Genomic DNA, 230,686 nt, shown 5'->3' with positions numbered 1-230,686 from the left:
TCAGCTTCGTGATTTTCGCTTGTTAATCCCGCTGGGAATAGTACACGAAGTCTGTGATCTTTCATTTGATTATCAATGCTTGTTTCAAAATCAACTTTTTTTGAATTTTTACGTACAGTGATTTTGCTTGTTACCTCTAAAGGTAAAAGTTTATCAGAACGACCAGCATTACGATAACGGAATTCCAAAACCTTTTTTTGTTCCTCATCCAATAATTCGTCAGCAGATTCAGGAATCATCAGCACTTGTTTAAGCTGAACTTCGGCAATTTCTGCTCTGTCAGTAATAATTGAAAACTCAACAGGACTGTCAGTAGAAAGAATTGGTTTGGTATTTTTAGGTTGGAAATAGATATATTCATTTCCAATATCACCAGTGTCTTCAAAGACAAGCAAGTCTTTAAAAACTTTATTGAGCGACTTATCAAAAATACTCAATGTTCCATTATGATTAACTGTCAGTTTCAAACTTTCATTTTCAATAGTTTGACCAGAAATCATACTTTCATTATTACTGACAGAACTATTATCAAAGCTGTCAGCATCGTCAGTAAGTACCAAATCAAAACTTTCCCAAGAAAAAGCACTCATTTCATTTAAAAATAATTTCACTTTCACAAATCGTTTCATGTAAGGAACTCGGAAACGATCTTTCGGTAAATCATAATCAAATAAGACTTCTTCTTCACTGATTTCAGCTGGGACTTCTTGACCTTCACGATTGATTACTTTATAAGTTGACTTAGGCTGTGTCTTAAGTTCATCATAAAGTTTTTCAGGAATTCCTTCTTTAAATAATTTACGCTCAAGAACTACTTCAACTTCAGCCTCACCTGTTTTAGAATGTCCAGCTGTATTAAAAACTACAAAAGGATGTTGGCCTTCAAAGTCAATCACTTTAGCGAGTTCAAACAATGCATCATCAGCAAGATATTTTCCTACTTCATTCGCTTTTTCAAAACGTGTCATCATTTCACGATGAACTTCGTCAACAGAGCAACCACAGATACTATCATGTGGATGATTTTGCATCAAAGTTTTCCAAGCATAAGTCAATTTGTCGTGCGGATACTCTCCTGTCACCCGATAAGCTAAACTGGCGAGAGGTTCTGTAACATTTTCTAACTGACGCTCAACTTTTGTATTCCATTGTTTGAGATAAACTCGACTCGAAGCCGTATTTGCTAAAGTGTACCAGCCATCAGTTTCCTGTGAGGTTAGTTCCCCTGTTACCGTAGATAAGTTTTCAGGCAAATCTGACCTTACAGCTTCTAAATAAGTTGGCCAATTAGAATGAACAAACTCATAATCTGGGAAAAGTTCATTTGCCAAGCGAATCGCTTTGCTCAAATCTTTCTGAACTGGTTGATGATCCACGCCATTCATCATTAAGAGATGTGATGTCGAAGCAAATTTTTCAACATCTGCTAATTTTTGATTCCAAAAGTCAAGTGCTGCTGTTTTTTCAGCAGGAATTTCATTTCCATTTGAATACCAATTGGCAAATAGAATTCCAAGAATTTTTGTCCCATCAGGACCTTCCCACCACATTTCTGAAAATTGTGAACTATAGGCTTCCTCTGATTGTTCCAAAACTTGATTATCAAACCCGATTGGCTTCACTCCTCGACCAAAAGCTGCAGCGATAAGTCCTGCCGCTTTCATTATTTGTGGCGTTTGGCCCATATTCCCAAAAGTATCAGGGAAATACCCCAACTCAACTGGAGCCCCCCAACGCTCCGATTCTTTACGCCCAACAAGCATATTACGAACGTTTGATTCAGAACTAATGAGGAAATCATCTTGTAAGATATAAAATGGACCAATTTTCAATTTTCCAGCTGAAATTGCTGCTTGTACTTCCTCACGACGCTCGGGACGTACTTGCAAATAGTCATCTAAAATAATCGTTTGTCCATCCAAATGAAAGCTATCAAACTCAGGATCTTCCTTGAATAAATCAAGTAAATCATCCACTAAATTGACTAAACGCATATGATGTTCTTCATAAGCCATATACCATTCTCGATCCCAATGACTGTGAGAGATGATATGTACCGTTTTCTTTTTCATAAAGCTCTATCTTTCTAAAACTAATCTCATTAACTTATTTTTCAATTCGGATATCAAAATAATCCATGACTAACTCACAAAACATCATATTAGCCCAGCTAAACCATTCTCTAGTGTAATTTTGTGGATTATTGACATCAAATCCTTCATGCATCAAATGTGTTCCAGCGTCTGTTTCGACCAAATGATTTAAGATTCGTTCTTTTTCGCTCTTATCATTTGTAGTCATTCCTTCCATTGCTAAAGCAATTGGCCAGACATAATTTTCTGGTGTATGACTAGAACCAATTCCTCGTGCATATTTTCCTTCATAGTAATAAGGATTTTCTTTACTCAATAAAGTTTGTCGTGTTTTCAAATAAACTTCATCTTCAGCCTGACAAAATCCCAAATATGGAGCTGCAATCAGATTGGGAACATTGCTATCATCCATTAAAGTTTTGTTCCCAAGTCCATCAACATCATAAGCCCAAACTTCTTCGCCTTGTTGATTTTTAGTTTTGGCAAATTTCTCAAGTCCCTCTTGAATTTCATCTCTAAGAATCTTTGCTTCATTTGCAATTTCTTCATTAGATAGAAGCTCAGTAAAAATTTCCTTGATATAATCCAAAATAACAACAGCAAACATATTTGACGGAACCAAATAACCATACTCACAAGCATCATCACTTGGTCTAAATCCTGACCAAGTCATCCCAGTGTAGGCTGTCTTGGCTCCTTTTCCATCTCTTATTAAAGTATCTTCATGTCGCTCAGTATCTCGAACAAAATGGTAGGGAGAATCCTCATGATTTTGTTCTGTTTTAAAAACATTCAAGGTGTTTTTGACTGCTTTGATAAATTCTTCATCAAAATGTTTGGTATAACCTGTGTTTTTATAGACTAAGTAAGCGAGTTGAATAGGATAACAAAGGGAGTCAATCTCATACTTCCTTTCCCAAATCCAGCCTTTGTGTTCATTAAAGTTGGTATGGTCTGTCTGATGCCCAGCAAAGTTTTCACTTTCGTTGAAAGCATTAGCATAAGGATCTAGATTAATATATATCATTTGTTTTTTTACTAAACCAACAATCAAATCACGAATTTCTTCATCTTCACGTGCAAGTACCAAATAAGGTCTCATTTGAGCTGTCGAATCTCGTAACCACATTGCTGGAATATCACCTGTTAAAAGAAAGGTAGTCCTGTCATCATGCACTCTTAAAGTAGTTTCAAGTGTGTTTGAGAAAGAATGATTAAAGTTTACAGCCCACTCTTTATGTTCTTCTCCACAAAGAATTGTTATGTCATTCATAAACTTTTTAACAGATTTTGGAATATTTGCTTTCACTGCATCTCCTTTTAAAATTTATTTGATATATCATTTAAGGTTATTTTAATATAAATTTTTATATTTTGCAAGCGCTTTTTTATTAAAATAAGATTAATTGTGTTATCTATTTTTATTTTTTCTGAATTTTATAGAGGTAAAAAGCCTATTTTTATCATTTTCACTTGTAAAAGACTTGTTTTTTTATAAAAAAAGAGTAAAATATGATATATCAAATAAAATACAAAGGGATACTTCTATGAGCTTACCACTCTACCAGCAGATTTCCGATGATTTAAAGCAAAAAATTGTCACTAAAACATTTAAATCAGGAGACCAGCTTCCCACTGAAAAAGAACTCTCAGAGACTTATTCAGTTAGCCGCATTACTGCAAAAAGAGCTCTTACTGAATTAGAACAGCTTGGTCTTGTCAGTAGAACACGAGGAAAAGGAACTTTTGTCCAAGAATTAAATAAAAACCATACCAAACTATTAAAAAGAGTGCTCTTTATTATTCCTTTTGAAGGAATGTCATTTGGAGATTTCACACAAGGTTTGGTTCCTGCTTTAAAAGTTGAAAACACAACCGTATTTATCACTTACGCAAGTTACCTTAAAGAAAATACAGCGGATGATATTAAAGAAAATTTTGATGGATTAATTTACTATCCAATGTATACAGAAGATTATCTAGATATCTTATTAGAACTTTCACTACAAAACTTTCCTGTCGTTCTTTTAGATAAACAAATTTACGACCTCGGATTTCCTTGCGTTTCCTCAGATAACTTTAATGGTGGTGAGCAAGCCGCTCAAGCGCTCTTAAATTTAGGGCATAAACGAATTGCTTTTGTGGCTAGTAATGATACCCACCATCCCCAAACAACAAGAAATCGATACTTAGGATATGTCAAAGTTCTAAAAGAACAAGGAATCAAGTTTCACACTACTCTTGATGACTCACTTTATACCGAAAGTTCTGTTTTGGAACTTATTCATAATGAAAAAGTCACAGGACTTATCTGTGAAAATGACTTAGTCGCTCTTCAAACTATGAAGACTTTGCAAGATAGCCATTTTTCTGTTCCAAATGATATATCAATTATTGGTTTTGATGATATTCAAGCAGCAAGCTTATCAAATCCGCCATTAACAACCATTGCTCAAGATTTCATTGGTATGGGAAGAATCGCTGGCGAACTGCTTTTAGACTGGATTAAAAGCGGGCAAACCCCCAAAGATGTCAAAGTTCCAATCAATTTAATTAAAAGAAAAACAACTGAGGAGTTGAAATGAAGATAAACAAAATTGATACCCGTCATGGTACTGCTAATCAATCCACTTTTTCACATGGGAATTGCCTTCCTTACACTGGTTTTCCTTGGGGAATGAATTATTTTTCCCCTTCAACCGGTGCTGCTCGTGGAGCTTGGTGGTTTCATCCAGAAGACCGTACCTTTGAAGGCTACCGAATCACTCACCAACCCAGTCCTTGGATGGGAGATTTCTCACATTTGACAATGACGCCTGTTGCAGGTCCTTTGCCTGAAACTTCCTTGTGGCACACAGTGAGTTCATACCGTCCAGAAGAATCAACTTTTAATCCAACGCAACTCAAAATTACTCAATTACGTTATCAGATTACATCTCAGTTAATTCCATCAATGTATGGTGGAATTCTATCAATGAATTATCAAAATTTAAGCCTTAAAGATAATGGCTTGATGCTTCATCTCCCCGGTTCTTATGAACTTCAACAACTTGACGATTACAGCTTAGAGCTTTCAATTATTAATTTTGCGGGTTGTGAAGATGAAAATTTTACTTTCTATCTCAAATTTACTGCTGACCAACCTTTTGTTTTAAGTGGAAATTTATCTGATGAAGATTCTTCTGTTCGCTTAGATTTCAAAGCAGCCAAGCAGGTTCAAATACATTTTGCTACCTCTTTTATTTCCAAGGAACAAGCCGCTCTTAATCTGGAGCGTGAACAAGATAATTCAGCAGAAACATATTTGGAAAATGCTGAATCAGCTTGGAATAACCTTTTTTCACGTATCGAAATTGAGCATCATAATCAACAAGAAGTTTCCACTTTCTATCACAATCTTTATCGCTCATTTCTCTTTCCACAAACTTTTTATGAATTTGACCAAGAGCATCAAAAAATCCATTACGATACAAGCTCTAAAACTGTCAAGAAAGGCCCGCTCTATACAAACAATGGCTTCTGGGATACTTTCCGAACAGTCTATCCGCTTTATAGTCTAATAGCCGTTGACGAGTACGGTGATATGCTCGAAGGTTTCCTAAATTCTTATCGTGCGACTGGTTTTCTTCCAAAATGGCTTTCTCCTGATGAACGTGGTCTAATGCCCGGTACCTTGATAGACGCTGTCATTGCTGATGCTGCAAGCAAAAACATTCGTCCTGATTTGATGCCCGAGTTTTTGGAAGCAATGAAAAAAGGAGCCACAAGTCAATCTGAAAACTCTAATTACGGCCGTCGTGGCACAAAAGATTATCTAAAACTTGGTTATGTTCCGCTCACTCACCATGAATCAGTTAATCACACTTTAGATTACGCATTTTCTGATTATTGTATTTCTCAAGTGGCGAAACAAACCGGTGACAAAGAAATTTCAGACTTCTATGCCCATCAAGCAAAAGACTATCAAAATATTTTTGATTCTGAAACTGGTTTTATGCGAGCAAAAGATGCTGACGGAAATTTCAGAGCTGACTTTTTAGATATTCGTTGGGGTCGTGATTATGCAGAAGGTTCTGCTTGGCAGACTTCTTGGTCAGTTCTTCATGATTTTGCTGGATTGATTAAACTACATGGCTCAAGAGAAAATTTTGAAAACAAACTCATCGAGCTTTGCAACCAACGACCAAATTTCAATGTTGAAGGATATGGTTTTGAAATTCACGAAATGAGTGAAATGGCTGCTATCGAATTTGGACAAGTGGCTATCTCAAATCAACCAAGTTTCCATTACCCATACCTTTTTAGCTACATTGGTAAACCTTGGATGGCTACGCCTTTAATCAAAAATTTACTGACAGAAACATTTAATGATAGTCCGAAGGGCTATCCTGGTGACGAAGATAATGGAACAATGGCAGCTTGGTATATTTTTTCAAGTTTAGGATTCTATCCAGTCACAGCTGCTTCTAATCAATATGTATTAGGAATTCCACTCTGGGACAAAGCTAGAATCAACCTTTCCTCTGGTCAGCAACTTACTATTCTTGCAGAACCAAATGCTCCGCAACAAGTTTTCGTCAACCAAATCACATTTACTGACAAAAAAGTCAATGATACTTTTATCAAGCACGAAGAATTGATAAAAGGCGGAACCCTAAAATTTGATTTAGGAATCGTACCAAATCCACTTAAATATACGAACGAACAACTTCCTTATTCACTGACAGAAAATTAATTACTGACAGACCAGATATAATCATTCTGTCAGTAAAAAAACACGCTTGATTGATTAAAATCAGCGTGTTTTTTTATTTTATAAATTTAAGCCTATTTCTTTAAATCCGACCAAACCCATTCAGTAAAATCAGGAATATCAACTCCTTCATTTCTTGTCACTTCAAAGTGTTTAACTAGTGTCCGTTTCATTCGGTCAATGAAAGCTTTCGCTAGACCTTGATTAACTTTTCGGTTGACATATAGAACTTGCATGGCATCAATCGCTTGGTGGAAACGGTCAAGCTCAGAGTAAACCCGCATATCATAAGTCGTCGTGATGTCACCATCTTCACGGTAACCATGAACAATCAAACCATCATGTCCTCTTTGATAGAAAATGGATTCGATTAAATCTTCATATCCATGGAATCCAAAAATTACTGGAGTGCCTGAAGGGCCAAAGTATTTTTCAAATTCTTCATCTGAGAGTTCACGTTCTTGATTGAGTGCTCCCTTTTTCTTTTGCAACCGACCCAATTCAACCACGTTCACATAACGGAATTTTGCCTGTGGGAAAACTTCGTTTACAAGATGTAAAGCTGCCAGTGTTTCAATTGTAGGCTCAGCTCCTGCTGAGGCAAAAACTAAATCTACTGCTTCTCCATCTTTAGCCGTTGAAGCCCAATCAATTGTTGCAATTCCGTCAGTCGCCAATTTTTCAGCTTCTTCTTTAGTAAACCATTGTTGACGAGGTTGTTTAGAGGCTACAATATGATTAATTTTACTTCTATCTTGAAAAGCACGGTCAAATACGGCAAGCAAAGTATTCCCATCAGCCGGCAAGTATTGTCTGATAAAATCAGATTTCTTTTCAGCCAAATGAGTCAACATTCCAGGATCTTGGTGAGTATAACCATTATGGTCTTGTTGGAAAACGGTTGAGGTCGAAATAACATTAAGCGAAGGATAATCATGGCGCCATTTTTGGTCTGCAGCTTGACGAATCCATTTGAAATGTTGAGTTAACATTGAATCTACGACTCGCAAGAATGATTCATAACTTGCAAATACTCCTGTGCGTCCGGTTAAAGTATAACCTTCAAGCCAACCTTCTGCTTGGTGTTCTGATAATTGAGAATCAATAATGCGACCCTCAGGTGAGATAAATTCATCATTTGGATTTTTTATGACTTGCATCCACTGACGATTCGTCACCTTAAACATTTCCCAAAAACGATTAGACATGGTTTCATCAGGACCAAACAAACGGAAACGCGTAGGATTAAGTTTGACTATTTCAGCAAAATATTTTGACAAAACATTCATATCCATATTGTCATTTGTATCAGGGAGTAATTTCCCTCGATTATTTTCAGAAATTGGATTTGCAAATTCTTGCCAATCTGGTAAAACCAAATTAGAAGAATCAACTCCCCCATTTGTTACAGGGTTTGAAGCCATTCGCATCTCACCTTTTGGTGCAAAATCACGCAACTCTTCTTTCAAACTTCCATCAGCATTAAATAAAGTTTCTGGTTGGTAAGAAGTCATCCATTTTACAAATTCTGGTAAAGTTCCCATATTTTTAGAAGATAACGGAAGTGGAACTTGATGCGCACGGAAACTATGTTCAATTGGCATTCCCTTACCGTCAAATTTAGGACCTGACCAATCATTATAACGTGGACCACCCCAACCTTTTGGTAAACGTGCGATAACAATTGGCCAAGCTGGAATCTCTCCATTTTGATAACGATTATCTTCACGCGCATCTTTCTGAATTTGATGAATGTCTTCAATCGCTTTATCAAAAACTTCAGCTGCTAATTTATGATAAGCCATGTAATCATGAATATCATCATTTTCAATATAACGAGGTGAGTAACCCAGTCCTTCAAAGAATTTACGAATATCAACATCTGAAGTTCGAGCGAACAAAGTAGGATTTGAAATTTTAAAACCATTTAAATCAAGAATTGGTAAAATCGCCCCATCATTCTTAGGATTAATGAATTTAATAGAGTGCCAACTTGTCATCAACGGTCCAGTTTCAGCTTCTCCATCCCCAACAACAGCAAAAGCAATCTGTTCAGGTTGATCAAGAATAGCCCCTGTTGCATGTGATAGCACATAACCCAACTCACCTCCTTCATGAAGTGAACCAGGGGTTTGTGCTGTCATATGCGACCCTATTCCTCCAGGAAATGAGAAACGTTTAAACAAACGTGACATTCCTTCCAAATCTTGGGTAATCTCTGGATAAGCTTCTGTATATGAGCCATCAAGATAAGAAGGAACAACCATAGCTTGTCCACCATGTCCGGGGCCACCCATGTAAAACATCTTTTGATCATATTTATTGATTAGACGATTAGCATGAGCATAGAGGAAAGTTTGTCCTGAAACCGTCCCCCAGTGCCCAATAGGATTGGCTTTAAGGTTTTCCGCTTTAATTGGAGTACCTGTCACAGAGAACAATGGATTTTCTTTCAAGAAGATCATTCCTGCTCCAAGATAAGTTGCTGCTCGCCACCATTTATCAAGCTTTTTCAAATAAGCTTCTGAATTATATTCTGTCATTTTTTCCTCCTGATTTTCTTTCATTATAGGTCAATTATGCTTGATATTCTAATAATTTGTTCATATATCCACTAGGAAACATTGCTACTCTTCTTCTAAATGATGCACACGATGCAGTAATTCTGCTTCGATTTGTTCGAGTGTTTTGCCTCTTGTTTCAATAACTTTTTTTACTAGTAAACCAAATTGAGAGGAAACAACAAGCCGCATAAATCAGGAAAATTTTACCTGTTCCAAAAAATGATAATAATGGTAAGAATGTTAATGACACCACCCAGTTAGCAGCCCAGTTGACAGCAGCACCAAATGAATTTCCTAAGCCACGGATTTTAAGTGGGAAAGATTCACCAATCATCACCCACATTACTGGTCCCCATGTTGCTGAGAAGAAGGCAATATATACCGTTAAAGCGATAACTGCTAAATATTTACCAAAGCCAATATGAGCATTTTCTGCTAAAATCATCCCTACTGACATCAATACAAGAGAAATTCCCATTCCCCAAGCACCAAAATTGAGCATCCACCGACGATTAACTTTATCCATTACTCTCATTGCAATATAAGTTACAATAACATTGAAAATACCAATCCCAATATGAGCAAGTAAAGCTGCGCTTGCCCCAAATCCTACCGCAACAAAAATTGATGGTGCAAAGTATAATACTGTATTACAGCCCATAACCTGTTGAAAAATTGCCAGACCAATTGCCATAATCAAAACTGGACGTGACATTTGACCAAATAATTCTTGTAAGCCACCTTGTTTTTCTTCCTTAGCCATCAATTGAATATCAGAAATTTCTGCTTCAATCGAGTTTGGATCGTCATTTATCATCCCTAATATTTCACGGGCACCTGCTTCATTATCATGACGAACAAGAAATCTTGGAGATTCTGGCAAAAAGAGTCCACCGATGAAAAGAAGGGCTGCTGGAACAGTGGCCAAACCAAGCATCCAATGCCAATTTCCTGAAACTCCTTTTAAAGCATAGTTTGAGATATAGGCTAATAAAATCCCAGTCATAATCATCAATTGAAACATAGTTGAAACTCCACCACGAATTTTAGCGGGTGAAAGTTCCGATAAATAAGTCGGCACCAAAGCTGAAGCTGACCCAACAGCCATCCCGAGAATAACCCGAGAGATGATTAGTAACTCAGCACTATTTGAAAGTCCTGAACCTAAAGCTCCAACAAAAAAGATGACCGCTGACAAAAGTAACAGACGTTTCCGACCAAAACGGTCACTCATTGGTCCAATTACGACCGCGCCAATTACAGCTCCCATTAAAACTGCCGCTGTAATCCATCCTTCCATCCAAGCCCAAGAACTCACCTGCCAGCTCTCTTTTTCAATAAAAAGTAGCGCTCCCGATATGACGCCTGTGTCATATCCAAATAATAAGCCACCTAAAGCACCAAAAAAATAGATGAAAGTGGGAGAAAGTTTTCTCATAATAGTAACTCCTTAATTTTTATTTGCAAGTCTTCTTGCCTTTTTTACTACCCACAAATGATACCGCTTTCCACACTTACTTTCTTGTAATCCTTGATATTTTAAAATGGAAATGTTGCTCATAATAAAGCTAAAAACTACTCTTATGTAAGAGCAGTTTTAATTAGTTTATTCATTTTTTATTAAGCGTGCCGGATTTCCAGCAATTATGCAGTGGCTAGGAAATGATTTTGTCACCACAGAGCCAGCACCAACGACAACATCATCTCCTAAAGAAACTCCAGGCAAAAGAATCACTGAACCGCCAAGCCAACAATCATTACCAATTACTATTGGCCCATCATATTGCCAGCCTTCACGTCTTAAAAACACATCCCTGGCATGATGATTAGGTGTAAATAATTGACAATTTGGTCCAATAAAACAGTTTTTCCCAATCTTAACCTTACCCGCACTAATAATCTGAAGTCCACTATTAATAAAAGTATTTTCTCCGACTTTAAAACGATTGGGATATTCCAAAGCAATTATTGGAAAATATATTTCTGAACTTTGAGGTAAATTTGGAAGAAAATCCTCCAAGAGTTTTCTTGCTTCATCAATATTTTCTTTTGCCTTATCATTAATTTCAGAAATTTTTTGACTAGAATTTTTGACTATTTTTTGTAGTTCTACTTCTTTGCTATATTGGTACCAATCACCTTTATTTATTTTATCAAAAATAGATAGCTTTGCTAAACGTAATTTTTCTGCTTCATCTAACGTTCTCATCGACTTTTTCCTTTACTAAAAATCCCTTACTACAAATATGTAGTAAGGGATTATAGACTAATCAAATCTTGATTCACTTGCTTTCCAAGTATAAGAACCGTCTGGTAAGACCTTGTCTCCTAATTCTTTATAGTCAAAGTTATAAAATTCTGCAACTCTATCATATCCAGAATAATCAACGGCAGCAAGCCCGACAAATGCTCCAGTGAAGAATCCGCCATAAGTTTGTAAAACATAATCATCTGAAAGGACAGCCGCATCTAAGACTACAGGAATTTCTATGAATTTTTTGCCGTCAAAACTATATTCATAAGAATATGATTCTTTACGGACTTTAGTGCGGAACCAAACATATTCAGTTCCGTCAGGAATTTTAATGGCATTATCTTTTAAATAAGAAGTATAGTTTCCTCTGTTATTTTCAGCCACTTCAATAACAGCTCCATTGACTTCATTCCATGTGATAAAGACGAAAGACCAATGGCGGTCATTGTAATAGTTGGTTAATCCAGCCATTTGTTGGTAAGAAAATGGGTCAAATTTTACTTTGACTTCTGCGTCAAAATAGAAAGCTTGCCAACGTCTAGCAATCAAAGATAAATCAAAATTATTTGCCAAAGAGCCCTGACCAATTAATGTCAACTTGCCATTCCCAACTGAACCCATTTTCTCAGTAAATGGGACACGCAATGTATTCCAGTTAATATCCAAAGTAGAACTTGCAAAATCGTCTTTTTGACTGTGGTCAGCAGGTGCATTAGTTTGAATTGCATCTTTTGGTCCTTCAACAAAAGTTGTCCCACCATGACCACCAACAATACGTGGCCAACCTTCTTCGTCCCATTCCACTTTTTGGATAGAAGTTTCACGACCTAAAGAGCTCCAACCACGAGGGTCTTTGCTTGATTCATTTTTATGATTCCATGGTCGAGCGCATAAGGAAGCATAATACCACTCACCTTTGGGTGTAGATACAAGACCTCCGTGTCCTTGTTTTTGAATATAATTATCAGGAGTATCGAAGTTTGTAATAAATGGATCGCCGGGTTCAGTTTCAAAAGATAAAGTATCCAATGTTTTAGAGCGGGCCACGACTTCTTGGTGCGTAAAGACTGTTCCACCTTGAGCCGCAAAAAGATAATAATAATCATTAATTTGGTAGAGATGTGGGCCTTCAACTAATTTGACATTTGTACCATTGTAAATCGTTTTAGCTTTTTTAGGTTGTAACTTCATTGTTGTCATATCAAACTCAGTCAATGTGATTCCATCAAATGGATGCTTGTATTCACGATGATCCCATGTTTGTTGAACTAAGTATTTCCGTCCGTCTTTATCATGGAAAAGTGAAGCGTCAAAGCCAAGACCATTGAGCTTGATTGGGTCTGTCCATGGTCCTTTGATATCTGTGGCTGTTGTTAAATAATTGGTCATATCTTTGAAAGCACCATTGGCAACCTTAACATCTGTATAAACAAGCCAAAATTTACCATCCGCATAAGATAAGTCAGGAGCCCAGATTCCACCTGAAGCTGAGTTTCCTCTCATATCCAACAAAGTGGTTGTCGACAATGGACTTGGAAGTAGGCTCCAATGTTCTAAATCTTTTGATTCATGTAAACGAACACCGGGGAACCATTCAAAAGTGGAGTTCGCGATGTAATAAGTATCTTCTACACGAATAATGCTTGGGTCTGCATTAAACCCGGGAAGAATTGGGTTTTGAATAAGTGACATGATTTTGTCTCCTTTTAATATAAATTATTCCGCTTCCTTAAGTTGAGCACGTTTTTCATCAAGCTGTTGATTAATCTCTGCTACATCTTTATCAGAAATTGGATAGAGTTGCATAATAATCATTGATACAAGAGCAAGAACGGCTGGAATCCAAATTGCTGTGAGATTTATACCGGCTAGGGCGTTAGCATGTTGATGTGCTGCTGTCTCATTGAAACCATAAGCTGCTAAGAACCAAAGTGGAATTGCTCCACCTAATGTAAAACCAATTTTGAAGAAAAGTCCCATGATTGCGTTAATAATCGCAGCATTTCTTTTACCCGATTTGAGTTCTCCATAAGCGACAACTTCAGGAACTAATGCCCACATGAACCCTGTTGCTGAAGTTAAGCCCCATTGTTTAATAAAGGTTGCAACATAAGCTAACCAGAGGGCATCATGCATTCCATTAAGGGACCAAATATATGTCAAAATTTCTCCAACAATGAACATTCCGATAAAAAGATGAAAGAAACCTTTTTTACCGAAAATTTTCTTTAAACGAGGCCAAAAGATTGGGAAAACAATTCCTGGAATTGAAGCAATGAGGCCAATGGCTCCCATCCATTCTGAATGTCCAACAACAAATTGATTAAAGAAACCATTTACAGTATTCATAAAAAACATGAAAGTAAAAGCTAACATGAAGAAAATCCCTAGAATCACAAGTGGACGATTGTTCTTTAATTCAAGGAAGAGGTCAGTTGTTTTAACTTCTGCCGATTGTTCTGCTGTTGCAACCACACGTTCTTTGGTCAATTTATAACATAGGAATAAAGCTATTGCACCAATAATCATATAAACTGAGTAAACTCCAAACCAAGCATGTCCCGCTGAAGGGTCAGTATAATTCCCCATATGAAGTTTAAGGCCAAATAATCCAGTATCTTTAAGACTTCTTCCTTTCGGTGCTGCCATTTGGACAAACATTGGAAAGAGGGTATAGACTAGGAGATTGGCTCCATTTGCCAACATCATCCGTGTACTTGTCAGCTTATCAACGGATTCCGGATTACGAGTTAATGATGCATTAAGTGAACCATAAGGAATATTAACAACTGAATATACTAAGTCTAAGGCAAAATAAACGATAAAAGCAAAGGGAACAGACCCTTTAACACCTGGTAGAGGTGCAAAAAGTAAGGCGGCTAAAATTACCAGAGGTATACCTGCTCTTAAAAGCCAAGGACGATATTTTCCTGCTTTTGATGTTCTTTTATCAACAAAAGTCCCAACCATTGGGTCCCAAAATACATTAATAATTCGGACGAACAGAAAAATAAAACCGGCTGTTGCAGTTCCAATCGCATTGACTGTTGTCATATAAAGTGCTAAAAAGCCACCAACAGTCCCAAAGACAAGGTTTTGTGCAAAATCCCCCATTCCATAACCAATACGTTCTCCAAGCGTTAATTCATGATATTCATCATGTTGAACTTGTTTGATTTCATTACTCATTTTTGAGTACATCCCTCCTATTATTTTATTAAAATTATTTTTACTGATGAGTCTGTCAGTAAATTTTAATTCGTTGTAAATAGATATTCTGTTATAAAAGTCTTTTTTTGACCTGCTTTAAGCTCAATCGTTCCCCATTCAGGATGATGAACAAGGTCAGGTATTTCTTGAAATTCAATAGCAATTCCGCGATTTTTGGACATTGGTCTGCCATTAATCATTGACTCTATTTCTGGATTTGTGGCTGTGTAAATCACGACCGCTTGTCTATCAGTTTGAGCTACTAGTTTCCGACCAGATAAAGGGTCATAAAGCATTAAACTTTTATCTCCTTTGGGATTAAAAACAAAGCAATCATCTAGTCCTTCGGGATTATCTTTTAAAAGCTTTTTGATTGAAACGCTTTCTTTAATTGAATAAGAACTGTCGTCAACAGTTAGAAGACGACCAGTTGGTATATTCTCTTGATTGGTTTCAACTAGAAAGTCAACATTTGCTTGAATGAAATGCTCATGAGTCGTTGATAATTCTGCTGACAGATTAAAATAAGGATGCCAAGCCGGATTAAAGACTGTGTCAGTTACTGACAGACCTGATATTGTCACTTCTAACTTATTGTCAGTTAATTTATAAGTGACTTCTGCTTGGATTTGACCTGGAAAACCGGACTCCTCATCTCTTAAACTTAGTTTAATGCCAAGAGATGATGCTGTTTCAAAAGTTTCATAAGACCAAAATTGTCTTTCCCAGCCATGGCTTCCTGAATGTAAATTATTTTTTCCTTCATTTGCCTCTAAACTGACAGAATCATAAGTAGCACCTGAAATACGCCCGGCAACTGGACCGCAAATTACACCATAATATCCTCCATCATTTGCATAGGTTTCGGAATCGTTTTTGGATAAAAGAATATTTTCAAATGTTCCATTTTTGTCAGGAGTGAGGAGTTGATGGGCTCTTGCTCCATAATCATGGACAACGATGGTGAGTCGTTCATTTGATAATGTAATCTGACTAATTGATTTGTCAGCTCTAAAAGGCAAAGATTCTTTGGAAATGGTAAATGTCATAATTAACCTTCGTCATTGAATTCTACTAATTGATGAGAAATTTCAGAGGTATTTTTATAAACTTGTTTCCAAATTTGATAAATTTGCTCATAACGTGCTACATTTTTTGGATTTGGTATGAAACTGGCTTCCTTGTAATGAACAAAAGCTTTAGTGACCGCTTCTAAGCTATCAAAAAGTCCGCAACCAAAAGCAGCAATCATACAAGCACCAAGTCCCGGTCCCTGCTCAACCGTTAAGCGAATCATTTCAGAATTAAAAATATCTGCTTGCATTTGCATAATGTCGGGATTTTGCGCACCCCCACCTACGGAAATCAAACGTTTAAACTTCTTGTTTTTCGTTTTTTCCATGATATCTTTAGAATCACGCAATGAAAAGGTAATTCCTTCAAGCACTGCTCTTGAAAAATGTTTTTGTTCATGATGAGCAGAAATTCCTATAAAACTTCCGCGAATTTTTGAATCAAAATGTGGTGTTCTTTCACCTACAATATATGGCGTAAAGAGCAATCCTTCTGAACCAGGAGAAACTGTGTAAACTTCTGACAAAAGTTCATTGAAACTCAAGCCTTTTCCAAAAGTTTCCTTATACCAGTTTAAAGAATTTCCGGCAGCCAAGGTTACTCCCATTGAGTAACAAGCACCCGGAACCGTGTGATTAAAGAAATGAAGTTTTCCTTTATAATCTGCAATTTTAGGTTCATAAGCGGAAACGACTCCGGAGGTTCCCATTGAAATCAAGCCCACTTCTTCATTGATTAAACCAACACCCAGAGCGGCGGCAGCATTATCGGCTCCACCAGCAAATACTTTTACTTCATTTGTCAGTTTATAGCGTTCAGCTATTTCTGCTTTGACAAATCCTGTTCGGTCAGTGGATTCAATCAATTCAGGTAGAATTCTCCTATCAATATTGAATGCGTCAGTAATTTCCTCTGACCATTGTTTTTTCTCAATATCTAAAAGTAAAGTTCCTGCTGCGTCAGAAAATTCGGTATAAATATTTCCTGTCAGCCAAAGGCTCAAGTAATCTTTTGGCAACATTATTTTTTTAACTCTTGACCAAACCTCTGGTTCATTTTCTTGGAGCCAAAGAATTTTTGGTAAGGTAAATCCTTCAAGAGCAATATTTTTTGTAATCTCTAAAAGTCGCTGACCAAGTCTGTCAGTAATTTCTTGACATTGTTTGCTTGTTCTCACATCATTCCAAAGAATTGCTGGATAAACTGGTTTATTATTGTCATCTAAAACGACTAATGAATGCATTTGCCCCGAAAAACTAATGCCTGCAAGTTGCTGACCAAAATCTGAAATTTCTACTGACAAACCGGTCAGTACTGATTCAAGTGCCACAATCCAATATTCTGGACGTTGTTCAGAATAGCCTTGTTTGGGCGTATCAATTTGGTATTCAGCAGATTTTGTTGTAATTAAATTACCAACTTCATCCATCAAAATTCCTTTAAGACTTGATGTTCCTAAGTCAATTCCTAACACGTAAGTCATTATTATTCCTCGTAATAAAAGAGAAGGACGAGGAGGAATTCCTCGCCCTCTTTTAAGTTCTAAATTTTAAACAAGATAGTCATTCAATACTGATTTGATGTATTCCAAGTGATTAGAATCAAGTTCAATATCGTCACCATGTTCAAGTGCAAATGCGGCAAGACTTTCAAAAGTTGCTGTTCCATTTTCAATGGATTGACCAACTTCTGTATTTTTGTATGAAGTATAACGTTCGTCAACAATATCAGACAAGAATTTATCTTCAATGATTGCTGCTGCACCTTTCAAAGCACGCGCATAAGTATCCATCCCTGCAATATGAGCAAGAATTAAATCTTCTGCTTTGAAACTTGTACGACGTACTTTCGCATCAAAGTTAATTCCACCTTTGCCAAGTCCACCGTTCAAAAGAATTTGGTGCATCGCAAGTGTGATATCAATAACAAGTGTTGGGAATTCATCTGTATCCCAACCAAGCAAGTAATTTCCTTGATTGGCATCAATAGAACCCAAAGCATTGAAAGTACGTGCAGTATTTAATTCGTGTTCAAAAGTGTGACCAACCAGCCAAGCATGATTTGTTTCAAGATTGAGTTTGAAATATTTGTCCAAATCATATTTTTGCAAGAAAGCAAGAGCTGTTGCTGCGTCAAAATCATATTGGTGAGTCATTGGTTCTTTTGGTTTTGGTTCAATCAAGAAAATAGGCAAGTGGTTGATTGATTTTGCATAATAAATTGCCAAATGGAAGAATTTTGCCATGTGGTCCATTTCAAGACCCCTATCTGTGTTCAAAAGTGATTCATAACCTTCACGACCACCCCAGAAGACATAATTTTCGCCACCGAGTTTTTTAGAAAGTTCAAGACCTTTTTTAACTTGTGCAGCACCATAAGCAAAGACTTCAGCACGGTTAGAAGTTGAAACACCATTCATATAGCGGGGATTTGAAAACATGTTTGCTGTATTCCAAAGTAATTTAATCCCTGTTGCTTTTTGTTTTTCAAGAAGGTGGTCAGTAATTTCGTCCAAATTAGCATAAAATTCTTTCAAAGAATTTCCAGTAGGTGCAATATCAATATCATGGAAACAATAATATTTAACACCTAATTTTTCAGCAATTTCAAAGAAAGCATCTACTCGACGGTGAGCACGGTCAAGTTCAGAACCACCTTCCAAATCCCAAGGACGTTCCATTGTTGCTCCCCCAAAGGGGTCTGACCCATCCATTGTAATTGTATGCCAAAATGCAAGGGCAAAATGAAGTTGTTCTTCCATTGTTTTACCAGCAACTACTTCTTCTGGATTATAATGGCGAAAGGCAAACATATTTTTAGTTTTTGTACCTTCGTATTTGATAGGTGCGATGTCGTTAAAGTAAGCCATTTTTATAGCTCCTCCTCTTTATGATATTAATATTATTTTCAAACTCGTAATTACTACTATACATTTCTTGTAATATATGTCATAATAATAGTGATTAGGAGAGAATGAACATGAAAAACGAATTAGAGAATATTTATCACTCAAAAATAAATAATCTTAATTTTCTACTTGTCGATATTACTTACAGAAAACCTCACCTTCATTTTGACATTGAATTAGCTTTTGTCTTAGAAGGGGCTGGTCAGGTAATAACACAAGAGCAATGCTTTGAAATCAAAGCTGGACAGGCAATTATCTTTAATAGTTGCCAAGTTCACGAACTATCTTCAAGCGACTCTATGAAACTTTTGATTCTACAGTTTTCATCAGAAATTTTTAAAATTATCTTCCCTCAGCTTGATAAAATTTATTTTGAAAGTCATCCTTTCAATCTAAAAAATCAACCTGAAACTTTAAAATTACTCTTACAAGCGGCTTTAAGTTATTTTGCTGATGATAAGAATAATTCCTTGCGTACTCACGGATACACTTCCCTTTTATTAGATCGCTTATTAAGTATTTCTGAATACAGTATTTTAAGCAGTTCTGAACAAAATAAATTAATGGATCTCCAAGAGCGAATGGAAAGAATTTCTTCTTACATTCATGAAAACTATGACCATAAAATTTCTTTAGAAATGATTGCTTCGCATGAAGGACTTTCCAGAACATATTTTTCCCATTTCTTTAAAAGTAATTTTGGGATTAATTTCAACGAGTATTTAAATAAGATTCGTTCTGAAAAAGCAAGAACATTACTTTCTTCTTCTAAAGATAATTTATTAAATATTGCTTACATGTGTGGTTTCTCAGATATCAGAACGCTCAACACTGCTTTTCTTAAATCTTATGGTGTTCTACCGAAGGAATTTAGAAAAAATAGTGTACTCTTCCCAAATCTCAACTACATGACTTTCAATCAAGATAAAATTGATAATCAAGTTTTTTATTCTGATAGAGGCTCTTTTGATATTTTGCAATATTATTTAGAAAAAAACTTTGAAAAAAACAAGTAGTCATTTTTAGACTCTTTATTTTTAACAAGTTAATGATATCGCTTTCTAAGAATCTTATCTTACTGTTTTGTTCTATTTTTCAGGGGAAATGTTGTCATTTTATCATGCCTAAATCAAATAAAAAAAATACTTGGCTTTTACCAAGTATTTTTATTAATCCCAAATTTTAGTTGCTTTAATTTCATTAATCGTTTGGTCAAAATCATTTGTTAAGATCGTAACATGTCCCATTTTTCGGTTATGTTTAGCATCTGCTTTTCCATAATCATGTTGATGCCAATCGGCATGCTCATGATTAAGTTTCTTAACTGCCTCAACGTGTTGCCCTAAAACGTTCAGCATAATGGCAGGTTTCAAAAGTTTAGGTTCTGGTAGGTCTTCTCCTAAAATTCCTTTAATATGCAAATCAAATTGGTTGAAATCACAAGCTTCAATGGTAAAGTGGCCACTATTATGTGGTCTTGGTGCTAGTTCATTGACATAGATTTGACCATCTGCTGTTAAGAACATTTCCACACAAAGCACGCCAGATAGCTCTAATTTTTCCGCAATTGAGGTCGCAATTTTATAAGCATTCTCTGTAATTTCAGCAGATATACGAGCCGGAGAAATCGTTTGATGTAAGATGTTTTCTCTATGTTCGTTTTCAGCTAGAGGAAAAACCACATATTCGTGACCATTTCCACTAATAATAACAGAAATTTCACGTTCAAAAGAAATAAAATCTTCTAAAACACATTCTGAAAGTTCTGTCAGTGATTTTGCAGCTGACAATTTTTCATCAGTATTTAAAACCACTTGTCCATGACCGTCATAGCCTCCAGTTGTTGTTTTTAAAACTTGTTTTCTAGTTACTGTTTCTGGGAGTTTTTCCGCTGAATCTACGAGTTGCCAAGGTGCAACATTAACTTTAGCTTCGTTGGTCAAAAATTCTTTTTCAAAGCGACGGTTTTGCGTAATCTCTAACAGACGTATTCCTTGAGGAATCCTTACACAGCCTTCAATTTCGTGCAAAGCTTTTGCTGATACATTTTCAAACTCATAAGTAATGACGTCACAAGCATAGGCCAGTCTTAATAAATTTTCAACGTCATCATAAGGTGCAACAATCAGTTCATCAGATACTTTTGCCGCAGAACAGTTTGGATTTGGGTCAAGTGTAATGACTTTATGTCCCATGTATTGAGCAGCAATTGCCATCATCTGTCCAAGCTGACCTCCACCAATAATACCAATTGTTTGCTTTGTATTCTTTATCACAAGTCTTCCTACCCTTCATTATTTGAAATCCGACAACTTTTGAACTCTTTTTAAAGTAATGCTTTGTTTGATTCCTCAACCATTTCTTGCGCAGCAGCCCGATAGACCAACAATTTTTGGTATAAATTCTCGTTTGTATTCGCCAAAAGTTGCAAAGCAAATAAAGCAGCATTTTTTGCTCCAGCCTCTCCAATTGCCATTGTCGCTACAGGAACCCCTGCCGGCATTTGAACAATTGAATAAAGTGAATCCAGACCAGATAAAGCGCGTGATTTTATTGGAACGCCAATGACTGGAACGAGAGTCTGAGCAGATACCATTCCTGGCAAATGAGCGGCTCCACCAGCACCTGCGATGATAACTTTATAACCTGCCTCACGGGCTTGGCTCGAAAATTCAGCCATCAAAGCTGGTGTTCGGTGTGCTGATACGACCTTTTTTTCATAAGCTAAACCAAAGTCATCTAAAATTTTTGCTGTTTCTTTCATTGTCGCCCAATCTGAGCTCGAACCCATGATAATTGCTACTTCTGCCATTTTTCCTCTTCTTTTTTTCTTAACCAAAATTTTTATATTGCTCGTGAACCAATATCATGACGATAAAAGAAACCATCATTTTCCAATTTATCAAGTTTTTCATAAAGCAATTTTTGTGTACTTTTTACATCTTCTCCCGTTTCAGAAACAAGATAAACTCGGCCTCCACTAGAGATTAATTGATTATTTTCATTTTTGGAAACTCCTGCATAATAAACATTTAAACCTTCAGGAATTTCTGGAAGAATAAGTCCTAGTTTTGCTTGACTAGGATAGCCTTCTGCAGCAACAACCACACCCAAAGTCACACCAGACTCAAGCCATTCTAATGTTGGCTCATTTCCAGCTAAAATATCAATAATTGCTTGAGCTAAGTCACTTTTTAAACGGGGGAGAACAACTTGGGTTTCAGGATCCCCAAAGCGTGCATTAAATTCAATTGTTTTGACTCCGTCTTCTGTCAAAATTAAACCTGCATAAAGAACGCCTGTAAATGACTTGCCTTCTTCTATCATTCCAGCTACTGTTGGTTTAACAACTTTTTCCAGAGCCTCATTTACAACCTCCTTAGAAATATGTAGGACCGGTGAGTAAGCCCCCATTCCCCCTGTGTTAGGGCCTTTATCTCCATCAAAAGCTCGTTTGTGGTCTTGAGCAATCGGCATCGGATATATTTTCCCGTCATGGATAAAACTAAATAAAGAAAATTCTTCACCATCAAGAAATTCCTCAATCACAACTTTTCCTTGACTACCAGAAAAAATATCGGCCAGAGCTGACTTAGCGGTCTCAATATCAAAGGCAACCGTCACACCCTTTCCAGCAGCGAGCCCATCAGCTTTAATCACAAGAGGAACTCCTTTTTCATCTAGATATGCAAGAGCAGGCTCTAAGCTATCAAAAGTAGCATAATCAGCCGTCGGAACCCCATATTTTTTCATAATTGATTTTGCAAAATCTTTAGAACCTTCTAGCTCTGCGGCCATTTTATTTGGCCCAAAAATTGGTAATTCTGCTTTTATAAAAGCATCGACGACGCCATTCATCAAAGCTGTTTCTGGCCCAACAAATGTTAGTCCAATGTTTTGATTTTGAGCAAATTTAACTAATTTATCATTAGATAGTTCGGAAATATCAACTATTTGAATTCCATCTTTTTCCATTCCTGAATTGCCTGGAGCTACAAAGACTTCTTCAACTTGAGGACTTTCCATAAATTTTTTTGCTAAGGCATGTTCGCGGCCGCCAGAACCAATTACCAAAATTTTCATCATTTCTCCGATATTCCCAAACGCTTTTTATATACACAGACTTGTGTATTCAGCTATTTTATTTATTATTCAACAAATCTTGAACGAATAATAAAAGTCAAAGTGACGATAGCTCATCTATCTTTTCTTGCTTTATAAATCTTATAATTCTATCTTAAAAGATTTGTGATAAAAGAAAAAGCCTGAACAAAAGTTTCAAGAAATAAGAAGAGAGATTGTTCGGTATTTACTCAATTATAGCTAGAGTTTTCCCCTTACAATATTTAAATGACAAATTTGTTTATCAGCTTTTCTATCGCAATTTTCATTAAAAACATGTAAAATAAATCTAAGTAGAAAAAGAAAGCGAAAACTTATGGCGACTCAACCAACCAAAGATAAAATTATTAGTAGCAGCTGGGAACTTTTAGAAGAACTTACTCTCACAGAATTTTCAATGCGTAAGTTAGCTAGTCGGCTAGGAATGACAGTGTCTTCTCTTTACTACCATTTTTCAAGTAAAGAAGCACTTTTTGCAGAACTTATTGATAAAGCAAGCCTTGAAATTATTTTTCCAGCAAATGAGAAAACGTGGCAAGACCGCCTTTTCGTCTATGGTAAAAATATTTATACTGTTTTAGAATCTTATCCAAACCTCGCACAATTGATGATGGATTATCCACCAGAATCTGAGAACTATCTTCGGCTCTTTGATAAACTTTTAATGATTGTAGATGATCTCAAGCTTTCTGATGATCATAAATTTTACACCATTAACCTTTTTCTAAATTTTATTTACACCAGTAAAATAGATAGTGATCGTTTAGTAGAGCAACACGAAAAACCTCTTTCTACTGTCAAAATTCCTCTGGTACAACTGGCTCCTTTTCTCGATAAATATTGGCGAACTGAAAGCCTCACCAGTCTTGGCTCTTCTGAAAGTTTTGAGTTTGGTTTACAGCTTATTATTTCAGGAATTGAAAAAATGCTTAAAATTAATTAATTTATAAAAAACTTCCTGAGGAAGTTTTTTTCTTGACTTTATTTCAGAACAATGGTATTATTTTTAACGAACAGTGTTCTAAAAATATAAAAGAAGATTCTTTATGAATAATACTAATGATTTTAATTTAAAAAAAGTCTTACCTGCGGTTCTAACAATTGCAATTGGAATGCTTTTAGTAATGATGGATACAACCATTATGAATGTCAGTCTTCCGCATATCCAGTCTGCTTTCCATCAAAATCTCTCAAATAGTCAGTGGGTCATTACTGCTTATACTTTAGCTATGGCCACAGTTATTCCATTTGCTGGATTTTTGGGAGACCGCTTTTCAGATAAAAAAGTTTTTGCTTTAGCAATCATTTTTTTCACTATCGCTTCATTTCTTGCAGCTAACGCTCACTCACTGCAAAGTCTTATTATTTGGCGAATTGCTCAAGGCTTAACTGGTGGCGTTGTTGCTCCAATCGGAATTGGGATGTCTTTTAAAATTATCCCAATGGAAAAACGAGGTTCAATGATGGGCCTTCTAGGGTTACCAATGTTGCTCGCTCCAACAATAGGACCTGCACTTTCGGGTTTCTTAGTTAAACACTTCAATTGGTCAACTGTCTTTTTGATTAATCTTCCGGTTGGAGTTCTAGCTCTAATCTTTGTTCTCCTCTTTCTCCCCAATTTTCCTGCAAATAAAGCAAGTAAAATTGACTTAAAAGGGACTCTTCTTTCTCCATTTGCCTTTCCAATTTTAATTTATGGTGTACACGTTGGGACAGATAAAGGCTGGTCAAATCCTACTGCCCTCTCTTTTGTAGGCCTTGGTATAATCATGTTGCTTTTATTCATTATTGTTGAACTACGTGTTGAAAATCCTCTTTTACACCTTCGAGCTTTTGCAATTCCTGAATTTACAAAAGGAATTTCGCTCATGTGGCTCAATCAAATCGTTGTTTTCGGGGCCATGCTTCTTGTCCCACTTTACTTACAAAATGTCGTTGGACTTTCTTCTGAAAATACAGGGCTAATCATGGTTCCGCAGGCAATTGCTAGTTTTTTAGGAATGACAATCGGTGGACGTATTTTTGATAAATTTGGGACGAAAGCCGCAGTTCTGCCGGGCTTTATTCTGGGAGCTCTAAGTCTTAGTCTTTTTAGTCAAATTAAACCTAGTTCTTCTTTGGCTTTCACACTTTGTGCTATTGTTTTACTTGGTTTAAGTCAAGGTTTAGTCAATATGCAAGTTAATAATCACGCCCTTCAATCTGTTCCAATGAAAAATATCAGTCGAGTTACTCCACTAACAAATGAAATGATGCAAGTAGTCAACTCATTTGCCATTGCCTTTTTGACAGCATTTTTAAGTGGTCAAATCAAAAAACAGACTGGACTTTCTCCTTTACAAGCGAATCTAACTGCCTTCCATCATACTTTCTACTTACTTCTTATTTTTGTAAGCTTCGGTTTCATTTTAAGTCTATTTTTGAGAAAAAAGTGAAGGCATAATAAAAAAACACTGTTAAAATAAACAGTGTTTTTTATTACCAATTTTTAACCAAAGCTGGAATTTCTAATAGGTCTTGGATTTGCACATCTGGTTGTGCTTCTCCACTAACTTCCAATTGTTTTGGATTATACCAAATTGTCTTTATTCCAGCTCTATTCCCTCCTAAAATATCAGTTGCTAGGGAGTCGCCAACGATTGTAAATTCCTTTTGATTGGCCGCTTCAATGTGGTCAAAGACATAATCGAAGAAAGCAAGTGAAGGCTTATGATGACCCACTTCTTCACTAATAAAGATTTCTCTAAAGTGATCAGAAATTCCAGACTCAAATATTCGTGGACGAGAAACACGTGAAGTTCCATTACTAACCACATACATTTCTGCCTCTTTTTCTGACAGCTCTGTCAGTAATTCTTTGGCATGATTAATCAACTCATGCCCTTGTGATAAGTAAAGTTGATATTCATCATCAACAGCAACTGGATTATAATTTACTGACACATTTAAAGCTCTAAAAGCATGGTCAAATCGAGTAGATAGAAGTTCTTCACGTGAAAGTTTTTCTGATTCGTGTAAACGCCAAAGCGCTTTGTTTTCACGAGAGTAAGTCGCACGATTTTCCTGATTATCTTCAATTTGATAGTGGGTAAAAATTTTTCCCAAAGCATCATATTCTGCTTTATCAAAATCAAGTAAGGTGTTATCAATATCAAAAAGTAGTACAGTCATTTCTTTTCCTTTGCTAAATGTATTCTTTGCATTCCCTACATTATATCAGAAAAGGAGATAAAGATGAATGTTCTGAAACTTGAAAATTTTTTCAATGACAATAGACAGATGATTTTACAATAGAAATTTTAATATTAAATTAGAGAAAAAAATCTACCCTAAAGGTAGACTTTTTATTAATGTCTAAAATGACGAAGTCCTGTGAAGACCATCGCAATTCCATATTTATCACAGGCATCAATCACTTCTTGGTCTCGTACAGAGCCACCTGGTTGAACAATTGCTTTAATTCCTGCCTTAGCAATTTCATCGATATTGTCAGCAAATGGGAAAAAGGCATCCGAACCAAGAACCGCATTTTCTTGAAGTTCTACTGATTTATCTGCGGTTGCCTCTAAGGCAATTTTTACTGAGCCCACACGGTTAGTTTGGCCAGGACCAACACCAAGCGTCTGGTGGTCATTGGTCACAATAATCCCATTTGATTTGACAAACTTAACTGCTTTCCAAGCAAACTTCATGGCCTCCATTTGTCTATCAGTTGGTTGAACTTTAGTCGCCACTGTCCATTCTTTTGGATTTTCAACAATGACATCTTGATTTTGAACAAGTAGTCCTCCAAGAACCCCTGTTACAAGCGCTTCTTTTTCTGAGGCTTCTTTTTTAGAAAAATCAACGGTTAAAAGTCGAATATTTTTCTTTTTACTTAAAACTTCCAAGGCTTCTTTGCTATAAGAGGTTGCGATAATAATTTCAAGGAAAATCTTACTCATTTTTTGCGCAGTTGCCAAAGTTACTTCTCGATTTAAAACGATAATTCCACCGAAAATTGAAACTGGGTCTGCTTCATAGGCATAATCCCAAGCTTTTTCGATATCCGTTGCTGTTCCAATCCCACATGGATTCATATGTTTGAGGGCTACAACTGTTGGTTCTTCAAAATCTCTTGCAATCTGTAAAGCAGCATCTGCATCACGAACGTTGTTATAGCTTAGTTCTTTACCATGAATTTGCTTACTTTGGGCAATTGAATAAGTCGTAGGTATTCCTGACTCATAAAAATCTGCATTTTGTTGCGGATTTTCACCATAACGCATTCCTTGTTTAAGGTCGTAAGTCAAGGTTAATTTTTCTGGTTTTACATTTTCTACCGGAAATTCTTCTGTCAAATATTGTGCAATTAAAGCATCATAACTTGCAGTGTGGCGAAATACTTTTGCTGCAAGTTGCTGACGAAAACTTAAACTTGTTTCGCCTTTTACTGACAGCTCTGTCAGTACTTTTTCATAATCATTTGGGTCACAAACGACTGTGACTGACGCATGGTTTTTAGCTGCTGAACGCAACATTGAAGGACCACCAATATCAATCTTCTCAATCATTTCTGCTTGACTGCCCCCAGCAAGCAAAGTTTCTTTGAAAGGATATAAGTTTACAACAACCAAATCAATTGGAGAAATATGATGTTCTGTCATTGATTTCATGTGACTTTCCAAGTCTCTACGTCCAAGAAGGGCTCCATGAATTAGTGGATGCAATGTTTTAAGGCGCCCATCCATCATTTCTGGAAATCCTGTTACTTCATCAATTGCAATATTCGGAATTTCTTCTTGGTCCAGAACGGCTTTCGTTCCACCCGTTGAGATAATTTCCCAACCTAATTCTCGAATTTCCTTAGCAAATTCTACAATACCTTCTTTGTCTGAAACACTGATAAGTGCACGTTTTGACATGATACCCTCCAAGTTTTCTGCTGACAATTCTGTCAGTAATATTTTTCTTATAAAAGAACTGACAGAACTGTCAGTAAATATTTATCATGTCTTTATTTTACATTTATCGTTTGGAAATAAAAAGCACCAGTTTTAAAACTGGGCTTTTTTTATTATAATTGTTCGGAAATTACTTTTAGTCTTTAATTAAAAACTCTTCATTGAAAATTCCAATATATGGCAACTGACGGTAACGTTCGGCATAATCAATTCCATAGCCCACAATAAAGGCATCCGGTACTTCAAAGCCAACATAATCAGCGTCAATATCAACTTTACGACCACTTGGTTTATCTAATAAAGAGATAATTTTTACTGAATGTGCTTGACGTCCTGTCAGCAATTTTTTAAGATAGAGCAGAGTATTCCCAGTGTCAATGATATCTTCAACAATCAAAATATCACGTCCATGAGCCACGGTTGATAAATCTTTCAAAATTCTAACTTCTCCAGAAGATGAAATCCCATAACCATAACTGGTAACATCCATAAAATCAACTTCAGCATCAATTGATAATTCTTTAAGCAGATCAACCGTAAACATGATTGACCCTTTTAATATTCCAACAACAAGTGGATTTTTTCCTTCATAATCGCGTGAAACAACTTCCGCAAGCTCTTTGACACGTTCGGCAATTTGTTCTCTGGTAAATAAAACTTCTTTTAAATGTGGATGCATTTTTCTCTCCAATTTTTTTCACAATATGTTTCTATTTTAGACTTTTTTAGAGAGAAGAAAAAGACCAGAAGTCTGACTTTGGTCTTTTTTAGCTTACAACGTTCGGAAATAGAAAATTTTCAAAACTATAATTTTCTTAATCAACTTTAATAACTCCCAAATCCAACATCGTTTGTGCCGTTTGAATAATCGCTGCTTCACCTGAACGTGGTTTCCAGCCTAAAAGTTTAACTGATTTTTCATTTGAACAAGCTGTGTTTTGCCCCAAAAATGTAGCTGGCATCGCCAAACTTTTATCAAATCGAGCTAAAATTTTAACTAAAAAGTCGGGAATTACCTGAGTAGATACTTTTTTAGCTTTTGTACCAAATTCCTTTTTCAAAAACTCAGCTTGCTTTTTGTAAGTAATATTTTGGCCTGAAGTTGCAATGAAACGCTGACCAATCGCTTCTTTTTTCTCAAGAGCTAGCAAATGTAAATCAGCAACATCACGAACGTCAACATAATCAAATGCTAAATTTAAAAGTCTGGGCATTTTACCTTCAAACATATTTTTTATAGCCGCACTAGAATGTGAAAAATCATTTCCAAGAATTGGACCCATAACAGCTGTAGGTAAAACCGATGCTCCTTCAATACCATAAGCTTCTGCAAGTTTCCAAAACTCCATTTCCGCCATCGTTTTAGAACGTTGATATGCATTAATTGGAGCATCAAGGTTTGTCCAATCTCTCTCTGTGAAGATTTCTGGATGATCCTTATGCCCCGCTAAAACTGCTCCCGATGCTGAGGTCAAAACCACTCGTTCAACTCCTGCTTCCTTGGCCGCTTTCATCACAAACTTCACTCCATCTACAGCCATTTTCACCATTAAATCATCAGCGTCAGGACGTTGCAAAGGTGTTGGTGAAGCCACATGAATCACAGAATCAACACCAGTCATGGCTTGACTCCATCCTTCTTCTTTTGTCAAATCAGTTTGTACAAAATCAAAATCTGTAAAATCTGAAATTCCGCCTTGTGCCATCATTTTTTTCACTTCTTCTTGTCGAGACATCGTCCGCAATGTCGCCCGTACTCGATAGCCTTTTTTCAATAAAGCAATCATGATAAACACAGCAATATATCCAGAACCACCTGTTACAAGAATTGTTTTTTTATTTGTATTTGTCATTTAATTTTTTCCTCTATTTTTCTTAATTCACATCTGTTACACTTGAAACTTATGTAAAATTATTGTACGATAGAAGTGTAAAAAATACAAGCCTTTGAAAAGCTTGTGTGACACAATCAGGAGAAGTGTAATGGCAGCGACAAACTATTCCCAAACTATCAAAAACGATACAAAAGATTTTATTACTACAGCAATTTTGCAACTATTAGGAATTCAAAAAACATTTGAAAAACCGAAAAATCTTGCTCAACTCACGGTTTCAAACGTTTGTAAGAGGGCCGGAGTTAGCAGAATGGCTTTTTATCGTAACTTTGAGTCCATTGACCAGGTCATTTATCAATACTATCAGCCTCAAATTTCTCAAAGTTTTGAAATCATTCGTCAGAATGTTTCTGCCAGTTCAAAAATTGAAAACCAATTAAAATTCTTTGAAGAATTTAAAGATGACCTCTTCCTTTCTGAAAGTCAAGGTTACGAACCAATTATTCGTCAGATTTATATTGAAGAAATTGAGAAATTTTATGAAAAGACAAATGACGAATATTTCATTACTTTTGTCGCAAATGGAGTTTATGCTCTTTGGCGTAAATGGTTAATGAACGGTCAAGATAAGTCAATTGAAGAAATACATGAACTCATTAGAAAAATTGTTACAATTTAAGTAAAAATAAAAAGACACTTGCACGTGTCTTTTTAATATAAATTTATTTTTTAAGCAATTTCCTGTCCTAAATGAATCACCTCATCCAAATAACTTTGAGTTTCATCATATAGATGGTGTGTAATCATAATCACCGTCAAATCAGGATTTTCTAAAATATTTTTTTCTACAGCTAGAGCTGTTTTTTTGTCAACACTCGCCGTACTTTCATCCATCACTAAAATTGGCTTACTGCCCATTAATTCTCTAGCAACAGATAATCTTTCTTACTGACCTCCTGATAAATTTTTATCATAAACCGTATCAAGTTTATTAAATACAAAGTCATCAGCACAAGCAATTCTAATCGACTTATCAAAGATATCTGGCGAAATTTTACGCCCTAAAGTCAAATTTTCTTCTACTGTTTCCTTAAAAAGATAGGGAAATTGCATAATCACACTCATAAAATGAGGCAAAGATTTTCGATTAATTCCTTTATAATCTTTCCCGTCTAATAAAATTTCTCCTTCATAGTCTTGCTTATTCCCAACCAACAAATTAATCAAGGTTGATTTTCCACTTCCACTATCGCCAATAATCGCGTATTTTTTTCCTTTTTCAATGACAATTTCTGGATACTCAATTTTTTGCCCATCAGGAAATGCAACTGCCAGATTTTTTAATTCTAATTTACTTTCAAAAGCTGTCACTTCTTCTCCGTCAGTAACTTTTGATTCGTCAGTAATTTTTCCATATTTCTCTAGCAGCTTTCCAGTTGCATTGAGCAATATTAAACTATTTGCTACACTTTTTGAGTAATTAGTTACTGTTCCTGACAAATTTCCGACACTCATGACAACACCAATGCCAATTTGCCCATTCATGATAAGAAAACCAGCAACAGCTAAAATCAAAAACTGCCCTAACATACTTGTCCCTAATAAAGAATACTGCATCCAAGCACGAGTAAAAATTAATTTCACATTCGCCGTAGCTAATTGATTAAATTTCCCCATGGTTCGCTCTTGCATAAGACCCAATTGTTTATTATGATAAAGCACTTCATAACCACGCAAGTAATCCGTAGATGTCGCTAAGGCATCATTTGCAAGCTCCGACACTTGTTCCGTATCTCGTTCCACTGATTGTTTAAACATTTTTGGAAAATAGAACAAAAGTGCTCCAACCAAAAGGGTTGTCAAAAGCAATACCCAGTGGAAAAAGATAATAGCAATTCCTGAGAATAGCATCGCAACAATTCCCGTATAAACAAAATAAATCTGGTGGAAACCATTATCATAAAGTAGTTTTGTATCATTATTTAACCACGAATTATAATCTTCCTTACTATTTTTTTCAAAATCAGAATAAGAAATTTCCGTCAGAGGCTCAATGATATCCCGGCGTACAGCATTAAGCTGTTTTTGTATGGCAATTTCTTTCCAAACATCACGCGCTCCTTGAACAAAACTATCGACCATCCAAAGGATAATATCAATAGCTAACCATAAGAAAAATTGATTCATCTCTTTTGCAATCAAAGAATTGAGCACATTTGCTAAAAAGACCGAACTCAAGACCGCAAGAGCAATATCAATCGTGATAAGTAAGAAAACCATAAAATTTTCAAATTTGAATTCTTTAAGATACTTTACCATTTTTCCTTCTCATATTTTACTTAAGATTATGTTACCACTACATTTTAGCATTTAAATTTCAAAAGTAAATAGCGCTTATAAAAGTATTTTAGATGTTTTATTTTCTTAAAAGAACTGAAAATTTTCTCTTATTTTTATTAAGCTAAAACGTAAGAAAAAAACTTCATCATTGCTGATGAAGTATAATTTGGCGAACGACTTCTGGATAGAGCTTGTGCTCTGCTTCATGAACAGAACGCTCATAGACTTCTAAATCTTCGTGATAAGCGAGCGAGATTTGAGCAATCAATTCCCCAGTATCAACCCCCTCATCAACATAATGAATACTGATTCCCAACCCCTTTTTTGCCTCATGTGATTCTTCAATCGCATGAGGTGAACCGGCAAAATCCGGAAGATAAGAAGGGTGAACATTGATTATCTTTCCTTTATATTTTGATAACACCGTCGCACCAATAATTTTCATGTAGCCCGCCAAGAGAATTAAATCAATTTCTTGATCTTTTAAAATTTCCACCAAGGCCTTTTCATAATCCACTTTTGAAGAAAATTCTTTTAACTCCAAACTTGCCTTTGCCACCCCTAATCGCTCAGCACGTTCAAGTACATAAGCATCATGATGGTCTGAAAAAACAAATTTCACTTGGTCTGGAAATTGTTCAGCTAGTGTTTGAAAGTTTGAGCCATTTCCTGATGCAAATACTGCAAATTTCATGCTATCCCCTATTCTCAATGAAAAAATTTATTTTTTAATCACTACTGCTGAATCTTGTCTTTTGACCATTTTACCAATTTCAAATGCATTCAAGACTTTTTTGAGAGCTTCAGCATTTTCAGGAGCAACAGCAATTACCATTCCAATTCCCATATTGAAAATTTCATACATTTCTTCATGTTTGATATCCCCATATTTTTCAAGAGCTTTGAAAATTGGTAAAATATTCCAAGAACCTTCGACAATTTCAGCTGACAAGCTATTTCCGAACATTCTTGGTAAATTCTCATGGAATCCTCCGCCTGTAATATGAGCAATCCCTTTTATTTTATTTTGTTTAATCAAGGGTAAAAGCTCTTTGACATAGATTTTTGTCGGAGTTAAAAGAGTATCAATCAAAGATTGGTCAAGTTCAGGCAACGATTCATTCAAATCAAAGTCAGAAAAAACTTTCCGAACCAAAGAGTATCCGTTAGAATGAATCCCAGATGAGGCAAGACCAAGCAAAACATCGCCCGCTTCCACATCTTTTTCGCCATCAATTAATTGTGATTTTTCAGCCACACCCACAGCAAAACCAGCTAAATCGTAATCATCTTCATCATACATTCCGGGCATTTCAGCTGTTTCTCCACCAATCAGCGCTGCTCCTGCTTGCAAGCAACCTTCGGCCACTCCAGCCACAACTTGCTCCAATTTTTCAGGAATATTTTTCCCTGTGGCAATATAATCCAAAAAATACAGTGGTTCAGCCCCAGCAGCAATAATATCATTGACGCACATGGCTACGCAATCAATCCCAATCGTGTCATGTTTGTCTGCTTGAATGGCTAACATCAATTTAGTTCCCACACCATCTGTCCCCGAAATCAATACAGGCTCTTTCACATCAAGCACAGATAAATCAAAACTTCCACCAAAACCACCCAGTGCCCCAAGCACACCCAAACGTTCGGTTTTAGCTACATGCTTCTTAATACGAGAAACCACCTCATATCCTGCTTCTACATCTACCCCAGATTTTGCATACGCATTCTCAGACACTGTCATTCTCCATTTTCTGATTTATTTTATTCTACTTCCATGTTAAATGATTTTCAAACATAAAAAAAGTTCCAGCGGGTAGTACTGAAACTTTTCGATTGAATCGTTCGGAAATAACAAATCATTTCAACTGTAATTGTCTATCAAATATAAAAAACCGCCAGCATCAGCTAACGGTTTTTTTCTATTTATTCAGCAATCGTTTGAATATCAAAGTCAATCTTGTTTTCTACAAGCGTTACAATAACTTTTGATTTTGGTGGAATTTTTCCTCCGATAATCAGCTTAGCTAATGGATTTTCGATGACTTTTGTCAAATAACGTTTGAGTGGACGTGCACCATAAGCTGGTTCATAAGCATTTTCGGCAATCCAAACTTTTACTTCTTCACTCAACTCAAGTTGAACATCCATTTCTTCAAGACGATGTGAAAGTTGGCTAGTCATTTTAACGATAATATTCTTAATATCCTCAAGTGCCAATGGTTTGAAAAGAATGGTATCATCAATTCGATTTAGAAATTCTGGTTTGAAATGTGCCCGAAGTTGAGACATCACGTTTTCAGTTGTTTCTTCCGAAATTTCACCATTTTCTCCAACATTATCAAGCAAATATTGAGAACCGACATTTGAAGTCATAATCAACACTGTGTTCTTAAAGTCAACGAGAACACCTTTAGAGTCAGTCAAACGGCCGTCATCCAAAACTTGCAACAAGATATTGAAGACATCTGGATGTGCTTTTTCGATTTCATCAAGCAAGATGATTGTATAAGGATTACGACGAACAGCTTCAGTCAATTGGCCTCCTTCATCGTAACCGACATATCCTGGAGGTGCTCCGACTAACCGAGAAACTGAGTGTTTTTCCATATATTCACTCATGTCAATCCGAACCATATGTTCTTCTGAATCAAAGAGATTTTCAGCCAAAGCTTTCGCGAGTTCGGTCTTACCTACCCCAGTTGGACCGAGGAAGAGGAATGAGCCAAGTGGACGATTAGGGTCTTGAATTCCTGCACGCGCACGAATAATGGCATCAGATACGGCTTCAACAGCTTCATCTTGTCCAACGACCCTTTGATGCAGTGTTTCTGGCAAGTGAAGTAATTTTTCACGTTCACCTTCAACCAATTTGGTAATTGGAATACCTGTCATGCGTCCAACAACTTCAGTGATTTGTTCTTCAGTGACTGATTCTTGAACTAAGGATAAATCATCTGATTTTGCTTTTTCTTCAATAGCTTTGAGTTCTTTTTCAATTTCAGGAATTTTACCATAACGAAGGGCTGCTGCTTTTTCTAAGTTTCCTTCATTTTGAGCTTCTTCCAATTCGTGGCGAGCATGTTCTAATTCATTTCGTTTTTCAGAAATATTGCCCACTTCTTTTTTCTCAGCTTCCCATTGAGCTTTGAGTTGATTATTTTCTTCTCGAAGTTCAGCAATTTCACCACGTATAATTTCAAGACGTTTCTTAGAAGCATCATCTCGTTCTTTTTTGAGGGCCGCTTCTTCAATTTCTAATTGCATCAAGCGACGATTAGCTTGGTCAAGTTCAGTTGGGAGTGAATTCATTTCTACACGAATTGTTGCACTGGCTTCATCAACCAAGTCAATGGCTTTATCTGGTAAAAATCGGTCAGTAATATAACGATTTGAAAGGGTTGCTGCTGCGACTAAAGCATTATCATGAATGGTCACTCCATGGTGAATTTCAAAACGTTCTTTTAGACCACGCAAGATTGAAATTGTATCTTCAACAGTAGGTTCAGTAACCAATACCTTTTGGAAACGACGTTCAAGTGCTTTATCTGTTTCCATGTATTTACGATATTCATCCAAGGTAGTTGCCCCAATCAAATGGAGTTCACCACGTGCAAGCATTGGTTTTAAAAGGTTCCCAGCGTCCATTGAACCTTCTGTTTTACCTGCACCAACAATCGTATGAAGTTCATCAATAAAGAGGATAATTTGTCCATCTGATTTTTTCACTTCATTAAGGACTGCTTTCAAACGTTCTTCAAATTCACCACGATATTTCGCTCCTGCAATCAGGGCACCCATATCAAGTGAAAAGATTGTTTTATCTTTCAGATTTTCAGGAACGTCTTTTCTGACAATCCTTTGTGCCAATCCTTCAACAATGGCTGTTTTACCAACCCCAGGTTCACCAATAAGAACGGGGTTATTTTTTGTTTTACGAGAAAGCACTCGAATGACATCACGAATTTCTTCATCACGTCCAATGACAGGATCTTGTTTACCTGATTTAACTTGAGCAACGAGATCTACCCCATATTTTTCAAGTGCTTTGTATGTTTCTTCTGCATTTTGACTGGTCACTTTATCACCTCCGCGTAATTTTTCAATTGCAGCTTGCGCTTTTGCTTTTGTTAGTCCATGGCTAACCAAATAACTGGTCAATGGATTTTGTTTTAATTCAAAGAGGGCAAGGAGAATAATCTCAGTTGATAAGTATTCATCGCCCATTTTTTGCGCAATTTTGTCTGCTTCAGTAAATATTTGGAACAAATCTGGACTTAGGTTTTGACCATAAGTAATATTTGAACCTTCTACTGAATTAATTTTGTCAATTTCTTTTTCAATTAAATTTGTATAGTCATCTAGGTCAATCCCTAAATCTTTATAAAAGTTCGCCCCAAAACTATTAGGTTGAACAAAAATTCGCCATAAATGTGGAACTTCAATCACTTGGTGATGACGAACTTGCGCAATTTGTTGCGCTGAACCAAGTGCTTCTTGCATCGTTGTTGTCATTTTTTCGATGTCCATAAAAACACCTCATTTCGATTTCATAGTTAGTAGTGATTATTATCTTTTTCTCACTACATTCTAATTATAATACTTTGGTCAGTAATAGTCAAACTTTTTGATTCGTTATTTATAAAAAATTATTTACTCTTTTTAAATGAATTATTTATGTACTAATCATAGTGAAGCTGTCTTTTTAATACACTTTGCCTTATAATGGATTTAGATGTCAAAATAGAAAAGATAGGAGAAAAATGACTCAACAACTAAATTCTTTGGGAAAGTCTGCCCTCTTAATATTAAGTAATACAATTATTGTCCTTCCATTCATGATTTTTATTCAAATTGCAAAAGGAACCTCGCTTCTTGCCCTCCTTCCTTTTTTGCTCTTTTATACTTTCAGAATGACTGGCGTATTCTTTATAAGGGGAATAAAAACAAGAATTAACAGCTATAGTCTTTTAAAAATTTCATTGTATGCCGGTTTACTTGGTTGCTTGTTAGGATTTATGGGTTCTTTCTACTTTCCTTTCTATACTTTATCCGGTATCCTTTTAGGAGTCAGTGCAGCTTGGTTGCCGATGTCAAACACTTCGGTAAATTATTATCTAAAAAATACTAACCAGCTTATCAAAGGAAAAACCTTAGTTAGCTTACTTTTGTTTTTAGCCCTTGGCTTTTCTTTTGTCTTGTCCCCTTCTCTAAAATATCCCTTGTTCTTTGTATTCTATGGAATAGTTTATCTTCTCTCCTTCCAATTAGTTGGAAATTTGGATAATTACAAAGTTGATCCAAATGATTTAGAAAAAGCTTCATATAAATATCTTATTTTATTTGCTTTATTTTTTGTTTGCCTCTTTCTATTACGTTCAAGTCGATTACTTGCCAATAGTTTAGAATTTGATTATTTCATTTTCGGATTTTTCTTTTTGGTCACTCTCTATATTGTCGCTACGAATTTTTTCAAAAATAAAATTCAAAGAAATATCCCTCGTAAATTATCATATTTGACAGCTATTAATGGGGCAGTGGGAAATTATTTATTTCTTTTTTGTTCTTTATATGTCGCTGGTTTTTATGGTCATCAGCATTTATTTTTACAGTTTTATCTTCCTTATGTTTTAGGAATTGTCTTTGCCTCTAAGATCAAAAATTTACTTGGAAATAATGTCAAAACCTACTCTTTAATCGGCATTTTTCTAGGTTTACTTTTGATTGTTTTTAGTCCTCTATTTGCTCTAGGTTTATTCCTTACTAGCTTATTCAAAGGAAGTTTAAATTCAAGCTTAACTCAAGACTATGAAAGTACTATTAATATCGTTGAAGATAAACGGATCTGGGTAAAATATACCATTCAAAATATCGGAAGTATTCTTCACCAATTTTTGTTGATGCTTTTAGGTTCACTCATCATCATGAAAAACGGCTTATCTATCAAGACCCTGTTCGTTATTACTTCAACCCCTATTCCTACAGCTCGAAGTATTGAACTAATGAAATCATGGAATCTTATTGCTACGTCATTGATTATCTTAATTATCATCGCCTATCTTATTTATCCAAAAATAGTTCCACTTCTTAAAAAATCAAAGTAAATTAGAAAAACTCATGTCTAAACATGAGTTTTTTATTTAATACGAGAGGTCAGTGAACTTTCTTTTCCTTCGATAATTTTATGAATCTCTTTAGCAAATTGACTTCGTTTAATTGGACGATAACTTTTTAAGAAAGAAAAAATTGGAATTTTTATGAGTGGTTCCAATAGGCGTGCTGGAAAATAACTGCTTTTTCGTGAAGCATCATAGACAATTCCTGGAAAAACAGAAACAAATCTTGATTTCAAACGTTTTTGACCATAAGCCTCCACTTCTTTTTTAGCTCTCATATAGTCATTCATAAAAAAAGGACCATCATTTGCCGAAATAAAAAGACATTGATTTTCTGAGTTAACTATTGTATCAATAATTATTTTTGCTGGTTGAATACTATTTTTTTCATAAGTTGTTCCCTTTGATTTACTTGGAAATAGAATTCCTACCGCATCAATCACCCAATCTGATTTTTGTAAAAGTTCTTGCCAATCACCGGTTTCATTTAGATTAGCGGAATGATAGAGGACTGGCTCAACTAGATTATCTTTAGATTTACCATTTCTTGATAAACTGTGTAATTCATAATCCACAACTTGAGCAAGCTCTTTGAAAATACCTTGGCCAACTAGTCCTGTTCCTCCAACTATTGTAATAATCATTTGCTCACCTCACTTGCTTTTATTTCTTATCCTAACATATTAAAAGGAGTAATCTAAAATAATCGCTTTAGAATTTAGCTAAAAAAACTAGAGTGAGCACTCTAGTTTTTCATTTCACGCTATTTTTCGCTAACGATTCCAAATAGTCAGCTTCATAATCATAAAGCGGCGTTGGATATTCGCCATCAAAATATGACAAGCAAAGTTTATCATGACCAATCGCCTCGACAAGTCCTGTCTGGCTGAGATAGGTCAGACTATCTGCTCCGATAGCTTCTCTGATTTCATCAGTCGTGTGTGTAGCTGCGATGAGTTCGTCACGATCTTGAATATCAATGCCATAAAAGCAAGGATATTTGAGAGCGGGACTGGCGATTGCCACATGAACTTCAGCGGCGCCTGCGTCTTTGAGGAGTTTGACAATGCGACGGCTGGTTGTCCCACGCACAATACTATCATCCACCATAATGACACGTTTGCCTTCTACAACACCTCGAACAGCACTCAATTTCATGCGAACGCCTTGTTCACGAAGTTCTTGAGTCGGTTGAATGAAGGTTCTTGCCACATACTGATTTTTAATCAGGCCCATTTCGTAAGGCAAGCCAGATTCTTCAGCGTAGCCTGAAGCGGCACTGAGTGATGAATTAGGCACACCGATGACAATATCAGCATCAATTTGGGCTTCTTGGGCTAAAATTTTTCCTGAACGTTTTCTGGCAGTATGAACATTAACTCCAGCAATATTACTGTCAGGACGGGCAAAATAGATGTATTCCATTGAACAAATGGTCATGTTGGTGCTGTCAGTAAATTGGTCCACATGAATGCCGTCGTCATTAATTTCAATGATTTCACCGGGTTGAACATCTTGAATCCAAGTGGCACCAACGACATCAAAAGCACAGGTTTCTGAGGCCACAACGAGCGCACCATTGCTCATTTTTCCGATTGAGAGTGGTCGAAATCCATTAGGATCAAGGGCTGCGACAATTGAGTTTTCAGTCATAATGAGATAGGCAAAGCCACCTTTGACCGTATTGAGCGCTTCTTTGACTCTGCCCATAAATTCTGGATGATGACTACGGCGAATCAAGTGCATGAGAATTTCCGTGTCTGAATTACTAGAAAAGATTGCCCCAGATTTTTCAAGTTCACAGCGCAATGATTGGGCGTTGGTTAAATTTCCATTGTGGGCAAGTCCAAGTGCTCCGTCATGAAATTCAAACTGGAAAGGCTGAATATTATTGATATTTGCTGAACCAGCCGTGGCATAACGGACGTGTCCAATGGCTGACGAGCCTGTCAGCTCTTCCAAATCTTTTTCGTCACGGAAAACTTCTGTGACCAGACCCAGACCACGATGACGATTGAGTTTGCCATTATTATTGACCAAAATCCCTGCGCCTTCTTGCCCGCGATGTTGGAGAGCATGAAGTCCAAAATAGGTCAGGCGAGCAGCATCAGGATGTCCCCAAACACCGAAAAGTCCACATTCTTCATTTAAATGAGATCGTTCGTCATCTGGATGTTGTTGCCACCAACTATTTTCATTGGACGAATTCTTCCCCCGCACTCTTAAATCAAGCGTCTGTTCTTTGCCAAACATAATTTTTTCCCTCTATCGATTCTTTTATTATATTTTAATTCTATCTATATTGTTTGGAAATAAAAGGTCCTAATAGGACTTTTTTAATTTTTTCAAGTTAATTGTTCGGAAAAATCATTTCCAATAATCTTCTTCTCCAAAATCAAGATGCTTGGCATCTTCTTTATATTTTTCAAATTCGGCAAGAGCTTCTTCAAAAACTTGTTTAGAAAGTTGGTAAGCATCTTTGCCCATAAGATAGTGCATTGGTGGATTTTCAAGTTTGGAAACTTTGATAAATGCTTTGGCTGCCGATGCTGGATTCCCTACCTGAGTGCCAGAATATGAATTTAGATGTTCAAGCAGTTTATGCGCCTTTTCATAATCTGAAAACTTATCTGGCGCACTCTCTTTGGAACGCCCTGCCCAATCTGTCCGAAAAGAACCAGGTTCAATATTTGTCACAAAAATCCCTAAAGGTTCAACTTCTTTTCGGAGCGTTTGAAAAAGTCCCTCCATAGCAAATTTTGTAGCATGATAATAAGAAAGGTTTTCGGTTGTTGTCAGTCCACCACGGGATACCGTATTTAGAATATGCCCCGATTTTTGTTTACGCATATATGGTAGAACCGCTAAGGTCATATATTCGCTCCCCAGAAGTTTGTGTCCATGATCTTACGCACTGCTGATTGATCAGATTCTTCCATGACACCAAAATAGCCAAATCCTGCATTGTTAACCAGAACATCGATTCGTCCAAACTTAGCGATTGTTTCAGCAACAGCTTTTTGAATAGAATCTCCTTTCGTCACATCAAGACTTATTTTTAAAATATTTTCTTTGTCAGGAAGCTCTGACAAAGTTGATAATTGCCGAGCAGTAGCAACTACTTTATAGTCTTGAGCAATTAATTCTTCAACCAAAGCTCTACCAAAACCCGTTGAACTTCCAGTAACAAGCCATACTTCATCTTTTTTCATTTTGAAACCCTCTTTCGATTAAATATAACGAAATTATACTTCTTTGTTTCTTTAGTGTAAAGTAAATGATTTTTATTAATTTTAAGTAAAAAAAGACATCTATATCAACTTTTATTTCATCAGAGCTGGCAACGCTCCTTCATAAATGCTGACAGCTTCGTCAGTAGAAATAGAAAGTTCATTCATTTCCAAAATTCCGCTGTCAGTAACTTTTCCGATTACTTCGCCACTGACCGAACTTTCTGTCAGTAATTTTTCAAAAGTAGCTTGATTTTCTGGTGAAATTGAGAGTATAAAGCGACCTTGCGTTTCTGAGAATAATTGGGCATTGGTTATATCAACTTTCACATCAACGCCTAAGCCATTTGCAAAAGCAGATTCAGCTAGAGCAATCGCCAATCCTCCTTCTGCCAAGTCATGTGCTGAGCTGACCAATCCGTCAGTAATTGCTTTTAAAACAAAATCTTGATTGATTTTTTCAGTTTCTAAATCAAAATCAATTCTTCCAGAAATTTCGCCTATCAGCATTTTTTGAAGTTCAGAACCTGAAAAATCATCAAAGGTTTGACCGACTAGCACAATCAAATCACCTGCTTTTTTAAATTCTTGAGTCGTAATATTTTTTACATTCTCAATCAAACCAACCATTCCAATCATCGGCGTAGGTAAAATAGCTGAACCGTTTGTTTCATTGTAAAGACTAACATTTCCTGAAATAACCGGTGTATCAAGAGCCAAACAAGAACGTGAAATTCCGTCAGCCGCCGTTGTTAATTCCCAAAATTGTTCTGGTTTTTCCGGATTTCCAAAGTTCAAACAGTCAGTAATCGCAAGCGGTTTTCCACCAGAGGCCACGATATTACGAGCCGCTTCAGCAACTGCGATTGCTCCTCCTTTTTCTGGATCAAGATAGAGGTAGCGAGCGTTACAGTCCGTTGTCATCGCAAGTGCTTTGTTAGTTCCACGCACTCGTAAAACTGCGCTATCTGAGCCTGGTGCAACAACAGTGTTGGTCATCACGCGCGAATCATAAGTTTCATAAATTGATTTCTTGCTAGCAATTGTCGGTTGAGCCAAAAGTTTTTTGAAAATTTCACTGACCGCGCTGTCTGTAATTTCTGGAAGATATTTTTCGCTGTCAGTAAATTTTTGAATTCGCTCAGGAACTTTTGCCTCACGGTAATAAGTTGGAGCATCTTCCGCCAATGAATCAACTGGAACATGAGCCACCATTTCCCCTTTATGATAAAGCGTATAAAAGCCATCATCAGTCACTTGCCCAATATTCACAGCATCAAGGTCGTATTTTTTAAATAAATCAATAATTTCTTGTTCATGTCCTTTTTTGACACAAAGCACCATACGTTCTTGTGACTCAGACAACATCATTTCATAAGGAATCATTTCTGTTTCACGCTGAGGCACATTATCCAAGTTAAGACGCAGACCTGACCCAGCTTTTGAAGCCATTTCTGATGTAGATGAAACCAATCCAGCTGCTCCCATATCTTGAATTCCGACTAAAATATCGCCATGATTTTGAATGACTTCAATACAAGCTTCAAGCAATAATTTTTCCATAAATGGATCACCGACTTGAACCGCTGAACGTTGTGTTTCTGAACCAGAACCAAATTCTTTAGAAGCAAAAGACGCCCCATGAATGCCGTCACGTCCTGTTTTCGCTCCGACATAAAAAATAGAATTTCCCACACCTTTAGCTTGTCCTTTTTGTATGTGTTTATGTTCAATCAAACCCACACACATGACATTCACCAAAGGGTTTCCAGCGTAAGATTCATCAAAGGCTACTTCGCCACCAACCGTCGGAATTCCAATACAGTTTCCATATCCCGCAATCCCGGCTGTCACTTGGTCCACAATATGACGTGTTTTACCATTGTCAATTGGCCCAAAACGTAAACTATCCAAAATTGCAATTGGACGAGCTCCCATTGAAAAAATATCACGAATAATACCACCAGAACCAGTTGCTGCACCTTCATAAGGTTCAACGTAAGATGGATGATTATGAGATTCAGCTTTGAAAACAACCGCTAAATCATCACCAATATCCACAACCCCAGCTCCTTCACCAGGCCCCATCAAGACTTGTGGCCCAGTCGTCGGAAATTTTTTTAAGACAGGTTTTGAATTTTTGTAGCAGCAATGTTCTGACCACATCACGGCATACATCCCAGTTTCCGTAAAGTTTGGCAAACGGCCATCAAGAATCTCATCCTTGATTTTCAAATATTCTTCATCCGTCAGTCCCCACTCACGGTATATTTTGCTTTCTTGAATCTGTTCTGGTGACATCTCCAAAGTCATGTTATTCTCCTATAAGATATGAGAAACGCTTGCTTAAAAACGTAGAAAACTACAGCCCAATTTACTGCATTAGTAGTCTAAAGAATATACGTTCCAACAGAAATGCAACTTGTATATTCTCTACTTTAAAAGCTTTCAGCGCTCTGAATTCAATTATTTCAAATTACAAATTTACTGACAGATTCGTTTTTTAAAATCTAAATTCTGTCAGTAATTTTTTTATTTTCCAACAAAGTTTTTCAAGACAGAAGCAAACAAATCTACTCCATCAGCGCCACCAAGCAGTTCTTCCATGGCCCGCTCAGGGTGAGGCATCATCCCAAGCACATTTCCTTCTTTATTGACAATTCCAGCAATATTTTCAACTGACCCATTAGGATTTTCGTCAGCATAAGTGAAAATAATTTGCCCATTTGCTTTAAGTTCAGCAAGCTGAGCTTCGTCAGCAACATATTGACCCTCACCGTGAGCAATTGGTAAATTAATCAAAGCGTCCTTGGCATATTCAGTCGTAAAATTACTTTGATTATTTTCAACTTTAAGAGCTTGCCATTTGGAAACAAATTTCAAACCCTCATTGCGAATCAATACACCCGGTAAAAGCCCAGATTCAACCAAAATTTGAAATCCATTGCAAGTGCCAAAAACCGGTTTCCCTTCTTTAGCCAAACGTTTGATTTCCGGCATAATATTGGCAAATGACGCAATCGCACCACAGCGTAAATAATCACCATAAGAAAATCCCCCTGGAATCAACACTCCGTCAAAACCTGCAAGCGACTTCTCATCATGCCAGACAAATTCTGCCTCAGCTCCCATAACATCACGAATTGCCCAAAGTAAATCAAAATCACAATTTGACCCTGGAAATTGAATGACTGCAAATTTCATTAATTAGCTCCTTCGCTTTGTTCATTCAAAATTTCAACTTTATAAGTTTCCATATTTGGATTTGCCAACAATTCATTGGCAATTTCAATTGCTTTTGCGCGAGCAATCTCAGCTTCTGCATCAAATTCAAAATCGAAAAATTTTCCAACATTTAATTCTGTAACTTCTTGATAACCCATTTTATGAGTTGCCGCTTTAATCGCTTGGGCTTGAGGGTCAAGAATTGAGGCTTTGTAAGCCACGTAAACACGTACTTTAGTCATTTTAAAATTCTTTCTATATAAGATGTGAGGAACTGTCCTAAAAACTAGAACTCATTTATTTCGCATTTTCTAACAAATTCAAAACTTCAGTATAAGTTTCAACTAAATCACCAATATTACGCCTGAAAACATCTTTATCCATATGCTGACCATTCGCATCCCAGAGACGTGAAGTATCAGGTGAAATTTCATCAGCAAGAATAATTCTTCCGTCAGCAAGGCGGCCAAATTCAAGTTTGAAATCAACCAAAGTTAAGCCGATCTCAGCCCATATTTTTTTAAGAATCTCGTTGATTTTACGCGTTTCACTCTTTAAAAATTCAATCTCTGAATAAGTTGCAATGTTCAGGAATCTAACATGTTCATCATTAATAAATGGGTCATCTAAAGCATCATCCTTATAGTAAAACTCAACAATTGGTTCTTGTAAAACAATTCCTTCTTCAAGACCAAATCGTTTGGCAAAAGAACCAGCAACAACATTTCTTAAAACAACTTCTAAAGGAATTATTGAAACTTTTCTATTCAATTGTTCGGTTTTTGATAACTTTTCTATGAAATGCGTTTCTAAACCTTCAGCATTTAATTTTTCAAAAATTAATGACGTAATTTGATTATTTAGAGCACCTTTTCCCGTAATTTGTTCTTTACGAGCACCATTTAATGCAGTCGCTTGGTCACAATATTCCACCCAGAGCACCTCTGAATCATCAGTAAAATACAGTTTCTTAGCTTTTCCTTCATAGAGCAACTTTTCTTTTTCCACAATATCCTCCATCCATTTAAGGGATTCTTTATGCTTCTTATTCTATTCTAATGAGCCAAATAAAAAAAGCTCTAGCGGATAAAACTAGAACTTTTTCAATTTATTGTTCGGTTTTGCTGAATGTTCGGAAATACTCTTTTATTTTATAAGTTTTCATATTGTTCATCAGAAACTTCTTCTAACCAAACTGCTTCTCCTGCGGTAATGGCCACATGACTGAACCAGCTATCTTTTGTCGCTCCATGCCAATGTTTAACTCCTGCATGAGTAACAATTGTATCGCCCGCATGTAAAAGTTGGGCCTCCTTACCCTCTTCTTGATACCATCCCTCACCGGCTGTAACCAATAAAACTTGATAACCATCTTTATGAATATGCCAATGATTACGACAGCCCGGCTCAAAAGTCACATTTCCCACACCAAAGGGCAAGTCCTTATCCGCAATCATTCCTTCTAAATAAGATTGGCCAGTAAAATAAGCGCCATAAGGATTTTTTTCACCTTGAGGAAAAATAAGTGCATTCTCTAATTCTTTTTTATTCATTTCGTTCTCTCTTTTCTAATCAATCTGTTGATAACGCGTTACCTTTAGGCGCAGTTGATATTTTTCTCTCAATTCAGCAATTTTTGTCATCATCGGACTTTTATGATGAATGTCAATTGCTTCTTGGTTTTCCCATTCATCAATCAATAGAATTGCTTGTTGATTATCCAAAGGAACAAAATATTCATAACGTAAATTTCCACTTTGTTGACGTATTTTATAGACAAGACCAGAACTGACCATTTCGTCAGCAAAGAGATGGGCCTTCTCCCCCTCACCTTGGTACAAAATGTTGACCGTAATTGTCATAGCTTTCCCCTCTTATTCTCAAATTTTTTTTGCAATATTAAAAGCCGACCAAGCCTTTGGCCACCCCACATAAAAACTCAGATGAGTAATTATTTCTGAAATTTCTTCCTGACTTATTCCGTTTTCTTTTCCTTTTGCCATATGAAAATTTAATTGTTCAAAATTTCCACCAGCAATCAAAGCAGTAATCGTAATGACACTACGTTCATGTGCTGAAAGTTCTTTTTCACGACTCCAGACTTCTCCAAAAAGAATATCATCATTTAATTCAGCAAATTTTGGGGCAAATTCTCCAAGTTGTTCATGTCCTGCGGTTTGTTTTTCCATTTTAACCTCCAATTTTCTTCAATTCTCAAGGTGTTTTATCTTATGCTTTTTCCAAGTTCCTTCAAAAATTTTAGGCGCATCACTGTCGGTCTAAAATTTTTCTCCCAAGCAGGGTCCCAGCTATAACCTGAACGTTGTCGATAAGAATCAATAAATTTATCAATATTTTCTTTATCTGTCACAGGTTCAAATTCCACTTGATAGACTTTCCCGTCAATGTGAATTTGACCCTTACGTGAAATCATTGCCGAATTCCACCAACTTGATGCCCTTCCGCGACCTGCTGCTACCGCTAAATCATCATCAATATAAGCAAACCAAATCCAAGCAGGACGATGTTCTTGCGGGTCTGGGCTAATATAAATATCTTGTATCTTAGAAAACTTTTTGACATCAATTTTCATTTTTTCTCCTTTTCTTACCAAGGTTGTGTTGTAGGTCCAACAGTAAACTCGCTGACGTTAACGTCTTCAGGTTGTTCAAGAGCAAAAGCAACAATGCGAGCAATTGCCTCTGGACTAATCCCATATTGTTCATACAGAGCTGTCATTCCTTCTGCTGCATCTTTGTCAGTGATTGTATTCAGTAACTCAGTATTTATAGCAGCCGGATAAATAGTAGCTGTCCGAATATGAGTTCCTTCTTGAGCAGATTCCATTCGGAGTACCTCCATTAATTCACGAACCGCCCATTTTGTTGCCCCATAAACACCACCATTGGGATATGCTTTTAGGCCAGCAACTGAACTCGTTGTGATAACATGTCCTGATTTTTGAGCTGTAAATTCAGGCAGTACAGCAGCGAGCCCATTAAGTACACCTTTTAAATTAATATCAACCATATTTTCCCATTCTTCAACATGAAGAGCTGATAAAGGGGAACTTGGCATGATTCCTGCATTCAAGAAAATAGCATCAATTTTGCCAAAATTTTCTTTCGCATATTGTACCAACTTTTTACTTTCTTCTGGATTAGTTACATCTGTCACTTGATAGATTGCTTGTCCACCAGCCTTTTTAATTTTATCAGCCAGCTCCTGCAAACGATTTTCACGCCTTGCTGCTAGTACAATTTTGGCTCCTTTTTTAGCAAGTAATTCGGCAGTTGCTTGGCCAATACCGCTTGAGGCTCCTGTGATTAAGACGACTTTGTTTTCAATATTGTTTGACATTTTTTCTCCATTCATTTTTAACTTCTGTTTTCATTATATTCCTTGAAGTTCACTTCAAGTCAACTCAAAAGCTTCACATTGCTTTATCTTTTCGATGATTTTATTATAAAATATTTTTTACCTGCCGTGAAATGCTTTTTATATCAATAATTATGCTTTTTAAGCATACTATATTAAATTATAAAAAAAGCTTCGTATCATTACGAAACTTTTTTAATCAGATTTATTTTATCTTCTTGTTCAAAATCAAAGTATAGAAGACAAAATTAAGCAAAGCAAGACAAAGGAAAAACATAAATACATGTTGAGTTCCTGTTGTTAAATTACTTGATTTTGTTGCAATAAGACTAGCTGTAGCTGTTCCTGCTGACGCTGCAAATTGAGAAGTTGTAGTAAACCAAGCATTACCAGAGGCAGCTTTATCATGAGGAAGTTGAGCTAAACTATTGGTCATGGTTGTTGCAAAACTTGAAGAACGACCGATTGTGAATACAACATAAAGTCCCATCACACCCAGTAAAGTCAGATTCTTAGTAAAAATCGTTAATAAAACAAGAGCGATAAAGAATACAGTATTTCCACTATATAAAATCCCCTTGGCCCCTTTGCGGTCATAGAGCGCACCAATTGGACCTTGTGCTGCTGAACCAATTAATGAACCAGGCAATAAAGCAAAACCTGCTAATGTACTTGTAGTTCCTAACGAAACTTGTAAGAAATTAGGAATGATAAAGTTAATTCCCAAATTGACAAATTGTAAAATACAATAAACTAGGACAGACAAAGTAAAAGTTGGGCTCTTAAAAACATTGATATCAATAAAATTCAATGTACTTGTTTTTGAACGCCAAATAAAAGCAATCAACCCCAAGATAAAGACCACTAACCAGATCCATGAAAAATGAGCACTTGAAAGTGAATCTAAAGCTAAAAGAGCGCTGGTCATTGCTAATGACAAAAATATAAAAGCAATAAAATCAAATTTGCCTGGACGTTTTTTTTCACTTTTCTCAATAGCCCAAGCTCCTAAAGGAAAGAGACAGATTGGGATAATCAAAATAATTGCAAAAATCATTCGCCAACCTAAAGTCCCTGTTAAAAGTCCACCATAAGTTGGTCCAAGTGCTGGGGCAATACTCAAAATCATCCCAGCAAATCCCATCCAAAGTCCTACTCTCTCACGCGGAATTTTAGTTAAGACAAGATTAAACATTAATGGAATGGCAATACCAGTCCCAATTCCTTGAATTAAGCGTCCCGCCATTAAAATAGTAAAATTCGGAGAAATTAAACTCAGTAAATCTCCAAGGGTAAAAAAGATTAGTCCTGAAAAAAATAAAGTCCTATTTTGAAAGCGTTGACTAATATATGAACTCGTTGGCATAACAATCGCAACAACTAATAAATAAGCGGTCGTTACCCACTGAACCGTACTCAGTGGAAGTCCGAAGGTCTTTTCAAGCGTTGGAAACGTGACATTCAAACTTGTTTCTGCTAATATCCCCATAAAAGCCACAAGGGCCACGGCGACAATTGAAAAGCGCGTTTTCGCGCTAATTTTATGATTGGCTGTATTTGTTTCTAATTCTGTGTTCATTCTTTTCCTTTCTGCATGCTAAAATTATTAAGAAATTTTTCAACTGCAGCAATCTCCTCTGCTGACAAACCCGCCAAAGCTTTTTGATTATGACCTTGGATATATGTTCTAATTTCAGGTAGATATTGTTTGCCTTCTTCAGTTAATTCAACTGATTTTTGACGAGCATCTGTTGGGCTCGCTTTTCTCTTAATCAACTGCCGTTTTTCCATACGTTGCAAAATTTCCGTTGTTGTAGAACGTCGGATATTAAATTCTAATTCAATCATCGTCTGACTGATTTCTTTTCCTGAGTCTTCTTCACTCTGATTTCCAAGAAAATCTAATATTGACATTTGCTGACCCGTCAAATCAAGCTGAGCTGCAAAATTATCAAACTCTCGTGACATTTGATTGCTGGCAACTTTTAAAAGTCGTCCAATTGCTTCTTTTTTAGTTCGCATACGAATTATTATAACACAATCTTTTTTGTTCGTCAACGAACAATATTTAAATTTTTATCAATAAAAAAGTTACTGACAGAGTTCTGTCAGTAACTTTTTGGTTAATCTAAATTGCCAAATCAAATTTTAATTGAGGTTTTACCGGTTCATAGTCCACAAGCTCAAAATCTTCTGGTTTAATATCGAAAAAGTTTGTTCCGTCAGGAACATTAAGCACCAAACGGGGCTCCTTGTCAGAAGCTGTTCGCTTAACTAACTCATTTGCCTGTTCAAACTGATTATCATAAATATGCAAATTATTTACGAAATAGAAAAATTTTCCAACTTTCCAAGAAAAATGTTTTGCAATCATCATTTGTAAAGCAACATATTGCATGGCATTGATATGATGCGCAACAAGCATATCATTTGAACGTTGAATAAGAGTCGCATCCAAGTAAATCTGACCATCTTGTTCACGGCGAACATCAAACATTGTTTGGAAAGCACAAGGCAAAAGTCCTTCAGTTTCCTCAAAATCTTCATATTGCCAAAGATTAATGATATTACGGCGATTCCAAGGATTTTTTGCTAAACCATCCAATAATTTTCCAATAATATTATATTTTTTGACTGTTGCCCCATAGCGTTGTCCAATCGTACCGTCGCCAATTCCCCATTCGCCCCAGTATTTGACTCCATATTTTTCTTCAAGAATAGCAAGTTCACTTGTTTGATCTTGATAAATCCACATCAATTCTTTAATTGCCGATTTAATTGGAATTGGACGCAAAGTGGTAATTGGAAACTCACCTTTTTGCAAATCATAAGTAACGAAAGAGCCTGTTACATACTTACTATTTGCGGTTTGACCATCCTTATACTTGGGACGTGCATTTTCTGAAAAAACACCGTTATCAAGGATATTTTGGATATTTTGTTTAAAAATCTTGTCTGCGTAAGTCATGAATCTTCCTATCTTTTTATTCCTTTCATTATAACACAGTCTGCTATTTTGATTCAATAGCATTTATCAAATATTTACTTGTAAAAAATAAGATACTAATTTGTATTCTTTCTTCTATTATCAAGAATATCAGGATAGAGTTTTCGCAATTTTCTCGCTGACAATAGTGCAAAAATAGCAGCTGAAACTTGTAAGATAAGCGTCACCAATCCCAATAAGACCCCTACCGCTAACTCCAAAAGATTATGCGCCTGATTTGCTAAAATAATCAAAACAACACCAATAACACTCAAGATATTAAGACCATATACTAAAATCGAAGCAATACTTTTTATTTTTAATTTATGATTTTGGGTATGAAGAGCAATCGCATAAATTAAAATAATTAAACCAAAACCTAAAGTTAAATATTGGTCTGTAATAATTTTTGTTATTTGTAGCAAAAAAATGATGAATACAGCGATAATCCAGATTCCAAGAAAGATATTATATTTATATGCTTTTTGAATCACTTCTTTTTCTTTATTTTCGTCAATCTCTTCTTTCATTTTTCAATCTCCTTTCTCTTTTCTAATTCTTTAATTGCTAGACTTCTAAATTTTCTTGCTCTACTGATATAAAACCAATAAATATAGACAAGCATATTGACAAGAATTAAATCACTAATATAGATTAACCAAAGTTCCATATCCCCTGACTCAGTATAAGCCCCACTTAAAGTTACTCCTATTCCTCCAAAAATCAGAACACAGATTATAAGAATATTCCCAGATACCCTGTCCTTGATTTTATAAAGTTTTTCTAGTCTTTTTATATCTTCTACTTTTTCAAACTTTCGATAATTAGAAAAATTTTCTGAAATATATAAGCTCAACCATGCTATAACAAAAGATAAAATTAAGAAAATAATCGTCGTCAAAATTACCCATTTTACAGGAGAAATCTTGGGAGAATGGCTTTCTACAAAATTTACCGTAAAAGACTGAAAAACTGATGATAAGATTGCAAAAAGTTACTATGCCCATGCCTGTTATTTTTTTATTACTCTTTATAAATAGTTCTTTATTTTTATAATTATAGCCATATCGCTCATCCGAATTTCCACCAATATCAACAATAATTTTATTTCTATGTTCTTCTTTCATTTTTATTTCTCCATAGATATCAATGTCCAGAGTCAAAAGATTCCTTCTTTTTTCATCTTCCTAAGTAGTTTGTAACGCTTAGGAATTGTTATGATGAATGTTGTTGAAATTGAACTTAAAATCATCATTACGACAAGGGCAACTAAAAACATGACATTAGTATAATCAATAAAATAAATTGACATAACTACCATTACCAGAGGCGCAATCCAAGCAACTACGTAAAATATTGATGCCCTATAAATCCTATTGAACAGATAAGCATCATATGATTTATCAATCTTTTTGACAATTAGTCTACCACTAGAGATTATCCTTTTGTTTCTTTTAATTTGATAAATTGGCAGAAAAATGGAGGAAATAATGATGATAAGCCACATTAATAGTACAACTATAAATTTATTTTCAGGGTTAATCATAAGAATATTTCCTTTAAAAATTATTCCCAAAACAGTGGCTATCGCCCCAGATACACCCACCAACTGAGGAACATTAATTGTTTTTTGTTCTGAATCGGTAAATAATCGGTAGGTTTCAGTATCAATAAAATAATCAACACCCTCATTTGTCAGTAGAAATATTTTTTCTGAATTTTCCATTACCATTTTCTCCGTTTAAACCAATATCAACCATATTTTTATTTCTGTATTCCTCTTTCATTTTTTTCCATAGACATCATGTTCAGAGTTAAAAGATTCCTTCTTTCTTCATTTTTCTAAGAAGTTTGTAGCTTTGTGGAATATTCAGAGCAAAAGGAACCGCCAATGAGCCGAGCATTGTTGCGAGTATCATACAGACGAAGAACAACATATTACCATTTCCTACAAAATAGAAAGAACCCATAATCATTCCTATAGGGGCAAGAAAAGTGATCGATAATAGATAGCTCGCCTTATAACTTCTGTCCAATAGCCCCTTATCCTCTTTATTTCTCTTTTTTAAAATTAACTTTTCGCCCATTTTTATCTTTTTCTTCTCTCTTATCACTAAAATTGATAATAATATGGCCGAGGGTATTGCAATTCCCCACATAATGGCGAGAATTATTAGATTGTTTCTTGGATTTTCAAAAATATTATTTCCCTTGGATACAATCCCCAAAATTGTCGCAATACTTCCAGAGAATGAAACAAGTTGTACCCCAGCGGCTGATTTGCTATTAGGCGAAGAACGGGTATATAACTGATAATTTTCTACATTGATATAGTAATTAACCATATTTTCAGTACGAAGATATATTATTTTAGTTTTTTCCATTACCATTTTCTCTTGTTTTTTTCTCCCATTTATCAACAATCCTTTCTTTTTTAATTGCCAAAATTAAATATGGAAAGAGTAAAGTGAACAGAAAAAATACAATACCATATAGAATAAACAGTCTAGGTTCTGAAGTTGTAACATATAGTCCTCCAAATATTGGAGTTAAGATTAAGAAAAACAAACAGATTAATATAACTATCCTAATATGCTTTTTCACTTCTCTAAGTATCCTCAACTTTTTTTCGGGCACCAACACAATAGCTTTGTATTTCCAAGCTTTTAATCCTCTATCCAAGTCTTTAAATCTTGGATAATCAAACATTCTCTCAACAAAATATAAAAGAGAAGTGATAAGAACTGTTAAAATAACCATTCCTAAAACTAAAGATATTTTTACCAGATAAGTTGGTGAAGAAATAATCGATTGTGCTAACACTCCAAGAACAGTTGCTAGAATCCCTGAAAATTGAGCAAAATTTTTCCTCTGATTTGAAGAAGAATTATTAATCTCAGTTTTTATATAAAAAAGCTGAAAGGTCTGTGTATCAATGTAATATCTCTTCCCAACTTCTTCATATAAAAATTGTTTATGAGAATCAAAGATAGAACTTTTCTTTTCTATATTTACCATTATCTACCTCCTTCTTTTTTTAATTTTATCGTAAATAAAATCAAAACCAACACCAAGAGCCGCACCTATTCCAATTCCAATAATTGTACCAACCCCAGGAGCAAGAGCAGTCCCAAGCATTCCTCCAATTTCTTCTGCAACATATTCACCTGCTACATCTCCCACCGCACTCAGTCCAGCATGAACAGCCGTTTTATTTAGAGCATCATTTGCATCCTCTCCCGATACAATCTGTGTCCCATAGTCCACAAAACTACTTATTTGCCAAGGAGCAAATCGTGTCACATTTTTTAGGCTTTCTCCCAAACTAGAAGACCATACACTTTCTCCAAAATTCAAAAGTGAGTTATCTTCTTTATCCGTGGAATAATTTACTTTAGATGAATTATTCCCACCTTCTTCTGCTACAAGTTGAGCTTCTTTAGAATAATAAGCAGATTGTGGGACATAATTTGGATAGTAAGCTCCGCTAGAACTACTATATCCACCTGATGAATAAGCATAACCTCCAGAGTAAGAGTAGCCTCCACCATAGCCATAACTATCATAAGTTGGCACATAATAAACAACTGGCGGAATATAATTCGGCACATACTCGTAACCATTGGCATAATAAGTCGTCGCATAAGGATTGCTCGTGTTGTAATAAATAATCGGTGGAACATATTTGTAGTAAACGTTTAGCGTTTCATCATGTTTCGGATAAAGTCCAGACCGCGTCGTGCTTCCTTCGATATAGTAATTGCCAAAATTATAAGGCACATTGACCGAATAAGAATGTCCATAAAGCCCCGTGGTGGATTCTTGACCGAGATAAACCCCGTCCATACCATAGTAATCATAAGTGACGGTACTTTGGATATGATAATAATCACTAACATTTATCGTGTTTCCTTTGGTCGTTTGGTTTTGCCAACCGTATTGATAATGCGGAAAATTACTTACTGGAACATTCCAAGAAACATTTGGAAACCAGATAAATTGGTGCTGTGGCACAATCAATTGATTGTTTTCATCGGCGTCGTAATAGTTAAGATAAACGATATCTCTGACTTGGGTGGTTAGGTGTGCTTGAAGTGCTGAGCCAAAGAGGTCATAGCGAACCCCTTGTGAATATTGATAAGAATCTCCACTACGAGCGGGTGCTGGACTATAAAAATCATAGTCAAAGTTTGACAGAAAACCGACACCCAGATAACCACCATAAGGTAGACTAGCTTGACCGTTCAAGTCGGTATCAGGAATTGTTGTATCATAAATAATACTAGAACTATCTGTCGCAAGGTTAGTGGTCTTTGGAATGACCGTTAAAAGGTTGGCAAGATTGGTTTTGACTCCTTGGGCCATATCAATATCCGTTGTGATAAAAGAGGCGAGAACAGGGATTTGAAAATTCGTATTATGTACGACGATTTGATAATTGAGATTGACATTATTTGCCCCGTAGTAGAGGGCGACAATCGAGTTTCCGTCAGAGTTGGCAATATTTTGTTCGCCTGTAAAAGCGAGGCCAATCGGACAATCGGACGTACTTTCTTTGGGGGCTTGCCAGCTTGATTCATCTGTTGAGATGACTTTATAGATCAAATCTAGATTGGTTCCGGCTAGGGTCCTTCCAACATTAGTAATTCGTCCAGAATCTCCTGCGTTCATAGTATAGCTCGTTGCCAGCGTCGTTGGACCGTCAGTTAAACCAAAGTTTTCGGAGCTTATTTGACCCGTTGCTTGACCTTTGACTGGAATAACCTGCGTATTGTCCGACCAATGGAGTCCGTCTGGGGTCAGAAAATTATTGGGAACAAGATTGTTAGCCTTGATTGTAATATTGATACCATCTAGCGTGGCTGGTCCTGTAATGTCATTGGCGACTGAACCGGTCGCTTCAATAGTGCTGATTACAGGGTCTTGACCATTGGCTTGGCTGGCAATTGAACCATTTGTGAGAGCAGGATTTATGATTGTTCCGCTCGCCGATAGGCTTGAAGCAATTGTGACATTTGCTTTTGATGAATCAAGAGGAACACTTGGGGCTTTTGAAGTTGAGGCCTTTGAACTCAATGAAGCTGAAACCTCTGAAGAATTAGAGCTTGCTTCTACACTTGAAGTCTGAGCCGAACTGGTTGAAGATGATGAAACTGAACTGGCGCTTAGGGTTGTGCTTGCCTGCGAAGTTAGTGAGTTTGCCTCTTTAGTTCGCGTTTCTGCCTGTGAACTTCCTGTATTTCCTTCGGTTGTCGAATCAGACGCGGCAAGAGAAGAATTTACAGTTGGATTGGTGACAGCTTCTGTTTGGTTTGGTGGGGTAACAGCCGAATTTTCATCAGCCTTTACTGCTAAAGGCAGACTAGTCACTAACAAACTTAAAAGAATTCCAGTGCTAAGTAACCAAAATTTACTTGATGACTTCATCTGAAAGTGCTTTTTCTGATTTTCCAATGCAAAACCTCCTTTTAGTGAATATTTTTTGTTTTCTGATTATTTAATATTATACGCTTAATTAGAAACTTTGGTAAAAATAAAGTAACCGTTTTAACTTAATTTAAAAACAAGACTTTTAGAATACAAAAAAGCCCACCAACTTTGGTAGACTTTTGATTTATTTACTATTTTCTTATTTATACCTCTGAAATTCTCAATAGAGATTTAATTGCTGTACGTTGATCCATTGCTTCATATGCTTTTTGAATTTCATCTAAGCTAAATTCTGCTGTAAAGACACGGCCTGGATTAATCTCCCCACTTAAAACTGCTTCAAGTAAGATTTCCTTATCCCAGCGTGCGACAGAGGCTACTCCCCCTCCAAGTTGAATATTTTTCCAAAAAAGAGAATCAATCCATTCATTGTAATCAACATCATGAGGAACTCCCACACGACCTACTCGCCCTCCTGCTCTTACCGCTTGAAAAGCAGATTCAATTGCTTGTTTTGTTCCGACACATTCTAAGGCAGCATCTGCACCATAACCATTGGTTAAGGACATAATTTTTTGAATCGCTTCTTCACCACGTTCAGCAATAATATCTGTTGCACCAAAGTCACGCGCAAGTGCTGCACGGTCTTCATGGCGACTCATGGCAATAATCCGTTTTGCTCCTAAAAGTTTAGCTGAAATCACTGCACAAAGTCCAACCGCTCCATCACCAAAGACAACCACTGTATCACCTTCATGGACATCTGCTGCTTTAGCTGCATGAAAACCTGTAGGCATGACATCAGCTAAAGCCGTCAATGAAGCCAACTGGTCATCAGAATAATCACTTGGTTGGCCCGGGATTTTGACAAGTGCACCATCAGTATTAATCGCCCGATAGAATTCTCCTTGATAGCCGCCATTCACACCATCTTTTGCATTTGGACAATTGGCTTCAAAGCCAGCCAAACAAATTGGACAGTGTCCACAACCGTGCGTAAAGGGAACAATGACAAAATCTCCTACTTTAAAGTTTTTAACTCCGGTGCCTACTTCTTCAATCAGACCAATAGCTTCATGCCCTACCGGTCCAGGTTGACGTTCAGAAATCCCACGGAACCACCATAAATCGGAACCACATACGCAGGCACGAACAATTTTTATGATAGCATCTGTTTCTTTTACAAGTTGCGCTTTGGGAAATTCTCTAACTTGCATTTTATTTTTTTCGACAAAATAAACTGATTTCATTTTTTTACTTCCTTTTCTTTTATTGAATTTATTATAAAATGAATTTTACTTTTTTTAAAATACTTTTTTAAAAACTCCTTATGCTTTTAAAGCATAAGGAGAACTAAGGGCTTATATAATGCCACCAACTCCTCGACCAAAGAGTTTGCTGTTGGAAATTTTTTGATAAAATTCAGCGACCTTTGGTGTAAGATTATAGCGTAATGCCAGTGGTCTTAAGGTCACTTCTAATTTTGCTAACTCATCTGCAAGTTGACCTTGATTTTCTAATTGAACTTTCGTATGAAGTAAACACTGGCGTTCCCAGTCACGAATATTTCGGTCTAATATAAGATTATAGAGTTCATTTAAAATTTCTTCTTTTTCAAATGTTTTATTCATGACCTCATTATGCCACGAATTTATTTCTAAGGCTACTAAAAACGCTTACGATTTTTAAATTATCGTTTTTTGGTCAAATTCATATTTGGATAGTTTTTGAGAATTCTGCGCAAATTATAATGTTTTAATTTTAGAGGTTTATTTTTAAGTAATTCTAATACTTTTATCCGATTTGCTGCTGTTTCATGGTTTGCAAAGAGATGTTTAAGACAAAATTCTTTGATTGCTGCATTTTCTTTGTCAGAATCATCAATCATAGCCAAGACTTCTTTTTTGGTTGAAATCGTAAAAATAAATGTTGAAACAAGGTCAGCCAGAAAGATAATTAATATCAAAATCACACCCCAACTGTGGGTTAATTCATTAAAATCATGAATCCAATTTTGAACAGGTGGATTAACTAATTTAATTAAGATAATACAACCTACACCCCAAAATAATGAAACGGGAACAGCTACTCTTCCTTCAATATTGAAAGGGAGGGTTGAGTAGTCCCATAACTTCATATTAAAGAATTTCTCTAAAATCCAACTTCCAATGAATTCAACGACTGTCACAATCACAATCGTATTAAGATAAAGGCTGAATAAATTTCCGGTATCTGGAACTAAAAGTAAGACGGCAGAGACGCCAAAACCATAAACAGGGCAATAAGGGCCTAATAAAAAACCTCTAAAAACAAAATGCCGGTCTTTAAATGAGCAATAAAAGGTCTCCCATATCCAACCAATAAAAGAATAAACGATAAAAGTCATAAAAATTTCCATATATTTCTCCTTGTTTGTTTAATCTTTTACATTATAACATCTCTTTTAGTAATTTTTAAATTTCATTTATAAGATAAGAAAGAAGCTGTTTAAATTCAGCTTTTTATGATAATTTTTTATAATGATTTTAATTTTCCATGGAAATCAGCAATTGATTGATAACCTTTTTTATCCATAATTTCTTCTAATTCTTTAATGATTCTATCAAAGATTGCAGGGCCTTCTTTGTGTAAAGCCGTTCCAATTTGAAGCATTGTAGCTCCACATAAGAGGTGTTCAAAGGCATCTTGTCCTGTTTCAATACCACCTGTTCCAATGATTTTAATTTCAGGTTTGAGTCGAGTATAGAAAGCACGAACATTTGCAAGCGCTGTTGGTTTGATGTATGCTCCACCAATTCCACCAAAACCGTCTTTTGGCTTAATAACTACGCTTTCTGCTTCTGAATCAATAAAAAGTCCATTCCCAATACTATTGACTGAGTTAACATAAGTCAACGGAAATTGATTGAGGATTTCTGCCATGATATCAAAATGAACGAGGTCAAAATAAGGAGGAAGTTTTACACCTAAAGGCTTTGTGAAGAAGGTAAAAACTTCTTTTAGGAGTTTTTCAGTGGCTTCAAAATCATAAGCAAGCTGTGGTTTCCCAGGGACATTTGGACAAGAAAGGTTCAATTCTGTAATTCCTGAAAAATTACTTTCTTGAATTTTCTTAAGCATAGCGATATTTTCGGCTGCGCTCATACCAGCAATGGAAAAGAAGATTGGCGCTTCTTGAGCCTTTTCTTTTTGATTTTTTAAAACATAATCTAAGTAGTAATCAAACCCTAGGTTTGGTAAGCCCATAGAATTAATTGAGCCTAATTCTAAGTCAACATAACGTGGGAGTGGATTACCTTCTCTTTTTTCTAATGTGGAACTTTTGGTGATATAGGCCCCTGCTTGAGAGGCTTTTAATTCTTCTAAATCCTCAGTTGTCATACAATGGACTCCTGAAGCGTTCATGAATGGATTAGCGAATTCCGCATTTGCAAAAGTTGTTTTTAGCATTAAAAAATCGTTCCCCTTTTCTATTTTTAACTATTCTATCACAAAAAAGACAAATTCAAAATTTTTAAAGTTCGAGTCAAATGATGAGGTGGCATTTTTTTCACATGATATAATTAAATTAGAGCAAATGGAGGTATAAAATGAGTACAGAACGAGCTATTTTTGCTGGTGGTTGTTTTTGGTGTATGGTTGAACCTTTTGAAGAACGTCCAGGTATTTTGGCTGTAACTAGTGGTTATACTGGTGGACATATCGAATACCCTACTTATGACCAAGTCCTCTCAAAAGCTTCTGGCCATACGGAAGCAGTTGAAATTTTATTTGATAATGAATTGATTTCTTATGATGAACTATTAGATATTTATTGGTCATTGATTGACCCCACTGATGCTGACGGACAAATTTATGACCGAGGTGCAAATTATCGTCCAGTAATTTTTGTTGAAAGTGAAGAACAAAGAATTGCTGCTCAAAAAAGTAAAATTGCCTTAGAGAAATCTGGAATTTGGGATAAACCAATTGTTGTTCCGATTGAAGAGGCAAAAACTTTTTGGCCAGCTGAAGAATATCATCAACAATACTATAAAAAAGATCCTAAACGTTACCAAGCGATGCACAAAGCACGTGAACGTTATTTAGCCTTACAACGTTTTAAAGGGAAATTTAAATTTTTAAGAAAAAACACTAGATAACTAGTGTTTTTATTTTATATTTGGCCACTCTTTACCAAACCATTCTTGGTATAGGTCTTCCACAATTTTGACTGTCGTCATTGTCATTTCTGGGGAAAGTTTTTCACTTTTTTTCTTGCCCTTATTGATTAGTTCAGCAATTTCATCAATCTCATAGCTGAATTCACTTGGCATTGGATGAGAAAATTCTTCAACCGTTCCATCATTTTTAATAAGACTGGCTTGGTTTGATTTCCAATAATTTGGAACTGAAATTTCTCCTTTTTCACCGTAAATGATAAATGTATTTGGTTTATCTAAGCGCGTGCTAAGTGAAATATTAATCATAATTTCTGCTTTTTTTAAGAGAATTTCGTAATCTAAATCTGCTTTATTTTCTTCAGAAGACCAATAAATTCCTTTTGCTGCATCAAAACCTGTTCCAAATAAGAATTGTAAGACAGAGAGTGGATAGCTGGCATGCATGATAAAAGCGCCACCGCCTTCTTTTATGTCTAAGGCCCAGCTCTCCCGGTTGGTATGGGGTCTGAAATCATTTATTGCAAGACGAGATATTTTACCAATTTCATTGGCATCAAGCCATTTTTTGATTTGGGCCATCACAGGTAGGAAAACAGATTTTTGAGCTTCCATCAAAAAAAGATTTTTTTCATTTGCTATCTTGAATAATTCCTGACTTTCTTCAAGAGTCAAGGTAAATGGTTTTTCTAGAAGTACATTTTTACCTGCTTCTAAAGCCATTTTTGCTTGAGGATAATGTTGTTTATTGATGAGTGGAATATAGATTAAATCAATTTCTGCTGCATTTACTAAGCTTGCATAATCATCATAAACTTGTGGAATTTCTAATTCCAAAGCGGCTTTTTGTGCTTTTTCCTTATTTCTGGCGGCAATCCCAGTAACTTCAGCTTGACCACTCTCTTTTACACCTGCTACAAATCTTGGAACAATTTTAGCGGCACCCATAATTCCGATTTTTAACATTTGACTTCCTCTTTCGTCTCTGGGTTTAAATACCAATAATCACGGTATCTACGGTTTCAACTCCTACAGTGGTAACACGGACTCTGGCCAAATTTTCTACTGTATTAACATCAAAAAATCGGTCACCACTGATATCGTTTTGAATGATTTTTACAGTTGCTTCTGCCGGAAATTTTTGTAAGGTTTCAATAAGTTCTTGCGTTGTCATAATGTTTTAGTCAGCCCTTTCTGATAGATATTCCCAACGTTCATATTTTTCTTCAAGTTCTTTTGTTTTGTTGTCTAGTTCTTTTTGTAAATCCAGTAGGAGTTCTGTATTTGAACCATTTTCATTCATTTCTGTGTCAATCTGAGAAATTCGCTCTTCAATTTCAGCAATTTGACTTTCAATGGTTTCCCATTCTTTCTTTTCCATATAGGTCAGTTTCGTTTTGTCAGTATTTTCAGTTTTGTCAGTACTTATTGGACTTTCAATTTTACTGACAGCTTTGTCAGCAGATTTTTCTTCCGTTTTGACAGCTAAATAGTCACTGTAAGCCCCAAAATAATGATTAATTTGCCCATCTTCAAATGCAAGTAATTCGTTGCTCACTTTATCTTGGAAATAGCGGTCATGAGAAACTGTCAAAACAGCACCCGGAAAAGAGCCTAGGAAATTTTCAAGTACAGTTAAGGTTGCAATATCCAAGTCATTGGTTGGTTCGTCAAGCAAAAGCACATTGGGTTGTAATAATAAAATTTTAAGTAAATAGAGTCGTTTTTTCTCACCACCTGAAAGTTTAGAAATCAGTGTTCCATGACTACTTCTTGGGAAGAGAAACTGCTCTAATAAATTAACAATTGAAATATTTTCACCGCTGCTGTTATGCGCAGCAGATGCAACTTCTTCAAGAAAGTTAATCATGCGTTTATTTTCATCAAGTCCACGAATTTCTTGACTGAAATAACCAATTTTTACCGTTTCACCAATTTCCAAAATCCCGTCAGTTAATGCTAGCTCACCATCAATGATATTGAGTAAGGTCGATTTTCCGACGCCATTATCACCAACAATCCCCAAGCGCGAATGCCCTTGAACGATTAATTCAAAATCATTAAAAATTGGTCGGTCAGGATAAGAAAAAGCGGCATTTTTAAAATTAATTACTTTTTTCCCTAAGCGACTGCTCGCAATGTTGAGTTCTAAATCTCCTAGATTTTTACTAGTTTTCATAGAATCTTTAAGGTCTTCAAAGCGGTCAATCCGTGCTTGTTGTTTTGTAGCACGCGCTTGAGGTGATTTACGAATCCAAGTTAATTCAGATTGATAAAGTTGTTTTGCCTTGTGACTTGCTGCGGCTTCTCTTTCTTCATCTTCAGCTTTTTTTGCAAGATAATCTTGATAATTTCCTTGGTATTCTTTAAGACCCGCATCTTCAAGTTCAAAAATTCGTGTTGCAACATTATCTAAGAAATAGCGGTCGTGCGTGACAAAAAGAACGGTTCTTCGAGAATTTTTTAGATAATTTTGCAACCAAGCGATGGTTTCAACATCGAGGTGGTTGGTTGGTTCATCAAGTAATAATAAATCGGAATCATTGACTAAAGCTTGAGCCAATTGAACCCGTCTTTTTTGTCCACCTGAAAGGCTTTCGATTAGAGTGGCAGAGTCAGGAAGTTGAAGTTTAGTCAAAATTGTTTTGACATCTGCTTCTACTTGCCAAGCATTCAGAGCATCCATTCCTGATTGGGCACGTTCTAACTTAGCTAAATTTTCATAATCTAAAAGGGCTGCTTCGTAATTTTTAATTGCTCGCATTTGCGGAAGCGAATCATCTAAGACGGTGTCTAAAATTGTAGCTTTTGGATTAAAATCAGGTTCCTGAGTAAGGTATGTAATTTTATAATTTTGTGGATGATCAAAGGGCGTGCGGTCTCCATCAAATCCTGAAAGTCCTGAAATAACATTTAGGAGCGTTGTTTTACCCGTACCATTAACTCCCAAAAGACCAATTCGGTCAAAATCATGAATGATAAAATTGATTTTGTTGAAAACCATTTTTTCTCCAACTGATTTACTTAAATTTTGTGCGATGAAGTCTGCCATTTTTCGTCCTAATTTCTCTTATATTACCTTTGATTATACCACAAAAAAGCCTGTCAGTAATGACGGCTTTAATTTTTTACTGATAAAAAAGCTGGATAGTAAACTACTTATTTCTGTCAGTATTTTTTTACTGACAGATTTCATTTGATGAGCTGTCAGTATTTTTTTTACCTTCACGAACATCAAAAGGATGTACAATTTTTTCCAGTTCTTTTAAATAAAGTTCAGCCTGATTGGTCAATTGAAGTTCACTTAGTGAGATCCAACCAATCTCAATATTATCTTCCACTGCTAAGGGAATGGCTACAATATTGTCACCATTCAAGTCTTGACTGACAATTCCAGTTGAAATTGTATATCCATTTAATCCAATCATCAAATTGAAAATGGTGGCTCGGTCTCCTACTTTAATGTCTTTTTTAGCATAAACCGTAGATAAAATTTCTTCTGAAAAATAGAAAGAATTGTGTTCTCCTTGTTCATAGGAGAGGCGGGGAAATTCTTCTAAATCTTCTAATGTTACAAATTTTTTATGAGCTAAAGGATTTGTTGAACTGACAAAGATATGCGGCTCCGCAAGAAAAGTGGATGAAAAGTTAATCGATTTTCTTTTAAAATCTTATCCATAACATTTGCATTGTATGAATTTTTATAAAGAATTCCTAACTCACTGCGCAGTGACTTTACATCTTCAATAATTTCATAAGTTCTAGCTTCTCGCAGAGTATATTCGTATTCTCCAATCCCCTGACTTTCTGTTTTTTTGACCATATTGACAAAGGCATTCACCGCAAAAGCATAATGCTGGGTCGAAATCGCACAAAGTTTTCGAGAGGGCTTTCGGTCCAACCACCGTGTTTCCAATAAATCAGATTGTTCTACAACTTGTCGTGCATATCCCAAAAACTCTGCACCATCTGCTGTCAGCGAAATTCCTTTACTTGACCGTTGAAAAAGCGACAAATCAACTTCCGCTTCAATATCTTTAATCGCCTTCGACAATGAAGGTTGTGTAATAAAAAGAATTTCAGCAGCTTGATTAATTGAACCCACTCTGGCTACTTCAATAAAATATTTGAGTTGTTGTAAACTTATCGTCATTCCTTTTTCCTTATTTCATTTTTGACCTTGAAACTTTGATTCTATTTTTCAAAATTTCTGTCAGTAACTTTTAGATTCAATGATAGAATGTCAAACCTTATTTTTTGCTGACAAGAGCTTCTAAGGCTTTGATGGCACTTATGATTTTTTCGTCAGTAACTTTTGAATCAATCAAACGATAAGATTCTACAGGACTGGCTGCAAATTTTGCTACTGCTTGCAATTTTTCTAAATCAAATGGCAAATTAATTTCTGCTAGAGAAGCAGGTAAATGATTTTCCTTATAAAATGGCAAAAGTTTTTCAATTTCTGAAGTATCTCCCGTATAAGCCAATTGTACCAAGACTCCGTAAGCGACTTTTGAGCCATGTAAAATAGGATGTGTCTCTGAGCAAAGTGATAGACCATTATGAAGCGCATGAGCTCCTGACATCCGTCCATAAGTCCCAGCAAAACCTCCAACTGTTCCTGAAAGTTCAATGATTGTATCAACAATTCGCCCAAAAGCTGGCGTCACTTTCTGTTCAGCCAAATCATTAAGTGCTGCTTTAGAATCAGCAAATAATATTTTAAAAATTTCCTTTGCACTCGCAAATCCCAAACGAACTGAGGCTGAAAGTTCTTCCTGTGAAACCTGACGAACGATTCCTTCCATTTCATACCATTTGGCGAGTGTATCCCCGATTCCAGCAACAAAATAATCATGAGGTGTTGCCAATAAAAAATCATAATCAACTAAAGTTAAATAGCTCACTTTATTTAAATAACCCACTTTATCAAAAGTATGGTCAGGGTGATAAAGAGCTGCAACCGGTGTGTAAGGAGCACAATTAGAAACCAAGGTCGGAATAATAATTAACTCACAGTTTAGCTCCTGGGCTACAACTTTACAAGTATCAATCAAACGCCCTCCGCCAATTGCAAGAAGGCCATCGGATTGACCAATTTCTTTGGCCAGTTTTTTCCCATTTTCGATAGAGGCCGAGCCATCATAATGAAAAACAGGATAACTTAAGTCTTTAGGATAAAAATCTTGAAAAACCTGAAAAGATTTTTCCCCAGTAATTATCGCAAGTTTATTAAAAGACGCAAGATAGCTTTCTAAATCTTGCAAAATTCCTTGACCACTCACATATCTATTGGCTCCGGGACGTACTTCTTCTGAGATATTCATAATTTTCCTCCTAATTAAGTAATTATTAGAATATTCTATCACTTAAGATTCAAAAAAACAACATTTAACTGAATAAATGTTGTTTTTTTGTAAAATCCAATTTTAAGCACTATAATTCAACGTTTTGATGACATTCCCCTTATCATCAGTCAAATCAACTTGCAATTTAGGTTGAGCAACCCCAGCTTTTTTCATTGAATCTAACACCTTATCCGCTACTTCTTCAACTTGGTCACCACTTGCTAATAAAAGGGCGCCAACGGTTGCTTTATTGAGTTTAGAGGATTCCAAGGTGTAAGTCACTTTAGAGCTAGTGCTCGTTGCTTTTGCTGAACTTATCATTCCTTGCGATTGACTCTTAATTACATCTGCATTTTCATTTAATTTTGTGGCAATAGCTGATGGTGTTGCCGATCCCATTTGACTCACTGCATCAGTCACACTAGCTGAGCCTTCTGAGCTTCCTGAACTTCCTGAGCTTGGTAAAAATTTAGCAGCAATATTATCCGTTTGACTTGAAATGACTTGCCGACCAATCATGACTACTCCAAAAATAATTAAAGCAAAAAATATAACAATGGATAATAAAATCGCAAAAATTTTACCTCCTCGGCCTTTTCTCACTTTTTTACTTTTTCTAGAATTCATTTCTTTCCCTTTTCTATTTTTGAGACTTATTTAGTATTATACCATTTTGTACTTTAAAGAAAACTAAAAAAAGTAGCTTTTCAACTACTTTTTTACAATTTTTTTTAAAATAAATTAGTCATTAAAATCAAAACGCAATTTCATATTAGCTGAACCAAGAACGACCATACGTCCCAAAAGTTCCGTTTGTGCTTTAAACGCCGCCTCTGCTAATTTTTCATTTGCTTGAGTCAAATAAGCAATTTTATCTTCAGCTGTTTCAAAATTCTTATCTGTCTCATTTTGAATTTCATGGAATTTTGCCATGGTATTTAATTCAAAAGTATTTCGTAAATCAACAAATAAATCATAATTAGAATCACCAAGAACAGCTGTTGTTGCGCTCAACCAGTACATATTTGTTGGATCATATTCTCCCTTAGCATCACGATAAGAAGCTGGCGTATCATTAATTGCAGTGTAGAATGGTACAACATGATTGAAAGTGTTTGCTCCAAAAGCAAGCCATTGAACTCCTGCTAATTCATCAGGAACATTATTTCTAACTTGCAAAATATGAACACTATGATTACGATTTATTCCAATTGGACGGAAAAGTTTTCTTTCTTCTGGACTATTTGTGCTGCCGTAAGGATCATATTTTGTATTTTCAAAATGACTTGATAAAACAAATTTAACATCTTCAACAGTAATTTTTCGACTAGCTTCACAAATGAATGGAAGTTCTTGATTTTGTGGATCTTCAGATGGATTCCCCAAGAAGTTTTGACCATACCAAGTTCGTGGATTATTATAAACAGAATCTTTGATTGAAGATGAACCAAAGATATGACGCAAATTATAATGACTTTCATAACCTTCAAAATCAGGATTTAAATGATTTGCGTCAATTAATTGTTTCAAATCACTTGAACACATATAATCATCATTATCAAATTTGAATTCATCAATATTCATTCGATTTGGCGCTACAACATAAGAATCATCAGGAATACGAACTGCTGCCCAATGATGACCACCGATTGTTTCTAACCACCAAACTTCTTCTTTGTCAGCAAAAGCAATCCCGTTTGGCTCATAAGTTCCATAAGTCTTAAGTAATTGTCCCAAACGCTCAACCCCCTCGCGAGCACTTTTAATGTATGGCAAAACAAGTGTTACAAGGTCTTCTTCACCCATCCCATTTTCCACATAAGGGTCAAGACCCAAGATTCTTGGATTAGTAGTAATTGTTTCTGTTGCAGACATCGCAACATTAGCACTATTAATCCCAGCCGCTGGCCAAATCCCTTCTTTTAAAACTGCATTTGGCGTTGAAGTATAACGTAATGGATTTTCAGGTAAATCTAATTCTAAATCAGATAAAACAGCTTTATAATGACGAGGTTGTTCTTCAGGTTGAATCACAATAAAGCGTTGTGGATCCAAAGCTTCGTGTCCATCATCATTACGAGCAATCATGGTTGAACCATCAATTGATGCTTTTCTTCCCACAAGAACTGTTGTACATGAGCCTTTACGGCGATTTTCAATTTTCATTTATTTCTCCTTTATAATCTATAAAATACATTACTTAGAAACCAAGAAATTGTATTTATTATAAATACTAAATTTCAATTGGTTATTTGCCAAAATTTCTGTCAGTAAAATTTAATCAGAGCATTTTTTTAACTTCTGCAAAAATAGCAGCCTGCTCATTTTTCAATTCATTTTTGACAATTTTTTCTTCAATAATTTTTAAAATTTTACCAAGTTCTGGACCAGGTTCAAGCGAAAATTCCTCCATTAAATCTTTTCCAGCAATGACAATCTCTGATTTATCATGAATTTGAAGTTGGTTATTAATAGTGACAGCTTGTTCTCTATTAATCTTCAAACCATAAGCTACTTTCAATTCATCAACCAAAAGCACTTTTTCTAAACCAAAATGATAAAGACTCATCAAATCCCAAGAGTCAAGTTCATAAGCTGATACAAGGTCTGCTACAAATTTTGCAAATTCATTGGACACTTTCCATTTTCGCAAAAATGTTTTCACATCAACATTGGAAAATCTGGTCAGTAAAGCTGCCCATGCTTGCTCAGAATTCTGAAAATGGAAATCTACTGACAAGTCTGTCAGTACTTTTTTCAAGGCCGAATCTTGCAAATCTGGTAAATATTTATAAGCCCCTGATTTAAGCAGTAAGGTCAAACCATTTCGCCAATCCTGACCTAACAACAGCTTATCAAATTCAATAAAAATTCGTTCAACTGAGATTTTTTCCAGTAAGTGAGCCGACTCACACATGGCTAAGAAAGTTTTATTTTCAATTTGAAAGTCTAAAGTTGCTGCGAATCGCATGGCCCGCATAATCCGTAAAGCATCTTCATTAAAACGTTCCAAAGCGCTACCAACCGCTGTTAGCCTGCGTTCCTTCAAATCCGTCAGTCCATCAAACAAATCAATAATTTGCCCATTAACATCACAAGCAAAGGCATTGATCGTGAAGTCACGACGTTTTAAATCCTCTCGTAAATCTCTGACGAAATCCACATGATCTGGCCGTCTGTAATCTGTATATTTTGATTCTGTCCGAAAAGTAGTAATTTCATAATGCTCAGCTTCTGATTTTCCAGCTAAAACAAGTACTGTTCCATGTTCGATTCCCACATCAATGGTATAAGGAAAAATATCTTTAATTTCCTCTGGATATGCACTTGTTGCAATATCCACATCGTGAATCTCTCGCCCAAGCAATATATCACGTACAGAACCTCCCACAAAATAAGCTTCAAACCCATGCTCGATTATTTTTTCTAAAACCGGCTTGGCCTGTACAAACTCCTCGGGTAATTTTTCTAATTTCATATCTATTATTTTATCATTTTTTAAACAAAAACGGGGCATAGCCCCATTGTACACCTTAAAATTTTACTGACAGAAAGTTTATACAGACCTGTCAGCACTTTTAGCTCTCATCAATTTCTGCCATAAGCTTGTTCTTAAGCTTTACCCTGTATCATTCACCTGTGAATTCGTCTCGACGCTCTGCCAGATTAACCCGAGCAATCCATCAGTAATTTTATCCTATTGTTCTTCTAAATTAATCCAGTAACGACAAATTTCATCACCATCAATATCTACAATATTTTCCAAAATACCCGCATTTGCTTCAATACTTTTACGACTTGCCAAATTTTCTTTGTCAGCAGAAATCATGACCTGAGAAATCTTATGTTTCCGATATTTAGGAAGAACAAATCTAACCATTTCTTCAGCAAAATGATGTCCTCTAAAATCAGGAGCCACACCATAACCAATATGACCACCCCATTCTAACAAAATTCCTTTTTCGATTTGCCAACGACAAGAAATTTCACCAACGATTTGCCCATTAATAAAAGCAAAATATTTAGTTGCTGTTGACCAATCGGGATTTTCAGCAAAAGTTTCTTCTCTATGAGTTTTTTCCACATAGTCCGAAAATTTTTCCAAAGAAAGCTCCGCATAAGCTTTAACAGCATCGATTTTAAAAGGACTTGTATCTGTTGCCCAATTGGCAATATAAACCATAAAAGCTTCTGCATCACTTAATTCTAATCTACGAATCTCTAATTCACTCATAAAATCCCTCACTAATCATTCGGTCACAATCTATTTCGTCAGTAAATATTATAAATCCAAAAAATGTTCCAAACCATATTTTAACTCAGACACCGTCATTACCTTACGAATTCCCAAAGCAATACCGGTCATGAAACTTGAACGATCATAAGAATCATGACGTAAAGTCAGCCCTTCACCTTTTGAACCAAAAATAACCTCTTGATGAGCCACCAAACCAGGTAAACGAACCGAATGGATTCTCATTCCTTCAAGATCGGCACCACGAGCACCAGCTAAAGCTTCCTTTTCATCCACTGCCCCTTGATGATGAGCCAAACGTTCCTCAGACATCAATTCTGCTGTCTTCACAGCAGTTCCAGAAGGAGCATCTTTTTTCCCGTCATGGTGCAATTCAATAATTTCCACATCTGGGAAATATTTAACAGCCTGCTTAGAAAATTGCATCAATAAAACCGCACCCAAGGCAAAATTTGGTGCAATAAGACCACCCAATTCTTTTTCTCTAGAAAATTTAATTAAATCTGCCACTTCATCATCGGTAAACCCAGTCGTTCCAACCACTGGTCTAAAGCCATTTTCTAAAGCAAAACGAGTGTTCTTATAAGCCGCTTCAGGAGCCGTTAAATCTAGCCAAATGTCAGCATCAAATCCAATCAAATCCTCTTTTCGACTAAAAACAGGAACTCCAAACGCTTCTGAGACTTCTTCTTTCTTTCCTAATAAAGCCACAAGTTCAAAATTTTGAGCATTCAGAATCATTTGTACCGCAGTAGCTCCCATTTTTCCACGAAATCCAGCAACAATCACTTTAATTTTATTCAATTTCATCCCCCATTCATTTATAAAGAAATTAGTATTTTATAGAAGTAGCTATTATTTTTATTATTCAGAATATTTGTTTTTAGATAAAAACACGTAAAAACGTGCTTTATTTTTTTGGTGAAATACCGTAAGCCACTGTATTCAGGCCCAAATGAGTTGCGATAACAGGCCCAAAAGTGACGATTTCCACATCATCAAAACCTTGAGATAAAGCATAATCATATAACTCTTGTGCCCGATCTTCAGCTCTAGTATGAATAACATAAACTTTGTAGGCCAAAGGATCTTTGGCATCTTTTAACAAAAGTTCCTTCATCCGGCTCATCGTTTTTTTCACAGTCCGAACTTTTTCAAAAACTTCAACCTTACCTTCAGTACTAAAAGTTAGCACAGGCTTAATATTTAATAAAGTCCCAAGCACAGCTGCACCATTAGACAAACGCCCACCTTTTGCTAACCAATGTAAATCATCGACAAGCATATAAGCACGGTCACCGTCTCTTTGTTCTTCAAACTTTGCGATAATTTCTTCAAATTCGACACCAGCTTCTGCCAAATCCAATACTGTTTCCACCATATAGCCCAACGGACTTGAGGTAATAAAAGTTTCAGGAAATACTACTTTCATTTGCTCATATTCACTTTGTAAGTAAAAAATATTTTGGTAAAATCCAGAAATTGCTGCTGGCAAAAACAGACCTAAAACATGAGTATACCCTTGTTTTTCTAAGTCTTTTAAAAGTCTATCAAGTTCAGCAACTCTAGGTTGCGAAGTTTTAGGTACTTCTTGGGCCTCCGCCATAAGATCGTACCATTCTTCATGAGAAATTTTTTGCAAATCATAATCCACTCCATCAATGGAAATTGGAATATCTAAGACAAAAAGATTTTCGTAAGTTTTATATTTTTCAGCAAAATCTGCCGAAGAGTCAGTAATAACAGCTAATTTCATAAATTCTATTCTATTAATTAAAATCCCAAGTTTATTCCAGGCTGGTCTAAGGCAACCTCTGTTGTTTCATAGACCAAGCGTTTAAGAAGTTCAAACAAAGGCGCCGCAAGTTGGGCTAATTCCTCTTGTTCAAGTTCTTCTTGTTCCTTAATAATTTGTCCACGTACATAGTTCAATTGACTCACAAAACCAGAAAGTACAATATTATCTAGTACAATCAAGTAAGTCAAAACAGCGTGAATACCAGTGTCACCTTCACCAAGTTTTTCAAGTTGTTCTTTGGGAACAAGTTGAAATTGAACATTTAGATTAGTCTCAGGTGTTCCATTTTCTTTTTCCCATTCATAATTACGAGCATCATAATGAAATTGGTTAACAAATTCTTGTTCTCGTTCGATCGTTAAAGCCATTTTAAAATCCCCTATTTTTTTATTATAAATTTAGTTATATCCAGATATGAACAATAAGAACAAAGATTTCATCATCCAAATTCAGAGGATATTCCCCAATATTCAACTAAAATCTTAACACTACTTCATTCTACCACATCTTGAACATTTTCACGCAATAATTGTAGCATTTTTAACTCTTCTTCATTAGGCTCATATTTATCCAATAAATCTGGACGGCGTTCTAAGGTTTTTCTCAAAGATTCTTTTAACCGCCATTTACGAATATTTTCATGATGACCACTCATTAATACCTCAGGAACCTTCATCCCTCTAAAATCTTCTGGGCGAGTATATTGCGGATATTCTAAAAGTCCACTAGAAAAAGAATCATCTTCATGGCTAGCCACTTTTCCTAAAACACCTGGAATTAAACGCACAACCGCATCAACCATCACCGTTGCTGCAACTTCTCCACCAGTTAAAACAAAATCTCCCAATGAAATTTCATCCGTCACCAATGTTTTAATGCGTTCATCGTAGCCTTCATAATGTCCGCAAATAAAAATTAATTGCTCTTCTTGAGATAATTCTTCGGCCATTTTTTGGTCAAATTTTTTCCCAGCTGGGTCTAAAAGAATAACACGCGCAGGTTTTTCAGGCTTCTGAGGTATTTTATCCATTGTGTCAAAGATTGGCTGTGGCATTAATAACATCCCTTGACCACCACCATAAGGCATATCATCAACATGACGTTGTTTATTCGTTGCATTTTCTCGAAAATCATGTGTATGTAGCTCCAAAATACCTTTATCTTGAGCTTTACCTACGATTGACTGATTAAGTGGGCCAAACATTTCCGGAAAGATACTTAAAATATCAATTCTCATATTTCTAGTCATCCAATCCTTCCATAATAGATACGTCCACTCGGTGTTGATTCACATCTACGTTTAAAATAACTGGCGGAATATAAGGCAATAATAAATCACGTTTTCCTTTACGTTTAACAACCCAAACATCATTAGCCCCTGGTTGAAGTATTTCAGAAATTTGACCAATTAGGATATCATTTTCATAAACATCACTGCCAATGATTTCATGATAGTAAAATTCTCCATCATCTAAATCCTCTTGGTTTTCTTCTGCAATTTTGACAATATATCCCTTATACTTTTCAACATCATTAATATGATAAAATCCTTCAAATTTAACGACATAAAAATTCTTTTGTGGGCGACCAGATTTCACCTTTAAATCTTGAATATAATTATCCTTATCATCGAAAAGTGCCAAAACTGAACCTTTTGAGAAGCGTTCTTGAGCAAAATCTGTCGATGGCATCACGCGAACCTCTCCTTGAAGTCCTTGTGTATTAACAATTGTTCCTACCTTGTAAAATTTTTCCATTCTACAATTATACCATACCTAATAAGTCCTGATTTAAATAAAACTATTTTTTAAGTCTATTATTCAAGAAAAGCTATCTTTTCCTTGAATGAAAAAAATTTCCTTAGTTTAATTAATAAAAGAGCCATTCAAATTGAATGACTCTTTTTTTTATATTTACTTTGATACTAATTAAAAATTTTCTTTTAGAAAAAAATCTTTAGTTCTTTCAATAAAATTCTCTGCCTCTGTATCTAAATGGAGAGCATGGTAACCATCTGCAATCTCTATTAATTCTAAGTTTTCCCCAGCATTGTTTGCAAATGAACGAATGGCTACGGGCGAACAAATCTGATCTGATTCACCACAGAATAATAAAGTTGGTATTTTCAAATTTCCAGCCTGACTTTGTGCAAAACGCCCCGCTTCCATAATCTGTGAAAAGAGCCGCAAAGAAAGAAGTTCGTGATATATTCCATCTTTGGTTACTAAATCTACTAAATCATTTCGGTGAGAAATTGCTTCAACTTTTAAGCCTGTTCGAACTCGAATTTTTGGACTTATTTTTCCTAAAAAACCTGCCAGTCTTTGAAGCGGGACGGCTGGTGGGTTTGTCAGCGCCAGCCAAGGAGATTCAATTACTGCTTTTTGGTAAAGTTTTTGATTTTCAATATTTCTTAGAAGAACATTGAGTGAAATATTTCCCCCCATACTATGTCCAAACAGATAAACCGGTAGTTTTGGATACTTTTTACCAATTATCTTCCTCACTTCTAAGACATCGCTAATTAGGCTCTCGTAAGCTCTAGCTCGTCCTTGAAGTTTTGGATTAGCAGCTGCCAAAACACCATGTCCTCTCTGATCGTGCATTAGGCAAACAAAACCAGCATTGACTAATTCATTAATTAAATAGAGATAATGACCTGTGTATTCACCAAATCCATGAACTAATTGTACTACCGCTTTTGCTTTTTGGTCTGGCTCAAAAATTCCAAGGCGAATTCGGTAATGGTCTTTCATTGAAATAATTTAATACTGTTTTTTCATTGGATTTCCTTACTATTTTTAGCATATTATGAACCATTATAACAAATCCTATTTCTCTTTAGTAATGTTATAAAATTTAAAGGCCAAAACTAATAAAATAATGATTTTATTTCTCAGAGTCTATTTTGGTCAACTACTTCACTTAATACTCTAGTAAAGTCTAAAGAGTCATTAAAAGGATGAACAAAATCAAATGTTTCTCCGCCATTTTCAACAAATACTTCTTTATTTTCAATTTCTAATTCAAATAAAGTTTCTAAACAATCTGCAACGAATGCTGGTGAACAGATCAATACTTTTTTAGCATTTTCTTTGGGAAGTTCAGCAACTCTATCAATAGTCGCAGGTTCTAACCATTTTTCAGGACCAAATTTTGATTGATAAGTATGCTCGTATTCTTCTTCCCTCAAACCAAGTTTACTTACTACCAAACGTGTTGTTTCTTTACATTGCTCTTCATAAGCATCTTTTTTCTTGGTCACGTAGGACAAGGGAATTCCATGATAGCTAAGGACCAATTTATCATAGTCATTTGCTTGCCACTTTTCTCTAATAGACTCTGCAAGTAAATCGCTATAAGATTCTACTTTGTGGAAATCTCTAATTACTTTTATCTTATCATCAATTTTTTTAACTTGTTGAATTACAGGTTCAACTGTTGTTAAAGAATATTGAGGGTAAAGTGGAAGAACAGTAATTTCTTCAACACCAGATTCTTTCATCTCAGCGATTACTTTATCAATGCGTGGCTCTCCGTAAGTCATGGCAAAACGAACATCAAAATCTTCGCGCATATCCTGTAGTTGCTTTGCTTGTGCTACTGTGTAAATCATCAAAGGGGAACCTTCATCTGTCCAGATTTTTTTATACATCTCTGCTGATTTTTGCGGTCTAACTTTTAAAATAATTCCATTTAAAATCGGCAACCAAAGCCATCTTGGTTTTTGTATAACAAGAGGGTCACCCAAAAATTCTTTTAAATAATCCCTCACATCATCTGCTTCACATGAGCGCGGAGTTCCCAAAGCTACTAATAAGATTCCTTTTTTCTTATCCATTATTCCACCTATATAAAAAATCAGTTTATTTATATTTATAACCGATTGTATCTACAATTGTTAATCAATATTTTTCATTCTAGCATAATTTTTCATACAATTAAAGTGAATCTTAAAGAAGTCTTTGATTATTATTAGGAATATTCGTCTAATCTAAAAAACCTCACTCTTCCAACTCTTTTAATATTTAATTTACTTTAAAATAAGTAAAATCCGAATCAGTAGCAAAAATAAAAGACCCACTAAGTGAGCCTTTAATTCTTATTGATCAACAAGAAGTCGAACTTTTTTTCCTTCTACAGGAACAAAGTAAACCACTGTGCGAATTGCTTGAATAATCCGACCTTGACGTCCGATAATTCGACCGATATCACCCTCCGCAACTTTAAGGTGATATTCCATAAATTCCTCACCCTCAATGAGTTCCAAAGAGACTTCATCTGGTTGAGTAACCAATGGTTTAACAATTGTTAGAACTAATTCTTTCACATCTTTTTGCATTTCTTACCTCTACTCTAACTTGAAAAATCTTCAAGTTCAATATATGTGATTTCTTTATTCACGAAAAGCTGCTAAAAAGCAGCTTATCTCAAAAATTATTTAGAAAGTTTTGATTCGTGGAATTTTTTCATAACACCAGCTTTTGAAAGAAGGTTACGAACTGTATCTGAAGGTTGTGCTCCTTTGCTCAACCATTCCAATACGCGTTCTTCTTTAAGAGTTACTTGTTCTTCAGTTACAAGTGGGTTATAAGTCCCAACTGTTTCGATGAATTTACCATCACGTGGAGCACGTGAATCAGCAACATTGATACGGTAGAAAGGTTTTTTCTTAGAACCCATACGAGTCAAACGAATTTTTACAGACATTCTATATTTCCTATTTCTATTTTTATTATATTTAATATTATAGCAGACTAATTTCGGCCTGTCAAGAAAAAATCTTGACAGTTCTTTTTTAGTTTCTGAGACTATTTAATAAACGGCGAGCTACTTCTTGATTCATCACTTTTTCCTGCCGAAGTTGCTGACTTATGACTGCTATCTCATCTGCTTTTGCACCCACGGATAATGCCAAAGAGCGAGCCTGTAAGCTCATATGTCCTTGTTGAATTCCTTCTGAAACAAGTGCGCGCAAAGCTGCTAAATTTTGTGCTAAACCAACTGCGGCGATAACTTTGGCCAGTTCTCTAGCATCTGTGATTCCTAAAATTTCCATTGCCGCTTGTGCTTTAGGTAAGACTTTCACCCCACCACCAACGGTCGCCACAGGTAAAGGAATTTCTAACTCTCCAAATAACTTTTCGGCATGAACTTCCCATTTAGCCAAACCTTGATATGTTCCTTCTTTTGCTGCATAAGCATGAATTGCTGCTGAAATAGCTCGCGTATCATTTCCTGTTGCAAGAATTACAGCATTAATCCCATTCATAATCCCTTTATTGTGTGTGCTAGCACGGTAAGGATCAATTTTTGAGTATTGTGAAGCAACTGCAATTTTTTGAGCAATTTCTAAACCATTTGTTTTTTTTGAAAGAGCATCAACTGAAATTTCACAGCTCACTTTTACTAAAGATTCAGTTGCATAGTTTGAAAGGATGCTAAACAGAATTTTTTCCTCAGAAAACCAGCCACGAAAAAGTTCTGCTACACCTTCTAATATAGAATTAATAATATTGGCACCCATTGCATCTTTGACATCCACTTTGAAATCAACTGAAATAAATTTCTCACTTGAAAAAAGTCTGCTCGAAATTTCTCTCAAACCGCCCCCACGCTTAATAATTGAAGGATACGAAAGCTTAGCTTGTTCAAATATTTCATTTTTGCATTCAGATATTTTCTTAATAATTTCTTCTGGTTTCTTTACGTCATAAAATACAATTTGCCCACGCATTAACCGTTCATCTATTTTAGCCGTAAAACTTTCCGCTATTTTTGCTCCATTACTCGCAGCAGCTATAACTGATGGTTCTTCTGTAACCATCGGAACGATGTATTCTTTTCCATTAATGACAAAATTTTGAGCAAGTCCCATTGGCAATTCAAATTCGGAAATTTGATTTTCAATTAGATTGTTTAAAATATTTGTATCTAAAGCCATTTCACTCAAAACTTCCTGAGTATCTTCTGACAGATTCAATGAATCTAATCGCTCTTTGGGCGACATTTGATAAAATTTTTTTCTCATATTTTCCAAAAATGCCCAGATAAGCTGGGCAATTCCTCCATTAATTTCTTAAAAATTACTTGTTTAAACCACAATAATTTTTAAAGGTTAGGATTTTTTAAAAGAACAGCCAAACCTAGGCCTCCACCGATACAAAGACTAGCAATTCCATAGCGTTTTTGCTCACGTTTTAAGGCATAAGACAAAGTCGTGAGAATTTTAGAACCACTTGAACCGATAGCATGACCTAATGCAATTGCACCACCATAAATGTTAACTTGTGATTCATTTAAACCAAGTTCACGATTGACAGCAAGACTTGATGCTGCAAATGCTTCATTAATTTCAAACAGGTCAATATCTGAAAGTTCAAGCTCTGAACGATTAATTAATTTTTTGATAGCTTCAATTGGTGAAACTCCCATAATAGCAGGGTCAATTCCAACTTCTGTACTATCAACTAGTTCTGCTAGGTACGGAATCCCATGTTTTTCAGCATAGTCTTTCGTTGCAAGAATGACAGCTGAAGCTCCATCATTAACAGGAGAAGAATTACCTGCTGTCACAGTTCCATTTTCTTTGAAAGCTGTCCTTAAAGTGGCTAATTTTTCTAAACTAGAAGAAGGACGTGGTGTTTCGTCGACTCCGACTTCTCCAATCGCAACAATCTCTTCTTTAAAAATTCCGGCTTGACTTGCAGCGACCGCTTTTTCTTGAGAGTTTTGCGCAAAAGCGTCTTGGTCTGCTCGACTTATATCAAATTGTTCAGCAATAGTTTCACCAATAATCCCCATAGAAATTCCTGAGAAGGCATCAACTAAGCCATCATTTAACATACTTAATGTTTCTTCTTGAGTTTTTCGATTCTTTATAATTGGGGCATTAGACATAGATTCTGTCCCACCAGCGATTACAACTTCTGCTTCACCAAGCTGTAAAAGTTGTTTAGCTAAAATCACTGCTTTCATTCCTGAACCACAAACTTCGTTGATTGTTGAAGCGGGCACTGTATTAGATAGACCACTATGAATCGCAATTTGACGTGCTATATTTTGACCATTACCAGCTTGAAGAACATTCCCAAAAATAACTTGTTCAACATCTGATTTTATATTTTCATGTTTTGACAATAAGTTTGAAACAACATGTGTCCCAAGTTCTGCTGCTGAATATTCAGCAAGAGCACCGTCGTATCTTCCAACTGGTGTTCTTAAGGCGTCAATGATTACAATTTCTTTCACGAATGAACCTCCGAAAGCCATTATAGCATATTTTAAACTACTTTTGTCAAAGTCTCTTTACATTAAATTAATAAACAATATCTAATCAATGACTCTATTCAAGCATTTTTTGTACCATTTAAAATACAAACCAATTTACTTAATTCCAATTTTTATTAATTAAACAAAAAATTAATTGTGTGTATTTTATAGAAAGAAAATATCTTAGCAAAGAATTTAACGTATTTTTATGATAAAATTAAAGCATTCCAAAGACATTGAAAGGAGTTCCTTTCTTTTATAATAATAAGTGAGGAAATTTTTAAAATATGAAAGTCGGTATAGATAAACTTGGATTTTTTGTCCCAAATACTTTTGTTGATATGAGGGATTTAGCAAATGCTCGTAATGTTGACCCTGCAAAATTCCAAATTGGTATTGGTCAAGATGAAATGGCAGTCAATCCTGCTACTCAAGATATTATTACTTTTGCTGCTAACGCGGCAGCAAGTATTTTGACTGAGGAAGATAAAAAAGCCATTGACATGATCATCGTTGGTACTGAATCAAGTCTTGATGAATCAAAGGCCTCAGCCGTTGTTGTTCACGATTTGCTTGGTATTCAACCTTTTGCTCGAAGCATTGAAATGAAAGAGGCTTGTTATGCAACTACTGCTGGCCTTGCTCTTGCTCGTGACCACGTTCTTTTGAATCCTGATACTAAAGTTTTAGTTATTGCTTCTGATATTGCCAAATATGGGCTAAATACTGGTGGAGAACCTACTCAGGGCGCTGGAAGTGTTGCAATGCTTATTACGGCCGATCCTAAAATTTTGGCCTTAAATAATGATAACGTTGCTTTAACTCAAGACATCTATGATTTTTGGCGTCCTTTTGGTCAGGCTTATCCTTCTGTTGATGGTAAGTTTTCAAACGAAACATATATCGATGCTTTTGCTAAAATCTGGAAAGAGTATAGCCATAGAACAAATTTAAAGTTTGAAGACTTTGCAGCTATCGCCTTTCATACCCCTTATACTAAAATGGGTAAAAAAGCTTTATTGCCAATGCTTGAATCTGAAAAACCAGCCAATGCTGAAGAATTAATGGAACAATTTGAACGTGGTATCGTTTATAATCGTCGTGTGGGTAATCTGTATACCGGTTCTCTCTATTTGAGTTTGATTTCACTTTTGGAAAACTCTGATAAATTGAGTGCTGGTCAGCGTATTGGACTTTTTAGTTATGGTTCTGGTACTGTTGCTGAGTTTTTCTCTGGTGAGCTTGTTGAAGGTTATGAAAATCATTTACTTAAAATTGAACATCAATCAATGTTGGATGCAAGAACCCGTCTATCAATTCCTGAATACGAAAACATGTTTAATCAATATTTAGATTTGAATCATAATATTTCTTTCAATGATGAGACAGATTACTCCGTTTCAGAAGTTGTTGATAATCACCGTAAGTATAAAAAAAGATAAAAAAATACTGACAGAATTTCTGTCAGTAAATAAAAAGTCCTGTCAGGACTTTTTTTTATTTTATTTGCTCAACAATGATACAGCTGCTTCATCAGCGATAACAGTAACATTAGCGTGGTTTTGAAGAATTGATGCTGGAAGCTCTGTTGTCACTTCTCCTTCAACCATTCCTTTGATTGCTTCAGCTTTTTCTTTACCATAAGCCATCAAAACAATATTTTTTGATTTCATAATTGAAGCAAGTCCCATTGAAATTGCTTTACGTGGTACATCTGCTTCTGATTCAAAGAAACGTGCGTTGGCTTTGATTGTGCTTTCTTGAAGGTCAACAACATGAGTTGTAATTTCAGCAGGTGTTCCTGGTTCATTAAAACCAATGTGTCCATTTTGACCAATTCCAAGAATTTGCCAGTCAATTGGATTTTCTTCAATAATTTGGTCATAATGTTTTGCTTCAGCTTCAAGATCAGCTGCTTTACCATTTGGTAAGAAGTTTTCTTTAAATGGTTTTTCTCCAAACAAATGTTTAGTCATAAAATAGCGGTAAGATTGATCATTTGAACCGTCAAGTCCAACATATTCATCCAAGTTTACTGAAACCATGTCTGTAAAATCAAGGTCTGAGTTAACAATTTGGTTGTAAAATTCTACTGGTGTTGAGCCTGTTGCAAGTCCCAATGTTTTAGCACCATTAGCCATTGATTTTTTAAGAAGGTCAAGTCCGATTTTTCCACCTTCGAGTTGATTTTTTACTACGATAACTTTCATTTTATATGCTCCATTTCTAAATTGGTATATATCAATTTTTCTACACTTTCATTATATCATAAATTATCTCCATGTCAACTAAAAATTGTCTTCAAAAAATACATTAGCAAAAATAAAAAGTCCTTTTAAAAAAGGACTTTTTTGTAATCAATTAAGACATATATTTTCCAACAAAATCCCAAACATGGCTCCAATATAAGTCTGGATTAACTTTTTCTGATTCTCCATGACCCGCTCCATGAACAATCAGCTTTTCTTTCTCAACTTTTGCTGCATCATAGAGAGGGTTTAACATCTTAAATGGAACGAAAGTATCTTTATCACCATGAATGAACAAAATTGGTGTTTTGCTTTTGGCGACTTGTTTAATTGCTGAAGATTTAAAGATATCATAGCCAGCTCTCATTTTGACAACGGTATTTGCCGCATAAAGAACTGGAAATTTTGGTAATCCATATAATTGTTTTAATTGATAGGCAAAAACATCAACTGTTGATGTGAATCCACAATCTTCCACAATTGCTTTGACATTAGAGGGAAGCTTTTCGCCTGAAGTGTTCATCACCGTTGCTCCTCCCATAGAAACGCCTAATAGGACAATTTCTGCCTGTGGACCTTTTTGAATAATTTTGGCAATCCAAAGCAACATATCTTTACGGTCATCCCAGCCCATACCGATATAATCACCCTGACTTTTACCATGTCCTCTTAAATCTGGCGTAACAACATTATAACCCTTATTGTAAAAATGACGTGTCCAACTTGCCATATCGATCGATTGTCCACCATACCCATGAACAACAATAGCCCATTTATTTGTTTTAGTTGGTTGCTTATAATCCGCAGCATAGAGTTTCAACTTCAACTTATCAGAGGAGGTAACATACCAAGCGTCGGATTTTACATCCGCTAAAAATGCTTTATTTTCCTTTTTTCTTTCTTCTTCTTTTTTAGAAAGAGGTTTCTGCTTGCTCCCGGCAGTTAGAAAAGATTTATTGGTATGCGCGTTAACAGCTAAGTCATAAAAATAGTTTCCTATTGCAAAATAGCCACCGACCAAAACAACGGATAAAACTACTAAAATCCAAGCAATCATTTTTTTTCTTTTTTTCATAAAATTTCTTTTAATTTTTATTTTACCATTGTAATATTAAAATTTCTTTTTTTGTAACTTCTTATATTATTTAGTAATAATCTTACAAAAACGGTGTTTTTGTCATACAATAATTCTCGTTCTTCCAAAAGCTAGTCTATCCAAAAAATGATATAATAAAATAATATGCATTGCTTTTTTATCAACCAATTGATTTAGTGATTTGAGAGAAAAATTACCTTTAAATCAACTAAACTAATTTGAAATAAATGTATTTTAGAATCCTTTTACGGAATGGAGTAAAATAAAAACAACTTATGAATATAAATGATTTTGATTTTGATTTGCCAGAAGAATTGATTGCCCAAACGCCTTTGGAAAAACGTTCTGAATCACGTTTGTTGATTCTTGATCCTAAAACTGAAGAGCTTGAAGATAGACATTTCTATAATATTATTGATGAACTTGAAGCTGGCGATGCTCTTGTCCTAAATAACACAAGGGTACTCCCAGCCCGTCTCCACGGTGAACGCGCTGAAACAGGTGGACATATTGAACTCCTCTTGCTTAAAGATATGGGGCAAAATCGTTGGGAAACATTGGCAAAACCAGCTCGAAAAATGAAAGTTGGTGAAGAAGTCGTTTTCGGTGATGGTCGTTTGAAAGCTGTCGTTGTAGAAGTTCTTGATCATGGTGGACGAATTGTTGAATTCAAATATGATGGAATTTTCCTTGAAATCTTGGAAAGCTTAGGCGAAATGCCACTTCCTCCTTATATCCACGAACAACTCCAAGATCAAGAACGTTATCAAACAGTTTTTGCAAAAGAGAATGGTTCTGCTGCTGCTCCAACTGCTGGCCTACATTATACACCTGAATTGTTAGAAAAAATTGCTGACAAAGGAGTCAAAATTGTTGAATTAACACTTCATGTTGGTTTGGGAACATTTCGTCCTGTTAGTGTGGACAATGTTGATGAGCATCAAATGCACAGCGAATTTTATCGTCTAACTGAAGAGGCGGCTGCTCAATTGAGAGCTGTTAAGGCTAGTGGACACAAAATTGTTGCTTCTGGAACAACATCAATCCGTACTTTGGAAACCATCGGTAGTAAATTTGATGGGGATATCCAAGCCGATTCTGGCTGGACTGACATTTTCATTAAACCTGGCTATGAATGGAAAGTTGTTGATGCTTTTAACACCAATTTCCATTTACCAAAATCAACTTTGGTCATGTTAGTCGCTGCTTTTGCTGGCCGTGATTTTGTTCTTGACGCTTACCAACATGCGATTGATGAAAAATATCGTTTCTTCAGTTTTGGGGATGCAATGTTCGTTCGTCCCAAAAAATAATTAAATTCTAATTAATTTTTATAAATAAAAAAGCCTTATAAGGCTTTTTTTATTTATAGTTTATACTCTCTTTACTCTATTTTGAAGACAACAACCATTCTTGACAAATAATGCATAAATCTTTTTTCTGATAATCATTAAGACTTTCAAAAATAATTCTGGTTCCATTATTTTTGGGGTCATTGTTTATTCCTAGCAAATACTCAGGTGTTACTCCGAAATAATGTGCCAATTCAATCAATCGAATTCCCGAAGGTTCCACACCGTTTTTATAATTATGAAGCGCATTTCTAGGATATCCTAGATCTCTTTCAACTTGATTAAAAGATTTTTTTGATATTCTTATTAATTCTTCTAACCGTGGATAGAATAGCTGATTCTCGGCCATAAAAAACCTCCTGCAATTTGTTTTACTTTTACTTAACTTTAATAAATGTAAATAATCATGATTCAAAAATCTAAGTAGAACCTAAACGTCTGTCTCATCAGAATTATCTTCTTTACTTATTTGCTCTCTCATTTCTTCAAGTTGAGCTTTTAATTTTTCTTTTTCTAAATCTTGCTCCTCTTCTTCTTTTTTACGTCTCTTCCATAAAATAAAGAACAAGAAAAAAAGAGCTAAAAGAATTAATAATAAACCTAACCAGATAAGCCAATTTTCATACCACGGAGTCTTTTTAACAGTTACATCTTTTGAATTTAATTTACTTGCTGTTTTACCTAATATTGTAAAGTCTTTTGTAAATTTCCATTGATAATCAAATTTTTGTTCTTTTCCTTTTGAATCAACATAAGTGAACTTTCCGTCATTATTTTTTTGCCCATATACTGTCATCGATAGACGACACTTACCCGCTTCAAGCTTATTTCCATCACCAATAGAAACAGGATAATCAAAATTACTATTTGGTGCCATTTGCAGCATCTCTTTGTTTGCCTTATAAGATAATTTAGAATTACTTAAACCTTTGACCTCTGCTTGAACATACATTTGATTTAGATATCCAGCCATTGGATTTTGTAAATTGGCATTAATTACATTTCTATAATTAACCTGACTAGGCTCTACACTATTTAATTTCAAGTCAGGCGCAACAGTATTTTTATTTTGTTGCATCAGTAAAGCAACAACGTAAGCATATTTATTTTGAATACTTAATCCCTTAGAATTAGAATTTGTTTTCTCTGAGTCCTTCTCTTTAAAAGTAATTCCACCAGCAATTACACCATTAAAATTTTCCTTTGGCATAGTAACACTCACTTTTACTTACTGTGAAGAGTTTGGTTGTAGTGATACTTCTTTTGGAATTGAGGCATAGTCTACTAGATTATACTTTAGTGTTGAATCTGCTTTAATTTTATTTGGTGAGTATTCAACCACACCGTTAATATTTGTTGTCGCACTAGCTATTTCTTCTTCAACCACTACTGTTTTGTCAGTAGTATTTTTTAGAGTAATCGTCAAAGTTTGCGATTGCCCTGGACTCATTTGTAAATTAAAGTATCCGCTCTCGCCAATTTGGTTTTCTGGAAGAACCGGGTTCACAGAAAAATTAAATTCATTTGCATGAACTTCTTTACTGACAGTCCCTAAAGTAAAGATAGTGGCAATGAACAGTAAAACTTTTTGATAAATTTTCATTATGTTCTCTTTCTAGAACTACATCTCTGTAGTATTTTGATTAAAATCTTATAATAAAATTAAAATAAGTCCGTTATACAAAGTAGGACTAATCCCACTTTGTATAAAATTGCTATACGCAACTAATTAGAAGGTACATTATTTAAAGACCAAGTTAATTCTCCCTCATAGGTTCCCTTCTCTTGATGATCAACCGGAATATTCAATTGGATTCCTTCACCAGAGGTTGAATTCCAGTTTTGATTTAACTTAAAAGTACCAGTAGTTGGTGAAGTATTGGCATAAATCTGTAAGGCATCACTTGTAATTACTTTACTTCCTGTACTATCTTTGAAGAAAAGATATGAAGCCAAATTATTATTATTTGTCAAACCTTTTAAATCTTGAGTTTGTGCGACACTCACATACCATGGCTTCAAGGCAGAACCTGTCCGTGTGTCCGTAACAACCACATCACTGGCAGGACTTGTAGCCCATGAAATTAATGGTTTAGGACTTACGTCTAATGTACCAAAGTCGTAAGAATTTGGTGTAGAAAGACTTATAGAGCCAAAAGTTAAATTAAGTGTAATATCTTTTGATAATCCATTATAAGTATAAGTAACAGGACGAATATTACCATCTCCATCAATGATTGGATTATTGGCTTGTATAGTTTGCAAGGTTGTAACCAAATTTGACGGACTGCTAATCACTGGTTCTTCTATCGTTCCATCCGCTTTAAAAGCTAAAGCATAGGTCCAATTACCATCCAGATCTTTTTGATCTTTTAAATCGTGTGCATCATCACTTGTCATACTTGCATCATAAACATTAAGAGCTGTCTGACTATCTGATGAAATAACTGCTGCCTGTGGTACAACAACAATGTTACTATTAGTAGAACTTTTTCCCAAAGTCCAGCTCACAGGTATTTCTGCATATGATTTATCTTTTACATTAGTATCACTAGTAGTAGGATCTTGAATCGTATTACCTGCATTATTTATTGAACTTAATGGATCACCACTCATCGTAATATCTGTCATTACACCCACTCCTTTTAAGCCAACAATTTTTTGGAGTTGTGCTTGAGTCAATGATGATGCATTTATTGCCGAACCTTTATTCGGTAGGATATAGTTTCCAGCACTTAGACTAGTGGTGTTATCAGTAGCCACATTTTGTACAATATAACTTCCATATATTGCTTGATCGTTTGTGCCATCTTGTTGATTTCCTACAAAATAGTCTCTCGTACTAAAGTTACGTGTAGCACCAGTAGTTCCAGCATTGACATCAAAATTAGGATTAGTTGATGGATAATTATTTAAAACCTTTCCATCAAATGCCGTGGCTGTTCTAGATTTTATGTAATATGGTGCTTTAGCGGTGAAGCTAAAGGGAGCTGTTGTGCTATCACTATATCCCATCACATACATTACTTTGATCGAACTTGCATCAGTATCAGATGCTACCGAGGCCCATGCTTGCATCGTTTGACCAGCAACGGGATTCCCTGTTGTAACATTAGATTTTAAATGATGTTGCCAATTTCCTGAATCTGCATCACCAGTTGTATTATATACACGTACCTGCCCTGGAACAACATAACCAATCCAAGTTGGATTACTTGGGGTGGAGAGGGAAGACATTGTATAATCCCCTAAAAATGCATAATTTTTGGCTGAATCTACACCAGAAAAATTATTAGGACTAATATTTACTGCACCAGATTTTGTAGAAGTATCTCCACCATTAAACGTCAAAATTGGGAATGCCGCTTGTGTTCCCCAATAGGCTCCATTATAGGTATTACTAATACTTGTTGGTGGATTACCGATCGGCTTCCAAAATAGATTACCCTTATTGGTTGAAAGATCTAAATCGGATAAATTAATCAATCCAGATGTTTGGACATAGGGTGTAGAAAGTGTTGCATTTGGATAGGCAACTAACTGGCTTGCTGATACAACGGATGATGTTGAAGTAATTCCAAGAGTAGAATCAATATCCATTTGAATCGAACCATGTTTGGAGTAAGTTGCAGCGTGGTTTGCTGCTGTAGCTCCACCTCCATTTTTAAAAGAACCTGCTACATTCACTACTGCTTTTTCAGTAATTTCTGCACTGTTAAAATTGATAAGTGAACCATTGATGGTAATTGGGTTATGTGAAGTACTATTTCCTAATGTAGTAGCCGATTTATTGTTATTAGCTGCGGCAATCGCATCAGTTAGATTATCACTACTTCCTCCGGATGTTATCGTACCAGAAATGGTAGTACCATCCCCAATTTTTATATTCGTATTGTATCTTTGACCTGAAGCTGGCATGGCTACATAATTAGTTGCATAAACCGAACCTACAGTGTTGCCATCTGCGTTAATGGTCATGTTGATTGTACCAACATTTGTATATGTACTATTTGAACCAGTTGACTGCCCGTCGCCGTAAATAACAGCACCATTTAAGACATTTCCGGATGCAGCATTTGCTGATATATTGACACTAATACTGTTATTTACTCCAGAACCAACGTGAGTCACAGTATTGTTATAACCTGCTCCTCCTGATAAATATGTACCAGAAGGAAGTTGGAAGCTTGAGCCAGTTGAACCTGTCAAATCAACATTTAAAGCTGTATTTCCTAAAATCGAGGATGCCCCATTAAAGAACGGACCTCCGCAAAGTTGTTTTGTTCCTGTTCTTGGCGAACCTGAGAAATCACCTCCATAAACATTGACTGTAGAATCACCAGCAATTGTCTCTACTCCAGCTTGGCCATAGTTTCCACCGGTAATAGCGTTGATATATCCGTTGTAAACATTTACTGTTGCACTTCCAGTATTATACAAATCTCCCCAAGAACCGCCTGACAAGAACCAATTAACTTGACCTTGATTGACTTGTGCTGTAGTATTTCCCCACTTTGTAGTTGCGGTATAACCACCACCTTCAAGAGTATCAACAATAGCCCCATTCAAAATATTGTATGAATTTCCGACCTGACTACCATTAGATTGACCTCCATAGGTCCAACGGGCAATATCATTATTGTGAATAAGATAGGAATTACCATTTTGTAAAAAGGCTTGACGATAGGTCCATACCGTTCCTCCGCCTCCCCATAAATCCCAGCCGGAATTAATGGCAGAACTTGTATCAGTTTTACCATAAGCAACTGTTCCTTGGGCTGCAAGAGTTGTTTCTGCAGTACCTCCCATGGCACTACAATATACTACTCCAGCACCTCCAACAGAATTATCAGCATTTGCCGTTCCAGCTTCTAAAACTGATTGTCCTTGAAGATACCCATTTGAACTTGCACCATATGAATAACCTGTCCAATCGTTTGCTCCACCACCCGATGTTGTTGACATAACACCTGATTGTAACCAAGTATAAACATCGCCATAAATTGCATTACTAGTAATTTTTTAGGCATTTGAAACTACAGTAGTAGATGGAATCTGTCCATAAGCTTTAGCATCTGTTACACCAACTGCACTATCAAGACCAGTCTGACTTCCAAGTCCCCATTGTGATGGAGAAATTTTTAGAGAATCATGACCATTACCACCAACTATTCCATAAACTGCCCCAGCTGTTCCAGTTGTAAAAGCAGATTTAATATAGTTAGTAATATTAGCATATAATATCCCTTGAGCCGCGGTAGTGGAGTTGGTTGCCTGAGCATATGAAGCGCCTGTTCCAGCATTACCACCTGTAAATAAAGCTTGACCCGTTGTGAAGGATGATGTATTGTAACTATTTGAGATAACATTTCCGGCACCAGATGTCCCTATATTCCCTTGGAATGAACCTCCGTTAAAAGTTGATGCTGGACCACCAGCACCATTTATATTACTAGTTGCGCCAGTCCATCCTCCTGCCCCACTTAAAGTATTATAGATTGAACCACTTATATTTCCATAAACTGTTCCACCTTGATAAAGTTGGTATCTTGCACCTCCATTTGTTGAGTTAACATAAGTTGTAACATTCCCATTCACATTAACAGGAGAATTAGAAGTACCAATTCCAGCACCGTAGATATTTGTTATCTGAGAAGCAATAGCTCCACTTATATCAAGGTTTGTATTTCCTGAAATTGTTGTTCCTGATGCACTTCCACCAGTTACACTATTTATAGTAGATGATGACTGGGCAATCGTAACATGAGTATTACCAGATATTGTTGCAGCCGATGCATTACCACCATAGATATTCCAGCCCGCAATACTTCCTGTTGCTCCAATATATAGGTTTGTATTTCCAGATATATCACTATTGTCCGTTCCACCATAAATGTTAGGAGCACCAGTTATCCATGAGCCATTTGTCGTTGCAAATGCGTTCCCTTGGGCATAAATATTATCCCCACTTGCAGCCACGGTTACATTGCGAAAAATAGTTGGAACTCCAAAATAGACATTTGAGGGTAAGGTTACAGTATAATTTGTTCCTGAGGGCTGAGAACTATTTGAGCTCGTAAGTAGATCGGCTGGATTTGAAATCCAGGTTAAACTTTTAGCATGCCCTTTTAGTGTGCTAAATGTCATATTAGTCGCACTTGGATTAGAAACTACTGCTTTTAGGAGTGAATTACTCAGTGTTGTATTAGCTCCATAGTATAAGACAAAATCCGAAGTGCTAGCATTAGTTGCACTATACATTGCATAAAGCGCTTGTTGAACACCAGCATCTGTAGTTGGATAACTTCCTATAATTGTTCCATTTTGTACAGCAGTAACTTGATTGGTTGGTAACGTTAGATTAGCGATAGTTTGTTGCCATCCAAAGCTATTAGGCATTATCGCATCTTCAACTGAATTTTGTGGAAGTGGAGTACGATTTGGTTGTGAAACTGAATTTCCATTGAAAGTAGTGCCACTGGGACTCACGCTTTGACTATTTATAAGTGTCTGAGTTGCTGCTGACACCCCTTGAGAAGAAAGCATCTTTTCAAGATAATTTATCTTAATATTTTCTTTTTTACTTTCTGAAGAAAATCCATTAAAATTTATAGTCGGTAACAGTGATAGCAACATTATAAAAGTCACAAGTTTAAATTTATATTTTCTTTGCATGAAATCTCCCTTGCTTGTTTCTCACCACTAAAAATATTAATTAGATGGTGTATCGTCAAGTGTCCAGGTTAAATCTGCTGTATACTTGGCTGCACCTGCCACACCTGCTGGAACAGAAAGTTTGATGGCTGTGTCTTTTGTAGCTCCATCTTTCCCCCCAAAGTCAAGCAAACTATTACCAGAGCCGTGACCAGCCGTCGCTCCCAATATTGTTGCTGATTGTACTCCAGGTGTCAAAACTGTAGTAGCTGAAGAAATATCTGCTGGGTTTGCTGTACCAGCTCCTTGAATCTCAGCATCACCTAGAGTCACTGTTGCTCCTGTTAATGTACCATGACCATTCGCTACTAAATTACTATCAGCTGTTGTGAAGTCGGTCATTTGAACTTTTAAATTCCAACCTGAGAAAGTCCCACGATTATCTGCAACTTGAACATAGTTGGTACGTGTCGTATTATCATCTAATTTTTGTGCAGCAGCATTGTAGACTTCTGCTTTATTGCTTACAGGATGACTTCCAAAATCAAAACTTGAGGCATAGACGATAGTTAAACCACTATCAGGCATTGTCGGTCCTACTGGATTAACGCCATCTGGTTCCGTTGGTTTTACTGGAACAGTTGGGTCTTGCGGGTCAACTGGACCTGTGGTATCTGTTCCGGCGGTAAAAGTCACCTCTCCTTGCGTGCCATATGATTGTGTTGTAGCTGCACTAGCAAGTTGTGGAGTTACTGATACTGCTAATAGCCCTAAAGTTGCTAGAGAGAGATATTTTGTTACTGATTTAGACATATAATGTCCTCTTTTCTATAATAATGTGTGTTACAAATTAATTTGGCACGTTTGTCGGTAAACCAGACAATATCCAATTTAAAGTTGTAGTGTAAGCAGTTGCATCCTTGGGGGTATCTCCAGGAACAAATAATGAAACTGCTGTTGTTAAGCCATCTTCAGTGACCATTGAATCGTTTCCCCAGCGAATTACCCAAGTTCCAGCTCCTTCGCCAGTTGAGGCAAGAGCTACTTGAGTTTCAACACCGGGAATAAGTCCCGAAATTGTTTGTGTTTTGGGAGATTTTTCATTAGTAAAAGAAGCTGTTTCTGAACTTTTTAAATTAATCGTTGCTCCTTTAAGTACTTTGTACTTCTGAGGGCCTGAGTCAATTTGAGTAACTTGTGTCTTTTCGACTACTTTTAAGTTCCAACCGGCAAATGTTCCTCGACGATCGGTTACTTGAACATAATTCGGTGTTAAAACTTCAGAATCAAAATACTTTTGGGCTTTAGCTAAATATGTTTGATCTTTATTAGAAATTTTATGATTCCCAAAGTCAAAACTTGAAGCAAAATCAATTGTCAGTGAGCCATTTCCCCCTGGATTAGGCTTTGAACCATCTGGATTTTGTGGAAATACAGGTAAAGTTGGATCAGGTTTGTTAGGATTAACAGGGGGTTGAACTCCGCTACCTGGACCAAAACCAACTATTCCTTGCGAATTATAGCTTTGGACTTCTGCTGCATTAACTCGAAATTCCAATCCTAATGTCATTAAGATGAGAGGTATACTTAACCATCTTATTTTTTTCACAGTACCCTCCTTTTCATAGTTTAGAAATTATAAACATTTAATTTCCTGGGGTATTCGTTAAGGACCAAATTAATTGTGTCGTATATGACGTCGCTTTATTTGTACCAGCAATAACTTTAAGAGTGATTGGTGATGCTGTAGAAACTGCTTCATTACCCAGATGCGCTCCACCATTTTCTTGGTAATCTGCATTAGCTCCTAGACCATATACCCAAGTTCCCATCCCTTGATTTGGACCTGCTCCTAAAATTTTGCTAGCAGCTGTACTAACAACAAAATTAGTGTTATTGATATAACCGGGTTTTGCAGCAGTGGTTCCATCGGTATAACCTTTACTAAAAGATAGTTCTGCTCCGGTTAGCTTTTCTCCTGAAGTATTTTGAAATTGATCGGATTCTGCAACAGTCAAGGTCCATCCATCCCAGGTTCCGCGTGTATCAGTAACTTGAACATAATTAGGACGTGTCATATCAACTGCACTTCCATCTTTATCTTTGCTAATCCATTGTGCATGAGCAAAGTATGTGGCATCCTTTGAAGAAATTTTTTGTGTTCCAAAACTTAGACTTGAAGCAAAATCGATTGAAAGTGCTCCTCCTGTTCCGGGTGTTGGGTCGGTACCATCAGGATTTGTTGGTCCTACAGGGACAGAGGGGTCTAAAGGGTCAACGGGGTTAATTCCAGTATTGTCCCCTTCAGCAAAGTTAACATAACCATTTGATGTATAATCTCCACCGGTGCTTGCGGCATCAGCTTCACTGGCAATTATTGGTCCCACGATTAATGCAGTAGTTAGTAGTACCGTTGATTTTAATAAAATTTTATTCATTTATTCTCTCCTTTTATCAAAATCAGACTTATGGTGCTGGTGTAACCGCAGATGTATTTCCATCCCAATCATTTCCTGGAACGGCTTGTAAGCTCCAATACAAATCTGTAGTATATGGTGCCGCTTTCTCAATCAAACCTGCAGGAACAGCCAAACTAATTGCTGATTTTGTTGCCACTTTAGTATGATCTGTGGTATTGGCTGTATCAACTGAACTTGCATCATAGGCATCTACATCACCAAAATTATATAACCAAGTTCCTGCTCCTTCATTTTTTGCAGCTGAAACTAGTTTTGTTGCTACTCCTGGTGTGAGCGTTCCTGAAGCGACAACATCACTTGGCTTCCCAGCGGTAATACCATTTCCTCCAAGGAGAGTGCCTCCGGTAAAGCTAATTTGTGCACCACTAAGTGCATATCCAGGATCTGTTGATGTTCCAGTAGTCATATGAAGATCTGAAGCTTGTGTTAAACTTAATGTCCAACCTGATAGCTCACCTGATTGGTCTGTTACTTGAGCATAGTTAGGCACTACTTTTACAGCGTTAGATTGATCTTTTACCATATCAGGATGTGCATAATAAGTTTTAGATTGAGTGGAAATTGATTGGGTTCCGAAGTAAAGGGTTGAACCATAATCGACAGTAAGATTTCCAGAAGCACCTGGAGTACCTGGGTCTACTGGTGTTACAGGATTAGTTGGGTCTGTTGGATCAAGAGGGTCGACTGGACCAGTTCCTGCTTGTAAAGTCAAATTTGCACTTGAAGTGTAATCCCCACCTGTAGTCGCCGCACTAGCGGTTGTGATTATCATAGGGGCAGAAATCAATATGCCGGCAAGAAGTGTTGTTGATTTTAAAATTAGTTTATCCATTAAGTTTCTCCATTTGTTTTATCCTTAAAAAAGGTGCAGTAATCGACTATTATTTATTTTCTATAAAGTTAACCTCCCTCTTTCTTTTTTATAAACTATTATGCTTGCCAAAATTAATAAGCCAACATAACTAGTTACCATTGATGAGAATTCCATATCTCCTGTTTTTGGGAGTATGGTCTGAGTAATTGGAGGGTCTTTTTTAGGATTTTCTTTACTACTTGAACTCGATTCTGGTCCTACCAATTTCCCGTAAATCCAACTTGACCTTTTGTATCATAACTTGTTGTATCTGCTGAACCCATGGTCGTCAATAAATTTGACGATGAGAATAGCAATAAAATAATTAATACTAATTTTTTCAATATTCTTTCCTTTCTTAATCTTTACATTTACAAATTTTTATCTTTGTAATCAATAAAAGACCTCTCTTTCTCTATAAATTCTAATGTAATTTTCAGAAAAACTTCAATTTTTCGGAAATTTTTTCATTGTATTGCAATGTTTTTGCTTAATTTTAGGTCTTGATTTGTTTAGGTAATTGAGTAATGTGTAATTTTACAGATATATTTTTTAATAATCGTGTAGTTAATCTTATACAAAATAATTAATTATTATATAATATAGTTGTATGTATCTAATTTTTTTAGTTACAAAGTAATTCTAGAGTGAAAATTTGATAAGTTAACTAGTATTCTTTCCGAAAAATTGAAGTTTTTCGTAAAGAAAACCAATAATTAGAGTTTTTTTCTGCTATTTTTTCTAATTCATCTTTATATTTACTAAAAAAAAAATTTATTACTTCATAAATTGTTTTTTAGTATCATTTAATTGTTTTTTAATATGAAAAAAAATAGTATAAAATTTCCCAAAAGTGATACAATGATAAGAAACATTTGAAAATCAACCACTTCTTCTGTCAGTAAAATTTACTAGATACTTTGCTGACAGAAATTTTTAAGGATTTTATACCATGAGTTTTATAAATATTGTTATGTTGCCTGATTTCATCAGTGTTATTTCAGATGGACAAATTACAACCAACGAAGTTCTTACCCAAAGTCATTTTAAAAAATTTGAAAGTAATCCAAATGGGTTCGTTGTTGGAATTACCGGATTTGAATTGATTACCAATAATATTCGCAAGAAATTTTATTATCAACCTAATTTAAATTTTGAGGAAGCTGAACTTTTGCTTAGGGTTGAACTTGAAAAATATAAAAGTAAGCAAGTTAATTTTGGTCAACATATTTCTTTTAATGCTGTCATTGCTGGTTTTCCTATTGAGAACCCCAAAGTCCCTAAAGCTTTAAGTTTTCATGTTGCAAATCAAAACATTTCTGAACACTACTATGAAAAATCGGCAATTCTTTCTTTGATTCCCGATGATATTTCTTTTAACCCCAATCAAATTATTACTGATAATCTGAATAAATCTTTGAATATCACTCCCACTTTTCAAGTTCAAACCCTTCAACGTAATGCACTCTATAAAGTTGCTGACCAATCCAAAACGGTCAATAAGGTTATTTTTCAAGAAATAATTGAACCTAAAATTACTGACAGAAGTCACTATTCTAGCTGTCAGTAAAAAAAAGACTGAATTAATCAGTCTTTTTTTCATCGTTTTTCTTTTGATTAGCCTTTGATAAAGCCAATTTACCATGAGGATTGTATTTCTTTAACAAGTCATCAATCCGTTCATCGGTCCAATAATCGGCTGAGGCAATAAAATTTCCGTCTTTGTCACGGTCACCAATAATTTTAAATCCCATTTTTAATCTCCGAAAATATTGAAATTTTTAATCTACAAATTCAAATTCAAATTTTTGAATTCTAACGTAATCGCCATCCTTGGCTCCCATTGAACGAAGTGTTTCGTCAACACCCATCGCGCGCATTTGGCGAGCAAATTTCATAACTGATTCATCATGATCAAAATTAGTCATGATAAAGAGTCTTTCAATCTTATCCCCAGATAAGCGCCATCCACCATCATCATCACGAGAAACTTTAAATGGTTTTTCTTCTTCTTCAAAGCCGTAATAAGCTGTTTCATCCGCTAATTCATCTTCATCGTAAAGTAAGAATTCTGGTGTTTGTGCAAGTAATTCACTTGTGCGTGCAAGCAAACCTTGAAGTCCTGTTTTAGTCAGGCCAGAAACTTCAAAAATTTCAGGCATTTCTTTATCAGGACCTAAATCAGCAGCTAATTTTTCTTTAAATTCAGCTAAACGTTCGGCAGCTTCTGGCATATCCATTTTGTTGGCAACAATAATTTGTGGACGTTCCATCAAACGTAAATTGTAAGATTCTAATTCATCATTGATTGTTTTGTAATCTTCGTATGGATCTCGTCCTTCAAGTTCTGACATATCAAGAACATGAAGAAGGACACGTGTACGTTCAATATGACGCAAGAATTGAATTCCCAGTCCTGCACCAGAGTGCGCTCCTTCAATCAATCCTGGCATATCTGCCATAACAAAACTATCTCCATAACCTACTTGAACCATTCCAATATTAGGAGTGATTGTTGTGAAATGGTAAGCGCCAATTTTAGGACGCGCATTTGAAACAACTGACAATAATGTTGATTTACCAACAGATGGAAAACCAACTAAACCAACATCTGCTAAAACACGAAGTTCCAAAAGTAGAATTTTATCTTCTCCTGGTTCTCCATTTTCTGCTACCTCAGGTGCTGGGTTACGTGGTGTGGCAAAGCGAATATTTCCACGACCGCCGCGACCGCCTTTAGCAACCGCAAATTCTTGGTCTTTTTCGATTAAGTCAACTAAAACATCACCAGTTTCGTTATCTTTAACAGTTGTTCCTTGAGGAACATGAACAATCAAATCTTCGGCTCCACGACCGTGCATTCCTTTGTTCATCCCTTTTTCACCTGGTTTACCACGGAAAATACGGTTATAACGGAAATCCATCAAAGTTGACATTCCTTCATCAACTTTAAAGATTACAGAACCGCCTTTTCCCCCGTCACCACCGGCAGGACCACCATCTGGAACATATTTTTCACGGCGAAAAGCAACTGCACCATCGCCACCTTTACCAGCTTTTACTTCAATTCGTGCTGTATCTAAAAACAAAGACATACAGTTTCTCCTCTAAATTTTCTTTATATAGTTTATTTATTATTTTTCCACAAAAATGCGTGCTATCTATTATAGCATTTTATCAGCTTTTTTTATAGCTTGCTCTGTGCTAAAAAAGTGACAATCCTAAATTATCACTTTTTTTATTTTTAATTTGAACTTGTTGTTGTGCTTTGAGCTGTATTTTCACTACTTGCATCAGTCTTTTTCGCATTTTGAGCAGAAATAGATGCTGATTTTGAGGTAGATAATTGTGAAAGATAAGCATCATAAGCAGCTTTTGGCTTCGTATAAATACCAGCTTCCATATCTACAACTTGTGGTGCTTGAACTTGTTTAGCAACACTTGGATAATATGGCAGGCGGTCAGCTAATTGACTCAATGAAACTCGAACCTGATTTCCGTCACTCATATCAATGGCAATGAAATCTTTTGTCGCATCTGTAGGAGTTTTAGTAACATTAGTCATCAGTGATTTTATTGCTGGTTTAAGCGTTTCATAAGCATTTACAAAAGTTTTAACTTCTTCGTCATTAAAATTTTGTAAAACTGGCAATTTCTCAAGCTTAGTTGCATCAACTGGTGTTGTAATCACGTAACCGTTATTTAAGACAAGGTAAGTTTGATCATTACGTTTGACATAGACACTGTTTGTATGTTCTTTTACAATGGCCTCAAAGCGATTAGGAAAATGGTAATTGATTGTAACGGCAGAAATTCTAGGGAATTTTTGTTCGATTGTCGCTTCAATTTTTTCCTTATTATTTAGGATATTAAAAATACTATCGCTTGTTTGAATTCCTGAAGCTAATGCAACTTGTTCGCTACTTTCATTCGCATTTCCAGAAACACTAAAAGTTGATATTTTGCTGAGAGGTGAAATCAAATAAAGAGAGCCGACGAATACCAGAACAACAATTGCTAAGGCTGGCCACATTTTCTTTAAAAGTGGAGCTGAACCTTTAAATAAAGAAAAAAATCTTGAAGGTCTTTTGATTTGCTCTTCTTCATACTCATATTCATTCTCTTGAGAAAGTTGTTCTAACTGAGCAATAATTTTTTCATTTTCAATCGGAGCTTCGCTTGATTGAGTTTCTTCGTTATTAGTATCAAAGCCTTCTTCTAACAACTCAGCTGACTCAGCTTCGTCTCTAGTGTCATCAAAGTTTTTTTCAGTTTTTGGGAGACTTTTAAGAAAAGGTGAAGAAAAATGAACCTTTTTAGGTTGATTTGCTTTCTTTTCTTTTTTGGCTTCTTCTGCTTTTCTTTTCTGATATTCAAGATGTTTTTGCTGCCAAGGGGTTAAGTTATTATCTTTTTCACTCATTTATTTACTAATTTCTTTCACTAGATTGTAAAGGCGTTGGCTAGCATCTGGAACGCCCGCTTTTAGACTAGCTGCTTGCATTTCTTGATACTTCTCATTATTTTCGAGTATATTTGAAATAGCTTCAACCAATGTTTGACCCGTTAGGTCTTCGTCTTTGATGATAATAGCTGCACCTTGGTCAACGTATTCTTGAGCATTTTTAGTTTGTTGGTCAGCTGTCACATTTGGACTTGGGACATAAACGGCTGGTAAGCCTAAAGCGGTCACTTCAGCAATAGTTGTTGAACCAGACCGTCCTAAAAAGAGCTGACTTTTTGCTAAAAGTTCTGTCATATTATTAATATAAGGACGAATATCTAAATTAGAATTTTCTTTATATTGATTAAAAGTTTCCTTGTAATCATCATAATAAATCTCTCCTGAAGCATAAACGGTTTTAAATGAACGTTGTGCTAATTCAGGAAGGGCTTCAATAAAAGCATTGTTAAGTTTTAAAGCGCCACGTGAGCCACCAAAAATAACAACCGTTGGTTCTTCAAATTTTTCTACTTGAGCCGCTGCATCTGCAACTTCTTGTGCCCTTGGATTTCCAGTAAAAGTCGTTTTGCTCGCTGGAAAATATTGTTCTGCTGCGTGAAAACCTACTGCAATTCGGTCAACTTTTTTAGCAAGAAAACGATTAGTTATTCCTGGGAAAGAATTTCCTTCATGTATAATTGTTGGAATTTTTAATTGCGCAGCAGCATAAACAACTGGCCCTGCCACATATCCACCAGTTCCCAAAACAACATCCGGTTTAAATTCTTTCATAATTTTTTTAGCATCTGAGACAGATTTAAAAAACTTATAAGCTGTTTTTAAATTTTGCGGACTTAGTGAACGACGTAATCCTTGGATATCAACTGTTTTTAATTTAATTCCTGCTTGAGGGACAATTTTTGCCTCCAAGCCTTTTTTCGTTCCAATATAAAGCACTTCTGTATCTGGTTCTACTTTTTCCAAATACTTAAGGAAAGCTAGCGCTGGATAAATATGACCGCCTGTGCCGCCACCTGTAATGATAATTCGCATGTTTGTTTTTCTCCAATAGTTTGGGGATTCTCTGACAAATATTTTTGTACCCAACTTTCATTAAATCCTGTTCTCTAATAAACAAGAAAATAACGATAGAAATAAAGTACAAATTAAATCTGATAGCTGTCAGCAAGATGAATCGTAATTATTCTTTCTGTCAGTAAAATTAATTTTAACATAAATTAATTCAATAGTTGTCAGTACTTTTATTTTTTCAAATTTTCAAAGGCTTGAATGAATAAATCACCGCGTTCTTCAAAAGTTTTATATTGGTCCCAACTTGCACAAGCTGGACTAAGTAAAATTGTATCTCCTGCTTGCGTTTGAGGTAGAATTTCTTCGAGGGCTTTTGCAACATTTTCACTATCAAAAACGGGAATATTCAATTTTTCTGCAGTCAAACGTAATTTATTTGCTGTTTGCCCAAAAACAACCATTCCTTTCAAATCTTGCAAATCTTTTTCTAACTCTTCAAAACCATTTCCACGATCAAGTCCGCCAGCTAAAAGCCAAAGTTTACTATTATCAAAACCAGAAAGTGCTTTTTGAGTAGCCAAAATATTGGTTGCCTTGCTGTCGTTATAGACTTTACGACCATCAATTTCGCCAAGATATTGCAGACGATGTTTTACACCAGCAAAACTTGTCAGTACTTCTACAATCGCTTCATTTTTTGTTCCTTGTAATTTTGAAGCTACAATGGCTGCTAAAGCATTTTCTAGATTATGCTCACCAGGAAGTGAAAGTTCAGAAACTTCCATGATATATTCATCATTAAAATAAATTTTTCCATCTTTAGAATAAGCACCATTAACTTTTTCTTTTGTTGAAAAAGCAAGAACAGTCGCTTTCGTTTTGTCAGCCAAATTACGACATTTTTCTTGATTAAAATTGAGAATCAAGAAATCATCTGAGGTCATATTTTCTTGAATTCGCCATTTTGCAGCTTCATAGGCTTTTTGCGAACCATGATAGTCTAAATGAGCTGAAAATAAATTTGTAATTAAGGCAATTTTAGGGCGGAAGCTATCAATGCCCATCAATTGAAAACTTGAAAGTTCCATCACTAATGTATCAGAAGCACTCGCTTTTTCGGCTACTTCTGACGCTGGAAAACCAATATTCCCTGACAATTTTGCTGACTGACCATCGGCATTTAAAATATCAGCAATCAATGTTGTCGTCGTTGTTTTCCCATTGGTTCCGGTAATTCCAATGATTGGAGCTTCACTGATGAGATAAGCAAGTTCAACCTCAGTAATTACAGGAATATTCAATGCTTCAGCTCGTTCAACCATTGGGTTATCATAACGAATTCCTGGATTTTTAACCATTAGTGCAAAATCTTCATCCAATAAATCAATAGGATGACTCCCTGTGATGACTTTAATTCCTTCTTCTAAAAGTAATTGCGCTTCTTTATTTTCTTCAAAAGGTTTGCCATCATTGACCGTAACAATCGCACCCAACTCATTGAGCACAAGGGCAGCAGCCATTCCAGAACGGGCAAGTCCAAGAACTAAGATTTTTTGATCTTTAAATTTCGTTATTTTTTTCATTTTCTATTCCTTTTTAAGTTGTCAGTAAAATATTTCACTGACGACTTTATCTAATCTATTTTACCCCTAATCGGGCTTTTTTTCAACAGTCTTATTTACTGACAAGTCTGTCAGTAATTTTTTCAAAAAAATATAAAAAGCTGACCTATTTGTCAGCTTACTTTTTAATAAGATAGAACTCAGCAAGAAGAATCATTTCTAACCTAGAAAAGTCGTTGTTAGCTTTGCTGACTTACAAATATACTAGTTGTTACACCGAGAGTCAGCAGAAGTGAATCTGGAATGATAGTCTCCAAGCATCTACACTTTATCCTGTTATAAAGTATGAGACTTAGAGCGTAATAAGTAACACAAAATAACGATTTGTTTTGCTTGATTCTTACCGTATTATGACCGAACTCAGTGGAAACAATAATTTTCCGATGAGTGAGTAATAAGGTATCTAGTAAGAGCACCCATTCACGCTTCAGAGTGTTATAAGCAGTGATACTTAGAGCGCTTGAGCATCTTCTTCTGAGGTTCTAATTCGAATTACACGCTCAACAGGTTGAATGAAGATTTTACCATCTCCCACTTCGCCCGTTTGAACTGCTTTAATAATCACATTAACAATATCATCAACTTTTTCATCGATTGATACAATTTCTATCTTTAACTTTGAAAGTAAAGTAGTTTCAATTCGTTGACCACGAACATATTCTGTAAATCCTTTTTGTTCACCATAACCCAAAACTTGAGAAACTGTCATCCCATGCACCAAGCCATTATCTGATAGGGCTGCTTTCAAATCTTCTAATTTATCTGTCCGAATAATCGCTTCAATTTTTTTCATATTTTTTCTCTCTTTGTATCTTACATTTTTACTGACAGACTTGTCAGTATACTTCAAAGACATCATTCAAAATTGATTTTACTGACAAACTCACAATTTTATATAAAAAATATCTGTCAGTAAAATTAAACTTAAGAATCCAAACCTAAGAAGGTTGGATAAGCAGTTTCTTCGTGCTCACTGTCGTCAAGTCCAATAGCTTCAGCACGGTCAGATACACGAATTGGCATAAACAAGGCAATTACTTTAATAATGATCCAACTCACAAGAGCAGTGAAAATAACTGTGAAGACAACCGCAGACACATTAGCCAAAAGTAATTTCCCAGAGCCATAGATTAAACCAGCGTAGCCTTTTTCTGGTGCCAAAGCCGGCGTTGCAAAAATTCCTGTCATAATTCCGCCAAACATCCCGCCAATACCGTGACAACCAAAAGCATCTAAAGCATCATCATATCCCAATTTCTTTTTTACTACAGAAATCATAAAGTATGACAAAGGACTGACCAAAAGACCAATAATCAATGACGACCATAAAGAAACAAAACCAGCGCCTGGAGTGATGGCCACCAAACCAACTACCGCACCAGAACAAGCACCAACAATTGAAGGTTTACCAATCAATATTTTTTCAACAATCATCCATGAAAACATTGCTGCTGCTGCCGCTGTATTAGTCGTCATAAAAGCGTTAATTGCCACACCATTGGCAGCAAGCGCTGACCCAGCATTAAAGCCGAACCAACCAAACCATAGGAGACCAGCGCCCAAAACAACAAAAGGAATATTATGTGGACGATAATCTAAACGTTCGTAATCTCGACGTTTTCCAAGTACTAACGCAAGTACAAGTCCTGTCACCCCACTTGAAATATGAACAACATCTCCACCCGCAAAGTCAATCGCATGAATTTGAGCCAAAAATCCACCGCCCCAAACCATATGAGCCAAAGGATAATAAACTAAAATTAACCAAGCAGTCATAAAAATCAAAATTGGTGTAAATCTCATTCTTCCAACAACAGATCCCGTAATTAGAGCTACTGTGATAATCGAGAACATCATTTGAAAACCAGAAAAAAGGCCATCTGGAATATGATTAGCAGGGAAAAGTGAATTTTTAGCCATATCCACACCATTCATAAACAAATGGTGGAAATCACCAATCCAACTATTGCTTCCTGAAAATGAAAATGAGAAGCCAATAATTATCCATAAAATAGAAGCCAGAGCCATTGGTGCGAGAGACATCATCATTGTGTTTAACACATTTTTTCGGCGTCCAAGCCCTCCATAAAAAAATGCTAGTGCAGGCGTCATCAAAAAAACCAATGCCGCACAAATTAAAATAAATGCAATTGAGCCTGTGTCCATAAAATTTCTCCTTTAAAAGTTCGAGATTAAAACAGATTATTTATCAATATTTTCTGACAATTTAATCATGTAATAAAATATAACACAACTTTCTAAACAAGTCAATTTTTTTTGCATTTGATGTCACAAAACATAACATACGTCGCAAAAAAAGAACTGCCCTTTAGCAATTCTCTTATTCTTTATTTTATTTTCGGGAATTTTAGTGTAAAAGTTGAACCAAGACCCAGTTCTGAATTTACCTCAATTTCCCCTTGATAATTTTCTGCCAATCGAGCTAAAATTGATAAACCTAAACCAGTTCCACCAATTTCTCGATTGCGAGCCTTGTCCGCTCTAAAGAAACGCTCAAAAAGATGATTAATATCTTCTTCTGAAATTCCAATTCCTTTGTCAGATACACTCGTAATCACAAACTGTTCATCCTCAGAAACAGTAATCACGATTTCTTTACGATCATCAGGAGAGTATTTAGCAGCATTATCTAACAGAATTCGTAACCCTTGTTCAAAATGATTTTCTGAAATTCGCGCATGAGTGGGATAAATAAGCCGGTTATCAAGCACTATTTCAAAATCATCATGCAAAAGCTGAAAATTCTTAAGGGCCCGATTACAAACTTTTCCAACATCACAATCCAGTTCTTCACTTGATAAGTCAACATTTTCAAGGCGAGCAAGAGCCAACATCTCCTCAAGCATTTTCTTCATTCGATCAACTTCATCTAAACTTGCCTGCAAAGATTCATCTAATACTTCTGGATCATTTTTCCCCCATCGATTCAACAAGTTAATATGTCCATCCAAGACAGCTAAAGGTGTTCTTAATTCATGAGAAACATCAGAAACAAAGCGATTTTGCTGTTCAAGATATGCCTTCATCTTCAACATCATATCATTGTAAACATGAGCCAACTCTTCGATTTCATCTCCACTTTGAATTTCAATCGGTTCAAAATCATTTGTTGGATCATTTGCCATTTCTTGCATGCCCTGATAAAGTTTTTCCAATGGTTTCATAAAGTAATTAGCCATGAAATAACCAATCAACTGAGCGACAATCAAGGCAACAATTTCTAAAATTAACAAGACAATCAAAAGAAGATTAGAAATTCGATGATAAGTCGTCGTATCATAAAAAGCCTGTAAGTATCCCACAACTTGTCCTGTTGACTTAGAAATAATTTTTCTCTGAACTAAATAACCTGGATTTTCTCCCCGAATCTCTTTCATTTCATTATTAGCCTGATTCTGAAAACCAAAAGTATGTCGATTCGTTGAATACAATAATTTATGATTTAAGTCATAAATATAAAATGCTTTCCGTGTCCCAATGATACTACCCAAACTCATTCCTTCAGACTCACCATTTTGAATCTTTGATGTCGCTTCAATATATGTGTTCAAATTCGATGAATTCAAAGGAGCATCTGCTTTTTCTAAGACTTCCTCAACACTATCCATAGAGCGAGTTAATAATTGTTGTTCTTCTTTAATAAAAGAACTGATTGTCAATTGATAAGTCAAAGTAGCAAACAAAGTAAAAGTAATAAAACAAAAAACGGTGTTAGCAAAAGCCCACCTAAGCATGATAGACCGCTTAGCCGAACTTTCCTCTACCGTCTCTTTTTTCTTATTGAAAGTAAATAGTTTTTTCATCTTATTTTTATTTGCGTTCACGCATTACATAACCTAAGCCACGAACAGTTTGAATATAGCTATCTTGACCTTCAACATCAATTTTATTTCTAAGATAACGAATATAAACATCCACAACATTTGTTTCTGTTCCTTCTTCATATCCCCAAACTTGTGAAACTAAATGTTCACGAGTCACAACATCGCCAACATTTTGCATCAATGTCAAAAGGAGGTCATACTCACGACGTGTTAAATCAATTACTTTTTTACCACGATGAACTGTGCGATTCGTTTTGTCAATCACAAGATCACGGAAAGAAGTATTTTCAGCACGTTCAACGGCATGACCATGCTCTTCACGACGGAAGAAAGCACGAACACGCGCCAAAAGTTCCTCAATCGCAAAAGGTTTAGTGATATAATCATCAGCCCCAATATCAAGACCAGCAACACGGTCCATCGTTGAATCACGTGCCGTCATCATAATGATTGGTGTATCTTTTTCTTTTCGTAAACGACGGGCTACCTCAAAACCGTCAAGTTCAGGAAGCATCAAATCAAGCAAGATTAAATCATAATCTTTTGAAGTTGCTTCTTCAAGACCAGAACGACCATTATCTTTAATCTCAGTCGCATAGCCTTCATGTTCTAATTCTAATGAGACGAATCGCGCTAAATTCTTTTCATCCTCAATAATCAAAATTTTCTTTGAAGTCATATCATTCTCCTTTGTTAAAAAAACTGTATAATTCGATTTCTTATAATACTATTATAAGATAAATTTAATTTATGTACAAACTATTTGACGCTTTTTTTAAATTGTTTTCGCTTTCTTATGCTTTAAGGCTGAAATCCTTTGAAAATGAGAGCTGTCTAATCAAATAATCCATTCAACGCATCAAAAGGAGATTTCTTTTCTTCCAATTTTTCTTCTTGTTGTTTGGCATAATCTTCTTCACTCAAAACAGACCAGAATTTACCAGCCGGCAACTCTTCTGCCTCTTCATCTTCAGCAAAAATTTGCAAAGGAATTTCCAATAAAAGATTATCAGTGATTGATTCATCTAAACTGATTAAATCTTTATCCAAAATAATAATCAAATCATTGTCTAATAATTCTTGATTCCCTCTCAAACTCTCTTCAGTCGCAAAAATTTCATTGACAAGAAGATCAATTGGATACTCGACTGGTTTTAAACTTCTTGACGAAGGTAATGTCAATACTGTTTTAATTTGATAATCTAAATAGAATAAATCATCATCATAAGCAATTTCACCTTTAACCTCAATTGGTTGACAATCCAAAATTTCTTGTGAACGTTTGAGCAAATCATCACGTAGATTTAATTTTTCATTGAAACTAATTTGTTTTTTTTTCGTTAATTCATTTAAAGACCATTTCATCTTTTAATATTCTCCCACAATTTAATTATTTTTCTTTATTTTATCTTATTTCTATATTTTTTCATAATAAAAAGCTGTCAAATGACAACTTTTACAGGTAAAAATAAAAATGGTCGAAGGACCATTTCTATTATTGTTTGCCGTATTTCTTTTCGAAACGAGCGATACGTCCGTCCGCTGCTTGGAATTTTTGACGACCTGTATAGAATGGATGTGAATCTGAAGAGATTTCAACACGGATCAATGGATAAGTGTTTCCGTCTTCCCATTCAACAGTTTCTTTAGAACCTTTAGTTGAACCAGTCAAAAATTTGAAACCAGTTGTAGTGTCCATGAAGACTACTGGTTGGTAATTTGGATGGATATTTTGTTTCATCGTTAGAATTTCCTTTCTGCCTTGGACTGTTTGCCAGACCAAAGTTGTACGAATACTTAAATATTCTATCAAATTTATAGATAAATTTCAAGTTAAAATTTTCTTTTGTCAAGAAAAAAACTTTACAAACTTTTCAATTCTTAAAAAAAGTAAATTTACCCCAATAAAAATTTTCTATAATAATATTTTCCGGTAGTATCTCTAGCATAAAGTCCAATCTTACGTTGATTAATTCCGAGTTCTTTTATTTTAGTTATCCACTCATTTTTAGCTATGAAATAAGTTGCATCTTCTTGCGGATTAAGTAAAATTGGTAGTTTGGCACTTTCGTACTCGAAATCTCTAGGCATCATAAATATTATTTTTTTCCTCCTTTTTCTTAACCAACTTTTTTGATAAAGACCGACTTCATAAATCTTTACGGGAACGGATCCAATATTTACAAGATCAATAGACCACAAAGATATTTTTTCTCCAGAGAATATTTTATAAGAAGTCCAATAGTCAACTTCTAATTTTTTTCGATAGTCTCTTCTTGCCAAATAAAGCGAAACAATAACTACAGCTATAGTTCCAATCGCACTCAAGGCCTCCCAGACATTTCCTAAATCGATAATCATGAGTCGCTCACTTTCTCATTTTATACTCACGATTTTATCATATCATTTAAGCATTTTCAAAGGAAATCCTCTTTTTATTTTCTAGATTATTATTCCCTTTTCTCTCAAATTTTCTTTACAATCTTCAAGATAATCATTATTATGTTCAGGATAGATCGGGAAGGTTTGAATAACTTCTTCTAGTTCTAAATAGACTTTAGAAGTTTGTCCCCGATATAAAGGATTTAGCCATTTTTCATCCGGATGATAGCCTCTTTTTCTCATTTCAGTCATGACTTGTAAATGATATTGAAAAAGTTTATAGGGCGAATAATTAAAAACATAATTTACTGTTGAATGTGGTTTCCCCCACCCTTTTCCTCGAAGGGCACAACATTCACGATGCTGTCCCAAAAGTTGCTGTCTTGGAAGCTTTTTGATTAAAGCTTCATGCCAAAGTCTCATATCCTCCCCTTTCATATTTAGAATAGAAAAATTTTTTTATTAAAAAATCCTCCCGAAGGAGAATTCTCTTTTCCCTATTTGAATCAGATATTAATTGTTGATTTCCGATTGTTCAACCGATGAGTTCTAGAATTAACAATTAATATCTGAAATAAAGATATATCTATTATACCTTGATAAAAGGATGCCCTCAAGTAATTTGATTAGCTGATTTTTTAAAGAAACCTATTTTCCAATTACATAAGGTAAGCGACTAGCTTGATCTTTGCTTAAAACTTGATAAGAAAATAAAGTACTATAACCTGTTCCTGATTGCGAAATTAATATTGAACCATCAGAACGAATTTTTTCTACAAAGGCAACATGACCGTAAGTGGCATCAGCTCCATCTTATACGCCTTAAAACTTACAGCACTATAGAGTTGTGGAGTTGTGTGACCTGATAACCTGCTTGATTTTGCCAATCCTTACCATTTCCCATATATTATCCATAGTTAATTCCAAACTCTTTCGCTTGATTATAGACCCACCAAGTACATTGTTTATAAGCAGAAGTTTGGGTTGAATAATTATCAATATTCATTGGTTTATCAATCTTCCAACCCGCTGGAGTTCCAGGCAAACTGTCAGAAGGCATTGTTTTCCAAGCAATAGCTCCATATTTCCAACCTACAGATAATAAACTATTCTGCTCAAATATATTTGTTGTATAGTTATGGGCACCTGACTGAGCATTAGGATTATAAGAAACATAAAGATTGACTGTTCCAGTTGAATAAAAGACAGGATTTGCATTATTGTCCCAACGCCAACCTAGATTGACCAAAGTTTTTGCTTCATATTTACTCAAGGTATAATAATGATCTCCACCTTTAACATTGGAATTATAAAGCCGATAAACTGATCTTTTCGAACTTGCTTTCACCTGAGTTCCATTAGCGATATTCCAAACACCTACTGCTGTTATTATACTAAGTAGCAAATAAACATTTCCCCTTGCCTTCAAATCCTCCATTTTTCCTAGTCTTATGCTATTTAAACTAATGTATTCTATTTAAACTCTATAATAGGCCACCTAAAAAGTTAAAACGGCAATTTCAGGAGCTACACCAAATCTGGCTGATAAATGAGTCGTTCCTATCCCGGTATTAACATAAAGTTTTTCATTTGCCCCTAACTGATAAAGTCCACCAGTATAGTTATTCGCATGGCTCATCAATGCCGTAGCTTTTTTTTGAATTTGAGGAATAAGTGGGACGTTTATTTGACCGCCATGACTATGACCAGAAAGAATTAATTCATAACCCTTATTTTGATATTGGCTAACTTCATCTGGCTCATGAGTCAATAATATATCATAACTCGTTTCAGCCATTTGATTTGGCGAGGGAAATTGCGGATTTCCTAACAAAGCATCATCCAAACCTGTGAATAAAATTTTCTTACCATTATCCAAAGTAAAAACTTGATTTTCATTTCTTAAAAGAGAGAAATCAGATTCAGCCATAATATTTGCATATTCTTTGACAGCTCCCCCACCATAATCTCGATTGCCCCAAATTGCAATTTTCCCATATTTTGCTTTCAGACTTTTTAACTTAGAAATAACAGCTTCATTTTCATTGTATTGCGAATAATTATCATATAAATCTCCCGAGAAAATAATAAAATCAGGATTTTGTTCATTTGTTTTTTGAATCACTTTATCTAATCGATCAGCATTAAAATCCTTTTTAATATGTAAATCGGATAACTGAACAATTTTCAAATTTTCTTTAGAATTTGTATTATTCACTTGATGCTCATTGACTACTAAACGGTAAGGTTCAACTTTAAAAGCGTAGTAAAAGACTCCTATAACAGTACATATTATAAGAATAATAAGTGAAAATACTATTTTTTTAATTTTCATATCTCTAGATTATAACATATTGCGTATTTTTTAAACTTACAAAAAGAATTCACTTTTTCTAAGTGCATGCTACATATAATTATAGAAATGCGTAATCAATAGATTGGTTGAAATTTAAAGTTTATAAACAAAAATTCATGAGGAAATTTGATTATTTTACCAGTAAATAAGTGAAGAACATTTTCTTCTCGATAAAAACTAACTTAGAAAAAACCTATCACTATGCCTTTTTATTGTTAATATTTTGAGTATCACTTTGAATCTCAACTTCTAAAATACTTTGTATGCTTGATAATGCCTCTAAAAATATTTTATTCACTTTCTGAAGTAATAAAACTTGTAAGCGAGAGGATAAAAAAACGCCTAGATTAGTAGGCGCTTTAGGAGTATTTATGAAAAAGTTTATTTTTTGGAATAGATTTATTATAGAACTTATTTCTTAAATGAATAATAAAAAATAATTAATAACTTATACTTTGATTGAATCTTCGGCTTCGGAGAAAAGCAGTAACAATCTTATACAAAAATAGATAATAAAAAAACTCAGTAGTTCTGAGTTTTTTTATTATCTAACGAGCAATATACTGTCACACACTCAAAGACATTTATATCAATATCCTATTTTTTGAAGTTATCCATGAGATCCATGAAATCATCAAAAAGATAGCTGGCATCGTGAGGCCCAGGAGCTGCGTCTGGGTGAAATTGGACTGAAAAAGCTGGGAAGTGTTTGTGACGCACTCCTTCAACTGAGTCGTCATTGATTTCAACATGGGTAATCATTAGGTCTTCAGGTAAGTTTTCTGATGAAACGGCATATCCATGATTTTGTGAGGTGAAGTCAATTCGTCCTGTTGCAATTTCACGAACGGCATGGTTAAATCCACGGTGTCCAAATTTCATTTTGTAGGTTTTTGCTCCATTTGCAAGACTAAATAATTGATGACCTAAGCAAATACCGAAAATTGGAATTTTACCTTGAATTTCTTTAATCATTTCAATTGCTTCTGGTACATCTGTTGGGTCACCAGGGCCATTAGTCAACATGACACCATCAGGTTCCATTTCCAAAATTTCTTGAGCACTGGTGTTGTATGGGACAACGGTGAGATTACATTCCCGTTTTGAAAGTTCCCGTAGGATACTATGTTTCAAGCCAAAGTCAACAACGACAACTTTTCTGCCTGTATTTGGTGATGGATAAGCGGTCGTTGTACTACTTGTTTCAACTTGATTTGTTGGTAATACTGTCGCTTGAAGTTGGCTCATTTGATGCTCTACTTCATCTCTTGCTTGTACAAGTGAGGCCTTCATAGTGCCGTGTTCTCGAACAATTTTAGTAATCGCTCGAGTATCCACACCTGTAATTCCAGGAATATTTTTTGCTTTTAAAAATTCATCAAAAGACATTTGCATCCGCCAGTTCGAAGGACGGCGCGCTGCTTCATGAACAACTACGGCTTTACAGGTTGGATGAATTGATTCATAATCATCTCGATTGACGCCATAATTTCCAACAATTGGATAAGTGAAAGTCAAAATTTGTCCGTTGTATGATTGGTCAGTGATTGATTCTTGATAGCCTGTCATTCCTGTATTAAAGACAAGTTCACCTGTAACATCCAAGTTTGCACCAAGGGATTCTCCCTCAAAAATGGTTCCGTCTTCTAAAATTAAAAGTCTTTTGCTCATAATAAATATTTCCTTTGAATTTTGCTTTAGCAATTATTTTTTCTTGTTGTCAGCGCTTTGAATTATTTAGCTTTTTTTCCAGCAAGAATTGCTTCAAGAATTGCCATTCGCGTATAAACACCATTGCTCATTTGTTGAACAATCCGACTTTGTGGGCTTTCAACAAGGCTGTCAGCAATTTCAACACCCCGATTGACTGGAGCTGGGTGCATGATAATGGCTGTTGGTTTCAACATTTTTGCTCGTTCTTCTGTCAGTCCAAAATGATTATGGTAGCCTTCTTTAGAAAAGCTTTCGCCACTATCATGACGTTCGTGTTGAACGCGTAAGAGCATATGAACGTCAAGTTCTGGCAAAATTCGGTCTAGGTTGGCATAATGACCGTAATCATCAAATTCTTCACTATACCATGCTGCTGGGCCTGTAAAGTAAAGTCTAGCTCCTAATTTTTGGAGCATCATCATATTAGATTTGGCGACACGTGAATGGGTTAAATCTCCGGAAATTGCGATTTTTAAACCTTCAAATTTGCCAAATTCTTCATAAATGGTCATCAAGTCAAGTAAACATTGACTTGGATGTTGCCCTGAACCATCTCCACCGTTAACAATCGCACAATGAATATTATCTGAATTCACTAATTCTTCATAGTAATGTTCTACTCCTGAACGTATAACACAGATATCAACGCCAAGTGCATCAAGTGTTAAGACGGTATCGTAAAGAGTTTCTCCTTTACTAATTGAGCTTGCTTGCGCATCAAATTCAAGAACATCTAAGCCTAATTTACGCTCAGCAATATGGAAACTATGGTGCGTTCTTGTAGAATTTTCAAAGAAAAGATTTGAAGCAAAAGTTTGTTTTTCTAAATCAAATTCTGCTGTTCCTGCTTTGAAAGCTGAGGCTCTTTTGATAAGTCCCATGACTTCATCAACACTCAATTTTTCCATACTTGTGAGGTTTTCGAGTTGAACTAATCCATTTTTTACTGACATGAGGTCTCCTTTACCCTGACTGTGTGCTCTCTGTCACAACAGTTTTATTGACAATATATTTGATTGTTTTGTCAGTAAACTGACAAAATTTTTATCTACTGATGGAAATCTCGATAGGATTTCTATCAGTTATAAGTTCACTTTTTTTAATTACTGACGATTCTGTCAGTAATTTTGAATCTTTTAAATTTCGCTAGGATCTTTTGGCAAGACAAGATTTAAAACAATTCCGAGAATTGTTGCAATGGCTACTGATGAAATTTGTAAATTTTGAGTGATATTAATAATCATTCCACCAATCCCGATAACAAGAACAACTGAGCTGATTAGTAAGTTTCGTTTGATATCAAAATTAACTTTATTTTCAACTAAAATTTTCAAACCAGAAGCTGCAATTACTCCAAAAAGGGCAATTGATGCTCCCCCGATGACGGGTGCTGGAATTGATTGCAAGAGTGCTGTAATTTTCCCAATGAATGAGACAACGATAGCAAGAACGGCAGCTCCAGCAATAACATAAATCGAATGAATTTTTGTAATTGCCATAACTCCAATATTTTCACCGTAAGAGGTCACCGGCGGTGCACCAATAAATCCGGCGATGATTTGAGCTAGACCGTCACCAGTTAATGTTTTTTCTAATCCTGGTTCTTTAAAGTAATCTTTTTTAGTTAATGAATTCAAAACCATAATGTGGCCAAAATGCTCAGTCATTGTGACAAAAGCAATCGGTGCCATTGTCAAAATTGCTGACGGATAGAAGGCCCACTTGTAATTGGCAAATGGAATTTCCATTGGTGGAATGGTCAGCCACTTAGCATGTGAGATTCCAGTGAATGAAACAATGTTCATCCCTGTAATCTTACCAATAATCATTGCTGCAACATATCCTGTGATGATTCCAAGTAAAATTGGAACAACTGACAGAAATCCTTTGCCATAGATACTGTAAATGACAATAGATAACACAGTGATGAGGGCAATAATGATATAAGCTAAACTGTATCCTTTTAGATTTGCAACGTCCGTGTACATGGCATCATTAATTGCTGTTGGAGCAAGTGATAATCCAATGACCATAACGATTGGCCCAACGACGATTGGCGGTAAAACTTTGTCAATCCAGCCTTTACCTGCAAATTTTACAATTAAAGCGACAATCAGATAAACCAATCCACCAGTCATTGCCCCTTGAGCAATGGCTGGCATTCCACCATTTTTCATCAGTAAAGTCATCGCACCAATATAGGCAAAGCTTGAACCCATGTAAGCTGGCACTTTAAATTTTGTAACACTCATGTGTGAAAGTGTACCAAGTCCAGAACTCAAGAGGGCAATGGCTGGGTTAATCCCAACTAAAATTGGCACCAAAACCGTTGAGCCAAACATGGCAAACAAATGTTGAAATGAGAGACCAAACCACTGACTTGCAGCTGGTTTCTCATCAACTTTTAAGATAATATCATTATCGTGCACTTTTTTCTCCTAAAACTCTAAGTTGAATATTTGTTAATTCTTTCGTCAGTAACTGACAGCATATTTTTTACTTTAAATTACTGACAGAAATTTTTTAATCTTCACGTTTAATTAAAATACTGTCATTGCCATCGTGTTCAGACATTTGAACAATGATTTCTTCATTACGACCCGTTGGAATATTTTTCCCAACGTAGTCTGCACGAATTGGCAATTCACGATGTCCACGGTCAACTAATACAGCCAATTGAACACGAGCTGGACGACCGAGTTTTACAATTCCATCAATTGCCGCACGGATTGTCCGACCTGTGTAGAGCACATCATCGACAAGAATGACATCTTTTCCTGTAATATCGATGTCAATTTCTGTCGTGTCTTCTTGAGCTTGTTTGTCATCACGGAATGGACGTGTATCCAACTCACCAAAAGGAATTTCCAAACCTTCTAATTGTTGCAAACGTTCTTGGATTCTTTTTGCTAAATAAACACCACGTGTTTTAATCCCAATCAAAACCAATTTGTCCAGCTCTTTATTACGTTCAATAATCTCGTAAGTGATACGTGTAATTGCACGTTTCATTGTGATTTCGTCAATAATTTCTTTTCTAGCCATTGTGGCTCCTTTCATTCTTGATGATCAATTGGTCAGTAAACTAACAAATCTTTCATTTAGCGATTTAGCTTCCATTTCTAAGTTGTCCATTAACATACAAAAAACCTGCACTCAAAAGAGAATGCAGGTAGGTATCAGAAAATGGACAGTATCCATCATATTATTACATTATTAATTTCTGACCTTGCCTGCCTCTCTGGACAATCTTAAAGGTTAGATAGATTATAGCAAAGTTCTCGCCACTTGTCAAAAATTATTTTTTATTTAGAGAATAAAGTCTTGAAAGTGATTATAATCAAAAATAGACAAGATGACATCATTAAAAGAAAAATTAATTTCCAAACAAAAGCAGGGATTATTTGAAATTTCTCATGGAGTAAATCTGCATCAGAAAGTTCTTCATTTTTATGAAAAATTACTCTAAGGTCAATAAATGCCCCTAAAGTCAGAAAACCAATTAAAGCTCCACCCATAAAATTAAAAATCTGAATTTGACCAAAATAAAGCAAAGCCCCTGTAATTAAAATTCCTAGCAAACAAATCAAAAAGCCATACCAATTTTTAACGACGATTAGAACAGAAAGGCTGACTATCAACAGACTTATAAGAATGAATTCTGGATGATTGATAATCAAAAACCAGCTAAAGAGACAGCCAAAAAGTAAAGGCATTGGATAGCCCATCAATAAAACAAAGAAGCTTCTCCCACCACCACTTGTTTGGGTGAGGCCGGAACTATCATGATTAAGATGAATTCTATAAACTTTACCAAAAGTAATTTTCGCCGCCAGAGCATGACCAAATTCATGTAAAAGCGTCACTAAAATTCTTAATAAGGGATAAAGAAAGATAGCTATTAAAAGCCCACAAATCAAACCTAATAAAATTATTTTTTGCTGGTCACTAAAGTCTGCGATTCTTTCAAAAGCAGAATAAATATATTGGATAAAATCTTGCAAAACTTCTCCTTTCAGTTTATCATAACAAAAATAACTTAAAATAAAATATTTAAAGAAAGCTTGACAAATATATTATAAAATTATAATATAATAATATGATTAACGAAAAAGATATTGCTGAATTTTTTAAACTTTTCTCTAACGACGGACGTTTAAAAATTATTTCCAGCCTAGCCACTGATAACCTAACCGTAAATGAGATTGTTGAAAAAACACAACTTTCTCAATCTCTTGTCAGTCAACAACTAAAACTTTTAAAAAATGCACGGATTTTAACGAATGAAAAAATTGGAAAAACGGTCACTTACAGTATCTATGACCGCCATATTTTACATCTTTTGAAAGATGTTGCAGAACATTTGGATGAACAAGAGGGAGGAAATCATGAGCCTTAAAAATAAACAAATAAAAAGCGAGCATGACCATAATCATCTGGATAAACTTGTCTCACAAAACGTCACAATCGTTTTTGCTTTAAACCTCTTCTTTGCGATTTTAGAATTTATTTTTGGGGTGCTCTTTAATTCTACGGCTATTTTATCTGATGCCGTCCATGACACAGGAGATGCCGTTGCTATCGGTTTAGCCTGGTTTTTCCAAAAATTCTCTAAAAAACGAGAAGACAAACACTTCTCTTTTGGTTATCAACGTTTTAGTTTACTCGGCGCCTCACTCACAAGTGTCATTTTAATTACGGGGAGTTTCATTGTGCTTTTCGAAGCCGTTCCTAGTTTTTTCAACCCTCAACCTGTAGAAGCAACAGGTATGCTTGGTTTGGCTATTTTTGCAATTGTCGCCAATGGTTTTGGTGCATGGCTTTTGGCTCGTGGTTCCTCACGAAATGAAAGTATTTTAAATCTCCACGCGCTCGAAGACGTTTTAGGTTGGCTGGGAGTCCTCATTGTTTCAATCGTCCTTCATTTTGTAAAATGGTACTGGCTCGACCCACTTCTTTCTATTCTAATTGCTTTGTTCATCTTATCCAAAGCCATTCCAAAATTCTGGGGAACTTTACGTATTCTTCTTGAATCAGTCCCCGAAGATATTGATTACAAAAATCTTCTAAGAGCCCTTGAACAACTTCCTGAAGTACTTGCTGTCACACAACTTATCATTTGGTCAATTGACGGTGAGCAAAATGCAGCAATGATTCATATTGTGATTCCCGAAAATCAAGATTTCTCAGATGCAAAAATCGCTGTTCGTAAGCTTTTAGAAAGTGAGAAAGTTTGTCGCTCAGCCATTGAACTTGATGAAACTACTGACGAACATAAAAAACATGTTCAATATGAAATTTAATTACTGACAGAACTTGTCAATTTATAAAATTACTGATGAATTAAAAGACTCGGCTTATAAAAAGCCGAGTCTTTTAATATTTTTAACGAATTTGTCCTGTGCCATCAATCAGATATTTTGTTGAGGTTAGAGCCTCTAAGCCCATTGGCCCTCTGGCATGAAGTTTTTGAGTTGAAATGCCAATTTCAGCACCTAAGCCAAATACAAAACCGTCAGTAAATCTTGTAGACGCATTGACATAAACGGCTGCCGCATCAATTTCATCTTGAAATTTTTGCGCATTGAAATAATCATGAGTGACAATGCTTTCTGAATGACGACTTGAATAAGTATTAATGTGCTCAATTGCTTCATCCAAATTATCAACCGTTTTTACTGACAGAATATAATCTAAAAATTCTGTCCCAAAATCATCGTCAGTTGCAGGAATTCCAGCTGACAGAACTTTCAGCGCACGCTCGTCAGCACGAAATTCAATTTCATGAACTTTATTGATTTCATTTTCCAACTTTGGTAAAAATTCGTCAGCAATTTTTGCGTGAACCACTAAACTTTCTGCTGCATTGCAAACACTAGGACGCTGTGTTTTGGCATTTATCACAATTTTTGTCGCCATTTCTAAATCAGCAGATTCATCAACAAAAATTGTACAATTACCCACCCCAGTTTCAATGACAGGAACCGTTGCTTTTTCTTTGACACGGTTAATCAATCGCGCTGACCCTCGCGGAATCAAAACATCTAAAAATTTATCTGCCTGCATCATTTTTTCTGCTTCAGCATGACTTGTGTCAGATAACAATTCAACTGCTCCGTCAGTAATTTTTGCTGACAGCAAATTTTCCTTAATAATTTCAACTAAAACCATATTAGAATAAATCGCGTCAGACCCACCGCGTAACAAAACAGAATTTCCTGTTTTAAAACAAAGAGAAAAAGCATCGATAGTCACATTTGGACGACTTTCAAAAATCATTCCAACAGTGCCAAGTGGCACTCTTTTTTGCAAAATCTTAAGTCCATCAAGATTAGTGAAACCTTGCAATACTTGCCTAATTGGGTCAGGAAGTTCTGCAACTTGTCTCAACCCTGTTGCCATATCAGAAATTCTTTGCGCATTTAGACGCAAACGGTCAACCATAATCTCAGAAATTCCATGTTCCAGAGCGTTAGCCAAATCTTTTTCATTCTCAGAAATAATTCTGTCAGTATTTTCGATAAGGCTGTCAGCTAAATTTTGCAAAAAAACATTTTTGTCGGCAGTTGATAGCTTTGCTACTTCTTTGCTCGCCTTTTTAACCTTTAATCCAAGTTCTTCAATCATCGTTTTATCCTTCTTTCTCAAGATTTTTGATGAAAATAAGTCCCAATCTCACGTCCTTCGATAATTTCTTTAATCTCTCGAATCCGTTCGCCATTGGTCAGAACCATTTCTTGACCATTTTCAAATAAAATCTGTGCAGCCGCCAATTTTGAAGTCATCCCGCCAGTTCCAAAACGCGAACCGGCACCACCAGCCATTTGACGTAATTCATCAGTAATTTCATGAATTTCATTAAAAATTTTCGCATCATCATAAATCGTTGGATTTTTATCAAAAAGTCCATCGATATCTGACAGCATAATCAATAAATCAGCATTCACTAATTTAGAAACAATCGCTCCCAATTTATCATTATCACCAAATTTTGTTTGATGATCCATTTCATCAACCGCAATAGCATCATTTTCATTAATAATTGGAATAATCCCAAGCCCAAGTAACGCATTTAGTGCATTTTCAGCATTCTCACGACTCGTTGGAAAATCAGTCACATCACGTGTCAAAAGTAACTGAGAAACTTTTTGCGAATAACGACGAAACATTTGCGTATAAAGACTCATCAATTCAACCTGACCGATTGAAGCCAAAGCCTGCTGGTCAGCAATCCCTTTGGGACGTTTATCTATACCAAGCACATTCAAGCCAACTCCAATCGCTCCAGAAGTCACCAAAATCACTTCATAACCTTTATTATTCAAATCAGATAAAACAAAAGCCAACTCGTCTATATTTGATAAATTTATTTTTCCATTTGGCAAAATCAACGAACTCGTTCCAATCTTAACTACAATTCGTTTAACACTCAAAATATTTTTTCTTGTCATAATCATTTATTATAGCAAGATATTTCAACAAATACGAGAGTAAAATGATTAAATTTCTACTTTTTATTATTTTATTCTACAACTAGAATTTTATAAAAAAAGTGCTTTTGAGCACTTTTTATTTTCCATACCCCACTAGCTATTTTTTGTCTCTTTTTCAGCTAACATCTTCTTAACAAAATCAGGCATTTCCCCTCTGACAGCTCCGTCAGTAGACTTTTTTATTGATTTAGCCACTTGATTTTCATATTCAGAAGTTGTTTTTTCATGACCATCTAATCGTTTCTCTCCCACCAAATTTTGAATGGATGTAATATCCTGCGAAACTTCTAAACAGCCCAGATATTCTCCTGTTTCTTCATCACGCATTGCAAAATATCGAATATAAATTTTCTTATTAAAACGATGTAAATCAATCCAAAAATCAGCTTGATCGCGTGTTCCAGATTTAAAATCTTCTAGGATTTTTTCTACTACCGCCATTGATTTTGGCGGGTGGCAATCAATAACACGTCGACCAATTACAGATTTAGCTCGTGGAAAAATTCGTTCTCCTCCCGAGAAAAAGCGAACGATATCTTCTTTATCAACAAAACTTAGATCAACCGGTAAAACATTAAACAAAGCCGTTAACTCATTGAGGTGTAACATGCCAGTTGGCAAAACAACCACTCCCTCACTTGTAACTTTTTCCCAATCATATTGCCGCTTAACTCTTTTAGGTTTGCTTACTTCTAAACCAGATTCCTTAGCAATAGCCTCTGTCATTGCTTTAGCAGATTCAATCGCCGCCAATCTTTGAGGTTCATGCTCTTTTTCCTTTTCAATTGACTCTTTAGAAGCTTTCCATTTTAAAGGTTCCGCAATGAATGCATAGCCAATCTCTTTAGAATCCTCCTCTATTTGTTCCCAATCTTTTAAAGAAAAGACATCCAAGCACATTGGAATCATAATTGCTTCTTCTTTAAAAATCATTTCTTCAATTTCCGTCAGTAAATTTTCTAGCATTTCACGTAATGGGTTCAAAGCTGTTTTATCTGTTTTTAAATAAACAATTACTTCTTTAATCATCTCACGAACACTATCATCTACACCCCACATAACTTTTGGTGGCGCTGTGATTCCATATTTTTCCATAAAAGAAAAAATTAAAGTTTCTTTTCTAGCATAATGTTTGTCAATATTATACAAATCAATAACCGCTGCAAGTAAACGTTCTTTATAAGACCAATCTCCTTTTTCAATCTTTGAAAAAACCCACCGAATTTCATCATTTAATAGCGATGTAATCACTTGATTTTCAAGTTTCATTGTATGAATAGGATGTCCTGGAGTATTTTCTTCTAAAGATGATTTATGAATATCTGTAATAGCCCCTTTAAAGACAGCTGCATGAACATTGCATAATTTTTGAATTTCAGAGGGATTGAGCCCCCCTTGGATCAATGCCTTTTCAGCACCAGTTATTTCCGAAACATCTACACCATCAAATTCTTCATTAAAAATTTTTTTGGCGTCCTCAAACATCCCCCCTTCGTGTAAGAGTGTCAATATTTCAACAATTCTTTTTTGGCGCTCAATTGTAGTTGATTTATTCATATTTGTCATTATTCTTCCACCTTCTGATTTGAAAACTCAAAACCAGCCTCAGCAAAAGCAATAACAATTTTATCCCAATCGATATGTTTCATTTTTGCTCCCATTGGAATTGTCGCCATCCTTCCAGCAGTCTGTAGCATTCCAGGCATTTTTATCTCATGAAACCCCAAATCATCCATTAAATCAATAATTTCAGGGTGTTCTGTTGCTAAATCATAAAGTTTAGCATTTATATCCAGTTGAATCATTCTAATCTCCTTTTCAAATGTCAAAATTTTGTAAAAAAACTTTGACATCTTATCTTATTCTAACAAAATATTAGTCTCATTAAAAGATAAAAAAAGAATCTATAAACTATAGATTCTCATGAATTATTAAAAAATAATTTGAATGAAGGCTAGTGAAAATACTCCCACAAGCACAATAACTAATAAGTTTTTTGTCAAAATAGCTGCTAAAACCGTTGGAATTGAAGCAAGTAAATTATTCCAGTTAACCGATGGTAAATGACCTAAATGTTGAATAAAAAGATTTGAAATCCATAAGGCTGACATAATAACTACCGGCACAAAACTTAAATATTCCACAACTATTTGAGGCAAACTCATTTTTTTTAATAAAATAAAAGGTAGAACTCTTGAAATCCAAGTTACAATAGCGCATCCAATAATTGTTAATGATATAAATTCAAAAGAAGACACGTTTTACCCCCACACCTAAAGCACAAGCAATCAAAGTAACAAATAAAACTAACAAGTTGCTTGGCAAAAATATCAAACCAAAATAAAATAGAACCAAGGTAATTCCAACCATGACTAACTGTAGCATTAAACCCAAAGTTTTATCACTAATAAGTTGCAAATAAAGTAAGCCAATAAACATTGCGATAACTGCGAATCCCAAACCTAATTTTTCTGGATTTGCTAGTAAATTCCCTAATAGAGCTCCAATAGCACTGGCTAATGCCCAAACTAAATAGGCTAGTAAATTTGATGCATTAAACCAAGAAAAATTCAGTTTACCCTCAGTATAATTTTGTTTATTCATTCCTAAAGCAAAACTTTCATCGGTCAATAATGTCCCAAGTAAAATATTTTTCAGTAAACTTTCATTTTTAAAATATGAAGCCGTCGTCATGCTCATTAAAATAATTCGTGAATTAACTAAAAATACACTTAATACTATTGACATAATAGGACTATGAGTTGCTAGCATACTAACCATGATAAATTGTGCTGAACCAGCGTAAACAATCAATGAGAGTAATAAAATTACCCAAACGCTAAACCCCTCGCTGTGCCCTATCATCCCAAACGCAATTCCTATCCCAATATATCCAAAAACTGTCGGCATTGTATCTTTCAAGCCTTGTTTAAAAGTTAATTCCGAATTCATATTCCCCTCACTCCCTAAAAGATTATATCTAACCATTATCACATAAATATTAACTAACTGTCAATAAAAATTTATTAATCACTTGATTTTTGCAAGGTATATTGCTATAGATTTCATTTTTTCAATGATATAATCAAATTAATAACAATATCAATCATAGAGGAGGAAGACTATGGCAACAATTAGTATTTTTGGTAAAGGAAAAATGGGAAAAGCAATCGGTGATAATTTTAGTTCATCTGGTAATAAAGTCAACTATATCTTATCAAACTCATCTAAAACAGAATTGGGTGAAATTGTTGTTTTAGCTGTTCCTTATGTCGCAATTGCCGGAATCATCCAAGAATATTCGACTGATTTACAAGGAAAAATAATTATCGATATTACAAATCCCGTTGATTTCACAACATTTGATAGTCTATTAGTGCCTTCGGATACTTCTGCTGCGGCTCTCATTGCTAAACAACTCCCAAATTCAATGATTGTTAAGGCTTTTAATACGACTTTTTCCGATACATTGGCAACAAAAAAAGTGGCAAATGAACATCAAACAACAGTTTTACTCGCTAGTGATAGTCAGGAAGCAAAAGAGACCATTATTAAAGCTCTTGAAAATAGTGGTTTGAGTCTATTAGACGCTGGTTCACTAAAAAGGGCTCGCGAACTGGAAGCTATTGGTTTTCTGCAAATTACTTTAGCTGCTTCTGAAAAAATTTCTTGGGACGGTGGTTTTGGAATTTTCAAATAGTCGCTTAAAAATTTAAGTCTTGTTATAATTAAATAACAAGGCTTTTTATTTTATAAATAAATATCATCAAGGAGTAGAATAATGACTACATTAACAAATGAACCAACAATGAAAATCAGAGCATTGGAACGGACAGATTTAAAAAATATTCATATCATCAATAATAAAGCTGAAACAATGCGGCTATGGTTTGAAGAACCTTATGAATCACTAGACGAGTTAACCAGTCTTTATGATAAACATATTCATGATAATACTGAACGTCGCTTTGTAATTGAAGCCAATGATACTTTTATTGGAATTGTGGAACTTATGTCTATTGATTACATTCATCGTACCTGCGAAATTCAAATCATTATCATTTCAGGTTTTTCTGGAAAAGGCTACGCTCAAAAAGCGTTAAAAACAGGTGTTGACTATGCTTTCAATACTCTAAATATGCATAAAGTTTATTTATGGGTAGATATTGATAATGCTCCAGCTGTTCATATCTATAAAAAATTAGGATTCAAAATTGAAGGAACAATTAAGGAACAATTCTTTGCTGGCGGTAGATATCATGATAGCTACTTTATGGGGATTCTTAAATCTGAATATACTCAAAGAGAAAAAGCGGTTAAATAAAAAAACAGGAGAACTCCTGTTTTTATTTAGCGTTTTTTCTTACCTTTTTTCATTTTCTTTTGAGCACGTTTCATGGCTTGTTTCATAGCAAACTCAGTTGCTTTACCTTTTAAACCACCACCAAACATAGAACTCATATCGGGCATCCCATTTGCTGAACCATTGCCCATCATCCCTTGTAAATCACCCAAAGATGACATATCGGGCATTCCAGAACCTGCAGGCATATTCGGCATTTGTCCACCGGCTCCACCCATCATTTTTTGCATCATAGCATTCATATCACCATTCATGATTCCTTGCATCATTTCTTTGGACTGATTGAATTGCTTAATGAATTTATTTACTTCAATAAATGAATTTCCAGAACCTGCGGCAATCCGACGACGACGGGCTGGTGACAGTTCAGCCTCTAAATGACGTTCTGCCGGTGTCATTGACAAGACCATTGCTCGTTTTCTGGCAACATCCTTAGGATCAACTTTAACCTTATCTAAACCAGGCATTTGTGACATTCCTGGAATCATTTTCATAATATCTTCCATTGGTCCCATATTTGTCACTTGATCAAGTTGTTCAACAAAGTCCTCATAATCAAAACGGTTTTCAGCCATTTTTTCAGCGAGTTTTGCTGATTGTTCTTCGTCATAATTTGCTTGAGCCTTCTCAATTAAGGTGAGCATATCACCCATTCCAAGAATTCGTGAACTCATTCGATCAGGATAGAAAACTTCAAGGTCTGTTAATTTTTCACCAGTCCCTGTAAATTTAATTGGTTTTCCTGTAATTTCACGGATTGATAATGCCGCACCACCACGTGTATCACCATCAAGTTTAGTGATAATCACACCTGTAATGTCCAATTTTTCATCAAAAGTCTTGGCAACTTGTGCTGCAACTTGACCAGTCATTGCATCAACAACAAGCAAAATTTCAGTTGGTTCAGCAAGTGCTTTAATCTCTTGCAATTCGTTCATTAAAGTGTCGTCAATTTCAAGACGACCTGCAGTATCAATCAAAACATAGTCTTTACGTTCTTCTTGAGCTTTTAAAAGACCATTACGAACAATATTAACTGGTTTTTCAGCAGTTCCTTCATCATAGACAGGAATTTCAAGCTGTTCACCTAAGGTTTTTAATTGGTCAATCGCTGCTGGACGATAAACGTCGGCTGCAATCATTAAAGGGCGAGCATTTTGCTCTTCTTTGAGTTTTTTGGCAAGTTTACCAGCAAAAGTTGTTTTACCTGCCCCTTGCAACCCAACCATCATGATAATTGTTGGAATTTTAGGAGATTTAAGTAATTCAGCTTCGCCACCACCCAAAATAGCTGTTAATTCTTCATCAACAATTTTAATTACTTGTTGAGCTGGGTTTAATGCTTCTGATACTTCAACACCGACAGCTCGTTCACGGATTGCCTTAATAAACTTCTTGACAACTGGGAGAGCAACGTCGGCTTCAAGGAGAGCAACTCGGATTTCTTTTGTAATTTCTGTGACGTCTGTCTCAGTAATTTTTTTCTTTCCACGTAGATTTTTAAAAACGTTTTGTAAGCGTTCAGTTAAGTTTTCAAATGCCATATTTTATAATCCAATTCTATTTTTTACAATTACTTCATTATAACATTTCTTTAGCTAAAATTGAATACATCAAAAGTTCTAGTCGATATCTTTTTTCACTCTTTTTTTCTTTTTAAATAATATAAATATGAAAATAAAACAAGCTCCTAAAATTGTTATTAGTCCAATGAGAAGATTGTCACTTATAAGACCATGTTTTTTTAAAAGAACAGTTTTCTTTAAAATATTATTGTCGCTATCAAGTATTTTAGAATTAAATTCAGACCTTTTGAAAAAAACTTTATTTTTATCTTTAGCAATAGTACTCGTTTTATTATTTTGACTCCGATCACCATTTTCATTATCTAGAACTTTATCTGGAACTGTTTTAGAATCTTCCATAGTCTCTACTTCTTTGTTAAAAGATAAGTCAAGAGCAGTTATTTGTCCTAAATTTTGACTTTCATCATTTTTTTGAGGAGTTTTGATCAGTTTTTCTTCGCTTACTGTATTTGAATTTTCATTTTTTTCATTCGTCACTTTTGATTTGCTTGGTAAGGTGTAAATTACTGATAGTTTTTGGCTAGTCAAAGAATTCATATGAGTTTTGTTACTTATGGAATTTAATTGACCTAAAATTGACTCTACATTATTATTTGATTTTACTTCATCAGAAGAATTTGACTGATTATCTTCATTTTGTGGGTGAGAAGTTGAGTTTATAATTGATAATGATGAACTTCTCTTATTTGTTGAGCTTTTAGAGCTTTCTAAAATTGCTTGTGATTGTATTGAAGACACGTTGTTTTCATTTGAATTTGAAGATGGCAAACTATGAGAAATCTCTGAACCATTGTCTCTTTGTGCCTCATTAGATATATATAAACATCCTGTTTCTGATGATTCTGAGTTATTATTTGAATAACTAGTTAGGATAGAGGCAGCGGAATTTTCTGATGATGAATTATTAAAAGTTATTGGATTGTTGATTCCTTCTGTTGTATTAAGTAGATTCGATTGACTCTCTTTTTGTTGTGAGCTAGAAGTTGTGCTGATAGGTGAACTTATGCTACTTTTTGGGTTAGTAGACATCTCATGGTCTGTTGAGTTTTCTTGAACTGAATTTGAAGAAGAAACTTTCTTAGGGTTTTCTGATATATTATTTACTTCACTTGGTTTGGACGAAATAGTTTGATTCGTTTCCAAATTAGGGCTACTACTAAGGTTTGAAGAATCTGAATCTGAATCTGAATCTGAACTATCATTTGAACCACTATTTAAAATATTTGAAGAATGAGTTGATGAATTATTATCTACTTTTGTTGCTTCGGAAGAATTAGACTGATTAGTTGCTGATTCTGAGTTGGAAGTTAAACTCAGACTTAATGATGGTGAATTTATACTGCTCATTGAATTGCTTGAAGCTTCAGAACTTGTTTGATTTGAAGACAAAAAGGCTCCTGAAGTAGATATTTCCGAGCTATCCTTTGTAAGATTATCAGAACCAGATTGATTGATTTCTAAATTATCTGCTGTGCTTGTACTGGATAAAACTGAACTTGAACTATTGTTTACGGAAGCTAAGGAATTATTAGCTACTTCTGCTACATTAGAGAAATTTGACGAACTAGTTGTTGATTCCAAAACAGAAGTCGAACTTATGTTTGAGGGAGATAAACTGATACTACTATTTGAATTGGTTGAAGCTTCAGAACTTGTTTGATTTGAAGACAAAAAGGCTCCTGAAGTAGATATTTCCGAGCTATCCTTTGTAAGATTATCAGAACCAGATTGATTTATTCCTAAATTATCTGCTGTGCTTGTACTGGATAAAACTGAACTTGAACTATTGTTTACGGAAGCTAAGGAATTATTAGCTACTTCTGCTACATTAGAAAAATCTGACGAATTAGTTGCTGATTCTGAATCAGAAGTTGAACTTATGTTTGAGGGGGATAAACTGATACTACTATTTGAATTGGTTGAAGCTTCAGAACTTGTTTGATCTGATACTGAATTACTTTCTGTCGGATTTGATGGTGGTAAAATATTGGTTATTTCTGAACTATTATTCGTTTCGTTGATATTGGAAGAATTAGAATGCTCACTTTCTTCGTTAGAGGACATACTCGAACCTAATGAGGATTGGTTTGAATCCTTTTCACTATTTGAATTGGAATTGATTTGGTTTGAAGAAGACAAACTATTTGAGTTTTCTGAATCATAACTGATTTCTGCTGTACTGGAAGCTCCTGACTGACTATTCTCTGTTTGTGAGCTAGAAATACTACTATCTAAAGAAGAGATTGAATTTAAAGTATTATCTGTAACACTACTCGCTTCAGATATTGGATAGAGTGAAGCCGAATTTGCATCTTGTGTCGATTCTGAACTGGCAACATCAACTTGCTCTACTGAATTGGAAGAAGAGACAGGGGTTGTATCTGCATTTTCTGTACTCACAGAAGTCGATTGTGAACTGTCAGAATTTATCCAACTTTTATCAAAAAGACCACTAGAATTGACAGAAATTGTCCGAATTCCATCTGTCGGTAAATCTGATAACTGACCAAATAAAGGACTCGTTTTATTGAATACGTCATCAGCCAAAGTCACTCCAATTCCCAAAGTCAAGCTTTGAACGGAACTCCCAGAAAAGGCCGCTGAATCTACTATTGTCAATGATTCATCAGCAAATTCTATTGTAGTGATTTGGTTACTTTGAAAGGCTTTGGCCATAATTTCTGTGATATTTGAACCCAATGAAAGTTCTGTTAAATTATTATTTGCAAAAGCTCTTGTCGCAATCTTTAGGACAGAATTTGGAAATTCTATACTACTTATGGCGTTTCCAGCAAAAGCATCTGTTTTTATATTTTGGACTTTTGCTCCTAAAACTACTTTTGTCAGTGATTTCTTATAATAGTCAGGAAAAGCTGTTGTTGTTTGAAAGGCACTAGTATTAATATCTACAACATTATTTCCGATAATAACCGAACGAATTCCACTATTTGAAAATGCATAAGTTCCAATTGATGTTATTGCATAGGTTTGACCGTTATTTACAATGATATCTGGAATTACAATATCAGCTCCCGCTAAGCCAGCATAGGAGGCAACTTCAGCGGTCAGTGAAACTTTATCAAGGTTGTAAGTAATTTTTTGCTCATCAGTATATGTAATTTTACTTGTCGTGGCCTCCACCGGTAATTCTGTCAGCAACTGATGATTCAAAAATGTGGGATTAAGAGTGGCTGTCAGTAATCCTACTCCAACAGTCATCGTTATTTTCTTTATTGATTTTTGAGACATAAAAAACCTCCTAACTTTCTATACGAAAAAATGGAGGCTTTGTAACTTTTATTTTTTATTATGATTTTTTTTAGTGTAACGTTTATTTAAATCTTGAGGTTGACGTGCTTCCATAACTACTGGAAGAATCACTGGTTTACGTTTTGTTTGCTCGTATAAAAATTTTCCAAGAGCATCACGGATAGAACCTTTGATTTCTGCCCAATCAAATTCTTTTCCAGAAAGATATTTATCAACAGTTTCGTTGACCAACTCACCAGCTTCACGCATCAGATCACGTGAAGTTTTAACATAAACAAAACCACGAGTGTGAACACGAGATTTGCTGACGATTTTACGCTCAGTCTTAGAAATTGTGATAACGGCAATGAAAACACCATCTTCTGATAGCACTTTACGGTCACGTAAAACAACTGAACCGATATCTCCAACTCCTGAACCGTCAATCATAACATTTTCAGCTTGAATAACACCAGATGGGATCATGTCTCCATTTTCCAAACTGACTGTTTCGCCACGTTTAGCGATAAAGATATGTTCTGGTAAAATGTCCATTTCCATTGCTAAATCAGCATGGGCACTAAGTTCACGATACTCCCCTTGGATTGGAATCAAATTTTTTGGACGGAAGATATCAAGTAAGAATTGCAAATCACGAGCATTCGCGTGACCAGATATTTTCAAATCTGAAGCCAACATTTTCATGACTCCGCCAGCTTTATAGATTTCATTTTCAATACGAGCAATTGTTGTTTCATAAGAGACAGATGGACTTGTAACAGCAAGTACTAAATCTCCATCTTTAATTTTAACGTATTTATGACGACGATGAGCCATGTCTCCAAGAGATTTAAGTGGTTCACCCATTCGTCCTGTTTCTAAAATAACTAACTCATTATCAGCATATTTTTTAATTTCTGCTGGTTTAATAATTGATTTTTTATCAACAATTTGTAATTTGTTAAGACGAGTTGCTGTTTCGATGATTTGATCCATATCTTCGCCTGTAAAAGCAACACGACGCCCAAGTTTAATGGCAGCATCAATCGTTTGTTGAATACGTCCTAAATTACCCGCGTTACAAGCAATAATGACCCGTCCTTCGTTGTCATCAATATAGTCATAAATTTTTTCATAAATTTCATGCTCGCTAGCAGATTGCATTGTTGACAAAGCGTTTGGTGATGACGAAAGTAAAGCAAGGACTCCACTATTCCCAATTTCAGCCAATCGGCGCATATTGGTACGATAGCCTTTTGCAACAGCTGGATCAAAACGGAAATCACCTGTATAAACAATGTTTCCGTCATTTGTAGAAATCACAATTCCTAAGCTTTCTGGAATTGTATGTGTTGTTGAGAAGAATGAAATGACGGCTTTACCAAAATCAATTTCTGTATCTTCAGTTACAACATGAAAATCGTTGAATTTGCGACTGTCAGCATAATTTTTGACATTAATTTTTGCAAGTTCGATTGTTAATTCTGAACCAAAAACAGGAACTTTTAATTCAGAAACGATATAAGGCAAAGCACCAATTGAATCAGCATGTCCGTGAGTCAAGAAAATTCCTGCGACACGATCCGCATTTTCTAAAAGATATGTAATATCAGGAATAACAAAGTCAACACCAAGTTGATCCATTTCAGCATATTTAAGTCCTGCATCAAGCACAAAAATTTGCTCTTCAACCTCAACTAAATACATGTTCTTACCAAATTCACGCACACCACCTAATGGAGTGATTTTAATATTAGACATAAAAACCTTTCTTGTCAGTGTAATTTATAATTTTTTCGATATAAAAAGAATCTGTAAGTTATTGACAAATTCTGTCAGTAAATTTACAGTCCTGTTTTTAGCAATTTCCTTGCCATATTCACTCTCGAAATCGGTCGAGTAGGACAAGCGATATTGAAAAGATAATTCTACTTAGAATTAAAATAAAAGAGATTGGCATTCCAATCTCTACCGAGAATACACTAATATAAGTTTAACCCAAAGCAAGTAAAAAAGCAAGTCAGTTTCATTTTTTATGGGTCTTACTTTTTTTCTAATCAAAATAGCGATATAATGGAAGGTAAGTTTTAAATGACAAGGAGGAAATTTTATGCAGATTACTTTCTTAACACAACTTGATTGGTTAATTCGATTAATATTAGCTGGGGTATGTGGATATGCCATTGGTTATGAAAGAAATAGCCGTTCCAAAAATGCTGGCACACGTACTCATTTAATTGTTGCGTTGAGTGCTGCTTTAATGATTATTGTCTCAAAATATGGTTTTATGGACATCATCAGTACTCATGGAGTCAATCTTGATCCTTCCAGAATTGCGGCTCAAATTGTAAGTGGTATTGGCTTTTTAGGAGCTGGAATGATTTTTGTTCACAATCAATCCGTTAATGGATTGACTACTGCGGCTGGAATTTGGGCAACTTCTGGTATTGGGATGGCTATCGGTTCTGGATTATATTTTATAGGTATTGTAGCTACTTTACTTATTTTACTTTTTCAAATTATTTTACACCAAAATTATCGATGGATAAAATCAGCGACGAGCGATCATCTTATTCTTCAATTAGAAGATTTTGAAGGGCTTCAACTGTTGCAACAACAGCTGAAAGAGGAAGATGTCAAAATTCTTAGTATAAAAGTTGAAAAAAAATCAAATAATTCTTTAAAAACAGAGCTATATTTGAACTTACCAAAAGCTTATGAAGTCGCTTCGTTAATGAGTCTTTTGAAATCGAATGATAAGATTAAATCAATTGAATATTGACCTACTTTTATAAAGAAAAATACCCTAAAAGGGTATTTTTTAATTTCCAATTTTTTCAAGAATTATTTTACTTTCCTCAGTAGTACAAGCTACAAGTGGTAAACGTAAGCCACCAACTTCATATCCTTTTGCATTCAAAACCGTTTTGATTGGAGCCGGACTTGTGACACTAAAAAGTGCATTTATTTTGGGTAATATTTTTCTTTGGATAGCCGCTGCTTTTTGAATAGAGCCCTGGTCTATTTCTGCAAACATTTCAAAAAATTCTTGACCTAGGATATGACTGGCAACCGAGATTACACCCTGACCTCCCAAAGCTTTAGTGTGAAAAGCTAGCCCATCTTCTCCAGTATAAACTAAAAAGTCTTTGGGTAGCTTTTCAATGAGATAAGCCAGATTATCAGTATTTGTACATTCTTTGATGGCAATTACATTTTCCAGTTCTGCTAATCGTAAGATGGTCTCTACCTGAATTTCAGTGACCACCCTTCCTGGAATATTATACAAAATAATTGGCAAATCACTCGCAGTAGCAATGGCTTTAAAATGTTGATAAATTCCTTCTTGAGAAGGTTTGTTGTAATAAGGAGTCACTGCAAGTCCCGCATCGATGTAACCAAGTTCAGCAACTTCTTTGACAAATTCAACCGAATCACGTGTGTCATTAGTCCCAACACCTGCAATCAATGGAATACGGCCATCCACTATTTTATTAACCGCAGCAAAAATTGCCAATTCTTCATCATGAGTAAGAGTAGGCGATTCAGCCGTTGTTCCAGCTAAGATAAGGCCTTCCGTATGATTAGCAAGTAAATCCTCAATGAGCTTAGGAAATGCTCCAAAATTAATTTGGCCATTTTCTTTAAAAGGGGTCACTAGGGCCGTGATGATACGTGCATTTTGTAATTTTTCAATTGTTTCTTTTGCTGACATAATTTCTCCTTATGTGTGAGCTTACTGACAAGCTCTTGTCAAGAGGTCAAAAAGAACCTCTTTTTATGCAAAAGAGGTTCTCAAAAGTTCGTCAAAAATTATTTTGATTAGCTCCCCTTTCTGTCAGTACTGACAGAAAGACAGTCTGTAGGATTTAACCACACAGCCCAAGAAAAATTTTGTGACAATTTTTCTTTCGGCAAAGAACGCCGCCATCAGCTTCAGTGCGTTCACCGCTCCACTAACTTCTTCGTCTTCGCAACCTCTAATTTTGTTTGACCTATTATAGCATACTTTAGTAAACGAGGTCAAAAATTTTATTTTTATACAGTCTAGTTTATTATTCTTTCGCAATTAATTGGATGAAATCTTCGATAACACGGCGATTTGGCTCATGAATATTTTTTGGAATTTCTTTAAATTTAAACCATTTCAGCTCTTCAACTTCACTCATTTGTGGTCTTAAACTCCCTGTGAAATCTCGACAAATATAATAAAGGCCTGGCATATAAACTTGGTCCATATTGGGATAAGTTATAAAACGGTCTTGTCCTGAATAAATTCCTAAAAGGTCAAGTTTACCTGCTTTTAGTCCCGTTTCTTCAAATAATTCTCGGCGAGCAGTTTCCTCAAGTTCTTCACCAACTTCTATGCCACCCGCATGTAAAGCCCAAGTTCCGTTATCTTTACGTTTTTGTAAGAGGATTTTTTCATCAGAATAGACAATAACGCCTGCTCCCAGATAAATCAAAAGCTCATGGCCAATTTTTTCACGAATTTTACTGATATAACTCATTTAACAGACTCTATTTCAGTTCAAATTTTAACTCATGAGTTGGTCTAACTAAGCCACGCTCATGTAGCGTTTCAGCAATTTGAACAGAATTCCAAGCTGCTCCTTTGAGTAAATTGTCAGAAACTACCCAAAGATGAATCCCATTTGCTGCATCCAAATCACGGCGAATACGACCCACAAAAGTTTCACGACGACCAACTGAATTAATGGCTTGTGGATAAATTTGATGAGCAACATCATCTTCTAAAACAGCTCCTGGGAATTCAGAAATCAAACGTTTAACCTCAGCAATATCTGCTACTTTTTTCGTTTCAACATAAACTGACTCAGAATGACCGTAAAGAACTGGAATTCTGACACAAGTTGCCGAAACCGCAATTGAATCATCTTCCATGATTTTCTTGGTTTCATTTGTCATTTTCATTTCTTCATAAGTATAATCGTTGTCAGTAAATACATCAATTTGTGCAAGCGCATTGTAAGCAATTGGATAATGTTTTTTATCTCCAGCAGACGGTAAAATTTCTGCTGACAATTCTGTCAGTGCTTTTCCATCAAGTGCTTCTTGGAGTTCACGATTTGTTTCATTAATTGCTGATTGACCCGCACCAGAGACCGCTTGATAAGTGCTGACAATTACTCGCTCAAGCCCATAAGCTTGACGAATCGGCTCTAAAGCAACCATCATTTGAATCGTTGAGCAATTAGGACAGGCAATTATTCCATTGTGTTTTTCCAAAGCATGTGCATTAACTTCTGGAACAACCAAGGGGACATTAGGGTTTTGACGGAAAAATGAGGTGTTATCTACGACAACAGCTCCAGCTTTTACAGCATAAGGGGCATATTTTTCTGATACTGAGCCTCCGGCTGAAAAAAGAGCAATATCAATATTTTCAAAACTATCCTCAGTCAATTCTTCTACAACAAGCTCTTGCCCCTTAAATTCAACAATTTTTCCTGCCGAACGTTTACTTGCAAGCGCACGTACGGTTTCTATAGGAAGTGTAGATTCTTCTAATTGTTCAAGCATACGTGTACCCACGGCACCAGTAACACCAACGACGGCGATATTATATTGTGTCATAATTGTCTGTCCTTTTCAGTAAATTATAATTATTATAGCGCTTTTAAGTTATAAGGGCAAGAAAAAATCTGCCTTTCGACAGAAATTTTTGTTTTTATTTAAACATAAGTTTAAAGACTGTAGCTGCAATTACTGCACCAACGATTGTGGCAACAACTGGAACCCAAGCGTACCACCATTTAGCGTCTTTATTTTCACCAACAACTGATTGTGGTAAGAAGCTATAAACGATACGAGGACCAAGGTCACGTGCTGGATTCAATGCTGCACCAGTTGGTCCACCAAATGCTGTAACCAAACCAACAAACATTAAACCAATAGCAAGCGCACCAATCATTTTAGATGATGAAGCGCCTGAAACAGAAGCCCAAATTTGGCTTACTGTTGCATTCGCTGTAACATCAGCTCCTTGTTGTTGAGCGTAGCTTGTCATCCATTTGATTGATTCTGCACCAAAGAAGTTCGTTGTAAAACTGAGAATTCCGAAAACAAATACAAACATTCCGATTACTTCATTGATAAATCCGTTGAAAATTGCTTTTCCACGATTTGAACCATTATCCAAAGCGTTAGTTGTTGAAAAAGCGCCTAAAGAAATTGCTCCGTCATTAGTTTTAGCGAAGTATTCTTTATAAATCGCTACAACAAGTAATTGACCAATAATTGCACCAATAAGTTGTGCCAAAATATATTGTGCAACATGTGCCCAAGGGAAATAGCCAGCTGAAGCGAGTCCAATTGTAATTGCTGGATTAATATGTGCACCTGAAACATTTGCAAAAGCAAGTACAGGAACTAAAATCGCAATTCCGTATCCCCACGCAATTGCAAGACCACCCATGCCCTCATTTTTAGAGCCTTTGAGGGTTACCCCAGCAATTGTACCATTACCAAGCAAGACGAGAAGCATAGTTCCCAATCCCTCAGCAATATATTTTGTCATCCATGAAACATCCATGATAATTTCCTTTCTATTTTGAAAAATATATAAAGATGTTGACACTTCAATTTTATCATATTTTTCTTAACTCTTGCTAATAATAACATCGAAAATATGATTAACTCCTACAATAGATTGTTTATATATTTTTTCAGCATTGTATTCATCTGATTATAACAAGATTTTTTTATTAATTATTTTAATCGTTACGTAAAAAAAGCCCTCTTTCGAGGGCTTTTAAAGGCACTAAAAGTGTGTCAAAAAGGTTCACACAATTTGACAAATACTCACGCTTCCTGCGCGGAAAACCCAATTTCCCAGTATTCCTTAGCTTCGAAATTCTACAAAGTAGAATTATTCGACTCATCGCATAGTTAAATTTTAACATATTATGCTAAATGAAACAAGAAGCCAATCAAAATTCCTACCGTTCCCACAAAACTAAGGATACAAATAGTAAATCCTATCGTAAAATAATTCTGACCATATCCATTATAATGAACCCTTTTAGTTCTTTTCCCACGATAAATGATTAAAGATATTACTGACAGAACCGTCAGTAAATATTGGATTGGTTGATTTTGTCCATACATTAAGTTCAAAATTGAAGCTACTCCCACAATAATTGCAAGTAAAATCCCCATCTTATTTCCTTTCTATTTTTTAATTAAAATTTACTGACAGACTTGTTTGTAATCAAAAGAGCTCTGACAAAAAATCAGAACTCCTTTTTCAATATTAGTCAAGCTCTTTGTATGCTTTAACTACATTTTCAGCAGTAAATCCGTAAGCTGGAAGAACGATATTTGCTGGTGCCGAAGCGCCCCAAGTATCTACTGTAACTGTTGCACCATCAAGTCCAACATATTTACCCCATCCGTAACTTGTACCAGCTTCAATCGCTAAACGACGTCTTACATCTTTTGGTAAAATTTCTTCGCGATAAGCTGCTTCTTGTTCGTCAAAAATATTCATTGAAGGCATTGAAACGACACGAATGCCAGAACCCAAAGTCTTCTTAGCTTCAAGAGCTAATGCTACTTCTGAACCAGTCGCAATGATGATTCCTTCAAGTTTTCCTTCTTCTTTTGAAAGAATATAAGCCCCACGATTCAGACCTTCTTCAGCCAATTCATAAGTATCAGGTAAAACTGGAAGATTTTGACGAGTCAAAATAAGTGCGGTTGGGCGGCTTTTACTTGATGCAGCACGACGCCATGCAGCCACTACTTCATTTCCATCAGCTGGACGAATTACATCCAAATTAGGAATTGAGCGAACAGAAGCTAATTGTTCAACAGGTTCGTGAGTTGGACCATCTTCCCCAACAGCAATGGAATCATGTGTCCAAACATAAGTAACTGGTAAGCTTTGTAGAGCAGCCATCCGAACAGAAGGAAGCATGTAGTTTGAGAAGACGAAGAATGTTCCGCCATAGACACGAGTTCCACCATGCAAAGCAATCCCATTCATAATGGCTCCCATTGCAAATTCACGTACACCAAACCAAATATTACGTCCAGCATAGTTATCTGGCATGAAGTCTTCTTCAACTTTAACCATTGTATTATTTGAAGCCGAAAGGTCAGCAGACCCACCCCAAAGATTTGGCATTTGAGCTGATAATTCTTGGATAGCTTCTTGTGAAGTTACACGGCTGGCCTTGCTTGTTTCCATTTCATGCTTGGTCAAAGTAAGCTCTGGCGTTTCATTTTCAAAAGCTTTTGCGTATTGCTCAGCAAGCTCAGGGTATTTTTCAGAATAATCATCAAAAGTACTGCGCCATACTTGCTCCATCGCTTCACCACGCGCAACTGTCGTTTCTAAAAAGCGTTTTGATACTTCTTCAGGAACTGTAAATTCAGGATAATCCCAACCATATGCTTTCTTGGCAAATGCAACACCTTCAGCTCCAAGAGGAGCTCCGTGAACTGCTGAAGTTCCTTGTTTTTCAGCACCAAAACCAATGACTGTTTTAACTTCAATGATTGTTGGTTTAGATTTTTCAGCTTTAGCCACTTCAACAGCTGCTGCGATTTCTTCTAAATCATTTCCATCTTTTACCAATAAATGTTGCCAGCCATATGATTCAAAACGTTTTTGAATATCATCAATAAATGACATAGATAAGTCACCATCTAGAGAAATATTATTTGAATCATAGAAAAGAATCAATTTACCAAGTTTCAATTTACCTGCAAGTGAAGCTGCTTCTTGTGAAACACCTTCCATCAAATCACCATCACCATTTAAGGCGTAAGTGTAATGGTCAACAATATCAAAACCAGGTTTATTGTATTGTGCTGCTAAATGTGCTTCAGCCATTGCCATTCCGACAGCATTGGCAATTCCTTGTCCTAAAGGACCTGTTGTTGCTTCAACACCATCTGTATGATTAACTTCTGGATGTCCCGGTGTTTTTGATTGCCATTGACGGAAACCTTTTAAATCATCAGTCGTTACATTATAACCTGCCAAATGTAATAAACTATATAACATTGCAGAACCATGACCAGCAGACAAGACAAAACGGTCACGATTTGACCATTTACGACTTGTCTTAGGGTTCACATTAAGAAATTTGCTCCAAAGTACATAAGCCATTGGTGCAGAGCCCATTGGAAGTCCAGGATGTCCTGAATTTGCTTTTTGAATCGCATCTAATGATAGAGTACGAATCGTATTTACAGCCAATTGATCAGTAGTATCAAACATAAGATTTCTCCATATTTTTTATTTATACTCACATTATAACACAAGTTAGAAACGGTTTTCATTCTCTGAAATTAAAATTTTTTTCTTTTTTTATGTTTTTATATGAAAATCTTTTTAATTTTGGTGGGAAAGGTTGCGGTTGACCTGTTTTATAAAAAAATATTTAAAATAAAAAAACTTCAAAAAATGAAGTTTTTTATTATTCAAAAGGGAAAATTAATAGCTAATTTTTATTTCTTAGCTGACTTAAATGCTGCCATAAATTTCTTGGCATTTTCAGTAACCCCACTATAATTGTTGTTGGCTGCTGGAGCTGTAACCCCACCTCCAGCACTTACAGCTACTGCTCCTGCTGCAAACCATTCAGCAACATTATCAACATTTACTCCTCCCGATGGAAGGATATTAATATAAGGAAATGGACCTTTTAAGTCTTTTATCATTTTGGGACCTGTAATATCACCTGGGAAAAGTTTGATTAACTCTGACCCATATTCTAAAGCTTTTTGAGCTTCGAGTGGAGTTAAAATTCCCGGAACATAGGGAATCTGATAAAGATTACATATCTTTGCGACTTCTTTGTTAAAACTTGGACTGACAATAAATTGAGCCCCTGCAACAATGGCCAAACGAGCAGAGGTCGGATCTAAAACTGTCCCTGCTCCGATCACTACATCTGTTCCTAGATACTTGGCTACCAAATCAGAAATAACTTCGTTAGCTCGCGGGACTGAATAGGTCAATTCGATAGAAGTGATTCCTCCTGAGATGACAGCTTCTACGATTTTTAATGCTTTTTCGCCACTCTCAGCTCGGACGACCGAGACGACTCCTGATTGAATCACTTTATTTAATAATTCTGCTCTTTGCATGACTACATCTCCTTGTAAAATGCTTTTAATTCTTCTTTTGTGGGATAACCTTCACTATCTCCTGAGCTTTGAACTGCTAATGCTCCAACGGCACAGGCACGCTTGACGGCTTCTTTTAAGGTTTTTCCTTCAAGTAAGGCAGACTCAAGACCAACGGCGAATCCGTCTCCTGCTCCAACCGTATCAACAACTTTTGCTACTTTAAATCCAGAAACAAAATATTGTTCACCATTTTTTAATTTTACAAAAGCACCGTCAGCACCTAATTTGACAACTACAATCTTTGTGAGAGGGCTTTGCTCAAGGTAAAAATTAGCGATTTTTTCTGGTTCGGATGAACCGGTCAAGATTTCACCTTCATTTATTCCTGGCAGAATGATTTGACTTTGCTTTGCTAAATCATTGATTGTTCTTATCATTTTTTCTTGATTATCCCAAAGTACAGGTCGTAAATTTGGATCGAAAATGGTTAAAATATCTGCTTCATTTAATTTTTGATTGAATGCTTGAAAAGTTTTTAAACTAGTTTCTGAAAGGGCTGGAAAAATTCCTGAGAGATGCGCAATTTTTATCCCTGATAAATCTAGAGCTTTTAGTTCAGCAATGGATAAATTGGCCGCTGCAGAATTTTTGCGATAATAATCAACTTTTGGGTCGCCCTCACTTACTTTTTGTTTTAAATAAAAGCCTGTTGAATAGTTTTTATCTTTGGTGAGATAGGTCGTTTCAATCTCCGCTTTTTTGACTGATTCAATAATAAAATTCCCAAATGAATCCTCTCCGACTTTAGAAAGGTAAATTCCTTTATGTCCTAGACGACTCAAACCAATCGCAACATTTAGCTCCGCACCAGCTAAATATTTGCTGAAATGCTCAGCTACATCTAAACTTATATCTTGATTTTCTGAGGCAAGAACGACTAAAGGTTCGCCAAGTGTTATAAATTCAGTCATTGATTAGAGTCCTCATCTTTGAAAAATACAAAATAATCATGCACATTATTATAACTAATATCTTCAATCATTTTTCCAACAAGTGCTTCATTATCAGGGATTCTACCATTTTCAATCAACTGTCCAACAAAATTACAGAGGACGCGACGGAAATATTCATGACGTGGATAACTTAAAAAGCTCCGTGAATCTGTCAACATTCCTACAAAATTGGACAATAAACTTTGTGAAGCAAAAATCTCTAATTGGTTTTCCATTCCTTTTTTGGTGTCATTGAACCACCAACCAGCTCCAAGTTGTAATTGTTGCACTCCTTCACCTTGAAAACAGCCAATCATTGTGACTAATTCAAGCCAATCATTTTGATTAAGGGAGTATAGAATGGTTTTTGGTATGGTTTCAAGTTCTGCTGCTTTGCTAAAGAGTTTGGTTAATTCCTCAGAAATATTAGCTTGAGTACCCATACTATCAAATCCAGTATTTTCACCAATTTTACTTAAGGCTGGGCCATTGATAGAACGGTTGACGTTAACATGGAGTTGCATTGTCCATTCAAATTTTTTATTTAATTTCATAATTTCAAGGATTAATGCCGTAATGTATTGATTATATTCTAGGTCCGTTAAAGTTTGATTTTCTTTGGCTTTCTGAAGGATAGAATCTAAATCCACGTTTTTAGTTTCTGCAAAAGTATAGGTAGATAAGGAGTGGTCAGACAAACGTCCACCAAGGATTGTGAAAAATTCAAATCTTTGTTCAAGTGCCTTAATCATCGTCTTAAAACCTTTTATTTCAATTCCAGAAACTGCTGACAGCTCTGTCAAATAGTCTGCAAAATGTCCGTCAGTAATCGAAATTAAATGGTCTGGTCTTAAAGCTGGCAAAACTTTGAAATCTTTTTCCTCTTTGGCTAATAATTTATGATAAGAAAGCGTTGAAACAGGGTCATCTGTTGTACAAACAACTTTTACCTGTGAATTTTTAATCAATGCGCGTGGTCTGAAATCATCTGTGGCAAGCATTTGGTTCGCTTCATCCCAAATTTCTTTGGCTGTCTCGCTTGAAATCAACTTATCAATATGGAAAAATCGTTTTAATTCCAGATGAGTCCATTCATAAATTGGATTACCAAATGATTTTTCGAGTGTTTTAGCAAATGCTAAAAACTTTTCATAATCCTCTCCATCTCCAGTAATCAATTTTTCAGGAATACCATTCGCACGGAGCAAACGCCATTTATAATGATCCCCACCTAGCCAAATTTGTGTTAAATTTTCATATTTTTTATTTTCATAAATTTCTGCGGGTTCAAGATGGCAATGATAATCAATAATTGGCATTTTTTCTGCATGTTTGTGAAAAAGCATCTTGGCACTTTCATTCGTTAGTAAAAAATCTTCTGATAAAAATTTCATGATTCTCCTTTATTACTATTAAAAGTTAATTCAACTTCATAAGTTTTTGATTCATTTGATTTTAAGCTGATATTTCCTTCTTTTTGCAAGAGTTCTTGTTTTTGATTGAGAATATCAGGCAGTCCTTGGAAGGGTTCAATACAGAGGTAAGAAAGATTTTCGTCTTCTTTTGTCCACAAGCAAAGATAAGGAAAATCCGCCATTTTCATGGTCATTTGATAATCTGTCTCTTGTGAAAAAAGTTTCACCTCCTCGATTTTATTGTCAAAAATGACGAGCCCTTTTTCAAAGAATTCTCTTTCAAGTGGAAAATTACTGACAGCTTTATTAATTTCTATGATTTTTCCCGAACGATAAGGAAATGGATTTTTGACAATTTCAAATTGTTTTAAAGTCTTATCCTTAGTTTCAAAGGAAATCTGGTAATCTTCAAAATTTGCTGATAGGTTAAAAGCTGGATGAAATCCTAAGGCAAATGTCAATTTTTTTACTGACAGATTTTTTATTTCAAATTGAATCTTCAATTTTTTACTGACCAGTTGATAAGTGACTTTTAATTCAAATTGAAAAGGGTAGGATTGATAAGTTTCCTCGTTATCTTTTAATGACAAACTTATCTGGTCTTCTTTCTGGTCAATAATTTCAAAGAAATAATCTGAAGCAAAACCATGTTGTTGCATCGGATAAATCTTCTGGTTCAGCAAATATTCATCATCAGTTGAACGTCCAATAGCCGGAAATAAAATTGGGGCATGTTTTGGCCACTCAGAACCATTCCAAATAAAATCAAATTTATTTTTATTCTCAATTACATGAGTTAATTCAGCCCCTTTTGGATTAATTTGAACAGTAAGCTCATTATTTTTTAGTGTTAACAATTGATTTTCCATCGTTTTTCTCCGATAAATTTACTGACAGCGCCTGTCAGTAAACTTTTAAGCATTTGTCATTAAATATCTGCTTGGTCAGGCCAACATTTTTCATAAGAGTGACCTGTCAGTAATTCAACGACCTGACGTGTTTCAAGAGTTACATCAGCTTTTGAGCCTCCTTCTTCAAGACGTTGTAATTCTGCTTTTAAAATATCATGATTGGCTCGATTAAGTTTAAAGGTGCGAGCTGCAATCAATGCGGCTGCTAACAAGCCAATTGGAACAAAGATGAAAATCAACATAATTCCGTGTTGAATACCTAATGGTGTATTTGCATGAGTCGTCATTGTTGTGGAATTAAATCCAATTTCTTCAAGAGCCCAACCAGCAATATATGTTGCAAGTGCCCCTGTTGATTTACGAAAGAAAGTCATAACAGAAGCATATACGCCCGCTTTATCGCCATGTGTAAAAATTCGGTCAACATCGGGTATAAAAGGGAAAACATTCCAAGGAGTAAATTCTAAAATTCCTCGTCCAAGTTGATAAATAATGGAAACAATCACAAGCATCCACATTGGATTATTAATCCCTGTCAAATAGATAACAAAATAACCTAACATGGCCACAATAATCGCCAAATAACTCAAAGTAAATAAATATTTCGGACCACGAGTGACCATTAATTTTACTGCGGCAATGATCGATAGAATACCAAATGCTGAGAGTGCTTGGAGAACCCACGGAGCATTGGCAGATGTTCCGGACAATCCAATCACGATAAAAGTTGGGAGCAGTGTAGAATAGAAATCTTTTCCTGTAAATGAGAGGAGATAAACCAATAAATGTTTTCTGAATGATTTATTTTTGAAAGTGCCAAAGTAATCTGTCACTGTTTTTTTCATAAATCCACTAAATCCAAGTCGGGGTTGAGCATCTAATTCTGCTAGAAATTCTGGAGTTAAAGGACGTTCCCAGCTTGCTCGCCATGAAGTGAAAATGGCAATGACAAAAATGACTGTCCAAGTAATTCCCGTATAAAGATAAGCATTAGGATTATTAAATGACTTAAGTACAGCTAAGGTAAAGAAGACAATAGCCGTTCCAGTTGCTGAAATAAACATTCGACTCCCTGAAAGAGTGGTCCGTTTTTTATAATCAGGCGTCATTTCCGTAGGCAAGGTTTCCCAAGGAATTAAAATCATGGAAATCGCTACCTCAATCGCAACATAAACCCAAAGATAATATTGCCAACTGCTAGTTGAAATCCAAAACATTGGAAATAAAATCGCAAATAATATTCCGCCAAGTGCAATAAAGAAATGACGTCGTCCATATTTTTGTCCTAATTTTGTTCTATAAAAACGGTCAGTAATTGCCCCAAAAAAGAGGGACCAGACGGCATCAATAATCCGACCAATTCCCAAAACTGCTCCTGTAAAAAGAGGACTAATTCCTTGTGAAAGAACAAAGACAAAGATGACTCCTGAAACAATGTTATTCCAGCCTCCGCCCATTAAATCAGTCAAACCGTAAAGAAGACCACGCCTTGTATTGATTGCTTTTGGGGTATAAACCCATGAAGTTTTTTGTTTTTCTGCCATTTTAAACAGATTCTCCTATTTTTGTATTTTTGTCAGTGAAAATTGACAAATTTTTCCATAAACTTTGTTAATTTGTGAACTTTGTGAAACGCTTACTCCAACGTTTTAATTTTAGCGGAGAGTATTCTCCGCACATTTTTTTCACAAAAAGTTCTTTAAAATAGATTTCTTCATATCATTTTTATTTACTGATTCGTTTTCTCAAGCGCCTCCCAAAGCCCATTAAGATAACTTGCTCCAAGTGCTCGGTCATATAAACCGTAGCCTGGGCGTCCTGTTTCTCCCCAAATCATTCGACCATGGTCTGGACGAATATAGCCATCAAAACCATTATCATACATGGCTTTCATTATTTTATACATATCAAGCGAACCATACTCCGACATATGAGGAGCTTCGTAAAAATCTTTTTTACCACTTGGCAAAAATTTAATATTCCGCACATGTGCAAAAGGAATTCGGTCTCTTTTGACAAATTCAGCCATAATTTCATAGACATTATTAGCTGGATCTTCAGCAATCGACCCCGTACAAAGCGTAATCGCGTTTGACGGACTATCTACAACATTACATATCCAATCTAAATCTTCCCGATTTTTCACCACCCGAGGAAGCCCAAACATAGGATAAGGAGGGTCATCAGGGTGAACCGCCATTTTAATCCCAACTTCTTCACATGTAGGAATGATTGCTTTTAGAAAATAAGCAAAATTTTCACGCAATTTATGCTCATCGACATTTTTGTATGCCTCAAAGAGTCCTCTGACTTCTGATAATCTTTCAGGTTCCCAACCTGGGAGTGAAAAGCCACCATCCGCTGCTTGAACGCGGTCAATTATCTCCTGAGGGTTTGCTGGAATATCTCTAGCAACAAAAGCCATAGTTTGTGAATTATCAGCTAAACGATAATCCAAATCTGATTTCAACCAGTCAAATACAGGCATAAAATTATAGCAAATCACTTCAATCCCAAACTCAGCAAGATTTCGAATCGTTTCTTTATAATTCTCAATATATTTATCACGAGTTGGCAAGCCAATTTTGATATCATCATGAATATTGACAGATTCAATTACTTTTAAAGTTAAACCTGCGGCTTCGATTTCTTCTTTAAGTGCTTTGATTCTCTCCTTTGGCCAAATTTCTCCCGCTGGAATGTCCATAATCATTCCAACGACTCCTTTAACACCTGGAACTTGGGCAATTTCAGAAAGTTTTATCTTATCTGCATTTGAACCAAACCAACGCATTGTCATTTCCATTTTTTTATTCCTTTATCTTATTTATATAAAATCAAATAGCGTGCTGTAGCTTCCCACCAAGCGGTAAGACCAGCTGAAAGTTGTACGTCAATGATTTCGTAATTTTGATTTTGCAAATCTGCCAAAACTTTATTTAAAGCTTGATTAAAAAGTTGGTCAGTTTTTTCTTTTCTCAATTTGGCAGAAATGGAAAACTGATAGCAGTATTTTTACTGACAGCTCAAAATTAAACATTCTGTCAGTAATTTTTTCCGTGTTCCTTTAGGACATTTTGTAGCGTATTAAGCACTGCTCCTTTGCCTTGAAGCATTTGCTCAAAGTAATTTTCAATCTTTTGAGCTAGTCCTGTTTGGTACATCTCATTTGGAAAAATTTGGTGATTAGATAAGATAGGTTTTAGGATTTCATGAATTTCTTGCTGACTACCATCTAATTTTACATCGGCAACAAAAGCTTGCAACTCTTCAAGAAGAGGGTCAGGACTTGGAGAGAAACTTTCTAACTCATCATTAATTCCGATTAAATAACGGCACCAAGCAGCAATGACTAATGGAATAAATTCCAATTCTTTAACAGAAAATCTTGGATTGGCAATATAGTGTCCAATTGTTACGCCATAGCGAACAGGAATTTTTTGTGACGTATCTGCCGCAATTCTCTGTGGTGTATCTGGAATATTTTTATTTGGTAAACGTTTAGTCAATAACTGGTCAATAAAATCTTTCGGATTGATAATTTTCGGATTCTTAACCACAGGTAAAGCCTCGCCATACCCCAAATTCTTAATGAGTGCTAACAAATCTGGATTGGCAACTTCTTCCCAAATTGAATGATAATCTAATAAACTTCCAAAAATAGCTAAGGCAGTATGCAAGGGATTCAAACAAGCTGTAACTTTCATCTGATCAGCATCATTGACTGTTTCACGATCAGTCAAGATAACTCCAGATTTTTCTAATGCCGGCCGGCCATTTGGGAAAGCATCTTCAATCACCAAATAATGAACTTCTTCCGTATTACCAAAAGGAGCAATATTTGTATGTTTTTGACTATGTAAAATTTCTGTATCCTCAAAACCATCAGCTGTCAGTAATTTTGCAACTTTTTCAGACGGATTGGGTGTAATTCGGTCAATCATTGACCAGGGGAAACTAACTTTTTTAGGATTGATAAGGTAATCATAAAAATCTTGTTCTACGATTTCATTTTCCACCCAAGCTTTAGCAATGGTCAAAATCGCTTCTTGTAACTTCAAACCATTCTCTGAAAAATTATCTGTGCTGACCATGGCAATCGGAAATTTACCAGCTTTAAATCTTGCATAAAGGAGATAAGTAACGGCCCCCATATTGGTTTTGGGCTTGCTTCTTCCTTGCATATCTTCAAGTGCCAAAGGCGTCAATTGGTCTTTTGAATCCCGTAGTGAATAACCTTTTTCTGTAATCGAAAAAGTTGTCAATTGCAAAGACGGATTTTCAAAGACTTTTGTTAAATGAGCCCAACCCTCGGTATTTTCTGCATTAAAATAAAAACTTTCAGCAACACTCGCAATCAATTCTTTGTCAAAAGTTCCATCTGATTTCATTGTCACTGACAGAAAACGATTATTATATGCCCGATAGATTTTATCAATTACCTCATCATCATAAGTTTCAGCCACAATAAGACCTGAGTTGAGTTCTCCTTGATTGAGTAAGTCTTGGGCGACAACCGCATGGAAACATCTAAAAAGATTTCCTCCACCAAAGTGGACCCAGACTGGATTATCAGCTGTTGACTCTATAACTTTGTCTTGATTAAAGTTAGGAATTTTAATTTTTGCTTTTTTAAATTCCTCACCCTTTATCAAATAATCATCAAGCAATTTAACCATTATTTCTCCTTTAAATCTCAAAAAGTGATATATCAGTTTTTCTTCTACGAAAACTAGTATATCACTTTTAAGAAACCGTTGTCAAGAATATATTAAAAAAAAGACATTATTTTAAAAGAATACCTTTATTATTTGACTTTACCGCCCCTCTGCTCTATAATTACAGAATGAATGAATTGAATTTTAATCTACAGAATCAGGCCTATAATCAAATTACAGGCAAAATTCTCAGGAATGAATATCGTCCTGGACAAAAAATTTCACAAAAAAATATCGAAATTGATTTGCAATTAGGCCGAACTCCTGTCAGAGAGGCACTTCTTCGTTTACGTCGTGATGGACTCATTTACAGCATCCCTCAATCAGGAACCTTCGTCACAAAAATTGATTTAGATGCTGCCATCAATGCTCGATTCATTCGAGAAAATTTAGAAGCCAAAATTGTTTCCGAAGCCGCGGCTTTAGAGAATAATAATCTTTTACTCAACCAAGCGCGTGATGCAATTGAACTTCAAGAACAATATGCTGCTAAAGCAGAATATCACAATTTTTTTAATGCCGATGAAGAATTTCATAAAACTTTTTATTTAATGACTAACCATGCCCAAGTCTGGGACTGGCTTCAAACCATTAATATTCAGTTCAATCGTTTCCGTTGGTTACGTCTTGCGATTTCTGATTTACCATGGAATACCTTGATTGAGCAACACAAGGAAATACTCACCGCTGTTGAAAATCATGATGGAGAACAAGCTGTCACAGCAGCTGCCAAACATTTGCACTTGATGTTTGACGAAGAAATGGCAGTTTTACAAGCTTTTCCTGAATACTTTGATAATTTACCCGAATAGAAAACTCTGACGGAATTCCGACAGAGTTTTTTATAAGTAACTCATTTATTTTACATTTTTAGAATCTGGAATTAAAAATGAAGTAAAGAAAGCAATAATAACAAGAATCAATCCTGTGACAATTCCAGAAATATAACCAGAACTACTTCCACCAACACTGGTATGTAAAAGCGTTGGCACTGCGTACAAAATAATGAAACTGATACCAGCTCCTAAATTAAACATTCCTGCATTTAAGCCCGGAAGATAACCTGGATTATCCTCTGGTGAAAGCACGATTCCCAGACCATTTAACATAATATTTGTTATTCCAGCATAGGTAATCCCAATGAAGGTAGATACCAACAATAAAAGCCAGATTGAAGGTTGTAGCACTCCAACAACGGCCAAACCAATACCGATAATCGTCGTTAAAAGTCCAACCCGAAGGACTTTTGTAAAGCCAAAGCGTGCAGCCAAGAATCCTGAAACAGGTCCAAAGAATAAGCCAGCAAGCGCATAAGGAGTAAGGGTAACAAGAGAAACCATATCTGCCCCAAGTCCCAAACCAAACTTACCATCTTGACCCAAAGCTGGAATAATACCATTCATAATTGCAAAGACACCAGTCATCGTTAGGAGAGTTGTAATTAATAACCCCCAAGTTCTTCTTTGTTTCAAATAATGAATAGGAACCATTGGATGATTCACTCGTTTTTCAACTTGCCAAAATCCAACAAAACAAATCAAACCTAAAAGAGCCAAGAGTGAAGCTAAAAGCCAATTAGGAAGTCCAAGATTTCCAAAACTTCCTTGCAAGGCATTCACCGCGCTCAAGAGCGCACCCATTGCCACTACTAAAAGAATGACTCCGCTCCAATCCATTTTTGGTGTATCTTTTGCAGTTGACTCTTGCGTTCCAAAACTTACTAAAAGAATAGCAAGTGCCGCAGTAATTCCCATAACAAAAAATACAGAACGAAATCCACCATGACTTACTAGCCAACCACCTGCTAATGCATCAACCCCAGCAATTCCACCATTGATTGAAGTGAGTATGGCCATTAATTTTGCATATCTCTTCTCATCACGCACTTTCACATGCAGAATAATTAAACAAAGCGGAACCACAGGGCCAGCAGCACCTTGTAAAATACGACCAATCATCAAAATCCCCACATTTGTAGCAAATCCTGAGATAAGACAACCAATCATTGTCAAAGTAAGCATTCCAATTAGAACTTTTTTTCGTCCAATCAAATCCGCCAAACGAGGCAAAAATAGAGCAAATAAGGCCGCAGCTGTAAAAAAGATGGTTTGTGTTAGTGCTATAGACGAAGCTGTCGTGTGTAATTGGGTCTGCATGGTAACCAAAGCAGGCGAGAGCATTGAAGCATTGAGCTGAAAAGCAAAGATTGCTACCAATAGGGCCACCATTAAAGCCACTATTGAACCCGCATTATCACTAGATTTTTGAGGAACAGTATTTTCTCCCATTTTTTCTCCTTTTTTTAGAGGATAAACTCTTTTTAGTTTTACAAACCTAAAAGAGCCCCAGCTATCTATTATATTATAAATTTTACTTTTTGCGAAGTTTAAAAATGTCATTTGGACAAATTTATATTTTTATTCATTATTCATCTTTATTTTTAAAAATAAAAAAACTCTGTCCTAGCGACAGAATTTATATTTTTATACTACCATTGATGTTGGTCAACATTATCTTTATCCACAAGATAGATTGGCGAATTTATCATATGTGCAATTTTTTTACCTTGATAATAATCATAGGTAGCTTGCAAAGCCATTTCACCAATTTTAGCTGGTTGTTGAGCAATCGTTGCGGTCATTGTCCCTGCTTTTATGGCATCATGTGTTTCAGACTCACCATCAATTCCAAAAATAGCTATTTTTTGTCCAGTGGCTTGCACAGCTTTAGCTGCTCCCAGTGCCATTTCATCATTTTGCGCAAAGATTGCTTGGACGTCTTTATGAGATTGGAGCATATTTTGAGTCGTATTTAAACCAGTTGTTCTGTCAAAATTAGCTGATTGACTGGATAATATATTTAAACCTAAGGTCTTAGCTTCACTATTAAACCCTTTACCACGGTCTATTGTTGCCGAAGCCCCTGGCGTTCCAGAAAGTTCCAGAACTTTTACGTTTTTCCCAACCAATTTTTCAACGGCTTGAGCCGCCATTTTCCCAGCTGCCACATTATCGGAGGCAACGGTTGTTAAAACTGTTCCACCATTTGATCCTCTATCCATTGCAATCACTGGGATATGGGCATTATTGGCTGCTTTAATGGCTGGAACAATGGCATCAGAATCTACAGGATTAATTAAAATCGCATCCACATTTTGGCTGATGAAATTTTGAACATTATTTAATTGTGTTGCAGAATCATTTTGGGCATCAGAAACCGTTAATTTTGTATTTTTTTCTTTGGCCATTGATTTAATCGCATTGTTCATTGAAACAAAATAAGGATTGTTTGTTGTCGAAATAGAAACACCAATATTTAATTCATTTGGTTTCTTATGCGTTACCTCTTCTACTTTTTCCTTTCCATCACGGCCTGGAATACCGGTATAAAGACTACATGCGGTCAAAGTTGAGACTGCTAAAGTAGCTACAAAAGCAAAAGTTAATTTTTTTACTAATTTCATGTTCAACTCTCCTATTTCCGTTTGCTACGAATGACATCGATAAGAACTGCAACGAGAATAACTAATCCTTGGATGACTTGTTGCCAAAAGGCTGACACACCAATTATATTTAAACCATTATTTAGAACACCAATGATTAATACCCCAATCATAGTTCCAAACATACGCCCTTTTCCTCCCATTAGAGAGGTTCCCCCAAGGACAACGGCAGCGATTGCATACATTTCGTAGCCAGAACCTGCTTGTGGCGTTGCTGATGACAAACGAGAACTGATGATTAAACCAGAAATTGCGGACATTGCTCCAGATAAAGTGTAAATGGCAATTTTTACTTTATTTAGTTTAATTCCTGAAATATAAGCAGCTTTTTCATTACCACCCAAAGCATAAACTGATTTACCAAAGGCTGTTTTATGAAGTAAAATCCATAAAACAATGAAAACAAGAATCATTAAAATAACAGGGAAAGGAATACCCAGTAAATAACCTTGTCCAATATAGGCTAAGAAATAGCCATCCATGTGTTTAGTAATTGGATTACCATCAGTAAAAACAAGGGTTGCTCCGCGGTAAACCATTTGAGTAGCTAAAGTTACAATGAAAGGGGCCAATTTCCCATAGGCAATAAGTGCACCATTGATCGCTCCAAGAAAAGCACCAATGATTAACGCACAGACTACTGCTAGCGGTAAAGGCATTCCTTGGGCTATAAAACCTGCGGACACTGCACTTGAAAGGGCTAAAATTGCGCCAACTGACAGGTCAATTCCTGAAGTTAGAATTACGAAGGTCATCCCAAAGGCAATAAATCCATTAGCCGTGACTTGTAAGAGTAAATTTAGCAAATTATTTGCCGTCATAAAGTTGGGATTGATACATGTAATGATAATCATCAAAACAATCAGAGCAATCATTGTCGTTAAAGAACTGAATTTTTGAGATAGAGCTTTCACACTTATTGTCCTCCTGTTGCGAGCTGCATCACATTTTCTTGTGTTGCTTCATTTTTGGCTAAAATTCCTGCTATTTCTCCTTCATGCATCACTGCAATTCGGTCTGCAACACCAAGAATTTCGGGTAAATCACTTGAAATCATAATAATTGGAACACCACGTTCAGCAAGTTCATTCATTAATTGATAAATTTCACGCTTGGCTCCCACGTCGACTCCTCGTGTTGGTTCATCTAAGATTAAAACTTTTGGCGCAATGCCAATCCATTTGGCAAGGACAACTTTTTGTTGATTTCCTCCAGATAGAGACCCAACTATTTGTTCTTCATCTGTCGCTTTAACATTAAGACGCTCAGAGAGTTGCTTAACAAAAGTTGTTGCTGTTTTATCATCAAAGAGGCCATGATGAATAAAATCCTTTGTACTCGGAAGAGTAATATTATCTTTTATTGAGAAATCAAGAACAAGTCCTTCATCTTTTCGGTCTTCTGTTAAAAAGCCAATTCCTTCTTTGATTGCTTGTGCCGGGTTATTGATAGTTAGACTCTTTCCATTAATTTTTATCGTGCCTGATTTTAGCTTATCAATTCCAAAAATTGCTCGCATGACCTCAGTTCTACCAGCTCCCATGAGTCCTGCAAATCCGAGAATTTCACCTGAACGAACTGAAAATGAAATATCTTTAAAAAATTCTGCCGATAAATGGTCGGCTTCAAATACAATTTCTCGAATTTCAGCATTTTTTGGGGGATAGTAATCTGTAATTGACCGACCAACCATTTTTCTAACTAATTCATCAACGTTGGTTTCTTTCGTCTTTTGCGTATCGATGACTAGACCATCACGCATGACAGTTACACAATCTGTGATTTTAAAAATTTCTTCCATTCGATGAGAAATATAAATAATTCCAACCCCTTGATTTTTTAGACCAGCAATAACTGAAAACAATCTTTCTGTTTCTCTTTCAGTCAATGCTGCTGTTGGTTCATCCATAATCAAAATTTTTAAATCAGACAAAAAACTTTTAGCTATTTCAACCATTTGTTGCTGACCAACTGATAAATTACCAATTTCTTTGTCTAAATCAATTTTTACTCCCAACTGTTCAAAAGCAAAATTTGCTTTTTTTCGCATGGCCTTCGTATCTAAAATACCAAATTTATTTTTTATCTCTCGTCCTAAAAAAAGATTCTCTAAGACTGTTAAATCAGGCCAAGTATTCATTTCCTGATGAATAAAACTAATTCCAAATCCTTCTGCTTCCTGAGGATTTTTAAAAATTTTCTTTTCACTGTCAATCTCAATTTCCCCACCAGAAGCTGGAAATAGACCAGTTAGAATATTCATCAAAGTAGATTTTCCAGCCCCATTTTCTCCCATTAAGGCATGAACTTCTCCTGAATTAATCGTTAAATCAATTGCTTCAAGAACTTTATTCGTTCCAAATGATTTAGAAATGTTCTTCATTTCTATTTTCAAAATTGACCTCCTCCTTTTTCACAAAGCGACACCTGATTGTAAAATAATATTTGAATAAGGCGTATTTTCTCCTGTTCTCACCACTGCTTTGACCTCATGATTCATTAATTTTAAGGTTTCATGACTGACAAAAACTATTTCAACATCTGCTGATAATTTTGTCAGTAAAATCGCTAACTGTTCAGGATTATTTTCTTTTATTTCCTCAGCAAGATAGACTTTTTCAACTAAAATATTTTCCAAATAGATGTCCAGCACTTCTTGAAAACTGGGTTTTCCTCTGGTCAGGGCTAAATCAATTTTTTTGACACCTGATGGTACTGGTAAGCCTAAATCTCCAATACAAACTTGGTCAGTATGGCCCAAATCGTCAGCAATTTTTGCTAATTCACTATTAAGTATTCCTTCTTTTTTCATAAATTTAACTCTCTTTCTTTTTTAGTAGAGATTAATTTCAAGTTCTTTTAATTTTGCTTTAACTTCTGATAGCTTTGGCATCCCGCCTTGTGCGCCAAATTTTTGAATAGATAAATGAGAAGCAACGACAGCTAATCTGATAGAATCACTAATTGATAAGTTCTCAGTCAAACCAAAGGCAAAGGCTCCGTTGAATGTATCTCCTGCACCAGTTGTATCTACAACTTTAGCTTTTATGGCAGGAATTTTTTGAAGAGTCTCTCCATCGTGGAAAATGACTCCTTCACTTCCTAAGGTGACAATCAGACGATTTGAATATTTTTTGAGAATTTCTTCAAGTGCTAAATTTGGAAAAAGTTCCTTACATTCGTGTTCATTCGGTGTGATATAATCAACAAAATCAATCATTTCCAAATCTGTTTTTCTTGCTGGAGCTGGATTATAAAGAACATTTATCGCATTTTCTTTACAGAATTTAGCAATCGCTAGATTTGTTTCATGTGGAATTTCATTTTGTAGAATAACAAGTTGGCTTTCTTTAATTTTCTCCCAAAGGTCTGCTAGATAACTTGGTAGAACTTCATTATTAGCACCTGGAATAATAATAATACGATTATCGTCATCATAGAGAGTAATTTGAGCAATTCCTGTTGTTTGTGGTACCGTTCCCACATTTTCAAAAAGAACTGCATTTTCTTTGAAGTTTTGCAAAATACTCTCACCAAAAGCATCCTTGCCTACTGCTCCAATCATACTTACTTCATTGGGAGAAAGTCTGGCAAAAGCAACGGCTTGGTTCGCTCCTTTTCCACCGGGAACCATAGCGAAATCTTCACCAAATACTGTTTCTCCAGCATTCGGCACTCGGTTAGTCCTTGTGACTAAATCCATTGAAATACTTCCTATAACACTTACTTTTGTCATTAATTTTTCCTCATTCTTTTCTCTTTTGACGAATTGTTTCACGCGCTACATAATGAACAGGGAGTTCAATTTTAGACTTCTCAATTGCTTGATCAGTCGCGATTTTATAAATAAGTTGAGCAGCTTCAAGCCCCATCTGATAAGCAGATTGATGAATGGTTGAGAGTGCTGGATAAATGAATTGGCTCATTTGAATATCGTCATAACCAATAATTTGAATATCCTCAGGAATTTTCTTATTTAAACGATGAATTTCGTGGATATAAGCCATAGCATGAATATCCGATGGTGCAATAATACTATCAAAGTTTTCTTCATTGGCAAGCACTTCTCTCGCCTCTTTCTGAATTTCTTCAAAATCATAACTTTGACTGTAAAAAGCTTTAAAATCAACTTGTTTTTCTTTTAAATAAGCAATACTTGCTTTAAAACGATTATTGATATTTGTGGCATTCAAAGGACCGCTGACTACAGCAACTTTTTTTGCTCCTGCTGTTACAATCACTTTTGCTGCTAATCGTCCACCTGACTCATTGTCCGAAAAAACACCATAGTTACTTTTATGGCCTACTCGGTCCACGATTACAGTTGGAATATCCAAATCAGGAAAGTCTTCTTTAAAATCATGGGTTGAAATGATGCCAGCAGCATTACTTTGAATCAAAACTTTCAAATAATCTTGCTCAGATTGATTCTTTTCACCAATATTTCCGAGCATCACACGATAACCTTTTTCTTTTAAAAATTCCTCTGCTCCTTTGGCTAGCATTGGGAAAAAAGGATTGGAGATATCTGGCAATAATAGTCCAACAAGCTGGTTCTTTTTAGTTTTTAAAGATTGGGCAGAAAGATTGGGTCTGAAATTTAGTTTTTTAATTGCTCGTTCAATTTTTTCTCTGGCTTCATCACTTACATAGCCATTCTGAGCAATAAAACGTGAAACAGTGGACTTTGAAACTCCTGCTTCAAGCGCAACTTGCTTGATTGTTGTCATTACTTCCTCCTTTCACGTGTGGGAACGTTCTCATATTTACATTTATAATTGTATCCGTTTTCATTAAATTTGTCAATCCTTTTTATATTTCGTTTTAATAACAAAAAAACCTACTTTTTAGTAGGCTTTCTTATTAATCAAAGACACGCTCAAAAATTTCATCGACTCTTGTTAAATGATAATTGTAATCAAAAGCTTTATCAATATCTTCATCATTCAAATACTGACGAATTTGTTCATTTTCTTCAAGCAATGGTCTAAACATCACTTGTTCATCCCAAGATTTTGCAGTCAAAGGTTGAACTAAATCGTAAGCTGCTTCACGCGTCATTCCCTTTTCAATCAACATTAACATGACATGTTGGCTGTAAATCAAGCCAAAAGTCGCATCCATATTTCGCTTCATATTTTCTGGGAAAACAGTCAAATTTTTAACGATATTCCCAAAACGATTCAACATATAATCCAATAATTCTGTTGTATCAGGTGCAATGATACGTTCAGCAGAACTGTGTGAAATGTCACGTTCATGCCAAAGACTAACATCTTCAAGAGCTGTAATTGCATGTCCACGAATGACGCGGGCTAAACCTGTCATATTTTCAGAACCAATTGGGTTACGTTTGTGTGGCATTGCTGACGAGCCTTTTTGACCTTTAGCAAAGAATTCTTCAACTTCACGTTGTTCAGATTTTTGTAATCCACGGATTTCTGTGGCCATGCGTTCAATTGATGTCGCAATGAGCGCCAACGTTTGGAAGTATTCTGCATGTAAATCACGTGGTAAGACTTGTGTTGAAATCTCTTGCGGACGAGTCCCTAATTTTTCACAAACATAGGCTTCTACAAATGGAGGAATATTAGCAAAAGTTCCAACAGCACCAGAAATTTTCCCAGCTTCAACAGCTTTTGCAGCACGTTCAAAACGTTCAATATTTCGTTTCATTTCGCTGTACCAAGTCGCTAATTTCAAGCCAAAAGTTGTTGGTTCAGCGTGAACGCCGTGAGTTCGACCCATCATTACTGTGTATTTATGCTCTAAAGCTTTATTTTTAACAATTTCTGCAAAGTTTTTTAGATCATTGCGCAAAATATCATTAGCTTGTTTATAAAGATAACCATAAGCTGTATCAACGACATCTGTTGATGTCAGACCATAATGAACCCATTTGCGTTCTTCACCCAATGATTCACTGACAGAACGTGTGAAAGCTACCACATCATGACGTGTTTCTTTTTCAATTTCAAGAATACGTTCAACATTAAAAGTTGCATTTTCGCGAATTTTTTTCACATCTGCTGCTGGGATTTCCCCAAGCTCTGCCCATGCTTCATCTGCAAGAATTTCGACTTCAAGCCATGCTTTATACTTGTTTTCTTCTGACCAAATCTCTGCCATTTCTGGACGTGAATAACGGCTAATAACCACTTTTTTCTCCTTTTTTACTGACAGAATAGCTGTCAGTAAATTAATCCTATTTTTAATTTCTAATGAACAAAGCGTCCTTTTTCATTATCTATTATAACATTTTCACTTATAAAGCTTTTGGTCCATTCTACTTGTCCTAATAAAAGTAAAAAAATTATCTGTCATAACCGAACAATATCTCTGATTATATCATTCTCTATTTTTCTAAGATATCCAAAATATACTCTGTTTCTTTGAGAGAAATTTGCCCAGGCGCACTAGAATTTTCTAAACTTGCAAAAGTCCAGCAAGAGCCAGTCAAATAGCCAGAAATTCTTGAAAGTCGTCCTAAGTCACCCATTGCCATGCTGATAAAATGATCACCGTATTCTAAAGTCATATCACGAGTGATTTGTAATAAATCAAGAACATCACATTCACGTTCTGGCATCACAGCAACTTTAACAAAGGCAGTTCCTTCTTCGTGCATTTTAATCAACCGATTGGTTAAATCGGACGGAACTTCATCAAAATTATGATAAGAAAGCACCATTTTATCCCGAAAATCTTTCAAAGCGGCAAATGAAGGGCCATGCGTAAAGAATTCGACATCGATATATGCGGGATTGTAAGTCAAAATTTCTTTTAAAATCTGTAAATATTTTTTTTCAGAAACTTGAATATTTCCGCCTTCTCTGACTGTTCTTAAAGTAAATAAAATCTTACTTTCTTTAAATTTTTCAAAGAATTTAGGAGCCATCTCTAAAATTTCATCTGCTGACAAAAAATCGGCACGCCATTCAACAATATCTGCTGTTCGATAATCACTGACAGAAACTTTCTCAAGCTCTGCTAACTCTGTCAGCATGATTGGAACAACAATTTTTGTTTTTCTCATAAACTTCTCCTTACATTTTCATAAATGTTTTACCTTATTCTAGCATATTTTCGCAAAAAGAAAAAAGGAAACAGCGTTTCCTTTTACGTTTTTTTACTGGGGTAGCTGGATTCGAACCAACGCATGAGGGAGTCAAAGTCCCTTGCCTTACCGCTTGGCTATACCCCAAGATTGCTTTATGACGACAAGAAATATTTTAACAAATTATCTTATTAATTTCAAGTTATAACTTAGAAATTTCAAATCAATCACAAATAAATCTTTAAATCGAAAGATTATAAGCCATAATTGCTTCTTCAAGAGCTGCTTCAAAAGAAGTCACTGTAGCAATTTCTTTACCTGAAAAAACAATGACAAAATTTCCTGATTTTTCTTTAATTTCGGCGATTGTTTTTTTTCCACTTTTAATGACAGCTCCGTCAGCTGTATCAATAATTTCAAGTTCAGTATCTTTTTTCTTTGACATATTAAACTCCTCAAAATTTGAAAAGTCTTTTTGACCTTCCAAATCCCTATTTTCTTTGAAATTTTTCTTTCTCAATCATATCATTTTAAAAGCCTTTTGTCACGCTCATTTTAATGACAGACTTGTCAGTATGTACCATGCTTTCACTCTCTTTTACTGACAGAACTTTTCACTAGAATTGAATATAAAAAAATACTGACAGACTTTATTTCAAGAAGAAAAAAGTTCTGTCAGTAATTTTTATTATGATAATTCAGCAATAACGGCTTTAAGTTGTGCTTTTGTTTGAACACCAACAATGCGTTTTACTTCTTCACCATCTTTTTTGAACATCAATGTTGGGATAGACATAATGCCAAATCCTTGGGCTGTTGCTGGGTTTTCATCAACATCCATTTTGCAAATCTTAAGTTCTGATTCGTCAAGTTCTTCTGAAAGTTGTTCCAAAATTGGCGCTTGCATGCGACATGGACCACACCAAGTTGCCCAAAAGTCAATTAAAACAAGCCCTTCTTTTGTTTCTTCATCAAACGTTGCATCAGTAATATTATATTCCATTTTATCTCCTTCATTGAAATAATTTTCTTCAGTAAGACTATTCTAGTGTAATTCACTTAAAATTTCAAGAAAATAGATTTTGAGAAATTTATTATTTTACTTCAAAATAGCAATCGTTGCTCCAGAGCCACCAGCATTAATTGGTGCATATTCATAAGATTTAATATGACGGTGTTTTTGAAGTTTTTTCTGTACCATTTCTCGAATAACACCCGTTCCAATCCCATGAACAATCGTAATTTGAATCAAATTTGCAAGTAGAGCTTGGTCAATATAATTATCCAATTCCAGTTCTGCTTCTTCATAACGCATCCCGCGTAAATCAAGTTGAGCTTTGACTTTAGAAGTCACCTTCTTGCTGACATTTTTAGTTTTGGCTTGAATTTGTTCTGGACTTTCAATCACTTCAAATTCATCTTCATTTAAACGAGTCGTGATTGAACCCATCTGAACCGTCCAACGTCCATCTTTTTCTAAACGAATCAATTTACCACGCTGACCATAAGAAGTGACATTAACTTCAGCCCCTTGCTTAAGTCCTCTTTGTGCTTTCGCTTTTTTCAAAACCTTATTTTTAGAAAAATCAATGGTTGGAGCCAAACCTTCAAGTTCTTTTCTAGCAGCAATAATTTCATGTGGTTTCAACGCTGCTTTATCATTGAGATTCTTCAAAATTTCTTGCGCTTCAAGACTCGCTTTTTTAACTACTTCTTGAGCTTCTTTTTGTGCTTTTTCTAATTCAAACTCGCGCTCGCGATTAATTTGATTATAGACTTTCGTCAAATCTTTATGTAAACTTTGATTTTCTCGTTCAATTTTTTTAATATTTCTTGAACTTTCAATCACTTCACGCGTTTTTTCTTCCAACTTTTCAATCATCTGATTGACATCATGCTCACTGTCAGAAATTTGTTGACTGGCTACTGAAATAATGGTTTCTGGCAAACCTAATCTTCTAGAAATCTCCAAGGCATTTGAACGCCCAGGCACTCCCAGTTGCAAATGATAAGTGGGTTGCATTTTATCAATGTTAAATTCCATACTTGCATTGATTACTCGTTGCGTTTCGACCCCATAAGCTTTTAACTCAGGATAATGAGTACTTGCCATGGTTTTCACATTTCGTTCACGTAAATTTTCCAGTATGGCAATAGCAAGAGCCGCTCCTTCTTTTGGATCAGTTCCTGCCCCAAGTTCATCAAACAAGACCAAACTATTTTCATCTGCTTGAGCTAAAATATGAACAATATTAGTCATATGACTTGAGAAAGTTGATAAACTTTGCTCAATGGATTGCTCATCACCGATATCGGCAAAAATATCATCAAAAAGATGAATTCGACTGCCATCAGCGGCTAAAATTGGCAGACCTGATTGAGCCAATATTGTCAACAAACCAACTGTTTTCAAAGTAATGGTCTTCCCACCCGTATTTGGACCGGTAATAACAATCGTATTGAGCCCTGCATCAAATTTAATATCATTTGTCACAACTATTTTTGCTTCAATCAAAGGATGGCGAGCTGCAAAAAGGGTAATATCTTTATCGGTTGTTAATTCTGGAAGTGTCGCTTTATTCGCTGCTAAATAAAGATACTTGGCACGAACAAAATCAATATGACCAATCAGCCAAGCATTTTGTCTTATATCAAAGCTATAAGGTTTTAATTGACTAGCAAGCTCACGATAAATTCTTGTGATTTCTTGGCGTTCTTCAATTCTCTTTTGATTAAGTTTATTATTTAATGAAACAACCGCATTTGGTTCAATATAAAGCGTTTGACCTGAAGCAGACATATCATGAACTACACCAGCAATTTTATTTTTGTTTTCTGCTTTTACAGGAAGCACTTGTCGGTCATTTCGGATAGTGATGACATTTTCACTCAAAGATGAGAGATTTTTGGTCAGCATTTCCTGCATGATTTTCCGAATTTCTGATTGATGACTCTTGATTGAAGCACGGATATGCATCAATTCGAGACTGGCATTATCATAAAGACTTCCCGCATTATCAAAAATTTCTAATTTTTTGACTAATGCTGATAAATCAACCAATTTTTCCAAAGTAATAGCTAGTGAAGGTGTTTCAACATTTTCAGCTTCATCAAAAAAGCGTTGAATATTAATCCCTAATTGAATCACTTTTTTTATTTCAACGAATTCCTTGCCTGAAAGACTGGCTTCAAGCTCTAGACGTCTGAGTATTTCTGTTAAATCATTTGTTTTTCCTAAATTTAATAGGCCATTTTCTTGGGTCAATAAGCGAAAATCAGCAACTTCATCAAAAAGGAGCTGAATTTTTTCCTTATCTGTCAAAGGTTTTAAATCTTTTAATTCTTGTTGACCCTGCGCTGTCGTCAAAGCATTCATAAACTGTTCTTTGACTTTATCATATTCCAATATTTGGAGAATTTTTTTATTCATTCTATTTAAATTTCAAGTTGTATCTGTAGATTTCTCCCCTAGCACTATCCTAGAGGATTAATGTGGACAATATTTTCAATAAAAAGGTTTTGCAAGATTCCTGATGAAATCGGTGTATGTAACACCATAAAACGAGCTAGAAAACTAGCATCAAGTTGACTTTGAACCGCTGCAATAGGAACCAAACTCAAGACCATCAAGACCATTTGTAAACCAAAATAAGTCGCCGCAAATCCTAAAATTCCAGCAATGATTTTTCCATTTCTTCCCAGAGGACTAAGTGCAAAATGTAAAAATAAACCGATAAGACGGATAATAGCATAAACGACAATAAAAATTGCTAAAAACGAAATGCTCGCATAAAAAGCATCATCGAGTTGAAAAAGAAGCTTATCACTAAAAAGTAAGAGATGTGAGTTTTCTGTGGCATTTGAAAAAGGAACCCAAATACTCAATTTTTGTGCTAACTCTTTATAATTACTGGCTGCAATGAAGGCCGCAATAATCGTACCAAAACTGTAGATGACTTGTAAAATCAAGCCTCGTGAGTAACCAACCATGAAAGCCCAAACCAAGGCTACTAAAATAATCAAATTTAATATCATCAAACATTCCCAATTTACTTTTATTTTGCTTTTTAAACAAAGCACTCATAAAACTTGGCTCATTTTTATTAATGAAGCTAAGTTCAAGTCATTTTTCTTTCTCTATTATACCGTATTTCATAAAAAAAACGTACCCCTATTTAGAATACGCTTTTTATTTTAAAAAATAGATGAAGAATGTCCCCCTCTAAGTGGGTGGTCAAATTCAAGTTTTTTCGTCATGGCATTAATCGCATGGACTGCTTCACCAAAACCAACGGACATCAAGGGCATTTTTCCCGGATAATCACTTGCGTCTCCTGCGACATAAAGTCCCTCAATATTGGATTGCATCATTGAATCGGCCTTAACGCGACCATTACGACTGACTTCTAAGTTTTCAGCTAAAGTCACTTGATTTGTTAAAAAACCATAATTAACCAAAATTTTATCAATCGAAAAGTTCAAGCTTTCTTCTGATTTTATTTTTTTTAATTCTAATTCATTTTCAATCAAATTTGAAAAAGTATAAGGCGTATGAACTTGAACATTAGAATTCATCACTCGGTCAACTGTAATTTCATGACCACGAAAAGCAGTTCTTCTATGAACCAAATGAACATTTTTAGCTACTTTTTCAAGCATTAATGACCAATCTAAAGCCGAATCTCCGCCACCAAAAACCGCAACATTTTTTCCCTCAAACTCTTTTAGAGAAGTGATAAAGTAAGATATTTTTCCTTCATTGGCTAAAGTTTCTTCGTTATCAATTCCTAACTTTCGAGGTTTCAAAAGGCCGGCACCAGTCGTCAACAAAACGCCTTTGGCTCTTCTGGTTGATTTATCAGTAGTTACAGAAAAAATTCCCTCTTCTTTTTCAATTTTTTGAACGCTCTCCCCAAGAAATAATCGATGAGAGATTTGTGCTAGTTGTTCTAAAAGATTTTTTGTCAAATCTGCCCCTGTCACTGCTGGTAGGCCAGCAATATCGTAGATTAATTTTTCAGGGTAAAGATTTTGGGGTTGACCACCTGGAACTTGCGCTGATTCAATTATTGCAACTGATAAACCGCGCATTCCTGCGTAAAAAGCCGCATATAGACCAACAGGACCTGCTCCAACAATAATTAAATCTAATTCTTGCATATCAAACTCCTTAACAATTTATTCATTTAATCTATTGAATAAATTCTTTTTATCATCTCTCTATTATTGCGACTTTTCTCTCAAATGTCAAATACTTTTTACTTTAAATAAAAAAAGCCCTCAAAAGGGCTTGATTTTTATTTGGTAGAACGACGAGAAAAGATTTCATGATCCAAAACTAATTGATTTTGTTCAACATCTTCTTTAAGCATTAATTTTGTCAAAAGACGCATTGCTACTGCTCCCAAATCGTAAAGGGGTTGGTTAACAGAAGTTAAAGTTGGATATGTATATTGAGTAATTGGTGAATTTGCACCTGAGATAATTTCGAAATCTTCAGGAACTTTCACTCCTTTATCCATCATTGCAGACAAGAGTCCAACGGCTACTGTATCATGTGATACTACTGCAGAAGTTGCTCCTCGCTCAAGTAAACGTTCAGCAAGTGCTTTTCCTTGTTCATAGCTATAATTACCTTCAAAAACGAGGTTTTCATCAAATTCAATATTTGCTTCAAGCAAAGCTTCTTGATAACCAACCATGCGTTCTGTATTTTCAACGTCTTTCAATGAACCCATGATATAAGCGATTTTTTTATTTCCGCTATCAATCAATTTTTTAGTTGATTGATAAGCAGCCAAATGGTAATCAATATTAACAGATGGAATTTCTTTATCTCCATCGATTGTTCCAACTAAAACGACAGGTGTTCTTGAATTTTTGAGGGAAGTTCTAATTTTTTCATCTAAAGATGAACCCATATAGACGATTCCGTCAACTTGTTTTGATAAGAAAGTTTCTAAAACTTTTTCTTCTTTTTCAACATCATTATCACTATTAGCTAAAATCATGTTGTATTTATACATGGAAGCGATATCATCAACCCCGCGAGTAATCGCTGCGAAGTAAGTTGAAGTGATGGTTGGCAAGATAACACCAACTGTTGTTGTACGTTTACTTGCGAGTCCGCGCGCAACTGCATTAGGACGATAGTCAAGCTCAGCAATAGCTTCTAAGACCTTCTGGCGCGTCTTTTCCTTTACATTTGCATTTCCATTTACAACACGACTAACGGTTGCCATTGACACTCCGGCGACACGTGCCACATCATAAATTGTTGTTGTTGATTCTACCATAATTGGCTATCCTCTTTCTTTTCTTTTTATTCATAGTATTTATGAAAACCATTTTTATTTACAAATTATATCATTAACTGTAAACCTTTTCAACCTTCAGCTATGTTTTTTTACGTGATTTTTTAATAAAAATAGCGTAGAATAGGGAATATAGTGTTTTTTATTTTCATGAGAATTTAAGAAACTCATTTTCATAAATATTGGAGGAACCATTTTGAGCAAAATTGAACGTATTTCAGCTTTTCTGAATGACAAGGAAGTCGATATGACTTTCATCACTAATCCGACAACTCTAAATTATCTAACAGGGCTAGCAATTGATCCCCATGAACGAATTGCTGGGCTGATGATTTTTAGAGATTCAACTCCGATGTTATTTACTCCTGCTTTGGAAGTGGAAAAAGCTAAAGAACACACAAGTGGTCTGGATATTTTCGGATATGAAGATTCTCAAAACCCTTGGGAAGTTGTTAAAAATCATGTAAAATCAGATGTTAAATCAATTGCTGTTGAATTTTCAGATATTCCTTTAGCTAAAACTGAAGGGTTGAAAGCACAATTTGGTGATATTAATTTTGTAAATTTGACTCCTTTGATTGAACGGATGCGTTTGATTAAGTCAGCAGATGAAATTGAAAAAATGAAAGTTGCTGGTGATTTTGCTGACAAGTGTTTTGAAATTGGTTTTGCCACTGCTGCTGAACGTAATGGTGTGACTGAATCTGATATCGTTGCAAAAATTGAATACGAAATGAAACGTATGGGTGTTCCACAGATGTCATTTGACACGCTTGTTTTATCAGGAGCTCGCGCTGCTAATCCACATGGTGCACCTGAAAATGTTGAAATTCAAGAAAATAAACTTTTGCTCTTTGACTTGGGTGTGATGAGTGGCGGATATGCTTCTGATGCGACACGTACAATCGCTATTGGTCAACCTAATGACTTTGATGCTGAGATCCATAAAATCGTTAAGGAAGCTCAACAAGCAGCCATGGACTTCATTAAACCTGGTGTAACTGCACATGAAGTTGATGCTGTTGCTCGTGATTTAATTACTAAAGCAGGATATGGTGAATATTTCAATCACCGCCTTGGACATGGTATCGGAATGGACGTTCACGAATATCCATCTATTGTTGCCGGAAATGACCTCGTAATTCAAGAAGGAATGTGCTTCTCTAACGAACCTGGAATTTATATTCCTGGTAAAGTAGGTGTGCGTATTGAAGACTGTCTTTACGTAACAGAAAATGGTTGTGAAAGCTTCACTCATACTGACCATGACTTATTAATTTTCTAATCGAATAATTGATAAAAGTAAAAAACTTTCGCTGATTTTGGCGAAAGTTTTTTTGTCAGTAAATTTTTGTCAGTAAGTTTCTGTCAGTAAAAAAAATAATCATCAAAATGATGATTATTTTTTATTTTCTATGCGTCATAATCTAAGTTATCAGCATGACCAGAACCATTACCAACAAAGAAACCTGTTTTAGCATTGATTGATACTAAATACCGACCATCTGGTGCATAAAGATTGTAATAACCACTAACAATTCCGGCTGGGAAACCTTGGGAACCATTGGTTGTATGAATCGCTGTTGGAACTAAAATATAATTATCTCCTGTAATATAGCCGCGTTCACGGGCTTTATTCAGAACCATTTCTTTAATTCCAGCTCCCCATGTGAAAGCAGGATCATTCGTGTTGACTCCAGCTTGAGGTTGGACACGTGCTGCTGATACTTCTAAATTAACTCCGTTGCTACTCAAACCATTAGCATTACTACTTGTGCTGGCATTTGTACTTGAACCTGCTGAAGCTGCTGACGAAGGAGTCGTCGTAGAATTGCTTTGACTAGCTGTACTTGATGTAGAACTTTGGCTAGTAGCTCCTTGATTCGCTTTGGCTTCTGCTGCACTTGCAGACGCTTTAGCTGAACTTTCCTTAGCAACTTGGCTCTTAGCTAAATCAATGGCTTGTGTCAGTAATTTATTCAGGGTTTCATTGGTTGTTTTAGGAGTTTCTGGAACTTTTACATTTGCCACTACTTTAGCTGATGAATCAAGTTTTCCGTCAGTAATTGCTGCGCTAGTAAAGAGAGCATTCACTTTCTTAATCGCATTAATTTGGTCTTTTAGGCTTTCTGTATCAGAAACTGCATTTGACCATGCCATGGAATTTTTGTGAGCATCAACTAAAGTTTCAAGAGCTGATAACTTGCTAAATTGACTATTTCTCAAAATAGTATGTGATTTGTCAGTGAAAAAAGCATCGTATTGTTTCTGATATTTATCTAAATCACTCTGACTGCTTTGAGAAGTTTGAACCGTTTTCCCTTTTTGATGACTATTATATTGGGCAAATCCAATCGCTCCAGCTGCAATTAAGACAATTGCACATAGACCAATAATGATTGGTTTTTTACGATTTTTTGACTTTTCGTCAGTAATTTTTGCCGCATTTTCTTCTACTTTATCTGCTTTAAAGGATGTTGTTTCAGCTAGTAAGTGAGGTGAAACTGATTCAGCAGTAATAACTTTATCAGGAATATCACTTTTTGTCTCTTTTGGTGAATCTGTCACTTTTTCCTCAGCTCCCGATTCAAGGGCTTGATTATTTTCAGTAGAATCTTCTTTTGAATCAGATTTAATTTCTTCTGCTGGTTCTTCTGTTACTTTTGGTTCAACTTCTGATTTTTCGTCAATTATTGAATCAGTTTTAGTGTCAGCGTCAGTTTCAGAAATTTCTGGTTCACTTGGCTCGTCCATTGGAACTTCGTTTGCTGACATCATAACTGGTGCAGCAACTAACTTCTCATCTTGTGGACTTTCGGCTTCTTCTTCGTCAGTTGGTTCAGTTTTCTTGACTTCTTCAACTTGCGGAGCTTCTTTTTGCTCTGGCAAAGTACTGACAGGAGCGTCGACCATCACAACTGGATCTAAAACTAAATCATTTTTTGATTTTTTAGTTTCTTCGCTTTCCTTGTCAGCAACTTCTAAGTCTTTATTTTCTGCTGACAAATCAGAATCAGAACTGTCAGTAACTTTTTCAGAATCTATTTTTGAAGCTGCTAATTCATCATTCTCGTCGATTTCCTCTTTGGAAACTTCTTGAAGTTTTTCTGACTTAGCTTCTTTTTCTTCTTCAACCGGAACTTCTATATTTGTACGTTCTGCCTGAATGAATTCGTCCAAATTTTTACTTTTAGCTTCTTCAATTTCTCCACGGTGCTGACGAATATATTTATCTAAAACAGACTCATTTTCTTCATTTTCTTTATCAACACGTTTTGATTCTTCAACAATTTGCCCTACGGTAAAATCTTGTAAATCTTGAAGTTTCAAAGTTTTTTCACCAATTTGTTGCTCATTTTTTGGTTTATTATTGTTATTATTTTTGTTTTTGTTTCTATTTTTTTTATTTTTGTTTGACATTTTTCCTCCGAATAAGATTCCCACAATTCCAATAAAATGGTGAATCAGACAACGAGAGTTGCTCAAACTCGTCTGAATTTTTACCGACAGCCGTCATCACTAAAATTTTTTTGTTTTAGTAATAGCTTTTTGTTCTGTCAGTAAAATTTATTTCATACGTTTTCCGAAATACATATACAAATCTGTTCTAAGTGTTCCGTTATATAGTTTGCGTTTTTTAGTTGCTTTTGCCCCATAATGCTTTTCAAAAGCGACATCACTCGTCAAAATGTATTTACTCCAAGTTTCTAGTGGCGCAAAAGTTTTACCCATTTCACCATAAAGAGCTGCTACAGCTTCTTCATCTTCCAAACGCACCCCATAAGGCGGGTTAGAAACTAAGACACCGTCAAGCTTATCAGTTCTAAAATCTTGAAGTCGCATTTGCTTATATTTTATCACATCTGAAAGGCCTGCCGCAAGTGCATTATGTTTTGCAATTTCAATCATTTTTCCATCAATGTCAAAACCTTGAATATCCAATTCTAAATCTGTACGAATTTGTTTTTTGGCCAAAGCTTTTTCTTGTTTCAAAATTTCTTCATCAAACCAAGGCCATGCAGTAAAAGCAAAAGGACGATTCATTCCTGGTGCCATATTTAAAGCCAGCATTGCTGCTTCAATTGTAAATGTTCCAGAACCACAAGTAGGATCAACAAAAGCACGACGAGGATTTGCTAACCAATTGGTTAATAAAATAATCGAAGCTGCCATATTTTCTTTCAAAGGAGCTTCTCCTTTTTCTGAACGATAGCCTCGTTTAAATAAAGAATCGCCAGTCGTATCAATCAATACAGTTGCCATATCTTTATGTAAAGCAATCTCAATTGAAAATTTAGCTCCATTTTCAGGAATTGGAACACCTTCAGGACGATGATATGTCGTCTGTAATTTTTTGACAATCGCTTTTTTAGTGATACTTTGAATTGACGGCTCATTATGTAAAGTTGATTTCACCGCTTTAGCTTTGCTGACAGGAAATTGGCTTCCAAAAGGAATAAGCTCTGCCCAGGGAAGCGCATAAACATTTTCAAACAATTCATCAAATGTTCTAGCTTTAAATTCCCCAACTACAATTTTTACACGGTCAGCCGTTCTTAACCAAAGATTCGCCTTAGCAATTGTTGCCAAATTTCCCTCAAAGAAGACACGTGAACGGTCGTCAATTGAAACATTTTCAATTTCCAGATTACGAAGTTCGCGAGCAACTAAACTCTCTAAACCACTTGAAGAAGTTGCTAATAACTTGAATTTCTTTTGCATTTTTTAACTTTCCATTCTCTGCATAAAATGAGCAGAGATAATTCTATCTATTTCAATTAAACACTATTTATCAAAAAAAGCCGAGGCTAAAAGCCCCAGCCTGTGTCATACAGTTTTCTATAAGCCATGTTTTGTTCCAGTTCAATTCACATTCGTGAATCTCCCCTTCGATAATCATCTGTCTGCCAAAATTCTTAATTTCAGCCTCGACCACGCCTTCATTTTGGCTAGTCAAGTGCCCCGACCATAAGTTTGGGTTGCTCGCTTGAGGGGTTTACCACGTTCCATTCTTAGAGTTTCCTCTAAGACTCGTCTCTATGGCACTTTTACAGGCTACTCACGCATATCAAAAGACTTAGCGTTTTGGCCAGCCGTTAGGCATGACGCTCCTACCTAGGTTTATTGTTTGACCTAGCACAATCACTGCGTGCATCTCAGCAACGCGCGAGCATGGACTTTCCTCACGATTTACAAAAAAATCGCGCGATTATCCGAAAACTGTTTTTATCAAAAATTAAGCAGAACAATAAAGTTCATTTACCAAAATCTTTGCCTTCACATCTTGTGAAGTTTGCAAAAAGGTTCATTGCTAAACCTAATGCAGAACATAAAACATTTCAATTTTATATTTTCTTAGTTGTTTTCACTAGCAATGCCGTTAGGTCCAAATACAGCTTGTTCTAAACGATTAATTCGTTTGAGTAAATCAAAATTACTTGGATTACGCATTTCCACTTTTGGTTTACTTGAACGTGCTTGAAGAATTTGGTTAGGGTCAAAGCGTTGTGTATCATCAAGATTTGCTTGATTTGGTTTAGAAACTTGCATTTCTAATTCAGCAATCTTTTTCTTCAAAAACTCATTTTCCTCTTGAAGACGCAAGTTTTCAGTCTGATAAGTTTCATAATCAGCAATAACGTCATCAAGGAGTTCATCGACTTCTTCTTTATCGTAACCACGCATCTTTGTAGAGAAGTCTGCTTCATAGATATCTTTAGGCGTAAATTTAAATGTCGGCATTTTTACCTCTTCATCATCATTATAAAATGTCCATTATTTATGATAACAGATTTTCAGTTTTTTTTCAAGGTCAACCTGATTAAAGTGATATCAAAAAGATAGGATTTATCAGCTGCACTTGTTTTTATATCAAAATCAAGTTTAATTAAATCAGAAAGTCCATTTTTTAAGGATTTAACGTTTAATTTTCTAACCAATTGATTGGCCAATTTTACAGGATAAGGGTGCATTTTTAAAAAGGCAACTTGTTGATTTTCTTGCCAACCCTTGGCTTGGAAAAGTTTGACTTGTAAATACAAACGATAAGAATTTGTCAAAATAGCTAATATTTTAATTAAATCTTCCCCTTGCAAGGTCAAATCATGGACTAAATCACGCGCCTCATCAATTTTTCCTTTAAAAATTAAATCAGTTAAGGCAAAAATATTATCTTGTAGCGATTTTGGGACGACTTTTTCCACATCATCAAGTGTCACTTCTCGCCCTAGTGCATAAGTTTGAACGAGGTCAATATTTTGCTTCATTACTGAAAAATTATCATTTGATTTAGCGGCAATTAAACTCAAAACTACCTTTGGTAAAGGACTTATTCGACTAAAATATTGAATTAATTCTTGACTCTTTAATTCTTGTGCTTCAAGTAAAGTTGCTTTAGCTTTTAATTTTTTAACAACTTTAAGACGACTGTCCAATTTTCCATAAAGGATTAAAACAAGTTGCGTAGTTTCCGGCGGATCATCTAAAAAATTTTCAAAGCGCTTCAACTGTTTTTCATCTAAAACACTTTTTTTAGCCGTTGTTAAATTAACCAAGTTTTCCAGGATTACCAACCGAGAATCTGAGAAAAAAGGGAGAGATTCCAAATCTTCAAGGGCTAAATCGCTATTACTAGGAGTTAAGTCATAATAAGCCTGGCTCAAATCCGTTGGCTCGAAATTAACCTCTGTTAAGAGTTGATTTTTCAATTCTCCAACTAGTTCCCTTGACTCACCAAAAATTACTAAAATTTGAGGGAGCCCTTTTCTTTTGATTTCATTAAATTCATCAAATACTGTCATTTTTAACTACCTCGTTACCATTTTTAAAGCAAACCCCAAGAGAACAAGGAGCAGGATGAGCAGAGCAAAACCTAAACAACCAACTTGAAAGAGTTTAGCAAAACTTGATTTTGCATTTCTAACAATTTCATTATCAGGTACGGCTATTCTCTCTTCCATTGATTTATATTTTTCATTAGAGTCAAAAGTGACATAGCCCCCACCGATAAAGCCATCATCTTCCGTCATTTTATTTCCATACAAAGCATCATTCCATGTAATCGGTCGATACGCTTCAACTCCTGGAATAAATTTTTGTGAAGAAGTGATATTTTTATCTGCCTTTAATTCTTCATAAAGTGTTCTGACTGGGGCTTTCATGCCGCCTTTTAAAATCTCATCATCATCAGCTAAAACATTTTTTTCCTTGATTGAAAGTTTTTTATTTTGTTCATCTTCTCGTAAGATTTCATAGATTTGTAGAAAATAGTGACGATAATATAGTTCTTCACTCACTCTTCTACTCCTCCAATAAATTCTCCATCTGGACTAACAAGGACTTTACGAGGAGTCGTTCCTTTAGCAGGACCAACAATTCCCTGCGCTTCCAACTCATTCATCAAGTCAGAGGCGCGATTGAATCCAACTTTTAAAGCCCGTTGCAATTGAGCCGTTGAAGCTTTTTGAGCCATAATAACCATATTTCGTGCTTCTTCAAATAAGGGGTCACCAGAGCCTGTATTTGAAGCGCCCGTACCAACTTGACTTTCATCTACCTCACCAGGGTCAAAGCTTTCGTCATATTGAGCTTCTGATTGGTCTTTAATAAAGGTCACAACAGATTCGACATCATCGTCAGATAAGAAAGCCCCTTGCAAACGAATCGGATGATTTTCATCAATAGGTTTAAAGAGCATATCCCCACGACCTAGTAATTTTTCAGCCCCATTAGTATCTAAAATTGTTCGTGAATCTGTTCCAGATGAAACAGCAAAGGCAATTCTTGAAGGAACATTTGCTTTAATTAGTCCAGAAATGACATCAACAGATGGACGTTGTGTCGCAAGAATCATATGAATCCCTGCTGCTCGAGCTTTTTGTCCCAAACGAATAATTGCATCTTCCACTTCTTTACTGGCAACCATCATTAAATCGGCTAATTCATCAACAATGACTACAATCAGAGGAAGTTCAAGCATTTTTTCATCTGATTCTGCATTATATCTTTGTACTTTTTCATTATATCCAGCAATGTTACGGACGCCATAACGACTAAAGAGTTCATAGCGTTCTTCCATTTGGTCAACAACTTTTTGAAGGGCACGTGAAGCTTTACGTGGATTTGTTACGACTGGAATCAATAGATGAGGAATATCATTGTAAACAGAAAGTTCGACCATTTTAGGGTCAACCATCAGAAACTTCACTTGACTAGGCAAAGCTTTCATCAAAATTGAAGTAATAATACCATTTACCGCCACTGATTTACCTGAACCAGTTGAACCTGCAACCAATAAGTGAGGCATTCTTGTTAAATCAAATGTGCGAATTCCACCATCTAATGATTTACCAAGAGGAATTTCTAACAATTTGCTTGGATTAGTTTTGCCAGCCTCCCACATTTCGCGGAAACCAACCATTGCAACTTCGGCATTAGGAATTTCGACGCCGACTAAAGATTTCCCAGGAATTGGTGCTTCAATTCGGATATCTTTAGCAGCTAAGGCTAATGCTAAATCATCTGATAAATTAACAACGCGTGAAACTTTTGTTCCAGTCGCTAATTTGATTTCATATTTTGTAATTGATGGACCGACGACTGCCGATTCAACATTGGCACCAATTCCAAAAGATTTGAAAGTTTCTTCTAAAATACCAATATTTTTACGAACATTCTCACGTTCGCCTGATTGATTTTTGACAGGAACTTCTGCCAGTAAATCAATGGTTGGTAATTTATAGTTACCATTATAGTTATTAGTATTTGAAAAATTGACAGGTTCATCATCAAGAGGAACTTCTGCTAAAACTGGACTTTCAGTTTCATTTTCTTCAAAAGGCGCTTCTGGAATATTTATTGGAATTTCAGTAGGTGCTGAGGTAAATAATGAATTTTCTGCTGCCTCTGGAAGCTCTTCTCTTTCTGCTACGGCTTGTTTTTTTTCTAGCTCAGCAAGTGCTTTCGCTGCTTTTTTAGCTTCTACTTTTTCGGCATGCTTTTCTTTCCATTTCGCTAAACGTTGATGTAAATCTTCACGCATTTTAGGGAAAAGTCCTGGAATCATGAGATAAATAGCAACTAACCAAAGTACTGCAGCAATAATATAGACACCAATGACTGAAAACAAGGCTTTAGCAGGCTCGGTGATTAATGCTCCAATGACACCTGAGCCGACAAAATGAATGACACGGCCAGCCATTAAATCAGACCAGATAAGATGAAAAGTTTCATTAAATCCTTGATGAAGTCGAATTTGAAAGACAAACATTAGGCCGATAAAAGTTAAAATAATGGCTGGAATAATTCTTTTATTTTCTTTTAAAACTTGCTTACGAAAGACGGAAATAATCATTAGTCCAGCAAGCAAGAGAAGAAAAACAATCGCAAGAGAACCAACAAACAAGCGGACAATGTTATAAAGTAAGACTCCGACAATTCCTAGGCGAGCAAGCGCAAATAAGATTAAAAGAAGCCCAACAAAAAAAGCAATCATTTTGCGTGTTGCGGCCTTTTTCTGTTGTTCTTTTTTAGTATTTCTTCTGGTTGTTTTTTTCTTTGCAGGCATTTTTTTACTTTCACTCATTTTTAATAATATTGACAGGTTTGTCAGTAAAATAATATTAATTATATTTATTTATTTTTATAGTTAACACAAACTGACAGTTCTGTCAGTCATTTAAATTCTTTATAAAAGAATAGATAATTCCACTTACAATTATATCATAAATTTGATACAATAAAATTATGGAAAATATCAATGATTATAAGGCTTTAGCCTTCTTCGATTTAGACGGAACGTTGCTTAACAGTCAAAGTAAACTTGACCAAGAAGTTATTGAAGGAATTCATCGGATTCGCGAAAATGGTGTTTTACCTTTCATTGCTACTGGCCGTGGACATTTTGAACTTGATGAAATCATGAGTTTAACTGGGATTAGTGGAGCGGTTGCCATGAACGGACAGTATATTGTTTTAGATGGTGAAACAATTTATAAAGAAGAAATTCCGACAAGTAGTGTTGAAAAATTACTTGAGGCAGCAAGTCCTCACTCAGAAGCCCTTTCTTTTTATGACAGTCAAGGTTATTGGGTGAGTGAATTAACTGACTTAGCTAAAACCGCTTATGCTTACACTCATATGCCAATGCCACAGGCAGATGCTAGACGTTACCTCTCTCAGGAAGTCAATATGCTTTTGGTTTTGACCAATCAACTCAGTCAAGTTGATTATTATAAAGAACGCGTTCCTGAACTTAACTTTTTCATGAACTCTCCAAGTTCGATTGATGTTACAAACAGCACAACTAACAAAGGGACAGGAATTAATCATGTCAAAGAGGTGCTAAATTTCACTGGTCAAACTTTTGCCTTTGGTGATGGTCGCAATGACTTAGATTTATTCAAAGCAGCTGACCACAGAACGGCAATGGGAAATGCTGTTCCTGAATTAAAAGAGTTAGCCGATTTTATTTCTACAGAAAATACTAACCACGGAATCATCAATGCTTTTAATCATTGGGGCATCATGTAAAGTCTAATAAAAAATTACTGACAGAAAGTCTGTCAGTAATTTTTTTATTTATTTTCAAGGACTTCTCGTCTTCGATAGACATAAGCAAGAATGAAACAGAGGGCAACTGGTAAGGTCAAAATTAAGCCAACACCGTTAAAAACAGAGGCTACACAATAAAAGATACCAACAACTAAGAAATAAATTCCCCAACCTTTTTCTTTTGTCAATCTTGCAAAAGCCACCCAATTTAAAGCCAGTAAAGCGATTAAAATCAGAGCTGCAATCATCGCCGCGGTAGATAATAATTGCTTATCAAATCCTGAATCTTGAAGTTCTGTCATAATTTCTGAATTCTCTGGCATATAAATAATGGCCCAAAAACTAATTAGCCCAACAAGTGCCAAAATTGAAAAAATAATCGACCCTACTAGAGCAAAAATTTTTGATTTTCTCATTTTTTCTCATTTCCTTTTTGATTCTTTAATTATAACATTTTTAGACCAACAAAAAAATCCGCCTCAAATGGCGGATTAATGACAGACTTGTCAGTAATTATTCATTTACAAATTTACTGACAGAATATCATTATTTATTTTAAAGCTTGGGCAGCTGTGATAATTGCAAGTTTATAGACATCTTCTTCGTTACTTCCACGAGAAAGGTCAGAAACAGGTGCGTTCAAACCTTGCAAAATTGGCCCAATCGCTTCAAAATTACCCAATCGTTGAGCAATTTTATATCCAATATTTCCTGATTGAATATCAGGGAAGATAAAGACATTGGCACGACCAGCAACAGTTGAATCTGGTGCTTTTTGACGAGCCACCGCTGGAACAAAAGCAGCGTCAAATTGAAGTTCACCATCAATTTCAATTTCAGGGTAATCTTCTTTAACAAGTTTTGTCGCTTCTACTACTTTATCAACATCTTCTGATTTTCCAGAACCTTTAGTTGAGAATGAAAGCATGGCAACTTTGGGGTCAATATCAAAGAGTGCAGCTGTTTCGGCTGAAGCTACAGCAATATCGGCAAGAGTTGGTGCATCTGGTTTGATGTTAATCGCACAGTCACCAAAAATATATTTTTCATTGTCATCACGACCACGAACCATAATAAAAGCACCAGAAACAGATTTTACTCCTGGTTTCGTTTTAATGATTTGAAGGGCCGGACGAACAGTATCAGCAGTTGAATGAATTGCGCCAGAAACCATTCCGTCAGCAATTTTCATATAAACAAGCATCGTTCCAAAATAATTTGGGTCTTTCAAGAGCTCTTTTGCTTGTTCTTCTGTAACTTTACCTTTACGACGTTCCACAAAAGTTTCCGTCATCGTTTCAAAACGTCCACAATTTTCTGGGTCATAAATCTCAAAGCCTTCAGGATTAATTCCACGTGAAATCAATGTTTCAGTGACTTCTTTTACATTTCCAATAAAGACAGGTGTAATTAGTCCATCAGCGTTAAGACGATTTGCAGCACCTAAAATACGTGCATCAGTTCCTTCAGGAAAGACAATTTTTAAGCCTTTTCCACTAATTTTTTGCTTCAGTGATTCAAAAAGTTCCATTTTGACAAAATCCCTTGGTTACAAATTTCTCATAACCCACCGCTTTAAGTTGCGGATTTCCTTTCTGCAATTGTTACGAATTAAGTATATCATACTTTCACAAAAAAAGTAAGCATTACCATTATTGCTATTTAAGGACAATTAGCCTTTTTATTTTTCCAATTTTTCACGAGATTCACTAGCCAAAAACAAAAAAACTGTCAAAGACAGCTTTTTTTAGTCGTTTAAAATGCTAGCGATTTTCGTCGTAATAATATCAACCCCAACAGTATTTGAGACCCCTTCAGGAATAATCACATCTGCATATCTCTTTGTTGGTTCAATAAATTGATGATACATTGGCTTAACAGCATCTAAATACTGTGTAATTACTGAATCAAGAGTTCTTCCTCTTTCTTCAATATCTCTGCGAATTCGACGGATAATCCGCACATCGTCATCTGTATCAACAAATATTTTGATATCCATTAAATCACGCAAACGTTCATCTTCTAAAACCAAAATTCCCTCAACGATTAAAACATCAACAGGTTCTTGACGGTAAGTTTCTTGTGAACGCGTATGTTTTGCATAATCATAAATCGGAATATCAACCGCTCGTCCATACTGAAGCTCTTTTAATTGAGCAATTAAATAATCTGTATCAAAGGCTAATGGATGGTCGTAGTTCGTTTTTGTCCGTTCTTCAAAAGTCAAATGCGATTGATCTTTATAGTAACTATCATGTTCAATCATTGCAATTCGTTCATTTGAAAAAGTTTCTAAAATAGCATGTGAAACACTTGTCTTTCCACTTGCTGACCCACCAGTGACACCAATAATCAACGTTTTCTTCAAAATTAATTCTCCAAATTTTCTTCTATATATTCTACCACAATTTTTGAGCTTTTTGTCATCAACTGACAATTTCTTTACTTTTTAAGCGTTCACATCAAAAACTCTTAATTTTACTGACAAAAGCTCTTAATAAGTGACATGGAATCTTTGGAATTCTTATTTTTATAATTTATTTACTGAAAATTCAATAGTAGAGCAATGACCTTTAAGAAAAAATTTGATATAATAGAACAAGCTTTTAACAGAATTTTAGAATCTTCTAACGAATGATTCTGTCCACCTATAAAGGAGAATTTGATGCTAAAACTTGGAGTAATTGGTACGAGCTGGATTGCTCGCTCATTTATTGATGCTGCCCATATGACTGAAAAATTTCAGTTTTCTGCGGTCTATTCCCGTCGGCTCGAATCTGCTGAGCAGTTTTCTGCCGATTTTAAAGACATCCAAAAATTCGATAATCTTGACGATTTTTTTAAAGCTTCACTTGATATTATCTATATTGCCAGTCCAAATGCCCTCCACTTTGAGCAAGCTAAAGCCGCAATTTTAGCCGGACATAATGTCATTGTTGAAAAACCTGCCTTTTCAAATCCTAAAGAACTGACACAAATTATTAAGCTTGCTAAAGAAAATGAGGTCTTCTTCTTTGAAGCAGCCAGAAATATTCATGAACATTCATTTTCGATTATTAAAGACTTTCTTGCTGACAAAACAGTCAAAGGGGCAGACTTTACTTATTCAAAATATTCATCAAAAATGCCTGCTCTTTTAAACGGTGAAATCCCTAATAAATTTAATGCAAAATTCTCTGGTGGACTTTTAGCCGATCTTGGTGTATATCTTTTGTATGCTGCAATCTTTTGGTTTGGCAAACCACAAAAAGCAACTTATGATGCAGTTTTACTTCCGTCAGGCGTTAATTTAGCTGGTGTTGGAATTCTTGACTATCAAGATTACAAAGTTTCGATTAAATGCGCAGGAAATGTGAATTCATATCTTCCTAGTGAAATCTATACTACTGATGGAACTTTAATTTTGGATGGTGTTAATGCGATTACTTCTGCCAAATTCATTACTATGGATGGTTCAGAAACTAGAATCGACATTGAAGCTCCAAAACACTCTCTTTATGATGAAGCTGTTGACTTTGCCCAAATCTTAGAAAATAATGATTTTGCTGCAAGTTATGACCTACATCAATTTGCCCAAGAAGTTTCAGAAACTTCATACCAAATGCGTCAAAGTGCTGGCATTGTTTTTGATGCTGACAATAAATAAAGCTCATTAAAAGTTACTGACAGAAATATTTTGTGAGGCTGTCAGTAATTTATCTCTGGTCTCTTAGTTAAATTGGATATAACTACTGCCTCCTAAGCAGTGATTGCCAGTTCGATTCTGGCAGGGGCCATCTAATAAAAAAGAACACCGAATTCGGTGTTCTTTTTTATACTCAATCAATCCCAAACGAACTTGAGAGTTGATTGCTATGAGCCACTAAGTTTGATTTATTTATCAAAGATTTTAAGACGAGTTTTAATCAATGCTTAGTTATAAACAACCCAGCTACCAGCAGGAAGTTTACTTGCCATCGCAATTTGTTCTGCCAAAGTCATTCCAGCATATTCGCCATGACCTAGCAATTGGAAAGCACCATAAGCACCTGAACTTGAATTCACACTATCAATCCCACCATTTGATTCGTGAGTAATGATATAAGCCCATTCGCTAGCAGAATAGCCCGCTGCATTAGCTGTATTCGATGCCATATAATTAGCAAGAGCTTGGATGTCAACTTGTCCAGAAGTTTGGCTCATATTAAGCCCACCAGAAACACTTTGTGTTGCTTGAGTTGGTGCAACTGATGTAACTTTAGTAGGTTGTTCTTCAGCAGTTTTAGTTGTTGCAGAAACTTGAGTTGTTGTTCCTGTAAGAATGTTATTAACTTCTGTTTGGATTGCTTTCACATCAAAACCTTTACTTTGAAGGTTAGTGACACGAGTATCTCCATTTCCGTAGTTTCCGTTAATTACTTCTATAGCAACTTCATGAGTTGATTTAGGTGTATCCGCATGAGCGATTCCGCCCCCAATAAACATGAATGATGCAACTAATCCCGTTGAAATAGCAACTTTACTTAATTTCATTTAGACCTTTCGATTTCGCCACTAAGAACATTCCATAGGATTCAAACTGAATCCAGTCTATCTTCTATTAACATGGTTACTTCCCATACACATCATAAAGTCCGAACGCTTGTGTAGGATTACCGTAAGCAGTTTAACGTCATTGCACGCTATGGACGTTTAAAAATTCATTTCTCACAACTTATTGTGAGTTAAAAAACGATTTAACATCAGTAGTAAATTTTCTCCACCACTCATGAGAAATGATTATATTACCCATTACTTAACCGAACCTTAAAACGAATGCTAAGAATCCCTCACTAAACTGATTATAAAGCCTTTTCCTTCAAATCTTATTCTCATATTGTAGTATCTTTAGTACGAACTATTGGAGGCTTAAACCGTTCCCAAATCAATTAAAATTAGCATATTTTATATTTATTTTAACAAAGATTACTAAATATAATCTTCAAGTCTATGTTGATTCTTAACCTATAATCAGTTATAATTACAATAGAAATGAAAGCACTTCAGTAAAATGAGTAACATTTGTTAACGTTTTTACTTAAACTTTTTTAATATGATTAAAAAATAGAGAATTATTTTCTCAAAAAATAAATAAGTAAAAGCCGTAAAATAACGGCTGTTTTTATTCAAATTATATTTTCAGGAGTAATTATGTCCCTCAAAAATTTTTTAGAACTCGTCGAAATAAAAACTAAAATCGCCAGTATTTTCCCTTACATTATTGGTTTACTTTTTAGTTTAAGCTATTTTAAAATGATAAATATTGGCCTATCTCTCTTATTTTTAATAGCAATGCTCCTTTTTGATATGACCGTAACTGCTATTAACAATTATCAAGATTTCAAAAAAGCCAAAGATGAAGATTATAAAAAGCAAGAAAATATCATTGGTCAAGCCAATCTTTCCACCCGATTGGTAGCTTCTATTATCTTGTTTATGCTTATTTTGAGCCTTTTTTTAGGATTTCTCCTCGCTTATTTTGTTGGCTGGCTTTTCTTTATTCTTGGTGGAATCGTCTTCTTTATTGGCGTTTTCTATACTTACGGTCCTATTCCACTTTCACGTATGCCTTTAGGAGAAATTTTTTCTGGTGGGACAATGGGCTTTGGAATTTTTGCAATGATCATCTTAATCAACAGCGCTCAATCACCTATTTTTAACCTAAATCTTGATTTCACAAACGACTCTTTTAGCTTTACTGGTAGTATTTTTGCAGCCATCGCCATGATAATTGCAAGTTTACCACTCATTTTTACCATTGCAAACATCATGCTGGCCAATAATTTACGTGATTTAGATAGCGATATAAAAAATCATCGTTACACATTAGTTTATTATATCGGTCGTCCAAACGGAATCAAACTTTTTCAACTTTTGATGTATTCTTCCTATTTAGCTATTATTATTGGATTTATCTTTAGAATATTTGAATGGCCAACTTTACTTAGTTTACTCACTTTTCCAATTATCAGAAAGAATCTAAAATCTCATGCTAGTCAAGTTCCAAGTCCTCGCAGCTTTGTTTATTCACTGAGAAATATGGTTCTATTTAACAGCGCTTATGCTGTGAGTCTGTTTTTATCAATCCTTTGGCAATATTTAAGCAAATAAAAAAAGTGATAGAATATCACTTTTTTATTTTTCATTTAAAACCTGACGAAGCTGTTCTCTAGCAATCACTTCATCTTCTCGTCTAATCAAAAAGGTCAAATAATCTCCTGCTTGTAATTCAGTATTCCCGTGTGGAATGATATCCTTACCTGAACGATGAACCGAAACCAGCAAACATCCTTCTGGTAAATGTATCTCTGACAACTTCTTACGATCCGCAACTGAATCAAATTGAACAATTGTTTCAAACATCATCTGCTTATCCGAATCATCAACATCAATTTCTTTTTCTTTCAACATGTTGTCTAATAAGGAATCATAAATTGGCTCAGATTGTAATAAATCAGCAACGACATAAGCAATTAAAGAGACAAGAGCCAGAGGAAGTAAATGGTCAAATGAACCAGTCATTTCCACCAAAAGAAGGATTCCAGTCATCGGTGCTCGAACAATTGCTGTAAAAGTCCCAGCCATCGCTAAAATTACTAGATTGGCAAATAAATGACTTGGAAGATGAAAAAGTGAAATAACAATTGTCGCAAAAACAGCTCCAAGACTAGCACCCAAAACTAACAGGGGAAAGAAAATTCCTCCTGGCACACCCGAAGCATAAGATACCATTGAAATCAGGTATTTCCCAATGAGAATCAAACATAGAAAGGCTAATCCCATTCCTAAACTAAAGGAATCCATTAAACGATGGCCACTCCCAATTATATTAGGAAACAATAAACCAGTTGCCCCAACCACTAAAAAAGTAAGTAAAACACGAAGAAATGGACTCTTTATTTTCTTCATCAAATTTTGACTCGTGAGGAGTGTCCAGTTATAAAAAGCACCGAAAAATCCTAAAATAATTCCTAAAATAATAAGTAGCCAATAATTTGAGAGTTCAATTGAACCAACAATTTGGAAATGAAAAACTGGACCACTCCCAAACATTATTCGTGCAACCATATCAGCAACCATTGCTGAGGTCATACAAGTTAATAAAATCAATGGAGAAAAGTATTTAAATACTTCTTCCAAAGTAAACATGACACCTGACAAAGGTGCATTGAAAGCAGCAGATAAACCAGCAGATGCTCCAGAAGCAATTAGAATTCTTTTATGACGTTCAGTTTCAGCCAACCGACTAGAAACCATCTGACCCATTGAAGCCCCAAGTTGGACTGAGGGACCCTCACGCCCCAGTGATAGACCTGCAAACATTGCTAAAGTCCCAGCGATAAATTTAGCAAAAGCAGTCGTGAACCAATTATTTTTAAAATAACCCTGTAATTGCCCTTTAACTTGTGGTATCCCAGAACCTGAACTCATCGGATATTTCTTCATAAAGAAAGTAACCACAAAAGCTAAGAAAGCCAAACCCAAAATAAGGAGGGGAATAAAAATAAGGTGTGAGCTAACGAAGCGATAAATACTCAAGCCCCAAGTTTCAGCTTTTTCCAGTGCCAACCGATAAAGACTGGCCAAAAAACCCGCAGTCAAGCCCACGAGTACACTTAGAAAAAGCAGATAAAGATTTTTATTTGTTGATTTCTCTATATCTTTTAATTTCATTACTACTTCCCTACTAACGCTTATTTTAATAAATTTTTAAGCAAGATTATTATACCATAAAATAGATTCCTTATGTTTTGTACTTTTAATAATATACACATCACCTGTATAAATTTACTCAAAAAGGCACTCAATCGAGTACCTTTAATTTTTTAACTACAGATTTACTTAAAGTTTTCTATCTTTCCAAAAAAGAAAGAGCCCGAAAAACATCATCAAATAAAATGGAAGTGTCAATGCAGTAATTTCTAGTGGTATTCTTACAACAAAAATAAGAATAATGAGAGAAATAGATAAGACTAAACCTCTATACTTAAAAATTGATTTTGGAATTCGTGGCCAAACATAGATTTGTAAAAGAAATCCAATGAAAATCATCACCGAACATAAAACTAAAAACATCACTCTACCTCCTTGTTAAGTTTAATTCTCTTTTTTCCCCTCAGAATCTCGTTTACTATCGTGTATTAAATAATAGATACCTAAGCCAATTAAAAAAATAGAGAATAAAACTACTGGGAACAAACTATCATTTTTTACGAAAACAAAGAAACTAAGCAGTAATAACGACGAAACAATGATAATCAATCCTCTTTTGCTTCGGCCATAGCTGATAAAAAAAAGAATCTTTATATTTTTTTCCTATTAAATAAGCCCCCCAGATTATCAATAGTATAGCGATACTAAGTAACATTTTAATACCTCTTTTCTAAAATAATCAGATTATACAGCGTAAATAGAATAATATCCCGTTCTATCGACATCCATATTAATATAATTATTTAAGTGAGTATTGTTGTAATAGTCTAAATCACTTTTCATTTTTTGGAAATATAGGCCTGCTGCTCCCGCAACTGCAGCTGCAATTCCACCACTAAATATGGTCGCAAGAACACCTACACCACCAAATCCTAAAGTATAATTATCTAAATCATGATCCATTTGATAGACTGCTGCATTACTTCTAAAGTAGTAACGCGCTCCCCACCAAAAAGTATCGAAAGTATAGGCTGATGATTTCAAAGTAGAAGCTCGACTCACTATTTCTTTAGTGGCAGGATTTATAATCAACTTATTAGTTTCAACCTGTTGATTAACAGCATTAATTTGCTCTACTACTTGTTCAAATTCATTTTGATTAACCTGAACATTTTCTGGAAGATTTAAAACATACTGATTATTCTTAACGGAAACATAGGAGTCAAAATGGTCTTTAATATCAGTAAAACTTGAAGCTTGATTACTAGAAATTTGCTCTGTTGTGACATTAGAACTAACGACATCAGCATTAACTATTATTGGAGTAACTGCTGATAGCAAGATTGCTGAAGTCATAAGACTTGCATAAATTTGTTTTGTTTTCATAAGTGTTTCCTTTCATTTTTTTCTGGAAATTGAGCTATCCCAGTCAGTAAAGAACTTCCCTCGCCCCAAGTCACCTTTCGCTCTGAACGAAGTTCCTTGTAAAATTTTAAGACATTTAAAGAATGTTGAGAAGAAATCACCAAAGGAAGCAAGGCATTTCTGAGATGAACGAGTTCAAATTCCATATTTTTAGATTTTTCAATCCGTTCATAATAGTCCATCAGTATTTTCTTTTCTGCTTCGTTTAATTTTGAACCTGCCCGTAGCAATTTCTCAATTCGATTCAAAATTTTCTCTCTCATTTCTCTTTCTTTTTTTAATATATTTCCTCCTTTTTTATTTTTTCTTGATAATCAAGCTCGATTTCTTTTATCTTTAATTTTATTTTAGCAGAAAAAAAACCTCCTTTTTAAATCATTGCAAAAATGCAACGAAATAATCTGGAGACTTTTTTATGTTAATAATTTTCCTAAAAGCTTTTGATATCGTTTTTGATAATAATCTGCTAAATCTTCATATCCAACTTGCCCAAAAATTTCAATGGCATTTTTGATTTGCTTTTCACCGCTTATCTTGTCTTTGAAACAATAGCTATAAAAACCATGTGCCAGATTTCTTAGATTTTCAACATAGAGGTCGTAGAAATCATCTTTAGGGTAACTTTTTTGCAAGATACTTCTAGCTGAGTCACGAGCTCCTTTTGAGGAAAGCAAAACGACCGCTCGATACGAAGATTGAAGAACTCTTCTGCGATATTTAAAAACACCATATAAGTGTTTACTCTTCCCCCAGAGTTCTTTCATCAAATACATAATTTCTCGTTCACCGAAACTATCCAAAGTCAGATAAAAAATCGAAAGTTCAAAATAGCCCCATTCTCCAACGTCATAGAGATATTCAACCACATCGTCAGCTTCCATTTGTGTCAGTGTTTCATACCGACTTTTAGCACAATAAGCTAGCATTTTTGAATCATATTCCATAGCTTCTAAATAGAGACTATGAAGTTTATCGACGTCATCTGCAATATCCGCAAGAATTATATCTTCTAAAAATTCTTCTTTATAATCCATTGAAAAATTATTGATAAAATGTTCATACTCAGCTAAAGTCACATTCATCTCTTGCAGCGCACTATCCAAGCGCTCAAAGCTTATCATGGTTTGACCTAATTCAAATCTTGATAAACTCGCTTTTGAAATACCTATTTCTGAAAAATGAGAAAGCGAAAAATTCTTTTGTTCTCGTAGTTTTTTAAAAATTTCCCCATAACGTTTATAAGGCATATTTTTCCTCGAAATTTTTATTTTTTATTGACCGATTACTTTTTACCAATACGAATATTTGATTTAGGTTTTTTGGATTTAGTGGCAAAATGACTTGCGATTGCTCCACCGCCATGTTTTTGATATTCTACGGCAACAAAGCCAGCTTTTCTAAAAAGTTCTTCAAGCGTCTTGGCATCTGGAAAATCTTCTGCTGATTTTTGAAGCCATTGATATTCTTTTAAAGATTTGGCAAAAACTTTACCAAAAAAGGGCATGACATTTTTAAAATAAAGTTCAAAAGCTTGTTTATAAATTGGCAATGTGGGATGTGAAGTTTCGATACAAACTACTCTGCCCCCTGGTTTTAATACACGAAAAATTTCTTTTAATACAGTAAGATAGTCAGGTGTGTTTCTTAAACCATAACCAATCGTAACTACATCAAAATTTTCATTTTCAAAAGGTAATGCCATTGCATTTCCTTGGAGAAATTCAATGTTTTTCTTCGCTTCTTCTTTAAGTTTAGCCTTAGCAATTTCGAGCATATTTTCTGAAAAATCAAGACCAATTACTTTACCAGAAGGACCGACACTTTCAGATAAATCAAAAGTCCAGTCTCCAGTCCCACAACACAAATCAAGAATAGATAGACCAGTTAAATCTCCCATTCTTTTCATTGTTTTAGCACGCCATAAATCATGTTGTTTAAAACTGATAATGGCGTTCATTTTATCATAATCTGATGAAATACTATTAAAAATTTCTTGTACACGTTCTTCGTTTACTTTTGTCATAGACATATTATAGCACAAGTTCTCCCTTACTATTTGCTCATTATGATTATAAATGATAGAAAAACTACTGACCAGTCTGTCAGTAGTTTTCTTAACATTAATGGAAGAAATGACTCTTGCTTCCGATCTCGGAAATTTTCTTCGTTTTATCTTCAAAGTGTGGGAAGAGGAAGGCACCTATTGCAACAAACACAATTGACACTGCTACAAGAATGATTATCGCAAACCAAGCATTTGGCCAGTAAATTCCTCCCGCTGATTCTCGTAAAAGGTTGACAGCATGAGTAAATGGTAAATAAGGATTAATGGCTTGGAAGAATTTTCCAGAAACTTGGATTGGATAGTTCCCACCACCACCAGAAATGGAAAGAACCAGGATGATAATCGCTATTCCTTTACCTACATTGCCAAACAGTGCGACCAGAACATAAACCATTATCATAAAGGCTATGGATATTAGTAAGGCAAAGAGAACACTGTAGAATGGATCTCTTACATCTACTCCTAAACCAAAATAATTTCCAAGCGTTACAATCAAGGCTTGAGCAAGTCCAATGGCTACGAAACTTCCCATTCGAGCAAAGAATTGTTCACGTTTAGAATAACGTTTTTTATCTTTATCTGATAAGTGAACCTCCGTTGTTGCCAAACTTGAAAGTAAGACTGCACCGACCCACAGACAAAGCGCAGTATAGAAAGGTGTACTTGCTGAACCATTGTTGGCAATCGGGTAGATTTGATTTTCTTGGACTTCAACTGGTTGTGTCAGGAAGTCGCTTTCTTTGGTCGCATCTAATTTTAGGAGTTTGACGATTTCACCTAAGTCAACTTCTTTTTCACCTTTTTGAATAGCTGCGGCTGCTTTTTGAATTCCTGATTTGATTTCAGGCCAATCATTTTGGATTAAATCATTGGCTTGATTCAAAGCAGACTCAACATCAGGCATTTTATCATTTGCCATTGTTAAGGTATCTGTCAAATCTTTACGAACACCAGCATAATCATTTTTAAAGAAATCAGAAGCTGTCCCTAACTTACTTTTAAGAGTAGGAAACTCATTTTTATAGAGATTAGCTCCCTCATTGATTGCATTAACAATAGTTGTCATATTGCCATTTAACATCACATTCGCATCATGAATTTCTTGTTTAATGGCTGGCATTTCGCCTTGATATTTTTCTAAAATGGTAATAGCATTAGAAACTGTTTGGCTTGTTGAATTTAGTAAGGCATCAAAGTCGATTTGTTGAGCTTGATTTAATAAACCTTTAGCGTCTGTTATGGTATTAATTAATGTTGTTAGAGCTTTATTAATTGTACTACTAATCTCACTGACATCAATTTTATTAATTAAATCAGAAATATTATTTACTACATCATTGATTTGTGATAGATAAGCTCGAATCTTAGTTACATCACCCTCTTGCACTAAGTCATTTAGGTGACTCATTCTGGTACTAAGTTCTGACAAGAGCGAATCTAGATTAGTTAATTGCTCAATAGTAGAATCTAAATCGTGATTTCCATTGCTTTCTTGCACCTGCTTCATATATTCAACAATATTTTGAATGGCTTCTCTTTGTTTAGCAATGTTATTAGTAAAATTGGTAATTAAGCTATTTATTTGTTCCTTTTCATCATCAGTTAATTGATTATCGGCAATCGCTTGGTCAATAACAGAAATAACGGATGAAGTATTTTTTGAGAACTCTTGAATTGATTGAAGTGTTATTTGAACGCTATTTGTAATGCTAGGCAACGCACTCTGCATTTTTTTCGCCGCATCCAAGGTTATAGTCCCCAAACTATCAGCATCTTGTCCCAATTTTTTAATGTCTGGCATTGATTTTTGGACTTGATTGATAATTTGTAAACCTTGTTTGGCTTCTTGAATGCCTTGAGTCATGTACTTTCTACTGACGCAAAGTCATCATCAATCATCGAGATTTGTTTTCCAGCATTTTGAATCTCAGGTATTTTCTCTTGAAGGGTCAAAACGAGTGAAAAACTTTTATCAATTTCTGGCATTTTATCATTTAATTTAATGACCTTTTGACCTAAAGCATCTACTTCTGGTAAATAAGTGATAAATTCATTAGCTTTTGCCAGTTTTTCTTTAATTTCTGGCATTTTTCCATGAAGATCAACAACTTGTTGAGTGTATTTATCAATGGTTCCTAAATTATCATTAGTTGATAAAATCACTGATTTAACCTTCTGAATACTTACCATGTTTTTATCAATATCGTAACCAATTGTATTGAAGGTTTTTAAAAGGGTACTACTTGCCGTTTTGATAAACTCTTCAGAAATTTGCGATTGTAGAGAAGAGGCTCCTTTTGATGTTATTTTGGGAGCGATGGCATTGATTTTTTCGTTAATTGAATAAACAATTTGTGGTTTTTTAATATCTCCCGTGGTGAAACTTAAGAGGTCTTTTGAAAAATCCTTTGGTAAATAGATTCCAGCATAGTATTTTCCAGATTTCACACCTTTATCTAAATCTGCTTTGGAATCAACAAATTTCCAGCCTAATTGGTGATTTTTCTTTAAATTTTTCAGTACTTCATCACCAATATTGATGGTTTTATCTTGAAAACTTGCAGATTTATCTGCACTATAGACCGCAATTGGCAGTTGCGAAGTATTGGCATAGGGGTCCCACAGGGCTTTAATATTAAACCAAGCATATAAAGAGGGAATTATCATTAGGGCGACAATTAAAAAAGTCGCCACGGGATTTTTAAATATTCGCTTCCAGTCTAGGGCAAACAACTTCCATGTATTTTTAATACTTTTCACTTCTTATCCTCATCATTCTTATCTCACTTGTAACTTTTTAAATTTCTTAAATATCATCGAGGCTTTTTCATACTTCATGACTGCGGATTTAAAAATTACGCAATACACGATTTTATCATATTTCATAAAAAAGTTCTAGCACTGCTTCCTTTTAATGGACACTTGCTTAACTATTGTAAATTTTTCTTGCTAGATAAAAATCTTAAATCAAAGAAATGTTTTGTTTGATAAAAAAAGGAGGAAAGCCCCCCTTTTTAATTATTCATTTGTTAAATCTTCACCGTTGCTTGCAATAACTTTCTTGTACCAGTTAAATGATTTCTTAGGCGTCCGTTTCAAACTTCCTTTACCATAATCGTCTCGGTCGACATAGATGAATCCATAACGTTTGCTCATCTCACCCGTTCCTGCTGATACTAAGTCAATACATCCCCAAGAAGTATAACCTAATAGTTCAACGCCATCAAGTTCAACTGCTTTCTTCATTTCTTTGATGTGTGCAGCCATGTAATCAATTCGATAATCATCAGCTACAAATCCATTTTCATCAGGTTTATCTACTGCTCCTAAACCATTTTCTACAATAAATAATGGTTTTTGATAGCGGTCATAAATAGAATTCATTGTGATTCTTAAACCAAGTGGGTCAATTTGCCAACCCCATTCACTGGCCTCTAAATAAGGATTTTTTACAGATTCAAAGATATTTCCAGCTGATTTATCTGCATCCTCATCCTTGACTTTAGCGACTCGACTTGCATAGTAACTAAATGAAATAAAGTCAACTGTGTTTTCAGAAAGGATTTCTAAGTCGCCTTTTTCAATCGGAAGTGTAATTTCTTCACGCTCTAATCTCTTTAAAAGGTAGTTTGGATATTTTCCACGAGATTGAACATCAATGAAAAAGAGATTATCATGATTTTGTTTTTGAGCTTCAAAAACATTTTCTGGATTACAATCAAATGGATAGTAATCTCCAGCAGCTAACATGCAGCCTATCTTATTTTCTGGGTCAACTTCATGTCCAATTTTTGTTGCTAAAGCCGATGCTAATAGTTCATGATGAGCGGCTAAGTATTTGGCTTGTTCTTTATTTTCTCCTTCTTCAAAAACAAGTCCTGCTCCCATAAATGGAGCATGGAGGAGCATATTAATTTCATTAAATGTCAACCAATAGCGAACTAATCCTTTATAACGAGTAAAAATTGCTCTGGCTAAATTTTCATAGAAACCAACCATTTTTCGATTACGCCAGCCACCGTATTCTTTAATTAGGTGGACAGGACAATCAAAGTGAGTGATGGTTACTAAGGGTTCAATTCCTAAACGTTGGCATTCTCTAAAAATATCTTCATAAAATTGCAAGCCTTCTTCATTTGGCTCTTGTTCGTCGCCTTTTGGAAAAATTCTTGTCCAAGCAATAGACATTCGATAGGTTTTAAATCCCATTTCAGCAAAAAGTGCGAGGTCTTCTTTCCAATGATGATACATATCAATCGCTTCTTTTGCTGGATAAAAATGCTCTTCATCGAATTCAAGGTGCTTCATTTCCCCTGTAATAATTGGAAAACGGTCTTTTCCGTGTGGAACAAGGTCGACATTGGCAAGCCCCCGTCCTCCCTGATTATAGCCGCCTTCACATTGATTAGCTGCAGTTGCTCCGCCCCAGAGAAAATCTTTACTAAATGGCATAATAGATGACACTCCTTTTTTTATTCTTTTTTTCATTTTAACATTTTTTTATGACATTTGATAGCGATCTCATCTATTTTTTGAAGCGTTTTCTATAATTTTATAAATAGAAAAGACTCAAATTAATTTGAGTCTTCTTCTTTTTCTGGTTCTGCCCAATTTCTTCGCAAACTAAAATGGTCTGGAACTAAATCATATCCTGGCTGGCAAAATGGGTGACAACGTAAAATACGTGCTGTTCCCATTGCCAAACCTTTGGCTGGTCCATGTTTTTCAATGGCCTGAACCATGTAATTGGAGCAGGTAGGATAATAGCGACAGGCTGGTGGCAAGGCTGGAGAAATCCAGCGTTGGTAGCCATGTACTGCTTTTACTAATACTTTTTTCATCTATTTCACTTTATTAAGTAAGAACTTATCATCATTCTTGCTAGTTTTACTGACAGACATTACCAGTTCTTTATTTTTACTGACAGAAATATTTTGGAACATCTGTCAGTAAATTTTTATTTCAAAAGACTAAGAATATCAGCAACCATAAGTTCTGGTGTCAAATGATAACGATTATAAAGTTCTGTCACTGGAACAGAATCATTAAATTCACGTTTCGCACCAAAGTTCAAAACTTTAACATCATACTTACCAAGGAAGGAAGCAACTTTTTGACCAAATCCTCCGTCAAGAATTCCATCTTCGATCGTTGCAATAACTTGATGATTTTCAACTAGGTTTTCAAGGAAAGCTTGGTCCAAATCGTTGATGAAAAGTGGATTTATTAGGGTTGCATTAATTCCATTTTCAGCCAAAACTTTAGCTACTTTTTCACCATGTGAATAAAGACCGCCAAGTGCCAATAGGGCAACTTTTTCGCCTGATTTTGTCATTTGATATGAAGGGGTTGAATAATCTGTGAGAACTGTCGGACGTGATTCTAAGCCGTGTTCTGGCATTTGAATCACAACTGGTTCTTCATGTTGCTCAAGTGCCCAATCAAGAATTGAAATAAATTCTTCTTCAGAAGTTGGAGCAAGATATTTGATATTTGGAATGTTTGAAATCCAAGTCATGGCTGATGAGCCTTGGTGTGTTTCATCTGAACCTGAAATAACTCCACCTTTAACAATAACAATTGCTGGTTCTTCATTAATTGCTAAGTCATGCCAAAATTGATCATAAGCACGTTGAACAAAAGTAGAATTGTGGAAAATAATTGGACGAGCACCAGCCGCAGCCATTGCACCACCAAAAGTAATGGTAAATTGCTCAGCAATTCCTGCATCAATATAACGGTCAGGATATTTAGCTGCAAATTGTTTCAGTCCAAAGATTCCTGGAATTGCTGCATTGATGGCAACAAGAGGAAGGCCTTCTGAAACCTTTTTATCCATGTAATCCAACATAACTGAACTATAAGATTTACCAGAATCAATCACTTTTGATTGACCAGTTTCTAAATCGAAAGGCATGTGCCAGTGAAAAGCTTCTTTATTTTCAAGAGCTGGTTGATAACCACGTCCTTTTTCAGTATGAATATGAAGGACAATTGGATGGTCGATATCTTTTACTTCTTCAAATAGGTGAATTAAAGATTCAATATCATTTCCATTTTCAAGATATTTATAATCTAAACCAAAAGTTTTAAAGAAGTTATTTTCGGCTTGACCATTTGTCGCCCGAAGTTCGGCAAGGTTACGGTAAAGTCCTCCATGATTTTCAGCAATTGACATTTGATTATCATTAACTAAAATAATGAGGTTTCCTTTGAAATCTCCGGCATTATTGAGGGCTTCCATAGCAAGTCCCCCAGAAAGTGAACCGTCACCAATGACCGCAACAATGTTGCCTTTGTCATTTGTCAAATCACGCGCTTTGGCATAACCTAAGGCATTAGCAATTGAAGTCGAGGTATGGCCAACTGTGAAAAAGTCGTGTTCTGATTCTCTTTGACTGGTGTAAGGTGTGATGTCATGGAAATGTCCATCAGTAAATCCATTTTTACGTCCAGTTAAAATTTTATGTGGATAAGTTTGGTGAGAAACATCCCAAATAAACTTATCAATTGGTGAATTGAAAACTTTATGAAGGGCAATTGTTAATTCAGTCACACCCAAGTTTGGGCCAACGTGTCCACCGATGTTTGATACTTTATGAAGAACTGCTGTTCTAATTTCTGAAGCTAATTCTTCTAGTTCTTGATTTGATACTTTTTTTAAATCCGCTGGGCTGTCTATTTTTTCTAACACTGACATCTCTGATTTTCTCCTTTTTAGATTTACTTAGTTATTTACTAACAGAAATTGTCTTTAAAAACTAGTAAATCGACTGACAAAATTGTCATAATTTGAATGTTACTATTATCTTATCATAATTTGTCAGTAATTTTTTCCTATCATATTTTACAACTTTTGGAAAATTTTTGCAGGATTTGAAATTGTGCTATCCACACGAATTCTAACAATGAATTTTGTACCTTTAGGTTTATTATCTTCAACTGTAATCTTCCCATTGTAAGCTTCAACAATTTGTTTGGCCAGAGAAAGACCCAAACCTAAGCCACCTTTTTGACGCGTTCTTGCTTTATCTACTCGGAAAAAGCGGTCAAAGATTTTTTTCTTATCTTCATCAGAAATTCCTTCACCATTATCGGCGACAGCAAAAACTAAGAATCCCCCATTTTTTTGAACATCTACAGAGATTTCACCCTCATCACCCGTGTATTTAAGAGCATTATCAAATAAGATGGTTAGCAATTGTTTAATCAGGGCTTGGTCCAAATTAATCGTTCCATCTAATTTCAAATGGCCTGAAAACTTTTTACCTGCGTTTTCAGCAAGCATTTCATAGCTATTAAAAATATTCTCAAAATAAGTTGCCGTAGTCGCCTCTGGCTCAATTCTGATTCCAGAATCTCGACGAGCTAAGTTCAGTAAGTTACTTGTTAATAAACGCATATTACGAACTTCTGATAAACTTTCAGAAATATTTTCTGATTCATCAATAATTGTTGCTGTTGGCTTTTGGAAAAGTAATTCTAGACGATTTTGCAAGATTGCCAGAGGTGTTCTCAATTCATGTGAAGCATTTTCAACAAATTCTTTTTGTTTTTCATAAGCGGCCAAAATTGGTTTTAATGTCCAGTTTGCAAGATATAGACTAATAATTACTGACAGAAGCCAGAAAGTAATCATTGTTGTCACAATGACCCACATGGCTCGGCTCATGGCATCTTGAATTTGGTCAACATTTGAAAAAATTTGTGCATAAACCGGAGTTACTGTTCCATCAGTATTTGTAATAATAAATTGTGATGTTGTCAGATAACGATAGTGCCAATTATCTCCATAAGGATTTTTTACAGAAACAGTTTGAATAGTGTTAATTTGATTTTCGTTAAATTTCATTGTTTTTTGCAGAAGGCTCATGCCAAAATTTGTACTTATATTTGCATTTGAACCCGCTGAAGGTATGAAACTTTTACCCTCTGAATCATAAAAAATTACACTATTATTGGGACCGTAATAGCCACTATCTTGCGAATTATTCATTCCTAATTGATTATTCGCTGCTTCTATCAAAAAGACTCGGTTTTGAGCCAAATTGTGTAAATTTTGGTCAGTCGCTCGATACATTCCTAATTGCATGACTTGAATAATAATCACGGCTAAAGCAACAAAAATGACTGTAAAAGCTAGAAAAAAATGAAGGAAATTTTTCCCATCATTTTTTACAATAGCTGAAGATTTAACTTGTTTAATTATTTTCTTCAAAGAGGTCTCATTTCTAGATAGATTTACTGACAGAACTTTTTGTTAATTTATAGATGACTTTCATCTCTATACAACAAGCTGTCAGTAAAATTTTATCTCAAGATATAGCCAACATTTCGCAAGGTTGAAAGATTATTGACAAATTCTGTATCTTTCAATTTTTTCCGAATTTTACTCATATAAACTTCAACAACAGTTACTGTTGTATCACTGTCATAACCCCAAATCCGGTCAAAAATTTGCTCTTTTGGCAAAATAACGTTTTGATTTTGCATTAAATAAACGACTAAATCAAATTCTTTTCCGATTAAATCAACAGGTTGATCATCAACTAAAGTTGATTTATTTGATAAATTCAAACGAATATTTCCATAAGTTAAACCGTTTGAATCTTCTAATTTACCTGTCCGTTTCAAAAGTGCTTGAATACGTGCTTTTAGTTCATCTAAATAGAAAGGTTTTGTTAAATAATCATCTGCTCCAATGTCGAATCCGTGCATTTTATCATCCAAAGATTCCTTAGCAGTCATGATTAAGACTGGCGTATCTACATTTTGCTCACGTAATTCCTTTAAGACTTCAAAACCATTCTTTTCTGGAAGCATTAAATCAAGCAAAATTAAATCATAAATTCCCAATTCTGCCTCATAGAGTCCTTCAACTCCATCATAAACCTGTTTGACTTGCGCAAATGATTTTAAGAAATCGTAAACAGATTTTGAGAGTGATAAATCATCCTCCACTAATAAAATTTTAATCATTGAATCCATCCCTTTTCACATTTTTTAGGGCTCATAATTTATAAATTATTTTTAGTTAAATTGCTTGGAAAGTCAATAAAACTGCGCCCAACCCTTTCTATTATTTTACACTATTATCATATTTTTGTCTTGTACTAGGCTTAACCTTATCTTAAACAAAACTAAAAAAGCTAGAATTTAAATTCTAGCTTTTGTTGATTCTCTAATAATTAATTCAAAAGGGATAATTGATTTTTCTGGCAAATTTTCTTTCTTATCTCGTAAGTCCAAGATTTTCTTAATTGCACTTGCCCCTAATTGCTCAATATGAATGTCAAAAGTTGTTAAATAAGGATGAATCATTGCTCCAAAGATAGAGTTGTTGTAAGTAATTAAACTCACATCTTCTGGAACATTTAGACCTTGACTTCTTAGACGTTCCACAACTTTTAAAGACAAGACATCATCCATAACTACAAGAGCTGTTTCATTTCGCAAGGAAAAATTAGCATCCATAAACAAGAGGTCATGATTGAGCCCAAGTTTCTCGGATTCATCTTTAAAACCTTGATAACGTTCTTCAAAAACTTCTGTTTCTTTCGTATCGGTCACAAATGAAATATTTTGATGTTTTAATTGTGCTAAATGACGAACAGCCTCGCGTCCAAGCAGCATATTATCATTATCCACATGGGTAATTTCATTTTTTCCTTCAGCCGGAGTTCCAACTAAAACAAAAGGAACCTTATTTTCTAATAAATAATCGCGAACTTCATCATTTTTTCCAGCGTAAAGCACGATAAATCCGTCAACTCGCTTTTCTGAATATTGAAGTTCAATCTGTTTTTTCAACTCTTTGGCTGAATGCCCCGTCGCAATAGCGATTGAAACATCGTAATCACGAGCTGTTTCATTGATTGAGGTCAATATTTTCATAAAGAAAGGTTGGCTCGCTTTGTCAGCCACTGGCGGGAAAACAACACCAATTGTATTTGTTTTTCCCGAAGCTAGAATCTGAGCCGCTGCATTCCTTCGATAACCTAATTCATGCATGGCTTTGCGAACTTTTACTTTTGTTTTATCTGAAATCTCTGAACTATCTTTAATGACCCGACTGACCGTTGAGGCATTAACACCAGCTTTTTTTGCAACATCTTTAATTGTAACTGCCATATTTTCACTTGAGACTAGCTAAACCCAGCTCAACTCACCGCTCCTTTCTCTTTCTTTTATTTGACACTCTGAAATTTTATTTTGCCAAATTTTCGATTAATTTTCAACTATTTTTTAGATTTTTGATAAAAAAGTCATTTAAAGACATCAAATTACTTTGTTTTCGTAACATAAAAATCTTTTAACTCAATTTTTTCACCATAGATTTCAAGATTTAAGGCTTGGCCACGTAATAATTCAAGTTTCACTTCTTGACCAACAGAAATTTTTAATAAACGTCCGCGATAGTTAATGTGAAAGGCATAACCCGTCCATGCTTGTGGTAAAAATGGGGCAAAACTCAATTGACCATCCCAGGTTTTCATTTGGGCAAAACCATGAACAATCGCCAACCATGAGCCAGTCATTGATGTGATGTGAAGTCCATCTTCTGTGTCGTTATTATAATTATCTAAGTCAAGACGAGCTGTTCTTTCATACATTTCAACAGCCTTGTCTTCCATGCCAAGCTCTGCTGCTAAAATCGCATGAATGGATGGAGAAAGTGAGCTTTCATGAACAGTTAATGGTTCATAAAAATCAAAATTTCGTTGTTTTTCGGCTAATGAAAATTGATTGCCGAAGAAATAAATTCCTTGAAGCACATCTGCTTGCTTAATATATGGACTACGTAACACTCGATCCCAAGACCAATTTTGGTTCAATGGAAGATTTTTAGGGTCAAGTTGAGCCACTGGAGTCAAATCTTTATCTAAATAGCCATCATGTTGAACAAAGATACCCAATTCTTCATCTTCTGGATAATACATTTTATCCACAATTTCTGCCCAGTGAGCAATTTCAGCTCCTTCAATTAAATCTGGGCGTGGATATTTCGCTAAACTTTCAGCAGTATAAGTCAAAACCCAAGCTGCCAATTTATTAGTGTACCAGTTGTTATTGATATTATTTTCATACTCATTTGGGCCTGTGACTCCATGAATCATGTATTTATCATTTCGTTTACTATAATGCACACGGTCTGCCCAAAAACGAGCAATTTCAATCAAAACTTCTAAGCCTTCATGAGCAAGATAAGTTTCATCTCCCGTGTAGTTGCTGTAGTTATAAATCGCATAAGCCATTGCTCCATTACGGTGAATTTCTTCAAATGTAATTTCCCACTCATTATGACATTCAACACCTGTAAAAGTAACCATTGGATACAAAGCACCTTTAAGTCCTTGTTGACGGGCATTATGTTGTGCTTGTGGCAATTGATTATGACGATATTTTAAAAGATTTTTAGCAACTTTTTCATCAGAAAGTGCCAAGTATAATGGAACGGCATAGGCTTCTGTATCCCAATAAGTTGCTCCGCCATATTTTTCTCCAGTAAATCCTTTAGGGCCAATATTTAAACGTTCATCTTCGCCGTAATAGGTAGAGAAAAGTTGGAAAAGATTAAAGCGAATCCCTTGTTGAGCTTCTGCTGAACCGTCAATTTGTACATCAGCAATTTCCCAACGTTTTTTCCAAGCGATTTCTTGTTCTTTATAAAATTCATGATATGTTTTCTTAGAAATTTCAAGGGTCAAATTTGATAGCACCTTTGTTAAATTCGAGGGTTCAATATCACGACTTGTGACAACTAAAACATTTTTGATAAAGGTGAGTGGTGCATTTTCTATTAATTTTGCTTCGTAAACATCTAAAACAGAACTTTCTCTTGTTTCTTGCTTAACTCGAGTAAAATCGCCTGCAAAGCTTTGTTTAGCTGCTACCGTAAATTGTTCAACTCCAAATGGATTAGGAATTGTTTCAGTGACAATAAATGAACCTGTAGCTGTATTATCAAGGTTTTTTACTGTCCAAAATTTTTCATCGTAGTTGGAATCTTCATTACGAACATTTGCATCAATGATTGAGGCTGTACGGATTTGATGAATTTCACCATCTAAGCTTTCAAACATGAAAGCAAAAACCGCAAGTTCTTGTTGAGCAATTGAGAAAAATCTTTCGGCAGTCACACGTACTCCATAAGCTACATAAGTATAGGTGAGTACCCCTTTTTCCATATCAAGCGACAGATTAAAATCAGTCACATGACTTGCGGCTAAATCAACCTCTTTGTCATCAATAAAAACTCTGACCGAAGCAAAATTGAGGGCATTGATTGCTTTACCAAAATATTCAGGATAACCATTTTTCCACCAACCTACACGTGTTTTATCTGGAAACCAAACCCCTGCAATGTAAGTCCCTTGGTGACTGTCGCCACTATAAGTTTCACTAAAATTTCCGCGCATTCCCATGTAGCCATTGCCAATGGAAGTAAGTGATTCTTGCAAACGACGGTCTTCTTTTTCAATCTGATTTGATGTAATTTTCCAAGGGTCAATGCCCATAATTCTTTTGATTTGTTTCATAGTGTTATCTTGTTCTCACCTTCTATTTTTTATAAACCCGATATTCCCAGGCTGACAGAACCATTTTTTCTTGAAATTTTTGATTTGAACTGCCCAAGACTTGTTGATAATTAATGACAGAACTTTCAGCAGAGCTGTCAGTAAAACTGTCAATTTTTGTAAAATCTAAATGAGCTTTTTTGTCAGCCAAATTGACAATAATTAAAAATTCAGCTCGTTCATAAACTAAAACTTGAGGATGTCTTTTAAAATGAAATTTAATTGAACCCTCTGAAATCGCTGGTTCTTGATGCCGTAATTCAATCAATTTTTTATAAAGTTCAATGAGTTCTTGATTAGTTCGACTACTAATAACAGAAAAATTTGGATTAATTTCCATCCAAGCTTGTCCACTTGTAAATCCTGCATTTTTAGAATTGTCCCACTGCATTGGTGTTCTTGAGTGTTCACGACTATTTTGGGTGACTTCTGCTAGTGCTTGATTTGCTGACAGTTCTGTCATTAACATTTCATATTTCTTTTTAATCTCGTCAGCTCGCAATTGCTTTGCGTCAGTAAATGGAAAATTAGTCATCCCAAATTCCTGCCCTTGATATATGAAAGGCGTTCCTCTTAAGAGCATATAACTGACAGCCAACGCTTTTGCTGATTCTATTGAACCATCGCCAAAAGTATCAATACTTCTTGGTTGGTCATGATTTTCAATATACAAAGCATTCCAACCCCGTTCAAGCAAATCTTCTTGCCAACGCATAATGACTTTTTTGTAGCCATAAATACTGCCCTGACCATTGCCATTTGATTTTCTGACATTATGTTCTAATTCAAAAATCATATTGATATAGCCAGCTTCATCGGTCCAATCGGGCGCTTGCTTGGAGCGAACCCCTGAAGCTTCCCCAACAGTCAAAGCACCATATTCATCAAAAATAGCTTTCAAATCTGACATATATGTTTCAATCCCAGCAACATTCATGAAAGGCACCCACGGGCCGTCGCCTTTCCAAGATTTAATTTTATAGTTCCATGGCATTTTTTGAATGTGTGAAATCGCATCTAATCTGAAGCCATCTATTCCCAAATCTAACCACCAGCGAATCATGTCATAAATTTCTTGCCGGACTTTGGGATTTTTCCAATTTAAATCAGGCTGCTCTTTGGCAAAAACGTGAAAATAAGCTTGTTTTGTTTTTTCATCATAAGCCCAAGTTGAATCACCAAAAAAGGAAATCCAATCATTTGGCATTTGGTTAGGGCTAGCGTCTTCCCACAAATAATAATCACGGTAAGGATTATCTTTTGATTTTTGACTTTCTAAAAACCAAGGGTGTTGGTCTGATGTATGATTGACTACCAAATCCATGATGACTTTCAAGCCATTTTCATGCGCTTTATCTAGTAATTTTTTAAAATCTTCAAGTGAGCCAAACATTTCATCAATGACTTGATAATCAGAAATATCATAGCCCCCGTCAACTTGTGGACTCTTGTAAATTGGATTTATCCAGATAAAATCAATCCCCAATTCACGTAGATAAGGAATTTTTTCAATGATGCCATTGATGTCGCCAATGCCATCTCCATTGGTATCTTTGAATGATTTTGGATAAATCTGATAACCTACCATCTTGTGAAAATCATTTGTTTTTATTTTTTTCATAGTTTTACATTTTCATTTTTAAAGTCCCTAAACTGAACTTATTTATTTTTTTAAAATAACGGTGCTGTAAGCTGGAATTGTCAATTTTCCATCAGTTAATTTTGCTTGAGAACTACTGACAGAAAGTTGGTCAGTGATTTTTGTCCCAACAATGCTTTTTGGGAGTTTCATTGTCACATTTTCTGTATCGGAAAAATTATTGATAATAGTCAAATCCTTTCCATAATTAATGACAGACAAGCTCTCTTCACTGACAGAAATATTTTTCAATCTGTCAGTCGCAATTTCAGGATATTTTGCTTTGACCCGTAAAATTTTTTTGTACCAATTGAGCAGTGAGTTCGGATTGGCTTCTTGTTGAGCTACTGAGCCTCCGTCAGTTGTGGCAATTTCTGTCGCACCTGGCACAGAAATGTCTGCTTTGGGAGAATCTGTCCCAGCAGCATTCCAAGGCATTGGCAAACGTTTATTTTGGTCAATGCCAGAACCTGTCAGCCCCAATTCCTCACCGTAGTAAATAAATGGATTTCCCGGCATCAAAAGATAAGTTTGAGCAGCCATTTTCTGCATGGATAAAGAACTTAAAAGTGTTGCAGATCGGTCTGTGTCATGATTACTCAAGAAAGGAGCGTCAATGGCTTTCGGGTTATCCGCATGAATTTCTTGGTCCCATGCTTCAATTTGTTGACCAAATAAAGAGCCTTCACCTAAGACTAAAGCTGAATTAATTGGACTTGAACTCGATTGCAAAGCATTCGGAAAGTCAAATAATGAATCAATACCTGACTGATAAATATCATCAATTGCCGAAGCCGTTGAAAAAACTTCACCCACTAAATAAGCTTTTGGATTTTGCTTTTTGACCGTGTCTGTCAGCCATTTTGTGAAAGCTGTCGTTTTTTTATCATCATTTGAGAAATAAAAACCGACAGCATCCAAACGGAAACCAGAAACACCTTTGTCCAACCAAAGTTTCGTAATTTTTGCAATTTCTTTTTTGACCTCAGGATTAGCAAGATTGAGGTCTGGCATCGATTTATCAAACTCTGACTCATAGTATTTGCCGTTGCTGGCTAAACTATAACCCTCTTCGGCTGTATCTGACCAATTATAATAATCCACATATTTTTTGTCGCCAGATAGTGCTTTTTGAAACCAGATATTATCAGTCGCCGTGTGGTTAAATGGCATATCCAAAATCACAGCAATTCCTCGTTTTTTAGCTTGAGCAATCAGATTTTCAAAATCAGCCATTGTCCCAAACTTGGGATTAATTTCTTCGTAATTAGTGACATCATAGCCATGATAACTAGGACTAGCAAAAATCGGTGTCATCCAAAGTCCTTGCACTTTCAAATCCGTTGTAGAATTGGATTTTCCAGTATTCAAGTAGTCTAAATGTTGCGTGACCCCATTTAAATCACCTTCGCCATCATGATTTGAATCGGCAAATGAACTCGTAAATATTTCATAAAAATTACGATACAAACTCCTATCAACCTTTTGGCTGACAGCCGCTTTTTTTACTGATGAATCTTTTGAATTTGCTTTTTGACAAGCACTTAAAGCACACGTCGCCAGTAAAGTTACTGACAGAAGTAAAAGCTTATTTTTCATAATATTCGTTCTCTTTTTCTTCCCAGTAAAGTCGGTCAGAATCAGTAATTTCGCGGAGAATTCGTGCTGGATTACCTACTGCAATCACATTTGCTGGCAAATTTTTTGTCACTACCGTTCCTGAACCCACAATTGTATTTTCGCCAATCGTAACGCCCAGATTAACAATTACTCCTGCACCGAGCCAAACTCGATTACCAATCGTAATCGCTTTTCCATATTCTAGTCCACGCTGTCGAACTCCGGCATCAATTGGATGAGAAGCCGTAATCAGACTGACGCGAGGTCCAAACATCACATCATCGCCAATCGTAATCGGTGCAACATCCAGAAAAATACAGTCCATATTGGCATAAAAGCGCTGACCAATTCTTGTATTTTTACCATAGTCGATGTAAAGCGGTGGATTTACAAATAACTCATCACCAGTTTGACCAAAAAGTTCTTTTTCAAGTGCCACAATTTTTTCTGTATCAAGTAGATTGAGTTGGTTAATTTCTTGATTTAATGCTCGATTATTATCAGGTTTGTATTCTGGTTCAACTTTACTTGCTTTATAGAGTTCGCCAGCAACCATTCTTTTAAATTCGCTCATTTTCACCTCACCCTTTTGCGCTTTTACTATTCCACTTCGCAAGCAAAGGCTTCCCAAGCTTTTAATTTAATCTGAGAAAGTTCAGGCAGGAAATTTTCATTGTGAATCAATAAGTCACGACAGACAAATCCTGTTTTAAATTGATTTTCTTCATCAGATAAATTGGCAACGACCAAATATTTCTTGCCCTTATAAGTCCGCAAATATGCAAAAACATCAGCCTCAGAATCAATCAACTTGAAGTCCCCATAAATGACCCAATCATGTTGTTTACGAAGTTCAATCAACTTTTGATAAGTATAAAAAACAGAATCAGGATCACTCATGGCTTGATCAGCATTAATTTCTTCATGATTAGGATTGACAGCGAGCCAAGGTTTTCCATCAGTAAAACCTGCATTTTCTCCAGCCGTCCATTGCATCGGTGTTCTTGCATTATCACGACCAACACGACGAATTGAATCCATGATTTCATTTTCAGAATGACCAGCAGCTAAGCGTTCAGCAAACATATTCCGTGACTCGATATCATTGACTTCTTCAATTAATTCAAAAGAATAATTCGTCATTCCAAGCTCTTCACCTTGATAAATATAAGGCGTTCCTTTCATCAAATGCAATAAAATCGCAAAAGTTTTAGCTGATTTCAAACGATATTTCCCGTCATTTCCCCAATTTGATACAATCCGTGGTAAATCATGATTATTCCAAAAAAGTGAATTCCAACCTTTTTCTAAAGCTTGCCATTTGGCTAAAATTTCTTTAAGTTTTGAAACTGAAAATTCCTTTTTATCCCATTTTTCGCCCTCATCAAGATAAGCATTTGTGATGTGTTCAAATTGAAAAACCATTGATAATTCTTGACGTTTAGGGTCAGAATAAAGTTCCGCAATCTCTGGTGTTGCTCCCCAAGTTTCACCTACGGTCAGCAAATTTTTCTGACCAAAAGTTGCCTGATTCATCTCATGCAAATACTCATGTAATTTAGGCCCATTTCCTGTGATTTCTTGGTCAATTTCTTTCCCAATCAAGTCAATCACATCCATGCGAAAACCGCCGATTCCCTTATCAATCCAGAAATTCATCATGTCATAAACTTCTTGATGAACCTGAGGATTTCCCCAGTTTAAATCTGGCTGACGCTTGCTAAAAAGATGAAGGAAATATTGGCCCGATTCCTCATCAAATTCCCAAGCAGAACCAGAAAAGGTAGATTGCAAACCATTGGGTTCATCAGCCCAAATATAATAATCACGATAAGCATTATCTTTTGATTTTCTAGCTTCCACAAACCACTTATGTTCATCGGAAGTATGATTAACTACCAAATCCATAACAATTTGAATGTTTCGCTTTTTAGCTTCCATGAGCAATTCATCCATATCCGCCATCGTTCCAAAAACATCAGCAATTGCTTGATAATCAGAAATATCATAACCATTATCATCCATTGGCGATTGATAAACTGGACTCAACCAAATTGCACCAATCCCAAGTTTTTCAAGATAATCTAATTTAGAGATAATTCCTTGCAAATCACCAACACCATCACCATTAGCATCCATAAAAGAACGCGGATAAATCTGATAAACGACTGTTTTTTGCCACCAATTTTCTTTCATATTAACTACTCCATTAAGATGTGAGTTCATTCTCCTATTTTCCTAGGGTATAGGAGAATGAACTCAATTAAAATTTTACTGACAGCTTTATAAGTTAATCCCGTCAGTAAAATACTCACTAAACCAAAGATTCTGTCAGCAATTTTTACTGACAAAACTATCAGCAAAGCCGATAGTTTCTTTATTTACCGATTCAATGATTCCCTCGGTCGCAGTGAACTGACAGAATCCGTTTTCTATTTATAGATTACAAAACCATATTGTAAAATATTATTTTGGTCAACCAAATTAGAGAAAACCACTTCATCAGCTGAAAAATAAGCCGGTTTTTCGCCAATATTGAAAATAGCTTTCAAAGATCCACGTTCAAATTTCACAATGCCATTTTCTGAATCTACGATTTTCCATTCTACTTCTGAATCACTTAAAATTCCTTGATATTGTTTGCGTAGAGCAATCAGATTTTTAAAGAAATCAAACATCTCTAAATCTTGATCTTTTTCTTCCCAAGGCATCACCTTACGACACTCAGGGTCCATTCCACCTGTCACCGCATACTCATCCCCATAATAAATACAAGGCACACCTGGTTGCATGAAGGTGAACGTTTCAACCAATTTCATCAAATTTTTATTATTTTTTGCAACAGTCAAAATTCTGGGTGTATCATGAGAATCTAAAACATTAAACATCATTTGATTCACTTGCTTACGGTATAATGTCAGTTGCGTATTAATATTAGAAACCATTTGTTCCAAAGAAATCTTCTTCGTAATCAAACCATCTTTAATCGCATCAGTATAAGCATAGTTCATAACGGCAGAGAATTCGTCACCAACTAACCAAGGTTGTGCAGAATGCCAAACCTCACCTAAAATATAAAAATCATCTTTTGCCGCGTCACAAGTTGTACGGAATTTTTTCCAGAAAGTATGATCCACTTCATCCGCCACATCCAAACGCCAAGCATCAATATCAAACTCAGAAATCCAATAATCAGCTACTTTCAAAAGATAAGCTTCAACCTCTGGGTTAGCCGTATTGAGTTTTGGCATGTGTGGAGTAAAGGCAAAAGTATCATAAGTTGCATTCTCAGCATTTTCAAAATCATCAGTCGGAGTATAAGTTGCTGGCCAACTATTAACATGGAACCAATCCGCAAATTTTGATTTTTCTTGATTTTTCAATACATCTTGCCATTGAGCAGACGTATCTCCGATGTGATTAAAGACCGCATCTAACATGACTTTAATACCACGCGCATGTGCTTCTTTCACCAAAGTTTTAAACAATTCCTTATCCCCAAATTGCTTATCAATTTCCATATAATCTTCTGTATCATATTTATGATTAGAAAAAGCTTGGAAAATAGGAGTAAAGTAAATGCCATTCACACCGAGTTCAGTCAAATGTTCCAAATGATCAATCACCCCTTGCAAATCTCCCCCATAAAAATCTTGACGGTCAGGAACATCTTGTGGATTCCAAGCTTTTGTTCCCTCAGGATCATTGCTCGTATCCCCATTGGCAAAACGTTCAGGGAAAATTTGATACCAAACCGTTTCTTTGACCCATTCAGGTGCTTTAAAACGATCACTTTCATGGAAATAAGGCAAACGGAAAGCCCCATATTTTTTAGTCACCAAGCTCTCATCATAATCAAACATTCCTTGGTCTGTGTAAACTACTTTTTCTCCATCCAAACCTGTAATGACAAATAAGTAATCTACTCGTTTCGTTGCAACAGTAATTTCGGCCTCAAAATAATCGCTAATATTAGTAGAAAGATACTTTTTCATCTCTACTTTTTGACTAGCCCAATACTGTGTTTCAGGGTTATCAAGCCCTTCCCACGAATAAGGATCGCCATAAAATAATTCGACTTTTTCCACATCAGATTTTTGTGTTTGCAGACGAACATGCATCAGATTTTTTGCATAAAGATAAGCAAATTCCGACTCAGGACGATGATAAATTGCAGCTTTGTTCATAATAGAACCTCCAAATTTTTTTGATGGCTGTACTGTCTTAAACTATTTTCAATTAATCTCAAGGACAGCGAAAAGCACCTTTTCCGTCGCTTTTCTATAGTGTCATTTCCACCACATCTGGAGAAGATAAATCTCACATTAATCATATTTTATCATAACGCTTTCATTGACGCAACCGTTTGCGACAATTTTCGCATATTATTTTTTAAAACATTTATTTTTCATTCTAAAGAATACGCTGAAAAGTCGGTATAAACCAATTTCTAAGTAATCAAAATGTAATATTTTTCCCCTTGACAAAAAGCAAACGGTTGCGTAAAATGAGGAGTGTATAAAATAAACCGTTTTCATTAGGAGGAAACACAAAATGAAATCATGGAAAAAAGTTGCTCTTGGTGGAGCATCTGTACTCGCCCTCGCAACCCTCGCAGCTTGCGGTTCATCAGCAAGTTCTAACAAATCATCATCTTCTTCTAGCTCAAACAATGTTAAAGGTAATGTTACCTTGTGGGTTGACCCAGCTAATGTTGATAGCTACAAAACACTAGTAACTGGCTTTGAAAAAAAATATCCTGATGTTAAAGTAAAAGTCAATCAATCTCCAACAGGTTCTGCAAATGCCAAAACTGACGTTGGTAAAGACCCAGCAAAAGCAGCGGATGTCTTCAAAGTTCCTAATGACCAACTTGGTGCCATGGCTGAAGCAGGTTACATTAACCCTCTTTCTCCTGATGCAACAAAATGGGTAGACAAAAATGACATTTCTGTTGCTGGAGAAGCTGTTTCTTGGAAAGGTAAATATTATGCCTATCCTCAAGACCAACAATCAAATATCATCTTCTATAACAAAGCTAAATTCTCTGAAGCACCAACTAGTTGGACTCAATTTACACAAGATAAAGCAATCGGTACAGACTTTACAAACTCTTATAACTGGTATCCAGCCTTCCTTTCAAACGGTACAGTATTGTTTGGTAAAGATGGTGAAACTTTAGATGGTACTGACGTTGCCGGAGATGCTGGACTTCAAGTCTTGAATTGGTTTGCAAAACAAAAATCTAACACAGGTGTTGTCCAATCAGGTCAAGCATTGCTAGCTGATTTAAAATCAGGTAAAACAGCTGCTGTCCTCGATGGACCTTGGGATGCAAGTAATGTTAAGAAAATTCTTGGCGACAATTACGGTGTGACCACCCTTCCAACAATTGATTTCGGCTCTGGCGAAAAGAAAATGCAAGCTTTCTCTGGTGTAGGTACACTTGCTGTTAACTCTGCTTCTAAAAATCAAGTCGCTGCATCTTCTCTCGCTCAATATCTTTCTAATGCTGACTCACAAAAAGAACTTTATAAAGATAATAATGCAATCCCAGTTGCTAAAAGTTTGCAAACTGATTCAGATATTACCGCAGACCCAGCTGCCCAAGCTGTTATCAAACAAGTGCCTGAAGATACTTTGATGCCTAAAATGCCTGAAATGGCCACATTCTGGAATTTAGCTGCTCCTTTGATTAATAATACATACCTTGGTAAGACTCCTGCTTCACAATATGACAGTCAACTTAAAACTTTCCAAGATTCTATCTCTAAAGCAACTAAATAATTCATTAGTACTCTTTTAAAGAGGTTGGGCACAGCCTAATCTCTTTATTTATTAGAAAAGGACAAAGTTATATGTTCAGAAAAAAAACTTCTTTACCACCTGAAGCCACTTATAAAGAAGTCTGGTCTAAAGGGGATATTTTTGCAAAACTGAGTTTTTTTGTGATGGGACTCTTTCAATTAAAAAATAAGCAATGGCTAAAAGGGCTTCTCCTTCTTGCCAGTGAAGTCATTATTATTTGGTGGTTACTCTTTTCAGGCTTTAAAGCTATCAGTATGCTTGGAACTCTTGGTACAGTAAAAACTAAAAAAGTTGTCTGGGATGCTTCTGAGGGAGTATATAATACTCTTTTACCTGATAATTCTATGCTCTACCTTCTATTTGGTGTTTTTGCAATAGTAGCGATTGGTTTACTTATATTTTTATATATCGTTCATCTTAGATCTCTTCGTCACCTCTATGCACTTAATCGTGACAATAAGCATATTCCAACAACGCTGGAAGATTTATCTTCACTATTAGATGATAAACTTTACATTACATTAATGGTTCTTCCACTTCTTGGAATTTTAGCTTTCACTGTTGCTCCGTTAATCTTTATGATTACCCTAGCCTTTACAAACTATGATACTCAACATTTAATTGGTTTTTCATGGACTGGATTGTCTGCATTTGCTCAAGTTTTCCAAGGGGACTACGGAAAAGCCTTTTTCCCACTATTAATTTGGACCATTATTTGGGCTGTAGCTGCAACTTTAACAACATTCCTTGGTGGTGTTCTATTAGCCTTGCTAATAGAATCCAATGGTGTTAAATTTAAAGGTTTTTGGAGAACTATATTTGTTGTAGTGTTTGCCGTTCCTCAATTTGTTTCTTTGCTTTTAATGGGAATGTTCTTAGACGACCATGGGCCTATTAATAGCGTTTTACAAAATGCCCACTGGATTAAAGGGCCAATTCAATTTTTATCTGACCCAATCTTGGCTAAAATTTCAGTTATTGGTGTAAACATGTGGATTGGTATTCCAGTAACAATGTTAGTTTCAACTGCTATCATTCAAAATTTATCGCAAGATCAAATTGAAGCAGCAAAAATTGATGGAGCTAATACTTTCCAAGTGTTTAAATCAATTACATTCCCACAAATATTATTTGTTTTAACCCCAACATTGATCCAACAATTTATTGGTAATTTCAATAATTTCAACGTTATTTATCTTCTTACAGGAGGTGGACCAAATACAGACAATAACTTGGCAAATGCTCAAGCAGGAACAACCGATTTATTAATTACTTGGCTCTATAAACTTACTACACAATCTACAAGAAATTACGCTCTTGCTTCTGCTATTGGTATCATAATATTTGTTATCACAGCAACTGCATCACTCGCTCTATATCGTAGAACTAATGCATTTAAGGAGGGCTAATTAGTGAAATCTTATAAAACTCAGAGAAAACTTTCTCTAACATTCCGTTACCTTTTATTAGTTATCTTAGCTCTCCTTTGGATATTCCCTGTCATATGGATGATTTTAACAAGTTTTGCTAAGAATAATAATACAGGTTTCGTTCAATCTTTATTTCCACAAAACTGGACTTTGGAAAATTATATAGGTATCTTTAATAATTCTCAATATCCTTATGCGCATTGGCTTTTAAATACTTTTATTTTAGCAGTAATATGTGCGGTGGCGAATACTTTTATCACAACAATCATGTCGTACGCACTTTCACGTTTACGTTTTAAATTCAGAAAACCATTTTTACAATTCGCATTAATTATTGGCATGTTCCCAGGAATCATGGGAATGATTGCAATGTATTCAATTCTTAAATCTATTAATATGCTTAATATTTGGGGAATGGCACTGGTCTATGTAGGTGGTTCTGGATTAGGTTTCTACGTGTTCAAGGGTTTCTTAGATACCATCCCTCGCTCTATTGACGAAGCCGCAACAATTGACGGTGCAACTCGCTGGCAAACTTTTATTCATATTACACTTCCTCTTTCTCGTCCAATGATTGTATATACATCTTTAATGGCATTCATCGGACCATGGCTTGATTTCATGTTCTCAAGTTACATCTTAGGTGGTGGAGATCCCAAAATTCGTACAGTGGCCTATGGATTGCAAAATATGATGACAAATTCAAAAGGTTCAAGTGCTACAAACCTCTATCAGTTTATCGCAGGTAGTGTACTGATTGCAGTGCCTATTACAATCTTATTCATAGTTATGCAAAAATTCTACGTCAATGGAATCACAGCTGGTGCAGATAAAGGATAAAAAAGTAAATATTTCATTAACAAGATAAAAAGGGCACTGATAATAATAATTATCGGCGTCCTTTTTATCTCTTCTTTATATTCTAATTATATCCATAAATAAAAATTTTATATGCTATAATTAATCCGTAATGTCACCAAAATTGGAGTATATAAATTTATGAAAAAATTTTTTATTATCATCTTTGCTATTTTTTCTATTGGAATTTTAAGCAGCTGTAAAACTTCAAGTAAAGATAGCGTTAAAACTAATACTAATCCTCAGCAAGCTATTCAAGGAGAATGGATTTCGTATTCCGAAAGTAAAATCAATCTTCCGAAAACAACGAGTGCTGCAGATGCACATAAACTGCTAGATTTAACCGCATCTACCAGTGAAAAAATCAAGTTTGATAAGAAAAAAGTCACACTTGCTACTAATGAATACGACTATAAGCTAGGTCGACAAATTATTATTGGTTCATACAGTTATGATTATAAGTTAGAACATGGTCAGGATATTTTAAAATTTGATACGACGAGTTCAGATATTGGTGGAAATGTTTATTATCGAGTAGGAAGTAAGCTTGAAAAAGAAAAGACCAAAGAAATTAACGACAAAGAAGCCAAAGAGAAAAAATCAGTGACTCATTTGAATGAAGTTTGGAAAGCAAAAACAGACATCATTGAAAAATCACTCAAGGAAGCAATGATTGGAACATGGTCAGGCCACTTTAAGGCAGTAGCAACTACTGGACAAGGTGTGGCTTGGGCGCCCGGAATGCAAACATTAACTTTCGATGGTGGAACTAATCTTTCATTTCACGCCTCTTCTGATTCTTTGACAAATTTTGACCAGAAAGTAATTCACAACGCTTATGCTTCTTATCAACCTAATGGAATTTTAGGATTAGAACCTTCAGATCATATTCCAGTAGATCCTAAGAAACTTTTAAATATCATTAAAGACCTCACCGCCGAACAAATGTTTAGCCGTATCAAATATATTGCTTTTTCCTATGATGTAACAACTGATACTGGCACGATTTCTCAAAGCTTTTCCCCTTCCGAACTTTCATATAAAAACGGAAAATTATCATTTGATACTGCCTTACTCATCACACAATGTGGTGATGAAGGGGTTCAAATTTCTGGAGATGTTTCTAAAACGGAGTAAAAAAATTGAAAAATAAAATTATCGTAGTAGCTATACTAATAACAACTTTTTTCTCTCTTTCAGCATGTAGCAAACTAACAAAGTCAGAAAGTACACTAATAAAGGGTCAGTGGGAACTCTTACAAGGACCCATACAAGTAAAAAGTAATCTCAAATTATTAGATTTTCCCAATAAGAGTACTTCTATCGTTAATTTCACTAAAGAAAAAAATTATCACTTTAATGAAAAGAAACATGAATTAAGTTATCTCAACTCCTACAAATATCAAACATCTTTTGATATTTCGGGAAACATTTTGACACTAACCAATAAAAAGCAAAAGATGATCTACTATCGGAAAAATTCCGTTCAGTATAAAAAAGCAATAACTCCAATTAAAAATAATATGAATTCAGTTAATGAAGTATGGAAAGCTCAAAACCAATCTTTTTTGAAAGATTATGAAGAGGCTATTGCAGGAGACTGGTCGAATGCCAAAGGAAATGCCCAAGTTAATTTAAATCATGATTCTCCGGATCCTGATGCAACTCTAACCATCTCCACACCTAAATTTCTCTTCTTTGATATTTCCTTTACTGGAGGTGCTCGGGATAAAACGATGTCGGTCAACTTTAAAGACAAAAATATCTCTGATGCTGCAATAAAACTTATATATTCCGATTTTGACACTCTTTTAGGTCTTGGATGGAATGCCTCAGAAAATTTAAACGGAACAAAAGAAAAAATAAAAAAAATAACTTTCAGAGATTTATTTATGGACTTGGAAGAAGTGACCTTAGCATATAGCATTCCCGACTCAACATTAAGTCAAGAGATTACTGTTTCTGCCTATAGAGCTACAGTTTCATCAAATATCACTCATTTTGATGAGTGCACTATCACAACAAAAGACAGCTCCACAGATCACGAATTTAAAGCTTATTTAAGCCCCGTAGAAACCACAAATTAATATGAATCTATTTTCCCTGAAACTACTTCTAATCCCTATTCTAGTTTTATCACCACTTGTCTTATTGTTAATTGAAAAATTAACTAAAAAAAAATATATTACCGCTAAAAATATCTCAGAAGACGTAATTAAGGCTGACGAGATTGAAGCTCTTGTTTTAGCTGTTCTTAGCTCATGGAATCAGTCAAAACTATATCAAAACAGTCAATTTTACAGTAAAAATTTACTAAAAAAACAGGACAAACATATTGTTCACAATGATATGTATGGAAAAAAAGAATCCATTTTTGATATTCAGATTGAAGGAATAAACAACCTACACCAATTCAAGAATAAAATTACTGCGGAAATTTCCCTTAAAGCGAAATATTCTCTATCTTTTGATGAAAATGATAGCCTTATGTACCTTGTCACCTCAAGGTCAATGTCCAGATATAATGAAATGCTAAAAGATCTCCTGCCTGATAAACAAACATATCAAAAAGACGTACAAAAGTGGGAATTTGTTATTGAAGAAAATCTCTTTAAAGTGAATAAATTCTCATCAAATCTGAAATAAAAAAAGCCCTCTTAAGAATGGCTCTTTTTATTTTAGAAAAGTGAAAGAACATCTGAATAGTGAGTAGCAATCATATAAAAACTCACAGCAGCTATTGACCAAGCCCAGACGATGTGTCCAAAAAATTCTGAAAAGTGTTCTGAAAAAGGTTGCTTCCAAGGTTGTGGTACCGTTCTATTAATAGGCATTAACAGAATATGCCATAAAAACCAGATAATAATACCATAAAGAGCCCCCTCGCCTAAGCTTATACCACTCCATATTTGTGATAAGACAACAAAAATAAATGAAAAAACAATTGAAAAACTGAAATGAAGAATCAAGGCAAACCAATACACTTTTTGGTCTTTAGAATACAAAAAGTAAGCATGAGTAATTTTTTGGGGAAAGCCAATTTGTTGCATAAGTTTTTGAGGAGGGTTTGTTTCATCTCGCTCTTTTGTACGAGGAGGAAGAATGGCTTCCCAACCAATTTTTACCATTCCAGAAATTAGTCCAGAAACAATACCAATCCATAAGCAAGGCAATAAAATTCCCAAAAACCAATCCAACGATATATTTTTTACCATTTCAAAATCTCCTTATAATATATAAAATAAAAACTACTCTTATTTTATAAAAAATTTATTATAAAGTGTATTGAATTGTTTGCTCATTAAAAATAAAGATTTATTATCATTAAAGCGAAAGCCAACTTCCACGTTGACCTCTTTCAATAAATTGTTGCGACAACTGAAGATAAAACCTCACAACTTCACTAGATAATTCCTGTTTTCTAGCAAGAGGCGCTAGAGAGTGTTGAAGATCGTTGATTACCTTCGGAGTATAATTTCCCTTTTCTAAATTATTCTTACTCTTCACTAAAACTTCACGTTCTTTGCTATTCAATGTTTTACTAAGAATTAAATCATAAAGTTCTTCTAAGATTTCTGCTTCACTCGCTTTTTTGACCATTTATTCACTCCTTTAACCTTTCAGATAGCTTATTTTATAATTTTCTGATAATATAGTCAATTTCTTCCGAATCTATTTTATTTATTTCTAAATCTTTAGTCAATACTCTCTCTAGTATTTTAGTCATTTTTAAATTAGAATAGATATATAAATAGATTTTGTGTCAAAAAAATCTATAATACTTTATCAAAAAATATTCATTAACCACTAAATAAGAAAGATGATATCAATGGATCAAAAAACTAAAATTATAAATTTCACCGCTCGTACTTTTCGTGTTTTAGTAGCAGTTGTCTTTGGATATACCATTTATGATTTATTTTTCAGAAATATATTAACTCGTAAGATTCATATTTTTTTATATATTGTCACATGGCTAATTTTGTCCTATCTGATTATTCCGAATATCACAAAAATCATCACAAAAATTTATCTACCGGAATACTTTATTGGAAGGTCCAGAACTTCTGATGGTGTATTAGGTGATTCGGTAAATTTATTAATTGACGGTTCAAAAGAAGATATAGAAGCTGCTTTTTTAAAAATGGGTTGGACAAAATCAGATAAAATTACTTTAAGGTCCTCTCTCAAAATTATAAAATCAAGCTTATTACATCAAAGCTATCCCACTGCACCCGTTAGCTCTCTCTTTTTATTTTCTAAAAAACAAGACCTCGCCTTTGAAAAAGAAATTGCTGGCAGTCCTAAACAAAGGCATCATATCAGATTATGGGAAACTCCACAAGATTATTACCTCCCTGGGGGAGTAAAGTCTGATTGGGTCTGTGCCGCTTCTTTAGATATTGGTATTAGATTTTCTTTATTTACAGGACAAATTACTCATCGTATTGATGAGAATATAGATGAAGAAAGAAATCTTATCGCAAATGAACTCATCGATCATGGACTAGTTGAAGAAAGGAAGCTATATACTCATTTCACAAATCCTTATCGAAGTAGAAATGGTGGGGGAGATAAGATATCTACAGATGGTTCTTTAGTTTATTTGAAACTTAAATGAATTTTTCTCATATATCATTACTTAACATAAAATAAAAGAAGAATCTAAATAAGATTCTTCTTTTATTTTATGCACTCTACTAGTTTTACAGCGACTAAATTTTTTTAAAATTATTAAAATTTCGAAAAATAATCAATATTTCCATTTTAAGAAACGTTTTAGTTGACTGACCGTCATCAATAAGCTACTCTAAAGATAATAATAACAAGAAGGAGTTAGTCCATATGAATAAGAAAACCCTTATCTCGTCACTACTAATCACCCTTGCTTTTCTATTTTTAAATGTACAAAAGGTCAGCGCAGCTATCGATTATAATCTTTTTAATTACAATTATCCGGTAAGTGCCTATTATCCTAAATCCTCAGATAAAGCCAATGTTATGGGCAGAATAATCAAAATAAATAATGTTAGAAATGATTATTCAGTTTCCATTCCAATGGATGTTTCTCAAAATTCAGAAGGAAAGCTCAACTATTTTGGGTTGACAACTTCTACAAATGCCTATTTTACACATGATTCTGGAAACTCAATCACTAATGCAGGTTCTCTCACTGGTCCAAATACTTTGGTTGGGCCCGGACTTCAAAATCCTGTCAAATTACCAATTCCCAGTAGCACGATAACTATTGATGGGCAAACTTACTATTTTAACTACTATGTTGTTCAGGTGGTCACAGAAAAAGTGATTAGTCCAATCAATGAGGTTCAAGGAAATAATTATGCTCTGCAACCTTTAGACACACTTTACCAGCAAATGCCAACTTCGCTTGGGCATATTATTCTGATAGCCCTGGTGCTATCATTCATTATAAAACGGAAGATGGTACAGAATTATTAACTTCGCCAACTCTTATTGGTGAATCAGGGGATACTATTCCCTCAGAAGTAAGAGATTTCACGGGATATACTTTAGTATCTGTTCCCGAAGAAGATAGTTTTAAAAAAGCACAATTAACTAACTTGACCTATGTTTATAGGAAAAATCCAGTAGCTGCTGCTACTGTAACCGTAAAATATATTGATACGCAAGGAAATTCTATTTCAGATTCTATCCCACTTTCAGGTAATGTCGACCAAGAATACACTACTGAACAAAAAATTATTTCGGGCTACACTTTTAAAGAAGTTCAAGGAAATAAAAGTGGACTATTTTCAACTACTCCTCAAACCGTTACCTATATCTATACTAAAAATCCAATCGAAATAAAAACTGGAACAGTGACTATTAAGTATGTTGATACAAATGGAAATTCCATTTCTGACGAAATTACAAAATCTGGAAATGTAGGGTCTTTATACACTAGCGAACAAAAGAAAATTTTAGGATATAATTTCAAGGAAATTCAAGGAATTGCGGAGGGACAATTTACAATTGAATCCCAAACTGTAACCTACGTTTATACAAAGATTTCAACTCCTACAATAATCAAAACTTCTGTAATTCCACCTAAAACTTTATCAGTAAAAACCCTACCAAAAGAATCTTTACCCGAAACTGGCGATAAATTTTTTGGCTTCACTTTACTTTCAGGAAGTCTTCTAATTCTTGTTAGCACTACCCTTTATCTATTGAAATCTAGAAAATATAAATAATAAAAAAGAGAAGTTATTAGTAACTTCTTTTTTTATTTTGTTTAAAATAATCTTTTAAATTGACACATCGTATTTTTTAGATATAATAGATTTATGGAAAATGTGGAAACTTTTAAAACCCTATCAAATGAATATCGATTGAAGATTCTTACTTTACTCAAAGAACCAAAAAAACATTTCTACAACGAAACTAAAGTAGATGAAGTTGAAACGGGTGTTTGTGTAGGTGAAATCCAAAAATTACTGAACTTAACTCAGTCTACTACTTCTCATTATTTATCTATGTTAGAAAAAGACAATTTATTAATTGCTACTCGCATTGGTAAATGGACCTATTATCGTCGAAATGAGGAGATGATTTCCGATTTTAAAAATTTCATATTAGAAGAGTTATAATTAACTTTCTTTTTACTTCTTCATATCGATATTTCTCGAATTATAGTTTTAATAATCTACTTTCCAAATATAATAATAACAGGATAAAAATATGCCAAATCAATTAACTGATCATGTTACCTTACGTCATGGGGCAACTTTAAACAACCGTATTGTAATGTCTCCAATGCAAACTCATTCTGGTTTAAAAGGTGGTTTCGCTTCTGATGATACTATTCAATATTACTCTGCCCGTTCACGAGCGGCAGGTATGTTAATTACAGAATTCCATTATGTAAGTGAAAATGGTGGACCAGCATATGTGCCAGGATATCCTGAACAATTAGGAGCTTATTCTGACGCTCATCTTGAAGGACTACGAAAAACTGTACAGGCTCTAAAAAAAGATGGAAATAAAGCTATTCTTCAAATTCATCATGCTGGGCGAGCCGCTGTAGGACGTCATGTTAATGGATTAGATGTGGTGGCTCCTTCTGCTATCGATTTTTCTTTCTTAGATTACCCTGTTCGTGAACTCACAATAACAGAGATTGATGATATTATTCTTGATTTTGGTAAAGCCACAAAACGGGCAATTGATGCAGGCTTTGACGGTGTTGAAATTCATGGTGCCAATCATTATTTAATTCAACAATTTTTCTCAAAACTTTCTAATCTTCGCACAGATAAATGGGGTGGTTCACTGAATAAACGAATGGCCTTTCCGCTAGCTGTTGTTAAAGAAGTCAAAGCAATCGTCGATGAATACGCACCTAAAGGCTTTATCATTGGTTACCGTATTTCTCCTGAAGAACTTCATGGAAAAAATGTTGGCTATGATTATACAGAAGCTCTAACACTTATCTCTGAAGTAATTAAATATGAACTTGATTATATCCATCTTTCATTATGGGCAGGATACAATTCTAAACCTGAAAATAGCGAAAAATCTTATGCTGAACTTTTTAAGGAAATTTTAGATGATAAAACAAAACTTCTTATTGTCGGTGGTATTTTTGGGGAGGATACAGCGACTGATGCGATTGAAAACTATGCTGATTTAATTGCCGTTGCTCGTGGAACTTTGATTGATCCCAACTTTGCTAAAAAAGTTACTGAAGGAAAAGGGGACACAATTCTTCATAAGATTAGTCCGGAAACAGTTGAGTATTCTCACTTAACTCCTGGATTACTTGAAGCCTTCAGCCGTGAAGATTCTCTTGGATTACCTCCTTTACCCGGAGGCGAAACTATTAGACACTTGCATACAGGAAAGTATGATATCTAGTTTTTTGATGACTAATATATATTAAAAGCTATTGTAACTTTACAGTAGTTTTTTCTTTTAAAATAAAAAAGTTCCTGACTTAACAGGAACTTTATTTGGAACTCCAATATCCGAGAAGCTCCGTAGAATTTGCTTTTGTACCCCAACGCTAAGAGGTACTTTTATATTATATCCTAGATAGAAAGGTGATTACAAATCATACTGTCGCTTTACAAAAAAATTTTAACAAGCTCTATTATTTAGGCCAATTTTCCTTAAAAAAAGGTTGCTAGAATTCTTTCTTCCTAGTAACCTTTTAATGATATTTTTAATCAATCAGGAACAATCCGTGTTCCTGCTCCACTTTTGACAAAGTTTTCCACATTTTCAAGTGAAGTAATCGTGGCATGCTTACCAGTATTTTCGACAAAAGCAACAGCTGCTGCCACTTTTGGTTTCATAGAACCTGCCGCAAAATAACCTTCTTCTAGATATTGACGCATTTCGCTAACTGGTACAACTCCTAGAGCTTTTTGATTGGGTTTACCAAAATTTAAAAAGACATCACCGACAGAGGTAAAAATAACTAGTTCATCAGCATCAACAAGTTCTGCTAATTTTGCTGCCGTAAAATCTTTATCAATTACTGCTTCGACTCCTTGATATCCCTTATTTTTTTCAATAACAGGAATTCCTCCGCCACCAGATACTGTAACCAAAGCTGATGATTCTAACAATGGTTTAATTGCGTTAGCCTCAACAATTTTGAGAGGTAATGGTGAGGGGACTACTCTTCGGTAACCTCGTCCAGAATCCTCAATCAATTTCCAATCAGGATATTGAGTCTGAATATTTTTAGCCTCTTCTTGGCTATAAAAAGGTCCAATAGGTTTTGTCGGATTTTTAAAAGCCTCATCATTAGCATCAACTACTGTTCTTGTCACTATAGAAACAAATGGAACATCAGACATTCCATTATTAGCAAGAGCTTCTGTAAAAGCTTGTGCCATCCAATAACCGATTTGCCCTTGAGTCATAGCAACAGCTGTATCAAGTGGCATTGCTGGATTTTTAACTGAATTACTTTCAAGTTGTTGCAAAAGTAAATTACCAACTTGGGGTCCATTTCCATGAGTGACGACCATTTCAACATCATTGTCTTTTATTAAAGGCATTAATTGTTCGGCAGTCTTATTAAGTGCCATAGATTGTGCTTGCGCTGTAGGGTCGCTAGTTAAAATAGCATTCCCCCCTAGAGCAACTACAATACGTTTTGCCATTTTCTGTTAAATCCTCTCTACTCCTTATTTGGCTTTAGGTTGTTGTTGAGTAATACAATGGATATTTCCTCCACCATAAACTACTTCAACAGTGTTCACGCCAACTATTTCGCGGTCTGGAAACATCTCTTGAACTTGTTTTAGTGCTAGAGCATCATTTTCATCACCGTATTGTGGTACGATAACTCCTTTGTTTGTAATCAAAAAATTCATATATGAAGCAATACAAATATCTCCATCTTCACGTGGCATTGTTCCTTCAACTGTATCAATTCTAAATTGTTTTTTAATCGTTACATTTTTAGCTGGACAAGTCAATTTATGAACCTTGAGTTGACGTCCTTTAGCATCTGTCATTTGGTTCAAGCGTTTATAAGCATCTTGTGCTGCTTCATAAAAAGGTGACTTCTCATCCTCAGTATAAATGCATGCAACTTCCCCTGGCGCTACGAAGCAAGCAACATCATCCACGTGACCGTTTGTTTCTTCTGGGTCAATTCCATCCCCAAGCCAAAGAATTTTTTCAGCATTCAAATGTTCTTTAAGTTTATTTTCAATGTCCTCTTTGCTCATGTGAGGATTGCGTCCTTCAGATAAAAGGCACATTTCAGTAGTCAAAACTGTTCCTTGACCGTCAACATGGAATGAACCTCCTTCAAGAACAAAATCATCTGTCCGATAAGAGTCAACACGTTCTAATTCACAAACTTTTTGTGCCACTAGATCATCTTGATCCCAAGGAAAATATAGACCATCAACAAGTCCACCCCAAGCGTTAAAAGTCCAGTCATTTGCTCGAAGTTCGCCCTTATCATTAATTACAAAACTTGGCCCACAGTCACGAACCCAAGAGTCGTTGTTAGAAACTTCAAGCACACGCACATCAGCGGGTAATTGATAACGAGCATTTTGATATTGGGATTGTGAAACTAACATTGTTACTGGTGTAAATCTACTAATTGCTTTAGCAACATTAGTAAAGGCAATCTGAACAGGTTTTGCTCCATCACGCCAGTTATCTGGACGTTCGGGCCAGATCATAAAAATTTGATCTTGAGCTTCAAATTCACCAGGCATCCGAAAACCATCTTCTTTTGGTGTTGTACCAATAATACGTTTTGCCATTTTTTCTCTCCTATTTTTTTATTTTTTTAAATTTAATAATTAATCGCAAATTGTAAAATGAAGTTAGCCACCTTGAGTCAAGCAAAAAACATCTGAATCTCTTATACTAAAAGTTCGACCAAATAGTATAAAAAGGAAATTCAGATGCAAGACTATTCTATCACAAGCCAGAGCAAAGGGAAACACCTGACCAATCAAGACCGTTTAAACATTGAACGTTGGCACAATAAAGAAGGACTGAGCAACCGTGAGATTGCGCGCTTATTGAATAAAGCTCATGGGACGATTGACAGAGAGATGAAGCGAGGGGAAATCCAGCTCAAGCGGAAGGTAAAATACTCTGCTAAAAAGGCTCAAGAAAATTATGAAGGATTGAGGGCTCACAGTGTTCGTCCGAGTAAACTCACGACTGAGATTGATTGTTATGTGAGTACACGTCTTAAAGAAGACAAGGACTCTTTGGAAGTCATTCATCAGGCTCTAAAAGGAGTTTCTCTGAGCAGCCTCTACAATTGGGTCAACTGGGGCTGGTTAGAAGCCAAGCGTCATCATCTTTTCTATCCGCAGTATAAGGCGGCAAAGAAAATCAAACCTCGTGCGCCAAAGCATCCTTTTGGCAAGTCTATTGAAGAACGGCCTGAGTTCATTAACAATCGCTTAGAAGTGGGGCATTACGAGATTGACACGGTCATTCTTACGAGAGCTAAGAACAAGGTGCTTTTGACGCTCACAGAGCGAAAATACCGCACGGAGATCATTCGCTTGATTGATGGGAAAACAGCACAGGCGGTCAATGATGAGCTGGTGGAACTTCAAAAAAGTTATGACTTCAAATCCATTACCCCTGACAATGGCCATGAATTTGCAAGGCTCTCTGAGGTCGTAAGCTGTCCAGTTTACTATGCACACGCCTACGCGAGCTTTGAGCGAGGGACGAATGAAAACCATAACCGAATGATTCGTAGGCATCTGCCAAAAGGCACAACAAAGACGACCCCTGAAGAAGTCGCCGCTATCGAGTATTGGATGAACCATTATCCAAGAAAAATGTTCAACTATAAGAGTTCATATGAGATGAGCTTGGCTGGCTAACTTGGACTTGCAATTTGCGTTTAATAATTAATTCACCAATCACAATAAAAATAATTGCGCCAATTGTAATCGGTAATTGTTCTGTTAATGATGCCTTATCATATTGCAAGGGTATGGCTGTAAAAATTAATGATATGATAATAATAATCATTGGTAAGGCCATATATACTTTCAAGATTCCGTCACTACCACTCACTTTAAATGGACGTGGAGTCTCAGGGTCAATCTTGCGCAATTTATAAAAAGCAGGGAAGACCGGAATATAACTCAATAAAAATAGTACTAAATTTAATGAGAAGAATGACCAGAACAAATCTTGGTTGGGTAATAATGGAGCAATCACAACAATAAATGTCGCTACAATCCCATTCATCAAAGCTGCCCCCCAAGAAATTCCATTAGAAGCACGTCTTTTTGAGAAGAATTTAGGCATATCACCATTATCAGCAGCATAACTAGCAATATTATTGACCCCTTGTGACCAAGAAACCATATTACCCACTAAAGTCAGCATAAACAAGAAAGCAATTAAACTAATGAACCAACCTGTTGGTGTTCCTAGCATCACTTGGAAACTATCTACTAATCCCGAACTTGTCGATAATTTATTGGTTGGAATAGCAACACCGATCCCAAAAGCCGAAAACATATAAATCGCTGCAATTACAATCCCACCAATGATGATTGATTGTGGGATTTGTTTCTTAGGATTTTCCATACTGTCAGCAAAAGTACAAATGACTTCAAACCCCAGTAAGTTAAAAATGATTACTGAGATAAATGATAGACTATGCAAATCAAAACTTGGAAGTAATGATGCTAAAGTATAATGATTTGCTACTCCCTTAGTCAAAGCTGAATAAACTCCTAAGCCTCCTAATGCTAATGCTAAGAATACCTTAATTACTGCGCCTCCATTTAAAATCCAAACGCTATCACTTACTGGATATAAACTAATCAAAACAATAACCCAGATGAAAATTAATTCAATTAATAGTGAAATACCTGTATTTAATTGAAAGCCAAACATTGTATGCAATAAATCAGGACAAAGTACAGCAAGTGAAGCCATCCATAATGGGAAGTTTACCCAATAAAACCATGAAGCACGCGCTCCCCAACGATGACCAAAGGCTTTTGTAATCCAATCATACAGTCCACCCTCACCAGTATAAGTTGTTCCAAGTTCAGATGTAATTAGACCATAAGGCAAGAGAAAAGCAACGATGAGAACAATCCACCAAAAGAACTGCGAGTTACCAATAGCAGCAACCGGTGCTGCTGCTTCGGCAACAAAAACAACACAAATGACAGAAAGAATAGCACTAAACAGACTAAATTTTTTCTTTCCATTTTCCATAAATAATACTCTTTCTTATTTGGCTAAGTAAGCCTCTAACTCAGCCTTAGCTTTGGCTTGTGCTTTCAAATCATAAGGATTTTTTTCAGCATAATCAGACATCAACCAAACAAGGAGGGCACGGATTGAAGTCAAGCGATTTTCGGCTTCGTCAAAACAAATTGAGTTTGGACCATCAATAACCGCATCAACAACTTCTTCACCTCTTGAAGCTGGAAGACAATGCATAAATTTTGTATGTGCTCCTGCTTTTGCCATCATCTCAGGTGTCACTTGATATTTAGGGAAGAAAATCGCTAGACGTTCTTCTTCTGATAGTTCTGCATCATACAAACCGTACCAAACATCTGTATAAAGGAAATCTGCACCGACAATTGATTCTTCATCGTCTGTTACTTCATAAGTACCACCAGAAACCTCACAATTTGCAGCTAATTTTGCTTGATGTTCTTCATTAAGTTGGTAGCCTTTAGGGCCAAAATGAACAAAGTGCATTCCCATTTTAGTTGCGATTAAACCTAATGAGAAACAAACTTGAGTCGCATCACCGACAAAGACAACTTTACAATCTTCTAATTTTTTACCAGCTGGTAAATGTTCAATCATTGTAGTCAAATCACCGACTTCTTGTGTTGGGTGATTATAGTCTGACATCCCGTTAAGAACTGGAATGGTTGTATGTTTTGCAAGGTTATTAACTGATTCATGACGATCAACACGCGCCATGATGATATCAAGCAATCTAGAAAGAACTGTGCTTGTATCTTCTATTGTTTCATGACCACCGAGTTGAATTTGACCAGGTGCTAAATATTCTGCATGTCCTCCTAATTGAGTCATAGCTGTTTCAAAGGAAACACGAGTACGAGTTGATGTTTGTTGGAAAATCATTCCTAGTGATTTGTTTTTAAGAAGTGGTGGATAGTAGCCATTTTTAATCGCTGCTTTGATTTTTAAGCCCAGTGTTACAATATCAAGAATTTCTTCTTTAGTGTAATCTTCTGTTGTGATGAAATCACGTTTGTTTGTTGTTACCATTTCTTTATTCCTCCTGAATAAAATAGTTATTTGACTTCCCTCTTGGGAACGATTTCAGTATATCAAGAGCAAAAATATAAAACAATCAACTCTAGGATTTAATCTTTTAAAAAAGCCGAAAACCCTTTGATAACAAAGGGTTAAGTAAAAAGGTTTAGTAAGGTTTAGAACTATTTTAACCGCTTTCTTAATCAAAATAAAAATAAACTCCATTAAAAAATGGAGTTTTAGGATTATTGAGTAAGCTCTGATTTTTCAAACGCTTCCCAGACTTCGCAAACTTCTGAACGTTTTTCAACTTGGAGTTTTATAAAAATATTGTGAGTGTGGGTTTTGACTGTTCCTAGAGAAAGATATAATTGATTGGCTATTTCTTGATTGTGTTTACGTTGAAGGAGAAGTTCAAGAATTTCTCCTTCCCGTTGAGTGATTCCATATTTATCCATAAATCTTTCAAAGTAATATTCATCTTCTTCAAAATTACTTACAGAATCATTAGTCTCTTTTTTTTCATTTCTAATATCAATGACCGCTACTTCTTCGTTGCTTTTTTGATAATTGGTTAGAAAATATTTAATGGCAATAAGGCAAAGTGAGATATGAAAAATATCTTCTGAAACATTTCTATTATGGATTTTAAGCATATTTGTATGATAAATATCTCTAAAATAAATAATAAAAGTATCTTCTACCACTATAGCTAATCCAAAAAATATTGCTAGGCTTCCAATTAATTTTACATATTTTCCTAAACTGCTTTTAGGAATCATTTTTCGATTATGAATTAATAAATAAATTCCAAGATAGACCGTTAGTAATTGGCTTGGAAAATAATAGAGCCAGACCTTTAGCGCTGAATTTGCCATAAAAGGAACAACAATAAGCCATAAAGCAAAAACAATATAAATACCATATTGATAAGTTGTTATTTTTTCTTCAAATAATTCGGTTACTAATTTTAAGGCAATACCAAAAGTTGCCAAATAATAAATGGTTTCAATGATTGGATTAACCATAAATTGCCGATTATAGTCATTTGCAAATATTTGAAAGGTTTCGGACATGGTCACTATTAAACCGTTTAAAATAAGAAGCAAAAAATAAAGACTTACCAATAAATAATTTTTTTCTCGCTCTTTTAGATACAAGCTTAGAGAAAGTGACATCACGACTGTGTATAAAATTGTCAAAAAAGTAGTATAAATATAATTAAACATCATTGGATTAGACCTACTTATCTTATTATCATACTCATATCATATCATAAAAATACAAATTTATAATTTATTTATAAGCCATTAATCAATAACTAAAGAAAAAAATTGTCATCATTTTTTTCATATGAATATTTAAAATTAAAAATTACTAACAAAACTGTTAGTAATTTTCTCTTTATTGACCAAGAAGTTCTTGGGCTTTCGCTTTGTATTTTGTCATATCAATTGAAAGTCCTAGACCTCCATACATATCATAGGCATTCTCCCAGTCATTGTTAGCTGGAATTGTTGTTGATTTTATACCATTTTTCATATCCAGAAGAGCTGTAATTCCTTTAGTTAAGAAAAATGAATTTGGAATATTCGTCATTGTAACTGCTCTTGTTGTTCCCAACGCACTTGAAGCAGTAAACAATGAGAGTGGATTTTTCATTTTAGACATTACTGTTTCTAAAACTTGTTGTTGACGTTTTACTCGTCCATAATCTCCCTCATCATCATGACGGAATCGGGCATAATTCAAGAGCATTCGTCCATCCATTTTTTGAGTTCCTGGTTTAATCATCATAAATGTTCCACCACCATCAGGATAACCTAAAGCGGCTGCTTCTTCAGCTGTCAAGTCTTTGTCACTTGAAACTTTTCCTTCTGTTGCAGCTAAATCATCGGGAACAGGTACGGCAGAAAGATTCTCACCATTCACAGTCGAAAATTTTGCATCAATTTTTAGGCCAGTTGGGAACAAAGAATCAATAATCGTTGCAAAACTTGAAAAATCGACGACTGCATAATATTGACAATTAATGCCAAAGTTATTTTTCAGTGTCTCACTCATCAAATTCACACCCTGTTTATTGTATTGTTCTCCAATTGTAAAGGCAGAATTTATTTTTGAGTCTGGAGTATCACTTGAGCCGACATCAGGAATATTGACAAGGGTATCACGCATAAAGCTCACGATTTGTGTTTGATGGTTCTTGCCATTGACATGTAAAACCATAATAGTATCGGTATGAGCAACACCTGATGATTGCCATGGTCTTTGGTCTGCTCCTAACAAAAGAATATTTACAGAACCGTCCGAATTTTTTAAACTTGTGAACTTTTCTTGTTTAGCGACGCTTCCCTCATGTTTAACGCCCCTTTGATATCCATAAACAAAGAAACCAATCATGACCGCAATGATCACAACAATAATTGTTAATATTGTTCTTAACCAGTGACGTTTTTTCTTCTTGCCAGATTTAGCTTTTTTAGAAGATTTACTTTCTTTTTTTGATGGTTTATTTCTGTTGTTTTCTTGATTTGAAAAACTTTCTCGCGTATTTCTTCGACTAGCATTTCTACCATTAGAAGAGGAAGTATTTTTTTGAAAGCTTTCTGGTTCATAATCGGAATATTCATATTCTGGCTCGACGTATTCTTCAAATTCCTCGGATTCTTCGGGTTCAGATTGATTTCCAGCTTTTTTTAGTTCATTGAGTAAGTCATAGTACTCTTGACGCTCTCGGATTGTGAGATAATTGATGTTATGTCTCAAATATTCTAAGCGTTTATACTTTTTTTCATTCATTGTCATATTATTATATCAAAGTTTGATAATTCCTGCAAAATCTTACCAATCTTTAGAATATCTAATAATTAAAAAGAACTCATTTACATGAGTTCTTTAGCTTTGTCTTCAATAAATTGAACAATTTCATTAATTGTTTTTCCAGTACTATCAAGTAATATCGCATCTTCTGCTTGTTTCAAAGGAGAAATTGCTCGTGTGCTATCTTTGCGGTCTCTTTCCGAAATTTCAATTTTCAAACGCTCAAGATCGGTTGGAATTCCTTTAGACAAATTTTCTTTATAACGTCTTTCAGCTCGTTCATCAACTGAAGCGACAAGGAAAATTTTCAAATCTGCCTTCGGTAAAACAACTGTTCCAATATCACGTCCATCCATGATAATTCCACCATTTTTAGCAATTCTTTGTTGTTCTGCAACCATGAATTCACGAATTTCGGTCATAGCTGAGATTTTAGAAACAGTATTTGTAACTTCATTTGTTCTAATCACTTCTGTAACATTCTCTGAGCCCATTAAAACTTCTTGACCTTTTTGACCATTCATAAAAGAAATTGGATTTTTTTCAATAAATTCAATGATTTCTTTTGCATCATCTGTTTCCTTTTGCAAGGCAACAAAAGTAGCTACACGATACATAGCGCCCGTGTCCAAATAAATTAAGTCAAGATTTCGTGCAATAATTTTAGCAACTGTTGATTTTCCACTTGACGCTGGACCGTCAATTGCAATTTGAATCTTTTTCATAGAATCTCTTTATTTACCTTATTTCCTATTTTAGTTCAATTTTACTGACAGAATTATGTAAAAAGGTCTGTCAGTGATTTTTTATTTTAATTTTAAAACTTGTCCAGCATGAATAGCTGATCCATCAGCATTATATCCATCAGCTGTAATTCCATTCAAACTAGCAATCGTTTCCCAAGGAATTCCTGTCTTAGCTGCAATCGTACTTGGATAATCTCCGGTAGCAATTGTATAAGTTGTTCCAGACTCAACGCTACTGCTAGATGATGAGGCAACTGTGCTGCTGCTACTAGCAGGTGGAGTCGCTTCTGTTGAGGAAGAGGCCGCGGCTTGACTGGTTGATTCTTCGGTTTTAACTACTGATGAAGATTGATGAAAACTTTTTGCGATACTAGCTGTATTTTGTACTTGGTTATTCCATAAAATAAAGCCAATAGCTAGCCCAACAAGAATAAACATGAGGATAACGAGAAAAGTCAAAAAACGCGTCGTTAACGGACGTTTACTTTCATCTCTACCTCTATCATGTCTCTTCATTTCAGTCGATTCTTCTTTCATCGCACGATAAATTTCATTATTCCAGGGTTCTTTTGTTGACACGACCTTTTCCTTTCAATTTTACTATTTTTTTATTATCATTTCCTATATGAAGATAAAAATAATTCCCGACAAATGTATCGCATGTGGTTTATGTAATCTCCATGCGCCAGAAGTTTTTGATTATCACGATAATGGAATCGTCAAATTTTATGATACGGAGGAAGTTCAAAAAGAATTTTCCGATGATAATTCACTTCTTTTAGCTATAAAATCCTGTCCTACAGGAGCACTTAAAATCGAGAGAGATTAGTGTATTATTTTATCAACTACTATTCTACCATAAGTTTTTCGATTCCTGTTACTTTTCAAAAAGATTTATCTTACTTTGATAATCTTTTTTTATTTACGACCCAAAAAATGCTTTATAAAGCTATCTATACAAATTATTTATAAAGGGTTTCCATTCCTTAAAAAACAAGTGTAATATTTTTATGAAAACATTTGCAAATATTGATTTGAAGTAGTATAATAACTAAGTAATAATTTTTATTATAATCTTATATAGGAGGTTACTCACATTGAGTATCGGAATTGTTATTGCGAGCCATGGTGAATTCGCCGCAGGCATCAAACAATCTGGTTCTATGATTTTCGGAGAGCAAGAAAAAGTACAAGTTGTTACTTTTATGCCTAGCGAAGGACCAACTGATTTGCATGCTAAAATCGAAGCTGCCATCGCAACATTTGATGCTGAAGATGAAGTACTTGTCCTTGCTGACTTATGGAGCGGTTCTCCATTTAATCAAGCAAGTGCAGTGATGGGTGAAAATCCAGAGCGCAAGATTGCTATCATCACAGGCCTCAACCTGCCTATGCTTATCCAAGCCTACACAGAACGCATGATGGATGCGTCTGCCGGGGTGGATAAAGTCGTAGCAAATATTATGAAAGAAGCCAAAGGCGGTATTAAAGTACTACCTGAAGAACTTCAACCTGCTGAAGAAACTGCTGTTGCAGCTGCTCCGGCTGCTGTTCAAGGTGCGATTCCTGAAGGAACAGTCATCGGTGATGGTAAAATTAAAATTAACCTCGCTCGTATTGACTCACGTTTGCTTCACGGACAAGTTGCAACTGCTTGGACTCCAGACTCAAGAGCAAACCGCATCATCGTTGTTTCTGACACCGTTTCTAAAGATGAACTTCGTAAGAAGCTCATTGAACAAGCGGCTCCAACTGGTGTAAAAGCTAACGTTATACCAATTAAGAAAATGATTGAAGTTGCTAAAGACCCACGTTTTGGTGACACTAAAGCCCTTCTTCTTTTCGAAACTCCACAAGACGCTCTTGCAACAATCGAAGGTGGCGTACCAATTGAAACATTGAACGTTGGTTCTATGGCTCACTCAACTGGTAAAACAATGCTCAACAAAGTTCTTTCTATGGACAAAGATGACGTTGCTACTTTTGAAAAATTGCGTGACCTCGGAGTTAAATTCGACGTACGTAAAGTTCCAGCTGACTCTAAATCTGACCTCTTTGGTTTGATTAACAAAGCTGACGTACAATAATCAGAATATGCTCGTCTGATATTCTGATTACTAAAATTGAATATTAGGCAGCCAAATAATTAAGGAGATATAAAAAACATGGAATACGGTGTTTTATCTGTAATCTTGGTCATTGTTGTTGCCTTCCTTGCTGGTCTTGAAGGTATCCTTGACCAATGGCAATTCCACCAACCAATTATCGCCTGCTCGCTCATCGGTATTGTTACCGGTCATGCTTCTGCAGGGATTATCCTCGGTGGTTCACTTCAATTGATCGCTCTTGGTTGGGCTAACGTTGGTGCCGCTGTCGCACCCGATGCTGCCCTTGCCTCTATCGCATCATCTATCTTGATGGTTCAATCAAATAACTTTGACTTGACTCACATCATGGGTACTATCGTTCCTGCTGCTATCTTGCTTGCAACTGCTGGTCTTGTATTGACTACTCTTGTACGTATGCTTTCAGTTGTGCTCGTTCACCAAGCTGACCGTGCTGCTGAAAATGGTTCATACTCAGGTGTTGAAATGTGGCACTTCATCGCGCTTATCTGTCAAGGTTTGCGTATTGCTATCCCTGCTGGACTTCTTTTGGTTATCTCACCAGATGCTATCCAAAAAGCACTTGCTGCTATTCCTCCAGTTATCTCTGGCGGTCTTGCTGTCGGTGGTGGGATGGTTGTTGCCGTTGGTTATGCAATGGTTATCAACCTTATGGCTACTCGTGAAGTATGGCCATTCTTCTTCCTTGGTTTCGCTCTCGCACCAATCTCTGAATTAACATTGATTGCAACTGGTGTCCTCGGTGTTGTTATCGCTATCGTTTACCTTAACCTCCAAGCTTCTGGTGGTTCTGGAAATGGTACTGCATCTTCATCAGGTGACCCAATTGGCGACATCTTGAACGACTACTAAGAAAGGAGGATCTAAAAAATGTCTGAAAATAAAGTAACTCTTGATAAGAAAATCCGTCGTAGCGTTATGTGGCGTTCAATGTTCCTCCAAGGTTCTTGGAACTACGAACGTATGCAAAATGGTGGTTGGGCTTACTCGCTCATTCCAGCATTGAAAAAACTCTACCCTTCTGGCGAAGAAGCTAAAGAAGCTTTGAAACGTCACTTGGAATTCTTTAATACTCACCCATACGTTGCCGCTCCTATCATCGGTGTAACTCTTGCCCTTGAAGAAGAACGTGCTAACGGTGCTGATATCGATGATGCCGCTATTCAAGGGGTTAAAGTTGGTATGATGGGTCCTCTTGCCGGTATCGGTGACCCTGTCTTCTGGTTTACAGTACGTCCTATCGTTGGTGCGATTGCAGCTTCATTGGCTACTGGTGGATCAATTATCGCTCCACTCTTCTTCTTCATCGTGTGGAACGCTATCCGTATCGCTTTCTTGTGGTACACTCAAGAATTTGGTTATAAATCAGGTTCTGCAATCACTAAAGACCTTGGTGGAGGACTTCTCCAAACTGTTACTAAAGGTGCATCTATCCTTGGTATGTTCGTCCTTGGTGTATTGATTCAACGTTGGGTAACAATTAACTTTAATGGTCCTAACGCTGTTGTTTCAAAAATTCCTTTACAAAAAGGTGCTTATCTAGAATTCCCTAAAGGTTCTGTATCTGGTACACAACTTCATGATATTCTTGGTCAAGTTGGTAACAAACTTTCTCTTGATCCTACAAAAGTAACTTACCTTCAAGATAACTTGAATCAATTGATTCCTGGTCTTGCTGGTTTGCTTATCACATTCCTTTGCATGTGGTTGCTTAAGAAAAAAGTTTCTCCAATCGTTATTATCTTTGGTCTCTTCGTCGTGGGTATCCTCGGTCGTTGGGCTCAAATCATGTAATCGATTTGGTATAAAAAATCAATCTTTGGATTGGTTTTTTTATTTTATTTTTCTCTAATAAATTGAAGTATTTAAGGCAAGTAAAGCGTTTTTATGGTATAATGGTTTTTAGATTATTAATCTAGGAAATGGAGAGAATCTGTGGCTCAATCACTAAATACTAAGGCTGATTTTTCAACAGAAGGAATTGCTTATTTAGGTTTTGCTGAATATGGAAAAATTCTGATTGGTGATGTTGCTTTTGAGTTTTATAATGACCGAAATGTTGAAAAAAATATGACTTTTCCTTGGACGGCAGTGGCTCGTGTTGAGGGTGATGTTTCAAAATCCCTCAAAGGTGAGGTAAAAGTTGGTCGACAATTTTCAATCGTTTTACAAAATGGCTCTAAGGTTCGATTCTCATCGAAAAACTCAGGAACTGTTTTAAAATGGATTCGTCATTATTTAGGAAACGATAAAGTGGTTAAATCCCCTAGTTTCCTCGGAACTTTTAAAAATGCTTTTAAGAGAAAGAAGAAAAAATAAAAATCCCAATCTGGGATTTTTTTGTTAGTTAGAGCAAGAACATTCATTAGTTGTGCAAGAACAGTTTGACTCATTTTTTATTAATCCAACTTTTTGTAAAATTTGTTGGCGGTATGAGGGTCGTCCGATGAGACGTGTGACTTTACTGAAGATGTAACAAGATAAGAGTGTGACGAAAAAATTAGGAAGGGCAAGATAAGTCACGACT

Annotated in this window: 210 protein-coding genes, 2 tRNA genes, 1 other RNA gene, 6 pseudogenes and 1 riboswitch (2 of these 220 cut by a window edge); of the genes and pseudogenes, 40 read left to right on the top strand and 179 right to left on the bottom strand. The window is 35.4% G+C overall.

Annotated elements, in window-relative coordinates:
• Nucleotides 1–2,072 carry the 5' portion of an alpha-mannosidase gene (locus tag MHB61_RS01740; protein WP_137016717.1) on the bottom strand. It extends 628 nt beyond the left edge of the window, so the window shows 2,072 of its 2,700 coding nt (coding positions 1–2,072); the start codon lies at nucleotides 2,070–2,072; its stop codon lies beyond the left edge, outside the window.
• A gap of 34 nt (nucleotides 2,073–2,106) precedes the next feature.
• On the bottom strand, nucleotides 2,107–3,366 hold the full coding sequence (locus MHB61_RS01735) for a glycoside hydrolase family 125 protein (RefSeq protein WP_043994803.1): 1,260 nt from the start codon (nucleotides 3,364–3,366) through the stop codon (nucleotides 2,107–2,109).
• A gap of 274 nt (nucleotides 3,367–3,640) precedes the next feature.
• Here MHB61_RS01735 and MHB61_RS01730 point away from each other — a divergent pair, with 274 nt between their 5' ends.
• Together MHB61_RS01730 and MHB61_RS01725 are read left to right on the top strand one after the other, a co-directional pair.
• Nucleotides 3,641–4,678, top strand: a complete 1,038-nt coding sequence (locus MHB61_RS01730; protein ID WP_003130086.1) for a GntR family transcriptional regulator — start codon at nucleotides 3,641–3,643, stop codon at nucleotides 4,676–4,678.
• Nucleotides 4,675–6,828, top strand: coding sequence for a GH92 family glycosyl hydrolase (locus MHB61_RS01725; protein ID WP_010906006.1), 2,154 nt, complete (start codon nucleotides 4,675–4,677; stop codon nucleotides 6,826–6,828). The genes MHB61_RS01730 and MHB61_RS01725 overlap by 4 nt, the downstream gene beginning before the upstream one ends.
• A gap of 92 nt (nucleotides 6,829–6,920) precedes the next feature.
• Here MHB61_RS01725 and MHB61_RS01720 read toward each other — a convergent pair whose 3' ends face one another.
• The 8 genes and pseudogenes from MHB61_RS01720 to xylA form a co-directional block, all read right to left on the bottom strand.
• Nucleotides 6,921–9,389, bottom strand: coding sequence for a phosphoketolase family protein (locus MHB61_RS01720; protein WP_014570645.1), 2,469 nt, complete (start codon nucleotides 9,387–9,389; stop codon nucleotides 6,921–6,923).
• Between the two features lie 84 nt (nucleotides 9,390–9,473).
• Nucleotides 9,474–10,848 (bottom strand): annotated as a pseudogene (locus tag MHB61_RS01715) (sugar porter family MFS transporter).
• Between the two features lie 168 nt (nucleotides 10,849–11,016).
• Complete coding sequence (locus tag MHB61_RS01710) at nucleotides 11,017–11,619, bottom strand: sugar O-acetyltransferase (protein ID WP_003130078.1); 603 nt, start codon at nucleotides 11,617–11,619, stop codon at nucleotides 11,017–11,019.
• Nucleotides 11,620–11,676: 57 nt separating this feature from the next.
• The gene (locus MHB61_RS01705) at nucleotides 11,677–13,356 is read right to left on the bottom strand and encodes a glycoside hydrolase family 43 protein (protein ID WP_137016715.1); all 1,680 of its coding nucleotides are present in this window, start codon (nucleotides 13,354–13,356) and stop codon (nucleotides 11,677–11,679) included.
• A gap of 24 nt (nucleotides 13,357–13,380) precedes the next feature.
• Complete coding sequence (locus MHB61_RS01700) at nucleotides 13,381–14,865, bottom strand: MFS transporter (protein ID WP_023164294.1); 1,485 nt, start codon at nucleotides 14,863–14,865, stop codon at nucleotides 13,381–13,383.
• 53 nt (nucleotides 14,866–14,918) lie between these two features.
• Entirely contained in the window at nucleotides 14,919–15,923 is a 1,005-nt protein-coding gene (locus MHB61_RS01695; RefSeq protein WP_003130072.1) for an aldose epimerase family protein, read from the bottom strand.
• 2 nt (nucleotides 15,924–15,925) lie between these two features.
• Nucleotides 15,926–17,431, bottom strand: a complete 1,506-nt coding sequence (xylB, locus tag MHB61_RS01690; RefSeq protein ID WP_010906011.1) for a xylulokinase — start codon at nucleotides 17,429–17,431, stop codon at nucleotides 15,926–15,928.
• Between the two features lie 66 nt (nucleotides 17,432–17,497).
• The gene (gene xylA / locus MHB61_RS01685; protein WP_137016712.1) at nucleotides 17,498–18,817 is read right to left on the bottom strand and encodes a xylose isomerase; all 1,320 of its coding nucleotides are present in this window, start codon (nucleotides 18,815–18,817) and stop codon (nucleotides 17,498–17,500) included.
• 110 nt (nucleotides 18,818–18,927) lie between these two features.
• On the opposite strand from xylA, the gene MHB61_RS01680 reads away from it, so the two are divergent.
• The gene (locus tag MHB61_RS01680) at nucleotides 18,928–19,872 is read left to right on the top strand and encodes an AraC family transcriptional regulator (RefSeq protein ID WP_017864718.1); all 945 of its coding nucleotides are present in this window, start codon (nucleotides 18,928–18,930) and stop codon (nucleotides 19,870–19,872) included.
• A gap of 153 nt (nucleotides 19,873–20,025) precedes the next feature.
• On the opposite strand, the gene purK is transcribed toward MHB61_RS01680, so the two are convergent.
• Genes purK through purD form a run of 3 tightly spaced genes read right to left on the bottom strand, consistent with a single transcriptional unit; the run spans nucleotide 20,026 to nucleotide 22,939 of the window.
• Nucleotides 20,026–21,132: a 5-(carboxyamino)imidazole ribonucleotide synthase gene (gene purK / locus MHB61_RS01675; protein ID WP_003130067.1), complete on the bottom strand. Its 1,107-nt coding sequence runs from the start codon at nucleotides 21,130–21,132 to the stop codon at nucleotides 20,026–20,028.
• Between the two features lie 50 nt (nucleotides 21,133–21,182).
• Nucleotides 21,183–21,668 (bottom strand): 5-(carboxyamino)imidazole ribonucleotide mutase, encoded by a 486-nt coding sequence (gene purE, locus MHB61_RS01670; protein ID WP_010906015.1) that lies wholly within the window; start codon nucleotides 21,666–21,668, stop codon nucleotides 21,183–21,185.
• A gap of 32 nt (nucleotides 21,669–21,700) precedes the next feature.
• Complete coding sequence (gene purD, locus MHB61_RS01665; protein WP_014570649.1) at nucleotides 21,701–22,939, bottom strand: phosphoribosylamine--glycine ligase; 1,239 nt, start codon at nucleotides 22,937–22,939, stop codon at nucleotides 21,701–21,703.
• A 355-nt stretch (nucleotides 22,940–23,294) separates the two neighbouring features.
• Here purD and MHB61_RS01660 point away from each other — a divergent pair, with 355 nt between their 5' ends.
• The gene (locus tag MHB61_RS01660) at nucleotides 23,295–23,921 is read left to right on the top strand and encodes a TetR/AcrR family transcriptional regulator (protein ID WP_003130063.1); all 627 of its coding nucleotides are present in this window, start codon (nucleotides 23,295–23,297) and stop codon (nucleotides 23,919–23,921) included.
• Nucleotides 23,922–24,024: 103 nt separating this feature from the next.
• Entirely contained in the window at nucleotides 24,025–25,413 is a 1,389-nt protein-coding gene (locus MHB61_RS01655; RefSeq protein WP_003130061.1) for an MDR family MFS transporter, read from the top strand.
• Nucleotides 25,414–25,456: 43 nt separating this feature from the next.
• On the opposite strand, the gene MHB61_RS01650 is transcribed toward MHB61_RS01655, so the two are convergent.
• The 4 genes from MHB61_RS01650 to MHB61_RS01635 all read right to left on the bottom strand — a co-directional run bounded on the left by MHB61_RS01650 (nucleotide 25,457) and on the right by MHB61_RS01635 (nucleotide 29,774).
• The gene (locus MHB61_RS01650) at nucleotides 25,457–26,149 is read right to left on the bottom strand and encodes a YjjG family noncanonical pyrimidine nucleotidase (protein WP_003130060.1); all 693 of its coding nucleotides are present in this window, start codon (nucleotides 26,147–26,149) and stop codon (nucleotides 25,457–25,459) included.
• A gap of 176 nt (nucleotides 26,150–26,325) precedes the next feature.
• Nucleotides 26,326–27,882, bottom strand: a complete 1,557-nt coding sequence (purH, locus tag MHB61_RS01645; protein ID WP_137016708.1) for a bifunctional phosphoribosylaminoimidazolecarboxamide formyltransferase/IMP cyclohydrolase — start codon at nucleotides 27,880–27,882, stop codon at nucleotides 26,326–26,328.
• A gap of 175 nt (nucleotides 27,883–28,057) precedes the next feature.
• Nucleotides 28,058–28,600 carry a hypoxanthine phosphoribosyltransferase gene (gene hpt / locus MHB61_RS01640; protein WP_003130055.1) on the bottom strand — a complete coding sequence of 181 codons (543 nt, stop codon included), beginning with the start codon at nucleotides 28,598–28,600 and terminating at the stop codon, nucleotides 28,058–28,060.
• 136 nt (nucleotides 28,601–28,736) lie between these two features.
• The gene (locus MHB61_RS01635) at nucleotides 28,737–29,774 is read right to left on the bottom strand and encodes an NAD-dependent epimerase/dehydratase family protein (RefSeq protein ID WP_137016706.1); all 1,038 of its coding nucleotides are present in this window, start codon (nucleotides 29,772–29,774) and stop codon (nucleotides 28,737–28,739) included.
• Nucleotides 29,775–29,904: 130 nt separating this feature from the next.
• Between MHB61_RS01635 and MHB61_RS01630 the strand changes: the two genes are divergently transcribed.
• Complete coding sequence (locus tag MHB61_RS01630) at nucleotides 29,905–30,435, top strand: TetR/AcrR family transcriptional regulator (protein ID WP_003130052.1); 531 nt, start codon at nucleotides 29,905–29,907, stop codon at nucleotides 30,433–30,435.
• A 50-nt stretch (nucleotides 30,436–30,485) separates the two neighbouring features.
• On the opposite strand, the gene MHB61_RS01625 is transcribed toward MHB61_RS01630, so the two are convergent.
• The 5 genes from MHB61_RS01625 to clpB all read right to left on the bottom strand — a co-directional run bounded on the left by MHB61_RS01625 (nucleotide 30,486) and on the right by clpB (nucleotide 36,626).
• On the bottom strand, nucleotides 30,486–30,674 hold the full coding sequence (locus MHB61_RS01625) for a hypothetical protein (protein ID WP_003130050.1): 189 nt from the start codon (nucleotides 30,672–30,674) through the stop codon (nucleotides 30,486–30,488).
• A gap of 27 nt (nucleotides 30,675–30,701) precedes the next feature.
• Nucleotides 30,702–32,075 (bottom strand): ATP-binding cassette domain-containing protein, encoded by a 1,374-nt coding sequence (locus tag MHB61_RS01620; RefSeq protein WP_228777578.1) that lies wholly within the window; start codon nucleotides 32,073–32,075, stop codon nucleotides 30,702–30,704.
• A 166-nt stretch (nucleotides 32,076–32,241) separates the two neighbouring features.
• Entirely contained in the window at nucleotides 32,242–32,790 is a 549-nt protein-coding gene (gene purN / locus MHB61_RS01615) for a phosphoribosylglycinamide formyltransferase (protein ID WP_003130044.1), read from the bottom strand.
• A 27-nt stretch (nucleotides 32,791–32,817) separates the two neighbouring features.
• A complete protein-coding gene (gene purM / locus MHB61_RS01610; protein ID WP_003130042.1) occupies nucleotides 32,818–33,840 on the bottom strand; it encodes a phosphoribosylformylglycinamidine cyclo-ligase in 1,023 nt (340 codons plus the stop codon).
• Between the two features lie 182 nt (nucleotides 33,841–34,022).
• Nucleotides 34,023–36,626 carry an ATP-dependent chaperone ClpB gene (gene clpB / locus MHB61_RS01605; protein WP_003130040.1) on the bottom strand — a complete coding sequence of 868 codons (2,604 nt, stop codon included), beginning with the start codon at nucleotides 36,624–36,626 and terminating at the stop codon, nucleotides 34,023–34,025.
• Nucleotides 36,627–36,859: 233 nt separating this feature from the next.
• Between clpB and MHB61_RS01600 the strand changes: the two genes are divergently transcribed.
• Nucleotides 36,860–38,200 (top strand): hypothetical protein, encoded by a 1,341-nt coding sequence (locus tag MHB61_RS01600; RefSeq protein WP_003130038.1) that lies wholly within the window; start codon nucleotides 36,860–36,862, stop codon nucleotides 38,198–38,200.
• 32 nt (nucleotides 38,201–38,232) lie between these two features.
• Here the strand turns inward: MHB61_RS01600 and MHB61_RS01595 are convergent, their stop codons facing one another.
• The 26 genes and pseudogenes from MHB61_RS01595 to MHB61_RS01470 form a co-directional block, all read right to left on the bottom strand.
• Entirely contained in the window at nucleotides 38,233–38,856 is a 624-nt protein-coding gene (locus MHB61_RS01595; protein ID WP_003130037.1) for an NAD-dependent epimerase/dehydratase family protein, read from the bottom strand.
• Nucleotides 38,857–38,965: 109 nt separating this feature from the next.
• The gene (gene purF, locus MHB61_RS01590; protein ID WP_003130036.1) at nucleotides 38,966–40,465 is read right to left on the bottom strand and encodes an amidophosphoribosyltransferase; all 1,500 of its coding nucleotides are present in this window, start codon (nucleotides 40,463–40,465) and stop codon (nucleotides 38,966–38,968) included.
• 114 nt (nucleotides 40,466–40,579) lie between these two features.
• A pseudogene (locus tag MHB61_RS01585) lies at nucleotides 40,580–41,424 on the bottom strand (oxidoreductase).
• A gap of 111 nt (nucleotides 41,425–41,535) precedes the next feature.
• Nucleotides 41,536–43,755, bottom strand: coding sequence for a phosphoribosylformylglycinamidine synthase subunit PurL (gene purL / locus MHB61_RS01580; protein WP_003130033.1), 2,220 nt, complete (start codon nucleotides 43,753–43,755; stop codon nucleotides 41,536–41,538).
• A 219-nt stretch (nucleotides 43,756–43,974) separates the two neighbouring features.
• The gene (gene purQ, locus MHB61_RS01575) at nucleotides 43,975–44,646 is read right to left on the bottom strand and encodes a phosphoribosylformylglycinamidine synthase subunit PurQ (RefSeq protein ID WP_003130032.1); all 672 of its coding nucleotides are present in this window, start codon (nucleotides 44,644–44,646) and stop codon (nucleotides 43,975–43,977) included.
• Nucleotides 44,646–44,909: a phosphoribosylformylglycinamidine synthase subunit PurS gene (gene purS / locus MHB61_RS01570; protein ID WP_010906021.1), complete on the bottom strand. Its 264-nt coding sequence runs from the start codon at nucleotides 44,907–44,909 to the stop codon at nucleotides 44,646–44,648. Before purS ends, purQ begins: the two co-directional genes overlap by 1 nt.
• 55 nt (nucleotides 44,910–44,964) lie before the next feature.
• On the bottom strand, nucleotides 44,965–45,675 hold the full coding sequence (gene purC / locus MHB61_RS01565; protein ID WP_010906022.1) for a phosphoribosylaminoimidazolesuccinocarboxamide synthase: 711 nt from the start codon (nucleotides 45,673–45,675) through the stop codon (nucleotides 44,965–44,967).
• A gap of 143 nt (nucleotides 45,676–45,818) precedes the next feature.
• Nucleotides 45,819–46,220 (bottom strand): cupin domain-containing protein, encoded by a 402-nt coding sequence (locus MHB61_RS01560; protein WP_010906023.1) that lies wholly within the window; start codon nucleotides 46,218–46,220, stop codon nucleotides 45,819–45,821.
• Between the two features lie 15 nt (nucleotides 46,221–46,235).
• Nucleotides 46,236–46,529: an antibiotic biosynthesis monooxygenase family protein gene (locus MHB61_RS01555; RefSeq protein ID WP_003130025.1), complete on the bottom strand. Its 294-nt coding sequence runs from the start codon at nucleotides 46,527–46,529 to the stop codon at nucleotides 46,236–46,238.
• Nucleotides 46,530–46,547: 18 nt separating this feature from the next.
• Nucleotides 46,548–46,856, bottom strand: coding sequence for a carboxymuconolactone decarboxylase family protein (locus MHB61_RS01550; RefSeq protein ID WP_003130024.1), 309 nt, complete (start codon nucleotides 46,854–46,856; stop codon nucleotides 46,548–46,550).
• Between the two features lie 35 nt (nucleotides 46,857–46,891).
• Nucleotides 46,892–47,260 (bottom strand): DUF2255 family protein, encoded by a 369-nt coding sequence (locus MHB61_RS01545; protein ID WP_010906024.1) that lies wholly within the window; start codon nucleotides 47,258–47,260, stop codon nucleotides 46,892–46,894.
• 14 nt (nucleotides 47,261–47,274) lie between these two features.
• Nucleotides 47,275–48,027: an SDR family oxidoreductase gene (locus MHB61_RS01540; protein WP_010906025.1), complete on the bottom strand. Its 753-nt coding sequence runs from the start codon at nucleotides 48,025–48,027 to the stop codon at nucleotides 47,275–47,277.
• 223 nt (nucleotides 48,028–48,250) lie between these two features.
• Nucleotides 48,251–49,624, bottom strand: coding sequence for an MFS transporter (locus MHB61_RS01535; protein WP_010906026.1), 1,374 nt, complete (start codon nucleotides 49,622–49,624; stop codon nucleotides 48,251–48,253).
• Entirely contained in the window at nucleotides 49,621–50,067 is a 447-nt protein-coding gene (locus tag MHB61_RS01530; RefSeq protein ID WP_003130017.1) for a MarR family winged helix-turn-helix transcriptional regulator, read from the bottom strand. Before MHB61_RS01530 ends, MHB61_RS01535 begins: the two co-directional genes overlap by 4 nt.
• A gap of 106 nt (nucleotides 50,068–50,173) precedes the next feature.
• Nucleotides 50,174–51,013: a thymidylate synthase gene (locus MHB61_RS01525; RefSeq protein ID WP_003130015.1), complete on the bottom strand. Its 840-nt coding sequence runs from the start codon at nucleotides 51,011–51,013 to the stop codon at nucleotides 50,174–50,176.
• 95 nt (nucleotides 51,014–51,108) lie between these two features.
• On the bottom strand, nucleotides 51,109–51,561 hold the full coding sequence (locus MHB61_RS01520; protein WP_003130012.1) for a hypothetical protein: 453 nt from the start codon (nucleotides 51,559–51,561) through the stop codon (nucleotides 51,109–51,111).
• Nucleotides 51,558–51,932, bottom strand: coding sequence for a hypothetical protein (locus tag MHB61_RS01515; RefSeq protein WP_003130011.1), 375 nt, complete (start codon nucleotides 51,930–51,932; stop codon nucleotides 51,558–51,560). The genes MHB61_RS01520 and MHB61_RS01515 overlap by 4 nt, the downstream gene beginning before the upstream one ends.
• On the bottom strand, nucleotides 51,856–52,158 hold the full coding sequence (locus MHB61_RS01510; protein ID WP_021216482.1) for a hypothetical protein: 303 nt from the start codon (nucleotides 52,156–52,158) through the stop codon (nucleotides 51,856–51,858). The genes MHB61_RS01515 and MHB61_RS01510 overlap by 77 nt, the downstream gene beginning before the upstream one ends.
• A gap of 32 nt (nucleotides 52,159–52,190) precedes the next feature.
• Nucleotides 52,191–52,757: a hypothetical protein gene (locus tag MHB61_RS01505; RefSeq protein WP_021214471.1), complete on the bottom strand. Its 567-nt coding sequence runs from the start codon at nucleotides 52,755–52,757 to the stop codon at nucleotides 52,191–52,193.
• An 88-nt stretch (nucleotides 52,758–52,845) separates the two neighbouring features.
• Nucleotides 52,846–53,415, bottom strand: coding sequence for a hypothetical protein (locus MHB61_RS01500; protein ID WP_170959169.1), 570 nt, complete (start codon nucleotides 53,413–53,415; stop codon nucleotides 52,846–52,848).
• On the bottom strand, nucleotides 53,402–54,049 hold the full coding sequence (locus tag MHB61_RS01495) for a hypothetical protein (RefSeq protein WP_003130008.1): 648 nt from the start codon (nucleotides 54,047–54,049) through the stop codon (nucleotides 53,402–53,404). The genes MHB61_RS01500 and MHB61_RS01495 overlap by 14 nt, the downstream gene beginning before the upstream one ends.
• 3 nt (nucleotides 54,050–54,052) lie before the next feature.
• Nucleotides 54,053–56,485, bottom strand: a complete 2,433-nt coding sequence (locus MHB61_RS01490) for a hypothetical protein (protein WP_010906030.1) — start codon at nucleotides 56,483–56,485, stop codon at nucleotides 54,053–54,055.
• Nucleotides 56,486–56,664: 179 nt separating this feature from the next.
• Nucleotides 56,665–57,711 (bottom strand): zinc-dependent alcohol dehydrogenase family protein, encoded by a 1,047-nt coding sequence (locus MHB61_RS01485; protein WP_003130675.1) that lies wholly within the window; start codon nucleotides 57,709–57,711, stop codon nucleotides 56,665–56,667.
• Nucleotides 57,712–57,822: 111 nt separating this feature from the next.
• A complete protein-coding gene (locus tag MHB61_RS01480) occupies nucleotides 57,823–58,092 on the bottom strand; it encodes a bacteriocin immunity protein (protein ID WP_003130676.1) in 270 nt (89 codons plus the stop codon).
• Between the two features lie 59 nt (nucleotides 58,093–58,151).
• Nucleotides 58,152–58,859 carry a putative ABC transporter permease gene (locus MHB61_RS01475; protein WP_003130677.1) on the bottom strand — a complete coding sequence of 236 codons (708 nt, stop codon included), beginning with the start codon at nucleotides 58,857–58,859 and terminating at the stop codon, nucleotides 58,152–58,154.
• 116 nt (nucleotides 58,860–58,975) lie between these two features.
• Nucleotides 58,976–59,911, bottom strand: a complete 936-nt coding sequence (locus tag MHB61_RS01470) for a dihydroorotate oxidase (RefSeq protein WP_003130679.1) — start codon at nucleotides 59,909–59,911, stop codon at nucleotides 58,976–58,978.
• Nucleotides 59,912–60,051: 140 nt separating this feature from the next.
• Here MHB61_RS01470 and msrA point away from each other — a divergent pair, with 140 nt between their 5' ends.
• Nucleotides 60,052–60,603 (top strand): peptide-methionine (S)-S-oxide reductase MsrA, encoded by a 552-nt coding sequence (gene msrA / locus MHB61_RS01465; RefSeq protein ID WP_003130680.1) that lies wholly within the window; start codon nucleotides 60,052–60,054, stop codon nucleotides 60,601–60,603.
• Nucleotides 60,604–60,612: 9 nt separating this feature from the next.
• On the opposite strand, the gene MHB61_RS01460 is transcribed toward msrA, so the two are convergent.
• The 20 genes and pseudogenes from MHB61_RS01460 to MHB61_RS01365 form a co-directional block, all read right to left on the bottom strand.
• Entirely contained in the window at nucleotides 60,613–61,587 is a 975-nt protein-coding gene (locus tag MHB61_RS01460) for a Gfo/Idh/MocA family protein (protein ID WP_003130682.1), read from the bottom strand.
• Between the two features lie 25 nt (nucleotides 61,588–61,612).
• A complete protein-coding gene (locus MHB61_RS01455) occupies nucleotides 61,613–61,795 on the bottom strand; it encodes a hypothetical protein (RefSeq protein ID WP_003130684.1) in 183 nt (60 codons plus the stop codon).
• 6 nt (nucleotides 61,796–61,801) lie between these two features.
• The gene (locus MHB61_RS01450; RefSeq protein WP_137016704.1) at nucleotides 61,802–63,673 is read right to left on the bottom strand and encodes an ABC-F family ATP-binding cassette domain-containing protein; all 1,872 of its coding nucleotides are present in this window, start codon (nucleotides 63,671–63,673) and stop codon (nucleotides 61,802–61,804) included.
• Between the two features lie 127 nt (nucleotides 63,674–63,800).
• Nucleotides 63,801–64,774, bottom strand: a pseudogene (locus MHB61_RS01445) (LysR family transcriptional regulator).
• 97 nt (nucleotides 64,775–64,871) lie between these two features.
• Nucleotides 64,872–65,948, bottom strand: a complete 1,077-nt coding sequence (locus MHB61_RS01440) for an iron-containing alcohol dehydrogenase family protein (RefSeq protein ID WP_003130693.1) — start codon at nucleotides 65,946–65,948, stop codon at nucleotides 64,872–64,874.
• A 102-nt stretch (nucleotides 65,949–66,050) separates the two neighbouring features.
• Complete coding sequence (locus tag MHB61_RS01435; protein ID WP_003130695.1) at nucleotides 66,051–66,596, bottom strand: hypothetical protein; 546 nt, start codon at nucleotides 66,594–66,596, stop codon at nucleotides 66,051–66,053.
• Nucleotides 66,597–66,710: 114 nt separating this feature from the next.
• Nucleotides 66,711–68,135, bottom strand: coding sequence for a C69 family dipeptidase (locus tag MHB61_RS01430; protein ID WP_003130696.1), 1,425 nt, complete (start codon nucleotides 68,133–68,135; stop codon nucleotides 66,711–66,713).
• Nucleotides 68,136–68,250: 115 nt separating this feature from the next.
• A complete protein-coding gene (locus tag MHB61_RS01425; protein WP_003130698.1) occupies nucleotides 68,251–69,447 on the bottom strand; it encodes a CCA tRNA nucleotidyltransferase in 1,197 nt (398 codons plus the stop codon).
• A 219-nt stretch (nucleotides 69,448–69,666) separates the two neighbouring features.
• Nucleotides 69,667–70,203 (bottom strand): GNAT family N-acetyltransferase, encoded by a 537-nt coding sequence (locus MHB61_RS01420; RefSeq protein ID WP_003130700.1) that lies wholly within the window; start codon nucleotides 70,201–70,203, stop codon nucleotides 69,667–69,669.
• Between the two features lie 48 nt (nucleotides 70,204–70,251).
• Nucleotides 70,252–71,034, bottom strand: coding sequence for a 4-hydroxy-tetrahydrodipicolinate reductase (dapB, locus tag MHB61_RS01415; protein ID WP_003130702.1), 783 nt, complete (start codon nucleotides 71,032–71,034; stop codon nucleotides 70,252–70,254).
• 100 nt (nucleotides 71,035–71,134) lie between these two features.
• Entirely contained in the window at nucleotides 71,135–71,980 is an 846-nt protein-coding gene (locus tag MHB61_RS01410) for a DegV family protein (RefSeq protein WP_010906033.1), read from the bottom strand.
• 17 nt (nucleotides 71,981–71,997) lie between these two features.
• The gene (locus MHB61_RS01405; protein WP_003130704.1) at nucleotides 71,998–72,390 is read right to left on the bottom strand and encodes a DUF1149 family protein; all 393 of its coding nucleotides are present in this window, start codon (nucleotides 72,388–72,390) and stop codon (nucleotides 71,998–72,000) included.
• A 125-nt stretch (nucleotides 72,391–72,515) separates the two neighbouring features.
• Nucleotides 72,516–73,259 carry a tRNA (guanosine(37)-N1)-methyltransferase TrmD gene (gene trmD / locus MHB61_RS01400; protein WP_003130706.1) on the bottom strand — a complete coding sequence of 248 codons (744 nt, stop codon included), beginning with the start codon at nucleotides 73,257–73,259 and terminating at the stop codon, nucleotides 72,516–72,518.
• Nucleotides 73,260–73,263: 4 nt separating this feature from the next.
• Complete coding sequence (gene rimM / locus MHB61_RS01395) at nucleotides 73,264–73,779, bottom strand: ribosome maturation factor RimM (protein WP_003130707.1); 516 nt, start codon at nucleotides 73,777–73,779, stop codon at nucleotides 73,264–73,266.
• A 171-nt stretch (nucleotides 73,780–73,950) separates the two neighbouring features.
• A complete protein-coding gene (locus MHB61_RS01390; RefSeq protein ID WP_137016702.1) occupies nucleotides 73,951–74,778 on the bottom strand; it encodes an alpha/beta hydrolase in 828 nt (275 codons plus the stop codon).
• A gap of 140 nt (nucleotides 74,779–74,918) precedes the next feature.
• Nucleotides 74,919–75,863, bottom strand: a complete 945-nt coding sequence (gene hemH, locus MHB61_RS01385) for a ferrochelatase (protein WP_003130709.1) — start codon at nucleotides 75,861–75,863, stop codon at nucleotides 74,919–74,921.
• Between the two features lie 261 nt (nucleotides 75,864–76,124).
• A complete protein-coding gene (locus tag MHB61_RS01380; RefSeq protein WP_003130710.1) occupies nucleotides 76,125–76,364 on the bottom strand; it encodes a KH domain-containing protein in 240 nt (79 codons plus the stop codon).
• A gap of 95 nt (nucleotides 76,365–76,459) precedes the next feature.
• Nucleotides 76,460–76,732: a 30S ribosomal protein S16 gene (gene rpsP, locus MHB61_RS01375; RefSeq protein WP_003130711.1), complete on the bottom strand. Its 273-nt coding sequence runs from the start codon at nucleotides 76,730–76,732 to the stop codon at nucleotides 76,460–76,462.
• Nucleotides 76,733–76,820: 88 nt separating this feature from the next.
• On the bottom strand, nucleotides 76,821–78,053 hold the full coding sequence (locus MHB61_RS01370; protein WP_010906035.1) for a hydroxymethylglutaryl-CoA reductase, degradative: 1,233 nt from the start codon (nucleotides 78,051–78,053) through the stop codon (nucleotides 76,821–76,823).
• An 80-nt stretch (nucleotides 78,054–78,133) separates the two neighbouring features.
• Nucleotides 78,134–79,273: a thiolase family protein gene (locus MHB61_RS01365; RefSeq protein WP_010906036.1), complete on the bottom strand. Its 1,140-nt coding sequence runs from the start codon at nucleotides 79,271–79,273 to the stop codon at nucleotides 78,134–78,136.
• Nucleotides 79,274–79,581: 308 nt separating this feature from the next.
• Between MHB61_RS01365 and MHB61_RS01360 the strand changes: the two genes are divergently transcribed.
• A complete protein-coding gene (locus MHB61_RS01360) occupies nucleotides 79,582–80,736 on the top strand; it encodes a hydroxymethylglutaryl-CoA synthase (protein ID WP_003130715.1) in 1,155 nt (384 codons plus the stop codon).
• Nucleotides 80,737–80,796: 60 nt separating this feature from the next.
• On the opposite strand, the gene MHB61_RS01355 is transcribed toward MHB61_RS01360, so the two are convergent.
• A complete protein-coding gene (locus MHB61_RS01355; RefSeq protein ID WP_003130716.1) occupies nucleotides 80,797–81,504 on the bottom strand; it encodes a glucosamine-6-phosphate deaminase in 708 nt (235 codons plus the stop codon).
• A 151-nt stretch (nucleotides 81,505–81,655) separates the two neighbouring features.
• Nucleotides 81,656–82,618, bottom strand: a complete 963-nt coding sequence (locus tag MHB61_RS01350; protein WP_003130718.1) for an alpha/beta hydrolase — start codon at nucleotides 82,616–82,618, stop codon at nucleotides 81,656–81,658.
• A 296-nt stretch (nucleotides 82,619–82,914) separates the two neighbouring features.
• Here MHB61_RS01350 and queA point away from each other — a divergent pair, with 296 nt between their 5' ends.
• On the top strand, nucleotides 82,915–83,952 hold the full coding sequence (gene queA, locus MHB61_RS01345; RefSeq protein WP_003130719.1) for a tRNA preQ1(34) S-adenosylmethionine ribosyltransferase-isomerase QueA: 1,038 nt from the start codon (nucleotides 82,915–82,917) through the stop codon (nucleotides 83,950–83,952).
• Nucleotides 83,953–84,028: 76 nt separating this feature from the next.
• Here the strand turns inward: queA and MHB61_RS01340 are convergent, their stop codons facing one another.
• From MHB61_RS01340 to MHB61_RS01300, 9 genes and pseudogenes are all read right to left on the bottom strand, one after another.
• Nucleotides 84,029–84,340 carry a helix-turn-helix domain-containing protein gene (locus MHB61_RS01340; RefSeq protein ID WP_003130721.1) on the bottom strand — a complete coding sequence of 104 codons (312 nt, stop codon included), beginning with the start codon at nucleotides 84,338–84,340 and terminating at the stop codon, nucleotides 84,029–84,031.
• Nucleotides 84,341–84,421: 81 nt separating this feature from the next.
• Nucleotides 84,422–85,594, bottom strand: a pseudogene (locus tag MHB61_RS01335) (DUF916 and DUF3324 domain-containing protein).
• Nucleotides 85,595–85,716: 122 nt separating this feature from the next.
• Entirely contained in the window at nucleotides 85,717–88,956 is a 3,240-nt protein-coding gene (locus MHB61_RS01330) for a beta strand repeat-containing protein (protein WP_249351792.1), read from the bottom strand.
• A gap of 57 nt (nucleotides 88,957–89,013) precedes the next feature.
• On the bottom strand, nucleotides 89,014–90,666 hold the full coding sequence (locus MHB61_RS01325) for a beta strand repeat-containing protein (RefSeq protein WP_249351791.1): 1,653 nt from the start codon (nucleotides 90,664–90,666) through the stop codon (nucleotides 89,014–89,016).
• Between the two features lie 36 nt (nucleotides 90,667–90,702).
• Nucleotides 90,703–91,458 (bottom strand): WxL domain-containing protein, encoded by a 756-nt coding sequence (locus MHB61_RS01320; RefSeq protein WP_003130730.1) that lies wholly within the window; start codon nucleotides 91,456–91,458, stop codon nucleotides 90,703–90,705.
• Nucleotides 91,459–91,495: 37 nt separating this feature from the next.
• Nucleotides 91,496–92,254 carry a WxL domain-containing protein gene (locus MHB61_RS01315; RefSeq protein ID WP_010906040.1) on the bottom strand — a complete coding sequence of 253 codons (759 nt, stop codon included), beginning with the start codon at nucleotides 92,252–92,254 and terminating at the stop codon, nucleotides 91,496–91,498.
• 37 nt (nucleotides 92,255–92,291) lie between these two features.
• Nucleotides 92,292–93,083: a WxL domain-containing protein gene (locus MHB61_RS01310; protein WP_003130734.1), complete on the bottom strand. Its 792-nt coding sequence runs from the start codon at nucleotides 93,081–93,083 to the stop codon at nucleotides 92,292–92,294.
• Between the two features lie 28 nt (nucleotides 93,084–93,111).
• Nucleotides 93,112–93,957, bottom strand: a complete 846-nt coding sequence (locus tag MHB61_RS01305; protein WP_003130736.1) for a WxL domain-containing protein — start codon at nucleotides 93,955–93,957, stop codon at nucleotides 93,112–93,114.
• A gap of 239 nt (nucleotides 93,958–94,196) precedes the next feature.
• Nucleotides 94,197–94,322, bottom strand: coding sequence for a hypothetical protein (locus MHB61_RS01300; protein WP_003130738.1), 126 nt, complete (start codon nucleotides 94,320–94,322; stop codon nucleotides 94,197–94,199).
• Nucleotides 94,323–94,930: 608 nt separating this feature from the next.
• Here MHB61_RS01300 and MHB61_RS01295 point away from each other — a divergent pair.
• A complete protein-coding gene (locus MHB61_RS01295) occupies nucleotides 94,931–95,548 on the top strand; it encodes a hypothetical protein (RefSeq protein ID WP_137016700.1) in 618 nt (205 codons plus the stop codon).
• Between the two features lie 13 nt (nucleotides 95,549–95,561).
• On the opposite strand, the gene MHB61_RS01290 is transcribed toward MHB61_RS01295, so the two are convergent.
• The 20 genes from MHB61_RS01290 to MHB61_RS01195 form a co-directional block, all read right to left on the bottom strand.
• Nucleotides 95,562–95,732, bottom strand: a complete 171-nt coding sequence (locus tag MHB61_RS01290) for a hypothetical protein (RefSeq protein WP_003130741.1) — start codon at nucleotides 95,730–95,732, stop codon at nucleotides 95,562–95,564.
• Between the two features lie 27 nt (nucleotides 95,733–95,759).
• A complete protein-coding gene (gene obgE / locus MHB61_RS01285; RefSeq protein WP_003130743.1) occupies nucleotides 95,760–97,073 on the bottom strand; it encodes a GTPase ObgE in 1,314 nt (437 codons plus the stop codon).
• A gap of 149 nt (nucleotides 97,074–97,222) precedes the next feature.
• Nucleotides 97,223–98,401 carry a cell division protein FtsQ/DivIB gene (locus tag MHB61_RS01280; protein WP_137016698.1) on the bottom strand — a complete coding sequence of 393 codons (1,179 nt, stop codon included), beginning with the start codon at nucleotides 98,399–98,401 and terminating at the stop codon, nucleotides 97,223–97,225.
• On the bottom strand, nucleotides 98,402–99,475 hold the full coding sequence (gene murG / locus MHB61_RS01275; protein ID WP_003130746.1) for an undecaprenyldiphospho-muramoylpentapeptide beta-N-acetylglucosaminyltransferase: 1,074 nt from the start codon (nucleotides 99,473–99,475) through the stop codon (nucleotides 98,402–98,404).
• Nucleotides 99,476–99,684: 209 nt separating this feature from the next.
• Nucleotides 99,685–101,037, bottom strand: coding sequence for a UDP-N-acetylmuramoyl-L-alanine--D-glutamate ligase (murD, locus tag MHB61_RS01270; protein WP_003130748.1), 1,353 nt, complete (start codon nucleotides 101,035–101,037; stop codon nucleotides 99,685–99,687).
• A gap of 490 nt (nucleotides 101,038–101,527) precedes the next feature.
• Complete coding sequence (locus MHB61_RS01265) at nucleotides 101,528–101,869, bottom strand: P-II family nitrogen regulator (RefSeq protein ID WP_010906046.1); 342 nt, start codon at nucleotides 101,867–101,869, stop codon at nucleotides 101,528–101,530.
• Nucleotides 101,870–102,000: 131 nt separating this feature from the next.
• Nucleotides 102,001–103,242: an ammonium transporter gene (locus MHB61_RS01260; RefSeq protein WP_003130753.1), complete on the bottom strand. Its 1,242-nt coding sequence runs from the start codon at nucleotides 103,240–103,242 to the stop codon at nucleotides 102,001–102,003.
• A 182-nt stretch (nucleotides 103,243–103,424) separates the two neighbouring features.
• The gene (locus tag MHB61_RS01255; protein WP_010906048.1) at nucleotides 103,425–104,900 is read right to left on the bottom strand and encodes a HAMP domain-containing sensor histidine kinase; all 1,476 of its coding nucleotides are present in this window, start codon (nucleotides 104,898–104,900) and stop codon (nucleotides 103,425–103,427) included.
• A 7-nt stretch (nucleotides 104,901–104,907) separates the two neighbouring features.
• The gene (locus MHB61_RS01250) at nucleotides 104,908–105,600 is read right to left on the bottom strand and encodes a response regulator transcription factor (RefSeq protein ID WP_003130756.1); all 693 of its coding nucleotides are present in this window, start codon (nucleotides 105,598–105,600) and stop codon (nucleotides 104,908–104,910) included.
• A gap of 155 nt (nucleotides 105,601–105,755) precedes the next feature.
• A complete protein-coding gene (locus tag MHB61_RS01245; RefSeq protein WP_003130758.1) occupies nucleotides 105,756–106,286 on the bottom strand; it encodes a YceD family protein in 531 nt (176 codons plus the stop codon).
• Between the two features lie 130 nt (nucleotides 106,287–106,416).
• Entirely contained in the window at nucleotides 106,417–106,662 is a 246-nt protein-coding gene (locus MHB61_RS01240; protein WP_003130760.1) for a type B 50S ribosomal protein L31, read from the bottom strand.
• A 155-nt stretch (nucleotides 106,663–106,817) separates the two neighbouring features.
• Nucleotides 106,818–107,282 carry a hypothetical protein gene (locus MHB61_RS01235; RefSeq protein ID WP_003130761.1) on the bottom strand — a complete coding sequence of 155 codons (465 nt, stop codon included), beginning with the start codon at nucleotides 107,280–107,282 and terminating at the stop codon, nucleotides 106,818–106,820.
• A gap of 81 nt (nucleotides 107,283–107,363) precedes the next feature.
• A complete protein-coding gene (locus MHB61_RS01230) occupies nucleotides 107,364–107,726 on the bottom strand; it encodes a TIGR02328 family protein (protein WP_010906050.1) in 363 nt (120 codons plus the stop codon).
• A gap of 484 nt (nucleotides 107,727–108,210) precedes the next feature.
• Nucleotides 108,211–108,708, bottom strand: a complete 498-nt coding sequence (locus MHB61_RS01225) for a CHAP domain-containing protein (RefSeq protein ID WP_226898137.1) — start codon at nucleotides 108,706–108,708, stop codon at nucleotides 108,211–108,213.
• 93 nt (nucleotides 108,709–108,801) lie between these two features.
• Nucleotides 108,802–109,638, bottom strand: a complete 837-nt coding sequence (locus tag MHB61_RS01220; protein WP_003130766.1) for a metallophosphoesterase — start codon at nucleotides 109,636–109,638, stop codon at nucleotides 108,802–108,804.
• Between the two features lie 618 nt (nucleotides 109,639–110,256).
• Nucleotides 110,257–111,330 (bottom strand): carbamoyl phosphate synthase small subunit, encoded by a 1,074-nt coding sequence (locus MHB61_RS01215; protein WP_003129376.1) that lies wholly within the window; start codon nucleotides 111,328–111,330, stop codon nucleotides 110,257–110,259.
• A gap of 62 nt (nucleotides 111,331–111,392) precedes the next feature.
• Entirely contained in the window at nucleotides 111,393–112,325 is a 933-nt protein-coding gene (locus MHB61_RS01210) for an aspartate carbamoyltransferase catalytic subunit (RefSeq protein ID WP_003129382.1), read from the bottom strand.
• 183 nt (nucleotides 112,326–112,508) lie between these two features.
• Entirely contained in the window at nucleotides 112,509–113,801 is a 1,293-nt protein-coding gene (locus tag MHB61_RS01205) for a uracil-xanthine permease family protein (RefSeq protein WP_003129384.1), read from the bottom strand.
• A gap of 94 nt (nucleotides 113,802–113,895) precedes the next feature.
• Nucleotides 113,896–114,417: a bifunctional pyr operon transcriptional regulator/uracil phosphoribosyltransferase PyrR gene (gene pyrR, locus MHB61_RS01200; RefSeq protein WP_137016696.1), complete on the bottom strand. Its 522-nt coding sequence runs from the start codon at nucleotides 114,415–114,417 to the stop codon at nucleotides 113,896–113,898.
• A 260-nt stretch (nucleotides 114,418–114,677) separates the two neighbouring features.
• Nucleotides 114,678–115,376, bottom strand: a complete 699-nt coding sequence (locus tag MHB61_RS01195; protein WP_003129391.1) for a M50 family metallopeptidase — start codon at nucleotides 115,374–115,376, stop codon at nucleotides 114,678–114,680.
• A gap of 95 nt (nucleotides 115,377–115,471) precedes the next feature.
• Here MHB61_RS01195 and MHB61_RS01190 point away from each other — a divergent pair, with 95 nt between their 5' ends.
• Both MHB61_RS01190 and MHB61_RS01185 read left to right on the top strand, forming a co-directional pair.
• Nucleotides 115,472–115,771 carry an ArsR/SmtB family transcription factor gene (locus MHB61_RS01190; protein ID WP_003129394.1) on the top strand — a complete coding sequence of 100 codons (300 nt, stop codon included), beginning with the start codon at nucleotides 115,472–115,474 and terminating at the stop codon, nucleotides 115,769–115,771.
• Nucleotides 115,761–116,675, top strand: coding sequence for a cation diffusion facilitator family transporter (locus tag MHB61_RS01185; protein ID WP_003129395.1), 915 nt, complete (start codon nucleotides 115,761–115,763; stop codon nucleotides 116,673–116,675). Before MHB61_RS01190 ends, MHB61_RS01185 begins: the two co-directional genes overlap by 11 nt.
• Before the next feature lie 82 nt (nucleotides 116,676–116,757).
• Here the strand turns inward: MHB61_RS01185 and MHB61_RS01180 are convergent, their stop codons facing one another.
• The 6 genes from MHB61_RS01180 to MHB61_RS01155 all read right to left on the bottom strand — a co-directional run bounded on the left by MHB61_RS01180 (nucleotide 116,758) and on the right by MHB61_RS01155 (nucleotide 121,817).
• Nucleotides 116,758–117,999, bottom strand: coding sequence for a glutamate-5-semialdehyde dehydrogenase (locus MHB61_RS01180; protein ID WP_003129397.1), 1,242 nt, complete (start codon nucleotides 117,997–117,999; stop codon nucleotides 116,758–116,760).
• A gap of 17 nt (nucleotides 118,000–118,016) precedes the next feature.
• A complete protein-coding gene (proB, locus tag MHB61_RS01175; protein ID WP_026138929.1) occupies nucleotides 118,017–118,823 on the bottom strand; it encodes a glutamate 5-kinase in 807 nt (268 codons plus the stop codon).
• Between the two features lie 135 nt (nucleotides 118,824–118,958).
• The gene (locus MHB61_RS01170; RefSeq protein WP_010906058.1) at nucleotides 118,959–120,431 is read right to left on the bottom strand and encodes a DUF438 domain-containing protein; all 1,473 of its coding nucleotides are present in this window, start codon (nucleotides 120,429–120,431) and stop codon (nucleotides 118,959–118,961) included.
• Nucleotides 120,431–120,670 (bottom strand): DUF1858 domain-containing protein, encoded by a 240-nt coding sequence (locus MHB61_RS01165; RefSeq protein ID WP_003129403.1) that lies wholly within the window; start codon nucleotides 120,668–120,670, stop codon nucleotides 120,431–120,433. Before MHB61_RS01165 ends, MHB61_RS01170 begins: the two co-directional genes overlap by 1 nt.
• A 126-nt stretch (nucleotides 120,671–120,796) precedes the next feature.
• Nucleotides 120,797–121,123 carry an AzlD domain-containing protein gene (locus MHB61_RS01160; RefSeq protein ID WP_010906059.1) on the bottom strand — a complete coding sequence of 109 codons (327 nt, stop codon included), beginning with the start codon at nucleotides 121,121–121,123 and terminating at the stop codon, nucleotides 120,797–120,799.
• Nucleotides 121,110–121,817, bottom strand: coding sequence for an AzlC family ABC transporter permease (locus MHB61_RS01155; RefSeq protein WP_010906060.1), 708 nt, complete (start codon nucleotides 121,815–121,817; stop codon nucleotides 121,110–121,112). Before MHB61_RS01155 ends, MHB61_RS01160 begins: the two co-directional genes overlap by 14 nt.
• A 172-nt stretch (nucleotides 121,818–121,989) precedes the next feature.
• Here MHB61_RS01155 and MHB61_RS01150 point away from each other — a divergent pair, with 172 nt between their 5' ends.
• Nucleotides 121,990–122,565 (top strand): NADPH-dependent F420 reductase, encoded by a 576-nt coding sequence (locus MHB61_RS01150; protein ID WP_003129406.1) that lies wholly within the window; start codon nucleotides 121,990–121,992, stop codon nucleotides 122,563–122,565.
• Between the two features lie 81 nt (nucleotides 122,566–122,646).
• A complete protein-coding gene (locus MHB61_RS01145) occupies nucleotides 122,647–123,189 on the top strand; it encodes a GNAT family N-acetyltransferase (protein ID WP_003129407.1) in 543 nt (180 codons plus the stop codon).
• Nucleotides 123,190–123,215: 26 nt separating this feature from the next.
• On the opposite strand, the gene ffh is transcribed toward MHB61_RS01145, so the two are convergent.
• From ffh to MHB61_RS01130, 3 genes are all read right to left on the bottom strand, one after another.
• A complete protein-coding gene (gene ffh, locus MHB61_RS01140) occupies nucleotides 123,216–124,772 on the bottom strand; it encodes a signal recognition particle protein (RefSeq protein ID WP_003129408.1) in 1,557 nt (518 codons plus the stop codon).
• A gap of 78 nt (nucleotides 124,773–124,850) precedes the next feature.
• Nucleotides 124,851–128,063 (bottom strand): leucine-rich repeat domain-containing protein, encoded by a 3,213-nt coding sequence (locus tag MHB61_RS01135; RefSeq protein ID WP_153927620.1) that lies wholly within the window; start codon nucleotides 128,061–128,063, stop codon nucleotides 124,851–124,853.
• 48 nt (nucleotides 128,064–128,111) lie between these two features.
• Nucleotides 128,112–129,824 carry a ribonuclease J gene (locus MHB61_RS01130; protein ID WP_137016691.1) on the bottom strand — a complete coding sequence of 571 codons (1,713 nt, stop codon included), beginning with the start codon at nucleotides 129,822–129,824 and terminating at the stop codon, nucleotides 128,112–128,114.
• Between the two features lie 349 nt (nucleotides 129,825–130,173).
• Between MHB61_RS01130 and MHB61_RS01125 the strand changes: the two genes are divergently transcribed.
• Nucleotides 130,174–130,845, top strand: a complete 672-nt coding sequence (locus MHB61_RS01125) for an MgtC/SapB family protein (protein WP_003129413.1) — start codon at nucleotides 130,174–130,176, stop codon at nucleotides 130,843–130,845.
• 39 nt (nucleotides 130,846–130,884) lie between these two features.
• Here MHB61_RS01125 and dapA read toward each other — a convergent pair whose 3' ends face one another.
• The 14 genes from dapA to MHB61_RS01055 form a co-directional block, all read right to left on the bottom strand.
• The gene (gene dapA, locus MHB61_RS01120) at nucleotides 130,885–131,778 is read right to left on the bottom strand and encodes a 4-hydroxy-tetrahydrodipicolinate synthase (RefSeq protein ID WP_003129414.1); all 894 of its coding nucleotides are present in this window, start codon (nucleotides 131,776–131,778) and stop codon (nucleotides 130,885–130,887) included.
• A 100-nt stretch (nucleotides 131,779–131,878) separates the two neighbouring features.
• Nucleotides 131,879–132,054, bottom strand: a riboswitch (Lysine riboswitch).
• A gap of 64 nt (nucleotides 132,055–132,118) precedes the next feature.
• Nucleotides 132,119–132,574 carry an NUDIX hydrolase gene (locus MHB61_RS01115; RefSeq protein WP_137016688.1) on the bottom strand — a complete coding sequence of 152 codons (456 nt, stop codon included), beginning with the start codon at nucleotides 132,572–132,574 and terminating at the stop codon, nucleotides 132,119–132,121.
• Between the two features lie 10 nt (nucleotides 132,575–132,584).
• Nucleotides 132,585–133,661, bottom strand: coding sequence for an aspartate-semialdehyde dehydrogenase (locus MHB61_RS01110; protein WP_003129416.1), 1,077 nt, complete (start codon nucleotides 133,659–133,661; stop codon nucleotides 132,585–132,587).
• 94 nt (nucleotides 133,662–133,755) lie between these two features.
• Nucleotides 133,756–134,619 (bottom strand): MIP/aquaporin family protein, encoded by an 864-nt coding sequence (locus MHB61_RS01105; protein ID WP_003129417.1) that lies wholly within the window; start codon nucleotides 134,617–134,619, stop codon nucleotides 133,756–133,758.
• 371 nt (nucleotides 134,620–134,990) lie between these two features.
• Nucleotides 134,991–135,245 (bottom strand): hypothetical protein, encoded by a 255-nt coding sequence (locus MHB61_RS01100; protein ID WP_003129418.1) that lies wholly within the window; start codon nucleotides 135,243–135,245, stop codon nucleotides 134,991–134,993.
• Nucleotides 135,246–135,339: 94 nt separating this feature from the next.
• On the bottom strand, nucleotides 135,340–137,316 hold the full coding sequence (tkt, locus tag MHB61_RS01095; protein WP_003129419.1) for a transketolase: 1,977 nt from the start codon (nucleotides 137,314–137,316) through the stop codon (nucleotides 135,340–135,342).
• A gap of 230 nt (nucleotides 137,317–137,546) precedes the next feature.
• Nucleotides 137,547–138,188 carry a bifunctional 4-hydroxy-2-oxoglutarate aldolase/2-dehydro-3-deoxy-phosphogluconate aldolase gene (locus MHB61_RS01090; protein WP_137016686.1) on the bottom strand — a complete coding sequence of 214 codons (642 nt, stop codon included), beginning with the start codon at nucleotides 138,186–138,188 and terminating at the stop codon, nucleotides 137,547–137,549.
• A gap of 2 nt (nucleotides 138,189–138,190) precedes the next feature.
• On the bottom strand, nucleotides 138,191–139,141 hold the full coding sequence (locus MHB61_RS01085) for a sugar kinase (RefSeq protein ID WP_003129422.1): 951 nt from the start codon (nucleotides 139,139–139,141) through the stop codon (nucleotides 138,191–138,193).
• Nucleotides 139,138–140,556 (bottom strand): glucuronate isomerase, encoded by a 1,419-nt coding sequence (gene uxaC, locus MHB61_RS01080; RefSeq protein ID WP_003129424.1) that lies wholly within the window; start codon nucleotides 140,554–140,556, stop codon nucleotides 139,138–139,140. Before uxaC ends, MHB61_RS01085 begins: the two co-directional genes overlap by 4 nt.
• On the bottom strand, nucleotides 140,553–141,446 hold the full coding sequence (locus tag MHB61_RS01075) for an aldose 1-epimerase family protein (protein WP_003129425.1): 894 nt from the start codon (nucleotides 141,444–141,446) through the stop codon (nucleotides 140,553–140,555). The genes uxaC and MHB61_RS01075 overlap by 4 nt, the downstream gene beginning before the upstream one ends.
• 59 nt (nucleotides 141,447–141,505) lie before the next feature.
• Nucleotides 141,506–143,032 carry an MFS transporter gene (locus tag MHB61_RS01070; RefSeq protein ID WP_021214416.1) on the bottom strand — a complete coding sequence of 509 codons (1,527 nt, stop codon included), beginning with the start codon at nucleotides 143,030–143,032 and terminating at the stop codon, nucleotides 141,506–141,508.
• A gap of 185 nt (nucleotides 143,033–143,217) precedes the next feature.
• Nucleotides 143,218–144,294: a mannonate dehydratase gene (gene uxuA, locus MHB61_RS01065; protein ID WP_003129427.1), complete on the bottom strand. Its 1,077-nt coding sequence runs from the start codon at nucleotides 144,292–144,294 to the stop codon at nucleotides 143,218–143,220.
• A 17-nt stretch (nucleotides 144,295–144,311) separates the two neighbouring features.
• Nucleotides 144,312–144,470, bottom strand: a complete 159-nt coding sequence (locus tag MHB61_RS01060) for a hypothetical protein (protein WP_003129428.1) — start codon at nucleotides 144,468–144,470, stop codon at nucleotides 144,312–144,314.
• Between the two features lie 62 nt (nucleotides 144,471–144,532).
• Nucleotides 144,533–146,167 (bottom strand): mannitol dehydrogenase family protein, encoded by a 1,635-nt coding sequence (locus MHB61_RS01055; RefSeq protein WP_003129429.1) that lies wholly within the window; start codon nucleotides 146,165–146,167, stop codon nucleotides 144,533–144,535.
• Nucleotides 146,168–146,334: 167 nt separating this feature from the next.
• Between MHB61_RS01055 and MHB61_RS01050 the strand changes: the two genes are divergently transcribed.
• Nucleotides 146,335–147,018, top strand: coding sequence for a GntR family transcriptional regulator (locus tag MHB61_RS01050; RefSeq protein WP_003129430.1), 684 nt, complete (start codon nucleotides 146,335–146,337; stop codon nucleotides 147,016–147,018).
• 45 nt (nucleotides 147,019–147,063) lie between these two features.
• On the opposite strand, the gene uriT is transcribed toward MHB61_RS01050, so the two are convergent.
• The 16 genes from uriT to ccpA form a co-directional block, all read right to left on the bottom strand.
• The gene (gene uriT, locus MHB61_RS01045) at nucleotides 147,064–148,494 is read right to left on the bottom strand and encodes a uridine transporter UriT (RefSeq protein ID WP_010906068.1); all 1,431 of its coding nucleotides are present in this window, start codon (nucleotides 148,492–148,494) and stop codon (nucleotides 147,064–147,066) included.
• 200 nt (nucleotides 148,495–148,694) lie between these two features.
• On the bottom strand, nucleotides 148,695–149,669 hold the full coding sequence (locus MHB61_RS01040) for a substrate-binding domain-containing protein (protein ID WP_003129432.1): 975 nt from the start codon (nucleotides 149,667–149,669) through the stop codon (nucleotides 148,695–148,697).
• Nucleotides 149,670–149,680: 11 nt separating this feature from the next.
• Nucleotides 149,681–150,583: an ABC transporter permease gene (locus tag MHB61_RS01035; protein ID WP_003129433.1), complete on the bottom strand. Its 903-nt coding sequence runs from the start codon at nucleotides 150,581–150,583 to the stop codon at nucleotides 149,681–149,683.
• A 41-nt stretch (nucleotides 150,584–150,624) separates the two neighbouring features.
• Nucleotides 150,625–152,103 carry a sugar ABC transporter ATP-binding protein gene (locus tag MHB61_RS01030; protein ID WP_014570666.1) on the bottom strand — a complete coding sequence of 493 codons (1,479 nt, stop codon included), beginning with the start codon at nucleotides 152,101–152,103 and terminating at the stop codon, nucleotides 150,625–150,627.
• Nucleotides 152,104–152,121: 18 nt separating this feature from the next.
• Entirely contained in the window at nucleotides 152,122–152,520 is a 399-nt protein-coding gene (gene rbsD, locus MHB61_RS01025) for a D-ribose pyranase (RefSeq protein WP_003129436.1), read from the bottom strand.
• Between the two features lie 21 nt (nucleotides 152,521–152,541).
• A complete protein-coding gene (gene rbsK, locus MHB61_RS01020) occupies nucleotides 152,542–153,444 on the bottom strand; it encodes a ribokinase (RefSeq protein WP_137016684.1) in 903 nt (300 codons plus the stop codon).
• A gap of 10 nt (nucleotides 153,445–153,454) precedes the next feature.
• Nucleotides 153,455–154,438 carry a LacI family DNA-binding transcriptional regulator gene (locus MHB61_RS01015; RefSeq protein WP_003129438.1) on the bottom strand — a complete coding sequence of 328 codons (984 nt, stop codon included), beginning with the start codon at nucleotides 154,436–154,438 and terminating at the stop codon, nucleotides 153,455–153,457.
• A gap of 133 nt (nucleotides 154,439–154,571) precedes the next feature.
• The gene (purB, locus tag MHB61_RS01010) at nucleotides 154,572–155,867 is read right to left on the bottom strand and encodes an adenylosuccinate lyase (protein WP_003129439.1); all 1,296 of its coding nucleotides are present in this window, start codon (nucleotides 155,865–155,867) and stop codon (nucleotides 154,572–154,574) included.
• A gap of 196 nt (nucleotides 155,868–156,063) precedes the next feature.
• Nucleotides 156,064–156,744, bottom strand: coding sequence for a type I 3-dehydroquinate dehydratase (aroD, locus tag MHB61_RS01005; RefSeq protein WP_003129440.1), 681 nt, complete (start codon nucleotides 156,742–156,744; stop codon nucleotides 156,064–156,066).
• Nucleotides 156,745–156,840: 96 nt separating this feature from the next.
• A tRNA-Gln gene (locus tag MHB61_RS01000) sits at nucleotides 156,841–156,912 on the bottom strand.
• A 94-nt stretch (nucleotides 156,913–157,006) separates the two neighbouring features.
• Nucleotides 157,007–157,210, bottom strand: a complete 204-nt coding sequence (locus MHB61_RS00995) for a DUF2969 domain-containing protein (RefSeq protein ID WP_010906074.1) — start codon at nucleotides 157,208–157,210, stop codon at nucleotides 157,007–157,009.
• Between the two features lie 243 nt (nucleotides 157,211–157,453).
• Nucleotides 157,454–157,768 carry a thioredoxin gene (trxA, locus tag MHB61_RS00990; protein ID WP_003129442.1) on the bottom strand — a complete coding sequence of 105 codons (315 nt, stop codon included), beginning with the start codon at nucleotides 157,766–157,768 and terminating at the stop codon, nucleotides 157,454–157,456.
• Between the two features lie 96 nt (nucleotides 157,769–157,864).
• A complete protein-coding gene (locus MHB61_RS00985; protein WP_003129443.1) occupies nucleotides 157,865–160,195 on the bottom strand; it encodes an endonuclease MutS2 in 2,331 nt (776 codons plus the stop codon).
• A gap of 44 nt (nucleotides 160,196–160,239) precedes the next feature.
• Complete coding sequence (locus tag MHB61_RS00980) at nucleotides 160,240–160,800, bottom strand: CvpA family protein (RefSeq protein WP_003129445.1); 561 nt, start codon at nucleotides 160,798–160,800, stop codon at nucleotides 160,240–160,242.
• A 159-nt stretch (nucleotides 160,801–160,959) separates the two neighbouring features.
• Entirely contained in the window at nucleotides 160,960–161,925 is a 966-nt protein-coding gene (locus MHB61_RS00975; RefSeq protein WP_003129446.1) for an NAD(P)/FAD-dependent oxidoreductase, read from the bottom strand.
• 137 nt (nucleotides 161,926–162,062) lie between these two features.
• A complete protein-coding gene (gene ccpA, locus MHB61_RS00970; protein ID WP_003129447.1) occupies nucleotides 162,063–163,061 on the bottom strand; it encodes a catabolite control protein A in 999 nt (332 codons plus the stop codon).
• Nucleotides 163,062–163,275: 214 nt separating this feature from the next.
• Between ccpA and MHB61_RS00965 the strand changes: the two genes are divergently transcribed.
• Nucleotides 163,276–164,364, top strand: a complete 1,089-nt coding sequence (locus MHB61_RS00965) for a M24 family metallopeptidase (protein ID WP_003129448.1) — start codon at nucleotides 163,276–163,278, stop codon at nucleotides 164,362–164,364.
• Nucleotides 164,365–164,492: 128 nt separating this feature from the next.
• On the opposite strand, the gene MHB61_RS00960 is transcribed toward MHB61_RS00965, so the two are convergent.
• From MHB61_RS00960 to MHB61_RS00930, 7 genes are all read right to left on the bottom strand, one after another.
• Nucleotides 164,493–166,499 carry a cell division site-positioning protein MapZ family protein gene (locus MHB61_RS00960; RefSeq protein WP_010906077.1) on the bottom strand — a complete coding sequence of 669 codons (2,007 nt, stop codon included), beginning with the start codon at nucleotides 166,497–166,499 and terminating at the stop codon, nucleotides 164,493–164,495.
• Between the two features lie 147 nt (nucleotides 166,500–166,646).
• On the bottom strand, nucleotides 166,647–167,801 hold the full coding sequence (locus tag MHB61_RS00955) for a THUMP domain-containing class I SAM-dependent RNA methyltransferase (RefSeq protein WP_003129451.1): 1,155 nt from the start codon (nucleotides 167,799–167,801) through the stop codon (nucleotides 166,647–166,649).
• 115 nt (nucleotides 167,802–167,916) lie between these two features.
• An RNA gene (gene rnpB, locus MHB61_RS00950) (RNase P RNA component class B) lies at nucleotides 167,917–168,300 on the bottom strand.
• Between the two features lie 134 nt (nucleotides 168,301–168,434).
• Nucleotides 168,435–168,821 (bottom strand): cell division regulator GpsB, encoded by a 387-nt coding sequence (gene gpsB, locus MHB61_RS00945; RefSeq protein ID WP_003129453.1) that lies wholly within the window; start codon nucleotides 168,819–168,821, stop codon nucleotides 168,435–168,437.
• Between the two features lie 53 nt (nucleotides 168,822–168,874).
• On the bottom strand, nucleotides 168,875–169,879 hold the full coding sequence (gene holA / locus MHB61_RS00940) for a DNA polymerase III subunit delta (RefSeq protein ID WP_003129455.1): 1,005 nt from the start codon (nucleotides 169,877–169,879) through the stop codon (nucleotides 168,875–168,877).
• A gap of 6 nt (nucleotides 169,880–169,885) precedes the next feature.
• The gene (locus MHB61_RS00935) at nucleotides 169,886–170,374 is read right to left on the bottom strand and encodes a hypothetical protein (RefSeq protein WP_003129456.1); all 489 of its coding nucleotides are present in this window, start codon (nucleotides 170,372–170,374) and stop codon (nucleotides 169,886–169,888) included.
• Complete coding sequence (locus tag MHB61_RS00930) at nucleotides 170,371–172,644, bottom strand: FtsK/SpoIIIE family DNA translocase (protein WP_031296358.1); 2,274 nt, start codon at nucleotides 172,642–172,644, stop codon at nucleotides 170,371–170,373. The genes MHB61_RS00935 and MHB61_RS00930 overlap by 4 nt, the downstream gene beginning before the upstream one ends.
• Nucleotides 172,645–172,823: 179 nt before the next feature.
• Here MHB61_RS00930 and MHB61_RS00925 point away from each other — a divergent pair, with 179 nt between their 5' ends.
• The gene (locus MHB61_RS00925) at nucleotides 172,824–173,609 is read left to right on the top strand and encodes a Cof-type HAD-IIB family hydrolase (protein WP_003129459.1); all 786 of its coding nucleotides are present in this window, start codon (nucleotides 172,824–172,826) and stop codon (nucleotides 173,607–173,609) included.
• Nucleotides 173,610–173,653: 44 nt separating this feature from the next.
• On the opposite strand, the gene MHB61_RS00920 is transcribed toward MHB61_RS00925, so the two are convergent.
• The 3 genes from MHB61_RS00920 to udk all read right to left on the bottom strand — a co-directional run bounded on the left by MHB61_RS00920 (nucleotide 173,654) and on the right by udk (nucleotide 175,998).
• The gene (locus tag MHB61_RS00920; RefSeq protein WP_003130340.1) at nucleotides 173,654–174,046 is read right to left on the bottom strand and encodes a hypothetical protein; all 393 of its coding nucleotides are present in this window, start codon (nucleotides 174,044–174,046) and stop codon (nucleotides 173,654–173,656) included.
• 134 nt (nucleotides 174,047–174,180) lie between these two features.
• Nucleotides 174,181–175,161, bottom strand: coding sequence for a phosphate acetyltransferase (gene pta, locus MHB61_RS00915; RefSeq protein ID WP_003130342.1), 981 nt, complete (start codon nucleotides 175,159–175,161; stop codon nucleotides 174,181–174,183).
• A gap of 216 nt (nucleotides 175,162–175,377) precedes the next feature.
• Nucleotides 175,378–175,998 carry a uridine kinase gene (gene udk, locus MHB61_RS00910; protein WP_010906081.1) on the bottom strand — a complete coding sequence of 207 codons (621 nt, stop codon included), beginning with the start codon at nucleotides 175,996–175,998 and terminating at the stop codon, nucleotides 175,378–175,380.
• A gap of 297 nt (nucleotides 175,999–176,295) precedes the next feature.
• Here udk and MHB61_RS00905 point away from each other — a divergent pair, with 297 nt between their 5' ends.
• Both MHB61_RS00905 and MHB61_RS00900 read left to right on the top strand, forming a co-directional pair.
• Complete coding sequence (locus tag MHB61_RS00905) at nucleotides 176,296–177,276, top strand: Gfo/Idh/MocA family protein (protein WP_137016682.1); 981 nt, start codon at nucleotides 176,296–176,298, stop codon at nucleotides 177,274–177,276.
• 57 nt (nucleotides 177,277–177,333) lie between these two features.
• Nucleotides 177,334–177,406, top strand: a tRNA-Arg gene (locus tag MHB61_RS00900).
• A gap of 136 nt (nucleotides 177,407–177,542) precedes the next feature.
• Here MHB61_RS00900 and MHB61_RS00895 read toward each other — a convergent pair.
• Nucleotides 177,543–178,142, bottom strand: coding sequence for a transglycosylase (locus tag MHB61_RS00895; protein ID WP_003130347.1), 600 nt, complete (start codon nucleotides 178,140–178,142; stop codon nucleotides 177,543–177,545).
• A gap of 657 nt (nucleotides 178,143–178,799) precedes the next feature.
• On the opposite strand from MHB61_RS00895, the gene menA reads away from it, so the two are divergent.
• Nucleotides 178,800–179,759, top strand: coding sequence for a 1,4-dihydroxy-2-naphthoate polyprenyltransferase (gene menA, locus MHB61_RS00890; RefSeq protein ID WP_003130349.1), 960 nt, complete (start codon nucleotides 178,800–178,802; stop codon nucleotides 179,757–179,759).
• A gap of 24 nt (nucleotides 179,760–179,783) precedes the next feature.
• Here the strand turns inward: menA and MHB61_RS00885 are convergent, their stop codons facing one another.
• The 19 genes and pseudogenes from MHB61_RS00885 to MHB61_RS00795 all read right to left on the bottom strand — a co-directional run bounded on the left by MHB61_RS00885 (nucleotide 179,784) and on the right by MHB61_RS00795 (nucleotide 204,815).
• Nucleotides 179,784–181,322, bottom strand: coding sequence for a ClC family H(+)/Cl(-) exchange transporter (locus MHB61_RS00885; RefSeq protein ID WP_003130350.1), 1,539 nt, complete (start codon nucleotides 181,320–181,322; stop codon nucleotides 179,784–179,786).
• A 168-nt stretch (nucleotides 181,323–181,490) separates the two neighbouring features.
• Nucleotides 181,491–181,724, bottom strand: a complete 234-nt coding sequence (locus MHB61_RS00880; RefSeq protein ID WP_010906083.1) for a hypothetical protein — start codon at nucleotides 181,722–181,724, stop codon at nucleotides 181,491–181,493.
• Between the two features lie 321 nt (nucleotides 181,725–182,045).
• A complete protein-coding gene (locus MHB61_RS00875) occupies nucleotides 182,046–182,687 on the bottom strand; it encodes a hypothetical protein (RefSeq protein ID WP_003130354.1) in 642 nt (213 codons plus the stop codon).
• The gene (locus MHB61_RS00870; protein ID WP_003130356.1) at nucleotides 182,684–182,989 is read right to left on the bottom strand and encodes a bacteriocin immunity protein; all 306 of its coding nucleotides are present in this window, start codon (nucleotides 182,987–182,989) and stop codon (nucleotides 182,684–182,686) included. Before MHB61_RS00870 ends, MHB61_RS00875 begins: the two co-directional genes overlap by 4 nt.
• A 150-nt stretch (nucleotides 182,990–183,139) precedes the next feature.
• Nucleotides 183,140–183,973, bottom strand: coding sequence for an XRE/MutR family transcriptional regulator (locus tag MHB61_RS00865; RefSeq protein WP_003130357.1), 834 nt, complete (start codon nucleotides 183,971–183,973; stop codon nucleotides 183,140–183,142).
• A gap of 35 nt (nucleotides 183,974–184,008) precedes the next feature.
• The gene (locus MHB61_RS00860) at nucleotides 184,009–184,749 is read right to left on the bottom strand and encodes a demethylmenaquinone methyltransferase (RefSeq protein ID WP_003130358.1); all 741 of its coding nucleotides are present in this window, start codon (nucleotides 184,747–184,749) and stop codon (nucleotides 184,009–184,011) included.
• Between the two features lie 97 nt (nucleotides 184,750–184,846).
• Nucleotides 184,847–187,551, bottom strand: a pseudogene (locus MHB61_RS00855) (YhgE/Pip family protein).
• Nucleotides 187,552–187,809: 258 nt separating this feature from the next.
• Nucleotides 187,810–189,243 (bottom strand): 6-phospho-beta-glucosidase, encoded by a 1,434-nt coding sequence (locus MHB61_RS00850; protein WP_014570674.1) that lies wholly within the window; start codon nucleotides 189,241–189,243, stop codon nucleotides 187,810–187,812.
• Between the two features lie 122 nt (nucleotides 189,244–189,365).
• The gene (gene yidD / locus MHB61_RS00845; RefSeq protein WP_010906087.1) at nucleotides 189,366–189,632 is read right to left on the bottom strand and encodes a membrane protein insertion efficiency factor YidD; all 267 of its coding nucleotides are present in this window, start codon (nucleotides 189,630–189,632) and stop codon (nucleotides 189,366–189,368) included.
• A gap of 116 nt (nucleotides 189,633–189,748) precedes the next feature.
• Nucleotides 189,749–191,491: a 1-deoxy-D-xylulose-5-phosphate synthase gene (locus tag MHB61_RS00840; RefSeq protein ID WP_010906088.1), complete on the bottom strand. Its 1,743-nt coding sequence runs from the start codon at nucleotides 191,489–191,491 to the stop codon at nucleotides 189,749–189,751.
• Nucleotides 191,492–191,638: 147 nt separating this feature from the next.
• Nucleotides 191,639–193,009, bottom strand: a complete 1,371-nt coding sequence (locus MHB61_RS00835; RefSeq protein ID WP_137016677.1) for a sensor histidine kinase — start codon at nucleotides 193,007–193,009, stop codon at nucleotides 191,639–191,641.
• Between the two features lie 92 nt (nucleotides 193,010–193,101).
• Complete coding sequence (locus tag MHB61_RS00830) at nucleotides 193,102–193,770, bottom strand: response regulator transcription factor (RefSeq protein ID WP_021722129.1); 669 nt, start codon at nucleotides 193,768–193,770, stop codon at nucleotides 193,102–193,104.
• 177 nt (nucleotides 193,771–193,947) lie between these two features.
• Entirely contained in the window at nucleotides 193,948–194,922 is a 975-nt protein-coding gene (locus MHB61_RS00825) for a LacI family DNA-binding transcriptional regulator (RefSeq protein ID WP_003130365.1), read from the bottom strand.
• Nucleotides 194,923–195,074: 152 nt separating this feature from the next.
• Complete coding sequence (locus MHB61_RS00820; protein WP_003130366.1) at nucleotides 195,075–197,330, bottom strand: glycoside hydrolase family 65 protein; 2,256 nt, start codon at nucleotides 197,328–197,330, stop codon at nucleotides 195,075–195,077.
• A gap of 22 nt (nucleotides 197,331–197,352) precedes the next feature.
• A complete protein-coding gene (locus MHB61_RS00815) occupies nucleotides 197,353–198,990 on the bottom strand; it encodes an alpha-glucosidase (RefSeq protein ID WP_003130367.1) in 1,638 nt (545 codons plus the stop codon).
• A gap of 42 nt (nucleotides 198,991–199,032) precedes the next feature.
• A complete protein-coding gene (locus tag MHB61_RS00810; RefSeq protein WP_003130368.1) occupies nucleotides 199,033–200,607 on the bottom strand; it encodes an alpha-amylase family glycosyl hydrolase in 1,575 nt (524 codons plus the stop codon).
• Nucleotides 200,597–201,202: a sugar O-acetyltransferase gene (locus tag MHB61_RS00805; RefSeq protein WP_032398850.1), complete on the bottom strand. Its 606-nt coding sequence runs from the start codon at nucleotides 201,200–201,202 to the stop codon at nucleotides 200,597–200,599. Before MHB61_RS00805 ends, MHB61_RS00810 begins: the two co-directional genes overlap by 11 nt.
• Nucleotides 201,203–201,228: 26 nt before the next feature.
• Complete coding sequence (locus MHB61_RS00800; RefSeq protein ID WP_003130371.1) at nucleotides 201,229–202,824, bottom strand: glycoside hydrolase family 13 protein; 1,596 nt, start codon at nucleotides 202,822–202,824, stop codon at nucleotides 201,229–201,231.
• A gap of 236 nt (nucleotides 202,825–203,060) precedes the next feature.
• Entirely contained in the window at nucleotides 203,061–204,815 is a 1,755-nt protein-coding gene (locus MHB61_RS00795; protein ID WP_003130373.1) for a glycoside hydrolase family 13 protein, read from the bottom strand.
• A 367-nt stretch (nucleotides 204,816–205,182) separates the two neighbouring features.
• Between MHB61_RS00795 and MHB61_RS00790 the strand changes: the two genes are divergently transcribed.
• The 6 genes from MHB61_RS00790 (at nucleotide 205,183) to MHB61_RS00765 (ending at nucleotide 211,370) form a co-directional block, all read left to right on the top strand.
• A complete protein-coding gene (locus tag MHB61_RS00790; RefSeq protein WP_003130374.1) occupies nucleotides 205,183–206,415 on the top strand; it encodes an extracellular solute-binding protein in 1,233 nt (410 codons plus the stop codon).
• Between the two features lie 71 nt (nucleotides 206,416–206,486).
• Nucleotides 206,487–207,845: a carbohydrate ABC transporter permease gene (locus MHB61_RS00785; protein WP_003130376.1), complete on the top strand. Its 1,359-nt coding sequence runs from the start codon at nucleotides 206,487–206,489 to the stop codon at nucleotides 207,843–207,845.
• A gap of 3 nt (nucleotides 207,846–207,848) precedes the next feature.
• Nucleotides 207,849–208,706 (top strand): sugar ABC transporter permease, encoded by an 858-nt coding sequence (locus tag MHB61_RS00780; protein WP_003130377.1) that lies wholly within the window; start codon nucleotides 207,849–207,851, stop codon nucleotides 208,704–208,706.
• 159 nt (nucleotides 208,707–208,865) lie between these two features.
• Nucleotides 208,866–209,861, top strand: a complete 996-nt coding sequence (locus MHB61_RS00775) for a hypothetical protein (protein ID WP_003130379.1) — start codon at nucleotides 208,866–208,868, stop codon at nucleotides 209,859–209,861.
• A gap of 5 nt (nucleotides 209,862–209,866) precedes the next feature.
• Complete coding sequence (locus MHB61_RS00770) at nucleotides 209,867–210,811, top strand: hypothetical protein (RefSeq protein ID WP_137016672.1); 945 nt, start codon at nucleotides 209,867–209,869, stop codon at nucleotides 210,809–210,811.
• Nucleotide 210,812: 1 nt separating this feature from the next.
• On the top strand, nucleotides 210,813–211,370 hold the full coding sequence (locus MHB61_RS00765; protein ID WP_003130382.1) for a hypothetical protein: 558 nt from the start codon (nucleotides 210,813–210,815) through the stop codon (nucleotides 211,368–211,370).
• Between the two features lie 32 nt (nucleotides 211,371–211,402).
• On the opposite strand, the gene MHB61_RS00760 is transcribed toward MHB61_RS00765, so the two are convergent.
• On the bottom strand, nucleotides 211,403–211,939 hold the full coding sequence (locus MHB61_RS00760) for a YagU family protein (protein WP_010906096.1): 537 nt from the start codon (nucleotides 211,937–211,939) through the stop codon (nucleotides 211,403–211,405).
• A 109-nt stretch (nucleotides 211,940–212,048) separates the two neighbouring features.
• Nucleotides 212,049–212,324 carry a bacteriocin immunity protein gene (locus MHB61_RS00755; RefSeq protein WP_003130384.1) on the bottom strand — a complete coding sequence of 92 codons (276 nt, stop codon included), beginning with the start codon at nucleotides 212,322–212,324 and terminating at the stop codon, nucleotides 212,049–212,051.
• 220 nt (nucleotides 212,325–212,544) lie between these two features.
• On the opposite strand from MHB61_RS00755, the gene MHB61_RS00750 reads away from it, so the two are divergent.
• The 6 genes and pseudogenes from MHB61_RS00750 (at nucleotide 212,545) to MHB61_RS00730 (ending at nucleotide 216,602) form a co-directional block, all read left to right on the top strand.
• The gene (locus tag MHB61_RS00750) at nucleotides 212,545–213,345 is read left to right on the top strand and encodes an LssY C-terminal domain-containing protein (protein WP_014570676.1); all 801 of its coding nucleotides are present in this window, start codon (nucleotides 212,545–212,547) and stop codon (nucleotides 213,343–213,345) included.
• Between the two features lie 224 nt (nucleotides 213,346–213,569).
• The gene (locus tag MHB61_RS00745) at nucleotides 213,570–214,184 is read left to right on the top strand and encodes a hypothetical protein (RefSeq protein WP_010906098.1); all 615 of its coding nucleotides are present in this window, start codon (nucleotides 213,570–213,572) and stop codon (nucleotides 214,182–214,184) included.
• Nucleotides 214,145–214,264: pseudogene (locus tag MHB61_RS13795) on the top strand (MucBP domain-containing protein); the annotation flags it as partial. The gene MHB61_RS00745 and the pseudogene MHB61_RS13795, both read left to right, overlap by 40 nt.
• 42 nt (nucleotides 214,265–214,306) lie before the next feature.
• Nucleotides 214,307–214,939, top strand: coding sequence for a MucBP domain-containing protein (locus MHB61_RS00740; RefSeq protein WP_003130387.1), 633 nt, complete (start codon nucleotides 214,307–214,309; stop codon nucleotides 214,937–214,939).
• A gap of 93 nt (nucleotides 214,940–215,032) precedes the next feature.
• Complete coding sequence (locus MHB61_RS00735; protein ID WP_003130388.1) at nucleotides 215,033–215,335, top strand: ArsR/SmtB family transcription factor; 303 nt, start codon at nucleotides 215,033–215,035, stop codon at nucleotides 215,333–215,335.
• Nucleotides 215,336–215,426: 91 nt separating this feature from the next.
• Nucleotides 215,427–216,602 carry an NADH-dependent flavin oxidoreductase gene (locus MHB61_RS00730; RefSeq protein ID WP_003130389.1) on the top strand — a complete coding sequence of 392 codons (1,176 nt, stop codon included), beginning with the start codon at nucleotides 215,427–215,429 and terminating at the stop codon, nucleotides 216,600–216,602.
• A 311-nt stretch (nucleotides 216,603–216,913) separates the two neighbouring features.
• On the opposite strand, the gene arcC is transcribed toward MHB61_RS00730, so the two are convergent.
• On the bottom strand, nucleotides 216,914–217,861 hold the full coding sequence (arcC, locus tag MHB61_RS00725; RefSeq protein WP_003130390.1) for a carbamate kinase: 948 nt from the start codon (nucleotides 217,859–217,861) through the stop codon (nucleotides 216,914–216,916).
• Between the two features lie 24 nt (nucleotides 217,862–217,885).
• Nucleotides 217,886–218,986: an agmatine deiminase gene (gene aguA / locus MHB61_RS00720; protein WP_003130391.1), complete on the bottom strand. Its 1,101-nt coding sequence runs from the start codon at nucleotides 218,984–218,986 to the stop codon at nucleotides 217,886–217,888.
• A 144-nt stretch (nucleotides 218,987–219,130) separates the two neighbouring features.
• Between aguA and MHB61_RS00715 the strand changes: the two genes are divergently transcribed.
• Entirely contained in the window at nucleotides 219,131–220,078 is a 948-nt protein-coding gene (locus tag MHB61_RS00715; RefSeq protein ID WP_003130410.1) for an IS30 family transposase, read from the top strand.
• On the opposite strand, the gene MHB61_RS00710 is transcribed toward MHB61_RS00715, so the two are convergent.
• The 6 genes from MHB61_RS00710 to MHB61_RS00685 form a co-directional block, all read right to left on the bottom strand.
• Complete coding sequence (locus MHB61_RS00710) at nucleotides 220,038–221,438, bottom strand: APC family permease (RefSeq protein WP_058221844.1); 1,401 nt, start codon at nucleotides 221,436–221,438, stop codon at nucleotides 220,038–220,040. The genes MHB61_RS00715 and MHB61_RS00710 overlap by 41 nt on opposite strands.
• A gap of 15 nt (nucleotides 221,439–221,453) precedes the next feature.
• Nucleotides 221,454–222,476: a putrescine carbamoyltransferase gene (ptcA, locus tag MHB61_RS00705; protein WP_003130905.1), complete on the bottom strand. Its 1,023-nt coding sequence runs from the start codon at nucleotides 222,474–222,476 to the stop codon at nucleotides 221,454–221,456.
• 233 nt (nucleotides 222,477–222,709) lie between these two features.
• On the bottom strand, nucleotides 222,710–223,696 hold the full coding sequence (locus MHB61_RS00700) for a LuxR C-terminal-related transcriptional regulator (RefSeq protein ID WP_014570678.1): 987 nt from the start codon (nucleotides 223,694–223,696) through the stop codon (nucleotides 222,710–222,712).
• A 172-nt stretch (nucleotides 223,697–223,868) separates the two neighbouring features.
• Nucleotides 223,869–225,272, bottom strand: a complete 1,404-nt coding sequence (locus tag MHB61_RS00695) for an LCP family protein (RefSeq protein WP_003130903.1) — start codon at nucleotides 225,270–225,272, stop codon at nucleotides 223,869–223,871.
• Between the two features lie 77 nt (nucleotides 225,273–225,349).
• On the bottom strand, nucleotides 225,350–226,012 hold the full coding sequence (gene cmk / locus MHB61_RS00690; protein WP_003130902.1) for a (d)CMP kinase: 663 nt from the start codon (nucleotides 226,010–226,012) through the stop codon (nucleotides 225,350–225,352).
• An 81-nt stretch (nucleotides 226,013–226,093) separates the two neighbouring features.
• Entirely contained in the window at nucleotides 226,094–226,612 is a 519-nt protein-coding gene (locus MHB61_RS00685) for an SAG1386/EF1546 family surface-associated protein (protein ID WP_003130901.1), read from the bottom strand.
• A gap of 46 nt (nucleotides 226,613–226,658) precedes the next feature.
• Here MHB61_RS00685 and MHB61_RS00680 point away from each other — a divergent pair, with 46 nt between their 5' ends.
• From MHB61_RS00680 to MHB61_RS00660, 5 genes are all read left to right on the top strand, one after another.
• Nucleotides 226,659–226,862 (top strand): ferredoxin, encoded by a 204-nt coding sequence (locus MHB61_RS00680; RefSeq protein ID WP_010906103.1) that lies wholly within the window; start codon nucleotides 226,659–226,661, stop codon nucleotides 226,860–226,862.
• A 268-nt stretch (nucleotides 226,863–227,130) separates the two neighbouring features.
• Complete coding sequence (locus MHB61_RS00675; RefSeq protein WP_003130898.1) at nucleotides 227,131–228,120, top strand: PTS sugar transporter subunit IIB; 990 nt, start codon at nucleotides 227,131–227,133, stop codon at nucleotides 228,118–228,120.
• Nucleotides 228,121–228,198: 78 nt separating this feature from the next.
• Complete coding sequence (locus MHB61_RS00670) at nucleotides 228,199–229,011, top strand: PTS mannose/fructose/sorbose transporter subunit IIC (protein WP_003130897.1); 813 nt, start codon at nucleotides 228,199–228,201, stop codon at nucleotides 229,009–229,011.
• A gap of 18 nt (nucleotides 229,012–229,029) precedes the next feature.
• Nucleotides 229,030–229,953 (top strand): PTS system mannose/fructose/sorbose family transporter subunit IID, encoded by a 924-nt coding sequence (locus MHB61_RS00665; protein WP_003130896.1) that lies wholly within the window; start codon nucleotides 229,030–229,032, stop codon nucleotides 229,951–229,953.
• A gap of 141 nt (nucleotides 229,954–230,094) precedes the next feature.
• Complete coding sequence (locus MHB61_RS00660; protein WP_137016657.1) at nucleotides 230,095–230,478, top strand: DUF956 family protein; 384 nt, start codon at nucleotides 230,095–230,097, stop codon at nucleotides 230,476–230,478.
• 24 nt (nucleotides 230,479–230,502) lie between these two features.
• On the opposite strand, the gene MHB61_RS00655 is transcribed toward MHB61_RS00660, so the two are convergent.
• Nucleotides 230,503–230,686 carry the final stretch of a YitT family protein gene (locus MHB61_RS00655; protein ID WP_003130894.1) on the bottom strand. Its footprint extends 512 nt past the window's final position, so the window shows 184 of its 696 coding nt (coding positions 513–696); its start codon lies off the right edge, out of view; it ends in the stop codon at nucleotides 230,503–230,505.

The organism is Lactococcus sp. FSL K6-0773, from assembly GCF_038006485.1.
Taxonomy (GTDB): domain Bacteria; phylum Bacillota; class Bacilli; order Lactobacillales; family Streptococcaceae; genus Lactococcus; species Lactococcus lactis.
Note: the sequence above shows the minus strand (reverse complement) of the source record. Positions and strands in the feature narration are given on the sequence as shown.

What these genes read in the sequence shown, in the direction of transcription:
- MHB61_RS01240 (WP_003130760.1), bottom strand. Translation starts at nt 106,662, where the DNA reads ATGAAACAAAATATCCATCCAAATTACCAACCAGTAGTCTTCATGGAC.
- MHB61_RS01055 (WP_003129429.1), bottom strand. Translation starts at nt 146,167, where the DNA reads ATGGTTAAATTGCTTGATGATTATTTGATAAAGGGTGAGGAATTTAAA.
- MHB61_RS01510 (WP_021216482.1), bottom strand. Translation starts at nt 52,158, where the DNA reads ATGAAAGAAGAACATAGAAATAAAATTATTGTTGATATTGGTGGAAAT.
- MHB61_RS01155 (WP_010906060.1), bottom strand. Translation starts at nt 121,817, where the DNA reads ATGAATTCGGAATTAACTTTTAAACAAGGCTTGAAAGATACAATGCCG.
- MHB61_RS01440 (WP_003130693.1), bottom strand. Translation starts at nt 65,948, where the DNA reads ATGAATATCTCAGAAGAAGTACGTCCCGGAGCCAATAGATATGTGAGT.
- MHB61_RS01215 (WP_003129376.1), bottom strand. Translation starts at nt 111,330, where the DNA reads ATGAGCAAAAGACTTTTAATTTTAGAAGACGGAACCATTTTTGAGGGA.
- purF (WP_003130036.1), bottom strand. Translation starts at nt 40,465, where the DNA reads ATGTTTGGCAAAGAACAGACGCTTGATTTAAGAGTGCGGGGGAAGAAT.
- MHB61_RS00825 (WP_003130365.1), bottom strand. Translation starts at nt 194,922, where the DNA reads ATGGCAGTTACAATTAAAGATGTTGCAAAAAAAGCTGGTGTTAATGCC.
- MHB61_RS00695 (WP_003130903.1), bottom strand. Translation starts at nt 225,272, where the DNA reads ATGACAATGAATGAAAAAAAGTATAAACGCTTAGAATATTTGAGACAT.
- MHB61_RS01495 (WP_003130008.1), bottom strand. Translation starts at nt 54,049, where the DNA reads ATGGTAAATATAGAAAAGAAAAGTTCTATCTTTGATTCTCATAAACAA.
- MHB61_RS01555 (WP_003130025.1), bottom strand. Translation starts at nt 46,529, where the DNA reads ATGACAATTACGGTCAACATTTTGTACCAAGGTGAGGGGGAGAAGGCC.
- rpsP (WP_003130711.1), bottom strand. Translation starts at nt 76,732, where the DNA reads ATGTCTGTAAAAATTCGTTTGACTCGTATGGGTTCTAAGAAAAAACCT.
- MHB61_RS00830 (WP_021722129.1), bottom strand. Translation starts at nt 193,770, where the DNA reads ATGATTAAAATTTTATTAGTGGAGGATGATTTATCACTCTCAAAATCT.
- MHB61_RS01075 (WP_003129425.1), bottom strand. Translation starts at nt 141,446, where the DNA reads ATGGAAAATCAATTGTTAACACTAAAAAATAATGAGCTTACTGTTCAA.
- MHB61_RS00795 (WP_003130373.1), bottom strand. Translation starts at nt 204,815, where the DNA reads ATGAACAAAGCTGCAATTTATCATCGTCCTGAGTCGGAATTTGCTTAT.
- MHB61_RS00760 (WP_010906096.1), bottom strand. Translation starts at nt 211,939, where the DNA reads ATGGTAAAAAATATATCGTTGGATTGGTTTTTGGGAATTTTATTGCCT.
- MHB61_RS01435 (WP_003130695.1), bottom strand. Translation starts at nt 66,596, where the DNA reads ATGAATTCTAGAAAAAGTAAAAAAGTGAGAAAAGGCCGAGGAGGTAAA.
- msrA (WP_003130680.1), top strand. Translation starts at nt 60,052, where the DNA reads ATGAGTACAGAACGAGCTATTTTTGCTGGTGGTTGTTTTTGGTGTATG.
- MHB61_RS01350 (WP_003130718.1), bottom strand. Translation starts at nt 82,618, where the DNA reads ATGAAAAAAAGAAAAAAAATGATTGCTTGGATTTTAGTAGTTTTATCC.
- MHB61_RS01535 (WP_010906026.1), bottom strand. Translation starts at nt 49,624, where the DNA reads ATGAACACAGAATTAGAAACAAATACAGCCAATCATAAAATTAGCGCG.
- MHB61_RS00920 (WP_003130340.1), bottom strand. Translation starts at nt 174,046, where the DNA reads ATGAGAAAATCAAAAATTTTTGCTCTAGTAGGGTCGATTATTTTTTCA.
- MHB61_RS00980 (WP_003129445.1), bottom strand. Translation starts at nt 160,800, where the DNA reads ATGATATTAAATTTGATTATTTTAGTAGCCTTGGTTTGGGCTTTCATG.
- MHB61_RS01260 (WP_003130753.1), bottom strand. Translation starts at nt 103,242, where the DNA reads ATGGACACAGGCTCAATTGCATTTATTTTAATTTGTGCGGCATTGGTT.
- MHB61_RS00880 (WP_010906083.1), bottom strand. Translation starts at nt 181,724, where the DNA reads ATGTTTTTAGTTTTATGTTCGGTGATGATTTTCATTGGATTTCTTTTA.
- MHB61_RS01325 (WP_249351791.1), bottom strand. Translation starts at nt 90,666, where the DNA reads ATGCAAAGAAAATATAAATTTAAACTTGTGACTTTTATAATGTTGCTA.
- MHB61_RS01410 (WP_010906033.1), bottom strand. Translation starts at nt 71,980, where the DNA reads ATGAAATTAGCTGTTATTACTGACTCTTCGGCAGATTTTGCTGAAAAA.
- MHB61_RS01180 (WP_003129397.1), bottom strand. Translation starts at nt 117,999, where the DNA reads ATGATTGAAGAACTTGGATTAAAGGTTAAAAAGGCGAGCAAAGAAGTA.
- purL (WP_003130033.1), bottom strand. Translation starts at nt 43,755, where the DNA reads ATGACTTTGGAGATGTCACCAGAACAGATTCAAGAAAGCAAAATATAC.
- MHB61_RS01600 (WP_003130038.1), top strand. Translation starts at nt 36,860, where the DNA reads ATGACTCAACAACTAAATTCTTTGGGAAAGTCTGCCCTCTTAATATTA.
- uriT (WP_010906068.1), bottom strand. Translation starts at nt 148,494, where the DNA reads ATGGGAGAAAATACTGTTCCTCAAAAATCTAGTGATAATGCGGGTTCA.
- MHB61_RS00810 (WP_003130368.1), bottom strand. Translation starts at nt 200,607, where the DNA reads ATGAAAAATAAGCTTTTACTTCTGTCAGTAACTTTACTGGCGACGTGT.
- MHB61_RS00875 (WP_003130354.1), bottom strand. Translation starts at nt 182,687, where the DNA reads ATGAAAACAAAACAAATTTATGCAAGTCTTATGACTTCAGCAATCTTG.
- MHB61_RS01470 (WP_003130679.1), bottom strand. Translation starts at nt 59,911, where the DNA reads ATGCTAAAAACAACTTTTGCAAATGCGGAATTCGCTAATCCATTCATG.
- MHB61_RS00840 (WP_010906088.1), bottom strand. Translation starts at nt 191,491, where the DNA reads ATGTCAGTGTTAGAAAAAATAGACAGCCCAGCGGATTTAAAAAAAGTA.
- MHB61_RS01280 (WP_137016698.1), bottom strand. Translation starts at nt 98,401, where the DNA reads ATGAGTGAAAAAGATAATAACTTAACCCCTTGGCAGCAAAAACATCTT.
- MHB61_RS01305 (WP_003130736.1), bottom strand. Translation starts at nt 93,957, where the DNA reads ATGGATAAACTAATTTTAAAATCAACAACACTTCTTGCCGGCATATTG.
- MHB61_RS00930 (WP_031296358.1), bottom strand. Translation starts at nt 172,644, where the DNA reads ATGCCTGCAAAGAAAAAAACAACCAGAAGAAATACTAAAAAAGAACAA.
- MHB61_RS00715 (WP_003130410.1), top strand. Translation starts at nt 219,131, where the DNA reads ATGCAAGACTATTCTATCACAAGCCAGAGCAAAGGGAAACACCTGACC.
- clpB (WP_003130040.1), bottom strand. Translation starts at nt 36,626, where the DNA reads ATGGACATCGAAAAAATGACAACAACGATGCAAGAAGCACTTGGTTCA.
- MHB61_RS01100 (WP_003129418.1), bottom strand. Translation starts at nt 135,245, where the DNA reads ATGGGGATTTTACTTGCAATTATTGTGGGAGTAGCTTCAATTTTGAAC.
- MHB61_RS01550 (WP_003130024.1), bottom strand. Translation starts at nt 46,856, where the DNA reads ATGGAAAAACAAACCGCAGGACATGAACAACTTGGAGAATTTGCCCCA.
- yidD (WP_010906087.1), bottom strand. Translation starts at nt 189,632, where the DNA reads ATGAAAAAAGTATTAGTAAAAGCAGTACATGGCTACCAACGCTGGATT.
- MHB61_RS00995 (WP_010906074.1), bottom strand. Translation starts at nt 157,210, where the DNA reads ATGTCAAAGAAAAAAGATACTGAACTTGAAATTATTGATACAGCTGAC.
- MHB61_RS01460 (WP_003130682.1), bottom strand. Translation starts at nt 61,587, where the DNA reads ATGTTAAAAATCGGAATTATGGGTGCCGCTAAAATTGTTCCAAGATTT.
- MHB61_RS01480 (WP_003130676.1), bottom strand. Translation starts at nt 58,092, where the DNA reads ATGAATAAAACATTTGAAAAAGAAGAAATTTTAAATGAACTCTATAAT.
- MHB61_RS00885 (WP_003130350.1), bottom strand. Translation starts at nt 181,322, where the DNA reads ATGAAATTAAAAGATATAGAGAAATCAACAAATAAAAATCTTTATCTG.
- purM (WP_003130042.1), bottom strand. Translation starts at nt 33,840, where the DNA reads ATGACAGTGTCTGAGAATGCGTATGCAAAATCTGGGGTAGATGTAGAA.
- MHB61_RS01170 (WP_010906058.1), bottom strand. Translation starts at nt 120,431, where the DNA reads ATGACAAATATGAATAAATCAACTACAATTGAGCGCCAAAAAAGAATT.
- MHB61_RS01150 (WP_003129406.1), top strand. Translation starts at nt 121,990, where the DNA reads ATGGCAACAATTAGTATTTTTGGTAAAGGAAAAATGGGAAAAGCAATC.
- MHB61_RS01185 (WP_003129395.1), top strand. Translation starts at nt 115,761, where the DNA reads ATGAGCCTTAAAAATAAACAAATAAAAAGCGAGCATGACCATAATCAT.
- murD (WP_003130748.1), bottom strand. Translation starts at nt 101,037, where the DNA reads ATGAAAAAAATAACGAAATTTAAAGATCAAAAAATCTTAGTTCTTGGA.
- MHB61_RS00710 (WP_058221844.1), bottom strand. Translation starts at nt 221,438, where the DNA reads ATGGAAAATGGAAAGAAAAAATTTAGTCTGTTTAGTGCTATTCTTTCT.
- trxA (WP_003129442.1), bottom strand. Translation starts at nt 157,768, where the DNA reads ATGGAATATAATATTACTGATGCAACGTTTGATGAAGAAACAAAAGAA.
- MHB61_RS01485 (WP_003130675.1), bottom strand. Translation starts at nt 57,711, where the DNA reads ATGAAATCAGTTTATTTTGTCGAAAAAAATAAAATGCAAGTTAGAGAA.
- obgE (WP_003130743.1), bottom strand. Translation starts at nt 97,073, where the DNA reads ATGTCTTTGTTTTTAGATACAGCACGAATTGAAGTAAAAGCTGGTAAA.
- MHB61_RS00860 (WP_003130358.1), bottom strand. Translation starts at nt 184,749, where the DNA reads ATGACAAAAGTAAACGAAGAACGTGTACAAGAAATTTTTAATAGTATT.
- MHB61_RS00865 (WP_003130357.1), bottom strand. Translation starts at nt 183,973, where the DNA reads ATGCCTTATAAACGTTATGGGGAAATTTTTAAAAAACTACGAGAACAA.
- MHB61_RS00815 (WP_003130367.1), bottom strand. Translation starts at nt 198,990, where the DNA reads ATGAAAAAAATAAAAACAAATGATTTTCACAAGATGGTAGGTTATCAG.
- MHB61_RS01050 (WP_003129430.1), top strand. Translation starts at nt 146,335, where the DNA reads ATGAATGAATTGAATTTTAATCTACAGAATCAGGCCTATAATCAAATT.
- MHB61_RS01085 (WP_003129422.1), bottom strand. Translation starts at nt 139,141, where the DNA reads ATGACTGAATTTATAACACTTGGCGAACCTTTAGTCGTTCTTGCCTCA.
- MHB61_RS00805 (WP_032398850.1), bottom strand. Translation starts at nt 201,202, where the DNA reads ATGAGCGAATTTAAAAGAATGGTTGCTGGCGAACTCTATAAAGCAAGT.
- MHB61_RS01530 (WP_003130017.1), bottom strand. Translation starts at nt 50,067, where the DNA reads ATGCGAACTAAAAAAGAAGCAATTGGACGACTTTTAAAAGTTGCCAGC.
- MHB61_RS00955 (WP_003129451.1), bottom strand. Translation starts at nt 167,801, where the DNA reads ATGCAAAAGAAATTCAAGTTATTAGCAACTTCTTCAAGTGGTTTAGAG.
- purS (WP_010906021.1), bottom strand. Translation starts at nt 44,909, where the DNA reads ATGACTAAAGTACGTGTTTACGTGGCTTACAAAGCCTCAATTCTTGAC.
- MHB61_RS01165 (WP_003129403.1), bottom strand. Translation starts at nt 120,670, where the DNA reads ATGATTCAACTGGATATAAATGCTAAACTTTATGATTTAGCAACAGAA.
- MHB61_RS01340 (WP_003130721.1), bottom strand. Translation starts at nt 84,340, where the DNA reads ATGGCCGAGAATCAGCTATTCTATCCACGGTTAGAAGAATTAATAAGA.
- trmD (WP_003130706.1), bottom strand. Translation starts at nt 73,259, where the DNA reads ATGAGAATTGATATTTTAAGTATCTTTCCGGAAATGTTTGGCCCACTT.
- MHB61_RS00820 (WP_003130366.1), bottom strand. Translation starts at nt 197,330, where the DNA reads ATGAAACAAATCAAAAGAATTATGGGCATTGACCCTTGGAAAATTACA.
- MHB61_RS01520 (WP_003130012.1), bottom strand. Translation starts at nt 51,561, where the DNA reads ATGAAAGAAGAGATTGACGAAAATAAAGAAAAAGAAGTGATTCAAAAA.
- MHB61_RS01545 (WP_010906024.1), bottom strand. Translation starts at nt 47,260, where the DNA reads ATGAAAATTGATGTCAAAAAGTTTTCTAAGATACAAGATATTTATATT.
- MHB61_RS01295 (WP_137016700.1), top strand. Translation starts at nt 94,931, where the DNA reads ATGAGTTTTATAAATATTGTTATGTTGCCTGATTTCATCAGTGTTATT.
- MHB61_RS01735 (WP_043994803.1), bottom strand. Translation starts at nt 3,366, where the DNA reads ATGAATGACATAACAATTCTTTGTGGAGAAGAACATAAAGAGTGGGCT.
- MHB61_RS01130 (WP_137016691.1), bottom strand. Translation starts at nt 129,824, where the DNA reads ATGTCTAATATTAAAATCACTCCATTAGGTGGTGTGCGTGAATTTGGT.
- tkt (WP_003129419.1), bottom strand. Translation starts at nt 137,316, where the DNA reads ATGTTTGATACTACTGATCAATTGGCTGTAAATACGATTCGTACTCTA.
- MHB61_RS01625 (WP_003130050.1), bottom strand. Translation starts at nt 30,674, where the DNA reads ATGGGCAGTAAGCCAATTTTAGTGATGGATGAAAGTACGGCGAGTGTT.
- MHB61_RS01420 (WP_003130700.1), bottom strand. Translation starts at nt 70,203, where the DNA reads ATGAGTGAATTAGAGATTCGTAGATTAGAATTAAGTGATGCAGAAGCT.
- hemH (WP_003130709.1), bottom strand. Translation starts at nt 75,863, where the DNA reads ATGGATAAGAAAAAAGGAATCTTATTAGTAGCTTTGGGAACTCCGCGC.
- MHB61_RS01655 (WP_003130061.1), top strand. Translation starts at nt 24,025, where the DNA reads ATGAATAATACTAATGATTTTAATTTAAAAAAAGTCTTACCTGCGGTT.
- MHB61_RS01105 (WP_003129417.1), bottom strand. Translation starts at nt 134,619, where the DNA reads ATGGATGTTTCATGGATGACAAAATATATTGCTGAGGGATTGGGAACT.
- MHB61_RS01525 (WP_003130015.1), bottom strand. Translation starts at nt 51,013, where the DNA reads ATGACTTACGCAGACAAGATTTTTAAACAAAATATCCAAAATATCCTT.
- MHB61_RS01595 (WP_003130037.1), bottom strand. Translation starts at nt 38,856, where the DNA reads ATGATTATTACAATAGTTGGAGGAACAGGACTAGTTGGCCAAGGTATT.
- MHB61_RS01540 (WP_010906025.1), bottom strand. Translation starts at nt 48,027, where the DNA reads ATGTCAAACAATATTGAAAACAAAGTCGTCTTAATCACAGGAGCCTCA.
- MHB61_RS00745 (WP_010906098.1), top strand. Translation starts at nt 213,570, where the DNA reads ATGAATAAGAAAACCCTTATCTCGTCACTACTAATCACCCTTGCTTTT.
- purD (WP_014570649.1), bottom strand. Translation starts at nt 22,939, where the DNA reads ATGAAAATTTTGGTAATTGGTTCTGGCGGCCGCGAACATGCCTTAGCA.
- MHB61_RS00975 (WP_003129446.1), bottom strand. Translation starts at nt 161,925, where the DNA reads ATGCAAGAATTAGATTTAATTATTGTTGGAGCAGGTCCTGTTGGTCTA.
- holA (WP_003129455.1), bottom strand. Translation starts at nt 169,879, where the DNA reads ATGACAGTATTTGATGAATTTAATGAAATCAAAAGAAAAGGGCTCCCT.
- MHB61_RS01110 (WP_003129416.1), bottom strand. Translation starts at nt 133,661, where the DNA reads ATGACACAATATAATATCGCCGTCGTTGGTGTTACTGGTGCCGTGGGT.
- aroD (WP_003129440.1), bottom strand. Translation starts at nt 156,744, where the DNA reads ATGAGAAAAACAAAAATTGTTGTTCCAATCATGCTGACAGAGTTAGCA.
- xylB (WP_010906011.1), bottom strand. Translation starts at nt 17,431, where the DNA reads ATGACTTACGTGTTAGGAATTGACTTAGGAACATCAAGTCTTAAAGGA.
- MHB61_RS01070 (WP_021214416.1), bottom strand. Translation starts at nt 143,032, where the DNA reads ATGGCAGAAAAACAAAAAACTTCATGGGTTTATACCCCAAAAGCAATC.
- MHB61_RS01635 (WP_137016706.1), bottom strand. Translation starts at nt 29,774, where the DNA reads ATGACAAATACAAATAAAAAAACAATTCTTGTAACAGGTGGTTCTGGA.
- MHB61_RS01680 (WP_017864718.1), top strand. Translation starts at nt 18,928, where the DNA reads ATGAAAAACGAATTAGAGAATATTTATCACTCAAAAATAAATAATCTT.
- MHB61_RS01255 (WP_010906048.1), bottom strand. Translation starts at nt 104,900, where the DNA reads ATGAAAAAACTATTTACTTTCAATAAGAAAAAAGAGACGGTAGAGGAA.
- MHB61_RS00735 (WP_003130388.1), top strand. Translation starts at nt 215,033, where the DNA reads ATGGAAAATGTGGAAACTTTTAAAACCCTATCAAATGAATATCGATTG.
- MHB61_RS01620 (WP_228777578.1), bottom strand. Translation starts at nt 32,075, where the DNA reads ATGGTAAAGTATCTTAAAGAATTCAAATTTGAAAATTTTATGGTTTTC.
- MHB61_RS00680 (WP_010906103.1), top strand. Translation starts at nt 226,659, where the DNA reads ATGAAGATAAAAATAATTCCCGACAAATGTATCGCATGTGGTTTATGT.
- MHB61_RS01630 (WP_003130052.1), top strand. Translation starts at nt 29,905, where the DNA reads ATGGCAGCGACAAACTATTCCCAAACTATCAAAAACGATACAAAAGAT.
- MHB61_RS01720 (WP_014570645.1), bottom strand. Translation starts at nt 9,389, where the DNA reads ATGACAGAATATAATTCAGAAGCTTATTTGAAAAAGCTTGATAAATGG.
- purH (WP_137016708.1), bottom strand. Translation starts at nt 27,882, where the DNA reads ATGTCAAAACGTGCACTTATCAGTGTTTCAGACAAAGAAGGTATTGTA.
- murG (WP_003130746.1), bottom strand. Translation starts at nt 99,475, where the DNA reads ATGCGAATTATCATTACAGGTGGCGGCACAGGCGGTCATATTTATCCA.
- MHB61_RS01040 (WP_003129432.1), bottom strand. Translation starts at nt 149,669, where the DNA reads ATGAAATTAGTAAAAAAATTAACTTTTGCTTTTGTAGCTACTTTAGCA.
- pta (WP_003130342.1), bottom strand. Translation starts at nt 175,161, where the DNA reads ATGGAACTTTTTGAATCACTGAAGCAAAAAATTAGTGGAAAAGGCTTA.
- MHB61_RS01455 (WP_003130684.1), bottom strand. Translation starts at nt 61,795, where the DNA reads ATGACAACGCAAGAACTTATTGAAACCTTACAAAAATTTCCGGCAGAA.
- MHB61_RS01220 (WP_003130766.1), bottom strand. Translation starts at nt 109,638, where the DNA reads ATGAAAATTAAAAAAATAGTATTTTCACTTATTATTCTTATAATATGT.
- MHB61_RS01370 (WP_010906035.1), bottom strand. Translation starts at nt 78,053, where the DNA reads ATGAGAAAAAAATTTTATCAAATGTCGCCCAAAGAGCGATTAGATTCA.
- rbsK (WP_137016684.1), bottom strand. Translation starts at nt 153,444, where the DNA reads ATGACAAAAGTAAGTGTTATAGGAAGTATTTCAATGGATTTAGTCACA.
- MHB61_RS01380 (WP_003130710.1), bottom strand. Translation starts at nt 76,364, where the DNA reads ATGCAAAAAGATGTGAAAGAATTAGTTCTAACAATTGTTAAACCATTG.
- uxaC (WP_003129424.1), bottom strand. Translation starts at nt 140,556, where the DNA reads ATGAAATTTTTATCAGAAGATTTTTTACTAACGAATGAAAGTGCCAAG.
- MHB61_RS01145 (WP_003129407.1), top strand. Translation starts at nt 122,647, where the DNA reads ATGACTACATTAACAAATGAACCAACAATGAAAATCAGAGCATTGGAA.
- MHB61_RS01265 (WP_010906046.1), bottom strand. Translation starts at nt 101,869, where the DNA reads ATGAAAAAAATTGAAGCGATTATTCGGACAGATAAATTAGAAGATTTG.
- rimM (WP_003130707.1), bottom strand. Translation starts at nt 73,779, where the DNA reads ATGGAAAAATTTTACAAGGTAGGAACAATTGTTAATACACAAGGACTT.
- xylA (WP_137016712.1), bottom strand. Translation starts at nt 18,817, where the DNA reads ATGGCTTACTTTAACGACATCGCACCTATCAAATACGAAGGTACAAAA.
- MHB61_RS01115 (WP_137016688.1), bottom strand. Translation starts at nt 132,574, where the DNA reads ATGAGTTATATCAGTAAAATTCGTGAAAAAATTGGCCATGAGCTTTTG.
- MHB61_RS00700 (WP_014570678.1), bottom strand. Translation starts at nt 223,696, where the DNA reads ATGATGTTTAATTATATTTATACTACTTTTTTGACAATTTTATACACA.
- MHB61_RS01500 (WP_170959169.1), bottom strand. Translation starts at nt 53,415, where the DNA reads ATGGAAAAAACTAAAATAATATATCTTCGTACTGAAAATATGGTTAAT.
- MHB61_RS00775 (WP_003130379.1), top strand. Translation starts at nt 208,866, where the DNA reads ATGAAAAAATTTTTTATTATCATCTTTGCTATTTTTTCTATTGGAATT.
- MHB61_RS01230 (WP_010906050.1), bottom strand. Translation starts at nt 107,726, where the DNA reads ATGAGACTTTGGCATGAAGCTTTAATCAAAAAGCTTCCAAGACAGCAA.
- MHB61_RS01695 (WP_003130072.1), bottom strand. Translation starts at nt 15,923, where the DNA reads ATGACATTTACCATTTCCAAAGAATCTTTGCCTTTTAGAGCTGACAAA.
- MHB61_RS00765 (WP_003130382.1), top strand. Translation starts at nt 210,813, where the DNA reads ATGAATCTATTTTCCCTGAAACTACTTCTAATCCCTATTCTAGTTTTA.
- MHB61_RS00905 (WP_137016682.1), top strand. Translation starts at nt 176,296, where the DNA reads ATGCTAAAACTTGGAGTAATTGGTACGAGCTGGATTGCTCGCTCATTT.
- MHB61_RS00960 (WP_010906077.1), bottom strand. Translation starts at nt 166,499, where the DNA reads ATGTCAAACAAAAATAAAAAAAATAGAAACAAAAACAAAAATAATAAC.
- MHB61_RS01730 (WP_003130086.1), top strand. Translation starts at nt 3,641, where the DNA reads ATGAGCTTACCACTCTACCAGCAGATTTCCGATGATTTAAAGCAAAAA.
- purE (WP_010906015.1), bottom strand. Translation starts at nt 21,668, where the DNA reads ATGGCAGAAGTAGCAATTATCATGGGTTCGAGCTCAGATTGGGCGACA.
- aguA (WP_003130391.1), bottom strand. Translation starts at nt 218,986, where the DNA reads ATGGCAAAACGTATTATTGGTACAACACCAAAAGAAGATGGTTTTCGG.
- purN (WP_003130044.1), bottom strand. Translation starts at nt 32,790, where the DNA reads ATGAAATTTGCAGTATTTGCATCAGGAAATGGCTCAAACTTTCAAACA.
- pyrR (WP_137016696.1), bottom strand. Translation starts at nt 114,417, where the DNA reads ATGGCTAGAAAAGAAATTATTGACGAAATCACAATGAAACGTGCAATT.
- MHB61_RS01330 (WP_249351792.1), bottom strand. Translation starts at nt 88,956, where the DNA reads ATGTCAACAACATCGGGTGGTGGAGCAAACGATTGGACAGGTTATTCA.
- MHB61_RS01475 (WP_003130677.1), bottom strand. Translation starts at nt 58,859, where the DNA reads ATGGAAATTTTTATGACTTTTATCGTTTATTCTTTTATTGGTTGGATA.
- MHB61_RS00755 (WP_003130384.1), bottom strand. Translation starts at nt 212,324, where the DNA reads ATGGTCAAAAAAGCGAGTGAAGCAGAAATCTTAGAAGAACTTTATGAT.
- hpt (WP_003130055.1), bottom strand. Translation starts at nt 28,600, where the DNA reads ATGCATCCACATTTAAAAGAAGTTTTATTTACCAGAGAACAAATTGCC.
- MHB61_RS00925 (WP_003129459.1), top strand. Translation starts at nt 172,824, where the DNA reads ATGGAAAATATCAATGATTATAAGGCTTTAGCCTTCTTCGATTTAGAC.
- cmk (WP_003130902.1), bottom strand. Translation starts at nt 226,012, where the DNA reads ATGAAAAAGATTCAAATTGCAATTGACGGTCCAGCGTCAAGTGGAAAA.
- arcC (WP_003130390.1), bottom strand. Translation starts at nt 217,861, where the DNA reads ATGGCAAAACGTATTGTAGTTGCTCTAGGGGGGAATGCTATTTTAACT.
- dapB (WP_003130702.1), bottom strand. Translation starts at nt 71,034, where the DNA reads ATGAAATTGAATAAAATTAAAGTGATTGTTGCTGGATTTCGTGGAAAA.
- MHB61_RS01210 (WP_003129382.1), bottom strand. Translation starts at nt 112,325, where the DNA reads ATGTCAGTAAAAAATGGATTAGTTCAACTCGAAAACCTCACAAGTATG.
- MHB61_RS00750 (WP_014570676.1), top strand. Translation starts at nt 212,545, where the DNA reads ATGATATCAATGGATCAAAAAACTAAAATTATAAATTTCACCGCTCGT.
- MHB61_RS00870 (WP_003130356.1), bottom strand. Translation starts at nt 182,989, where the DNA reads ATGAGAGAGAAAATTTTGAATCGAATTGAGAAATTGCTACGGGCAGGT.
- MHB61_RS00670 (WP_003130897.1), top strand. Translation starts at nt 228,199, where the DNA reads ATGGAATACGGTGTTTTATCTGTAATCTTGGTCATTGTTGTTGCCTTC.
- MHB61_RS01235 (WP_003130761.1), bottom strand. Translation starts at nt 107,282, where the DNA reads ATGATTATCGATTTAGGAAATGTCTGGGAGGCCTTGAGTGCGATTGGA.
- MHB61_RS01710 (WP_003130078.1), bottom strand. Translation starts at nt 11,619, where the DNA reads ATGAGAACGTTAGATGAAGCAGAAAAATTACGTTTAGCAAAGCTATCT.
- MHB61_RS01090 (WP_137016686.1), bottom strand. Translation starts at nt 138,188, where the DNA reads ATGCAAAGAGCAGAATTATTAAATAAAGTGATTCAATCAGGAGTCGTC.
- MHB61_RS01560 (WP_010906023.1), bottom strand. Translation starts at nt 46,220, where the DNA reads ATGAATAAAAAAGAATTAGAGAATGCACTTATTTTTCCTCAAGGTGAA.
- MHB61_RS01700 (WP_023164294.1), bottom strand. Translation starts at nt 14,865, where the DNA reads ATGTACTCAAAAATGAGTAATGAAATCAAACAAGTTCAACATGATGAA.
- MHB61_RS01015 (WP_003129438.1), bottom strand. Translation starts at nt 154,438, where the DNA reads ATGACAACAATCAAGCAAGTTGCGCTTGAAGCAGGAGTTTCAAAGTCC.
- MHB61_RS01450 (WP_137016704.1), bottom strand. Translation starts at nt 63,673, where the DNA reads ATGGCAGACTTCATCGCACAAAATTTAAGTAAATCAGTTGGAGAAAAA.
- MHB61_RS01650 (WP_003130060.1), bottom strand. Translation starts at nt 26,149, where the DNA reads ATGACTGTACTACTTTTTGATATTGATAACACCTTACTTGATTTTGAT.
- menA (WP_003130349.1), top strand. Translation starts at nt 178,800, where the DNA reads ATGTCCCTCAAAAATTTTTTAGAACTCGTCGAAATAAAAACTAAAATC.
- MHB61_RS01190 (WP_003129394.1), top strand. Translation starts at nt 115,472, where the DNA reads ATGATTAACGAAAAAGATATTGCTGAATTTTTTAAACTTTTCTCTAAC.
- MHB61_RS01425 (WP_003130698.1), bottom strand. Translation starts at nt 69,447, where the DNA reads ATGAAATTAGAAAAATTACCCGAGGAGTTTGTACAGGCCAAGCCGGTT.
- MHB61_RS01135 (WP_153927620.1), bottom strand. Translation starts at nt 128,063, where the DNA reads ATGTCTCAAAAATCAATAAAGAAAATAACGATGACTGTTGGAGTAGGA.
- ptcA (WP_003130905.1), bottom strand. Translation starts at nt 222,476, where the DNA reads ATGGTAACAACAAACAAACGTGATTTCATCACAACAGAAGATTACACT.
- queA (WP_003130719.1), top strand. Translation starts at nt 82,915, where the DNA reads ATGAATATAAATGATTTTGATTTTGATTTGCCAGAAGAATTGATTGCC.
- MHB61_RS01705 (WP_137016715.1), bottom strand. Translation starts at nt 13,356, where the DNA reads ATGTCACTTATTCAAAACCCAATTCTTCCCGGGTTTAATGCAGACCCA.
- MHB61_RS01405 (WP_003130704.1), bottom strand. Translation starts at nt 72,390, where the DNA reads ATGGCTTTAACGATCGAACGAGAACAAGAATTTGTTAACCAATTTCAT.
- MHB61_RS00785 (WP_003130376.1), top strand. Translation starts at nt 206,487, where the DNA reads ATGTTCAGAAAAAAAACTTCTTTACCACCTGAAGCCACTTATAAAGAA.
- MHB61_RS01430 (WP_003130696.1), bottom strand. Translation starts at nt 68,135, where the DNA reads ATGAAAATTGAAAATCGCCGTAAAGGCTCATGTACAACAGTTCTTGTG.
- MHB61_RS01125 (WP_003129413.1), top strand. Translation starts at nt 130,174, where the DNA reads ATGCAGATTACTTTCTTAACACAACTTGATTGGTTAATTCGATTAATA.
- MHB61_RS01250 (WP_003130756.1), bottom strand. Translation starts at nt 105,600, where the DNA reads ATGACTTCAAAGAAAATTTTGATTATTGAGGATGAAAAGAATTTAGCG.
- MHB61_RS00790 (WP_003130374.1), top strand. Translation starts at nt 205,183, where the DNA reads ATGAAATCATGGAAAAAAGTTGCTCTTGGTGGAGCATCTGTACTCGCC.
- dapA (WP_003129414.1), bottom strand. Translation starts at nt 131,778, where the DNA reads ATGTCAGCAAAAGAAACAATTGAAAAATTACAAAATGCACGTATCATC.
- MHB61_RS00985 (WP_003129443.1), bottom strand. Translation starts at nt 160,195, where the DNA reads ATGAATAAAAAAATTCTCCAAATATTGGAATATGATAAAGTCAAAGAA.
- MHB61_RS00895 (WP_003130347.1), bottom strand. Translation starts at nt 178,142, where the DNA reads ATGAAATTAAGTAAAGTTGCTATTTCAACGGGATTAGTTGCATCATTC.
- MHB61_RS01660 (WP_003130063.1), top strand. Translation starts at nt 23,295, where the DNA reads ATGGCGACTCAACCAACCAAAGATAAAATTATTAGTAGCAGCTGGGAA.
- MHB61_RS01245 (WP_003130758.1), bottom strand. Translation starts at nt 106,286, where the DNA reads ATGAAATGGTCTTTAAATGAATTAACGAAAAAAAAACAAATTAGTTTC.
- ffh (WP_003129408.1), bottom strand. Translation starts at nt 124,772, where the DNA reads ATGGCATTTGAAAACTTAACTGAACGCTTACAAAACGTTTTTAAAAAT.
- MHB61_RS00730 (WP_003130389.1), top strand. Translation starts at nt 215,427, where the DNA reads ATGCCAAATCAATTAACTGATCATGTTACCTTACGTCATGGGGCAACT.
- MHB61_RS00665 (WP_003130896.1), top strand. Translation starts at nt 229,030, where the DNA reads ATGTCTGAAAATAAAGTAACTCTTGATAAGAAAATCCGTCGTAGCGTT.
- MHB61_RS01505 (WP_021214471.1), bottom strand. Translation starts at nt 52,757, where the DNA reads ATGGAAAATTCAGAAAAAATATTTCTACTGACAAATGAGGGTGTTGAT.
- proB (WP_026138929.1), bottom strand. Translation starts at nt 118,823, where the DNA reads ATGACAAGAAAAAATATTTTGAGTGTTAAACGAATTGTAGTTAAGATT.
- MHB61_RS01390 (WP_137016702.1), bottom strand. Translation starts at nt 74,778, where the DNA reads ATGAAAGACCATTACCGAATTCGCCTTGGAATTTTTGAGCCAGACCAA.
- MHB61_RS01310 (WP_003130734.1), bottom strand. Translation starts at nt 93,083, where the DNA reads ATGAATAAAATTTTATTAAAATCAACGGTACTACTAACTACTGCATTA.
- purQ (WP_003130032.1), bottom strand. Translation starts at nt 44,646, where the DNA reads ATGAAATTTGCAGTCATTCAATTTCCAGGGTCAAATTGTGATTTTGAT.
- ccpA (WP_003129447.1), bottom strand. Translation starts at nt 163,061, where the DNA reads ATGGTAGAATCAACAACAACAATTTATGATGTGGCACGTGTCGCCGGA.
- MHB61_RS01725 (WP_010906006.1), top strand. Translation starts at nt 4,675, where the DNA reads ATGAAGATAAACAAAATTGATACCCGTCATGGTACTGCTAATCAATCC.
- MHB61_RS01355 (WP_003130716.1), bottom strand. Translation starts at nt 81,504, where the DNA reads ATGAAAGTTATCGTAGTAAAAAATCAACTCGAAGGTGGAAAAATCGGA.
- MHB61_RS01035 (WP_003129433.1), bottom strand. Translation starts at nt 150,583, where the DNA reads ATGATTGCTCTGATTGTTTTGATGATTATCATTACATGTATCAATCCC.
- MHB61_RS01320 (WP_003130730.1), bottom strand. Translation starts at nt 91,458, where the DNA reads ATGTCTAAATCAGTAACAAAATATCTCTCTCTAGCAACTTTAGGGCTA.
- MHB61_RS01360 (WP_003130715.1), top strand. Translation starts at nt 79,582, where the DNA reads ATGAAAGTCGGTATAGATAAACTTGGATTTTTTGTCCCAAATACTTTT.
- MHB61_RS00800 (WP_003130371.1), bottom strand. Translation starts at nt 202,824, where the DNA reads ATGAAAGAAAATTGGTGGCAAAAAACAGTCGTTTATCAGATTTATCCG.
- uxuA (WP_003129427.1), bottom strand. Translation starts at nt 144,294, where the DNA reads ATGGAAATGACAATGCGTTGGTTTGGTTCAAATGCAGATAAGATAAAA.
- gpsB (WP_003129453.1), bottom strand. Translation starts at nt 168,821, where the DNA reads ATGCCGACATTTAAATTTACGCCTAAAGATATCTATGAAGCAGACTTC.
- rbsD (WP_003129436.1), bottom strand. Translation starts at nt 152,520, where the DNA reads ATGAAAAAAGAAGGAATACTTAATAGTGAATTAGCAAAAATTGCTGAC.
- MHB61_RS01290 (WP_003130741.1), bottom strand. Translation starts at nt 95,732, where the DNA reads ATGGGATTTAAAATTATTGGTGACCGTGACAAAGACGGAAATTTTATT.
- MHB61_RS00850 (WP_014570674.1), bottom strand. Translation starts at nt 189,243, where the DNA reads ATGCCATTTAGTAAAGATTTTCTCTGGGGCGGAGCAACTGCAGCTAAT.